General features: G+C 67.6%; 214 protein-coding genes, 2 tRNA genes, 1 pseudogene and 1 riboswitch (1 of these 218 cut by a window edge). Of the genes and pseudogenes, 91 read left to right on the top strand and 126 right to left on the bottom strand.

Going from position 1 to position 230686, the window contains the following annotated elements; translation table 11 throughout:
- A protein-coding gene (locus ASF63_RS01080; protein ID WP_056508579.1) for a MurR/RpiR family transcriptional regulator crosses the window boundary here: on the top strand, positions 1-701 show its 3' portion. It extends 154 nt beyond the left edge of the window; the window shows 701 of its 855 coding nt (coding positions 155-855); the start codon falls outside the window, past its left edge; it ends in the stop codon at positions 699-701.
- Between the two features lie 27 nt (positions 702-728).
- Here ASF63_RS01080 and ASF63_RS01075 read toward each other — a convergent pair whose 3' ends face one another.
- On the bottom strand, positions 729-1835 hold the full coding sequence (locus ASF63_RS01075; protein ID WP_056508576.1) for a DUF998 domain-containing protein: 1107 nt from the start codon (positions 1833-1835) through the stop codon (positions 729-731).
- A gap of 121 nt (positions 1836-1956) precedes the next feature.
- On the opposite strand from ASF63_RS01075, the gene ASF63_RS01070 reads away from it, so the two are divergent.
- Positions 1957-2607, top strand: coding sequence for an HAD-IA family hydrolase (locus ASF63_RS01070; protein WP_056508574.1), 651 nt, complete (start codon positions 1957-1959; stop codon positions 2605-2607).
- A 71-nt stretch (positions 2608-2678) separates the two neighbouring features.
- Here ASF63_RS01070 and ASF63_RS01065 read toward each other — a convergent pair whose 3' ends face one another.
- Positions 2679-3116, bottom strand: coding sequence for an Lrp/AsnC family transcriptional regulator (locus ASF63_RS01065; protein ID WP_200933949.1), 438 nt, complete (start codon positions 3114-3116; stop codon positions 2679-2681).
- 151 nt (positions 3117-3267) lie between these two features.
- On the opposite strand from ASF63_RS01065, the gene pdhA reads away from it, so the two are divergent.
- From pdhA to ASF63_RS01050, 3 genes are read left to right on the top strand one after another with little or no spacing between them, the layout of a single operon-like run.
- Complete coding sequence (pdhA, locus tag ASF63_RS01060; protein ID WP_056508572.1) at positions 3268-4395, top strand: pyruvate dehydrogenase (acetyl-transferring) E1 component subunit alpha; 1128 nt, start codon at positions 3268-3270, stop codon at positions 4393-4395.
- A complete protein-coding gene (locus ASF63_RS01055; RefSeq protein ID WP_056308920.1) occupies positions 4392-5435 on the top strand; it encodes an alpha-ketoacid dehydrogenase subunit beta in 1044 nt (347 codons plus the stop codon). Before pdhA ends, ASF63_RS01055 begins: the two co-directional genes overlap by 4 nt.
- Positions 5432-6838 carry a dihydrolipoamide acetyltransferase family protein gene (locus ASF63_RS01050; protein WP_082477768.1) on the top strand — a complete coding sequence of 469 codons (1407 nt, stop codon included), beginning with the start codon at positions 5432-5434 and terminating at the stop codon, positions 6836-6838. The genes ASF63_RS01055 and ASF63_RS01050 overlap by 4 nt, the downstream gene beginning before the upstream one ends.
- A 31-nt stretch (positions 6839-6869) precedes the next feature.
- On the opposite strand, the gene ASF63_RS01045 is transcribed toward ASF63_RS01050, so the two are convergent.
- Positions 6870-8159, bottom strand: coding sequence for a hypothetical protein (locus ASF63_RS01045; protein WP_235560659.1), 1290 nt, complete (start codon positions 8157-8159; stop codon positions 6870-6872).
- Between the two features lie 320 nt (positions 8160-8479).
- On the opposite strand from ASF63_RS01045, the gene ASF63_RS01040 reads away from it, so the two are divergent.
- Positions 8480-9799 (top strand): MFS transporter, encoded by a 1320-nt coding sequence (locus ASF63_RS01040; protein WP_056508567.1) that lies wholly within the window; start codon positions 8480-8482, stop codon positions 9797-9799.
- A 37-nt stretch (positions 9800-9836) separates the two neighbouring features.
- Here ASF63_RS01040 and ptsP read toward each other — a convergent pair whose 3' ends face one another.
- From ptsP to dhaK, 3 genes are read right to left on the bottom strand one after another with little or no spacing between them, the layout of a single operon-like run.
- Positions 9837-12392: a phosphoenolpyruvate--protein phosphotransferase gene (gene ptsP, locus ASF63_RS01035; protein WP_082477767.1), complete on the bottom strand. Its 2556-nt coding sequence runs from the start codon at positions 12390-12392 to the stop codon at positions 9837-9839.
- Entirely contained in the window at positions 12392-13054 is a 663-nt protein-coding gene (gene dhaL / locus ASF63_RS01030) for a dihydroxyacetone kinase subunit DhaL (RefSeq protein ID WP_082477766.1), read from the bottom strand. Before dhaL ends, ptsP begins: the two co-directional genes overlap by 1 nt.
- On the bottom strand, positions 13054-14046 hold the full coding sequence (gene dhaK / locus ASF63_RS01025; RefSeq protein WP_056510092.1) for a dihydroxyacetone kinase subunit DhaK: 993 nt from the start codon (positions 14044-14046) through the stop codon (positions 13054-13056). Before dhaK ends, dhaL begins: the two co-directional genes overlap by 1 nt.
- 157 nt (positions 14047-14203) lie before the next feature.
- Between dhaK and ASF63_RS01020 the strand changes: the two genes are divergently transcribed.
- The gene (locus ASF63_RS01020) at positions 14204-14971 is read left to right on the top strand and encodes an IclR family transcriptional regulator (RefSeq protein WP_056508563.1); all 768 of its coding nucleotides are present in this window, start codon (positions 14204-14206) and stop codon (positions 14969-14971) included.
- 6 nt (positions 14972-14977) lie between these two features.
- On the opposite strand, the gene ASF63_RS01015 is transcribed toward ASF63_RS01020, so the two are convergent.
- Positions 14978-15589, bottom strand: a complete 612-nt coding sequence (locus ASF63_RS01015; protein ID WP_056508561.1) for a TetR/AcrR family transcriptional regulator — start codon at positions 15587-15589, stop codon at positions 14978-14980.
- A 111-nt stretch (positions 15590-15700) separates the two neighbouring features.
- Here ASF63_RS01015 and ASF63_RS01010 point away from each other — a divergent pair, with 111 nt between their 5' ends.
- From ASF63_RS01010 to ASF63_RS00975, 8 genes are read left to right on the top strand one after another with little or no spacing between them, the layout of a single operon-like run.
- Entirely contained in the window at positions 15701-16888 is a 1188-nt protein-coding gene (locus tag ASF63_RS01010; RefSeq protein ID WP_056510091.1) for a thiolase family protein, read from the top strand.
- A complete protein-coding gene (locus ASF63_RS01005) occupies positions 16885-17616 on the top strand; it encodes an enoyl-CoA hydratase/isomerase family protein (protein WP_056508559.1) in 732 nt (243 codons plus the stop codon). Before ASF63_RS01010 ends, ASF63_RS01005 begins: the two co-directional genes overlap by 4 nt.
- The gene (locus tag ASF63_RS01000; RefSeq protein WP_082477765.1) at positions 17613-18545 is read left to right on the top strand and encodes a 3-hydroxyacyl-CoA dehydrogenase family protein; all 933 of its coding nucleotides are present in this window, start codon (positions 17613-17615) and stop codon (positions 18543-18545) included. Before ASF63_RS01005 ends, ASF63_RS01000 begins: the two co-directional genes overlap by 4 nt.
- Positions 18542-20623: a phenylacetic acid degradation bifunctional protein PaaZ gene (gene paaZ, locus ASF63_RS00995; RefSeq protein WP_056508558.1), complete on the top strand. Its 2082-nt coding sequence runs from the start codon at positions 18542-18544 to the stop codon at positions 20621-20623. Before ASF63_RS01000 ends, paaZ begins: the two co-directional genes overlap by 4 nt.
- Positions 20624-20628: 5 nt before the next feature.
- Positions 20629-21012 carry a hydroxyphenylacetyl-CoA thioesterase PaaI gene (gene paaI / locus ASF63_RS00990; RefSeq protein WP_056508556.1) on the top strand — a complete coding sequence of 128 codons (384 nt, stop codon included), beginning with the start codon at positions 20629-20631 and terminating at the stop codon, positions 21010-21012.
- 44 nt (positions 21013-21056) lie between these two features.
- Complete coding sequence (gene paaK / locus ASF63_RS00985; RefSeq protein WP_056510087.1) at positions 21057-22352, top strand: phenylacetate--CoA ligase PaaK; 1296 nt, start codon at positions 21057-21059, stop codon at positions 22350-22352.
- A gap of 15 nt (positions 22353-22367) precedes the next feature.
- Entirely contained in the window at positions 22368-22862 is a 495-nt protein-coding gene (locus tag ASF63_RS00980) for a helix-turn-helix domain-containing protein (RefSeq protein WP_056508554.1), read from the top strand.
- Positions 22859-23206: a DUF86 domain-containing protein gene (locus ASF63_RS00975; protein ID WP_056508552.1), complete on the top strand. Its 348-nt coding sequence runs from the start codon at positions 22859-22861 to the stop codon at positions 23204-23206. The genes ASF63_RS00980 and ASF63_RS00975 overlap by 4 nt, the downstream gene beginning before the upstream one ends.
- Before the next feature lie 21 nt (positions 23207-23227).
- Here the strand turns inward: ASF63_RS00975 and ASF63_RS00970 are convergent, their stop codons facing one another.
- Positions 23228-25351 (bottom strand): RecQ family ATP-dependent DNA helicase, encoded by a 2124-nt coding sequence (locus tag ASF63_RS00970; RefSeq protein ID WP_056508549.1) that lies wholly within the window; start codon positions 25349-25351, stop codon positions 23228-23230.
- Between the two features lie 114 nt (positions 25352-25465).
- Between ASF63_RS00970 and ASF63_RS00965 the strand changes: the two genes are divergently transcribed.
- From ASF63_RS00965 to ASF63_RS00930, 8 genes are all read left to right on the top strand, one after another.
- The gene (locus ASF63_RS00965; protein WP_056508547.1) at positions 25466-25885 is read left to right on the top strand and encodes a hypothetical protein; all 420 of its coding nucleotides are present in this window, start codon (positions 25466-25468) and stop codon (positions 25883-25885) included.
- Positions 25886-25972: 87 nt separating this feature from the next.
- Positions 25973-26974: a 1,2-phenylacetyl-CoA epoxidase subunit PaaA gene (gene paaA, locus ASF63_RS00960; RefSeq protein WP_056508544.1), complete on the top strand. Its 1002-nt coding sequence runs from the start codon at positions 25973-25975 to the stop codon at positions 26972-26974.
- Positions 26974-27279 (top strand): 1,2-phenylacetyl-CoA epoxidase subunit PaaB, encoded by a 306-nt coding sequence (gene paaB, locus ASF63_RS00955; RefSeq protein ID WP_056308954.1) that lies wholly within the window; start codon positions 26974-26976, stop codon positions 27277-27279. The genes paaA and paaB overlap by 1 nt, the downstream gene beginning before the upstream one ends.
- A complete protein-coding gene (gene paaC / locus ASF63_RS00950) occupies positions 27276-28118 on the top strand; it encodes a 1,2-phenylacetyl-CoA epoxidase subunit PaaC (RefSeq protein ID WP_056508542.1) in 843 nt (280 codons plus the stop codon). The genes paaB and paaC overlap by 4 nt, the downstream gene beginning before the upstream one ends.
- Positions 28119-28138: 20 nt before the next feature.
- Positions 28139-28663, top strand: a complete 525-nt coding sequence (gene paaD, locus ASF63_RS00945; protein WP_056510085.1) for a 1,2-phenylacetyl-CoA epoxidase subunit PaaD — start codon at positions 28139-28141, stop codon at positions 28661-28663.
- Positions 28663-29841, top strand: coding sequence for a 1,2-phenylacetyl-CoA epoxidase subunit PaaE (gene paaE / locus ASF63_RS00940; RefSeq protein WP_056508540.1), 1179 nt, complete (start codon positions 28663-28665; stop codon positions 29839-29841). The genes paaD and paaE overlap by 1 nt, the downstream gene beginning before the upstream one ends.
- Positions 29842-29851: 10 nt before the next feature.
- Complete coding sequence (locus ASF63_RS00935) at positions 29852-30622, top strand: enoyl-CoA hydratase/isomerase family protein (RefSeq protein ID WP_056508538.1); 771 nt, start codon at positions 29852-29854, stop codon at positions 30620-30622.
- A 77-nt stretch (positions 30623-30699) separates the two neighbouring features.
- Positions 30700-32223, top strand: coding sequence for an ATP-dependent DNA ligase (locus ASF63_RS00930; RefSeq protein ID WP_056508536.1), 1524 nt, complete (start codon positions 30700-30702; stop codon positions 32221-32223).
- A 2-nt stretch (positions 32224-32225) separates the two neighbouring features.
- Here the strand turns inward: ASF63_RS00930 and ASF63_RS00925 are convergent, their stop codons facing one another.
- From ASF63_RS00925 to ASF63_RS00910, 4 genes are read right to left on the bottom strand one after another with little or no spacing between them, the layout of a single operon-like run.
- Complete coding sequence (locus ASF63_RS00925) at positions 32226-32735, bottom strand: phosphoribosyltransferase (RefSeq protein ID WP_056510084.1); 510 nt, start codon at positions 32733-32735, stop codon at positions 32226-32228.
- A gap of 48 nt (positions 32736-32783) precedes the next feature.
- The gene (locus ASF63_RS00920; RefSeq protein WP_056508534.1) at positions 32784-33629 is read right to left on the bottom strand and encodes a transglutaminase family protein; all 846 of its coding nucleotides are present in this window, start codon (positions 33627-33629) and stop codon (positions 32784-32786) included.
- Positions 33626-34552, bottom strand: a complete 927-nt coding sequence (locus ASF63_RS00915; RefSeq protein ID WP_056508532.1) for an alpha-E domain-containing protein — start codon at positions 34550-34552, stop codon at positions 33626-33628. The genes ASF63_RS00920 and ASF63_RS00915 overlap by 4 nt, the downstream gene beginning before the upstream one ends.
- Positions 34546-36225, bottom strand: coding sequence for a circularly permuted type 2 ATP-grasp protein (locus ASF63_RS00910; RefSeq protein ID WP_056508530.1), 1680 nt, complete (start codon positions 36223-36225; stop codon positions 34546-34548). Before ASF63_RS00910 ends, ASF63_RS00915 begins: the two co-directional genes overlap by 7 nt.
- A gap of 203 nt (positions 36226-36428) precedes the next feature.
- On the opposite strand from ASF63_RS00910, the gene ASF63_RS00905 reads away from it, so the two are divergent.
- The 3 genes from ASF63_RS00905 to ASF63_RS00895 are packed head-to-tail and all read left to right on the top strand — an operon-like array spanning position 36429 to position 39544.
- Positions 36429-38192: a thiamine pyrophosphate-binding protein gene (locus ASF63_RS00905; protein WP_056508527.1), complete on the top strand. Its 1764-nt coding sequence runs from the start codon at positions 36429-36431 to the stop codon at positions 38190-38192.
- 27 nt (positions 38193-38219) lie between these two features.
- Positions 38220-39074 carry a PhzF family phenazine biosynthesis protein gene (locus ASF63_RS00900; protein ID WP_056508524.1) on the top strand — a complete coding sequence of 285 codons (855 nt, stop codon included), beginning with the start codon at positions 38220-38222 and terminating at the stop codon, positions 39072-39074.
- Between the two features lie 35 nt (positions 39075-39109).
- The gene (locus ASF63_RS00895; protein WP_056508522.1) at positions 39110-39544 is read left to right on the top strand and encodes an NUDIX hydrolase; all 435 of its coding nucleotides are present in this window, start codon (positions 39110-39112) and stop codon (positions 39542-39544) included.
- Positions 39545-39579: 35 nt separating this feature from the next.
- Here ASF63_RS00895 and ASF63_RS00890 read toward each other — a convergent pair whose 3' ends face one another.
- The gene (locus ASF63_RS00890) at positions 39580-39960 is read right to left on the bottom strand and encodes a VOC family protein (protein ID WP_056311863.1); all 381 of its coding nucleotides are present in this window, start codon (positions 39958-39960) and stop codon (positions 39580-39582) included.
- A gap of 139 nt (positions 39961-40099) precedes the next feature.
- Here ASF63_RS00890 and ASF63_RS00885 point away from each other — a divergent pair, with 139 nt between their 5' ends.
- Positions 40100-41314, top strand: coding sequence for a hypothetical protein (locus ASF63_RS00885; RefSeq protein WP_157534204.1), 1215 nt, complete (start codon positions 40100-40102; stop codon positions 41312-41314).
- Positions 41315-41317: 3 nt separating this feature from the next.
- On the opposite strand, the gene ASF63_RS00880 is transcribed toward ASF63_RS00885, so the two are convergent.
- The 5 genes from ASF63_RS00880 to ASF63_RS00860 form a co-directional block, all read right to left on the bottom strand.
- Positions 41318-41947 (bottom strand): response regulator transcription factor, encoded by a 630-nt coding sequence (locus ASF63_RS00880; protein WP_056308987.1) that lies wholly within the window; start codon positions 41945-41947, stop codon positions 41318-41320.
- Entirely contained in the window at positions 41944-43158 is a 1215-nt protein-coding gene (locus tag ASF63_RS00875; protein ID WP_056508519.1) for a histidine kinase, read from the bottom strand. The genes ASF63_RS00880 and ASF63_RS00875 overlap by 4 nt, the downstream gene beginning before the upstream one ends.
- Positions 43159-43194: 36 nt before the next feature.
- Positions 43195-43950, bottom strand: coding sequence for an ABC transporter permease (locus tag ASF63_RS00870; RefSeq protein ID WP_056508516.1), 756 nt, complete (start codon positions 43948-43950; stop codon positions 43195-43197).
- Position 43951: 1 nt separating this feature from the next.
- The gene (locus ASF63_RS00865) at positions 43952-44926 is read right to left on the bottom strand and encodes an ABC transporter ATP-binding protein (protein ID WP_082477763.1); all 975 of its coding nucleotides are present in this window, start codon (positions 44924-44926) and stop codon (positions 43952-43954) included.
- 83 nt (positions 44927-45009) lie between these two features.
- Positions 45010-46881, bottom strand: coding sequence for an FAD-dependent monooxygenase (locus ASF63_RS00860; protein ID WP_056508514.1), 1872 nt, complete (start codon positions 46879-46881; stop codon positions 45010-45012).
- 132 nt (positions 46882-47013) lie between these two features.
- On the opposite strand from ASF63_RS00860, the gene ASF63_RS00855 reads away from it, so the two are divergent.
- The gene (locus ASF63_RS00855) at positions 47014-47715 is read left to right on the top strand and encodes an IclR family transcriptional regulator (RefSeq protein ID WP_056508512.1); all 702 of its coding nucleotides are present in this window, start codon (positions 47014-47016) and stop codon (positions 47713-47715) included.
- Between the two features lie 114 nt (positions 47716-47829).
- On the opposite strand, the gene ASF63_RS00850 is transcribed toward ASF63_RS00855, so the two are convergent.
- Complete coding sequence (locus ASF63_RS00850) at positions 47830-49209, bottom strand: MFS transporter (RefSeq protein ID WP_056508510.1); 1380 nt, start codon at positions 49207-49209, stop codon at positions 47830-47832.
- A 140-nt stretch (positions 49210-49349) separates the two neighbouring features.
- On the opposite strand from ASF63_RS00850, the gene ASF63_RS00845 reads away from it, so the two are divergent.
- The 8 genes from ASF63_RS00845 (at position 49350) to ASF63_RS00810 (ending at position 57971) form a co-directional block, all read left to right on the top strand.
- Positions 49350-50831: a fumarylacetoacetate hydrolase family protein gene (locus tag ASF63_RS00845; protein ID WP_056508508.1), complete on the top strand. Its 1482-nt coding sequence runs from the start codon at positions 49350-49352 to the stop codon at positions 50829-50831.
- A complete protein-coding gene (locus tag ASF63_RS00840; RefSeq protein WP_056508506.1) occupies positions 50828-51514 on the top strand; it encodes a GntR family transcriptional regulator in 687 nt (228 codons plus the stop codon). The genes ASF63_RS00845 and ASF63_RS00840 overlap by 4 nt, the downstream gene beginning before the upstream one ends.
- Positions 51511-53007 carry a 5-carboxymethyl-2-hydroxymuconate semialdehyde dehydrogenase gene (gene hpaE / locus ASF63_RS00835; protein WP_056508504.1) on the top strand — a complete coding sequence of 499 codons (1497 nt, stop codon included), beginning with the start codon at positions 51511-51513 and terminating at the stop codon, positions 53005-53007. The genes ASF63_RS00840 and hpaE overlap by 4 nt, the downstream gene beginning before the upstream one ends.
- 14 nt (positions 53008-53021) lie before the next feature.
- Complete coding sequence (gene hpaD, locus ASF63_RS00830) at positions 53022-54185, top strand: 3,4-dihydroxyphenylacetate 2,3-dioxygenase (RefSeq protein WP_056508502.1); 1164 nt, start codon at positions 53022-53024, stop codon at positions 54183-54185.
- 111 nt (positions 54186-54296) lie between these two features.
- The gene (locus tag ASF63_RS00825; protein ID WP_056508500.1) at positions 54297-55082 is read left to right on the top strand and encodes a fumarylacetoacetate hydrolase family protein; all 786 of its coding nucleotides are present in this window, start codon (positions 54297-54299) and stop codon (positions 55080-55082) included.
- Positions 55067-55870: an HpcH/HpaI aldolase family protein gene (locus ASF63_RS00820; protein WP_056508498.1), complete on the top strand. Its 804-nt coding sequence runs from the start codon at positions 55067-55069 to the stop codon at positions 55868-55870. Before ASF63_RS00825 ends, ASF63_RS00820 begins: the two co-directional genes overlap by 16 nt.
- Before the next feature lie 108 nt (positions 55871-55978).
- Entirely contained in the window at positions 55979-57199 is a 1221-nt protein-coding gene (locus ASF63_RS00815) for an MFS transporter (protein ID WP_056508497.1), read from the top strand.
- 49 nt (positions 57200-57248) lie between these two features.
- A complete protein-coding gene (locus tag ASF63_RS00810; protein ID WP_056508495.1) occupies positions 57249-57971 on the top strand; it encodes a DUF6882 domain-containing protein in 723 nt (240 codons plus the stop codon).
- A gap of 21 nt (positions 57972-57992) precedes the next feature.
- On the opposite strand, the gene ASF63_RS00805 is transcribed toward ASF63_RS00810, so the two are convergent.
- Positions 57993-58469, bottom strand: coding sequence for a DUF4188 domain-containing protein (locus ASF63_RS00805; RefSeq protein WP_056508493.1), 477 nt, complete (start codon positions 58467-58469; stop codon positions 57993-57995).
- Positions 58470-58535: 66 nt separating this feature from the next.
- Between ASF63_RS00805 and ASF63_RS00800 the strand changes: the two genes are divergently transcribed.
- Positions 58536-59096, top strand: a complete 561-nt coding sequence (locus ASF63_RS00800; protein WP_235560658.1) for a TetR/AcrR family transcriptional regulator — start codon at positions 58536-58538, stop codon at positions 59094-59096.
- Between the two features lie 59 nt (positions 59097-59155).
- Positions 59156-59707: a hypothetical protein gene (locus tag ASF63_RS00795; protein ID WP_056508492.1), complete on the top strand. Its 552-nt coding sequence runs from the start codon at positions 59156-59158 to the stop codon at positions 59705-59707.
- Positions 59708-59810: 103 nt separating this feature from the next.
- Here the strand turns inward: ASF63_RS00795 and ASF63_RS00790 are convergent, their stop codons facing one another.
- Positions 59811-60689, bottom strand: coding sequence for a bifunctional methylenetetrahydrofolate dehydrogenase/methenyltetrahydrofolate cyclohydrolase (locus ASF63_RS00790; RefSeq protein ID WP_056508490.1), 879 nt, complete (start codon positions 60687-60689; stop codon positions 59811-59813).
- Positions 60686-61960: a serine hydroxymethyltransferase gene (gene glyA / locus ASF63_RS00785; protein WP_056508488.1), complete on the bottom strand. Its 1275-nt coding sequence runs from the start codon at positions 61958-61960 to the stop codon at positions 60686-60688. The genes ASF63_RS00790 and glyA overlap by 4 nt, the downstream gene beginning before the upstream one ends.
- A gap of 36 nt (positions 61961-61996) precedes the next feature.
- A riboswitch (ZMP/ZTP riboswitch) is annotated at positions 61997-62081 on the bottom strand.
- Positions 62082-62133: 52 nt separating this feature from the next.
- On the opposite strand from glyA, the gene ASF63_RS00780 reads away from it, so the two are divergent.
- The 6 genes from ASF63_RS00780 to ASF63_RS00755 all read left to right on the top strand — a co-directional run bounded on the left by ASF63_RS00780 (position 62134) and on the right by ASF63_RS00755 (position 69460).
- Positions 62134-63645, top strand: a complete 1512-nt coding sequence (locus tag ASF63_RS00780) for a beta-N-acetylhexosaminidase (RefSeq protein WP_056508486.1) — start codon at positions 62134-62136, stop codon at positions 63643-63645.
- Positions 63642-64808: an N-acetylglucosamine-6-phosphate deacetylase gene (locus tag ASF63_RS00775; protein ID WP_056508484.1), complete on the top strand. Its 1167-nt coding sequence runs from the start codon at positions 63642-63644 to the stop codon at positions 64806-64808. The genes ASF63_RS00780 and ASF63_RS00775 overlap by 4 nt, the downstream gene beginning before the upstream one ends.
- A 473-nt stretch (positions 64809-65281) precedes the next feature.
- Entirely contained in the window at positions 65282-67297 is a 2016-nt protein-coding gene (locus tag ASF63_RS00770; protein WP_082477762.1) for a sigma-70 family RNA polymerase sigma factor, read from the top strand.
- Positions 67298-67327: 30 nt separating this feature from the next.
- Entirely contained in the window at positions 67328-67699 is a 372-nt protein-coding gene (locus ASF63_RS00765; protein WP_056309031.1) for a YrdB family protein, read from the top strand.
- Entirely contained in the window at positions 67696-69060 is a 1365-nt protein-coding gene (locus ASF63_RS00760; protein WP_056508480.1) for an FAD-binding oxidoreductase, read from the top strand. Before ASF63_RS00765 ends, ASF63_RS00760 begins: the two co-directional genes overlap by 4 nt.
- Positions 69053-69460 carry an NUDIX hydrolase gene (locus ASF63_RS00755; RefSeq protein ID WP_056508478.1) on the top strand — a complete coding sequence of 136 codons (408 nt, stop codon included), beginning with the start codon at positions 69053-69055 and terminating at the stop codon, positions 69458-69460. Before ASF63_RS00760 ends, ASF63_RS00755 begins: the two co-directional genes overlap by 8 nt.
- A 10-nt stretch (positions 69461-69470) precedes the next feature.
- Here the strand turns inward: ASF63_RS00755 and nagB are convergent, their stop codons facing one another.
- The 5 genes from nagB to ASF63_RS00730 all read right to left on the bottom strand — a co-directional run bounded on the left by nagB (position 69471) and on the right by ASF63_RS00730 (position 76978).
- Positions 69471-70250 (bottom strand): glucosamine-6-phosphate deaminase, encoded by a 780-nt coding sequence (nagB, locus tag ASF63_RS00750; protein ID WP_056508476.1) that lies wholly within the window; start codon positions 70248-70250, stop codon positions 69471-69473.
- Positions 70243-71208, bottom strand: a complete 966-nt coding sequence (locus tag ASF63_RS00745; protein ID WP_235560657.1) for an ROK family protein — start codon at positions 71206-71208, stop codon at positions 70243-70245. The genes nagB and ASF63_RS00745 overlap by 8 nt, the downstream gene beginning before the upstream one ends.
- 40 nt (positions 71209-71248) lie before the next feature.
- Entirely contained in the window at positions 71249-72436 is a 1188-nt protein-coding gene (locus ASF63_RS00740; RefSeq protein ID WP_056508473.1) for an ROK family transcriptional regulator, read from the bottom strand.
- 79 nt (positions 72437-72515) lie between these two features.
- Positions 72516-75770 (bottom strand): family 20 glycosylhydrolase, encoded by a 3255-nt coding sequence (locus ASF63_RS00735; protein ID WP_056508471.1) that lies wholly within the window; start codon positions 75768-75770, stop codon positions 72516-72518.
- Positions 75761-76978: an alanine racemase gene (locus ASF63_RS00730; protein ID WP_082477761.1), complete on the bottom strand. Its 1218-nt coding sequence runs from the start codon at positions 76976-76978 to the stop codon at positions 75761-75763. Before ASF63_RS00730 ends, ASF63_RS00735 begins: the two co-directional genes overlap by 10 nt.
- Positions 76979-77003: 25 nt before the next feature.
- Here ASF63_RS00730 and ASF63_RS00725 point away from each other — a divergent pair, with 25 nt between their 5' ends.
- Both ASF63_RS00725 and ASF63_RS00720 read left to right on the top strand, forming a co-directional pair.
- Positions 77004-77414, top strand: a complete 411-nt coding sequence (locus ASF63_RS00725) for a RidA family protein (protein WP_056508469.1) — start codon at positions 77004-77006, stop codon at positions 77412-77414.
- A gap of 93 nt (positions 77415-77507) precedes the next feature.
- The gene (locus tag ASF63_RS00720) at positions 77508-79034 is read left to right on the top strand and encodes a L,D-transpeptidase family protein (RefSeq protein WP_056508467.1); all 1527 of its coding nucleotides are present in this window, start codon (positions 77508-77510) and stop codon (positions 79032-79034) included.
- A gap of 183 nt (positions 79035-79217) precedes the next feature.
- Here the strand turns inward: ASF63_RS00720 and ASF63_RS00715 are convergent, their stop codons facing one another.
- Positions 79218-81437, bottom strand: a complete 2220-nt coding sequence (locus ASF63_RS00715; protein ID WP_056510073.1) for an NADP-dependent isocitrate dehydrogenase — start codon at positions 81435-81437, stop codon at positions 79218-79220.
- Between the two features lie 177 nt (positions 81438-81614).
- Between ASF63_RS00715 and ASF63_RS00710 the strand changes: the two genes are divergently transcribed.
- The 7 genes from ASF63_RS00710 (at position 81615) to ASF63_RS00680 (ending at position 90305) form a co-directional block, all read left to right on the top strand.
- Positions 81615-82073, top strand: coding sequence for a GNAT family N-acetyltransferase (locus ASF63_RS00710; RefSeq protein WP_056309050.1), 459 nt, complete (start codon positions 81615-81617; stop codon positions 82071-82073).
- Positions 82074-82283: 210 nt separating this feature from the next.
- The gene (locus tag ASF63_RS00705) at positions 82284-83297 is read left to right on the top strand and encodes a LacI family DNA-binding transcriptional regulator (protein WP_056508465.1); all 1014 of its coding nucleotides are present in this window, start codon (positions 82284-82286) and stop codon (positions 83295-83297) included.
- 124 nt (positions 83298-83421) lie between these two features.
- The gene (locus ASF63_RS00700) at positions 83422-84729 is read left to right on the top strand and encodes an ABC transporter substrate-binding protein (RefSeq protein WP_056508462.1); all 1308 of its coding nucleotides are present in this window, start codon (positions 83422-83424) and stop codon (positions 84727-84729) included.
- Between the two features lie 59 nt (positions 84730-84788).
- Positions 84789-85754, top strand: a complete 966-nt coding sequence (locus ASF63_RS00695; RefSeq protein WP_056508459.1) for a carbohydrate ABC transporter permease — start codon at positions 84789-84791, stop codon at positions 85752-85754.
- Entirely contained in the window at positions 85754-86641 is an 888-nt protein-coding gene (locus ASF63_RS00690; RefSeq protein ID WP_082477760.1) for a carbohydrate ABC transporter permease, read from the top strand. Before ASF63_RS00695 ends, ASF63_RS00690 begins: the two co-directional genes overlap by 1 nt.
- Positions 86641-88875, top strand: coding sequence for an alpha-xylosidase (yicI, locus tag ASF63_RS00685; protein WP_056508457.1), 2235 nt, complete (start codon positions 86641-86643; stop codon positions 88873-88875). The genes ASF63_RS00690 and yicI overlap by 1 nt, the downstream gene beginning before the upstream one ends.
- On the top strand, positions 88872-90305 hold the full coding sequence (locus tag ASF63_RS00680; protein WP_056508456.1) for a GH1 family beta-glucosidase: 1434 nt from the start codon (positions 88872-88874) through the stop codon (positions 90303-90305). The genes yicI and ASF63_RS00680 overlap by 4 nt, the downstream gene beginning before the upstream one ends.
- 48 nt (positions 90306-90353) lie before the next feature.
- Here ASF63_RS00680 and ASF63_RS00675 read toward each other — a convergent pair whose 3' ends face one another.
- From ASF63_RS00675 to ASF63_RS00640, 8 genes are all read right to left on the bottom strand, one after another.
- Positions 90354-91175: a hypothetical protein gene (locus ASF63_RS00675; protein WP_056508454.1), complete on the bottom strand. Its 822-nt coding sequence runs from the start codon at positions 91173-91175 to the stop codon at positions 90354-90356.
- A gap of 134 nt (positions 91176-91309) precedes the next feature.
- The gene (locus ASF63_RS00670) at positions 91310-93124 is read right to left on the bottom strand and encodes an ABC transporter ATP-binding protein (protein WP_056508452.1); all 1815 of its coding nucleotides are present in this window, start codon (positions 93122-93124) and stop codon (positions 91310-91312) included.
- Positions 93121-95061, bottom strand: coding sequence for an ABC transporter ATP-binding protein (locus ASF63_RS00665; protein WP_056508450.1), 1941 nt, complete (start codon positions 95059-95061; stop codon positions 93121-93123). Before ASF63_RS00665 ends, ASF63_RS00670 begins: the two co-directional genes overlap by 4 nt.
- Positions 95062-95333: 272 nt before the next feature.
- Complete coding sequence (locus tag ASF63_RS00660) at positions 95334-95831, bottom strand: methylated-DNA--[protein]-cysteine S-methyltransferase (protein ID WP_056508448.1); 498 nt, start codon at positions 95829-95831, stop codon at positions 95334-95336.
- On the bottom strand, positions 95828-97327 hold the full coding sequence (locus ASF63_RS00655) for a DNA-3-methyladenine glycosylase 2 family protein (protein ID WP_056508446.1): 1500 nt from the start codon (positions 97325-97327) through the stop codon (positions 95828-95830). The genes ASF63_RS00660 and ASF63_RS00655 overlap by 4 nt, the downstream gene beginning before the upstream one ends.
- 171 nt (positions 97328-97498) lie before the next feature.
- Positions 97499-99106 (bottom strand): bifunctional phosphoribosylaminoimidazolecarboxamide formyltransferase/IMP cyclohydrolase, encoded by a 1608-nt coding sequence (gene purH / locus ASF63_RS00650; RefSeq protein ID WP_056508444.1) that lies wholly within the window; start codon positions 99104-99106, stop codon positions 97499-97501.
- A gap of 40 nt (positions 99107-99146) precedes the next feature.
- On the bottom strand, positions 99147-99734 hold the full coding sequence (gene purN, locus ASF63_RS00645; RefSeq protein WP_056309102.1) for a phosphoribosylglycinamide formyltransferase: 588 nt from the start codon (positions 99732-99734) through the stop codon (positions 99147-99149).
- Between the two features lie 43 nt (positions 99735-99777).
- Positions 99778-101172: a DUF6350 family protein gene (locus tag ASF63_RS00640; protein ID WP_056508442.1), complete on the bottom strand. Its 1395-nt coding sequence runs from the start codon at positions 101170-101172 to the stop codon at positions 99778-99780.
- A 91-nt stretch (positions 101173-101263) separates the two neighbouring features.
- Between ASF63_RS00640 and ASF63_RS00635 the strand changes: the two genes are divergently transcribed.
- Positions 101264-102721, top strand: coding sequence for an NCS2 family permease (locus tag ASF63_RS00635; RefSeq protein ID WP_056508440.1), 1458 nt, complete (start codon positions 101264-101266; stop codon positions 102719-102721).
- A 207-nt stretch (positions 102722-102928) separates the two neighbouring features.
- Here ASF63_RS00635 and ASF63_RS00630 read toward each other — a convergent pair whose 3' ends face one another.
- The 8 genes and pseudogenes from ASF63_RS00630 to ASF63_RS00600 form a co-directional block, all read right to left on the bottom strand.
- Positions 102929-103186 (bottom strand): hypothetical protein, encoded by a 258-nt coding sequence (locus ASF63_RS00630; protein ID WP_056508438.1) that lies wholly within the window; start codon positions 103184-103186, stop codon positions 102929-102931.
- Positions 103187-103315, bottom strand: a pseudogene (locus ASF63_RS19390) (DUF2510 domain-containing protein); the annotation flags it as partial. It abuts the gene before it with no gap.
- A 107-nt stretch (positions 103316-103422) separates the two neighbouring features.
- Positions 103423-104325, bottom strand: coding sequence for a succinate--CoA ligase subunit alpha (sucD, locus tag ASF63_RS00625; RefSeq protein WP_056508436.1), 903 nt, complete (start codon positions 104323-104325; stop codon positions 103423-103425).
- 18 nt (positions 104326-104343) lie between these two features.
- On the bottom strand, positions 104344-105510 hold the full coding sequence (gene sucC / locus ASF63_RS00620) for an ADP-forming succinate--CoA ligase subunit beta (RefSeq protein ID WP_056309122.1): 1167 nt from the start codon (positions 105508-105510) through the stop codon (positions 104344-104346).
- Between the two features lie 139 nt (positions 105511-105649).
- Entirely contained in the window at positions 105650-107005 is a 1356-nt protein-coding gene (locus ASF63_RS00615; protein ID WP_157534203.1) for a hypothetical protein, read from the bottom strand.
- The gene (locus ASF63_RS00610) at positions 106998-108212 is read right to left on the bottom strand and encodes a S8 family peptidase (RefSeq protein WP_056508433.1); all 1215 of its coding nucleotides are present in this window, start codon (positions 108210-108212) and stop codon (positions 106998-107000) included. Before ASF63_RS00610 ends, ASF63_RS00615 begins: the two co-directional genes overlap by 8 nt.
- Entirely contained in the window at positions 108212-108622 is a 411-nt protein-coding gene (locus tag ASF63_RS00605; protein WP_056508429.1) for a hypothetical protein, read from the bottom strand. Before ASF63_RS00605 ends, ASF63_RS00610 begins: the two co-directional genes overlap by 1 nt.
- Before the next feature lie 63 nt (positions 108623-108685).
- A complete protein-coding gene (locus ASF63_RS00600; protein ID WP_056508425.1) occupies positions 108686-109096 on the bottom strand; it encodes a hypothetical protein in 411 nt (136 codons plus the stop codon).
- 80 nt (positions 109097-109176) lie between these two features.
- Between ASF63_RS00600 and ASF63_RS00595 the strand changes: the two genes are divergently transcribed.
- Both ASF63_RS00595 and ASF63_RS00590 read left to right on the top strand, forming a co-directional pair.
- A complete protein-coding gene (locus ASF63_RS00595; RefSeq protein WP_056508423.1) occupies positions 109177-109839 on the top strand; it encodes a TetR/AcrR family transcriptional regulator in 663 nt (220 codons plus the stop codon).
- A 165-nt stretch (positions 109840-110004) separates the two neighbouring features.
- On the top strand, positions 110005-111240 hold the full coding sequence (locus ASF63_RS00590; protein ID WP_056508421.1) for an acyl-CoA dehydrogenase family protein: 1236 nt from the start codon (positions 110005-110007) through the stop codon (positions 111238-111240).
- A gap of 21 nt (positions 111241-111261) precedes the next feature.
- On the opposite strand, the gene ASF63_RS00585 is transcribed toward ASF63_RS00590, so the two are convergent.
- On the bottom strand, positions 111262-112146 hold the full coding sequence (locus ASF63_RS00585; RefSeq protein WP_056508419.1) for a helix-turn-helix transcriptional regulator: 885 nt from the start codon (positions 112144-112146) through the stop codon (positions 111262-111264).
- Between the two features lie 124 nt (positions 112147-112270).
- On the opposite strand from ASF63_RS00585, the gene ASF63_RS00580 reads away from it, so the two are divergent.
- Complete coding sequence (locus ASF63_RS00580) at positions 112271-113215, top strand: SDR family oxidoreductase (RefSeq protein WP_056510070.1); 945 nt, start codon at positions 112271-112273, stop codon at positions 113213-113215.
- Here ASF63_RS00580 and ASF63_RS00575 read toward each other — a convergent pair whose 3' ends face one another.
- Positions 113216-113701 (bottom strand): hypothetical protein, encoded by a 486-nt coding sequence (locus ASF63_RS00575; protein ID WP_056508417.1) that lies wholly within the window; start codon positions 113699-113701, stop codon positions 113216-113218. It abuts the gene before it with no gap.
- 41 nt (positions 113702-113742) lie between these two features.
- On the opposite strand from ASF63_RS00575, the gene ASF63_RS00570 reads away from it, so the two are divergent.
- Both ASF63_RS00570 and ASF63_RS00565 read left to right on the top strand, forming a co-directional pair.
- On the top strand, positions 113743-115194 hold the full coding sequence (locus ASF63_RS00570) for a phytoene desaturase family protein (RefSeq protein WP_056508415.1): 1452 nt from the start codon (positions 113743-113745) through the stop codon (positions 115192-115194).
- A 55-nt stretch (positions 115195-115249) separates the two neighbouring features.
- Entirely contained in the window at positions 115250-116293 is a 1044-nt protein-coding gene (locus ASF63_RS00565; protein WP_056508413.1) for an ATP-dependent DNA ligase, read from the top strand.
- 3 nt (positions 116294-116296) lie between these two features.
- Here the strand turns inward: ASF63_RS00565 and ligD are convergent, their stop codons facing one another.
- From ligD to ASF63_RS00550, 3 genes are read right to left on the bottom strand one after another with little or no spacing between them, the layout of a single operon-like run.
- Positions 116297-117349 (bottom strand): non-homologous end-joining DNA ligase, encoded by a 1053-nt coding sequence (ligD, locus tag ASF63_RS00560; RefSeq protein WP_056508411.1) that lies wholly within the window; start codon positions 117347-117349, stop codon positions 116297-116299.
- Positions 117350-117389: 40 nt separating this feature from the next.
- Positions 117390-118550: an SseB family protein gene (locus ASF63_RS00555; RefSeq protein ID WP_056508409.1), complete on the bottom strand. Its 1161-nt coding sequence runs from the start codon at positions 118548-118550 to the stop codon at positions 117390-117392.
- 27 nt (positions 118551-118577) lie between these two features.
- On the bottom strand, positions 118578-121043 hold the full coding sequence (locus tag ASF63_RS00550; protein ID WP_056508407.1) for an ATP-dependent helicase: 2466 nt from the start codon (positions 121041-121043) through the stop codon (positions 118578-118580).
- Positions 121044-121201: 158 nt separating this feature from the next.
- On the opposite strand from ASF63_RS00550, the gene ASF63_RS00545 reads away from it, so the two are divergent.
- The 5 genes from ASF63_RS00545 to ASF63_RS00525 are packed head-to-tail and all read left to right on the top strand — an operon-like array spanning position 121202 to position 124083.
- Complete coding sequence (locus tag ASF63_RS00545) at positions 121202-121510, top strand: hypothetical protein (RefSeq protein ID WP_056508405.1); 309 nt, start codon at positions 121202-121204, stop codon at positions 121508-121510.
- Position 121511: 1 nt separating this feature from the next.
- Entirely contained in the window at positions 121512-122822 is a 1311-nt protein-coding gene (locus tag ASF63_RS00540; protein WP_056508403.1) for a hypothetical protein, read from the top strand.
- Positions 122812-123378 (top strand): hypothetical protein, encoded by a 567-nt coding sequence (locus ASF63_RS00535; RefSeq protein ID WP_056508401.1) that lies wholly within the window; start codon positions 122812-122814, stop codon positions 123376-123378. Before ASF63_RS00540 ends, ASF63_RS00535 begins: the two co-directional genes overlap by 11 nt.
- An 11-nt stretch (positions 123379-123389) precedes the next feature.
- Entirely contained in the window at positions 123390-123791 is a 402-nt protein-coding gene (locus ASF63_RS00530; protein WP_056508399.1) for a YbaB/EbfC family nucleoid-associated protein, read from the top strand.
- A 1-nt stretch (position 123792) separates the two neighbouring features.
- Positions 123793-124083 (top strand): WXG100 family type VII secretion target, encoded by a 291-nt coding sequence (locus tag ASF63_RS00525; RefSeq protein ID WP_056508397.1) that lies wholly within the window; start codon positions 123793-123795, stop codon positions 124081-124083.
- Between the two features lie 93 nt (positions 124084-124176).
- Here the strand turns inward: ASF63_RS00525 and ASF63_RS00520 are convergent, their stop codons facing one another.
- Entirely contained in the window at positions 124177-127254 is a 3078-nt protein-coding gene (locus tag ASF63_RS00520; RefSeq protein WP_056508395.1) for a lamin tail domain-containing protein, read from the bottom strand.
- Between the two features lie 156 nt (positions 127255-127410).
- Between ASF63_RS00520 and ASF63_RS00515 the strand changes: the two genes are divergently transcribed.
- Positions 127411-127806 (top strand): YccF domain-containing protein, encoded by a 396-nt coding sequence (locus tag ASF63_RS00515; RefSeq protein WP_056311882.1) that lies wholly within the window; start codon positions 127411-127413, stop codon positions 127804-127806.
- A gap of 32 nt (positions 127807-127838) precedes the next feature.
- Complete coding sequence (locus ASF63_RS00510; RefSeq protein WP_056508393.1) at positions 127839-128300, top strand: hemerythrin domain-containing protein; 462 nt, start codon at positions 127839-127841, stop codon at positions 128298-128300.
- A 7-nt stretch (positions 128301-128307) separates the two neighbouring features.
- Here ASF63_RS00510 and ASF63_RS00505 read toward each other — a convergent pair whose 3' ends face one another.
- Complete coding sequence (locus ASF63_RS00505; RefSeq protein ID WP_056510069.1) at positions 128308-129294, bottom strand: glycerophosphodiester phosphodiesterase family protein; 987 nt, start codon at positions 129292-129294, stop codon at positions 128308-128310.
- Positions 129295-129381: 87 nt separating this feature from the next.
- On the opposite strand from ASF63_RS00505, the gene ASF63_RS00500 reads away from it, so the two are divergent.
- Positions 129382-130311 carry a Bax inhibitor-1/YccA family membrane protein gene (locus ASF63_RS00500; RefSeq protein ID WP_056309164.1) on the top strand — a complete coding sequence of 310 codons (930 nt, stop codon included), beginning with the start codon at positions 129382-129384 and terminating at the stop codon, positions 130309-130311.
- 158 nt (positions 130312-130469) lie between these two features.
- Entirely contained in the window at positions 130470-130742 is a 273-nt protein-coding gene (locus ASF63_RS00495) for a GlsB/YeaQ/YmgE family stress response membrane protein (protein WP_056508391.1), read from the top strand.
- A gap of 124 nt (positions 130743-130866) precedes the next feature.
- On the opposite strand, the gene ASF63_RS00490 is transcribed toward ASF63_RS00495, so the two are convergent.
- From ASF63_RS00490 to ASF63_RS00440, 11 genes are all read right to left on the bottom strand, one after another.
- Complete coding sequence (locus tag ASF63_RS00490; RefSeq protein WP_056508388.1) at positions 130867-132153, bottom strand: RNA polymerase sigma factor; 1287 nt, start codon at positions 132151-132153, stop codon at positions 130867-130869.
- Position 132154: 1 nt separating this feature from the next.
- Complete coding sequence (locus tag ASF63_RS00485) at positions 132155-132583, bottom strand: YciI family protein (protein WP_056508386.1); 429 nt, start codon at positions 132581-132583, stop codon at positions 132155-132157.
- 114 nt (positions 132584-132697) lie between these two features.
- The gene (locus ASF63_RS00480; protein WP_056508384.1) at positions 132698-133636 is read right to left on the bottom strand and encodes an L-lactate dehydrogenase; all 939 of its coding nucleotides are present in this window, start codon (positions 133634-133636) and stop codon (positions 132698-132700) included.
- Between the two features lie 148 nt (positions 133637-133784).
- Positions 133785-135371, bottom strand: coding sequence for a glutamine-hydrolyzing GMP synthase (gene guaA, locus ASF63_RS00475; protein ID WP_056508382.1), 1587 nt, complete (start codon positions 135369-135371; stop codon positions 133785-133787).
- Positions 135368-135838 (bottom strand): DUF3817 domain-containing protein, encoded by a 471-nt coding sequence (locus ASF63_RS00470; RefSeq protein ID WP_042539231.1) that lies wholly within the window; start codon positions 135836-135838, stop codon positions 135368-135370. The genes guaA and ASF63_RS00470 overlap by 4 nt, the downstream gene beginning before the upstream one ends.
- Positions 135839-135879: 41 nt before the next feature.
- Entirely contained in the window at positions 135880-136857 is a 978-nt protein-coding gene (locus tag ASF63_RS00465; protein ID WP_056508380.1) for a class I mannose-6-phosphate isomerase, read from the bottom strand.
- Positions 136854-138050: an ADP-dependent glucokinase/phosphofructokinase gene (locus ASF63_RS00460; RefSeq protein ID WP_157534201.1), complete on the bottom strand. Its 1197-nt coding sequence runs from the start codon at positions 138048-138050 to the stop codon at positions 136854-136856. Before ASF63_RS00460 ends, ASF63_RS00465 begins: the two co-directional genes overlap by 4 nt.
- Positions 138051-138080: 30 nt before the next feature.
- Positions 138081-138944 carry a ketose-bisphosphate aldolase gene (locus tag ASF63_RS00455; protein ID WP_056508375.1) on the bottom strand — a complete coding sequence of 288 codons (864 nt, stop codon included), beginning with the start codon at positions 138942-138944 and terminating at the stop codon, positions 138081-138083.
- Between the two features lie 45 nt (positions 138945-138989).
- Positions 138990-139835, bottom strand: a complete 846-nt coding sequence (locus tag ASF63_RS00450) for a carbohydrate ABC transporter permease (protein ID WP_056508373.1) — start codon at positions 139833-139835, stop codon at positions 138990-138992.
- Positions 139836-139837: 2 nt separating this feature from the next.
- On the bottom strand, positions 139838-140761 hold the full coding sequence (locus ASF63_RS00445; protein ID WP_056510066.1) for a carbohydrate ABC transporter permease: 924 nt from the start codon (positions 140759-140761) through the stop codon (positions 139838-139840).
- A gap of 82 nt (positions 140762-140843) precedes the next feature.
- A complete protein-coding gene (locus ASF63_RS00440; RefSeq protein WP_056508371.1) occupies positions 140844-142139 on the bottom strand; it encodes an ABC transporter substrate-binding protein in 1296 nt (431 codons plus the stop codon).
- Between the two features lie 249 nt (positions 142140-142388).
- Between ASF63_RS00440 and ASF63_RS00435 the strand changes: the two genes are divergently transcribed.
- On the top strand, positions 142389-143192 hold the full coding sequence (locus ASF63_RS00435) for a DeoR/GlpR family DNA-binding transcription regulator (RefSeq protein ID WP_056508369.1): 804 nt from the start codon (positions 142389-142391) through the stop codon (positions 143190-143192).
- Between the two features lie 94 nt (positions 143193-143286).
- On the opposite strand, the gene ASF63_RS00430 is transcribed toward ASF63_RS00435, so the two are convergent.
- The 3 genes from ASF63_RS00430 to ASF63_RS00420 form a co-directional block, all read right to left on the bottom strand.
- Positions 143287-147924: an ExeM/NucH family extracellular endonuclease gene (locus ASF63_RS00430; RefSeq protein WP_056508366.1), complete on the bottom strand. Its 4638-nt coding sequence runs from the start codon at positions 147922-147924 to the stop codon at positions 143287-143289.
- A gap of 235 nt (positions 147925-148159) precedes the next feature.
- On the bottom strand, positions 148160-148912 hold the full coding sequence (locus ASF63_RS00425) for an SURF1 family protein (RefSeq protein WP_082477757.1): 753 nt from the start codon (positions 148910-148912) through the stop codon (positions 148160-148162).
- 58 nt (positions 148913-148970) lie between these two features.
- Positions 148971-150086 carry a GuaB3 family IMP dehydrogenase-related protein gene (locus ASF63_RS00420; RefSeq protein WP_056508361.1) on the bottom strand — a complete coding sequence of 372 codons (1116 nt, stop codon included), beginning with the start codon at positions 150084-150086 and terminating at the stop codon, positions 148971-148973.
- Between the two features lie 76 nt (positions 150087-150162).
- Between ASF63_RS00420 and ASF63_RS00415 the strand changes: the two genes are divergently transcribed.
- Complete coding sequence (locus ASF63_RS00415; RefSeq protein WP_056508359.1) at positions 150163-151245, top strand: FAD-dependent oxidoreductase; 1083 nt, start codon at positions 150163-150165, stop codon at positions 151243-151245.
- Between the two features lie 8 nt (positions 151246-151253).
- Here ASF63_RS00415 and ASF63_RS00410 read toward each other — a convergent pair whose 3' ends face one another.
- The 9 genes from ASF63_RS00410 to ASF63_RS00375 all read right to left on the bottom strand — a co-directional run bounded on the left by ASF63_RS00410 (position 151254) and on the right by ASF63_RS00375 (position 159984).
- Complete coding sequence (locus tag ASF63_RS00410; protein ID WP_056508357.1) at positions 151254-152942, bottom strand: ABC-F family ATP-binding cassette domain-containing protein; 1689 nt, start codon at positions 152940-152942, stop codon at positions 151254-151256.
- 74 nt (positions 152943-153016) lie between these two features.
- Positions 153017-154792: a sensor histidine kinase gene (locus ASF63_RS00405; protein ID WP_235560656.1), complete on the bottom strand. Its 1776-nt coding sequence runs from the start codon at positions 154790-154792 to the stop codon at positions 153017-153019.
- Complete coding sequence (locus tag ASF63_RS00400) at positions 154789-155136, bottom strand: response regulator (RefSeq protein ID WP_056508355.1); 348 nt, start codon at positions 155134-155136, stop codon at positions 154789-154791. Before ASF63_RS00400 ends, ASF63_RS00405 begins: the two co-directional genes overlap by 4 nt.
- Complete coding sequence (locus ASF63_RS19260; RefSeq protein WP_200933947.1) at positions 155133-155276, bottom strand: hypothetical protein; 144 nt, start codon at positions 155274-155276, stop codon at positions 155133-155135. Before ASF63_RS19260 ends, ASF63_RS00400 begins: the two co-directional genes overlap by 4 nt.
- Positions 155273-156760: a glycosyltransferase family 2 protein gene (locus ASF63_RS00395; RefSeq protein ID WP_056510063.1), complete on the bottom strand. Its 1488-nt coding sequence runs from the start codon at positions 156758-156760 to the stop codon at positions 155273-155275. Before ASF63_RS00395 ends, ASF63_RS19260 begins: the two co-directional genes overlap by 4 nt.
- Complete coding sequence (locus ASF63_RS00390) at positions 156760-157476, bottom strand: PHP domain-containing protein (RefSeq protein ID WP_056508353.1); 717 nt, start codon at positions 157474-157476, stop codon at positions 156760-156762. The genes ASF63_RS00395 and ASF63_RS00390 overlap by 1 nt, the downstream gene beginning before the upstream one ends.
- On the bottom strand, positions 157473-158462 hold the full coding sequence (locus ASF63_RS00385; protein ID WP_056508351.1) for an ATP-grasp domain-containing protein: 990 nt from the start codon (positions 158460-158462) through the stop codon (positions 157473-157475). The genes ASF63_RS00390 and ASF63_RS00385 overlap by 4 nt, the downstream gene beginning before the upstream one ends.
- Complete coding sequence (locus tag ASF63_RS00380) at positions 158462-159505, bottom strand: response regulator (protein ID WP_056508349.1); 1044 nt, start codon at positions 159503-159505, stop codon at positions 158462-158464. Before ASF63_RS00380 ends, ASF63_RS00385 begins: the two co-directional genes overlap by 1 nt.
- 164 nt (positions 159506-159669) lie before the next feature.
- Positions 159670-159984 carry a DUF2277 domain-containing protein gene (locus ASF63_RS00375; protein WP_056508347.1) on the bottom strand — a complete coding sequence of 105 codons (315 nt, stop codon included), beginning with the start codon at positions 159982-159984 and terminating at the stop codon, positions 159670-159672.
- 132 nt (positions 159985-160116) lie between these two features.
- Between ASF63_RS00375 and ASF63_RS00370 the strand changes: the two genes are divergently transcribed.
- Positions 160117-160533, top strand: a complete 417-nt coding sequence (locus ASF63_RS00370) for a DUF4190 domain-containing protein (RefSeq protein ID WP_056508345.1) — start codon at positions 160117-160119, stop codon at positions 160531-160533.
- Between the two features lie 55 nt (positions 160534-160588).
- Here ASF63_RS00370 and guaB read toward each other — a convergent pair whose 3' ends face one another.
- A complete protein-coding gene (guaB, locus tag ASF63_RS00365) occupies positions 160589-162091 on the bottom strand; it encodes an IMP dehydrogenase (RefSeq protein ID WP_056508342.1) in 1503 nt (500 codons plus the stop codon).
- 267 nt (positions 162092-162358) lie between these two features.
- On the opposite strand from guaB, the gene ASF63_RS00360 reads away from it, so the two are divergent.
- Genes ASF63_RS00360 through ASF63_RS00345 form a run of 4 tightly spaced genes read left to right on the top strand, consistent with a single transcriptional unit; the run spans position 162359 to position 166458 of the window.
- A complete protein-coding gene (locus tag ASF63_RS00360; RefSeq protein ID WP_082477756.1) occupies positions 162359-163708 on the top strand; it encodes a branched-chain amino acid ABC transporter permease in 1350 nt (449 codons plus the stop codon).
- 2 nt (positions 163709-163710) lie between these two features.
- Complete coding sequence (locus ASF63_RS00355) at positions 163711-164688, top strand: branched-chain amino acid ABC transporter permease (RefSeq protein ID WP_056508340.1); 978 nt, start codon at positions 163711-163713, stop codon at positions 164686-164688.
- Positions 164689-164734: 46 nt separating this feature from the next.
- Positions 164735-165700 (top strand): ABC transporter ATP-binding protein, encoded by a 966-nt coding sequence (locus ASF63_RS00350; RefSeq protein ID WP_056510060.1) that lies wholly within the window; start codon positions 164735-164737, stop codon positions 165698-165700.
- A complete protein-coding gene (locus ASF63_RS00345) occupies positions 165697-166458 on the top strand; it encodes an ABC transporter ATP-binding protein (protein ID WP_056508338.1) in 762 nt (253 codons plus the stop codon). Before ASF63_RS00350 ends, ASF63_RS00345 begins: the two co-directional genes overlap by 4 nt.
- Positions 166459-166614: 156 nt before the next feature.
- On the opposite strand, the gene ASF63_RS00340 is transcribed toward ASF63_RS00345, so the two are convergent.
- The 3 genes from ASF63_RS00340 to groES form a co-directional block, all read right to left on the bottom strand.
- The gene (locus ASF63_RS00340; RefSeq protein ID WP_056508336.1) at positions 166615-167883 is read right to left on the bottom strand and encodes an ABC transporter substrate-binding protein; all 1269 of its coding nucleotides are present in this window, start codon (positions 167881-167883) and stop codon (positions 166615-166617) included.
- Between the two features lie 144 nt (positions 167884-168027).
- A complete protein-coding gene (rarD, locus tag ASF63_RS00335) occupies positions 168028-168966 on the bottom strand; it encodes an EamA family transporter RarD (RefSeq protein ID WP_056508334.1) in 939 nt (312 codons plus the stop codon).
- A 143-nt stretch (positions 168967-169109) separates the two neighbouring features.
- Positions 169110-169406 (bottom strand): co-chaperone GroES, encoded by a 297-nt coding sequence (gene groES / locus ASF63_RS00330; RefSeq protein ID WP_017203655.1) that lies wholly within the window; start codon positions 169404-169406, stop codon positions 169110-169112.
- A gap of 143 nt (positions 169407-169549) precedes the next feature.
- Between groES and ASF63_RS00325 the strand changes: the two genes are divergently transcribed.
- Positions 169550-170758, top strand: a complete 1209-nt coding sequence (locus ASF63_RS00325) for a class I SAM-dependent methyltransferase (RefSeq protein WP_056508333.1) — start codon at positions 169550-169552, stop codon at positions 170756-170758.
- A gap of 4 nt (positions 170759-170762) precedes the next feature.
- Here the strand turns inward: ASF63_RS00325 and ASF63_RS00320 are convergent, their stop codons facing one another.
- The 11 genes from ASF63_RS00320 to coaA form a co-directional block, all read right to left on the bottom strand.
- Positions 170763-171974, bottom strand: coding sequence for a hypothetical protein (locus ASF63_RS00320; RefSeq protein ID WP_056508330.1), 1212 nt, complete (start codon positions 171972-171974; stop codon positions 170763-170765).
- Positions 171949-173064, bottom strand: a complete 1116-nt coding sequence (locus tag ASF63_RS00315; RefSeq protein ID WP_056508328.1) for a hypothetical protein — start codon at positions 173062-173064, stop codon at positions 171949-171951. Before ASF63_RS00315 ends, ASF63_RS00320 begins: the two co-directional genes overlap by 26 nt.
- Positions 173065-173067: 3 nt before the next feature.
- On the bottom strand, positions 173068-173580 hold the full coding sequence (locus ASF63_RS00310) for a hypothetical protein (protein WP_056508326.1): 513 nt from the start codon (positions 173578-173580) through the stop codon (positions 173068-173070).
- Complete coding sequence (tsaD, locus tag ASF63_RS00305) at positions 173580-174650, bottom strand: tRNA (adenosine(37)-N6)-threonylcarbamoyltransferase complex transferase subunit TsaD (protein ID WP_056508324.1); 1071 nt, start codon at positions 174648-174650, stop codon at positions 173580-173582. The genes ASF63_RS00310 and tsaD overlap by 1 nt, the downstream gene beginning before the upstream one ends.
- A complete protein-coding gene (gene rimI / locus ASF63_RS00300) occupies positions 174647-175153 on the bottom strand; it encodes a ribosomal protein S18-alanine N-acetyltransferase (RefSeq protein WP_056508321.1) in 507 nt (168 codons plus the stop codon). Before rimI ends, tsaD begins: the two co-directional genes overlap by 4 nt.
- On the bottom strand, positions 175150-175773 hold the full coding sequence (gene tsaB / locus ASF63_RS00295) for a tRNA (adenosine(37)-N6)-threonylcarbamoyltransferase complex dimerization subunit type 1 TsaB (RefSeq protein WP_056508319.1): 624 nt from the start codon (positions 175771-175773) through the stop codon (positions 175150-175152). Before tsaB ends, rimI begins: the two co-directional genes overlap by 4 nt.
- 20 nt (positions 175774-175793) lie before the next feature.
- Positions 175794-176294, bottom strand: coding sequence for a tRNA (adenosine(37)-N6)-threonylcarbamoyltransferase complex ATPase subunit type 1 TsaE (tsaE, locus tag ASF63_RS00290; RefSeq protein ID WP_056508317.1), 501 nt, complete (start codon positions 176292-176294; stop codon positions 175794-175796).
- On the bottom strand, positions 176291-177397 hold the full coding sequence (gene alr / locus ASF63_RS00285) for an alanine racemase (protein ID WP_056508315.1): 1107 nt from the start codon (positions 177395-177397) through the stop codon (positions 176291-176293). The genes tsaE and alr overlap by 4 nt, the downstream gene beginning before the upstream one ends.
- Positions 177394-177753 (bottom strand): holo-ACP synthase, encoded by a 360-nt coding sequence (locus ASF63_RS00280; RefSeq protein ID WP_056508313.1) that lies wholly within the window; start codon positions 177751-177753, stop codon positions 177394-177396. The genes alr and ASF63_RS00280 overlap by 4 nt, the downstream gene beginning before the upstream one ends.
- A 168-nt stretch (positions 177754-177921) precedes the next feature.
- Entirely contained in the window at positions 177922-179769 is a 1848-nt protein-coding gene (gene glmS / locus ASF63_RS00275; RefSeq protein WP_056508311.1) for a glutamine--fructose-6-phosphate transaminase (isomerizing), read from the bottom strand.
- A gap of 57 nt (positions 179770-179826) precedes the next feature.
- Positions 179827-180771 carry a type I pantothenate kinase gene (coaA, locus tag ASF63_RS00270; RefSeq protein ID WP_056508309.1) on the bottom strand — a complete coding sequence of 315 codons (945 nt, stop codon included), beginning with the start codon at positions 180769-180771 and terminating at the stop codon, positions 179827-179829.
- Positions 180772-180807: 36 nt separating this feature from the next.
- Here coaA and ASF63_RS00265 point away from each other — a divergent pair, with 36 nt between their 5' ends.
- Positions 180808-181752, top strand: a complete 945-nt coding sequence (locus tag ASF63_RS00265) for a Ppx/GppA phosphatase family protein (protein WP_056508307.1) — start codon at positions 180808-180810, stop codon at positions 181750-181752.
- Positions 181753-181803: 51 nt separating this feature from the next.
- Here the strand turns inward: ASF63_RS00265 and glmM are convergent, their stop codons facing one another.
- The 9 genes from glmM to ASF63_RS00220 all read right to left on the bottom strand — a co-directional run bounded on the left by glmM (position 181804) and on the right by ASF63_RS00220 (position 190306).
- Positions 181804-183162: a phosphoglucosamine mutase gene (glmM, locus tag ASF63_RS00260; RefSeq protein WP_056508305.1), complete on the bottom strand. Its 1359-nt coding sequence runs from the start codon at positions 183160-183162 to the stop codon at positions 181804-181806.
- A gap of 14 nt (positions 183163-183176) precedes the next feature.
- Positions 183177-183662, bottom strand: a complete 486-nt coding sequence (gene rpsI, locus ASF63_RS00255; RefSeq protein ID WP_056412286.1) for a 30S ribosomal protein S9 — start codon at positions 183660-183662, stop codon at positions 183177-183179.
- A gap of 27 nt (positions 183663-183689) precedes the next feature.
- Positions 183690-184136 (bottom strand): 50S ribosomal protein L13, encoded by a 447-nt coding sequence (gene rplM, locus ASF63_RS00250; protein ID WP_056508304.1) that lies wholly within the window; start codon positions 184134-184136, stop codon positions 183690-183692.
- 176 nt (positions 184137-184312) lie between these two features.
- Entirely contained in the window at positions 184313-184981 is a 669-nt protein-coding gene (locus tag ASF63_RS00245; RefSeq protein WP_056508302.1) for an endonuclease/exonuclease/phosphatase family protein, read from the bottom strand.
- Positions 184982-185056: 75 nt separating this feature from the next.
- Positions 185057-185950: a hypothetical protein gene (locus ASF63_RS00240; protein ID WP_056508297.1), complete on the bottom strand. Its 894-nt coding sequence runs from the start codon at positions 185948-185950 to the stop codon at positions 185057-185059.
- A gap of 167 nt (positions 185951-186117) precedes the next feature.
- On the bottom strand, positions 186118-187413 hold the full coding sequence (locus ASF63_RS00235; protein ID WP_056508295.1) for a hypothetical protein: 1296 nt from the start codon (positions 187411-187413) through the stop codon (positions 186118-186120).
- A complete protein-coding gene (truA, locus tag ASF63_RS00230) occupies positions 187410-188258 on the bottom strand; it encodes a tRNA pseudouridine(38-40) synthase TruA (RefSeq protein ID WP_056508292.1) in 849 nt (282 codons plus the stop codon). Before truA ends, ASF63_RS00235 begins: the two co-directional genes overlap by 4 nt.
- Positions 188259-188299: 41 nt before the next feature.
- Positions 188300-189841 (bottom strand): APC family permease, encoded by a 1542-nt coding sequence (locus tag ASF63_RS00225; RefSeq protein WP_056508291.1) that lies wholly within the window; start codon positions 189839-189841, stop codon positions 188300-188302.
- A gap of 78 nt (positions 189842-189919) precedes the next feature.
- A complete protein-coding gene (locus ASF63_RS00220) occupies positions 189920-190306 on the bottom strand; it encodes a winged helix-turn-helix transcriptional regulator (RefSeq protein ID WP_056508288.1) in 387 nt (128 codons plus the stop codon).
- A 94-nt stretch (positions 190307-190400) separates the two neighbouring features.
- Here ASF63_RS00220 and ASF63_RS00215 point away from each other — a divergent pair, with 94 nt between their 5' ends.
- Positions 190401-191246 carry an SDR family oxidoreductase gene (locus tag ASF63_RS00215; RefSeq protein WP_056508286.1) on the top strand — a complete coding sequence of 282 codons (846 nt, stop codon included), beginning with the start codon at positions 190401-190403 and terminating at the stop codon, positions 191244-191246.
- A gap of 79 nt (positions 191247-191325) precedes the next feature.
- Here ASF63_RS00215 and ASF63_RS00210 read toward each other — a convergent pair whose 3' ends face one another.
- The 4 genes from ASF63_RS00210 to ASF63_RS00195 all read right to left on the bottom strand — a co-directional run bounded on the left by ASF63_RS00210 (position 191326) and on the right by ASF63_RS00195 (position 193450).
- A complete protein-coding gene (locus ASF63_RS00210) occupies positions 191326-191682 on the bottom strand; it encodes a hypothetical protein (RefSeq protein ID WP_056508283.1) in 357 nt (118 codons plus the stop codon).
- Complete coding sequence (locus ASF63_RS00205) at positions 191679-192308, bottom strand: Asp23/Gls24 family envelope stress response protein (protein WP_235560655.1); 630 nt, start codon at positions 192306-192308, stop codon at positions 191679-191681. Before ASF63_RS00205 ends, ASF63_RS00210 begins: the two co-directional genes overlap by 4 nt.
- Complete coding sequence (locus tag ASF63_RS00200) at positions 192299-192865, bottom strand: RNA polymerase sigma factor (RefSeq protein WP_056508282.1); 567 nt, start codon at positions 192863-192865, stop codon at positions 192299-192301. The genes ASF63_RS00205 and ASF63_RS00200 overlap by 10 nt, the downstream gene beginning before the upstream one ends.
- Before the next feature lie 129 nt (positions 192866-192994).
- Positions 192995-193450, bottom strand: coding sequence for an Asp23/Gls24 family envelope stress response protein (locus tag ASF63_RS00195; protein WP_056508279.1), 456 nt, complete (start codon positions 193448-193450; stop codon positions 192995-192997).
- A 153-nt stretch (positions 193451-193603) separates the two neighbouring features.
- On the opposite strand from ASF63_RS00195, the gene ASF63_RS00190 reads away from it, so the two are divergent.
- Both ASF63_RS00190 and ASF63_RS00185 read left to right on the top strand, forming a co-directional pair.
- Positions 193604-194215: a TetR/AcrR family transcriptional regulator gene (locus ASF63_RS00190; RefSeq protein ID WP_056508277.1), complete on the top strand. Its 612-nt coding sequence runs from the start codon at positions 193604-193606 to the stop codon at positions 194213-194215.
- Entirely contained in the window at positions 194216-195910 is a 1695-nt protein-coding gene (locus tag ASF63_RS00185; protein ID WP_056508275.1) for an MDR family MFS transporter, read from the top strand. It begins immediately after the preceding gene.
- 61 nt (positions 195911-195971) lie between these two features.
- Here the strand turns inward: ASF63_RS00185 and ASF63_RS18975 are convergent, their stop codons facing one another.
- A complete protein-coding gene (locus ASF63_RS18975; protein WP_157534199.1) occupies positions 195972-196154 on the bottom strand; it encodes a hypothetical protein in 183 nt (60 codons plus the stop codon).
- Positions 196155-196288: 134 nt separating this feature from the next.
- Here ASF63_RS18975 and ASF63_RS00175 point away from each other — a divergent pair, with 134 nt between their 5' ends.
- Complete coding sequence (locus tag ASF63_RS00175) at positions 196289-196852, top strand: GNAT family N-acetyltransferase (RefSeq protein ID WP_056508270.1); 564 nt, start codon at positions 196289-196291, stop codon at positions 196850-196852.
- A 226-nt stretch (positions 196853-197078) separates the two neighbouring features.
- On the opposite strand, the gene ASF63_RS00170 is transcribed toward ASF63_RS00175, so the two are convergent.
- The 4 genes from ASF63_RS00170 to ASF63_RS00160 all read right to left on the bottom strand — a co-directional run bounded on the left by ASF63_RS00170 (position 197079) and on the right by ASF63_RS00160 (position 201119).
- Positions 197079-198002 carry a hypothetical protein gene (locus tag ASF63_RS00170; protein ID WP_056508269.1) on the bottom strand — a complete coding sequence of 308 codons (924 nt, stop codon included), beginning with the start codon at positions 198000-198002 and terminating at the stop codon, positions 197079-197081.
- The gene (locus tag ASF63_RS00165) at positions 197989-199125 is read right to left on the bottom strand and encodes a ParB/Srx family N-terminal domain-containing protein (RefSeq protein ID WP_162238866.1); all 1137 of its coding nucleotides are present in this window, start codon (positions 199123-199125) and stop codon (positions 197989-197991) included. Before ASF63_RS00165 ends, ASF63_RS00170 begins: the two co-directional genes overlap by 14 nt.
- Positions 199118-200350 carry a DNA cytosine methyltransferase gene (locus tag ASF63_RS19610; protein WP_414843718.1) on the bottom strand — a complete coding sequence of 411 codons (1233 nt, stop codon included), beginning with the start codon at positions 200348-200350 and terminating at the stop codon, positions 199118-199120. Before ASF63_RS19610 ends, ASF63_RS00165 begins: the two co-directional genes overlap by 8 nt.
- A gap of 160 nt (positions 200351-200510) precedes the next feature.
- Complete coding sequence (locus ASF63_RS00160) at positions 200511-201119, bottom strand: hypothetical protein (protein WP_056508262.1); 609 nt, start codon at positions 201117-201119, stop codon at positions 200511-200513.
- Between the two features lie 158 nt (positions 201120-201277).
- Here ASF63_RS00160 and ASF63_RS00155 point away from each other — a divergent pair, with 158 nt between their 5' ends.
- From ASF63_RS00155 to ASF63_RS00125, 7 genes are all read left to right on the top strand, one after another.
- Positions 201278-201676, top strand: a complete 399-nt coding sequence (locus tag ASF63_RS00155; RefSeq protein ID WP_056508260.1) for a hypothetical protein — start codon at positions 201278-201280, stop codon at positions 201674-201676.
- Positions 201676-203079, top strand: a complete 1404-nt coding sequence (locus tag ASF63_RS00150; RefSeq protein ID WP_082477753.1) for an FtsK/SpoIIIE domain-containing protein — start codon at positions 201676-201678, stop codon at positions 203077-203079. The genes ASF63_RS00155 and ASF63_RS00150 overlap by 1 nt, the downstream gene beginning before the upstream one ends.
- On the top strand, positions 203076-203450 hold the full coding sequence (locus tag ASF63_RS18970) for a hypothetical protein (RefSeq protein ID WP_157534198.1): 375 nt from the start codon (positions 203076-203078) through the stop codon (positions 203448-203450). The genes ASF63_RS00150 and ASF63_RS18970 overlap by 4 nt, the downstream gene beginning before the upstream one ends.
- Positions 203437-204798 carry a replication initiator gene (locus ASF63_RS00145; protein ID WP_157534197.1) on the top strand — a complete coding sequence of 454 codons (1362 nt, stop codon included), beginning with the start codon at positions 203437-203439 and terminating at the stop codon, positions 204796-204798. Before ASF63_RS18970 ends, ASF63_RS00145 begins: the two co-directional genes overlap by 14 nt.
- Before the next feature lie 215 nt (positions 204799-205013).
- Complete coding sequence (locus tag ASF63_RS18715) at positions 205014-206129, top strand: tyrosine-type recombinase/integrase (RefSeq protein ID WP_082477752.1); 1116 nt, start codon at positions 205014-205016, stop codon at positions 206127-206129.
- Positions 206129-206833: a hypothetical protein gene (locus ASF63_RS00130; RefSeq protein WP_056508248.1), complete on the top strand. Its 705-nt coding sequence runs from the start codon at positions 206129-206131 to the stop codon at positions 206831-206833. The genes ASF63_RS18715 and ASF63_RS00130 overlap by 1 nt, the downstream gene beginning before the upstream one ends.
- A 491-nt stretch (positions 206834-207324) precedes the next feature.
- Positions 207325-208206 carry a hypothetical protein gene (locus ASF63_RS00125; RefSeq protein ID WP_056508246.1) on the top strand — a complete coding sequence of 294 codons (882 nt, stop codon included), beginning with the start codon at positions 207325-207327 and terminating at the stop codon, positions 208204-208206.
- Positions 208207-208430: 224 nt separating this feature from the next.
- Here ASF63_RS00125 and ASF63_RS00120 read toward each other — a convergent pair.
- The 9 genes from ASF63_RS00120 to ASF63_RS00080 all read right to left on the bottom strand — a co-directional run bounded on the left by ASF63_RS00120 (position 208431) and on the right by ASF63_RS00080 (position 217002).
- Positions 208431-208504 (bottom strand) — tRNA-Met (locus ASF63_RS00120).
- A gap of 34 nt (positions 208505-208538) precedes the next feature.
- Positions 208539-208610, bottom strand: a tRNA-Thr gene (locus tag ASF63_RS00115).
- A 69-nt stretch (positions 208611-208679) separates the two neighbouring features.
- Positions 208680-209825 carry a M23 family metallopeptidase gene (locus ASF63_RS00110; RefSeq protein WP_235560654.1) on the bottom strand — a complete coding sequence of 382 codons (1146 nt, stop codon included), beginning with the start codon at positions 209823-209825 and terminating at the stop codon, positions 208680-208682.
- Positions 209826-210037: 212 nt separating this feature from the next.
- Positions 210038-210832, bottom strand: a complete 795-nt coding sequence (locus ASF63_RS00105) for an inositol monophosphatase family protein (protein ID WP_056508242.1) — start codon at positions 210830-210832, stop codon at positions 210038-210040.
- Entirely contained in the window at positions 210829-211857 is a 1029-nt protein-coding gene (locus tag ASF63_RS00100) for a hypothetical protein (RefSeq protein WP_235560653.1), read from the bottom strand. Before ASF63_RS00100 ends, ASF63_RS00105 begins: the two co-directional genes overlap by 4 nt.
- An 80-nt stretch (positions 211858-211937) precedes the next feature.
- Complete coding sequence (locus tag ASF63_RS00095; RefSeq protein WP_056508238.1) at positions 211938-212735, bottom strand: enoyl-CoA hydratase/isomerase family protein; 798 nt, start codon at positions 212733-212735, stop codon at positions 211938-211940.
- A gap of 46 nt (positions 212736-212781) precedes the next feature.
- Complete coding sequence (locus ASF63_RS00090) at positions 212782-213273, bottom strand: FBP domain-containing protein (protein WP_056508234.1); 492 nt, start codon at positions 213271-213273, stop codon at positions 212782-212784.
- A gap of 259 nt (positions 213274-213532) precedes the next feature.
- On the bottom strand, positions 213533-216175 hold the full coding sequence (locus ASF63_RS00085) for a helix-turn-helix transcriptional regulator (protein ID WP_157534196.1): 2643 nt from the start codon (positions 216173-216175) through the stop codon (positions 213533-213535).
- Positions 216176-216294: 119 nt separating this feature from the next.
- Positions 216295-217002 (bottom strand): FadR/GntR family transcriptional regulator, encoded by a 708-nt coding sequence (locus tag ASF63_RS00080; protein WP_056508230.1) that lies wholly within the window; start codon positions 217000-217002, stop codon positions 216295-216297.
- Positions 217003-217139: 137 nt separating this feature from the next.
- Here ASF63_RS00080 and ASF63_RS00075 point away from each other — a divergent pair, with 137 nt between their 5' ends.
- Together ASF63_RS00075 and ASF63_RS00070 are read left to right on the top strand one after the other, a co-directional pair.
- Positions 217140-218549, top strand: coding sequence for a gluconate:H+ symporter (locus ASF63_RS00075; protein WP_082477751.1), 1410 nt, complete (start codon positions 217140-217142; stop codon positions 218547-218549).
- A 7-nt stretch (positions 218550-218556) separates the two neighbouring features.
- On the top strand, positions 218557-219075 hold the full coding sequence (locus ASF63_RS00070) for a gluconokinase (protein ID WP_200933946.1): 519 nt from the start codon (positions 218557-218559) through the stop codon (positions 219073-219075).
- Between the two features lie 13 nt (positions 219076-219088).
- On the opposite strand, the gene ASF63_RS00065 is transcribed toward ASF63_RS00070, so the two are convergent.
- From ASF63_RS00065 to ASF63_RS18965, 7 genes are all read right to left on the bottom strand, one after another.
- Complete coding sequence (locus ASF63_RS00065; protein WP_056508228.1) at positions 219089-219952, bottom strand: hypothetical protein; 864 nt, start codon at positions 219950-219952, stop codon at positions 219089-219091.
- A 15-nt stretch (positions 219953-219967) separates the two neighbouring features.
- Positions 219968-220234: a hypothetical protein gene (locus ASF63_RS00060; RefSeq protein ID WP_056508225.1), complete on the bottom strand. Its 267-nt coding sequence runs from the start codon at positions 220232-220234 to the stop codon at positions 219968-219970.
- A 158-nt stretch (positions 220235-220392) separates the two neighbouring features.
- Complete coding sequence (locus tag ASF63_RS00055; RefSeq protein ID WP_056510053.1) at positions 220393-220866, bottom strand: heme-binding protein; 474 nt, start codon at positions 220864-220866, stop codon at positions 220393-220395.
- A 45-nt stretch (positions 220867-220911) separates the two neighbouring features.
- Positions 220912-221295, bottom strand: a complete 384-nt coding sequence (locus tag ASF63_RS00050; protein ID WP_056508223.1) for a hypothetical protein — start codon at positions 221293-221295, stop codon at positions 220912-220914.
- A gap of 283 nt (positions 221296-221578) precedes the next feature.
- Entirely contained in the window at positions 221579-221929 is a 351-nt protein-coding gene (locus ASF63_RS00045; protein WP_157534195.1) for a hypothetical protein, read from the bottom strand.
- 116 nt (positions 221930-222045) lie between these two features.
- Positions 222046-223278 carry a hypothetical protein gene (locus ASF63_RS00040; RefSeq protein ID WP_157534194.1) on the bottom strand — a complete coding sequence of 411 codons (1233 nt, stop codon included), beginning with the start codon at positions 223276-223278 and terminating at the stop codon, positions 222046-222048.
- Positions 223275-223475, bottom strand: coding sequence for a hypothetical protein (locus ASF63_RS18965; protein WP_157534193.1), 201 nt, complete (start codon positions 223473-223475; stop codon positions 223275-223277). Before ASF63_RS18965 ends, ASF63_RS00040 begins: the two co-directional genes overlap by 4 nt.
- Before the next feature lie 2444 nt (positions 223476-225919).
- Here ASF63_RS18965 and ASF63_RS00025 point away from each other — a divergent pair.
- Positions 225920-226468: a hypothetical protein gene (locus ASF63_RS00025; RefSeq protein ID WP_056508213.1), complete on the top strand. Its 549-nt coding sequence runs from the start codon at positions 225920-225922 to the stop codon at positions 226466-226468.
- Between the two features lie 222 nt (positions 226469-226690).
- Here the strand turns inward: ASF63_RS00025 and ASF63_RS00020 are convergent, their stop codons facing one another.
- The 3 genes from ASF63_RS00020 to ASF63_RS19205 form a co-directional block, all read right to left on the bottom strand.
- Positions 226691-227530 (bottom strand): hypothetical protein, encoded by an 840-nt coding sequence (locus ASF63_RS00020; RefSeq protein WP_157534191.1) that lies wholly within the window; start codon positions 227528-227530, stop codon positions 226691-226693.
- Between the two features lie 2059 nt (positions 227531-229589).
- On the bottom strand, positions 229590-229769 hold a 180-nt coding region (locus ASF63_RS19385), incomplete at its 3' end, for a hypothetical protein (protein ID WP_235560652.1).
- A 201-nt stretch (positions 229770-229970) separates the two neighbouring features.
- Positions 229971-230686: hypothetical protein (locus ASF63_RS19205; RefSeq protein ID WP_162238865.1), on the bottom strand; the 716-nt coding region annotated here is incomplete at its 5' end.

Raw genomic sequence — 230686 nt, 5'->3', positions numbered from 1 at the left:
TGCGCTTCTGCCGAGCGATCGGCATCAACGGATACGCGGCGCTGCGGATGGCGCTGGCCGCCGAACTCGGGCGAGAGTCCGTGCAGTTCCCGTCGTCGGCCGGTTTCGGCGCCGAGATCTCTGCTGCGGACTCCCTCCAGGAGGCGACCGCCAAGGTGGCAGCGCTCGAGCTTCTCGCGATCGAGGAGACGATCGCCGGCGTCGACTACGACGTACTCGCTGCAGCAGTGGATGCGGTCGACGAAGCCGACCGCATCCTGCTCTTCGGCATCGGCGCGAGCGGTCTCGTCGCGGCCGACCTCGGCCACAAACTCCTGCGCATCGGCCATGCGGCGATCGTGCTCACCGATGCGCACGAGGCGAGCGCTGCAGCCGCGCTCGGCGCCAAGAAGACCGTGGCTATCGGCTTCTCCCACTCGGGCACGACCCGCGAGACGTTGCATTTCCTCCGGACCGCACGGTCGGCGGCGAGCACCACGATCGGCGTCACCGGCGCATCCGGCTCTCCCCTCGCCTCAGAGGCGGACCACGCACTGCTCAGTCACGCCCGTGAACCGCGCCTCCGCGCAGGCGCAATGGTCAGCAGGATCGCGCAACTCGCCCTGGTCGACTGTCTCTTCGTCGGGGTCGCGCAGAAGCGCCACGCCCACTCCGTGCACGCACTGCAGCGCACAGCCGAAGCAACCCAGACACTGCGCTGAGCCGCAGGCCACGTCTCCGCCTACCTCTCAGGCGGCCACGGGATCGCTGCGACGATCGGTGCCGACCGAACCAGCGGTGCGCAGGAACACGATGATCCAGCTGAAGATCAGCACTGCGGCGATCAACTCGACGGCCGTGAGGTTGTAGTACCCGACGGCGAAGAACGCCGCGAGCAGGACGATGACGAGCACGTAGACCCAGCCGAACACCACGAACACCCGGGGGATGGCGCGCAGGAACCACGGCAGTCCGACGACGATCACTGCGAAGGCGACGACCATGCCGGTCGCGACGGTGTTGTGCACCAGGAAGAACTCGTCGACAGGGAAGATGCCGACGCATGCGAGGAAGATGCCCATCAGGATCAGGCCGCCGCGCACGATGAACCGCCCTCGCCGATCGGCGGGGTCGTCGATCGGCAGCCCCGCGGTCGCATAGCGCGAGATCGTCGTGATCATGACCCCCGCGATGATCAGCGTGACGTTGAAGGCGAGCGAGGCACTGTTCGTGCTCATGCCGAGCGCCGAGAGGTTGTCACGCCACCAGTGCACATCACTCGAGGCGAGCATCGCGGCGAACGCCCCCACGACGAGGAAGACGGCGAGCACGAGCGACAGCACGGTAGGGGTCAGCGCGACGGCGCTGAGGAAGGTCACGTAGGCGGTGAGCGCGAAAGCCACCGCGACGAGGACGGCTCCGGGGAACGGGAACACCGGGGCATCCGTGAAGCTGCGCTCCAACAGCTCGGCGATGCCGAGCCAGCCGAGATAGGCGATCGCCGCGTGCGCGAACGCGATCGCCGCGAGGTCGTACCAGCGCAGCCGATCGCCGGGAACGCTGAACCCATCGCGAGTGCCGTCCGGCGTCACCTCCGCCGGCCGAACCAGGAGCCTGCCGAGCACGAATGCCAGGACCGCTGTCACTGCGCCGCCGTATGCCGCGAACGAACCGATCGACCCGGCGCCGCTGATCGCCATCTCCCGCCCCCAGAACACCGGGAAGCCGATCGCGAACCCCAGAAGCAGGAAGACCGCGCCGACGATGAGTGCGGTCGCCTCGAAGACGGAGTCGGACGTATCGGGCCCGCGCAGCTGACGCAGTACCCGCATGACCTTCTCGCCGACAGCCCTCATATCCGACCTCCGTCGACATCATAGAAGCCTCGCTCTCGGCAGCACGCCGGCGGGCCCGTTCCGAGCCCGGTCTTGACCGCGCCCGATCATCCGAGGCTTCCCCCGCAAGTACCCTGAGAAGATGACCGAGACCCTCAGCGCCCGCGCCGCCCTGCTCGATATGGACGGCACCCTCGTCGACTCGACGGCCGTCGTCGAACGCCTGTGGCTGGCCTGGGCCGAACCGCACGGGATCGACCCCGCGACCGTATTGAGCGTCGTCCACGGTCGTCAGGGCCATCAGAGCATGGCGATCATGCTGCCGGAGCGCGATCATGAGATCAACATCCGGGAGAACGCCGTCATGCTGGCGAACGAGAGCGAAGACGTCGACGGCGTCGTCGCGATCGAGGGTGCCGACACTCTGCTCGAGGCGCTGCTCCCTCACCCTCACGCGATCGTGACCTCTGCTGACGTCACGCTGATGAACGCCCGCATGGGACAGGCCGGGCTCACGGTGCCTGCGCTCACGGTGACCGCCGAGGATGTGTCCGCGTCGAAGCCGCATCCGGAGGGCTTCCTGCTGGGCGCGAAGCTGCTGGGTGTCGATCCCGCCGACTGCGTGGTGTTCGAAGACTCGGGCGCCGGAATCCAGGCGGCTCACGCAGCCGGCATGCGTGTGATCGGTGTGGGCTCGCACGCGACCTCGCACGAGCCGACCTTCCACGTCGACGACCTCACCCAGGTCGCTGTGGTGCCGACCGCGGACGGATTCGAACTGCACCTGAGGTGACGCCGCGGATCCTCGTGGTCCCTGCAGACGAGAGATCGCGAGCCCGCTGCCGGTGATGCTCGCGCAGACGCTCAGATCAGGGTGAAGTCCTCGAAGATCAGTGTCGTCCGCGTCGAGCGGATCGACGGGATCGCCTGGATGTCCTCGAGGACGATGCGTCGGAGGTCTCGGGCATCGCTCGCCCGCACGAGCAGGATCACATCGAAGTCACCGCCGACGAGCGCCATGTGCTCGATCTCGGGGATCGCCCGCAGTCGCACGCTGACCTCCTGCCAGGTGGCCTGCTCGATCGCCAGCGTGACGTACGCGCTCGCATGGTGCCCGAGCAGCACCGGGTCTGTGCGCACCGAGTAGCCGGTGATGATGCCCGCATCCGTGAGTCGCTTGATGCGCGCGTGCGCTCCTGCTCGCGAGATGTGCACCGCCTCGGCGATGGACGTCATCGAGGCGCGGGCGTCGCGTCTCAGCTCGCCGAGGATCGCGTCATCGGTCTCGTCCAGCGTGATCATGGCACCCCTTCGTCCGGTCACGGAATTCTGACATTTTGGCACGAAGAACAGCAAGCTGCGCGCATCCGTCCACGATCCGATGAATGCTCTTGGACGATTGTCGCGTGCGGGGCAAGCTGGCCTCATCGAGTTCGGCAAGGAGGGCGAACGGATGGAACACGCAGACCTGCTTCCGCGCGACGCGGCGGTGCAGCTGATCGATGCCGACGGTGCGACCGTCGTCGACGAGCAGTACGCGATGCCCGGCGCAGACACGCTGCTGGCCGCATACCGGGGGCTCGTCGAAGGACGCCGCATCAACGACCAGGCCAGTGCCCTCGTGCGTCAGGGACGCCTCGCCGTCTACCCGTCGTCGCACGGCCAGGAGGCCTGTCAGATCGGCGCAGCGCTCGCCATGTCCGATGACGACTGGCTCTTCCCCACGTACCGCGACTCGGTGGCGGTCATCGCGCGCGGCGTCGCTCCTGCCGAGGCGATGGTGCTGCTCAAGGGCGACTGGCATTCGGGCTACGACGTGCGAGAGCACCACGTCGCTCCGCAGGCCACTCCCCTGGCCACGCAGCTGCTGCACGCCGTGGGTTTCGCGTACGCCGCGAAACAGCGAGGAGAAGACACCGTCGTCATCGCCCTGTGCGGAGACGGTGCGACCAGCGAGGGTGACTTCCACGAGGCCATGAACTTCGCCGCGGTCTTCCACGTGCCGGTCGTCTTCTTCGTGCAGAACAACGGGTTCGCGATCTCCGTTCCGCTCAGTCGACAGACCGCAGCACCCTCTCTCGCGCACAAGGCGATCGGCTACGGCATGCCGGGCCGGCGCGTCGACGGCAACGACGTCGCCGCGGTGCTGGCCGTGCTCGGCGAGGCCGTCGACCGCGCCCGCGCGGCGGGCGGCCCCACTCTGGTCGAGGCGCACACCTATCGGATGCAGGCGCACACGAACGCCGACGACGACACCCGCTACCGCGAGCGCGCCGAGGTGCAGGCATGGGTCGCTCGAGACCCGCTGGCACGTCTGCGAGCGCACCTGAGCGACATCGGCGCACTCACGGCCGAGCTCGAGGCCGAGTATGCGGCCGGGGCCGAGCGCATCGCGGCCGCGATGCGAGAGGCGCTCAACACAGATACCGACATCGACCCCGAGGATCTCTTCCGCTTCGTGACCGAGACGCGTTCCCCGCAGCTCGAGGAGCAGTGGCAGATGCTTCGAGGCGAGGTCGAACGGACCCGTGCCGCGGAGACCGGAGCGACCGCGCAGGCGACCCCCGGAGGTGCCCGATGACCATCGCACACGACGACGTCCGCGTCGATGAGCGCTCGACGAGCGTGTCGACCATGAGCATGGCGGCTGCGCTGAACCTCGCCCTCGCAGACGCCATCCAGTCCGACCCCGAGGTCGTGGTCTTCGGTGAGGACGTCGGCGCCCTCGGCGGAGTCTTCCGCATCACCGACGGGCTCACCGCGCGGTTCGGCGAGGAGCGCTGCTTCGACACCCCGCTCGCCGAGTCCGGCATCGTGGGCACCGCGGTCGGCATGGCCATGAACGGCATGCGACCCGTCGTCGAGCTGCAGTTCGACGCGTTCGCCCTGCCGGCGTTCGAACAGATCGTCAGCCATGTGGCGAAGCTCGGCAACCGCACCCGCGGAGTCGTGCGGATGCCGCTGGTGATCCGCATCCCGTTCGGCGGCGGCATCGGCGGGGTCGAGCATCACTGCGACTCGTCCGAGGCCTACTACGCGCACACTCCGGGACTCACGGTCCTCAGCCCGTCGACGCCGCAGGACGCGTATTCGATGCTCAGAGCAGCCATCGCCTCGCCGGATCCGGTGGTCTTCCTCGAGCCGAAGAAGCTCTACTGGACCAAGGGCGAGGTCGACACCTCCGTCATGGCCGAGGTCGGCACCGCCCGCATCGCTCGCGACGGCACCGACGTCACGCTCCTCGCCTACGGCGCGTCCGTGCCGCTCGCTCTGGAGGCGGCCGAGGTCGCCGCATCCGAAGGCCGCAGTGTTCAGGTCGTCGACATCCGCTCGCTCTCGCCCTTCGACGATGCCACCGTGACCGCAGCCGTGCGCGCGACCGGTCGTGCCGTCGTGATCGCCGAGGCGCCCGGCTACGCCAGCGTGGCATCGGAGATCCAGGCACGGGTCTTCGAGCGCTGCTTCGAATATCTCGAAGCGCCTGTTCGCCGCGTGACCGGCTTCGACACCCCCTTCGCGCCGCCGAAGCTCGAGCACTGGTACCTGCCGGATGTCGACCGCGTCCTCGACGCGATCGACTCGCTGCACTGGGAAGACGAATGCCGGGAGGACGAGTCATGACCGCCCTGACCACCCGGGTCTTCCGTCTGCCGGACCTCGGTGAAGGACTGACCGAAGCGGGCCTCGTGCAGTGGCTCGTCGCGGTCGGCGACACCATCGTCACGGATCAGGCGATCGCCGAGGTCGAGACCGCGAAGAGCATCGTCGAGCTGCCCTCGCCGTTCGCGGGAGTCGTCACTGCACTGCACGGAGAGCCGGGCGAGACCATCGACGTCGGAGCCCCCGTGCTCGAAGTGGACGATGGCACAGGCTCAGGTTCGCGTCCTGCTTCCCCCGAGTCCGTCGAGCACGACGCCTACCGCGAGGAGGAGCGCGCGGGGTCCGGCAACGTGCTGATCGGCTACGGCACGTCCGAGCGCGCCACGTCCGGCCGGAGGAGGCCCCGTGCCGTCGCGAAGGTCGATTCCGCACCGGCACGACCCCTGGCGACCGAGCAGGCACCGATCGCCCCCCAATCGAACGCCGCGATACGACGCCCGGTGGCGGTCCGCTCCCCCCTGGTGCGGCGTCTTGCCCGCGACCTCGGACTCGACGTGCACACGATCGCCCCGACAGGACACGACGGTGCCGTGACCCGCGCCGACGTCCTCGCCGCGGCTGTCGATGTCGCGGTCGACGGCGTCACCGCCCAGCATCGCGGCGCGGGTGCCGGTGCGGGTGCGGGCGCGACTGCAGGTGCGAGCACCGATGGAGACGTCCTCGACGGTCTGCCCGTCGCCTCACGCGAGCGCCTGTCCCCGCTGCGCAAGGCCGTCAGCGCGAAGCTCGCCCGCAGCCGCTCCGAGATCCCCGAAGCGACCGTCTGGGTCGATGTCGATGCGACCGAGCTGTGGAACCTGCGCTCGCAGATGGCTCCCGAGGGCGGCAAGGCGCCGTCCGTGACCGCGCTCCTCGCGCGCTTCGTGCTGCTCGCTCTCGAGGATCACCCGGTGCTGGCGTCCCGTCTGAGCGACGACGCCTCCGAGCTCATCTCCTTCGAAGGCGTGAACCTGGGCGTGGCGACCGACACCGCACGCGGCCTGATGGTGCCGGTCGTCCCGCGAGCACACGAACTCCGCATCGAGCAGCTCGACACCACCCTGCGCGAACTGTCGGCGACAGCGCGATCCGGGTCCATGCCTGCCGAACGCCTGCGCGGATCGACCTTCACGCTGAACAACTACGGCGGGCTCGGCGTCGACGGCTCCGCAGCGATCATCAACCACCCCGACGTCGCGATCCTCGGGATCGGACGCATCATCGAGCGCCCCTGGGTGGTCGACGGACAGATCGTCGCCCGCCGCATCGTGCAGCTGTCACTCGTGTTCGACCACCGGGTGTGCGACGGCGGCTACGCCGCGAGCTTCCTCCGCCGAGTGACGGAGCTCATCGAGCATCCGCTGCGCGCGTTCGGGAAGGTGTGAGGGCCGCCGGCACGCGGGGGACCCTCACACCTCACTCCACGGTGAGGTCTCCTCGCACGGTGGTGTCTGCGGTCGTGATCCCGATGATCCGGGCCTCCGTGGAGTCGGTGTCCTCGCGCGTGGTGTGGAAGATCAGGAGACGCCCGTCTCTGTCGGCGACGAAGTAAGCCCATTGCCCCGACGAGACGACGTGCACACGGGTTCCCGAGGGGAACGCGGCGACGGCCGAGGAGACCGGGTCGCCGATCCGCACGTCGAGCGCGTGCGGCGACGTCGCGCCGTCCGCTCCGGAGTCCTCTTCGTCCGATACGGCCCCGACGGTGATCTCGGACACCGACCCGCTGTCGGCAGCTGTCGCAGAGAACGACGAGGCGCCGTCGGGGCTCGCGTAGTTCCACGGCCCGCCGTCGTACGCGGGCGGTGTCACCGCCGCATCCGGCAGTGTCGCCACGATGTCGTCATACGTCTCACCGAGGCGGATCGGGCCGACGCCCTGCCCCGTGATCGACCACTCGGCCCAGGGAGTGGACGCATCGCCCACCGGCTCTGTCGCCCCTGTCGGAGGGGTCTCGGTCAGACTGTCGATGAGTTCGGACTTCGCATCGATCGCGGTCGACTGCAGCAGCTCTACCGCGGCCGCCGCGTCGATCGGCGCGGAATCGGGGAGCGACGTTCTCAGGTGCACGAGCGTGTTGCCGACGGCGGCGAATCCGTGGAAGACCCGCCACCCGTCGGAGGTCGGGTCGGCGTTCATCGTTCCCGCCAGCGCGCGAACGCCGTCCTCCTCCTCCCCGACGACCGCGTCGAAGGTGTTGAGCCCGTCGTAGTCGAACTCTCCGCATTCCGCCGCTGCACGCTCGAGCTGATCCATGCGCGCGACGACGTGCGCCTCATCGGCGAGCTGCATGGCCACGATGCTGTTGAATGAGTATCCGGTGTCGCTCGGCATCGACCACGACGTCGTCCGGGTTCCCAGAGAATCCAGGGTCTGCTCCATCAAGAGCACGCCGCAGATCGCCGGAGCGAACTCGGGGCCACCACCGTCGGAGGTCTGCTCGAGGGCATCGGAGGGTGTGCTCACCGCACTGGCGGACGGGATCAAGGCGGTGATGTCGTCCGCGGAGGGCAGGAGCCACGAGAGCTCGTCACCGACGAATGCCACGGGCCCCGAGTACGGCTCCGGTGAGGAAGCCTCGGGCGTCGGTGATGACGATGATGACGGCTCCGGCGAGGGCGCACAGGCGGTCAGCGCGGCCAGGAGCGCTCCGACACCGACGACCCCGAGAGCGGCCCGCCCTCGACCTTGATTCAGAACACGCATGACACACCCTCCGTTTGTGCTCTCCACATCGAGATCCGATGCCCCTGCGAGGAGCCTAGGGGTGCTCCGATCGCCCTGAGGAGCAACACATGCATGTCGATATCAGAATGTGAGGAATCGCATACCGCGCACTGCATACATCGATGCCTCAGGCTTCAGATCTCATCTCCCAGCGCCGAGAATCGGGACAACTGCTGTGGGTCCCGGGTCTTGGAGTGTCTTCCTGCGTGCGCTACTCTCGCTTTACTGACCGATCATTCGGTAAGTGACCCGGGCGATGGTTCGTCGCTCTTCCCCCACCGCAGAACAATGGAGTTCGCATGACGTCAGCAGTATCTGCACGCAGCTCGACCACCCGGATGCCCGCCGAGGAACGGCGGGTTCTCGCCAGCACTCTCGTCGGCACCTCGATCGAGTGGTACGACTTCTTCATCTACGCGCAGGCCGCCGGCCTCGTGCTCGCCCCGCTGTTCCTCGCCCCTATCGCTGAGGAGAACAAGGGCTTCGCGCAGATCCTGTCGTTCGCCACCATCGGAATCTCCTTCCTCTTCCGTCCACTCGGAGCCATCGTCGCCGGGCACCTGGGCGACAAGCTGGGCCGCAAGAAGATGCTGGTGTTCACCCTCGTGATGATGGGACTCTCCACCTCCCTGATCGGCCTGCTTCCGACGTACGCGGCGATCGGCGTCGCCGCGCCGATCCTGCTCATCGTGCTCCGCATCCTGCAGGGATTCTCGGCCGGAGGCGAATGGGGCGGGGCAGCGCTGATGGCCGTCGAGCACGCGCCGACCACCCGCCGGGGGCTCTTCGGCGCGTTCCCGCAGATCGGTGTCCCGATCGGCATGATCCTCGCCACAGCCACGCTATGGGTGCTGACGAGCTCGATGTCACCCGAAGCCTTCCTCGCCTGGGGATGGCGCATCCCGTTCCTGCTGTCGATCGTGCTGATCGCCGTCGGCTACGTGATCAGGCGCGCGGTCGATGAGAGCCCGGTCTTCGAGGATCTCCGCCGTCGCCGGCAGGAGGCGTCGGCACCGCTCGGGCGTCTGTTCCGAAAGAACACCAAGCAGGTCGTGCTCACCGCACTCATCTTCATCGGCAACAACGCCGCCGGCTACCTGCTCATCGCGTTCTTCGCCACCTACGCCGTCACAGCCCTCGGCATGGAGCGTCCTCCCGTGCTGCTGGCCACGACCCTCGCATCCTTCGGATGGCTCATCTTCACGCTGTGGGGCGGCCACCTCTCCGATCGCCTCGGTCGCGTACGCACCTTCCAGATCGGGTACGTCGCGCTCGCGCTCTGGGCGGTGCCGATGTGGTTCCTGATCGACACGGCGAACATCTTCTGGTACTTCGTCGCCCTGTTCGTCATGACGTTCGCTCTCGGACTCTCGTACGGTCCGCAGGCGGCCCTCTACGCCGAGATGTTCCCCGCCAACGTCCGATACTCGGGCGTCTCGATCGGATACGCGCTCGGTGCCATCCTCGGCGGAGCGTTCGCACCGATGATCGCGGAGGCTCTGATGAACCAGTTCCAGGCAGCATGGACCATCGGCGTCTACATCGCCATCACGGCGGTGATCTCCCTCATCGCCGTATCGATCGTGAAGGAGACGAAGGGCGTCGACCTGCACGCCTGAGCGGCACCTCCACAGATCCCGTCGGCGGGTCGGTCGTTCAGTCGACCGGCCCGCCGACGCTCTCGGATCCGAGGACCACGACCGCCGCCGCGCGCGCGTCCGCAGCGGTCGCCGCCTTCAGCACGGCCTCCGCCGCCGCTCGACACTGCGCTTCGGTGACCGCCTCGAGTGCTGCCGCCACACGACCCAGCGCCCGCGGCGTCATCGAGAGCGAGGTGACGCCGAGGCCCACGAGCACCGGTGCGAGCAAGGAGTCCGCAGCGGCCTCGCCGCACACCCCGACCGGAAGATCCCACGTGCGCCCGGCCGCACCCACCGCACCGATCAGGCGGAGGACGGCGGGCTGCCAGGGATCGTTCAGCTCACCGAGCTCGGCGAGCAGCCGATCGGCGGCCAGTGTGTACTGTGCGAGGTCGTTGGTGCCGAGGCTCACGAAGTCGACGACCTCGAGCATCTCCGAGGCGAGCAGCGCCGCGGAGGGCGTCTCGATCATCACGCCCACGGTCATCAGTCCGACCGCACGAGCGCTCTCGGCGAAGGCACGCGCCTCGTCGACCGTGGCCACCATCGGAGCCATCACCTCGACGACCGCCGATTCCGCCTCGGCTGCCCGTGCCAGCGCGCGCAGCTGATCGTCGAGCAGCGCGGGCGACCGTCGGGCGATGCGCAGGCCGCGAACTCCCAGAGCGGGATTGTCCTCGTGATCCGGGTTCGCGAACGGCAAGGGCTTGTCGCTGCCCGCATCGAGCGTGCGCACGACGACCCGGCGACCGGGGAAGGCTGCGAGGACACCGCGGTAGGCCGCCACCTGTTCGTCGATCGACGGCGCATCGACCCGGTCGAGGAAGCAGAACTCGGTGCGGAAGAGCCCGACACCCTCCGCTCCGGCGGCGGCAGCGGTCACCGCCTCGGCCGCGCCCCCGACGTTCGCGAGCAGACGGATGCGGTGCCCGTCGGCGAGCATGCCCTCTCCGTCGAAGGGCACGACGACCGATTCGCCCTTCGCCGCGTCGGCACGCACCGGGTCAGGCTCGATCTCCACGGTGCCGCGGTCGCCATCGACGAGCACGATGGCATCGGGCGCGATCCCGGCCGCGCCAACCACCCCGGCCACGGCCGGTATTCCAAGAGAGCGCGCGATGATCGCGGTGTGCGAGGTGGGACCACCCTGCTCGGTCACCAACCCGACGCAGCTGCCGCCCTCGAGGGCGGCGGTGTCAGCCGGGGCGAGGTCGACGGCCACCAGCACGAACGGCTCCTCACGCTCAGGGACGCCGGGGACGTCGACCTCGAGGATCTCCGCGATGATGCGATCACGGACGTCGCGGATGTCCGCCGCCCGCTCAGCCATCCGCCCGCCGAGTGCCGCGAGACCCCGCTCGTGCGAGACCGCGGTCTCCCACACTGCGCGCGCCGCTGTGCGCCCCTTGATCCGGACGAGCGCTGAGGCCTCGGCCACGAGCTCCGGGTCGGAGGCGAGCAGACGCGACGCATCGAGGATCGCCCGCGCTTCCCCGGTCGCGGTCGACGTGCGCGCACGCAGCTGATCGGCCACCGCCACGGCGGCCCACTCGATCGCGGACACCTCACTCTCACGGTCATCCGGCGCGACGATCTCGCTCGCATCGGGCTCGTCGAGTGGAGCGGCGAGGATCACCGCCGGCGCCGCGACCCGTCCGCCGCTCACTCCCCTCCCGCGCAGCACGGTTCCCGGCGCGATCGGCGAGCGAGCCTGGGTCTCCGTCTCGACCGACGGCGTCGTTGCAGCCACCGGAGACTTCGGAACCTCGGTGACTCCCTCCCCGAAACCCTCCCCGAAACCCTCGTCGAAGAGAGCCACGAGACGCTCGACGACACCGTTTGCGTCGACCCCGGTCGCAGACAGCTCGACGTCGTCGCCCTGTCGAGCGCCGAGGATCAGAAGTCGGGAGAGGCTCGCAGCGGCGGCATCGGGTCCGTCCGGCAGCTTGCGCAGTCGCACATCGGCTCCCGCCGACGTCTCGGCGATGAGCGCGGCCGGACGCGCGTGGATGCCGAGGGGATTCCGCACGGTCACCACGCGCACGACGGCACCCGGCCGGGCGGACGCACCCGACTCGACGGAGGATGCATCGGCGCCGTGCTCGCCGGCACCGCGCGCAGGAGGAATGTGATCCTCGTCACCGTCGGCGTTCGCGTCGCCGAGCTGACCGGTCTTCGCCCCGAGTGAGGCCGAGGCCTCCTGCGCGACGACGTCGAGCGATCCTCCCGCCGCAGCAGACACGACCGCCGCGAGCAGTCCTTCCACGAAGGGCGCGGGCGCCAGGCGCACCGGCACGTCGCTCATCCGCAGCTCGAGTGCGAGCTCGGCGCTGAGCACCGCAGACCCCAGGTCCATCAGCACGAGCACCCCGTCGCAGTCCGCCGCGAGGTCGTCGATCGCCGCGGCCACTGCGACCGCGTCCGTGCCGAGGATGGGCGTACCGTCGGCATCCGATCCCGCACCGGCCGCGACCCGCACGAGCACTCCCCCGCCCTGAACCATCTGCAGGGCGAGCTCCAGCGCCGCCTCCCCGAGTCGAGCGCTGTGGGAGACGGCGACGATGCCGATCATCAGGACGATTCCGCGGCCTGTGGGGCGCTCTGCGCGGTGGCCTGCGCGAGCGTCTCGAACAGCAACGTGGTCGATGCGGCGCCCGGGTCGAGGTGCCCGGCACTGCGCTCACCCAGGTAGCTCGCGCGTCCCTTGCGGGCGACGAGAGGTTCGGTGGCATCGCGACCGGATGCCGCGGCCTCCGCCGCCGCCGCCGTCGCCGCCCCGAGGTCCGCTCCACCGGCGAGCGCCTCATCGAGAGCGTCGACCGCCGGAGCCATCGCGTCGAACATCGTCTTGTCTCCGGCTTCGGCCTTGCCGCGAGCGACGATCCCGTCTAGTCCGGCCCGTAGCGAGGCGGCGAGCGCCGAGGGATCGAGCTCGGTCACGGGCCCCGCCGCCATCCCCATGCGCAGGAACAGCGTCCCGTACAGGGGGCCGCTCGCGCCGCCGACGGAGCTCACCAGGGTCATGCCCACCGTCTTGAGCAGCTCGTCCACTGTGTCCGGAGCTCCCGAGGCGAGCTTGGCGATGACCGCATCCATTCCTCTCGACATGTTCGCACCGTGGTCGGCGTCGCCGATAGCCGAGTCCAGTTCGGTGAGCCACTCGCGCTTCTCCGCGATCACGTCGCGGAAGCGGTGCATCCAGTCGATGAGCGCTGCCGTGTCGACGCCCGTCATCATGCTCCCCACCGGAGGCCCGGAGTGTTGACCGGAGCATCCCACAGCCGCAGCAGCTCGTCGTCGGCCTTCAGCACTGTGAGCGAGCAGCCGGCCATGTCGAGCGAGGTGATGTAGTCGCCGACCAGGTTGCGGGCGATCTGCACGCCGGCCTTCTCGAGCAGCGGCACGACCTCCCCGTACATGAGATACAGCTCGATCAGGGGCGATCCGCCCATGCCGTTGAGCATCACGATCGCGGGCCCCGTGGCGTCGAGGTCGGCGAGGATCGGCTCGACGAGCTGGCGGGCGATCTCGGATGCCGGTGCCAGCGGCTCCCGGTGACGACCGGGCTCGCCGTGGATGCCGATGCCGATCTCCATCTGGTCCTCGGGCAGGTCGAACGTCGGCTTTCCGGCTGCGGGCACGGTGCAGCTCGTGAGCGCCATGCCCATCGAACGCCCCTGGCTGTTGATGCGCTTCGCGAGCTCGACGATCGAAGCGAGATCCTGCCCCTCCTCCGCGGCTGCGCCGACGAGCTTCTCGAGCAGCACGGTGAGTCCGACGCCTCGGCGACCAGCCGTGTAGAGCGAGTCCTGCACGGCGACGTCGTCATCGACGATCACGGTGCCGACCTCGATGCCCTCCATCTCGGCGAGCTCGGCGGCCATCTCGAAGTTCAGCACGTCTCCCGTGTAGTTCTTCACGATGTGCAGCACTCCGGCACCTCGGTCCACGGCCTTGGTCGCGGCCTGCACACGATCGGGAGTCGGCGAGGTGAAGACCTCGCCCGCGACGGCGGCGTCGAGCATCCCGACGCCCACGTAGCCGCCGTGAAGGGGCTCGTGCCCGGAGCCCCCGCCCGAGACCACCGCCACCTTGCCCGCTTCCTTCGGCGTTGCGCGCGTGATCACGTGGTTCTCAAAGTCCACCGACAGCTCCGGATGCGCGAGGGCGACGCCCCGCAGCGATTCGGCCAGCACATCGGCGGGGTTGTTGATGAGCTTCTTCATCGTTCGATCTCCCTTGATCTCTGCGGTGGCGATCTTTCGCAATATTGGAAAGTTATTCGTCAATGTCGAATATGCTCGGGCGCAGTCGAGTTGTCAAGATCTACCTGGCGGCCGACGAGACCGCCCGGCTCGACGACGACCGGAGGGAGGAGCCGCCGTGATCCAGGCCATCGATCGCGCAGCCAAAGTGCTCGAACTGCTGCAGGGAGCGCGTCACCTCGGCATCACCGATCTGGCTCTCGCACTGAACCTCCCCCCGTCGACCGTGCACGGCATCGTCAAGTCCTTGCGCGAGCATGGACTTGTCGCGAAAGAGCGCGGAGGGCAGCGATACATGCTCGGTCCGACGCTGCTGCGCCTGAGCAACGTGTACCTCGACACCCTCGATGTCAGGGCGCGCGCCATGCGGTGGACGCAGGAGCTCGCGCGCCGGACGAACCTGCCCGTGCGACTCGGTGCGCCGCACTTCCATGAGGTCCTCGTCATCCACCACGACCTGCGCCCCGATGACAGCCAGCAGATGCTCGAGACCGGCGTCGCCATCCCCGCTCACGCCTCCGCGATGGGGAAGGTTCTGCTCGCGCACGATCTCGGCTTCCAGCGCACGGTCTTCGAGCGCCCGCTGCCCAGCCTCACCGGAGACACCATCACCGATGTCGCCCGACTGCTGCTCGATCTGCCCACCATCGCAGAACGCGGCAGCGCCTCGGAGACCGATGAGGCCGTGCTCGGAGAATCGTCCGTCGCCGCACCGGTCGCCGACGCCTCGAACGACATCGTCGCCGCGGTCGCCGTGGTGATGCCCACATCGCAGGCTCCCGCATCCGATGTCGTGCTGAACGCGCTCCGGGAGACGGCGCGAAACATCTCACGCGAACTCGGGGCCACCAGCTGGCCTCCCCGGGTGGCTCCGGCCGACGACTGAGTCGACTCAGCGAGACTGCAGTCCGTCCAGGCTCACCCTGAGGATGTCCTCCCCCAGTTCGTCGGGGTCGACGGGTCCGCCAGGCCGATACCACTCGACGACCGAGTTGATCATGCCGAAGATCAGCCTCGTCGCGACCGCCGCATCGACGTCGTCGCGGATCAGCCCCTCGGCCTGAGCCTCGGCGACGATCGCGGTGACCCGCTGGTCGAATGCGCGCCGGCGCACGAGGGCTGCCGTCTCGACATCGCCGTTGCCCCGCACCCGCAGCAGCAGCGTGACCGACGGGAGCTTCTCGGTGAGCACGCGCACCGCCCCGCGGATGATCGACCGCAGGCGGTCGGAGGCCAGAGGATGCCGTGCCGTCGCGTCGTCCACGACCGCTTCGAGAGCGTCGAGGGCATCGGTCAGCGCGAGCTCGAGGATCGCCGATTTGGATTCGAAGTGATGGTAGAGCGCGGACTTGGTGAGCCCGAGGGTGGCGCTGAGGTCGGCGACGCTGGTCGCGTCGTAGCCCTGCTCGTTGAACACCTTCACGGCGACCGCGAGCACCTGCTCGCGGTCATAACCTGGCCGGCCTCGCTTGGGGGCCGGCGCGTCGAATCCGGGCTGCGCCATGGGCCCAGTCTGTCATTCTCCATGAGTTGCCATTCGTCCACCGATCTGAGATCGTATTCCTGACCGATCGGTCTGAAATTATCGCCAGCGTTGGTGATCGAGAGGATGACGATGTCCGAGGCCTATCTCGTCGATGGCGTCCGCACCCCCGTCGGCCGCTATGGAAGCGCACTCGCATCCGTCCGTCCCGACGATCTCGCAGCCCTCGTGGTGGGCGAGACCGCCCGCAGATCCGCGGTGCCCGTGGAGGAGATCGACGAGGTGATCCTCGGAGCCGCGAACCAGGCGGGTGAGGACAACCGTAACGTCGCACGCATGGCCGTGCTGCTCGCGGGCCTCCCCGATTCGATCCCCGGCCTGACCGTCAACCGCCTCTGCGCCTCGGGGATGTCGGCCATCGCCCTCGCCGCGAACGCCGTGCGCGCAGGAGACGCCGACCTCATCGTCGCCGGAGGCGTCGAGTCCATGACCAGAGCGCCCTGGGTGCAGGCGAAGCCCGAGCGGGCGTGGGCGAAGCCCGGTGCGGCTTTCGACACGTCGATCGGATGGCGCTTCACGAACCCTCGGATGAGCGAGCGCGACAAGGCGACGTTCTCGATGCCGGAGACGGCGGAGGAGGTCGCCCGCGTCGACGCCATCAGCCGGGCGGATGCCGACGCCTTCGCACTGCAGAGCCATCAGCGGGCCATCGCCGCGATCGATGCGGGGCGCTTCGACCCCGAGATCGTCGGAGTCGAGACGGGCCGCGGAATCGTCGACACCGACGAGGGGCCGCGACGGGACACCACCCTCGACGCGCTCGCGAGGCTGCGCGCCGTGGTTGCGGGCGGCGAGGTCGTCACGGCCGGCAACTCCAGCTCGCTGAACGACGGCGCCTCCGCGATCGTCGTGGCGAGCGCCGAGGCCGTCGAGCGGCATGGCCTGCGTCCGCGCGCACGGATCGTCGCGTCGGCGACCGCCGCACTCGCTCCCGAGATCATGGGACTGGGTCCGGTGCCGGCCACGCAGAAGGCGCTCGCGAAGGCGGGCCTGCAGGTCTCCGACCTCGGAGCCGTCGAGCTGAACGAGGCCTTCGCGTCGCAGTCTCTCGCATGCATCCGCCGCCTGGGGCTCGACCCGGCCATCGTCAACGCCGACGGCGGTGCCATCGCGCTCGGCCACCCCCTCGGGTCCAGCGGGTCGCGTCTGATCGTGACGCTGCTCGGTCGACTCGAGCGCGAGAGCGCACGCTACGGACTGGCCACGATGTGCGTCGGCGTCGGGCAGGGAACCGCCATGATCGTGGAGCGTCTGACGTGACTCTGCACATCGACGAGCACGACGACCGAGTCGTCGCCACACTCGACCGACCCGACAAGCGCAATGCCATCGACCAGGCGACGGTCGATGCGCTGCACGAGCTGTGCGCGATGCTCGAAGAGGCTCCGCGCACGCTGATCCTCACGGGCTCGGGCGGGGTCTTCGCCGCCGGTGCGGACATCGCCGAGCTGCGGGATCGCACCGCGGTTGACGCCAGGCGCGGCATCAACGCGACCGCGTTCATCCGCATCCACGAGCTCCCGATGCCGGTGGTCGCGGCGATCGACGGCTACGCTCTCGGCGGCGGGGCCGAGCTCGCCTACGCCGCTGACATCCGCATCGCGACTCCGTCTCTGCGCATCGGCAACCCCGAGACCGGGCTCGGCATCATCGCGGCGGCCGGTGCGACTTGGCGGCTTCCCGAGATCGTCGGCGACGCCCGGGCGAGCGAGCTGCTCCTCACCGGACGAGCACTCGATGCCGAAGAAGCGCTGCGCTGGGGGCTGGTCTCGTCACTGCATCCGGCCGAGGAACTGCTCGCCGCCGCGCACGGGATCGTCGACCGGATCGCGGCGAACGACCCGCTGGCGACGCAGTACACGAAGCGCGCGCTGCGCACTCCGCGAGCGCAGCACCCGGCGATCGAGCTCGAGCTGCAGGCCGAGCTCTTCGAGTCACCCGAGAAGCATCGCCGCATGACCGCGTTCCTGGAGAGGAAGAGCCGATGAGCGACACCGATGCCCGGTCGTTGAGCGAGCCTCACCCCCGGTCGTTGAGCGAGCGAAGCGAGACGAAACGCCCAGACGGCGCGCCCGCGAACGTCGGCGTGCTGGGCGGTGGGCGCATGGGGGCCGGCATCGCGCATGCGTTCCTGCTCGCTGGCTCGCGGGTCACCGTGGTCGAGCGCGATACGGCGAGCGCTGACGCGGCGCGGGGCCGCATCGGCGACAGCATCCGCCGATCCGTCGAACGCGATTCCTCCCTGGACGAAGCGGAGCTCGCCGGCCGCCTCATGACCGGCGACGATCTCGCAGCCTTCGCCGTGGTCGACCTCGCGATCGAGGCGGTGCCCGAGGACCGTGCTCTCAAGGACGATGCACTCGCCCGCGTCGAGGCGGCGCTGCCCGAGCACGCGACGCTGGCGAGCAACACCTCGTCGATCTCGATCGACGACCTGGCCGCGAGCCGCCTGCACCCCGAGCGATTCCTCGGTCTTCATTTCTTCAACCCCGTGCCCGCGTCGAGCCTCGTCGAGATCGTGCGCGGCGCAGCGACCGACGCGGCGATCGTCGAGAGCGCGGCAGGATGGGTGACCGCGCTCGGCAAGACGCCGATCGTCGTCAGCGACTCCCCCGGGTTCGCATCCTCTCGACTGGGCGTGGTGCTCGGCCTGGAGGCGATCCGGATGCTCGAAGAGGGCGTCGCATCGGCGGCCGACATCGATGCGGCCATGACTCTGGGCTACCGGCATCCGATGGGCCCGCTGCGCACCACCGACGTTGTCGGGCTCGATGTGCGGCTGGGCATCGCCGAGGAGTTGGAGCGCACTCTCGGCGCGCGATTCGCCCCGCCGGATCTGTTGCGACGAATGGTCGCCGAAGGAAAGCTCGGCCGCAAGAGCGGCGAAGGGTTCTACGCATGGAACGAGGAGAGATGACCGAGTATCTGCCGAGCTACGTCCAGGGCGAGTGGTGGACACCCTCGTCTCCCACGGGGTCCGCGGAGGTGCGCGATGCGTCGACCGGCGAGGTCGTCACCCTCGTCTCCACCGACGGCCTCGATCTCGCCGGCGCGCTGGAGCACGCTCGCTCCGTGGGTCAGCGGAGCCTCGGAGCCCTCACCTTCCACCAGCGCGCGGTGCTGCTCAAGCAGTTCGCCCTCGCCCTCACCGGACGCAAGGAGGAGCTGTACGCTCTCTCCTTCCGTTCGGGCGCCACGAAGGCCGACTCGTGGGTCGACATCGACGGCGGCATCGGGGTGCTGTTCTCATACTCCGGCAAGGGCCGACGTGAGCTGCCGAACAGCCGCGTGCACGTCGACGGGCCGGTCGAGCCGCTGTCGAAGGACGGATCTTTCCTCGGACGCCATGTCTACACGACGCTGCCCGGCGTCGCCGTGCAGATCAACGCCTTCAACTTCCCTGTCTGGGGATCGCTCGAGAAGTTCGCGCCGGCGTTCCTCGCGGGCATGCCGACCCTCGTGAAGCCGGCGACGCCCACCGGATACGTCGCCGAGGCGATGGTGCGCATCCTCGTCGAGTCGGGCCTGCTTCCCGACGGCTCGCTGCAGCTCGTCAGCGGCAGCGTTCCCGACCTCTTCGAGAACCTGCGACTGGGTGACATCGTCGGCTTCACCGGCAGCGCATCGACGGCAGGGAGCCTCAAGGCCCACCCTGCGGTGCAGACGGGCGGCGTGCGATTCACCGCCGAGACCGACTCGATCAACGCCTCGGTGCTCGGAACCGACGCGACCGAGGGGACCCCCGAGTTCGATGCCTATGTCCGGCAGCTCGTCACCGAGATGACGAGCAAGGCCGGTCAGAAGTGCACGGCCATCCGTCGCGCGATCGTGCCCACCGGGTCGGCGGATGCCGTGATCGCGGCTGTGCGAGCGCGCATCGCCGACAAGACCGTGCTGGGCGACCCGCGCGCGGAGGGCGTCACCATGGGCCCTCTCGCCTCGACCGCACAGCGCGACGAGGTGCTGCGTCAAGTCGGAAGACTGCAGGATGCGGGCGGACGGATCGTCATCGGCTCGACCGATGCCCCCGAGGTGCGCCTCCTCGACGGCAGCACCGGGCCCTCGCCCGACGGCGCGTTCGTCTCGCCGCTGCTGCTGCGCTTCGACGACCCTCAGTCAGAGGCCGCCCATTCGGTGGAGGCGTTCGGGCCGGTGTCGTCCCTGCTCACGTATGACACGATCGCCGACGCCGCAGCGCTCGTCGCCCGGGGCGGCGGATCACTGGTCACCAGCCTCGCCACGCACGACCCTGTGCAGGCGGTGGAGCTGGCCACGCGCATCGCTCCGTTCAATGGCCGGATGCTGCTGCTCGACCGCGACGATGCGCGCTCCTCGACCGGTCACGGTTCTCCGCTGCCGAATCTCGTGCATGGCGGGCCCGGCCGAGCAGGCGGCGGCGAGGAGCTCGGCGGCATCCGCGCGGTGCTGCACCACATGCAGCGCACCGCGGTGCAGGGTTCGCCTGAGATGCTCACGGCGCTGACCGGGGTCTGGCACGCGGGTGCTGCGGCGCGCGGCGATGGTCGGCATCCGTTCCGCAAGTCGCTCGCCGAGCTCCGCATCGGCGACCAGATCGTCTCGGCCTCGCGGGAGGTGTCGCTCGCCGACATAGAGACGTTCGCGCACTTCACCGGCGACACGTTCTATGCGCACATGGACGAAGCCGCCGCCGCCGCGAACCCGTTCTTCCCCGGCCGCGTAGCGCACGGGTACCTGCTCGTCTCGTGGGCTGCCGGTCTCTTCGTCGACCCGGAGCCCGGGCCCGTGCTCGCGAACTACGGGCTCGAGAACCTGCGTTTCATCACGCCCGTCTCCCCCGGCGACACGATCCGGGTCGAGCTCACCGCCAAGCAGATCACTCCGCGCGAGACCGACGAGTACGGCGAGGTGCGCTGGGATGCCGTGATCCGCAACCAGAGCGACGAGCTCGTCGCGACCTATGACGTGCTCACACTGGTGAACAAGCAGCCGACGCCCGAGGTCGCGGCCGCATGAGGCCCATGATGCAGCGCGATGCCGCCTCGGCGATGCTCGGCATGGTCATCGAACTCGACGCGCCGGGAGAGGCCGTGGTGTCGATGACGGTGCGCGATGACATGCTGAACGGCTTCGCGATCACGCATGGCGGGCTGGTGTTCACGCTCGCCGACACGGCCTTCGCGATCGCCTGCAACGAAGACGAGCGCGTCACCGTCGCCGGCGGCGCCGACATCACGTTCCTGAAATCCACGACAGCGGGGCAGCGGCTGACGGCTCGCGCGGTGCGCAGGGTCGTCAGCGGCCGAAACGGGCTCTACGACGTGACCGTGACCGACGAATCAGGCGATGTCGTCGCAGAGGTGCGCGGCCGCTCGCTCACCACGAACCGATCGCACCCGGGCTGAGCGCCCGAACGCTCAGTGTCCCGTTCATGACGAAGGAGTCGACGATGATCACAGCACGTACCGAGATCGGCACCGAGGCTCACCTGCACTCGCCCGACCGGCTCGCCCGGTTGCAGCTGGAGCGCCTGCAGTGGACGGTGCACCACGCGTACGAGAATGTGCCGGTGTATCGCCGCAAGTTCGATGAGCACGGCGTGCACCCCGACGACATCCGCACGCTCGACGACGTGCAGAAGCTGCCCTTCACCACCAAGGCCGACCTGCGCGAGAGCTACCCGTTCGGGATGTTCGCCGTTCCCATGCCCGACGTCCGTCGCATCCACGCGTCGTCCGGCACCACGGGGCGTCCGACCGTCGTCGGCTACACCGAGGGCGACCTCGACCGATGGAGCGATCTGATCGCGAGGTCACTGCACGCGGCCGGCATCCGCGCGGGGATGAAGGTCCACAACGCATACGGCTATGGACTCTTCACCGGCGGCCTCGGCGCGCATGCGGGCATCGAGCGGCTCGGCGCCACGGTGATCCCGGTGTCGGGAGGGCAGACCGCACGGCAGGTGCAGCTGATCGCCGATTTCGAGCCGGACGCGATCCTCTGCACCCCCAGCTACCTGCTCACGATCGCGGATGCCATGGAGGCGGCGGGGATCGATCCGACGAAGACATCGCTGCGAGTGGCGGTGCTCGGCGCAGAGCCCTGGACGAACGAGATGCGGCGGGAGATCGAGCGACGACTGAACATCGACGCGGTCGATATCTACGGGCTCAGCGAGGTCATGGGACCAGGTGTCGCGAGCGAGAGCGTCCTCACGAAAGACGGGCCGCACATCTGGGAGGACCACTTCCTGCCCGAGATCATCGACGGCGACACGGGCGATCGACTGCCGGACGGAGCGCTGGGCGAACTCGTGTTCACGTCTCTCACCAAGGAGGCGTTCCCTGTCATTCGATACCGCACCCGCGACCTGACGCGACTTCTTCCCGGCACGACCTACCCCGCTCTGCGGCGCATGGAGAAGATCACCGGACGCAACGACGACATGATCATCCTGCGCGGCGTGAACCTTTTCCCCACGCAGATCGAGGAGCTCGTGATGGGGATCGAGACGCTGACGCCGCACTTCGTGCTCGAGCTGCACCATGTCGCGCACCTCGACACCATGACAGTGCGCATCGAGCGGCACCCGTCGTTGAGCGCCGAGGAGTGCGACGCCGCGGCGGCGGTGCTCCACCATCGCATCAAGATGCACATCGGCACCAGCGTCGACGTCAAGGTCGAGGAGCCCGGCACGCTGCCGCGGAGCGAGGGCAAGTACAAGCGCGTGTACGACCTGCGCTGAGAGATCAATCGCTGCATGAGTCGCGCCGCCGAGTTGATCCGCTACGCCCGCCGCCAGAGCGGACTCACGCAGTCCGCTCTGGCTCGACTGGCCGGCGTGACGCAGAGCGTCGTCAGCGAATATGAGACCGGCAGGCGCGAGCCGTCTTTCGACGCGGTCGACCGGCTGATCTCGGCCGCCGGGCTGATCGTCGAGGTCGCCCCGCGCACTCCGGAGGAGCAGAGCGCGCGCGACCGAGTGATCGCTCTGTCCGGTGAACTCCGGCGCGCACTCCTGCCGCTCGGGGCGCAGCGCATCCGCCTCTTCGGCAGCGTCGCTCGCGGCGACGAGAGTGCGTCAAGTGACATCGATCTGGCCGTCGATGTCGCGCCGACCGTCGGCGTGTTCGATCTGCTGCGGATGCGGCGCGAGGCCGAGAAGGTTCTCGGCCGACCGGTCGACCTTGTCCCCTCCGACGGCCTCAAACCCGCGGTGGCAGAAGCGGTCGAACGTGAAGCCGTCACGTTGTGAACCGGCACACGTCCGAGAGGCTTCAGGACATCGCGGCCGCCTGCGAGGCGGTCTCTCGCTACGAGCGCCGAATCGACACCGATGACGAGATCGTCTTCGATGCCATTCGTGCACGGCTCATCGAGATCGGCGAGGTGGTCAAGGGCCTCAGCGAAGCCGCGACCGCGGCCGAGCCCGGTATCCCGTGGGCGGAGATCGCTGGAATGCGCGACTACCTCGCGCACCGCTACTTCGACACCACGCATGCCATCGTCATGACGACTGCGAGGTCCGACGTACCGCTGCTTGCCGCAGCTGTTCAGAGGATGCGGTCGAGAGAACGGGACGCATCGACGAAGCGCTGATCGATGCTCCTGACGCGGGCGTCAGCCGCGGAGCGCGAGCACGAACGGAAGCACCTCAGTGGCACCGGCCTGACGCAGTGTGCGCGCGGCGACCGTCAGAGTCCACCGACTGTCGGCCATGTCGTCGACGAGGAGCACAGGACCCTCGGGGATGTCGAGGCCGTGCGCGCTGAACCTGTCCCACAGACCGGCGAGACGGAAGACGCTGTTGCCGCCGGGCTGCCCCGTGGGCCCCCCGTTCACCAGGTCGACCGCACCGAGGTACGGAAGCCGCCCGATCTCCGAGATCCCGCGGGCGAGAGAGTCGACGAGGAGCGGATGCGAACGCGACGGCATGGCTACCACCGCGACCGGGCGTTCTGCCCACCCCCAGCCGGCGAGGACCCGCACACAACCGCCGAGCACCTGCGGAGTCACCGCGGCGTCGGGTGCTCCTGCCGCGAAGAGCTCCCGCAGAGTGCCGCCCCAGCCGAGGTCGGTCAATCGTGCGAGAGCGCGCCCCTCCCCTGCTTGATCCCCCGCAGGGATGCGCCCCTTGACCGGGACGTCGAGCTTGTCGGCTCCCGTCGGCCAGGCGCGTCGCGGTTCGACCGGGACGCCGACCCGATCGAGCGACTCCGCAGCCTGCGTGGTCGCTGCCTCGCCGATCTCGCTCGGGAACCAGATGCCCGCGCAGTTGTCGCACCTGCCACATGGTGCAGCGGTGTCGTCGTCGAGAGAGCGCTGCAGGAACTCCATCCGGCAGCCGTCGGTCTGCTCGTAGTCGATCATGTGCTGCTGCTCGGCTCGGCGCTCGGCTGCGATGCGCTCATAGCGCTCGGCGTCGTACGTCCACGGCTGACCGGTCGCGATCCAACCGCCCTGCACCCGGCGCACCGCACCGTCGACGTCGAGCACCTTGAGCAGAAGTTCGAGGGGGGTGCGCCGGATGTCGACCATCGCCTCCAGCGCAGGAGTCGAGATCGGCTGGTCGCCGAGCGCCCCGATCACGCGCTCGGCACGCTCGCGGTCGGGCATCGAGGCCGTCGCGAAGTAGTGCCAGATGTCGCGGTCTTCGACACCGGGCAGCAGGAGCACATCGGCACTCTCACTCGCACGACCGGCACGACCGACCTGCTGGTAGTACGCGACCGGTGAGGACGGCGCTCCGAGGTGCAGGACGAATCCGAGGTCGGGTTTGTCGAACCCCATGCCGAGCGCGCTCGTGGCGACGAGCGCCTTGACCTCGTTGCGCTTCAGCATCCCCTCGGACTCGGTGCGCTCGTCCGTGTCGGTCTGCCCCGTGTACGCACGCACCTCGTGGCCGTGATCGCGCAGCAGCCGCGCGGTGTCGACCGCGGCGGCGACGGTGAGCGTGTAGATGATGCCGGAGCCGGGGAGGTCGTCGATGTGGCTCAGCAACCACGCCAGCCGGCTCGCCGAATCGCGCAGGCGCAGCACCCCCAACCGCAGCGAGGTGCGGGCGAGCGGGCCTCGGATCGTCAGCACCTCAGGTCGGTCGCCTGCGGATTCCGCGCCACCGGTGCCGAGCTGCTCGGCGACGTCTGCGACCACTCTGCTGTTCGCCGTCGCCGTGGTGGCGAGCACCGGAACCTGAGGCGGCATCTGCTCGATCAGATCGCGCAGCCGCCGATAGTCGGGGCGGAAGTCGTGCCCCCAGTCGCTGATGCAGTGCGCCTCGTCGACCACCAGCATTCCGATCCGTCGCACGAGCGCCGGCAGCTGCTGCTCGCGGAACGCCGGATTGTTGAGCCGCTCGGGAGACACGAGCAGCACGTCGACCTCGTCGCGGTCGAGCTGCTCCATGACCTCCGACCACTCGTGCGCGTTGGTCGAGTTGATCGCGACCGCCCGCACGCCGGCCCGTTCGGCCGCAGCGATCTGGTCGCGCATCAGCGCGAGAAGAGGCGACACCAGAACGGTGGGCCCGGCACCCTGCCGTCGCAGCAGCAGCGTCGCGACGAAGTAGACCGCCGACTTGCCCCACCCCGTGCGCTGCACCACGAGCGCGCGGCGACGCCCCTCGACCAGCGCTTCGATCGCCTCGTACTGCCCGTCGTGGAAGTCGGCGTCAGGACGAGCCACCAGCTCGCGGAGCGCCGAGAGCGCAGCGGTGCGGGTGTCGACAGCGGCGGGAGAAGTCATGTCTCCACTGTGCCTCATGCTACCGACGTCGGGTCCCCAGGCCGCCGACGTCAGGGGCCGTCCATCCACAGACGGAACGGCCCGTCACCCGATCACGTCGTCTAGCGTGGAACGATGATCACCCGAGAACTGGCTGTATCCCTGCGCGACGCCGGTCTCGTGTGGCATCCAGCCGAGGGCGATCGCTTCCAGCTCGACCTCCCGAACGATGTCGAGCTCGAGGCTGAGGCCGACGTCTTCACCGTGAGCGAGATGACGATCGAAGCTCGTCAGACGCCCAGCGGCACGGATCTGGCGTTCAACGGCACGACCGAGTGGGCACTCGATGCCGTCACCCTCGCCGATGCGGTCTGGCTTCCGCGCGAGGACCAGCTGCGCGAGCTGCTGCGGGGCACCTTCCGCGCCCTGACCCGCGTCTCCGATGCGTTCGTCGTCGAGGTGGAGATCGCCGGCGAGGCGCTGAGATTCGAGCATCCGGATCCTTCTGAGGCCTACGGCAGAGCTCTTCTCGACCTCGTCTCACGCTCCCGCTGATCACGCCGCCTTGCGCGCCGACGACCTCCATGTCAGAATTACCTAACGACCGGTCAGTAAAGCCGATCGGATACCGAGGAGTCGATGATGACCAGCCCCGCAGATCTCTCCCTCGTCGAAGACGAGCTCTCCGACGATGAGCGCCTGTTCGACGAGCTCATCGCGAACGAGCAGCGCATCGAGCCGCGAGACTGGATGCCCGACGCATACCGCAAGACGCTGATCCGTCAGATCTCGCAGCACGCGCACTCGGAGATCATCGGCATGCAGCCGGAGGGCAACTGGATCACCCGGGCCCCGAGCCTCAAGCGCAAGGCGATCCTGATGGCGAAGGTGCAGGACGAGGCCGGTCACGGGCTCTATCTCTACTCCGCAGCGCAGACCCTCGGGATCACGCGCGACGAGATGATGGACCAGCTCATCAGCGGCAAGGCCAAGTACTCGTCGATCTTCAACTACCCGACCCCCACCTGGGCCGACATGGGCGCGATCGGATGGCTCGTCGACGGCGCCGCGATCTGCAACCAGGTTCCGCTGTGCCGCGCGTCGTACGGCCCCTACGGACGCGCGATGGTGCGCGTCTGCAAAGAGGAGTCCTTCCACCAGCGCCAGGGCTTCGAGATCCTGCTCTCGCTGATGCAGGGCACCGACGAGCAGAAGCAGATGGCGCAGGACGCCGTGAACCGCTGGTACTGGCCGAGCCTGGCGATGTTCGGGCCGCCGGATGACCAGTCCCCCAACTCCGCCCAGTCGATGAAGTGGAAGATCAAGCGCTTCACCAACGACGAGTTGCGCCAGCGTTTCGTCGGCATGCTCGTGCCGCAGGCCGAGATCCTCGGCGTGACCCTTCCCGATCCCGATCTGCGCTTCGACGACGAGACCGGCCAGTACGCGATCGGCGAGATCGATTGGGACGAGTTCTTCGAGGTGCTGCGCGGCAACGGCCCGTGCAACGCCGAACGTCTCGAGCGCCGCCGCACGGCGCACGAGGCGGGCGCATGGGTGCGCGAGGCCGCGGCCGAGTACGCCCGCAAGCAGCGTTTCGGCTCGCCTGCGGCTCGCTCAACGACCGGCATGGGAGTGGCGTGATGGCGACGCCGGGAGCCGATGAACGCGAACCCTGGCCCCTCTGGGAGGTCTTCGTGCGGGCGAACCGTGGACTGAGTCACGTGCACGTCGGCTCGCTGCACGCCCCGGATGCCGACATGGCGATCCGCAACGCCCGCGACCTCTACACGCGCCGAGGCGAGGGCGTGTCGATCTGGGCCGTTCCCGCCGACGCGATCACCACCAGCGACCCCGACGCCAAGGGCGCCTACTTCGAGAGCCCCGCCGGCAAGAACTACCGGCATGCCGTGTACTACACGGCCTCCGAAGGGGTGCCGCACCTGTGAACGACATCCAGGCGGACATTCACGGCGATGCGCACGGCGACGTGTCGGTCGACGCTCTGCGGCTGAGCGAGGAGCTCACCGGATCCGGCTCCGCCGCGGCATCCGCCGACATCGCCGAATACGCGCTCTGGCTCGGCGACGACGCCCTGATCCTCTCTCAGCAGCTCGGCGAGTGGATCGCCCGCGCGCCGGAGCTCGAAGAGGACGTCGCGCTCGGCAACATCGCCCTCGATCTGCTCGGTCATGCCCGCTCGTTCCTGCACTTCGCGGGGTCGTACGACGGGCGCTCCGAAGACGACCTCGCGTACTTCCGCGACGAGCCGGAGTTCCGCAGCGCCTGGATCGTCGAACAGCCCAACGGCGACTTCGCTCAGACGATCGCGCGTCAGTTCGTCGTGTCGACCTACATGTTCGAGCTCTACTCCTCCCTGCGCGCGAGCACCGATCCGACCTTCGCGGCGATCGCCGAGAAGTCGCGCAAAGAGGTCGATTACCACCGTGACCACGCGGTGCAGTGGGTGCTTCGCCTCGCGGGCGGCACCGACGAATCGAGGCGGCGGATCATCCGCGCACTGGGCGATGTCTGGCCCTACGTCGAGGAGCTCTTCCGCGATGAGCCCCTGATCGACCGACTCGGCGATGCCGCTGCGCGGCCGTCGACGCTGCGCCCCGGTTTCGACGCGGTCGTCGACACCGTTTTCGCCGAGGCGGAGCTCGAGACACCCCCCGTCTCTGCCTCCTCCGCCGGCGGCAGACGAGGGGCGCACGCGTCACCGCTCGGTCATCTGCTCGCCGAGATGCAGGTGCTCGCAAGACGGCATCCGGGAGCATCGTGGTGACCGCAGAGGACCACCGGTCGTTGAGCGAGCGGAGCGAGACGAAACGCCGTGTCCTCTTCGAGACGGACCACGCGACGGCCTGGCGGATCGCCGCAGCCGTCGCCGACCCCGAGGTGCCGGTGCTCACGATCGAAGACCTCGGCGTGCTCCGTGCCGTCGCGGTCGACGGCGACACAGTCACGGTCGACATCACGCCGACCTACAGCGGATGCCCGGCGATGGACACGATCCGCGACGACGTCATCCTGGCCCTGACCGTGGCCGGCTACGAGAAGGTCGAAGTGCGACTCGTGCTCTCCCCCGCGTGGACGACGGACTGGATGTCGGATGCGGGCAAGCAGAAGCTGTCGCAGTACGGCATCGCCCCTCCGACCGGACGCTCTGCGATCTCATCCGGACCGATCCGTCTCGCGATCAGCGTGCGCTGCCCCCGGTGCGGATCGCTGGACACCCGCGAGGTGTCTCGCTTCGGATCCACCTCGTGCAAGGCGCTGTTCGAATGCCGCGCCTGCCTCGAACCCTTCGACCACTTCAAGGTGCATTGATGTCACTGTTCGCCTCCCCCGGCATCGCTCCGGCGGCCCCCGCACACCGAGCCGCGTCGACGACGAAGAGGCGCGCACGCTTCCATAGGCTGGCCGTCGAAGAGGTGCGGCCGCTCACCGAGGACTCGGTCGAGGTGACCTTCACCGTCCCCGCCGACCTGGCCGACGACTACGACCACCTGCCCGGCCAGTACGTGGCGCTGCGCACGACTCTCGAGGGCACCGAGGTGCGCCGGTCGTACTCTCTGTGTCGGGCCCCCGAGCACCGCACGGACGAGCAGATCGCGGCCGGGATGCCGACTCGGCTGAGCGTCGCCGTGAAGCGCGACGAGGGCGGCCTGTTCTCCACGTGGGCGCAGACGGGATTGCACCCGGGCTTCGAGATCGACGTGATGAGCCCGCAGGGCACGTTCACCTCGGGCCTGGACGACCTCGATCAGCGCCACGTCGTCGGTATCGCCGCGGGCTCGGGCATCACACCGCTCATGGCTCTCGCGCACACCGTGCTGACGCGCTCTGAGACCTCGCGCTTCACGCTGCTGTACACGAACCGCTCGACACTCGATGTGATGTTCCTCGAGGACCTCGCCGATCTGAAGGACCGATACCCGACTCGCCTGACGCTGCACCATGTGCTCTCGCGCGAGCAGCGCACGGCACCCGTGCTGTCGGGGCGGATCGACGAGGAGAAGCTGCGGACGATCCTGCGGATGCTGATCGACCCGACCCACGTCGACGAATGGTTCCTCTGCGGGCCGCTCTCGCTCGTCGATCTGTGCCGAGAGGTGCTCGCCGACGTGGGTGTGCCGCGGGAGCACATCCGGTTCGAGCTCTTCACGACAGGCGATGAGCCGGTGCGCACGGCCCGACCGGTCGAGGTGAGGGCGGGCGAGAAGACGATCCGCATCGAGGTCAACCTCGACGGCGTCTCCTCGACCGTGGAGAGTCCGGTCGGCGCTCACGAGTCCGTGTTGAACGCGGCGCTGCGGGTGCGCCCCGACGCCCCGTTCGCGTGTGCGGGCGGCGTCTGCGGCACGTGTCGCGCACGAGTCATCGAGGGCAGCGTGACGATGACCGAGAACTACGCCCTCGAGCCCGACGAACTCGACCGCGGCTACGTGCTGACCTGCCAGTCCCACCCGACGAGCGACCGCGTCGTGGTCGACTACGACGTCTGAGGAGCATCCGATGATCGATCTCACCATCGAGGACGACGTGGCGACGGTCGTCCTGAACGCGCCGGCGAAGCTGAACTCGCTCGACGAGCAGGCACTGCGGGATCTCGGACGCGCCTACGACGAGGCCGATGCCGCAGGAGTTCGTGCGCTCGTGCTGCGCGGCGAGGGCCGGGCATTCTGCGCCGGTCGTGACATCTCTGCGGTCGACCCGCGCGACGATGACGTCTCGGGCTACCTCGATGGCCTCGTCACGCCGCTGCTGCAGAGGATGTCGCGCTTCCCCGCGCCGACCTTCGCGGTTGCACACGGCGCCTGCCTGGGCGTCGGACTCGGACTCCTGATCGCCACCGACGTCGTCTACGTCGCGGAGTCGGCGAAGGTCGGCTCGCCGTTCGCCGCACTCGGAGCCACCCTCGATTCCGGAGGCCATGCGCTCTTCGTCGAGCGGCTCGGGGCGCACAAGACCCTCGACCTCATCTACACGGGTCGGCTGATGAGCGGCACCGAAGCTGTGACATCGGGGCTGTTCTCGCGCGTCCTCCCCGACGACGAGGTGCTGCGGACGACGACGGATGCCGCGGTGATCGCCGCACGAGGTGCCACCGCGGCATTCCTCGCGAGCAAGCAGCTGGTCGCCCGGATTCGCGACGAGCGCCTCGCTCTCTGGGACTCGATCGAGATCGAGAACGCCGCGCAGGCAGCCCTCTGCGACACCGATGACTACCGCGAGGGCTTCGCGGCGTTCCAGGAGAAGCGGAAACCGGAGTTCCGCGGGCGCTGAGCCGACGTTCATACTGCGGCTCGACAGGCGAAAGCAAGGCCGTCGTCGATGTCGGATGCCGATGCGAGACTGCATGCATGTTGCTCTCGGAGCTCGTCACCACCGCAGACACCGTCACCGCGACCTCATCGCGGCTCGCCAAGATCGATGCGCTGTCGCAGCTGCTCGCGCGCGCTGACGCGGAGGACGTCCCCGCCCTGGTCGGACTGCTTCTCGCGTCGCCTCGTCAGGGGCGCCTCGGCGTGGGCTGGCGAGGGATCTCAGCTCTCGACGTGCAGCACGCCGATGCACCGTCGCTGTCGATCAGCGATGTCGACGACGCGTTCGAGACCCTGACCCATGCGTCGGGCTCAGGATCTGCGTCCGCACGGAGCGGCCTCCTCTCCGTCCTCGCCAGCCGCGCCACCACCGGCGAATGGGACTTCCTGTCGCGCGCGATGCTCGGGGAGCTGCGCACCGGTGCACTCGGCGGTGTCCTGCTCGACGCGATAGCACGCGCCTCCGATCGTCCGGTCGCCAGCGTGCGCCGTGCCGCGATGCTGTCCGGCGACCTGGGCGAGACCGCCGTGCTCGCCCTCCACGGAAGCGCCGATGCTCTCGAGGCCGTCGGCCTGCAGGTCGGGCGCCCGGTCCTTCCCATGCTCGCCTCGACCGCACCCACGCCCACCGCCGCGCTCGAGATCACGGGCCGCGCCTCGGTCGAGTACAAGCTCGACGGAGCGCGCATCCAGGTGCACCGCCACGGCGACGACGTGAGCGTCTACACCCGCAGCCTCGCCGACATCACGCACCGCGTGCCCGAGATCGTCGAGATCGTGCGGACCCTCCCCGCTCACGACCTGATACTCGACGGCGAGACGCTGTCGCTCGACGAGGACGGCGGCCCTCGCCCGTTCCAGGAGACCATGTCGCGGTTCGGAGCCGACGTCTCGCGCGACCTCGTGCTGCGGCCCTGGTTCTTCGACGTGCTGCACGTCGACGGCCGCGATCTGCTCGACGAACCGCTCTCGACCCGACTGACCGAGCTGGAGAGGGTCGTGGGCGAGTGGCGCATGCCCGGCATCGTGACCGACGATCCCGCAGCCGCCGAGCAGCTGTCGCGTGACGCTCTGGCAGCCGGACACGAGGGAGTACTCGTCAAGGGCATCGACGCTCCCTATTCGGCCGGCCGCCGCGGCAAGTCCTGGGTGAAGGTCAAACCCGTGCTGACGTACGACCTCGTCGTGCTCGCCGCCGAGTGGGGTTCGGGGCGCCGCCAGGGGTGGCTGTCGAACCTCCACCTCGGTGCGCTCGATCCCGACGGAGAGTTCGGCGAGCCGGGCGGATTCGTGATGGTCGGCAAGACCTTCAAGGGACTCACCGACGAACTGCTGCGCTGGCAGACCGAGAACTTTCCGCCACTCGAGACACGGCGCACCCAGAGCACGGTGTTCCTGCGGCCAGAGTTCGTGGTCGAGATCGCCGTCGACGGCGTGCAGCGATCGCCTCGCTACCCCGGTGGCATCGCCCTGCGTTTCGCCAGAGTCAAGGGCTATCGACCCGACAAGACGCCGTCCGGTGCCGACACGATCCAGACGCTGCGCGCGCTGCTGCGAGGCTGAGCTCAGGCGCTCGGCGCGAGACCGAGGTCCTCTTCGCGGACGGTGCCCTGGTACGACCACGGGAAGTTGATCCAGAGATCCGTGTCCTTCCAGGCGTAGTCGGGCTGGATGATCGTCGACGGCTTCGTGTAGATCGTGACCGAGCGCACATCGGCGCCCTTGTCCTTCAGCAGCTGCACGGCCAGCGCGAGGGTACGCCCCGAGTCGGCGACGTCATCGACCAGAAGCACGCGCCGGCCGTCGAGGTAGGCCATGTCGAGCTCGGGCGGCAGAACCTCGGGCGCATCGAGCACCGTCCCGATGCCGGTGTAGAACTCGACGTTGATCGCTCCGCAGTTCTTCGCGCCGAGGCCATAGGCGATCGCGCCGGCCGGCAGCAGACCGCCTCGGGCGATCGCCACGACGACCTCGGGCATGAAGCCGCTGTCGAGGATCCTGCGCGCGAGGTCTCGCGTCGCCGATCCGAAGCCGTCCCAGGTGAGCGTCTCGCGCTCGATCGAAGCATCCGTCATCGTCTCATTCTTCCCCACCGACGCCCTCCTCCAGGCCACGCCCGCCCCTCATCCGAGACGGGTGACCTCGACGGACACGAACAGCGCCGAGACGCTCGGGCCGGCGTACACACCACGCAGCGGCGGCACGTCGGTGTAGTCGCGTCCGTGCCCGACGTAGACGTGCGATTCGCCGACCTCCACGAGGTTGGTGGGGTCGTATCCCCGCCACTCGCCGGAGTACCACTCCACCCAGGCGTGCGACTCCCCCGTCACCGGCTGACCGATCGCAGCTGTCGGGTCGGGGTGCAGGTACCCCGAGACGTAGCGCGCCGGGATCCCCGCCGCGCGCAGCACGCCGAGCGCCACGTGGGCGATGTCCTGGCAGACGCCGGAACGCGTGGGCCAGGCGTCGCGCGCCGTCGAGCCCACGCCGGTCACGCCGCTGCGATACTCCATCGCCTCCCCCACGGTCTTGCAGATCTCGAAGGCCGTCTCATCGACCCCGCCACCCTCGGCCTCGATCCGCAGCGCGAGCTCGTGCATCTCCTCGTCCGGGGCGGTCGCCGGCGTCTGCGTCACGCACTCGGCGAGAGCGAGCGACAGCGGGATACGAGCCGCGAGCTCATCCCAGTCGATGCCGACCCCCGTCTGGGGCAGCGGTCTGACGTCGACCACGCTGGTCGCCGTGACCGAGAGCTCCTGATGCGGGGTGAGCACTTCGAAGGTCGAGACCCGCGTGTCCCAGTAGTCCGCGTACGAGTGCTGCGTCGCCGTCGGCGAGATGTCGAGAGTCGCCTGCAGCACGAACTGCCCGTCACGCGAGTGCGGCAGCATCCGCGCCTCGTTGTATGACGCGGTCGCCGGCTGCTCGTAGCGGAATCCCGTGCGGTGCACGATCCGAAGCCGGCTCACAGTGCCTCTCCGATCCACACGGGCATAGCGATCGACGGGAAGTACCGCTCTCTGATCGCATCACTCGCCATCGACATCCCCACCTGGACCTCCTCCATGCTCTCGGACAGACGATGCACGGTGTCGCCGATCGGTCGGTACTCCAACTCGGATCGCATGCGACCCAGCACCCTGTGAGCGCGATCCGGAGTTCCGAAGGCGCCTGCCGGATCGATCCCGCGCAGGCAGTCCTCGGCCTGGAGGATGCTGGAGAGCACCGACCGCGGGAACAGCCGATCGACGAGCAGGAACTCCACCGCGGAGGCCCCGGTCGGCACGGCCCGATGACTGCGCAGGTGGGCCTCGTATGCGCCGCAGCTGCGCAGCAGTGTCGTCCAGCTGGGTCCACCGGCCTCTGTGAGCGACCGCGTCGCCAGCAGACGAGCCGTCATGTCGGCGCGCTCGATCGAGCGGCCGAGGACGAAGAAGTGCCAGGCCTCGTCCCTGCTCGTCGACGAGTCCACGACCCCGAAGGCGAGCGCCGACCGATCGCGCACCCACCGGAAGAACGGGTGCGTCTTGTCCGAGGCGATCCGTCGCGGCATCCGCGCGTTCGACTCGTTGAGCGTCTCCCAGAGATCCGTCGAGATGATCTCGCGCGCACGGCGCGCGTTCTCCCTCGCGGAGGCGATCGAGTGGGCGATCGAGGCGGAATGATCCCGATCCAGCGCGAGCAGCCGCACCACGTCGTCGCGGCTCAGCACCGCGTCGTCATCGGCGGTCGTGCCCATGACCGAGAGCAGCGCACGGCAGGCGGTGTCCTCCTCGACCCACGGGTCCTCGAGCAGCAGCTGCAGGTGCACGTCGAGGATCCGTGCGGTGCCGTCCGCCCGCTCGACGTATCGTCCGATCCAGAAAAGCGCCTCAGCGATCCGACTCAGCACGTCGCACCCCCCTGTTGCTGCTGTTGCTGCTGTTGCTGGTGGTGACGCAGCTCGAGGTCCTCGTCCTGCGGCGAGGAGAGGAACGGCTGATGCGACTCCTCCCGATGCGGTGACACGATCGCGATCGCCCCCGTGGCGAGAGAGACCTCATCGGCGGCGGGATCGGGCTCTCCCGTCACGGTCGTCGTCGGTCCGGTGAACAGAGACGGGTCCAGCACCCAGGTGTCCTTCGATCCTCCGCCCTGACTGGAGTTCACGACCAGCTGCCCCTCGGGCAGCGCCACCCTCGTGAGTCCGCCGGGGAGCACCCAGATGTCCTGTCCGTCGTTGACGGCGAACGGGCGCAGGTCGACGTGCCGCGGACGGAACCCGTCCTCGACGAGAGTGGGGATGGTCGACAGCTGCACGACGGGCTGCGCGATCCACCCTCGCGGATCCGCGAGCAGCGTCTTGCGGAGCTCATCGAGCGTCTCGCGGGATGCGTCCGGTCCGACGACGAGCCCTTTGCCGCCCGAGCCGTCGACCGGCTTCACGACGAGTTCGTCGAGCCGATCGAGCACCTCCTCGAGGGCATCCGGTTCCTCGAGCCGCCAGGTGTCGACGTTCGGGAGCACCGGCTCCTCCCCCAGGTAGTAGCGGATCAGGTCGGGCACGTACGTGTAGACGAGCTTGTCGTCGGCGACCCCGTTGCCGATGGCGTTCGCGAGTGTGACATTGCCGAGCCGGGCGGCGAGCATCAGCCCCGGCGCCCCGAGCACGGAATCCGGTCGGAACTGCTGCGGGTCGAGGAACTCGTCATCGACTCGTCGGTAGATCACGTCGACGCGGGTGGGACCGGCCGTGGTGTGCATCCACACGCGACCGCCCGAGCAGAACAGGTCGCGTCCCTCGACCAGTTCGATGCCCATCATGCGGGCCAGCAGCGTGTGCTCGTAGTACGCCGAGTTGTGCACGCCGGGGGTCAGCACCACCACCGTCGGATCGTCGACGCCCGCGGGCGCTGCCGCGCGCAGAGCCTGCAGCAGGTGGCCGGGATAGTCGACGACCGGACGCACGCGCAGACTCGTGAACAGCTCGGGGAGCGTCTGCGCCATCACCCGCCGGTTGGCGAGCACGTAGCTGACGCCGCTGGGCACGCGCACATTGTCTTCGAGCACCCGCCAGGCTCCCGCCTCATCGCGGATGACGTCGATGCCCGCGACGTGGATGCGGACGCCGTTCGCCCCCACGATTCCCGCCGCCTGACGATGGAAGTGCGATGACGAGCTGATCAACGGCGCGGGGATCACTCCGTCCTGCACCGCGAGCTGCGGCCCGTAGGCGTCGGCCAGAAAGGCCTCGAGCGCCCGGACGCGCTGCTTCACCCCGGATTCGACCAGCGTCCAGTCGTCCGCGGCGATCACTCGAGGCACCACGTCGAGAGGGAATGGGCGTTCTTCGCCTGCGAAGTCGAATGTCACGCCCTGCGCGAGGTAGGAGCTCGCGAGCGCATCCGTGCGGGCGCGCAGCTCGGCGTCGTCCATGCCCGCGAGCGCCGGATACATGTCCTTGTAGGGAACGCGAACTCCCTCGCCTCCCGGAGCGGCATCCGCGGGGAACATCTCATCCCACGGGGCCGCTCCCGCCCGCTGCGGTGATCGACGCGAGGTGTACCCATTGAACAGCGACTCCATGACCGCATGTTTGCCTGTCACCGTTTCGGCGGTGTTACGCCCGCGAGACGGGGCCGCGTCAGTGATCGCGGCTGTAGGATCGAGACGTCCGGCGCTCTCTGCCGCCGGTGCCTGAAAAAGAGGCACGAAGCACCCCACGACGACGCGGGGGCGAGACACATACGGAATCGCACGTCTCCGTCCCTGTCTCGAAAGGCTTCCCCATGCCCACCGTCTCCGCGCACGTCGCCCACACCCTCGCCCAGCACATCGACGCCGTCTTCGGCGTGATGGGCAACGGCAACGCCTACTTCCTCGACGCGATCGAGACGCAGACGGATGCGGTCTTCACGGCCGTCCGCCACGAACAGGGCGCTGTCGTCGCGGCCGACGCGCACTTCCGGGCCTCCGGACGCATCGCCGCCGGGACTTCGACCTACGGCGCGGGCTTCACGAACACGCTGACGGCTCTCGCCGAGGCCGTGCAGGCCCATGTGCCGCTCGTTCTCGTGGTGGGCGATGAGCCGACGTCCGGCCCTCGCCCGTGGGATGTCGATCAGATCGCGCTCGCATCGGCCGTCGGCGCCCGCACCTATACGGTCGGTCGCGCGGATGCCGCCGCGACCACCGTGATCGCGATCGAGCACGCGCTGACCTACCGCGTGCCGGTCGTCCTGGCCATCCCCTACGACGTGGCCGCGCTCGAGGCCGGCGCTGTGCCCGAGGCGCCGGCGCCCCGACTCCCCGCGCCGCTCGCCCCTCGCGGCGAATTCGCCGAGGGCACGCTGGGTGAGATCGCCGCGTCCCTGGCCGGAGCATCCCGCCCGTTCCTGCTCGCCGGTCGTGGCGCCTGGCTGGCCAGCGCGGGTGACGCGCTGGGCGAACTCGCCAGCCTGACCGGTGCCCTCACCGCATCGTCGGCACTCGGTCGCGGCCTGTTCCCCGAGTCGCAGTACGACCTCGGCGTCACCGGCGGGTTCGGTGCCGACGGCGCCATGGAGCTCGTGCGCAGCGCTGACGTCGCCGTCGTGTTCGGCGCATCCCTCAACCAGTTCACGATGCGCTTCGGCGAGCTCTTCGCGCCCGGCACCCGTGTCTTCCAGATCGACATCGCCCCGGCTGCCACGCACCCTCATGTCGGCGGCTTCGTCCGTGCGGACGCCCGCCTCGCAGCCGAGGAGCTCGTCACGCGCGTCGGCTCCCTCGTCTCCGGCACCGCTCCCGAGATCGACTCTGCCGAGCACAGCTTCGGACCTGAGGCACGCCGTGCCGAGACGCCGGGACTCACGGACGGCGCGTCGCACAGGGCTTCCGAAGCTGTGCTCGGGACGCCGTGGCGTGAGTCCGTCGACGTCGCCGCGGCACGCACGTACGACGAGGGCGACGACCTCGCCGCAGACGGGCGCCTGGACCCCCGGTCGGCCGCACGCCGCATCGCCGAGCTGCTGCCGAGCGACCGTGTCGTCGTCTCCGACGGCGGACACTTCATCGGCTGGGCGAACATGTACTGGCCGGTCGAGGCCCCCGACCGCATGATGATGGTCGGCACCGCCTTCCAGTCGATCGGACAGGGCTGGCCGAGTGTCGTCGGCGCGGCTCTCGCCCGCCGCGAGTCGACCGTCGTGCTGACGTCGGGCGACGGCGGCGGCCTGATGGCGATCGCCGACCTCGAGTCAGCCGTCCGTGCCGCCCAGGGCCGCGGCATCGCGGTGATCTGGAACGACGCGGCCTACGGCGCCGAGGTCAACCTGTACGGCCTCAAGGGACTCGCGGAGGGGCCGATGCGGATCCCCGAGGTCGACTTCGCCGCGTTCGGCGCAGCTGTCGGTGCCGAGGGGGTCGTCGTGCAGACCCTCGCGGATCTCGACCGGCTCGGCACCTGGGCACTCGAGGATGCCACGACTCGACGATTCCTCCTGCTCGACCTCCGCATCTCGGGCGACGTCATCGCGCCGTACCAGCAGGAGATCATCCGCGTGAACTCGTGACCCTGCGGGATCGCTAGGCTCCTCGTCATGACCGATGACCTCGACGTCCTGCGCTACAGCGCGTTCGCTGCGACCCCCACTGGGGGGAACCCCGCAGGGGTCGTGCTCGACGCCGGCGGGATGTCCGAAGAGCGGATGCAGCGCATCGCCGCCGACGTCGGATACTCCGAGACCGCGTTCGTCGTCGGCCGGGCCGCGGATGCACCGGTTACGCGTTATCGGGTGCGCTATTGGTCACCTGCTGCCGAAGTGCCGTTCTGCGGTCATGCGACGGTCGCCACCGCCGTCGCCCTCGCCGAGCGCGACGGTGTCGAAGACGTGGTCTTCGACACCGATGCCGGCGCCGTCACGCTGCGGTCGGTCGCCGACGCGGACGGTCGGATCACCGTGTCGTTCACGAGCGTCGAGCCCCAGGTGCGCGATCTCGACGCGTCGGTGCTCGAGAGGCTCTTGAGACTGTTGAGCATCGAGGTCGCGGACCTCGACGAACGCTTCCCTCCGAAGGAGGCGTTCGCCGGCAACTGGCATCCGGTCATCATTCTCCGTGACCGAGAGCTGTTCGATCAGTTCCGCTTCTTCCCCGCCGATGTCGCCGCGCTCATGCGCGAGCAGGGGTGGCTCGGCACCGTGACGATGCTGCACGCGATCGGCCCTGCGGACTTCGATGCGCGCAACCTGTTCCCGGTCGGTCGCATCACCGAAGACCCGGCGACGGGGTCAGCGGCGGCATCCGTGGGCGCATACCTGCGGGATCTCGACCATGCAGAGCAGACCGTCCGCATTCACCAGGGCGCGCACGTGCGTCGCCCGAGTCTGCTCACCGTGACGATCCCGCCGACCGGCGGCATCGTGGTCTCCGGCGGGGCGTTCCGACTGCCATGAGCCTCATGCCTGTGCTGCTGCGTTAGCCTTCCGGGATGCCTGCCATCCGCAACATCGCCGTCGGCCTCCCCGTGAAGGACGGGCATCTGCTCGCCCTCGAAGGACACGACCGCTCACGCCGACTCGACTTCCTCCGTGCGATCGGCGGGGGGATCGAGTTCGGTGAGACGGCGGTGGAGGCGCTCCGGCGAGAGTTCATGGAAGAGCTCGGCGCCGAGCTCGAGGGCGCCGAGCCGCTCGGCGTCTTCGAGAACATCTTCACGTACGAGGGCGCACCCGGGCATGAGATCGCCCACGTCTTCGCGGTGTCGTCCGCAGCGCTCGATGCCGTGCCTCTCGACGCAGAGCTCCGCATCCTCGATGAGGGCAGTCCTGTGCGCTGGGTGCCCCTCGCGGACATCGAGTCCGGCGTCCGCGTGCTCTTTCCGGAGGGCGCGCCAGAGGCCCTGCGCACGATCTCCGCACGCTGACCTCGGCCTGCCGTTGCCTCAGGCCTCCCGCTGCGTCAGGCCTGCGCGCTGTAGTCGGGAAGTTCCTGAAGAGTCCAGGTATTGCCGTCGGGGTCGTCGAACCAGACGAAGCGCCCCCAGCCCAGGTCTTCGACGCCCTTGGTCGTCACGCCCACGGCTTCGAGCTGTGCCTTCGCCTCATCGGCGTTCGGCACCACCACCTGGATCGTCTTCTGCTGCCCCGGCTCGAGAGGAATCTCGAGTCCCGTGCCGAAGGCGATCGAGCAGGCGGACCCCGGCGGAGTCATCTGCACGAAGCGCAGACCCTCGTACGGAACCTGGTCGTGGTCGGGGTTGAATCCGATCTTCGTGTAGAACTCCTTCGAGCGGTCGACGTCGGTCACCGGCACGAAGATGAGCTCGATCTTCCAAGTCATCATGCGCTCCTCGCTGTGGGCGTCGGCGCCCATCGGCCCTCAGGCTACGCGGGGCTTCCGACACCCGCCAGAGCGGTGGCGGATTCCGAACCCCGATGACTGGCCGCGCGCGTGCTCATCGGTGACGGATACTGGTCCGGTGACGCGACGACGAGAGCATGACCGGATGCAGCTGATCATCGAGGCACTCGGCAAGCCGCAGGGCGACCTCGCCGTGAGAGATCTGATCGCCGCGTTCGGCACCGCACCTGCAGAGACCGCCGCGTATCGGATCGGGGAGCCGGTCGTGCTCTCGCAGCACCTGCGATTCGGATCCGGTGGGGAGATCGTGCTGCATGACGACGTGGTCATCGCCGTGATCCTGCACCTCACACCCACGTCGTTCGCCCCGCGGGGACTCGACGTGGCCGAGTGGATCCCCGGGATCGGCAACAGCGCGACGTTCGCCGACTTCAGAGCTAGCTTCGACGTCCCGTGGAGGTTCGCAGAGGGCGACCGCTACTTCGTGCTCGATGCCGCGTATCTGCGCCCGGAGTTCGTGAAGTACGGAGGCCGGCGAGCCGGCGACCTCCAGCGCGTGGCGTTCACCGTGGAAGACCCGAAGGACACGTGCCGTCCGGCCCACGACGGCTGCCCGGTGTGCCGCGAGCTGATCGCACGCACCGAGGACGGTCTTTTCGATCTGGACGGCACGATCCACCGTCTCAGCGACGGCCTCGAGGCAGGAGTGCTCACGAGCAGGGACGGGCCGGTGCCCCTCGCCGATCTCCGCCCCCTGCACGCCTCCGACCTGTTGGAGCGAGTGGAGAGCCAGGTCACCTGCACCGCGTGCGGCCGGGTCGCATGTCTCACCCTGTATCGCGACTCCTCACCGACGTTCGGCCATCACCCTCTGGATGCCGCACTGCGACGACCCCACGAAGCGATCCCTCCCGTCGAGCGATGGGGCGACGCCGCTCGCATCGCCGCGGCGCGAGAGGCGATGCGCTACGTCGACCATGAACCCGGCTCGTGGTTCCTGGTCGAACAGCAGGGCGACCTGTACCTCGACTCCCGATACTCGATCAGCTCGATGCTCGACGACTCGTGCCTGATCCGCCTGGATGACGCCGAGCGCCGCCAGTACCGCGAAGCGGGCCGCGACACCCTCACCGAGCTCGCCCGGCGCATCGACAGCACCGGACCCCATCGGGAAGAATCACCCTTCCATCTGCGGAACCTCCGTCGATATCCCGAAGACGGAAGGGACTACACCACCGAACTCCGAGCTGCGATCGCCGACCACACCTGGCTCGCCCGGCAGAAGCAGGCAGCGGCACAGCACGCGCGTGCCGCATCCGCTGCGGAGGGATGAGCGTCAGATCCAGCCCTTGTCGAGCGCGATCCGCACGGCCTGCGCGCGGTTCGCCGCGCCCGTCTTCCCGATCGCCGCGGAGAGGTGATTTCGCACGGTTCCCGCAGACAGGAACACCTCGGCCGCGACGGCAGCGGCCGATCGGCCGTCCGCAGCGAGACGGAGCACCTGGCGCTCCCGCTCGCTCAGTGGGTTCGCACCGTCGAACAGGCTGTCTGCGGCGAGCGCCGGATCGAGCACGCGCACGCCTCGATGCACCCGACGCACCGCCTCCGCCAGCTGCTCGGCAGGGGTGTCCTTCACGATGAACCCGCTGGCTCCGGCATCCAAGGCCGACCGCAGATATCCGGGGCGAGCGAAAGTGGTCACGATGAGGATCTTCGTCGTCGGGCTCGCCTCGCGGACCCGACGCGTCGCCTCCACGCCGTCCATGCCCGGCATCTGGATGTCCATCAGACACACATCCGGCCGTAGCTCCTCCGCGAGCCGCAGCGCCTCTGCACCGTCTGATGCCATGCCGATCACGGTGAGATCGGGCTCGAGGTCGAGCAGTGCCCCCAGTGCGCCGCGCACCAGCGCCTGATCGTCGGCGATGAGCAGACGAATGCCTGCGCCCTCGCTCGCGGTCGTCACCAGGTCACCTCCACTCTGGTCCCCGAGCGTTTGGCGTCACGCGCTCCGGCGATCACGAAGCCGGCTCCTGCTGCCGCCGCACGCTCGCGCATGCCACGGATGCCGTTGCCCGCGCCTTCACCTGCGCCTTCAGGCATGCCGATCCCGTCGTCGTCGACCACCAGCCGCCCGGGCGCCAACAGCACTCCCACCGTGCGGGCCTGCGAATGACGCAGCGCATTGGTCGTCGCCTCACGCAGGATCCAACTCGCGGTGATCGCCTGCACCGGTGAGAGGGCATCGGCCTCGCCATGAACCCGCAGTTCGATGTCGGCCGCGCGGAGCGAGTCCCGAGACGATGCGAGCTGCTCGACGAGCGTCGTCGCCCGCGCACCGGACACCGATGACCTCACCCCGGCGATCGCCTCCGCTGTCAGCCGCTCGATGTCGGCGAGCTCCGCCTTCGCGCGCTCCGGGTCGGAGTCCATGAGGCGGCGCACGAGCTGCGCCTTGAGACCGACGACCGTCAGCGAGTGGCCGATCAGGTCGTGCACGTCGCGTGCGACGGCTTCGCGCCCCGCACTCGTCGCCAACTCGAGTCCGAGCTGCTCGGCCTCTCCCGAGCGGATGATGAGCCAGGTCGACACCGTGTTGACGACGCCCAGCAGTCCGATGATCGCCAGCACCGACAGATAGCTGAGGCCTCCGGGGAGCAGGAAGACGCACAGCGCTGCGACCGCCAGGGCGGCGACCGTCGTGATCCAGTGCCACACACGCGTCAGCCCGTAGGAGGCGAACGACATGATGAACGGAAGGAAGCTGAGCGCGGAGCCGCCTTCTGCGGGCACGGAGATCAGCGCGCAGACGATGAGGAGCGCGAACGTGACCCACTGCCGCGCAGACGGCGGTCGCCCCAACCCACCCCCGCCGCGCATCCCGTGCATGAAGCCGGTGACGTACAGCACCACGAAGGCGATCAACGCGATCCAGCCCACGACGATCCACGCGGGCGGCGCCTCGGAGCGCAGCAGCGCCAGCACCGGGTAGACGAGGAAGACCAGCCAGATCACGGCCATCAGCCAGCCGAACCGCGCCCAGGGATCCTTCCCGACCGGTCCACGCGGGGCGCGCGGTCCCGGTGCCGACCATGCGGCCGGCGGGGCTCCCAGGGCGGCGAACCCCCGTGACTCCCCGGATGCCTCCGAGGATCCCCGCTTCGAGTGCTGCGTCATCCGTCCAACCTATCGACGACGGGCAATTCCGGGCTCCTACTGACGCGCCCGAGAACGCTTCATACCCATGGTCACCAGCAGCGCGAACAGCCCGAGCCACACGATGACGTTCAGGAACAGCATCCACAGCTCATCCGTCTGCCCCGTGGTGAGGACACCGTCGGTCAACGGCCAGCGACTGAGGGCGACGAAGCCGTACAGGGGCGTGAAGCGGGCGATGTCGAGCATCACCCCGTCGAGCGGCATGAAGACATTGCCGAAGAACGCGAAGAACGTCATCGAGATCGAAGCCAGCGCTGCGGCGGAGTCCGAGCTGAAGAACAGGCCGACGCCGAGTCCGAACAGCCCGTACATCAGGCCGATCCCGAGGATGATGGCGGCGGTGGCGACCCAGCGCCACGCATCCTCGACCTGCGCGCCGGTCATCATGCCTGCGGAGAAGACCGCTACCAGTGCCAACGCAGCGAAGACGACGGATGTGAGCAGCTTGGTCAGTGCGTAGCCTGCGGTCGTCAGCGGGGTCATCGCGAGCTGACGACCCCAGCCCTGCTTCGCCTCAGTCGCCGCGAGCGAGGTCAGCGAGCTCATCGCGACCGCCGTGCCGTAGGCGGCCATCGAGGTCATCACATAGAAGGAGACGTTGCCATGGCCGGCCGAGAGCGAGCCGTAGCCCATTCCCGCACCGAACAGCAGGTACATCGCGACCGGCATCGCCAGCGTGAATGCGAGCGTGTATGGGTTGCGCAGCTGACGGATGCCTTCGATACGCAGCATGGTGGGTGAGACGAGCATGTCAGTTCTCCGTCAGGGCCGTGAAGGCGGTTTCGAGGGTGGCGGCGGCGATCTCGATGTCGTGCGCGCCGTTGTCGAGCAGAATGCGGGCGGCGGCGTCCGAGTCCGCTGCCCGCAGGCTCAGTCGGTCCCCGTCCAGTCGCACGTCGACGACGCCGTCTTCGTCTTTCAGCGTCGCGACGAGCGCCGCATCGGCCGGATCGATGGTCGCGGAGAGGCTCCGCTCGCCCAGACTCGCCCGCAGCAGCGCCGTGGGGGCGTCCGCGACGATCGCGCCGCGGTGCATCACCACCGTCCGACGCGCGAACTGCTCCGCCTCCTCCAGGTAGTGGGTGGCGAAGACGATCGTGCGCCCGGCATCCGCATCCGCCCGCATCACATCCCAGAAGTGCCGCCGGGCTGTGACGTCCATGCCTGCCGTCGGCTCGTCGAGCACGAGGATGTCGGGGTCGGAGACCATCGCGAGTGCGAACTTCACCCGCTGCTGCTCTCCACCGGAGCACTTCGACACCCGGCGGCGGGCGAGGTTCTCGAGATCGGCACGGGCCATGACCTCGGGCACGCGTGCGGCGGCTTCTGCTCCGTACAGCGAGGCGATGAGGCGCACGGTCTCGCCCACGGTCAGGTCGCCCAGCAGGCCGCCGGACTGCAGCACCGCGCCGATCGCGCCGTTCGATGTCGCCCGCTCGGGCGTGACCCCGAGCACCTGGACGCTGCCGGTGCTCGGTTGCGTGAGCCCCAGGAGCATGTCGAGCGTGGTCGTCTTGCCCGCGCCGTTCGGCCCCAGCAGTGCCACGACCTCCCCCCGGCGGATCGACAGATCGATGCCGGCCACGGCCTGCACGCGGCTGTCGCCCGAGCCGAAGTGGCGCGTGACGCCGCGCAGCTCGAGCACGACCGGATCATGGTTCGGGGCATCGGATGCCGGACGAGCGGCGGCCTGCGTCGCCGGCCGGCTCGCGGAGGTGTTGTTCATGCCTCCAGCCTTCCGGAGCGGCGACGACGGCGCCGGAGGGCGGTGTCATCTCCTTGCCATGACACGTGTCATGCTGCGGGCGCTCAGGATGCCGGCAGCAGTGCTCCCTCGAAGAACGACGTCAGCTCATCGACGGCATCCAACGGCAGGATGGCCGCAACGTACTGGTCGGGGCGCACCACGACCACGACACCGTCCCGCGACAGCTCACGCGCCTCGAAGATGTCGGTCTCCGTCCACTTCGACGGCCCGGCCGCGTAGACCTTCTCCCAGTCGGTGAGCCCGAGCGGACCGGTCTTCGGCTGGAACAGGGCGGGAGCAGAGGTGACCTCGACCTCCTCATACGGCTGCTGGTAGATCGCTTTGACGTCGAAGACGGAATCCTGATCGGCATCCGCCGGCGTGAATCGCGCCAAGGCCGGCCCCGCCTGTGAGGCCCAGGCGTCGAGCGTCGCGGCATCTCGACCGCCGAAAGCGTAGACGCGCCAACGTCCGTCGGCCGTCGCATGGTGGCCGAGGTGCACGACGTTGCCGTCGCCCACCCGCACGACCTCTGCCGACTTGAAGCGCTTGCCGAGCGGGAACCCGGCGGCGAGCGCCTGGTGCGCATCGGAACCCGTGATCATCGACGACGTGTACTGCGTCATGAAGCCGGAGGGGAACTCCGCCGTCGCGAGGTAGTACGTCGCGAGATCGTTGGGGTCGGTGATCTCCGAGGGCTTGCGCGCCATCAGCGTCGACCACTCGCGGTCGAAGTCGATGAGCTGCTGCGCCACGGGTCGACGCTCGGCACCGTAGGTCGCGAGCAGCGCCTCGGGCGCCCGTCCGGTCAGCACCGAACCGAGCTTCCACCCGAGGTTGAAGCCGTCCTGCATCGAGACGTTCATACCCTGCCCGGCCTTCGCGCTGTGCGTGTGGCAGGCATCGCCGGTGAGGAACACCCTCGGCGTGCGACCCGACCCGTCGATCACGTCGTCGAATCCGTCGGTGACCCGGTGCCCGACCTCGTAGACGCTGTGCCATGCGACCTCTTTGACGTCCAGTGTGTAGGGGCTCAGGATCGCGTTCGCCTTGCGGATGATCTCCTCGATCGGGGTCTGCCGCACGCGGTGGTCGTCATCCTCTGCGACCTCACCGAGGTCGATGTACATCCGGCTGAGGTATCCGCCCTCGCGCGGGATGTGCAGGATGTTGCCCGCCTCCGAGTTGATCGCGCACTTGGTGCGCCAGTCCGGGAAGTCCGTGTTCACGAGCACGTCCATGACGCCCCACGCGTGTGCGGCGCTCCCGCCGACATGCGTCCGTCCGATGGCCTGACGCACGCCACTGCGCGCACCGTCGCAGCCCGCGACGTACTTGGTTCGGATCGTGCGCTCCTCGCCCGCGCGCTCCCCCGCGACGTATCGCAGCGCGACCTCGACCGGGTACTCGCCCTCGTCGTGCACGGTCAGCCCCACGAACTCGATGCCGTAGTCGGGGGCGATGCGACCGGGGCCGTTCGCCGCGGCCTCGGCGAAGTAGTCCAGCACGCGCGCCTGGTTGACGATCAGGTGCGGGAACTCGCAGATGTCATAGGCATAGTCGGCGGTCCGCGAGGTGCGCACGATCTCGTTCGGCCGCTCGGGGTTCGGTCCCCAGAAGTTCATCCAGCCGATGTTGTACGCCTCGGCGATGATGCGCTCGGCGAAGCCGAAGGCCTGGAACGTCTCGACGCTGCGCGGCTGGATGCCGTCGGCCTGCCCGAGCACCAGACGCCCCTCACGCTTCTCGATGATGCGAGTGGAGACATCGGGGTACTGCGACATCTGCGCGGCGAGCAGCATGCCCGCGGGGCCGGAGCCGACGATCAGGACGTCGATCTCGTCGGGGAGGTCTGCGGGCCGTTCTGTGCCGATGCCGTCGGCATCCTTCACGCGCGGGTCTCCCGAGACATAGCCGTGGTGGTGGAACTGCATCGTCGTCGATTCCTTCCGGACTTCTCTGTCAGGTGTTGCCATCGAACAAATCGTGTTCTATATTCGAACACGACGTTCTACTATTGAACACAGCTTAGAGACACCCTTCGACGAACACAAGGGAGCGCACTGATGTCCGAAGGCACTCCGGCCTCGCAGACCCTCAGCCGCGGCATTCGCATCCTCGAAGTGTTGGCCGACGCGCGGATCCCCCTCACGATCGACGAGATCGCCGGGCGACTCGACGTGCATCGCTCGATCGCCTATCGGCTGCTGCGCACGCTGGAAGACCACCGACTCATCGGGCGCGACGCCTCGGGCTCCGTCACGCTCGGCCCGCGCATGGCCGCCCTCGCGGCGGGCGTCGCGCACGATCTGCAGGCCGAGGCGCTCCCCGAGCTCACCGCTATCGCGAACGAACTCGGCATGACCTGCTTCTTGGGGGTTCTCGACGGAGACGACTGCATCACACTCGCGAGCATCGAACCCCGACACGCGATCGCGAGCGTCGCCCAGCGCCCGGGTGCCCGCCACTCCGTGACCGTCGGCGCACCGGGCAAGGCGATCCTGACGCAGCTCACCGCGTCGGAATGGCCCGACCACGCGAGCGGCTCACTGCGCGCCGAAGTCGACGAGGCGCGCATGCGCGGATACGCGACGAGCCACGACGAGGTCATCCCCACCGTGCAATCGGTCGCGGTCCCGCTCGCTCTCCGCGGTCAACGCCCCGCGGCGATCGCGGTCGTGCACGTGGCCACCGACCTCGACGACGCCGAGATCGCGGCGCGTCTGCGGCGCTCTGCGTCGGCGATCCGAGAAGCCCTCGACGGTTGACGTCGTTCACAATTCAGCATGAATGGGAGACGGCAGATGCGTCGCCCCCGAAGAACCGGAGCGACGCATCGCCTGCACCATCATCGATGCTGAATTGTGGACGGCTGATGTGGATCAGACCTTGGCGAGCCCACGGATCGGACTCACGGACTGCTCCTCCTCGTGGTCCGGTCCCAGCGGGATCCCGGAGCGATCACGCAGCAGCAGGGTCGCGACGAGTCCGAGCAGCGTCATGCCGGCGAGGTACCAGGTGACGGCCTGCGTCGAACCGGTGGCCTGCACGATGGCGGTCGCGATGGTCGGCGCGAACGCCCCGCCGGCGATCGCCCCGATCGCGTACGAGATCGAGACGCCCGAGAAGCGGATGCTCGCAGGGAAGAGCTCGGTGTACAGAGCCGCCTGAGGTCCGTACGTGAAGCCGAGACCGATCGTCAGGATCGCGAGCCCTGCGAAGAGCAGCCCGACATCGCCGGTGTTGACGAGCGGGAACAGCGTGAACACACCGACGAGCTGCAGGATCCAGCCGATGACGTAGGTGGTGCGTCGACCGATGCGGTCCGACAGCCATCCGGCGATCAGCGTCGTGATGAGCCAGGTGACGGCGGAACCGGTGACCGCCCACAGCACGGGTCCGCGCTCGAGGCCGATCGGCCCCTCGGGGTTGGTGGCGTATCCCTGGATGTATCCGCCGGTCGTCATGTAGCCGACCGCGTTGTTGCCGGCGAAGACGAGTGCAGCGACGATCACGAGCAGGAGGTGCTTGCGGAACAGCTGCACGATCGGCATGCTCGCCTTCTCCTTGCGCTCCGCGAGCTCGATGAAGACCGGGCTCTCCTCGACCTTGCGGCGCACGTAGTAGCCGACGAGGATCAGGACGACGCTCAGGAGGAACGGGATGCGCCAGCCCCACTGCAGGAACTGATCTCCCGGTGCGATCGCCGTCATCAGCGCCATCACTCCCGACGCGAGCAGCAGGCCGAGCGGCACGCCGATCTGCGGCGATGCGCCGAAGATCCCGCGCTTCGCCTTGGGAGCGTGCTCGACGGCCATCAGCACCGCGCCGCCCCACTCGCCACCGGCCGAGATGCCCTGCAGGATGCGCAGCAACACCAGCATGATGGGTGCAGCGACACCGATCGCGTCGTATGTCGGCAGCACACCGATGAGGGCGGTCGCGGCACCCATCAGGATCAGCGTCCACATCAGCACGGTCTTGCGTCCGAGCTTGTCGCCGTAATGGCCGGCGAGGAAGGCCCCGAGCGGGCGGAAGAGGAAGCTGACGCCGACCGTGGCGAACGCGACGATGGCGCTGTTCGCTCCGAGGGGCTCGAAGAACAGCTGTCCGAACACCAGGCCGACGGCCGTGGCGTAGATGAAGAAGTCGTACCACTCGACGGTGGTTCCGACGACCGTGGCGAAGACGACTCGGCGCCTGTCCGCCGTCGTCGCGATGGTTCCGGTGGGAGTGAAACCCACCTGTGACTGCCCGCTCATAGGGGTGTCTCCTTTGATTGTGACTGCATTGTCACGGCTCGCTCGCGAGTGATTCGAGTTGCTTGCCGAGGGGTGACACGATGATATATGATTTCGAATACGACGCACAAGGCGTCGACGAAAGCGCGAGGAGGCGCACCGTGACGGCATCCATCACCCGCCCCGGCAAGATCATCGCGATCCACCTGAGCTACGCCTCACGTGCGGATCAGCGAGGGCGCAGGCCCGCAGCCCCCTCCTACTTCTTCAAGCCGTCGAGTTCCGTCGGCGTCTCCGGCGGCACCGTCGAACGCCCCGCCGGCACCGAGCTGCTCGCGTTCGAGGGCGAGATCGCCCTCGTGATCGGCACCGCAGCGCGGAACGTCTCCCTCGAAGACGCCTGGGCCCACGTCAGCGGGGTCACCGCGTCGAACGACCTCGGACTCTACGACCTGCGCGCCAACGACAAGGGCTCCAACGTCCGCTCGAAGGGCGGCGACGGATACACGCCGCTCGGCCCCGAGCTCATCGACGCACGCACCGTCGACCCCGCAGCTCTTCGCGTCCGCGCCTGGGTCAACGGCGAGCTGCGCCAGGACGACACGACCGCCGGGCTGATCTTCCCGCTCGCGCAGCTGGTCGCCGACCTCTCCCAGCACTTCACGCTCGAGCCCGGCGATGTCATCCTCACCGGCACTCCCGCGGGATCATCGGTGATCGTCCCCGGTGACGTGGTCGAGATCGAGGTCGATGCTCCGGATGCCGAGGGCTCCCCCTCGTCCGGACGGCTGGTGACCACCGTCACCCAGGGCGAGGTTCCCTTCGACGGCGACCTCGGGTCGCTCCCGGCCGTCGACGACCTGCAGCGCACCGAGGCATGGGGATCCCGCGAAGAGGCGGGTCTTCCTGCCGAGTCGATCGAACCCGCCCTCTCCCCCGAACTGCGCGCCAAGCTGCTCGAGGCGCCGACTGCCGGTCTCTCGGCGCAGCTGCGAAAGAGGGGGCATCATTCGTGCTTCATCGACGGCGTTGCGGCGAACATCCGCGGCAGCAAGATCGTCGGCACCGCCAAGACACTGCGATTCGTCCCGTTCCGTGAAGACCTCTTCACGAGCCACGGCGGTGGCTACAACGCGCAGAAGCGCACGTTCGATGCGGTCGAGGCGGGCGAGATCATCGTGATCGAGGCCAGGGGCGACGCGACGACGGGAACCCTCGGCGACATCCTCGCCCTGCGCGCCGTCGCCCGTGGCGCGGCCGGCGTCGTGACTGACGGCGGTGTGCGCGACTTCGACGCGGTCGCCGAGATCGGGCTGCCGGTCTTCTCTCAGGGCGCGCACCCCTCGGTCCTCGGACGCAAGCACGTGCCGTGGGATTCCGACATCACCATCTCGTGCGGCGGCGCGACCGTGCAGCCTGGCGACATCATCGTGGGCGACGGCGACGGGGTCATCGTGATCCCGCCCGCTCTCGCCGCGCAGGTCGCGGACGACGCGCTCGCCCAGGAGGTCGAAGACGCCTGGATCGCCGAGCAGGTCGCCGCCGGTCACCCGGTCGACGGGCTCTTCCCCCTCAACGCCGCGTGGCGCGAGAAGTACGAGGCCGCGACCGGTGCGGCACCCGACGCGGGAGCGCGGTCATGAGCACCATCGCGAACGCCAGCAAATCCGAGCAGGCGTACGCGTGGATCCGCTCGCGGATCTCGGGACACACATTCGGGCCCGGTTACCGGCTCGTGCTCGGGTCGCTGGCAGAGGAGCTCGGCATGAGCGTCGTTCCGGTGCGCGAAGCCATCCGCCGACTCGAGGCCGAGGGCCTCGTGACCTTCGAGCGCAACGTCGGCGCCCGCGTCACCCTGGTCGACGAGAGCGAATACGCACACACCATGCAGACGCTCGGGCTGGTCGAGGGCGCGGCGACCGCGCTGTCGGCTCCCCTGCTCGACGACAGGATGCTCGACGCTGCCGAAGCAGTGAACGAGCGGATGACGCAGATGCTCGGCCACCTCGACGCCCACGCGTTCACCGAGCTCAACCGGCAGTTCCACTCGCTGCTGTTCGAACCGTGCCCGAATCCGCATCTGCTCGACCTCGTCCACCGCGGGTGGGCGCGGCTCTCGGGCATCCGGGATTCCACGTTCGCCTATGTCCCCGGCAGAGCTCAGCACTCCGTCGAGGAGCACACGCAGATCCTCGAACTGATCCGTGCGGGCGCCGACCCGCTCGAGATCGAGCTCGCCGCCCGCAACCACCGCCTGCGCACGAGAGACGCCTTCCTCGATGCCCTGCACGCACGTTCCCACCACAACTCAGGAGACGAGTCATGACCGATTCCCGCATCCCCGCAGACCTCCCCGATCACATCCAGCACTACATCGACGGCGCGTTCGTCGACTCGGTCGACGGCGACACGTTCGATGTGCTCGATCCGGTGACGAACAAGACCTACACGACGGCTGCCGCAGGCAAGAAGGCCGACATCGATCTCGCCGTCGCGGCAGCGAAGCGCGCGTTCGAGGAGGGCCCCTGGCCGCGGATGCTCCCCCGCGAGCGTTCGCGGGTGCTGCACAGGATCGCCGACCTCGTCGAGTCGCGCGACGCCCGCCTGGCAGAGCTCGAGTCGTACGACTCCGGCCTCCCGATCACGCAGGCCCTCGGCCAGGCCCGTCGTGCCGCCGAGAACTTCCGCTTCTTCGCCGACCTGATCGTCGCGCAGTCCGATGACGCCTTCAAAGTGCCCGGCAAGCAGATGAACTACGTCAACCGCAAGCCGATCGGCGTCGCCGGGCTCATCACGCCGTGGAACACGCCGTTCATGCTCGAGTCGTGGAAGCTCGGCCCCGCACTCGCGACCGGCAACACCGTCGTGCTCAAGCCCGCCGAGTTCACGCCGCTCTCAGCCTCGCTCTGGGCCGGGATCTTCGAAGAGGCAGGACTCCCCCAGGGCGTCTTCAATCTCGTCAACGGTCTCGGCGAGGACGCCGGAGACGCTCTCGTGAAGCACCCGGACGTGCCGCTCATCTCGTTCACGGGCGAGAGCTCGACCGGGCAGCTGATCTTCGGCAACGCGGCTCCGTTCCTCAAGGGCCTGTCGATGGAACTCGGCGGCAAGTCACCCGCCGTGGTCTTCGCCGACGCCGACCTCGAGGCCGCGGTCGACGCGACCATCTTCGGCGTCTTCTCGCTCAACGGCGAGCGCTGCACCGCAGGATCCCGCATCCTCGTCGAGCGCTCGATCTACGAGGAGTTCGTCGAGCGCTACGCCGCGCAGGCGAAGCGGGTCAAGGTCGGCTACCCGCACGACCCCGCGACCGAGGTCGGCGCGCTCGTGCACCCCGAGCACTACGACAAGGTGATGAGCTACGTCGAGATCGGCAAGACCGAGGGCCGCCTCGTCGCCGGTGGCGGCCGCCCCGAGGGGTTCGATACGGGCAACTTCGTCGCCCCGACCGTGTTCGCCGATGTCTCCCCCGACGCCCGCATCTTCCAGGAGGAGATCTTCGGACCGGTCGTCGCGATCACGCCGTTCGACTCCGACGAGGAAGCGCTCTCGCTCGCGAACAACACGAAGTACGGCCTCGCCGCCTACATCTGGACCAATGATCTGAAGCGGGCGCACAACTTCGCGCAGTCCGTCGAGGCCGGCATGGTGTGGCTGAACAGCAACAACGTCCGCGACCTGCGCACCCCGTTCGGCGGAGTCAAGGCCTCAGGTCTCGGTCATGAGGGCGGCTACCGCTCGATCGACTTCTACACCGACCAGCAGAGCGTGCACATCACGCTCGGCGGCGCCCACAACCCGACCTTCGGCAAGAACTGAGCAAGGACCCTGCGATGACCGACAACACTGCGAAGACGCTGACCTCATCGGGCTACTACGTGAGCCAGGAGGCTCCGATCCGGACCGACAACCCGGTTCCCACCCCCGAGAGCACGCCGCCCGACGTGCTGCGCTGCGCCTACATGGAACTGGTCGTCACAGACCTCGCGGCCTCCCGGGTGTTCTACGTCGACGTGCTCGGCCTGTACGTCACGGAAGAGGACGACGAGGCGATCTACCTCCGCTCGACCGAGGAGTTCATCCACCACAACCTCGTGCTGCGCAAGGGACCGATCGCCGCGGTCGCCGCGTTCTCGTACCGCGTGCGAGACGCCTCGGACCTCGACCGGGCAGTGGAGTTCTACACCGAACTCGGCTGCGATGTGCGCCGCAACCCCGACGGCTTCGTCAAGGGCGTCGGCGACTCGGTGCGGGTGGTCGATCCGCTGGGCTTCCCCATCGAGTTCTTCCACCAGTCCGACCACGTCGAGCGGATGTCGTGGCGCTACGACCTGCACATCCCCGGCGAGCTCGTGCGTCTCGACCACTTCAACCAGGTCACCCCCGATGTGCCTCGCGCCGTCAAGTTCATGCAGGACCTGGGCTTCCGTGTGACCGAGGACATCCAGGACGACGAGGGCACCGTGTACGCCGCCTGGATGCGTCGTAAGCCCACCGTGCACGACACCGCCATGACCGGCGGCGACGGGCCCCGCATGCACCACGTGTGCTTCGCGACGCACGAGAAGCACAACATCCTCGCGATCTGCGACAAGCTCGGCGCCCTGCGCCGCTCCGACTCCATCGAACGCGGCCCCGGCCGTCACGGCGTCTCGAACGCGTTCTACCTGTACCTGCGCGACCCTGACGGGCACCGTGTCGAGGTCTACACGCAGGACTACTACACGGGCGACCCCGACAACCCGGTCATCACGTGGGACGTGCACGACAACCAGCGTCGGGACTGGTGGGGCAACCCGGTCGTGCCCTCCTGGTACACCGAGGCATCGCTCGTGCTCGACCTCGACGGCAACCCCCAGCCCGTCGTCGCTCGCACCGACAACTCCGAGATGGCCGTCACGATCGGCGCGGACGGGTTCTCGTACACCCGTCCGGACGACGACGAGGGCATGCCCGAGTACAAGCAGGGCGAGTACAAGCTCGGCCACCAGCTCTGAATCATCCCCACACACGTTTCGTCTCGCTTCCCTCGCTCAACGATCGGCTGCCGGTCGTTGAGCGAGGAGCGAAGCACCGAGACGAAACGCCCCCAGAGGAAGCAGGCACGGATGCTGTCAGCAGACACCGTCACGCAGATCGCCGCGGAACTCGCCGAGGCCGACCGCACCCACTCGGTGATCCCACGCATCACCGCGCGGTATCCGGAGGCGACGGTCGAGGACTCGTACGCGATCCAGGGCGTGTGGCGTGACTCGCAGATCACCGCAGGGCGCCGCCTCGTCGGCCGCAAGATCGGGCTGACTTCCAAGGCGATGCAGCAGGCCACGGGCATCACCGAGCCCGACTACGGCGTCATGTTCGACGACACCGTCTACGAGTCGGGCGCCGAGATCCCCGTCGACCATTTCTCGAACGTGCGCATCGAGGTCGAGCTCGCCTTCGTGCTGAAGCATCCGCTCGAGGGCCCCGACTGCACGCTCGACGACGCCCTCGCGGCGATCGACTACGCGGTTCCGGCGCTCGAGGTGCTCAACTCTCACATCGAGCTCGAGGGGCGCACGATCGTCGACACGATCAGCGACAACGCCGCCTACGGGGCGATGGTGCTCGGCACCGTGCACAAACGTCCCGACGAGATCGACCTGCGCTGGGTGCCGGGCGTGCTCTCGCGCAACGGAGAGATCGAGGAGACGGGTGTCGCCGCCGGCGTTCTCGGACACCCCGCCACCGGCGTCGCGTGGCTGGCGAACAAGTTCCACCAGCACGGCGCGCGTCTGGAGGCCGGGGAGATCATCCTGGCAGGATCGTTCACACGCCCGGTGTGGGTGTCGCGCGGCGATCAGGTGCTGTGCGACTACGGACCGATGGGAACGATCGCATGCCGCTTCATCTGAGCCCCTCCTTCCGCGAGCATCTCGCCGCCTCCGACCGATCGCTCATCGGGATGTGGGCATGCTCGGGCAGCCCGCTCGTCACCGAGGTCGCCGCCGGGTCCGGTCTCGACTGGCTGCTGATCGACATGGAGCACTCCGCGAATACGCTCGAGTCGACGCTGCTGCAGCTGCAGGTCGTCGCCGCGTATCCGATCGCGCCCGTGGTGCGCGTACCTTCCAACGACACGGTGGCGATCAAGCAGGTCCTCGACCTCGGCGCACAGAACATCATCGTCCCCATGGTGTCGTCCGCCGACGAGGCACGTTCGGCCGTCGCAGCGACCCGCTATCCCCCCGAGGGCGTGCGCGGGGTCGGCAGCGCGCTCGCGCGGAGCGCCCGCTGGAACCGCGTCGACGGGTATCTGCAGGACTCGACTCAGCACACGTCGCTGACGGTGCAGATCGAGACGGCCGCGGGCGTCGAGGCCGCAGCTGAGATCGCCGGGGTCGACGGCATCGATGCGGTTTTCGTGGGCCCCTCAGATCTCTCGGCGTCGATGGGGCTCCTCGGCCAGCAGACCCACTCCGACGTCGTCAGCGCCGTCGAGCGGGTCTTCGACGCGGTGAAGTCCGCGGGAAAGCCCGTGGGCGTGAACGCCTTCGATCCGTCCGCCGCCGATGCCTATATCGCCGCGGGCGCGGACTTCGTGGCGGTCGGCGCCGACGTGGCGATGCTCGCGCGGGCATCCGAGGCGCTCGCCGCCCGCTTCATCCCCGCTTCCGACGACGCGACCCGCGCCAGCTACTGACACCTCCAATCGAATCGCGCGATTGCCCCTATTCCGAGTGCTTTTCGGGTCATTCGCGCGATTCGAACGGTGGCAGGATTGACGGATGCAGAGAAGCGAGGCGCCGTCATGATTCGCGCTCTCGCCGCGATGCAGGACAGAGGATTCCGCTGGTTCTTCCTCGCCCGGGCGATCACGCTGATCGCCGGGTCGATGTCGTCGATCGCCCTCGCCTTCGCGGTGCTCGAGATCGACAACGACGCGCGTTCTCTGTCGCTCGTGCTCGCCGCCTTCACCGTCAGCAACATCGTCTTCCTCCTGTTCGGCGGAGTGATCGCCGACCGGCTGCCTCGCGCACTGATCATCCAGTCCTGCTACGTCATCGACATCCTGACGGTCGGAGCCATGGCGGCGCTCCTGTTCAGCGGCACCGCCACGGTTCCCCTGCTCGCGCTGCTGTCGGTCGTGAACGGCGCCTCCTCGGCATTCGTCCTGCCGGCGATGCAGGGCATCATCCCGCAGCTCACCTCTCCGGAGCACCTGCAGCAGGCGAACGCGATGCTGTCGTTCGTGCGCTCGGCGACCACCATCGGCGGCCCTATCATCGCCGGCATCGTCGTCGCGGCTGCCGGCCCCGCCTGGGCCATGGTCGTGCAGGCGATCGGCTGGATCATCGCGATCCCCGTCCTGGCGATGGTCAGACTCCCCCCTCCTGATCACGCGGGCGGAACCACGATGTTCCATGACCTCCGCGTCGGATGGCAGGAGTTCTGGGGGCGCACGTGGCTGTGGGTGATCGTGCTCGCCTTCATGGTGATGAACGCGATCCACATCGGCGCCTGGGGCGTCGTCGGTCCGTACATCGCGAAGAACGATGAGCGGCTGGGCATCGCAGGCTGGGGCTGGGTGGTCAGCGCCGAAGGCGTCGGCATCCTGCTGATGACGCTCATCCTGATGTGGTTCCCCCTGAAACGTCCGCTGCGCTACGGGATGATCGGCATGGCCGCGTTCGCGATCCCCCTCACCGTCCTGGGCGTTCACCCCGCGGTGGTGCTGCTGGCCATCGCCGCCTTCCTCGCCGGCGCCGGCGCCGAGGTCTTCAGCACAGGGTGGAATCTCGCGATGATGGAGAACGTGCCCGGCGACAAGCTGTCGCGCGTCTCGAGCTACGACATGCTCGGCAGCTTCGTCGTGATGCCCATCGGTACCCTCGTGTACGGCTGGCTCATCACGCACAGCGACGTCGAGACGGTGCTGATCACCTCGGGGATCCTCTACGCATCGATCGCGGTGGTGACACTGCTGGTGCCGAGCGTCTGGCGCATGGGCCGCCCAGCGGATGCGGTGTAGGCACGCCAGGAGTTGGCGGATTCATAGCAATCCGGGCGAGACTGGGGGCATGACCTTCGCCGCGCTCCAGCCGCTCGCAGACCGTGCCGCACTGTTCTCCGCCCTGCGTCAGGATGCCCTGGCCACCGCCCTCGAGGACCTCGGCGACAATCGCTGGGATGCCGACATGGCGGCCGGCACCCTCACCTTCACCTCGAACGCCGACGCCACCCGCCAGATCGTGACGCGAGCGCACCTCGTCGCGACGATCGCGCCCGGCCCGCGCTCGCTGCTCTGGGCGTGGGCACACCCGCAGGGAGACTCCGCCGGTGTCGTCGCGCAGTTGCGCGATTACGGCACCGAGCACGGCATCGCCGAGCTGAGCCAGACCGAGCTCCCCTTCCCCGAAGACGCCACAGGAGACGCCGAGTGGATCACGCGGGCCGCCCACACGGTCGGTGCTGTGGCCGTCGAGCTCACCGGTCGTGCGCCGTATTATCTCGCGCCGGTCGGCGGCGGCACCTACGCGGTTTTCCTGCTCGACGCCCCGCTCCCGCCGCTCACGGTCGCGTCCGCCGCGATCGTCCTCCCTCGCATCCTCTCGACCATGGCTCTGCCCGATGCCCGCACAGCCGTGTGGGATGCCGCTCGCCTCGCCGGATGGAATCTCACCTGGACCGACGAGTCGTTCTCGGGCGCCACTGTCGCCGATGCGACAGGCACTGCGACGTTCCGCTTCGACGAGCAGGCACGCATCACGAACATCGAGAGCAGCCTGCACCCGCAGCCCTGAGCCCTCGCAGAGGACAGCGCGTCATCGGCCCAGCCGTTGGCGCGCTGTCTTCGTTCCGGAGCCGACCGGCACATGGGCGGTGGCCGCCGCGAGCCCGAACACCGGCATGTCGACGTACACCGCCTCGAGGTCGGCCACCGGCACCTGATAGGTCTCGTGCCAGACGCCCACGCTGCCGCTCCCCTGCAGCGTGCGCATGAAGTCGCGCCACGGCTGCAGGTGCGGCGCATCGCGGTCGGCGGCGAAGCGCTGCAGATGCTCCGGGCTCTCCCAGTACGACAGCAGGATCGTCGTGCGACCGAACCAGCTGTGAGCGCCGAGCATCCCCGCATCCTCATGCGTCGCGAGATGCCGAAGCATCGGCGGCATCTTGCTGGCCGTGCGCATGACGCGCCCCAGCTGCCACCACCGATTCGCCCGCATCCCGATCAGGAAGACCGTCACGTCCGAGCGGTCGGGGGCCGCGGTGAATCGACCCGGGAAGACCTGTTGAGCCATGCGTCACTCCTTGGAACGTTGTTACATAACTGCGTTATGCAACAACGTTACGATAAGATCGGCTCCATGGCAAGACCTCCCCTGTACGACGATGCGCTGCGTGACCGCCTCCTCGATGCGGCAGCCGAGATGGTCGATGACAAGGGCCCTGAGCGGATCAGCCTGCGCGACATCGCGCAGAACGCCGGCACCTCGACCTCCGCGGTCTACGCCCTGTTCGGCGGCAAGACCGAGCTGCTCGTGGCCGTCATCGAGCACGGGTTCGCATCGTTCGGCGACACACAGGCGGCAGCCGAACCACAGGGGCTGCGCGCCCTCGGACTCGCGTACCGGTCGTGGGCGATGGCCAACCCCGCCCTCTACCGCCTGATGTTCGGCGGCGGAGTGGCCACCGAAGACTGTCGTCCCGATGACGCGACCATGAGCACGGCGATGGCGCCCCTCGTGCGCGCACTCGCGGCGCGCGTCGACGAGCCTTCGGTGATGACCGCAGCCCTCACCGTCTGGGCGCAGGTGCATGGCGCAGTGAGCCTCGAGCTCGCCGGCGTCACTCCCCCGCTCGTCCCGTGGGACTCCGTCTACGACGCGGTGGTGGATGCGGTCGAGCGGGCTTTCCCCGCCCGCTGAGCACTCCCGTCTCGCCCGAGAGGCGCCACGACATCCGGGATGTGTGGAATTCTGGTCGGATGAAGAACGGAATCGTCCGGTTCGCCGCCCTCTACGTGTTCAACGTCGCGGTGCTGCTGCTCATCGGCCTGCTGTCCGCGGGTGTCTCCGTCGGTTTCCACGCACTCTGGGCGGCGGTCGTCCTGACTCTCACGGCACTGTTCGTGAAGCCGCTGCTCACGGGCGCGTTCCGCAAGGCGGCCGCCAAGTCCGCAGCCGACCGCACCAAGACCGGCGAGAAGGTCGTGCAGTACGTGCTCGTCTACCTCGTCGAGCTCCTCATCTGGGTGGCCGTCGTGTGGCTGAGCGGCGTCCGCGCCTCCGGCTTCTGGAGCTACGCGCTTCCTCCGCTGTTCCTGCTGTTCGGCTGGATGATCTACGACCAGGTCGACGACAAGCTGCGGGCGAAGGCGGGCGAGCTCTACGACGCGGTTCAAGGCAGGGTGTCGGGCAAGAAGTCCGGGCCCGGCCCCTCCGCCTCCCCCGCCGCACCGGCCACCGCCGAGGCGCGCGAGGAGCTCCAGGACGGCCTGACTCCCGAGCAGCGCCGGATGCTCGACGAACTCGGCTGAACGCAGACGGCCCCGATCTGCGGACCTCGACCCGGTTCGCGGACGAACCAGCGGGAGAAGCCAGCAGATCGGGACCGGATGCGCAGATCGGGACCGATGAGGCTCAGACGAGGCGTTCGGCCGCCTCGACGACGTTGGTCATGAGAAGCGCCACCGTCATCGGCCCGACACCGCCGGGGTTCGGCGAGACCCAACCCGCGACCTCGGCGACGCCCGGGTGCACGTCTCCGAAGACCAGGTTCTTGCCTGTCTCGGAGTCTGTCTCGCGCGTCACGCCCACATCGAGCACGGCAGCACCGGGCTTCACATCTTCGGCGCGGATGAGGTGTCTGACGCCGGCCGCGGCGACGATCACATCGGCCTCGCGCAGGTAGCGCGGCATGTCGACCGTGCCCGTGTGCGTGAGCGTGACCGTGGCGTTCAGGTCACGGCGGGTCAATAGCAGCCCGATCGAGCGGCCGATGGTCACGCCGCGCCCGACGACAACGACGTGCTTGCCCTTGAGGTCGTAGTCGTTACGCAGCAGCAGCTCGATCACACCCCGCGGCGTGCACGGCAGCGGAGTGTGGATCGGGTTGTTCACGTTGAGCACGAGCCGGCCGAGGTTGGTCGGGTGCAGGCCGTCCGCATCCTTCGCCGGGTCGATCCGCTCGAGGATCGCATCGGTGTCGATGTGCTTCGGCAGCGGCAGCTGCACGATGTAGCCGTGGCAGTCGGGGTCGGCGTTGAGTTCGTCGATCAGCGCTTCGACATCGGCCTGCGTGGCGTCGGCCGGCAGCTCGCGCTGGATCGAGTTCATCCCGATCGCCTCGGACTGACGGTGCTTCATGCCGACGTAGAGCTGAGATGCGGGGTCGGCGCCGACGAGCACGGTGGCGATGCCTGGCACCACGCCCTTCGCCTTCAGCGCGGCGACCCGCTCGGTGAGCTCGGCCTTGATCGCGGCCGACGCCGCCTTGCCGTCGAGGATCTTCGCGGTCACTGCTGCAGTTCCGGGTAGAGCGGGAAGCCTGCGGCGAGCGCGTCGACACGTGCACGGAGGGCCTCGACATCGGCACCGGGAAGCAGTGCGAGCGCGATCACGTCGGCGACCTCGGTGAACTCGGCGTCGCCGAAGCCGCGGGTCGCGAGCGCAGGTGTTCCGATGCGCAGGCCCGAGGTGACCATCGGCGGACGTGGGTCGTTCGGCACTGCGTTGCGGTTCACGGTGATGTGGATGTCGTGCAACAGGTCTTCCGCCTGCTTGCCGTCGACCTCGGCGTCACGCAGGTCGACGAGCACGAGGTGCACGTCGGTGCCGCCCGAGCGCACCCCGATGCCCGCGTCCTTCACGTCCTGCTGCGAGAGACGCTCGGCGAGGATCGATGCGCCGCGCAGTGTGCGCTCCTGGCGCTCCTTGAACTCGGGGGTGCCCGCGAGCTTGAACGCGGTCGCCTTGGCGGCGATCACGTGCATCAGGGGTCCGCCCTGCTGGCCGGGGAAGACGGCCGTGTTGATCTTCTTCGCGAGGTCGGCGTCGTTGGTCAGGATGAAGCCCGAGCGAGGGCCGCCGATCGTCTTGTGCACGGTCGACGAGACGACGTGCGCGTGCGGCACCGGGTTCGGGTGGAGTCCTGCGGCGACGAGACCGGCGAAGTGCGCCATGTCGACCCAGAGCAGGGCGCCGACCTCGTCTGCGATCGCGCGGAAGGCGGCGAAGTCGAGAGTGCGGGGGTATGCGGACCAGCCGGCGATGATGACCTTGGGCTTGTGCTCGATCGCGAGGCGACGCACCTCGTCCATGTCGATCGTCGAGGTCTCGGGGTCCACGCCGTAGGCGACGATGTCGTAGAGACGGCCCGAGAAGTTGATCTTCATTCCGTGGGTCAGGTGACCGCCCTGGTCGAGGGCGAGGCCGAGCAGCGTGTCGCCGGGGCGCGCGATCGCGTGCAGCACCGCGGCGTTGGCGGATGCTCCCGAGTGCGGCTGGACGTTGGCGAACTCCGAGCCGAACAGCTCCTTCGCGCGCTGGATCGCGAGCTCTTCCGCGATGTCGACCTCTTCGCAGCCGCCGTAGTAGCGGCGGCCGGGGTAGCCCTCGGCGTACTTGTTGGTGAGCACGGAGCCCTGTGCCTGCAGCACCGAGACGGGGACGAAGTTCTCGGACGCGATCATCTCGAGGAACGTCTGCTGGCGCTTGAGCTCACGATCGAGGACCTGAGCGATCTCGGGGTCGACCTCGGCGAGCGGGGCGTTGAAGTAACGGTCGGTCATGACATGCTCCTCTGACAACGGATTCGAAGGGGTATACCTATCGGCCCAGGCGCGCGGTCGAATTCCGTGGTCAGTCGCTCCCCGGTGGTAGTCCACCCAGACGCCAGTCGCGACGTGACAAAGCATAGCCGATTTCCCTGTGCTCCCGGCGCGGCGCAGGGTAGGTTTTGTTCATGGTCCTTCCCCATTCCATGCCTCTCGTCCCCCTGCCCGTTTCCGTCATCGTCGGCGATGGCCGGATGCCCCTCTCCCAGACAGCGCGAATCGTCGGCGACTCCGCTGTGGCAGCTCACCTGATCGTCGCGATCGCTCGTCGCAGCGGCATCCGCCTCGCCCATTCCTCCGACGCGACGGGAGAGATCCTCCTCCGCATCGATGCAGAGGCAGCAGCCCCCGAGGGCTACACCCTCACGGTCGCCGACTCGGTCGAGATCGTCGGAGGCGACGAGGCGGGACTGTTCTACGGCGTGCAGACGCTGCTGCAGCTGCTCCGCGAGGACGACGACGGTTGGGCCTTCCTCCGGGCGGAGATCACCGACGCACCCCGATTCGCGCGCCGCGGCGTGATGCTCGACGTCACACGCCACTTCTTCTCCGTCGACGAGGTCAAGAAGTTCATCGACAGCACGAGTGCCCTCAAGTTCAATCACCTGCACCTGCACCTCAGCGATGACCAGGGCTGGCGCATCCACATCGACTCGTGGCCGAAGCTCACGGAGCTCGCGTCGTCCACCGCTTCGCTCGGCGCCCCCGGCGGCTTCTACTCGAAGGACGACTACCGCGAGATCGTCGCCTACGCCGCGGAGCATCACATGCTGGTGATCCCCGAGATCGATCTGCCCGGGCACACACACGCCATCGGTGTCGCCTACCCCGAACTCGTCGAGGACCCGGTCATGAACGACAGCCTGCTCGCGGAGTCGGAGCGTCTCGGGCAGCCGCTTCCCGTCGCCGGTGAGCCGTATCTCGGGTGGGGAGTCGGGCATTCGAGCGTCCGCATCCACGAGGAGCGCACCTACGATTTCGTGCGGGATGTCGTGCGGGAGCTGGCGGAGCTGACCCCCGGCCCGTACATCCACATCGGCGGAGACGAGTCGCTCGGCACGCCGCAGGCGGACTTCGATCTCTTCGTCGAGCGCGCGACCGCGATCGTCGTCGACGAGGGCAAGATCCCCCTCGCCTGGCACGAGGTCGGCGCTGCGAAGGACATCGCCGAGGGCACCGTCGGACAGTACTGGGGCAAGACGACCCCGGAAGGCACGCACGCCGCAGAGGCCGCGCATTTCGTCGAGCGCGGCGGCTCGCTCATCATGTCGGCCGCCGACGTCGCCTATCTCGACATGAAGTACACCGCCGACTACCCGCTCGGACTCACGTGGGCGGCGATCATCGACGTCCGTGCCGCATACGAGTGGGAGCCCACCGAGGTGCTGGACGTCCCCGACACGGCGATCCTCGGCGTCGAGGCTCCGCTGTGGAGCGAGACCACCCGCACGATCGACGAGGTCGAGCGACTGGTCTTCCCGCGCGCAGCAGCACAGGCCGAGGTCGCGTGGTCCCCGCGCACCGCCCCCGAGCGCGCCTGGGAGTCCTTCCGCGTCCGTCTCGGATCGATGGCGCCGCTGTGGAAGGCTGAGCACGTCGATTTCCATCCCGCAGACGAGATCCCCTGGAGCACGCGATGACACCCGATTCCTCCGCGACCGCCTCGCTCGTCATCCACTCGGCCCGACTGGTCGACGACGGCGCGGTCGTCGAAGACGCCTGGGTGCGGATCGAGCACGGTCGAGTCGCGTCCCGCGGCGTCGGCGACGCCTGGACGCCTGCGGATCAGGTGGTCGATGCGGCGGCGGCTGCAGGGCCGGGTGCGGTACTCACCCCCGGGTTCGTCGACATCCACGGCCACGGCGGCGCCGGCGCGTCATTCGACGACGGCGTCGAGGCGATCCGCACGGCTCGTGCCCTGCACCGCGAGCACGGCACGACGCGTGCGGTCGTCTCGCTGGTGACCGCACCACTCGACGACCTCGCGCTGCGTGTCAGCGACATCGCGGACCTCATGCAGACGGATGCCGACATCCTCGGGTCTCACCTCGAGGGTCCGTTCCTCGACCCCGCTCACCACGGTGCCCACGAGCCGACTCTGCTCCGGGATCCCGTCGGCACCGATGTCTCCCGCCTGCTCGAGGCGGGCCGGGGCACGATCCGACAGGTGACGATCGCTCCGGAACTCCCCGGCGGCCTCGACGCCATCCGGCTGATCGTCGGCGCGGGCGCCGTTGCCGCCGTCGGCCACACGAGCGCGGATGCGGCGACCGCTGTGGCCGCTTTCGAGGCCGGCGCCTCGGTGCTGACGCACGCGTTCAACGCGATGCCCGGCATCCACCATCGCGCGCCGGGTCCGGTCCTCGCCGCGGCGGCCGACCACCGCGTGGTGCTCGAGGCGATCGCCGACGACGTGCACCTCGATCCGCACGTGATCAAGCTCGTGTTCGATTCCGCACCGGGGCGCGTCGCGCTCATCACCGACGCGATGGCAGCAGCGGGCAGCGCCGACGGTCACTACGACCTGGGTGCGGTCAGTGTGACCGTGAAGGACGGCATCGCCCGCGCCGACGACACCGGCTCGATCGCGGGTTCCACCCTCACGCAGGATGTCGCTCTGCAGCGGGCGATAGCTGCGGGAGTCGCACTGCCCGAGGCGGTGCGGGCGCTGACCGCGACCCCCGCCCGCGCGATCGGATACGCCGACAGGCTCGGGCGCCTCGTCGACGGCTTCGTGGGAGACGCGGTGCTGCTGGATGCGCAGCTGCGCGTCGTGCGCGTGTGGGTGGGCGACCGACCATAGGCGAACGCCACGCGCATCGACGCGCAGCTCTGCATTCTCCGGTCGCGCTCTGCGTGGGTGAGGGGCCGCCGTTCCCCAGAGCGGCGGCCCCGTCACATTCCCCCCACATCGAGAGCTGGTGGGCCGAGCGCTCCTCCCCCGAGGTGCCCGACCCACCATGCCGGTGCACTTACCCCTTGCACCAGCGCCTGAGCTCCGCCCCCCGGTGGAGCTCCATGGCTGTCTCTATGTGATGAGACGAAGGCGACCCCGATTCATTACGCGACTTCTCAGATTTTTTTTCGGAGTTCTCGTCTCAAAGCACCTGATTCGCTTCTGAACTGGGATTTAGCCGAGAGGACTCGGTCGGGCAAAGTTTCTGGCAAGGGGTGGCGACCCTGGGAGATTGGAGAGAGAATGGAAAAGACGCGTGATGAAAATGGGGTTCACGCGTCTCTTCATGTGGAGGCGCACTCGCGCTCCACGACAGATGGATGACAGTGGACCAGGACAGCACTTCGCACGAGGAATCGATCGCAGACGCCGATCTCGTCCTGCGCACCCGTTCGGGTGACGCGGCGGCGTTCGGAGAACTCTGGAGGCGCCATTATCCGTCGGGGATGTCCGTCGCGCGGTCGATCACGTCGTCGATCGACCCGGACGACCTCGTGCAGGAGTCGTACACCCGCATCTATCAGGCGATCATCAAAGGCGGCGGCCCGAACGGCTCGTTCCGCGCCTACCTGTTCACGAGCATCCGCAACACTGCGGCCGCCTGGGGGCGGTCTCGCCGCGAGTCGGCGATCGACGAGCTCGACACCGTCGCCGACCCCGACAGCACCGAGCAGGCTGCCAACGAGGCCCTCGACCGCAGCCTGACCGCGCAGGCGTTCCGCAGTCTCCCTTCCCGCTGGCAGGAAGTGCTCTGGTACACCGAGATCGAGCAGATGAAGCCGCAGGAGGCAGGCCCCCTGCTCGGCATGAAGGCCGGTGCCGTCTCCCAGCTCGCGTTCCGCGCCCGCGAAGGCCTCCGCGAGGCCTGGATCCAGGCTCACCTGCGCAGTGCAGCAGCCGGCTCCGACTGCCAGTGGACCATCGAGCACCTCGGCGCATACTCACGCGGCAATCTGAGCACCCGCGACCACAAGCGACTCGAACTGCATCTCGACGAGTGCGCTCGGTGCATGATCGTCGCCGCAGAAGCGAAGGACGTCTCGAAGCGGCTGGCGCTCGTGCTGCTCCCGCTCGTACTCGGCGTGGCCGGTTCTGCCGGATACCTCGCCACACTCCAGGGCGGCGGCACCCCGATCGTCGCACTCGCGGCGATGCCTTCGGGCGTCACCCAGGGCGCAGCAGTCGTCGCCGGCGGGGGAACCGCATCCGGAGGCGTCGCCGGCGGTGCAGGTGGCTCGGCGGGCGGTTCGGCCGGAGGAGGCGCCGGCGGCGCGACCTCCGGCGGCATCTTCAGCGGAGTGGGCGCGCTCGTGGGAGCCGGATCCGCCGCACTCGTCGTGGCAGGCGTCGTCGCCGCGGCCACGATCATCCCGGGGCTCGCCGGAGCGAACCCCGCCGCGTCTCTGCCGAGCGCCGGCGACAGCGACTCCTCGTCGATCAGCTCCGATGTCGGTCCTGACGAGGCGATGGCCGAGGAGAAGCCGGTGATCGTCGACGACACCGAGCCCGAGAAGCAGCCCGAGCTGCCGCCGGTCGAGGCACCCGTGACTCCTGAGCCCGCCGAGGACACGGCTCCTTCGCTCGTGGCTCCTGCCGCACCGGCCCCGCCGGTCGAGACGGTGCAGCCCGCACCGCCCGTGGAACCGGGCGCGCCGGAAGAGCCGACCGACCCCACGGACCCGACCGATCCCACGGACCCGACGGATCCCGTGGATCCGACCGATCCGGCCGTTCCGACCACGCCGATCGAGACGCAGGGCGCGAGCATCTGCGTGGACGATGCCGGCGACGGTGTCACGCACGTCTCAGTGCCCGTTGCCGGGCAGCCGGGCGCCGAGATCGAGGCGTTCCTGGGTCGCGGCGGCGGCGGAGACAACCTGTCGTTGAGCGACGCAGGTACCGGCACCGTCGATCTTCGACCGACTCTCGGTCAGATCATCCTCGGCACGACCGTAGAGATCCACTATGTGACCGATGCAGGGCCGGTCCTGCCGCACAACACGACCCTCGCCGGGCTCGGAGTGACTCTCGACTCGGTGCTGCTCGCGCCTTCGTGCGACGGACAGGTCGACGAGGTCCTCGACGAGACGCCCGCTGACGAACCGGCACCTGTCGAGCAGGCGGCCGTCGCACCCGTGCAGACCGCAGACCCCGCACCGGTCGAAACCGCGCCCACCGGAGCGCCGGAACCGGTCGAAGCGCCGGCTGAGGCACCAGTCGAGGCACCTGCTGTCGTCGAAACACCCGCGCCCGCCCCCGTCGAGGCTGTCACCCCCGAAGACGCTGCTCGGGTGGACGAGCTCGTCGCCGCAGAAGAGGCCGCACCCGCGCTCTGACCCGCTGTCCGCGGCGAATAGACTGGATCCATGCCCCAGGATCCCGCCTCAGTGCCCGGCGTCGACCGCCCGAACTTCACCGCCCTCGACATCGTGCGCTCGATCATCCTGGTCGTCGCCGTCGGCACTCTCGCGCTGTGGGGTTTCGCCCTGTGGTCGTTCCCGTGGAACATCATCATCGGCATCGGCGCTCCTGTCGTCGTGATCCTGATCTGGGCCCTCTTCCTCTCCCCCCGTCCGGTGCTGCGACTGCACCCGTTCCTCCGTGCGGCCGTCGAGCTGCTGATCTACGTCGGCGTGACGATCGCGTGGTGGCTGATGGAGCAGCCGATCATCGGCATCGCCTTCGCCGTGGTCGCCGTCGGAGCCGGCGTGGTGAGCGGTCGGCGCCGCATCGCATGAGCGCGCTCGATCAGCTGACCGCTGCTCTCGGCGAGCTCGTCGACACGACCTCGTCCACCCTCGACGACGCTCGCGCCGACAGGTCCGGACATGCCGCCCCCGGCCGCCCGCTGGCGGTCGTGCACGCCGAGACCGTAGAGCATGTCCAGAGTGTGATGCGCATCGCGACCGCGACTCGCACGCCCGTCGTCGTGCGCGGAGCAGGAACAGGCCTCGCCGGTGCTGCGAACGGCGGCGAGGGCGAGATCGTCCTCTCCACCCGGCGCATGACCGCGATCCACGAGATCCGCGCCGACGACCTGCTCGCGGTGGTCGAACCCGGCATCCTCAACGCCGACCTCAACGACGTGCTCGCCGAGCACGGCCTGTGGTGGGCGCCCGACCCCGCGAGCCGAGCGATCTCTACCGTGGGCGGCAACATCGCCACCGGTGCGGGCGGTCTCCTGTGCGCGAAGTACGGTGTGGTTCGCGATGCGGTGCTCGGCCTCGACCTGGTGCTCGCAGACGGACGTCTGCTGCACCTCGGCCATCGCAGCGTCAAGGGTGTGACCGGACTCGATCTCACCTCGCTCGTGATCGGCTCGGAGGGCACGCTCGGCGTCGTCGTCGGCGCCACCCTGAAGCTCCGCCGACTCGTCGAGGGCACGACCTGCACCGTCACCGCGACCTTCCCCGATGTCCGCTCCGCCGCAGCCGCCTCGGCCGCCGTGACCGCTTCGGGCGTTCAGCCCGCGATCATGGAGCTCATGGATGCCGCGAGCCTGGCCGCCGTGGCCGCACTGCTCGATCTCCCCTCCCCTGCTGCCGGCAGCGCTCAGCTGACCATCCAGACCGATGGGCCGGCGGCCGTCACCGAGGCCTCGACGATCGCAGCAGTCCTGTCGGCGCACCACGGTGTGACGCAGGTCTCCCACGACCGTGAAGAGGGCGAGCGCCTGCTGGCCATCCGCCGTGCCATGCATCCGGCCATGTCCGCTCTCGGCACGACCCTCATCGAGGACGTGTCGGTGCCCCGAAGCGCCATGCCGGCGATGTTCGACGAGATCGCTCGGATCGAGAAGGCATACTCGATGAGCATCCCGACCGTGGCGCACGCCGGCGACGGCAACCTGCACCCCAACTTCATCTTCGAGGGCACCGAGCCTCCCGCCGAGGTGTGGGCGGCCGCAGACGAGCTGTTCCGTGCGGCGATCGCCCTCGGCGGCACGCTCACCGGCGAGCACGGCATCGGGACGCTGAAGAGCCGCTGGCTGGCCGACGAGCTCGGAGACGACCAGTGGGAGCTGCAGCGGCAGATCACCCGCGTGTTCGACCCGCTCGGCATCCTGAACCCCGGCAAGGTCTTCGCGGTCGATGCCTGACATCCACGTCAGCGCGGCCGTGATCGTCGACGACGAGGGCCGGGTGCTGGTGGTGCGCAAACAGGGCACGACGCGGTTCATGCAACCGGGAGGAAAGCCCGAACCGGGCGAGACCCCGTCGCAGACGTTGATCCGCGAGCTGCACGAGGAGCTCGGGCTGAGACTCGACGAGGGCGACCTCGAGTCGTTGGGCACGTTCGTCTCCGAGGCCGCGAACGAACCGGGTCACCGTGTCGTCGCCGAGGCGTTCTCCGTATCGATCGCGGCAGCGGAGGTCACGGTGCAGGCGGAACTCGCCGAGCTCCGCTGGATCACCCCGGCCGACGCCGAGACGCTGCCTCTCGCCCCGCTCAGCGTGGAGCACCTGCTGCCACTCGCGTGGCCGTCTTCAGGGCGCTGAGGCCGAGACCTCAGATGCCCTGCCAGGCGGGCTTGTTCGCGTAGGTGTAGCGGTAGTAATCGGCGAGCTTCAGGCGCGATGCCGCAGCCTCGTCGACCACGACCGTCGCGTGCGGGTGCAGCTGGATCGCGGAGCCGGGGAGGATGGCCGAGAGCGGCCCCTCGACGGCATCCGCGACGGCCTGCGCCTTGCCCTCGCCGAAGGCGAGCAGCACGAGATGACGAGCGCGCAGGATCGTGCCGAGCCCCTGTGTGATGCAGTGCATCGGCACGTCGTCGATCGAATCGAAGAAGCGTGCGTTGTCCTCCCGGGTCTGCTCGGTGAGGGTCTTCACGCGCGTGCGCGATGCGAACGACGAGCCCGGCTCGTTGAAGCCGATGTGACCGTCGGTGCCGATGCCGAGGATCTGCAGGTCCACACCCCCGGCTGCGTCGATGGCGGTCTCGTAGTCTTCGCCTGCGTGCTGGATGGTGGCCTGAGCGCCGTTCGGCACGTGGATGCGCCGGGGGTCGAGTCCGAGCGGCTCGACGACCTCGCGGGTGATCACCGAACGGTAGCTCTCGGGGTGCGCCGGGTCGAGGCCGACGTACTCGTCGAGCGCGAAGCCGCGGACCTGCGACACGTCGCGACCCGCGAGCCTGGTGCGCAGCGCCTGATACACCGGAAGCGGGGTCGAGCCTGTCGCGAGTCCGAGCACGGCATCCGGGCGGCCGTCGATCAGCTCGACGATCTCGGCGGCGACCAGCGCGCCTGCCGCTTCGGCGTTCTCGACGATGACGACTTCAGCCATGGGAAACAGTCTCCTTGGTGGGGGTGGATGATCCGACGAGGGCGGCGCCGAGGGCCGCTGCGGGAGAGCCCGCCGGGAGCAGCTCGATCCGCTCGTCGAGGTGCAGCGAACGCATGAAAGCCGAGGCCTCGGCTCCGGCCTGGAGGGCCCCGCGCACGCCCGCGTGCAGGCGATCGCCGAGGGAGGTGAGGCCGCCGCCGATGATCACGCGTTCTACGTCGGCCGAGAGCACGAGCGCGCGTACCGCGGCCGCCGCGCCGTGGAAGAGATCGGCGCGGAGCTCCACTGCGAGCTCGTCTCCGGCGTCCGCGGCGTCCAGGATGTCGCGCACCGGCAATGCGCCAGGGCGATCCCACGCGCGTGCCAGCGCACCTCCGCCGCAGAACGTCTCGATGCACCCGCGCTGGCCGCAGCCGCACAGGCGTCCGCGCGGATCGACCGAGAGATGGCCGACCTCGCCGGCCGTCCCTCGTGCTCCGCGCCAGATGGTGCCGTCGACCACGATCCCTGCGGCTACTCCCGTGCCGAGATTGAGGTAGGCCATGGATCCGTCGATGCCGCGGAGCACGGCTGCGCCGAGTGCGGCCGCCTTCACGTCGTTCTCGACCCGGACCGGGATGCCGAGCCGTCGACCCGCGAGCCCTGCGAGGTCGAGCGATTCGACCCCGAGGTTCACCGCGTGCAGCACGCGCCCCGTGTCGGCGTCGACGAGCCCGGGGATGCCGACACCCACCGATTCGACAGCGGAGCGTGCGAAGCCGCCTTCGGCGGCCAACGCGTCCACGGCGTCGACGACACTGACGACGACCGCATCCTCGCCCCATCCCGTCGGACGGCGGAGGCGCGCGAGGATGTCTCCCTCGGGCGACACCGCCACCGCGTCGATCTTGGTTCCGCCGACATCCAGGCCCACTCGAATCCGCCGACCGGAGAGGTCGACGGCGATCGCATCCGTCATCGGATGTCGCTCCTGCTCGTCTTCGAGTCGCCCCCGCGCATCACGAGACGCCCAGCTGACTGGACAGCACCATCACGGCGGCACCTCGCAGGACGATGTCATCCTGCTGCGTGCGACGGATGAGAGCGTCTTCGAAGACACCCTCGAGCGTGCGGGCGTGGAGGGTCTCGACGGCGGCATCGATCAGCACACCGTCGAGCAGGTCTCCGGGACCTGAGAGCACGACCTCCGAGAGGTCCAGAGCCGCGACGATCGGTGCGATCGCGATACCCATGCGGGTGCCGGCGTCGCGGAGGATCTCGTCGCGTGATCCGGGTGCGGCCTCGATGGCCGGGCGGAGTCGTGTCTCGCTGAGCCACGCTTCGAGGCAGCCGTCCTTGCCGCAGGCGCAGCGGGGGCCGCCGTCGGTGCCGACCACGACGTGACCGATCTCACCCGCGGCGAACCGGCTGCCGAGAAGCGGCTGGCTGCCCGTGATGACACCGGCGCCCACCCCTCGACCGATCTTGATGAGCATGAAGTCGGCCTTGGCCTCGCCGAACGTGTACTCGGCGAGCACGGCGGCGTTGGCGTCGTTGCGCACGAGCACCGGAAGGTCGAGGTCGATCCCGAGCTTGGCCTCGAGCGGGAGGTTGCTCCACCCGAGGTTCGGAGAGCTGAGCACGACGCCGTCGGGGCGGACGACACCCGGCGAGCCGATGCCGACGCCGAGGATCGGCTGGGTCGCGGTCGCGGCCAGGGCGCGCGCGAGCTCGAGCGTGGCGGCGTAGGCGGCATCGCCGTCTGCGGTCTCCGGACGAGGAACCTCTCGGCGTTCGAGCACATCGCCGTCGAGGCTGAGCAGCGCGCCCACGAAGGCGTTCGGACCAGACAGATCGAGGCCGATGATCTGGTGCCCCACGCGATCGATGTCGATCAGGATCGGAGGCTTGCCCGGCCCCACGGTCTCGCGCACGCCCATCTCGATCACGATGCCGTCGGCGATGAACTCGGCGACGAGGTCGGAGATGGTGACTCTCGTCAGCCCTGTCTCCCGCGAGAGATCCGCACGGCTCATGGCGCCGGAGTGGTAGAGCGTCTGCAGGACGAGCGCCCGGTTGTGGCCGCGCGCGTGCTCCGGGAGCACCTTGGAGCGCGAGCGCAGGTGGCGCCCGGGGCCGAAGGCGTGTGCGCTCGCAGCGACGTAGTCTGACGACGTCGATGGACGAGGATCATCCGATACGGACATGTTTGTTAGTAGACCTTACGAACAAAAATTGCGCAACCCCTGCCTTGCTTAGCACAGGGAGGGTTACGAAAACGTTACATTATGCCGAGAGCGACTCGTCGGCGCTTGTGGACTGGTCGATCAGACGAGTCACGAGACCCGCCACGATCTCCTCCCGTGCCTCCCGCGTGAGTGGCTTCCCCGGCACTCCGGGACGCCGTTGCAAGGGCGTCGGCCCGTCGAGAGGACGATACCGCACCCCTGTGTCGGCGAGCCGCCGAAGGTGGGCGGGAAGCCGACGGGCGAAGCCCTCGAAAGGAGGAGGATCGCCGCCGTCCCAGAGCCGCTCGGCGATCGCCGCGAGCCTGGGGAACATCGCGAAGTCGACGCGGTCCCTGGTCGGCAGATGCTCGGTCCAGACGTTGGCCTGGCCACCGGACGCGCCATCCTCGATGCGAAGCGTGTACGCACGCTCGATCGGAAGAGGCGGCCCGACGCGGATCGGCTCCTCCGCCGACTCGGACTGGGGGTAGTCGAGGTACACCTCGAGGTCGGGACACGCGATGACCGGGATGCCGCGCCGCAGCGCGGTGCGCATCGCGACCTGACCGCGCCAGGCGAGGATCTCGACGCCGTCGGGAACCTCGCCCTCCAGCACTTCGTCCCATGCCAGCGCCGTGCGGCCACGAGCTCGCACGTGTGCGACGAAGTGCGACGTGAACCACGGTTGAACGTCGTGAGGTGTCGCAAGACCCAGCTCGCGCATCCGCTCCCCCGCAGCCGCGCTCTGCGCCCACTCGGTCACCGGCACCTCGTCACCGCCGATCCCGATCCACGGCGAGTCGAAAAGGTCGCACAGCGCGTCGATCGCGGCTCGTCCGAACGCGAGAGCCTCCTCTGTCGGCGCGAGGGTCCGAGGATTCACACCGAACCGCCCCCACGGCGCCGTCACAGGTTCGCCCACGTCGGTGTTGCCGAGCGCGGGATAGGCGGCGAGGCCCGCCTGGATGTGCCCCGGCAGCTCGACCTCCGGCACGATCGTGACGAAGCGCTCGGCGGCATAGGCGACCAGCTCGCGCAGCTCGGCATCCGTGTAATGCCCCTCGTGCACGCCCGGTTCGACGGTGGCGAGCGGGCCATGCCCCCGTTGCGTCGACTCGCGGCGAGCGCCGATGTCGGTCAGCCTCGGGAATCCGGGCACCTCGAAGCGCCAGCCCTGGTCGTCGGTCAGATGCAGGTGGAGCACGGTGAGGTGGTGGTCGGCGAGCAGGTCCACGAGCCGGCGCACGTCCTCGACCGGACGGAAATGCCTGGCGACATCGAGCATCACACCGCGCCAGCCGTAGGCGGGCGCTCCCTGCCACGTGCCTGCGGGTATGCGGGACTGCTCCGCACCGGGATCGCGCAGCTGCCGCAGCACCGTGACACCCCGGAAGACGCCGACCGGGCTCGCACCGCTGACCTCGATCCCAGACACCGAGACCTCCACCCGGAAGGCCTCCTCGCCGATGCGTCCGCTCGCGAACGACTCCCCTGCCAGGGACTCGTCGACGCGGAGTGTGATCGCAGGACCCGATCCGTCGCTCTCCCGGAGCACGCTCAGGCGGGCAGCAGTCGAGGCGAGCGGCGCCGGCGCGACGACCGGGGTGCGCGCCGTCCAGTGGAACGGCGGTGCGGTCGCGTCGATCTCGAACGACGCGAGGGGAACGGTGGCGCGGTGCGCGGGCGGGATCATGCGCAGAGCACGACCCGGGGTCGCCCCCGTGACCGACTCATCGGTGACCACGGGCACTCCGGCGACGAGCACTTCGGCTATCCCGAGTGGGGTGTCGTGCGGCGACTCGAAGGTCGCCCCGGCCGCGATGGTCTCCGCGTCGAACAGCACCAGATCGGCCGTCGCCCCTTCACGGATGATCCCGCGCGGAGCATCACCGCGGTCGAGGCCCAGACGCGAAGCCGGTGTGCCAGACAGGTGGCGGACAGCCTCCTCGAGGGTGAGCACCCCGAGCTCTCGCACGTAGTGGCCGAGGTAGCGCGGGAAGGTGCCTCGACCCCGGGGGTGAGGCCGCGCGCCGATCAGGATCCCGTCGCTGCCACCGCTGTGGCGCGGGTGACGCATGATGGCTCTGACGTTGTCCTCGTCGCCGATGTGCATCAGGATGCCCGTCGCCCCGGCATCCGCGAGGATCGTGTCGAGCACCACGTCCGCGGCACGCCTGCCCGACGATGAGGCGATCTCGGCGACAGTGCGTCCCACCAGGTCCGAGAGCCGCGGATCGGCAGTCCCGGAGATCTGGATCGCATCCCAGTCGGCGCGCTCGCCGTGGAACCCGTCGCATCCGATCTCCTCGAGCTCCACCCGCACGCTCTCTCGCCCTGCGTCGTCGAGCGCCGCGATCGCACCCAGCAGATCGCCGCCCTCCGCGAGCCTGCTGGGCAGCAGCGCCGCGAGGGTCGTGGCACCGGGCAGGTACGGATACGTGTCGAGGGTGACGTCCACCCCGTCGTCGACGGCCTGGTCGACGAGGGCCAGCAGCTCTGCCGCGCGACCGCGGTTCGGGGCGAAGTTCATCGTCGCGTGCGTGAGGTGGATGGGGCATCCGGTCCGTCGGCCGATGTCCAGTGCCTCACGGTAGGCGTCGAGTGCCGCCCCTCCATAGCTGCGGGTGTGGGGCGCCCAGTATCCACCCCGCTCGGCGACGATGCGGCAGAGCGCCTCGAGCTCAGCGGTGTCGGCGTACATCCCCGGCGTATAGGTCAGCCCGCTCGACATCCCGAAGGCGCCGGCATCCAGCGCCGCGCCCAGGATGCCGGACATCTCGGCGATCTCGCCCGAGGTCGCCGCACGGTTCTCGTGTCCGACCACCATCATCCGGAGATTGCCCTGGGGCACGAGCACCGCGGCATTCGCGACGGAGACGGCGTCGATCGCGGCGAGCAGGTCGTCCATCGACCGCCACGGCACGTCATCGGGAAGACCGTTCCAGCCGGCGATCTGCGCGGGGATGATCGCCGCGGTGGCGTCGTCGAGGGGCGCGTAGCCCAGGCCGTCCTGCCCGAGGACCTCGGTCGTCACGCCCTGACGGATCTTCGCTTCGTGGCTCGCGCCCCGGAGGACGGCCAGCTCGCTGTGCGCGTGCATGTCGATGAAACCGGGTGCGAGCACCAGCCCCGTCGCCGGAATCTCGACAGCGTCGGCGGGGAGCTCGAGCTCTCGCTCGTCGCCCTCGCGGAGGACCGCGACGACGCGCGCGCCCTCGACGGCGACATCGGCGACGAAACGATCGGTTCCTGTCCCGTCGACCACCGTGGCGCTCCGGTACACCCTGACCGGCTTCTCACCGCTCAGAAGCATGTCGCCACCGCCCCGATGACGCGCGGATCCGCAACATCCGGATCATCGATGATCGCGACCACTCGCCACTTGTCGAAGGCGGTGCACGGGTGCGAGAGCCCGAGGCGCACCACGTCGCCCTGGGTGACCGACGAGCCGTGCGCAAGGCTCAGGAAGGCGTGCTGGTCGTTGAGCGCCGTGATCTCACCCTCGACGCTCTGCGGCACCGGCAGGTCGAGATCGAACGGCACATCGCGGCGCCCGGCGTCGAGCAGGGCGAGACCCTCCTCGGGCTGAGACACGACCCTGGACCAGGCGTGCATGGCCGAGCGGAGCGGGTCCGTCGACGTCAGCGCGCCGAACGGAGACATCCGCGAGTAGAACCCGTCGTCGTGGATCTGGAACGCCCCCGACCGCAGCACGATGTCGGCGTCGCCGCGGTGCGGAGCCAGGATCGCGGCCGCGCGATCGGGGAACGAGCTTCCGCCGGCGCTGAGCACGGGGCGGATGCCGCTCGGGTAGGTGAGTCGCTCGTGGAGCTGCACGAGCGTCGACAGATACGCGTCGACGGACGCGACCGACGCGTCACTGCGGTCGGGACCGAACGGCCCCTCATACCCCGTGACTCCGGCGAGTCGGAGGCCCGGCGATGCGGTGATCGCCCGCGCTATGCGCTCCCCCTCCTCCAGGGTGCGGGCCCCCGTGCGGCCTCCGTCCCCGCCGAGCTCGACGAGGACGTCGAGGGGCCGGGTCGCATCAGCGAGCGCGCCGGCGAGGATCTCGACGGTCATCACGGAGTCCGCCCAGCAGAGGATGTGGAGGCCGTCGTCTGCGGCGAGCAGGTCGCCGAGGTGGCGCGCGGCCGCAGCATCGGTGACGGCGTTCGCGATCAGGACGGTTCTGACCCCCGCGTCGACGGCGACCTCGGCCTGCCACGGCGTCGCGACCGAGATGCCCCACGCCCCCGCATCGAGCAGTCGCTGCCAGAGCGCCGGGGCCATGGTGGTCTTGCCGTGCGGGGCCAGAAGCACGCCCTGCGTCGCCGCCCAGCCGAACACGGTCGACTCGTTGTGCGCGAGTGCCGCTTCATGAACCGTCAGCACGGGTGTCACGAGGTCTGAGAGGTGCAGATCCGCGCCCGGCACCTCCGAGAGGCGCAGGCCCGAGGCGTGCGCGGGAAAACCTTTGGTCCAGGGGCCGAGTACAGGATCCGGGATTTGTAGAGGCATCTAACAAGGCTACTAGGCTGGTCGCATGACTGCGAAGATCCGCGTTTCGACCGACGCCGCCCCCGCTCCCGCCCACACGTTCTCCCAGGGCATCCGCAAGGGTCCGATCGTGCAGGTCTCCGGCCAGGGCCCCGTCGACCCCCAGACCAACGAGTACCTCTTCCCCGGCGATGTCGCCGCGCAGACCACTCGCACCCTCGAGAACGTCAAGGCCATCGTCGAGGCCTCCGGCGCCACGTTCGACGACGTCGTGATGCTGCGCGTGTACCTCACCAAGCGCGAGGACTTCTCGATCATGAACGATGCGTACGGCGACTTCGTCACGGCCCACACCACCGGCGGCGTGCCGCTGCCGTCACGGACCACGGTCTTCACCGGTCTCCCCCGCGAAGAGATGCTCGTCGAGATCGACGGACTCGCCGTCGTCACGGACTGAGCGACGCGGGATTCGCACCGACCTGTGGACCGTTGCCTCCCCGTTACCTGCGATCGCGTAGCATATCGCTAAGGACACGTGAGAAACCGGGGGGTGAAGTTCGTGACCGATCTGATCTCAGCGCAGGATGCGAAGACCGAGAAGCTGACCGAGGCGACCGCCTCCGGCGACCGGTCGACCGTTGCAGCGCCCACGCACTCCGGCGACGATACGCCCACCGACTCGATGCCGCCGAACGGCGGTGACCCGGAGCTCGCCTGGGCACCCATCGAACCCGCTCCCAAGAAGAAGCGCCTCGGCCTGTGGATCGGCCTCGGGGTCGGCGTCCTGGCTCTCGGAGCAGGCGCTGCGTCGATGATCCTCATCGCACCGGGAACGACCGTCGCCGGAATCCCCGTGGGCTGGCTCACGCCCGGCGCCGCAGCGGACACCATCCAGGCGCACGTCTCCCAGACCGAGATCACACTCACCGGCGCAGGCGATGACGCCGTGCTCACCGGGGCAGATCTCGGCGCCACCATCGACGCGACCGCTCTCGCCGATCAGGCTTTCGCCGAACGACCGCTCTGGAACGTGAGCATGTGGATGGGCGACCCCGTCCCCGCCGAGATCACCCTCGACCCGGAGAAGGCGGACGCCGCACTCCGTGAGGCAGTCCCTTCGAGCTTCGAAGATCCCCTCGACGCCGGCGTCGTGTTCGATCCGGCGACGGGCGCCTACGTGATCACTCCCTCTGCGACCGGCACCGCCGTCGACGTCGACGCGCTCGCCGCCGCCATGGTCGACACCATCGCCGACGGCGGCAGCAGCGTCGAATTCCCCGGCGACCCTGCTGAGGCCGCACCTGCCGTCACCGACGAAGACGCCACGACCGTTGCGACGTCGCTGAACACGATGCTCGGCACGATCGGCTTCTACATCGGCGAAGAGCGCACCGTCCCGGTGGATGCCGCGACCGCCTCGACGTGGTTCTCGGTCGTCGACGAAGACGGCGAGCTTCGCATCGTCGCCGACGAGACCGCGATCCAGGCCACGATCGCCGGGCTTCCCGCGGCGGTCGACCGCGCTCCCGTCAACGCGACGAACATCGTCGACTCAGCGGGAAAGATCCTCCGTACCGAAGCCGAAGGCGTCAACGGACGCGCACTCGGGGACACGTCGAACCTCGCTTCCGAGGTCGCGTCGAAATTGGAGGCGGGAGACGGAGTCATCCCGATCACGGTCTCCGAGACACCGTTCGAGTCCGTCAACCTGGTTCGCAAGATCGATGTCGATCTGGGATCTCAGACGGCGACTCTCATCGAGAACGGCGCCGTGGTGCGGTCGTGGAAGATCTCGTCGGGGAAGAGCGCGACACCCACCGACACCGGAAACTTCAAGGTCTACGCGCACGTGCGTATGCAGACGATGAAGAGCCGCGAACCGGACGGCTCGATCACCGAGACGCCGAACGTCCCGTGGGTCACGTACTTCAACGGAGACGAGGGCTTCCACGGCACCTACTGGCACAACGCCTTCGGATCTCCGCGCAGCCACGGTTGCGTGAACATGCCGATCGACGTCGCCAAGTTCGTGTACGAGTGGTCGCCGGTCGGCCTCGAGGTCTCGGTCCACAACTGATCGCCGAGCTCCGCTGATCCGAGGCATCGGGTCTTCTCTTCTCAGGGGCGACGCGCGATCGATGATTCCTCGTCCGCGGGTCCCCGCAGCCGGTACAGGAATCTTCTGACGCGGGGCCGAGTCTCCTCTGAGAAGACGCGAAAAAGGGCCGGATGCTCACGCATCCGGCCCTTTCTGCTGTCGTCAGCTCAGCGCGTCGACGATGCCGTTCAGCGTCGCGGACGGGCGCATGACGGCCGTGACGAGCGCGTCGTCGGGGCGGTAGTACCCGCCGATCTCGACGGCCTTGCCCTGCACGGCGTTGAGCTCGGAGACAATCGTCTCCTCGTTCTCGGCGAGCGTCGCGGCGATCGGAGCGAACGCCGCTGCGAGGTCGGCGTCCTTCGTCTGCGTCGCCAGCTCCTGCGCCCAGTACAGTCCCAGGTAGAAGTGGCTGCCGCGGTTGTCGATCGTGCCGAGTGCGCGACCCGGTGAACGGTCCTCTTCGAGGAAGGTGCCGGTTGCGGCGTCGAGCGTCTCCGCGAGGACACGCGCCTTCTCGTTGCCGGTGCGGTCGGCGAAATGCTCGAGCGACGCGGCGAGAGCGAAGAACTCGCCCAGCGAATCCCAGCGCAGGTAATTCTCCTCGACGAGCTGCTGCACGTGCTTGGGAGCGGATCCGCCGGCGCCGGTCTCGAACAGGCCGCCGCCCGCGAGCAGCGGCACGATCGAGAGCATCTTGGCACTCGTGCCGACCTCGAGGATCGGGAACAGGTCGGTCAGGTAGTCACGCAGCACGTTTCCGGTCACCGAGATGGTGTCGAGGCCGTGACGCATGCGCGCGAGCGTATAGCGCGTGGCCTCTTCGGGGGCGAGGATCGTGATCGTCAGGCCCTTGATGTCGAGCGTGGCGAGTCCCTGGTGCACCTTGGCGATGATCTGCGCGTCGTGCGAACGGTTGGCGTCGAGCCAGAACACGGCGGGGTCGCCGGTCGCACGAGCACGGGAGACGGCCAGCCTCACCCAGTCCATGACAGGGATGTGCTTGGTCTGGGTGGCGCGCCAGATGTCGCCGGCGCCGACCTCGTGCTCGATCAGCACGGTGCCCTCGCTGTCGAGCACCTGGACGGTGCCCGCGGCGGCGATCTCGAACGTCTTGTCGTGGCTACCGTACTCTTCGGCTGCCTGCGCCATGAGGCCCACGTTCGGGACCGTTCCGATCGTGGCGGGATCGAGCGGGCCGTTCGCGATCACGTCGTCGATGACCGCCTGGTAGACGCTCGCGTACGAGGAATCGGGGATGACCGCGAGCGTGTCGGCCTCGCCGCCGTCCTTGCCCCACAGCTTGCCGCCGTTGCGCACGAGCGCGGGCATCGAGGCATCCACGATCACATCGCTCGGAACGTGCAGGTTCGTGGTGCCCTTGTCGGAGTTCACGTACGACAGGCGCGGTCCCTCGGCGATCGCCTTGTCGAACGCGGCGGCGATCTCGTCGCCACCGGCGATGTCGCCGAGGCCCGCGAGGATCGAGCCGAGACCGTCATTGGCGTTCAGACCCGCAGCGGCGAGCTTGTCGCCGTACTGCGCGAACACGTCCTTGAAGAAGGTGCGAACGACGTGACCGAAGATGATCGGGTCGCTGACCTTCATCATCGTGGCCTTGAGGTGCACCGAGTACAGGATGTCGTCGTTCTTGGCCGTCTCCAGCGTCTCGGCGAGGAAGGCATCGAGGTGCGCGGCCGACAGGAACGTGGCATCGATGATCTCGCGCGGCAGGACCTTCAGCCCCTCCTTCAGGACCGTCACGGTGCCGTCAGCGGCGGTGTGGCGGAAGCTCAGGACGTCGTCGTGTGCGGCGACCCAGGAGCGCTCGTTGTGCTTGAAGTCGTCGTGACCGAGCGTCGCCACGCGGGTCTTGGACCCTTCCGCGAACGGCTTGTTGCGGTGCGGGTGCTTCTTGGCGTAGTTCTTCACGGCCAAGGGGGCGCGGCGGTCGCTGTTGCCCTCACGGAGCACCGGGTTGACCGCGGATCCCTTGATGCGGTCGTAACGCGCCCGGACGTCCTTCTCCTCGAGCGAGGACGGCTCGTCGGGGAAGTCGGGGATGTCGTACCCCTGCGACTGCAGTTCGGCGATCGCGCCCTTGAGCTGCGGAATCGAGGCCGAGATGTTCGGAAGCTTGATGATGTTCGCCTCGGGCAGCGTGGCGAGGCCACCGAGTTCGGCGAGCGAATCGCCGACCTGCTGCTCGGGCGTGAGCTTCTGCGGGAACGCCGCGAGGATGCGGCCGCCGAGCGAGATGTCGCGGGTCTCGACCTCGATGCCCGCCTGACCCGTGTAGGCCTTGATGATCGGCAGGAAGGAAGCGGTGGCGAGTGCCGGTGCCTCGTCCGTGTAGGTGTAGATGATGGCGTCGTCGGTCACCAGGAGGTTCTCCGTTCGCGAGGGCATATTTGTCTCGATACCAAGATACCTGAGCACCCCCGGGCGCGTGGGCGCCCGGCGATGCCGAGGCGCGCAGCACTCCGTCATTCCGGGTCATACCCGACGAATACTCCCTGTTTCTGGGTGGGATGCCTCGGGAGGGGTTAGCCTGTGTTCATGTCCGAACTGCGCATGGTCGAACTCTCCGCTGCGACGATCGTCGCCGTGAACAACCTGTCGCTCAAGCCCGGACAGGAGCAGTTCCTCGCTCCGGTGTCCTACGGCATCGCGGCGACCGTCATCAATCCGCAGACCTCCTGGCAGCGGGTCGTGCTCGACGGCGACCACGTCGTCGGGTTCGTCAGCGCCAACTTCGATGCGGAGGCTCCCGAGGAGCACTTCCGCTCGGTCCTGTGGCGTATCAACGTCGATGCCGAGGGCCAGGGCAAGGGCGTCGGGCGCTTCGCGGTGGAGAGCCTCCTCGAAGAGGCCCGTGCCCGCGACTTCGATCACGTCAACGTCATCTATGAGGCCGGCGAAGACGGCCCGGAGGCGTTCTTCCTGCGCGTCGGGTTCACGCCGGTCGGCGAGACCGAGTACTCGGAAGTCATCGCCCAGATCCGCATCACTTCGTAGACCGGCGGCGGGGTCTCGAATCCCCTCCCCCATCGAGGCCCCGTCGCCCTGTCCGGTCTTTCGTGGGAACGCTCCCGCGCTACCGATCCTCGATTTGTTGTGATCAACCACAAAAGTCTTGCTTTCGGCGAGCAGGAGTGCCTATCATCGCTCCAGAGGCGCAAGCGAAACGCTTCGACGATTCACACGACAAGCGACGATGGAGTCCTGATGACGACGATCCACCAGGTGGCCGAGGCCGCCGGCGTATCGATCAGCACGGTCTCCTATGCGCTGAGCGGCAAGCGACCAGTGTCGGAGAAGACCCGACGCCGCATCGAGGACGCGGTGCAGACACTGGGCTACGAGCCGGATGCGGGAGCACGGATGCTCGCAGGACGCCGCACTCACATCTTCGGCCTGACCGAGCCGCTGCGCGCCGACACGCACGCACCGACGCACATGGCCTTCGTGCTCGCGACCGCCGTCGCTGCTCGTCGCCGCGGCTACGACATCCTCCTGCTCACCGATGAGCAGGCGTCTGAGGGCATGAATCGCGTGGCCGCGAGCAACCTCGTCGACGCCATCCTCGTGCTCGACGTCGCCCCGGACGACGAGCGGGCCGACATCGCCCGTTCGGTGCACTCCCCCTCGGTCTTCATCGGGATCCCTGACGACGCGCAGGGCCTCACATGCGTCGACCTCGACTTCGAGGCTGCGGGACACCTCGCCGTGGATCGGCTCGCGGATGCCGGCCACACCGCCGTCACGCTGCTCGGGCAGACCGAGGTCTCCTATCGTAAGTCGAACTTCCCCCGTCGCCTCCTGCGTGGAGTGCAGAGCCGCACGAGCGAGCGAGGCCTCACCCTCGAGTGGGCGACGACCGGACTGACCACGACTGAAGCATCGGCGGTACGCGCCGCTGTCGTGCAGGCGCTCGATCGAGGCGACCGCGCGTTCATCGTCCACGCCGTCGGCGACGTGCATGAAACGCTTCTCGAGACTCTCTCCGCCCGCGGACTGAACGTCGGGGAGGACGTCTCGGTGATCTCCGCAGCGGCGTCCTTCGATACCTCGGCTCTCCCGGTGCCGATAGACACCATCCCGCTCGTGCCGCAGCAGTCGTGCGAACTCGCGGTGGATCTCGCCGTCAGACACCTCGAGGAGCCGGGCATGCCCGCGCAGATCCATCTCATCCCTCCCGAGTATCACCCCGCCGGTTCCGTGACTCGCGCACGCGAGTGACCGCGGACGGAACAGACTTCCGCACCGCCGTTGTCGAAACGCTTCGACGACGTCGTCCTCATAACTGAACACCCGACCCACCGATGTGTCCGCCCCCAGGGCCACCGAGAAAGGAGTGCCGACGATGGCACGCAACATCCGCAGGACGAAGACGTTGGCGGCTCTCGCCGCCCTCACCGTGACCGGTATCGCGCTGAGCGGCTGCACCACCGGATCGTCCGACGAGGGCGGTGACGGGCAGACCCTCAAGCTCTGGCACTACGAGGGCGCTGACAGCGCGATGGGCAAGGCCTGGGCCGAGGCGATCGCCATCTTCGAGGAGGAGACCGGAGCGACGGTCGAGTTCGAGGAGAAGTCCTTCGAACAGATCCAGAAGACCGCCAGCCAGGTGCTCGACACCGACGCCGCACCCGACCTCATGGAGTTCAACAAGGGCAACGCGACAGCCGGCTTCCTCGCCTCCACCGGACTGATCGCCGACATCTCAGACGCTGTCGACGAGTACGGCTGGGACGAGAAGCTCGCGCCGTCGCTGCAGACCACGGCGAAGTACTCGGAAGACGGCGTCATGGGCGGCGACACCTGGTTCGGCATCCCGAACTACGGCGAGTTCGTCGGCGTCTACTACAACCAGGACGCATTCGCTGCGGCAGGACTCGAGATTCCCACCACCTACGAGGAGTTCGTCGACGTGCTCGACGCATTCGTCGCGCAGGGCGTCACACCGCTCGCGGAGGCGGGCGCAGAGTATCCCCTCGGCCAGCTCTGGTATCAGCTCGCGCTGCTCGAGGGCGACCGCGGCTTCGTCGATTCGTACCAGCTCTACGACGGAGAGGTCGACTGGCAGGGCCCCGAGGTCACCTCGGCGACCGAGACTCTCCAGGAGTACATGGATAAGGGATACATCGCCTCGGACGTCTCGTCGGTGAAAGCCGAAGACGCCGGCGTCTCGTTCATCAACGGCACTTCACCGATCTTCGTGTCGGGTTCGTGGTGGTTCGGTCGCTTCGTCTCGGAAGCCACGGGCTTCGACTGGACGATGGAGGCCTTCCCCGGGGCGGATCTGTCGCTCGGCTCATCCGGCAACCTCTGGGTCGTCCCCGAGAACGCTGCGAACAAGGAACTCGCCTATGAGTTCATCGACATCACGATGCGCCCGGAGATCCAGGCGATCATCGGCAACAACGGTGGCCTTCCCGTCGCCGCAGAGACCGCGGACATCACCGACGAGAAGAGCGCAGCCCTGATCGAGACCTTCAACGGCGTGCTCGATGCCGATGGGCTCTCGTTCTACCCGGACTGGCCCGCCCCCGGCTTCTACGACGTGATCGTGCAGGAGCTGCAGGGTCTGATCACCGGTTCGCAGGACGCCGAGACCACGAACAAGAACCTCGGCGAGCAGTACGACGAGGGCACCTCGGAATTCCGTTGATCCACTCGCGGGGGCGGCGGCCGCACGGCTCCGCCCCCGCATCCTCCTGGAGGTGAACAATGTCACTCGTAACACGCCGCGAGGGCCGCGCGAAGCTGCCGCCCGAAGAGCCGTCCATCCCGCAGCGCAGCGGCGGGACCGGGGCCTACTGGATGTATCTGCTGCCCGGCTTCGTGCTGCTGCTCGTCGTCGTCATCGTCCCGCTGATCTGGAACGTGTACCTGACCTTCACCAAGTGGAAGGGCGTGCGCACGCCGGAGTTCATCGGTCTCGAGAACTGGCAGAAGATCCTCACCGACAGCGACTTCTGGACATCGTTCACGAACTCGGTGTGGATGATCATCGCGATGGTCGTCGTCCCGACCATCGTGGGCCTGATCGTCGCCGCCCTGCTCTTCGACGTGGTCGGGCGCAAGTTCGGCGGCAAGGTCGGCAGCTTCCTGCGTGCCACGTACTACCTCCCGCAGATCCTCCCCATCGCGGTCGCCGGCATCGTGATCGGCTGGATCGTCCGTCCCGGCGGCGACGGCGCGCTCAACCAGATCCTCGCGTGGTTCGGCATCCCCGCCTACGACTGGCTCGGCCAGATGCCCTCAGCCCTCATCGTGCTGATGGTCGTCATGGTGTGGGTGCAGCTCGGCTACCCCGTCGTCGTCTTCATGGCGGCGCTGCAGCGGGTGGACCCCGAACTCTACGAGGCGGCCGAGCTCGACGGCGCGAACTGGTTCCAGCGGTTCTCCTCGATCACGATGAGCATCATCCGCCCCGAGATCTTCGTCGTGACGCTGACCTGCACGATCGCCGCACTGAAAGTCTTCGGGCCCGTGTACATCATCACGCGCGGCGGCCCGGCCGGCGCGACGCTCGTCCCTGCCTATTACGCGTACCAGGAGTTCTTCACCAAGCGGAACGTGGGCTACGGCGCGACGATCGCGACGGTGCTGACCATCGTCGTGGTGATCGTGTCGATCATCTTCATCCGCGTCCAGAACTCCCTCGAGCGCAAGGAAAGGGCAGGTCTGTGATGCACGCCACCACCGCCATCGTCACCGGAAAGCCGTCCAAGACCCGTCCCCGCGGCGGGATGACCAAGAAGCGTCCGATCGACTGGCTGATGCTCGCCCTCGTCGTGATCGGCGCCCTCCTGGTCATCGCGCCCTTCTACCTCGTGCTCGTGAACTCCTTCAAGTCACCCGTCGACTATGCGACGTCCGGTCCTCTGGCGTTCCCCGAGACGCTCGACTTCGGCGGGATCATCAAGTTCTGGGAGCGCGTGAACTTCCCCGAGAAGGTCTGGAACTCGATCTTCATCGCCGGCATCGTCTCGGTGCTCGCCGTGGTGATCTCGATGCTGAACGCCTTCGCGATCGGCATCGGCCGTGTGCGCGGACGCAGCTGGATCGTGCTGCTGTTCCTGCTCGCGAACCTGCTCCCGCAGGAGGCGCTGCTCTACCCGCTGTACTACATGTTCAAATCCGTCGGCCTGTACGACAACGTGTGGTCGGTCATCATCGTCTTCACCGTGATCCAGGCGGCCTTCGGTACCTACCTGCTGTCGTCGGTCTACGGCACGTTCCCGAAGGAGATCCTCGAAGCGGCATCCCTCGACGGAGCGAGCCGCTGGCAGATCCTCTGGCGCGTCGTCTTCCCCATCAGCCGTCCGACGCTGTCGGTGCTGCTGATCTTCTTCTTCATCTGGACGTGGAACGAGTTCCTAATCCCGCTGACGTTCCTCGCCTCGAACGCGAACCAGACGGTGCCCGTCGCGATCAGCGTGCTGCAGGGCGACCGGCTGATGGACGTCACCACGACGAGCGCCTCAGCGCTGCTCGGCATCATCCCCACGCTCATCTTCTTCCTCATCTTCCAGCGCACCCTCACACGCGGCATCACGGCAGGAGCAGTCAAGTAATGAAGTTCACCGACGGGTTCTGGCAACTGCGTCCAGGCGTCACCGCGCTCTACGCGCAGGAGGCCTACGACATCACCGAGACCAGCGACACCCCCGACGGACCAGGCATCGTCATCACGGCGCCCACCATGGTGATCGCCAAGCGCGGCGACACCCTGAACCGCCCGGTGCTGACGACGACGCTCTCCTCCCCCGCGGAAGGGATCGTGCGCGTGCGCATCGCGCACCACGAGGGTGGCCGCTGGCATGGGGGGTTCGGCCTCCCGGGAGCAGGATCCGGCGAGGCATCCGTGTCGATCACAGAGGCGGGCGGCGTCATCGACGCCGGTTCGCTCGTCGCACGGATCACGCCGGGTGCGCCCTGGGGCCTCGCATTCGAGGTCGACGGCAGACGCGTGACCGGAAGTGGACACAAGGCCCAGGGATACGTGCGACTCGCCCCGGACGCGCAGGTCGACGCCGGCATCGTCGACAATGCCCGACAGGGCGGTTCGACCCCGAACGGATCCGTCTTCGTGCACGAGCAGCTCGACCTCGGAGTCGGCGAGCTGATCTACGGCCTCGGCGAGCGCTTCGGTCCGCTGGTGAAGAACGGCCAGTCTGTCGACATCTGGAACGCCGACGGCGGAACCTCCAGCGAGCAGGCATACAAGAGCATCCCGTTCCACCTGTCGAATCGCGGCTACGGCGTGCTCGTGAACGACCCCGGTCATGTCTCTTACGAGATCGGCTCGGAGTCCGTCGAGCGCGTGCAGTTCTCGGTGTCGGGCGAAGTGCTCGAGTACTTCGTCATCGCGGGCCCCACCCCCAAAGAGGTGCTCGGGCGCTATACGGCCCTCACCGGACGACCGCCGGTGGTGCCCGCCTGGTCGTACGGCCTGTGGCTGTCGACGAGCTTCACGACCGACTACGACGAGCAGACCGTGAACTCGTTCATCGACGAGATGGCGGCGCGCGAGCTGCCGGTGTCGGTGTTCCATTTCGACTGCTTCTGGATGCGCGAGTTCCAATGGTGCGACTTCGAATGGGACCCGCGGGTGTTCCCCGACCCCGAGGGCATGCTCTCGCGGCTGCACGAGAAGGATCTGCGGGTCTGCGTGTGGATCAACCCGTACATCGCGCAGCGCTCGCCCCTGTTCCGCGAGGCCGCCGATCAGGGATTCCTGGTCAAGCGGCCCGATGGCACCGTCTGGCAGTGGGACCTCTGGCAGGCGGGGATGGGACTCGTCGACTTCACGAACCCGGCTGCGACGGCCTGGTACCAGGGGCACCTTCGTCGGCTGCTCGACCAGGGCGTCGACTGCTTCAAAACCGACTTCGGTGAACGCATCCCCACAGAAGTCGTCTGGGCGGACGGCTCGGACCCCGAGCGGATGCACAATCTGTACACCGACCTGTACAACCGGGCGGTGCACGACGTTCTGACCGGTGCACGCGGGGCGGACGATGCGGTGCTCTTCGCCCGTTCGGCGACGGCCGGCGGACAGAGCATGCCGGTGCACTGGGGCGGCGACTCGACCTCGACGTACACCTCGATGGCGGAGACGCTGCGAGGCGGACTCTCGCTGGCGCTCAGCGGCTTCGCCTTCTGGAGTCACGACATCGGCGGATTCGAGGGGACGCCGGATGCCGGTGTGTTCAAGCGCTGGACGGCCTTCGGCCTGCTGGGCTCGCATTCCCGGTTCCACGGCTCCAGCTCATACCGCGTTCCGTGGGCGTTCGATGAGGAGGCGGTCGACGTGACGAGGGGCTTCACGCACCTCAAGATGCAGCTCATGCCGTACCTCTATCAGCAGGGCATCGACGCCTCACGCACAGGCATCCCCTTGATGCGACCGATGCAGCTGGAGTTCCCCGACGATCCGGCGGTCGGCTACCTCGATCGGCAGTACATGCTCGGGTCGAGTCTGCTCGTCGCCCCGGTGTTCTCGGAAGACGGGAGCGTCGAGTTCTATCTGCCTGAGGGCGAATGGACGTCGCTTCTCACGGGCGAGACCGTGACGGGCGGCGGATGGCGCCGTGAGACGCACGGCTTCGAATCGCTGCCGCTCTACGTGCGCCCCGGCACTGTGCTCCCGTGGGGTTCGCGCACCGACAAGCCCGATTACGACTATCACGACGGCCTGAAGCTGCGTGTCTTCGCCGGCGGTGAAGGCACCGCGACCGTGACCGTGACAGGCCCTGATGGCGAGTCGAAGACGTACTCAGCAGATCTGTCGGAGGTGACCGGATGACTCTCACCCCCGCCGATGACTACCGCGGCAGCGGTCTCCTGCTCCCTGAGGGATTCCTCTTGGGCTCGGCGACCGCGTCGTACCAGATCGAAGGAGCAGCAGGCGAGGACGGCCGGACGCCGTCGATCTGGGACACCTTCAGCCGAACACCCGGAAAGGTGTGGAACGGCGACACGGGCGACGTCGCATGCGACCACTACCACCGCGTCGATCAGGACCTCGACCTCATGGCGGACCTGGGCCTCGAGGCCTACCGGTTCTCCATCGCCTGGCCGCGGATCGTGCCGGCGGCCGATGGGTCGGTGAACCAGTCGGGGATCGACTTCTATTCGCGGTTGGTCGACGGTCTGCTCGAACGCGGCATCCGCCCGGTGGCCACCCTGTATCACTGGGATCTTCCGCAGTACCTCGAGGATGCCGGCGGGTGGACCTCTCGCGCCACGACCGACGCTTTCGAGCAGTACGCCTCGATCATGGGCGCGGCGCTCGGCGATCGCGTGCAGACCTGGACGACGCTCAATGAGCCGTGGTGCTCGGCCTACCTGGGCTACGGTCAGGGAGGTCACGCACCGGGGCGCCACGAACCGGCATCCGCTCTCGCTGCGGTCCATCACCTCAACCTCGCTCACGGGCGCGCGCTGCAGGCGCTGCGCGCCACGTCGACCGGCGACCCTGACTACTCTGTGACGCTCAACTTCCATGTGCTCCGCGGTCAGGGCGACGGGGCGGACGAGGCGGTGAGGCGCATCGACGCCCTGGCGAATCGGGCGTTCACGCACCCGATGCTCCGCGGCGAGTACCCGCCCGATCTTCTCGACGACACAGCGTCGGTCACCGACTGGTCATTCGTGCACGACGGAGACCTCGCGACCGCCAATCAACCGATCGACGTGCTGGGCGTGAACTACTACTCCACCGCGACAGTGCGGCTGTGGGACGGGGTCTCGGAGAAGCAGCAGAACGACGGCCACAAGGGCGCGGCAGGCGGAACGGCGTGGCCGGGAAGCGATCGACTCGTGGAGTTCGTCGAGCAGCCGGGGCCGTACACCGCGATGGGCTGGAACATCGCGCCCGAGGGGCTCGAGGAGCTGCTCGTCTCGCTGTCCGAGCAGTTCCCCGGGCAGCCGCTGATGGTCACCGAGAACGGCGCCGCGTTCGATGACGCGGTCGCCGAAGACGGCTCCGTCCGCGATCCCGAGCGCACCGACTACCTGCGGCGGCACTTCACCGCGGCGCACCGTGCACTTGAACGCGGCGTCGACCTGCGGGGCTACTTCGTGTGGTCGCTGCTCGACAACTTCGAATGGGGATACGGCTACGCCAAGCGGTTCGGCATCGTGCGCGTCGACTTCGACACGCTCGAGCGCACGGTGAAGGACTCCGGCCGCTGGTACCGCGAGCTCATCGCCTCACGCACGATCGGCGCCTGACTCCGGAAGAGCACGACCGGCCGCCGTCGCCCTACTCGGAGGCGGCGGTCAGCGCTTGTCGGGGCGCTTGCGGGCGTCAGGCCGCTTGCGTGCGTTCCAGGCAGCGAGCGCGGATGCCGCGGCGCCCGCCGCACGATCGATGGCGTCAGCAGAGCGGCTGATCATGTCCTGCGCGGCATCCTGCCAGGCCGACGCCGGCTGCGGCGCCTCGCCCGCCTGGACCCTCGCGGAATGCTCCGCGGCTTCGAAGGCGCGCTCGAGGTCGGCCACCGCATCGCGATACGCGGCGTAGTCCGTGGCGCTGACGCGACCGGTGGCCAGCCTCCGGGCCTCGACCGCGTGCCCGGCAGCGCGGAGGTACTCGGCCGTGGCCGGCTGCTTGACGTCGGTCATGGCCGGGTAGGCGATCTGGAGCCCGGCGTCGGTCTCGTACCGCATCCAACGCACGACGATCGCGTCATGCTGCGCCTGCAGCCGTTCGAGCGGACGCGGTGCGGATGCCGCAGGGATCGCCGCACGCGCGGCGCTGAGACGAACCTGCTTGGCACGGACGTCGGCATTCGCGGCCTTCGCGTCGTGCTCCTTGGCACGGAGCATCCTCTTCGCCCCGGCGACCTGTTCGGGTGTCGCGCGGCGCGCACCGCGCTCGGCCGAGATGCGAGCGACGTCGGCTCTGGCCAGTTTCACGGCCATCCGTCGTTCGACAACCGCCTGCTGCGCGGCCTTGAGATCGTGGCGGGCGGCGTCGTACTCGAGTCGGCGCCCGCTCTTCGTGCTGCGGCGACGGAGCCCGACCGCGCCGGCGACAGCTCCACCCGCGGCGACGGGCGCGATCCACCACAACTCGACGGCGAGCAGCAGCGGGTCCATACTCCGATGCTACCCAGACCGGCGCATCACCGCTCCGGCGGCCCGACAGGACGGCCGTCGAAGAATGACCGAGGCCGCGACCGATGGACGGTCGCGGCCTCGATATCAGGCACGGGCTCGTAGGCCCGTCCCGTTCAGACCAGCGTCTGCTGCCAGGCGGCGTGCAGCTGGGCGAACTTGCCCGTGCCGCTGATCAGCGTCTCGGGTGTGTCGTCCTCGATGATCTCCCCATGCTCCATGACCAGCACCCGATCGGCGATCGCGACCGTCGACAGGCGGTGCGCGATGATGATCGCCGTGCGGTCCTTCAGCAGCGTCTGCAGAGCATCCTGGATCAGGCGCTCCGACGGGATGTCGAGCGACGCCGTGGCCTCGTCGAGGATCAGCACCGCAGGGTCGGCGAGGAAGGCGCGGGCGAACGAGATCAGCTGACGCTGACCCGCCGAGACGCGACCACCGCGCTTGTTCACGTCGGTGCCGTAGCCGTCGGGCAGCGACGAGATGAACTCGTCGGCACCCACCGCGCGGGCCGCCGCCCTGATCTCGTCGAGCGAGGCGTCGGGCTTTCCGAGCGCGATGTTGTCGGCGACCGTGCCGCTGAACAGGTAGGCCTCCTGCGTCACCATGACGATGGCGCGGCGGAGATCCTTCGGATGCAGGTTGCGCAGGTCGACGCCGTCGAGCGTCACCTTTCCGATCGAGGGGTCGTAGAACCGCGAGATGAGCTTCGCCAGGGTCGACTTGCCCGCGCCGGTCGTGCCGACGAGGGCGATCGTCTGCCCCGCGGGGATGTCGAGCGAGAAGTTCGGCAGGATCGTCTTCTCACCGTTGTATCCGAACGTCACCTCGTCGAACTCGATGTGCCCGCGGGACTCCCAGAGATCCACCGGCTTCTCGGGGTCCGGAACCGTGGGCACCTCCTCGAGCACGCCCGACACCTTCTCGAGCGCCGCGGTGGCCGACTGGTAGGAGTTCAGGAACATCGCGATCTCCTGCATCGGCGCGAAGAAGTTGCGCACGTACAGCACCGCCGACAGCAGCACACCGACCGTGAGGGCACCCTCGGACACCCGAATGCCTCCCCACAGCACCACGATGCCGAGGACGAGGGCTGCGACGCCCATCAGCCCGGGCTCGAACGTGCCGAACAGCAGCATCGAGCGGCGGTTCACATCGCGGTACTCCCCCGCGATCTTCTGGAAGGCCGCGTCGTTGCGCGGCTCCTTGCGGAAAGCCTTGACCGCACGGATACCCGTCATGGTCTCGACGAACTGCACGATCACCTTTGCGCTGATGACGCGGGATTCGCGGTACACCAGCTGCGAACGCGAGTAGAACCAGCGCATCAGGAAGAACAGCGGGATGCCGCCGATCGCCAGGATGAGCCCGGACTGCCAGTCCCACACACACAGGGCGATGAAGGTGAAGAGTCCGAAGAGAACGCCCGATACGAGCTCGTTGAGGCCGCCGTCGAGGAGCTCCTTGATCGAGTCGAGGTCACTCGTCTGACGCGAGATGATGCGACCGGACGTGTACGACTCGTGGAACTCCAGGCTCAGGCGCTGGGTGTGCAGGAAGATCCTCTTGCGCAGGTCCAGCAGCACGGCCTGCGTGAGCTTGGCCGCGATGATCACGTACCAGGCGATCATCGCCGCCGCGACAGCACCGGCGAGGAGGTAGATCCCCCCGATCATGAAGGTCGGCATCCAGTCGGCGCGCTCGAGCACGGCGGGCAGCGCACGGTCGAGCCCGATGCTGATCAGGATGGGTCCCGCCACCTGCAGTGCGGTCGAGATCACCAGCACGACCGCGGCGAGCGCGATCCTCGGCTTCAGGGGCTGGACGAGCGAGCCCAGCAGGTGCAGCGACCGGCGACGGATCGCCCTGCTCTCCTCTTTGGTGTAGCGGGAACGGTCTTCGTCCTGCGTTCCGGTGATGGCGGAGCTCATCGCTGCACCTCCTTCTCGGTGATGATGTCTTCGTCGGCGGATTCCTCGCGGATCCCGTCGCGGACCACGGTCTCGACCTCGTCGGGCTCGTCGTCCTCCTCACGGATGATCGGGATCGCGCCGGTACGCGCGGCCTCCTCCGCCTCGAGGCTCGAGATGACGTGCCGGTAGTGGCGGCTCGTCTTGAGCAGTTCGGTATGGGTGCCGACGGCGGTGACACGGCCCGCTTCGAGCAGTGCCACGCGGTCGGCGAGAGCCACGGTCGACGGGCGGTGTGCCACGATCATGGCCGTGGTGTCGGCCAGCACATGACGCAGCGCCTCTTCGACGAGCGCCTCGGTGTCGACATCGAGCGCTGACAGCGGATCGTCGAGGACGAGCACCTTCGGGTTGGCCGCGACGGCGCGCGCGAGCGCCAGGCGCTGACGCTGACCGCCGGAGAGGCTGAGACCCTCTTCACCGATGATCGTCTCGACGCCTTCGGGGAGCGAGTCGACGAAGGCCGCCTGGGCGACGTCGAGGGCTTCGCGCAGCACGCGCTCGGCCTCATCGCTGTGCACGTCGAGGTCGGCTCGCCCGAGCAGCACGTTCTCGCGTACGGTCGCCGAGAACAGCGTCGCGTCCTCGAAGGCCATGGCGATGTGCTGGCGCAGCTCGGCGAGCGGCAGGTCGCGCACGTCGACGCCATCGAGCGTGACGCGGCCGCCGGTGACGTCGTACAGACGCGTGGGCAGCGTGGTCAGCGTGGTCTTGCCGCTGCCGGTGAGGCCGACGAGCGCCATGGTCTCGCCGGGGCGCAGCACCAGGTCGATGCCGTCGAGCAGGTCGCGCTCGTGTGCTCCCGCGTCCTGGTAGCGGAAGTGCGCGCCCTCGAACGCGAGCTCGCCGCGGGGCTCCGCGATGTGCACGGGGTTCTCGGGGTCGGTGATCGAGTTCGTCTCCGAATAGATGTCGAACACGCGGTCGGTCGCCGTACGCGCGTCGAGCATGAACGAGAACAGGAATCCGATCGACTCGATCGGCCACCGCAGCACGACCGCCATCGCGAAGAACGCGAACAGCTGCGCCTGGTCGATCTCGCCCTGCGAGATCAGCCAGATGCCCGACATCAGGCTCAGACCGAAGGCGATCTGCGGCATGAGGTCGAGCCAGAACCAGATCGACGCGATCGCGCCGGCCTTGCTCATCTCGGTCTCTCGCAGCGTCTCGGCCTGGCGGCTGAAGCGGCTGAGCGCGTGCTTGCCGCGACCGAACGCCTTGAGCACGCGGATGCCGTGCACGCTCTCCTCGACGCTGGTCGCGAGGTCGCCGGCCTGGTCCTGGCTGCGACGGGTCAGCGCGCCATAGCGCTTCTCGAACAGGTAGCCGCGGATCCACAGCGGGATCGCGGTCACGATGAAGATGACGCCCAGCAGCCAGTGCCAGCGGAACAGCAGCACCGAGCCGATCACGATCGTGAGGATGTTGACCACCAGCAGCACGAGGCCGAACGCCAGCCACCGGCGGATGAGGCCGATGTCCTGCATCATGCGGCTCAGCAGCTGACCCGACTGCCAGCGGTCGTGGAACGAGACCGGCAGGGTCTGCAGGCGCGAGTACAGCTCGGTGCGCATCTTGTACTCGACCTGCGTCGCGGGATTGAGCACGAACTGACGACGCAGCCACACCATCAGAGCCTCACCGAGGGCGAGGCCGAAGACGGCGAGCGCACCCCAGGCGATGCCCTCGAGCGCCCCCGCCTGAACGGGTCCGCGGATGATCTGCTCGAGCACGATCGGGATCATCAGGGCGATGATCGCGGCGACCAAAGCACTCGCGGCGCCGCCGGCGAGCCGCCAGATGACCGGCTTGACGAAGGGCTTCAGGCGCCACAGTGCGGCGGGAGTGGAGAGAGTGGAGGACGGTGAGGCGTTCTGCGATGAAGGCGAGGAAGACATGTCTCTCAGACGAGTTTCGTATGGGGAAGCGGTTGCTGAAGGGAACGGACGCGCGAACGGACTCTCGGAGTCCGGCATCCGGTGAGGTCGTGCGTGTCGGAAAGTGGCTCTAGCGGAGCGGGCGCACCGGGGTCGAGCCGAGAGCGGCGATCTGCACAGCGGCGATCGATGTCATGGTGTCCTCCTCAGGGGCTCGGCTATGTCGTCCGGTCGGTGCGACAGCCCACCAGCCTATTCCTGTGAACCAGCTGACCGCAAGAGAGATTCCCGATTCAGCGATCTCCTGCTTCGCGCGCCAGCAGACTCGCCTTCACACCGAGGCCCCAGGCGAAGCCGCCGAGCGTGCCGTCGGTGCGCAGCACGCGATGGCACGGCACGAAGAGTGCCGGGGCGTTGCGCGCGCAGATCGACGCCGCAGCACGGACCGCACGGGGATTCCCGAGGCGTGTGGCGAACGACGTGTACGTCAGCGGCTCCCCCGGCTCGATCTCCCGCAGTGCCGACCATCCGGCGAGCTGCAGGGGTGTACCCGCCTGCAGCACCGCGACCCCGTCGATCGCCGAGAGATCTCCTGCATAGAATGCGAGGGCCGCGGCTGCCGCATCAGTGTCGCGTTCGCGCACCTCCGTCGGTCGGCCCTGGGTCGAGAGGCGGCCGACGATCGTCGCCTGATCGGCCGTCCACCCGGAGGCGAGCACACGCTGGCGCTCGTCGGCAAGGATGGTGAACGGCCCGTCCGGGGTGTCGATGGTCTGGATGATGGCGTTCATGAGGTCTCCTTCACAAGGGTGGCGGTCTGGGACGCGCGCGTCCGTCGAACGGGTCGCGGCGGCGCTGCGCGCCAGAGGTGTGCGCTGAGATAGCTGCGCCACGGCGCCGCGCGCTCGGCCCAGGCCACCAGCGGCACCGGATCGCCGGGGAGGCCCGACGCCGCAGCCCCCGCGCGCAGCGCGACATCGCCGGGGAGCAGGATGTCGGGGTCGCCGAGCACGCGCATCCGCACGTAGTCGGCCGTCCACGGCCCGATACCCGGCATCGCGAGGAGCGCCGCCCGCTGCTGGGCACCGTCGTCTCCGACGGTGAGGGTGAGCGAGCCGTCGGAGAGGGCGGATGCTGCCCCGACGATCGCACGGATGCGCGCACCAGGTCCTCGGAGCACCTCGGCCCCGTGCTCGGCGATCGCCGACATCGTGGGGAACAGCAGACCGTGCTCGGTTCGCTCCCCCAACGCGTCGGTGAGAGCCGTGAGTGCCGTCCGTGCGGCGACGACGGTGATCTGCTGGCCGATCATCGCTCGGATCAGCATTTCGTGCGGATCCGCGGCCCCGGGCACGCGGATGCCGGGTGTGCGGGCGACAAGGGGAGCGACCTCGGGATGCGCGCTCAGCGCCTCGTCGACAGCGAGCGGGTCGGCGTCGAGATCGAAGATGCGTCGCGCAGTGGAGACGAGCGGGGCGAGGTCGCCGAGCTCTGTCACGCGTGCGCGCAGATGTAGGCGCGTGGAGGGCTCCTGCCGCACCTCGAACCAGGCGGGACCTCCGGCCATCCGCAGGTGCCGCGAGAATGACGTCGCCGTCACCTCTTCGACCCCCGACACCGCTCGCGCGGCCATCCACTGGAAGATCCCGGATGCGTCGAGTGGCCCCCGGTACGGCAGGACGAGGTCGATCGACCCAGGGGCGGCGGACGCCGGCATCCGCCGCCGAGCCCTGAGCTCACCCGGGGTCAGCCCGAACACCTCGCGGATCGTGTCGTTGCACTGTCGGATGCTCGCGAACCCCGCCGAGAAGGCGACGTCGGAGACGGGCATCTCCGTGCCGACCAGCAGCATCCGCGCGGTGTGAGCGCGGTGCGCCCTGGCGAGGGCGAGAGGGCCTGCGCCGAGCTCGGTGGACAGCAGCCGGGTGAGGTGGCGCGTGGAGTATCCGAGGCGCTGCGCGAGACCCGACACTCCCTCCCGCTCGACCACGCCAGAGGCGATCAGGCGCATCGCGCGGGCGGCGACGTCGCTGCGCACATCCCACGCCGGCGAACCGGGAGCCGCCTCAGGGAGGCAGCGCTTGCAGGCGCGGAACCCGGCTTCGTGGGCCGCGGCACTGGTCGGATAGAACGTGACGTTCTGCGGCTTGGGCGTGCGCGCGGGGCAGCTCGGACGGCAGTAGATGCCGGTGGAGCTGACGGCTGTCACGAACTGGCCGTCGAAGCGGGTGTCACGCGCGCTGATCGCGCGATACCGCTCGTCGAAGTCGGTCACGGGGAAGCTCATGCCTCCACTCTGTCATGCACCTCCGACCTCGACTGGCGGAAATCGGACATCGCAGTGGAGCACTCGCTCCCCGCTCTCGGAGGGAACCGATACCGAATATGACGAGACCCCTCCCACTGAGCACAGCGGGAGGGGGCCTCGTCGACTATCGGCCTCCGGATGGAGCGCGACTCAGTGGAAGAAGTGACGCTCTCCGGTGAAGAACATCGTGACGCCGGCCTTGCGCGCAGCGTCCACGACCTCTTCATCGCGCACCGATCCGCCGGGCTGCACGATGGCCGTGACGCCCGCATCGATCAGCACCTGGGCGCCGTCGGCGAACGGGAAGAACGCATCGGATGCCGCGACGGAGCCTGCGGCCCGGTCGCCTGCGCGCTCGACCGCGAGGCGGCACGAATCGACGCGGTTGACCTGGCCCATGCCGACGCCGACCGTGGCGTTGTCCTTCGCGAGGACGATCGCGTTCGACTTCACGGCGCGGCACGCCTTCCACGCGAAGATCAGGTTCTCCATCTCCTCGTCGCTCGGACGCTCACCCGAGACGAGCTCCCAGTTCTTCGCGACCGAGACGATGTCGTCGGGGAACCGGTCGGCATCCTGCAGCAGCAGGCCGCCGGAGACCAGGCGCACGTCCATGCGCTCCTGCTGCCAGTCCTCGGGCAGCTGCAGCAGACGCAGGTTCTTCTTCGCCTTGAAGACCTCGAGGGCTGCCGGCTCGAACGACGGCGCGACGATCACCTCGGTGAAGATGTCCTTCAGGTTCTCGGCCATCTTGAGCGTCACCGTGCCGTTCGCGGCGATGACTCCGCCGTACGCCGACACCGGGTCGCACTCGTGGGCGCGGATGTGCGCGCTCGCGATCGGGTCGAGGGCGTTGGGAGCGGTGGTCGCGATGCCGCAGGGGTTCGCGTGCTTGATGATCGCGACGGCGGGCTTGACCATGTCGTACGCGGCGCGCAGCGCGGCATCCGCATCGACGTAGTTGTTGTAAGACATCTCCTTGCCCTGCAGCTGCGTCGCCTGAGCGATGCCATGGCCGCCGACACGGGTGTAGATCGCGCCGCGCTGGTGCGAGTTCTCGCCGTAGCGCAGCGTGTTGAGAAGCTCGGCCTGGATCGTCAGGTGGGTGGGCAGGTCCTCCCCCTCACCGAGCGTGCCCTCCGCGAACCAGGAGGCCACCGCCGTGTCGTACGCGGCCGTGTGCGCGAACGCGCGCGCTGCGAGCTCGCGGCGCTGCGTCAGCGTGGTGCCGCCGTTCTCGATGGCGCTGATGATGCCGCCGTACGACTGCGGCGACACGACGATCGCGACGTTCGCGTGGTTCTTGGCCGCAGCGCGCACCATGGCGGGCCCGCCGATGTCGATCTGCTCGACGACGTCGTCGCCCTCGGCACCCGAGGCGACCGTCTCGACGAACGGGTAGAGGTTCACGACGACGAGCTCGAACGGAGCGATGTCGAGGTCGGCGAGCTGGCGCTCGTGGTCCTCGAGACGCAGGTCGGCGAGCAGACCGCCGTGGATCTTCGGGTGCAGCGTCTTCACGCGGCCGTCGAGCATCTCGGCGACGCCGGTGACGGCGGCGACGTCCGTCACCTCGAACCCGGCCTCGCGGATGGTCGACGCGGTCGAACCGGTCGAGACGATCTGCACGCCCGCCTCCGACAGGGACTTGGCGAGCACGAGCAGATCGGTCTTGTCGCTGACCGAGACGAGTGCGCGGCGCACCGGGACGGTGTCGCGATCGCGGTACAGCGAGTGGTCGTGGCGGGGGCCGGCCATGATGGGCTCCTTCGTGCGAGGGTGGCGTGCGTGGTTCGGTTCAGGTTGCGGACGACAGCGAGAGCTCGCCGGTCGCGATGCGGCGCACAACGTCGATCAGCAGACGGCGTTCGACGGGCTTGATGCGCTCGTGCAGGGTGTGCTCGGTGTCGCCGTCGAGCACCGGCACCCGCTCCTGCGCCAGGATCGGGCCGGTGTCGACGCCGTCGTCGACGACGATCACGCTCGCGCCCGTCTCGGAGACGCCTGCGGCAAGCGCGTCGCGCACGCCGTGAGCTCCGGGGAACTCCGGTAGGTACGCGGGATGCGTGTTGATCAGGCGCGGCGCGAGGCTCGCGACCAGCGATGCCGGCAGCAGTCGCATCAGGCCGCTGAGCACGACGAGGTCGGCGTTCCAGACGGCGAGCTGGCGTCCGAGCTCTTCACCCCACGCGTCGCGGGACTCGTGCTCATGCCACGGAACCGTGAAGCTCGGGATGCCGAACTCCTCGGCGTGAGCGAGTCCGTCGGCTTCGCGATCGGCACCGACGACCACCACCCGCGCAGGAAAATCGGGGTGACGAGCGGCCTCGAGGAGGGCGCGAAGGTTCGAGCCGGTGCCCGAGATGAGAACGGCGACCGTGAGCACGCGCCCAGTCTACCGGGGCCGAAGCGACGCCCCGACCCGCGTGTCAGCGCAGCGGATCGTCGGGGTCGCGCTTCGGCAGCCGGAAGCCGCTGTCGTCGCCGAGCGGTGCGGTGTCGAATGCAGTGGGCGCCCCCGGCCACGTCGTTGCGGCGGGCATGCGATCCGTCGAGTCGTCGAAGGCGAGGTCGGATGCGGTCATCTCGGCGACCCATCGCTCGGTGCGCTCTTCGGCGAGCTCGTCGCGGTGCCGTGGCGAGAGCAACAGGATCGCTGCGCCGAGCAGCACCTCACCGCCCAGTGCGAGAGCGAAGGGCAGCACGGCGGGTCCTGCCTCGGCGAGACGCCCTGGTCCCATCGATCCGCCCGCCAGCAGGGCCGCCAGCGCGGCGACCACGGCCGTGAGCACCCCGATGCCGCCGGCGATCGCCGCCCGCGGTCCGGTGCCGAGGGGGGTGCCCTCCCACACGAGGCGGGATCGCACGGCCCATCCGGCGAAGGCTCCGGCGCCGATCGGGAGGAGGATCACGATCAGCATCCACATCGAGGTGCTCTCGGGCAGCAGTCCGAGCACGGGGATGCCCGGCACGACCCCGAGCTGCGTGCCGGCGGGAGACACGGCTGTGCCGACACCCACGGCGAACCCCGGCCCGGCGAGCCAGGATGCCGCCCAGACGATGATCGTCGGCAGATACGCGAGGTGTCCGAGCGTGATGACTCCCGCTCCGAGGGCGTCGACGCGCGCGGCCTGGAACAGCGCGACGACCTCGCCGCCGCGGGTCAGCGTCATGAGCGCCACCGCGAGGGCGGAGACGGCGGTCACGCCGACGAGGGCGAAGGCCGCTCCGCGCACCGCAGCACTCGGCACGGGGCCCCAGTCGCCCCAGGAGTCGACCACGTCGTGCACCCGATCGAGGAAGCCGCCGTCGCCGTCCTCCCACGCGATGCGCACGGCACCGCAGACCGCGCCCACGAGGTAGACCGCGGTCGGCAGGAGGATCGCCGGCACCAGGGCGGTCTGGGCCACCGAGAGGTTGGAGGTCAGCGCCACGCCGGTCGCGATGATCCCGAAGGTCAGCGCACCCGAGAGTGCGCCGAGCAGCCACGCGCCCGCGCGCGCCGCACGCGCTCCTGACCGTGCCGCGAACAGCAGCGTGAAGAGCAGGAAGGCGAGCGGGGTGACCGAGAGCGTGAAAGCGGCGGCGTCCGGAGCGATGCCCGTCGCACGCAGCACGTCGGCTGCGACGTCGACGTCCAGGGGCACGCCGTGGCCGAACTGCCACAGGGTCCCGGTGAGCGGCCAGAGGGCGCCCCAGTCGGCCGTGACGCCGAACGCGAGCGTCCAGAGCAGCGTGAGCGGTGCCAGCAGGACCACGAGACCGACCGCCGCGGCGATGGCGGCATCGAAGGCGGCGAGGAGCGCGACGAGGAGGCGTTGCATATCGAATCGAGACTACGACGAGAACCCTGTCGTCGCCTGGGGGCGCGCGCGACTCGCGCGACACGATATCGTCGCCTGCGGAGGTTTCCCGATGACAACTGCCCCGTCCCCCACCCGCTCCACGGCCGAACCCACGAACGCCCTGGACCGCTTCTTCGAGATCAGCAAGCGCGGATCCACGATCGGCACCGAGATCCGAGGGGGTCTGGTGACGTTCGTCACGATGGCCTACATCGTGATCCTCAACCCGATCATCCTGTCCGGCTCGGCCGATGTCTCAGGCGACACCCTCGACTTCAGCGCCGTCGGCGCCGCGACCGCGCTGACCGCCGGCGTGATGACGATCCTCTTCGGTCTCATCACCCGCCTGCCGTTCGGTTTCGCAGCCGGCCTCGGCATCAACGCCTTCGTCGCGTTCTCGGTCGTCGGCCAGGTCACCTGGCCCGAGGCCATGGCGCTCGTCATGATCAACGGTCTCGTGATCGTGCTCCTCGCGGCGACGGGTCTGCGGAAGATGATCTTCGACGCCGTGCCGTTCCAGTTGAAGATCGCGATCACGGTCGGAATCGGCCTGTTCATCGCCTTCATCGGCTTCGTGAACTCCGGCTTCGTCACCGCGACCGGCAGCGCCTCCCCGCCCGTGGGCCTGGGAGTCGGCGGCTCCGTCGCGACCGTGCCGACCGTTCTCTTCATCGTCACGCTCATCGTCACCGGCATCCTGGTCGCCCGCAAGGTCAAGGGCGGGCTGCTCATCGGCCTCGTCTCGGGCACGGTGCTCGCGGTGATCGTCGAGGCGATCTGGCACCTCGGGGCCGCAGCAGACGGCAACGCCGGAGGCTGGGGTCTGACGGTCCCCACGCTCACCGGCTCGCCGTTCGGCCTGCCCGACCTGAGCCTGGTCGGCGCGGTCGACTTCAGCTTCGACTTCTGCAAGGTCAGCCTCGTCGCGATCGTGATGATCGTCTTCACGCTGGTCTTCTCGAACTTCTTCGACGCCATGGGCACCATGACAGGTCTCGCGAAAGAAGCCGGTCTCGCGAACGAGAACGGCGACTTCCCGCGCATCAAGTCGGCACTGGTCGTCGAAGGTGTCGGCGCGATCGTCGGTGGTGGCACCTCGTCGTCGTCGAGCACCGTGTTCATCGAGTCTGGAGCGGGTATCGGAGAGGGTGCACGCACCGGATTCGCGAACCTGATCACCGGTGGCATGTTCCTGCTCGCGATGTTCCTCACACCGCTCACGTCGATCGTGCCGACCGAGATCGCCGCCGCGGCGCTGGTGATCGTCGGAGCGATGATGATGGCCCAGATCAAGTACATTGACCTCACCGAGTTCAACGTGCTGCTGCCCGTGTTCCTGACCGTGACCGTGATGCCGTTGACCTACTCGATCGCCAACGGAATCGGCGCCGGCTTCGTCAGCTGGGTACTCATCCAGGCGCTCTCCGGCAAGGCCCGCAAGATCAGCCCGCTGCTGTGGATCGTTGCCGCCGGCTTCGTGATCTTCTTCGCCCGCGGGCCGATCGAAGCGCTGTTCGGCGTCGCCTGAGCGACGAGAGAACATCGGAGGGGCGGATGCGAATTGCATCCGCCCTTCCGTCGTCTGCGGACCCGTGGCGTCGCCCCTAGCGCACTGCCGGAGCGGATCGAACTCTCGCTGAGATGGTTACCGAGACCGAAGCTGCGGAACAGGCGCGGCGCATCGCCGTGATCTGGCAGCGACTCGCCCCGCAGTGAAGACCACGCGGTCAGATAGTCAACGTGCGAGCGCAGATGCGAGCGGGACCTCGAGCAGCCGTCGTCGCACGAGAACCACTACGACGACTGCCCCGATCGCGAAGGCGATCGCAGGCAGACCCATGGATGTGAGAAGGACGATGTTCCAGCCCCACATGACGCCGAAGGCGATGAAGACGACAGCGTAGATGATCGCGAGCGCGGGCCAGACGATCATCATGGTCCACAGCATCCGCCGATAGGATCCCGCATCGAACACCCCGGACGGTCGAGCCATGTGATCCGTCCATCGGGTACCGTCCCACCACCGGGAAAGCCCAGGCGAACCCGTCGGATACCATCCCGGCGGTGCGAACGCTGGCGCGGCACCGGCAATCGGAGAACCGGGCGTCGGTGATGCGGACATCGCGCCTCCTGGGATGTGTGTCGCCGTTCCGTCGATCTTGCCATGCCGGGCGGGCATGAAAGAAGGCCCCGGAGTGGAGTCCAGGGCCTTCTCTTCGATTATAGCGCTTAGAGCGCCTCGACGATCTCACGCATGAGAGCGGCGGTCTCGGACGGCGTCTTGCCGACCTTGACGCCGGCGGCCTCGAGGGCCTCCTTCTTCGCCTGAGCGGTACCGGCGGAGCCGGAGACGATCGCACCGGCGTGCCCCATGGTCTTGCCCTCGGGAGCGGTGAAGCCCGCGACGTAGCCGACGACCGGCTTGGTGACGTGTGCCTTGATGTAGTCGGCCGCGCGCTCCTCGGCGTCGCCACCGATCTCACCGATCATCACGATCGCCTTGGTCTCGGGGTCGGCCTCGAACGCGGCGAGCGCGTCGATGTGCGTCGTGCCGATGACGGGGTCGCCGCCGATGCCGATGGCGGTCGAGAAGCCCAGGTCGCGCAGCTCGAACATCATCTGGTACGTCAGGGTGCCCGACTTCGACACGAGGCCGATCGGGCCCTTGCCGGTGATGTTCGCCGGCGTGATGCCGACGAGCGCCTCACCGGGGGTGATGATGCCGGGACAGTTCGGTCCGATGATGCGGGTCGTGTTGCCCTTGCTCTGCGCGTAGGCCCACGCCTCGGCCGAGTCGCCCACGGGGACGCCCTCGGTGATGACGACGAGCAGCGGGATCTCGGCGTCGATGGCCTCGATCATCGCGTCCTTCGTGAACGCACCCGGCACGAAGGCGATCGACACGTCTGCGCCGGTCTCCTTCATGGCCTCGGCGACCGAGGCGAAGACGGGGAGCTCGACGGCGTTGCCGTCCTTGTCGGTGTGCGAGACCGTGGTGCCGGCCTTGCGGGCATTCACGCCACCGACGACCTGGGTGCCGGCCTTCAGCATGAGTGCCGTGTGCTTGGTGCCCTCGCCGCCGGTGATGCCCTGGACGATGACCTTGGAGTCCTTGTTGAGGTAGATCGACATTTCTCTAGTCCTTGTGTCTCAGGCGTTTGCGAGCTCGGCGGCCTTGTCGGCGCCCTCGTCCATGGTGCTGGCGAGCGTGACGAGCGGGTGCGCGTACTCGGCGAGGATCGCGCGGCCCTCGTCGACGCGGTTGCCGTCGAGGCGCACGACGAGCGGCTTGGAGGCCGCGCTGCCGAGGGTCTCGAGAGCGCCCTTGATTCCGTTGGCGACGGCGTCGCACGCCGTGATGCCGCCGAAGACGTTGACGAACACGCTCTTGACCTGCGGGTCGCCGAGGATGACGTCGAGGCCTGCGGCCATGACCTCAGCCGAGGCGCCGCCGCCGATGTCGAGGAAGTTGGCGGGCTTGACGCCGTTGTGGTTCTCACCGGCGTAGGCGACGACGTCGAGCGTCGACATGACGAGTCCTGCACCGTTGCCGATGATTCCGACCTCGCCGTCGAGCTTCACGTAGTTCAAGCCGCTCTTCTTGGCCTTGGCCTCGAGCGGGTCGGCTGCGTCCTTGTCTTCGAGCGCCTCGTGCTCGGGGTGACGGATCTCGGAGGCGTTGTCGTCGAGCGTGACCTTGCCGTCGAGGGCGATGATGTCGCCCTCTTCGGTACGGACCAGCGGGTTGACCTCGACGAGAGTCGCGTCTTCGCCCTTGTAGACGTCGAAGAGCTTGACGAACACGTCGGAGACCTTCTCGATCAGGTCCTCGGGGAAGTTCGCGGCGCGAGCGATCTCGACCGCCTTCTGCTTGTCGATGCCCGTCAGCGGGTTGACCTCGACGCGCGCGAGCGCCTCGGGACGCTCGACCGCGAGCTCTTCGATCTCCATGCCGCCCTCGACCGAGCAGAGGCTCAGGTACGAACGGTTGGCGCGATCGAGCAGCACGGAGAAGTAGAACTCCTCGGCGATGCGCGCACCCTGCGCGACCATGACGCGCTTGACGATGTGGCCCTTGATGTCGAGACCGAGGATCGCCTTCGCGGCCTCGTATGCCTCTTCGGGGGTCTTCGCGACCTTGACGCCGCCGGCCTTGCCGCGACCACCGGTCTTGACCTGGGCCTTGACGACGACGACGCCGCCGATCTTCTCAGCGGCTGCCTTCACCTCCTCAGGGGTGTCGGCGACGATGCCGGCGAGGACCGGCACTCCGTACTTCTCGAAAACGTCTCGTGCCTGGTACTCGTACAGATCCACTGTGGTTCCTTCACTGGGCTGCTGTCTGGTAATTCTCTCGATGTCGAGACATCGACCAGTCGCCCAGCCTACTACCTCGAACTGAACGCTCCCGGCGGCCCAAGGGCCGCCGGGAGCGCATACCGGTATGGAGACGGGGTCAGCGGAGCGTGTCGCGGCTGCCCGCCTGGGCGGATCGCGACCGGGGCCCGACTTCCTCGTCGTCTTCGAGCTTGGGGGCGATCGGGCCGCCGAGACCGGAGCGGTCGCGACGCTTCTCGTCGTCTCCGGCTGCTCCGCCCATCATGCCCGGCGCCATCGAGCGGCCACCTGCGCCCGCCGCCGTTCCCCCGGCAGCACCGGTCGCCGAGCCTGATGCCGAGCCTGCTGCTCCGAGCCCGCCGGGACCGGTCGCACCGCCCATGCCGAGCAGTCCGCGTCCGGCCGTGGCCGCACCTGCACCGGCACCGCTTCCGCCACCGCCGAACAGACCTGCGCCGCCCGCGCCATTGAGCGACGCCGAGCGTGCACCCATGAGCGCCGCGGCTCCTGCGCCGCCCACGACCGCCGCGCCGAGCGTGCCCGAACCGCCGGATCCGCCGGCGAGCAGACCTCCGCCGCCACCGCCACCACCGATTCCGATTCCGGGGTATCCGGGCAGGGTGCCGCCGTTCGGCGAGTCGACGGTGGGGTCGGAGCCGCCGTTGCCGCCCGAACCACCGTTGTCACCGTTGTCCCAGCCGTTGTCCCCGATAGTGCCGGTGTTACCGCCACCGGAGCCCCCGTTGCCGCCGTTGACCCAGCCGCCGTCGCCGCCACCGCCGGGAACCCACGTGCCGACCTGTGGCGGAGCCACGCTGCCGACGCCGGTTCCGCCCGGCGACGTGCCGGGACCGCCGGAGGGTCCGTTGCTGCCGACGGGAGGGACGCGCGAGTCGATGCCCTCGACATCGATCACGGGGAGCGGGACGGATGTCGTGTCGGCATTGACCACCCCGGGCGCTTTCTCGAACTGGTTCGTCGCGTGCATTGTGAGCGATGCGCGGATCGTCTTGAGCTCATTCATCGCCGCCGTCTCGCGCTCGGCAGCGAGCTTCGCCTCTTCCTGCGCAACCAACTCGCCCGTATCGAGGGCACCCCAGCCGTCGGTGATCCCGGAGAGGTTGCGACCGGCATCCGCCAGGAATCCGTCTGCGGATGCGGATGGAAGCTTACTGAGAGCGGTGGCGGCCTCGCCTGAGACTGTGGCTGTCGCGGTGTTCAACCGAACCCGCATCGCGTTGAGCTCGGTCTTGATCCGATTGGCGTTGCCTTCCATGCGGTCGAGGAGGCCCTTCGCACTGCCCACCGAATCGCCGCTCCACCCCGGAATCTCGCGCACAGCCTCGATCGCCTTGCGGAGCTCGATCACCGCCGCCTCGCGTCTGTCGAGTTCAGGGTCGGAGAACCTCGCGGTCGTCAGCGCGCGCAACTCGTCTTCGAACATCGTCGGCGTACACACATTGGGGTTATACATCTTCGTTCCCTCCACTCTTCCTACGACTTGTGATGATGACCACGACTACGACACCTGCGACGAGCACCGCACCTCCGACGAGGATCCAGGGAAGAAAGGCCGACGTGTCGCCGTTCTGGTCCTCGGGAGTCTCAGTGGACGGCGATTCCGTCGATGCATACACCTCGTCGAACGCCGGCATCTGTCCGTCTGTGAACAGCGGGTTCTCGTCCGGATACTGGGAAGGATCCTCCTGAACAAGACGGGTCGCGTTGACGATTCCATGGCCGAATTTGTTTGACCACTCCAGTTCGTGCGGCTTCGATCCCGTGTTACGGATCAATGACTGAATGAGCTGCGATGCGGTGGCGTCGGGCCACTTCTGCTTACCGAGAGCGAGAAGCCCCGAGACGATCGGGGTCGCTGCGGAGTTTCCAGACCACACCGACATCCCCCACGTGGCGTCCCACCCGACGCCTGCAACATCCACTCCGGGTGCCACGACATCGACGTCGTCGTTCGTCATGTCGGACCCGTCTTGCCTCTTTGCTGCGTTCGCAGCGGAGTCCACCGAAGCCACGTTCACGACCCCGTTGATCTCGCCGAGCTCTCCCTCCCAGATCGAATCCGCGTTGGGGAGTCCGGCCACGACCAGGACGCCAGCTCGCAGGGCGTCTGCCACACCGTCGGCGGCGGCCTGCGAGAGCTCGTCAGCGAGGCGTGCGGAGCCCCCCGACATCGAGACGATGTCCGCTCCCTGATCGACAGCATCGGCGATGGCCGCCGGGAACGCATCACCGTCGCAGCTCTCCTGCAGCGAGCCGTAGTAGAGGATCCTTGCTCCCGGGGCGATACCCGCCGGGCCCGAACCGCTGTCAGATGTTCCGTTGCCCACGATCAAGGAGGTCACGGACGTACCGTGTTGTGTCGCGGCGAATGCCGTCGAATCCGCAGAAGCCGGGTCAGGGCACTGCTCGATCTGGCGCACCTCGATGTCGGCACCCTTCAGATTGACTATCTCCGTGTTCACTCCGGCATCGAGCACCGCGATAGTCACGCCCTCGCCCGTGACTCCCGCATCGTGGATGGCAGGAATCTTCATGGCATCGACGTACCAGAGCGCCCCTCCTGTCGAGAGGTCTTGGGCGGCAGCCGCTCCCGGCGCGATCGCTCCTGCGACGACCACGGCCAACGCGGCGCCCGCAGCGCCCCACCGACGGACAGACATCAGTATGTGACCGAGTCGCTATCATCGTCGTCAGTGGTGCCCGAGTCGCTCGGGCCCTCGGAAGAGGCTTCATTGCGCAGCTGGGCTGCCGAGACGAGCGTGGGGTCATCCACCACCTGCGCGATCTGCGAGATTGTCGACGACAGGCTTTCTTCAGACTCTTGCTTCTGATCGATAACTGCCTTGAGCGCATCGCGGAAGGCAGCCGCGTCTGCGCTGAGTTCGGCGATCATCCGTTCCAGGCCGGCGGTGTACTCCGAGGCGGTCGTGAGGTATGTCGACGTGGTGTTCGTCCGTAGCCCTTCGATCTCCGTGGACCGCGACCCCACTCCGGCCGCTTCGATGCTCTTGACGAGCGTGTGGATGTTCTCGAGCATCTGCTCGAAGTCAGCACCGATCTGCGCTGCCATGATCTTCCCCTCCGTCAGGGACGCCAGCGCGTCCCACCCTCCGACGACCCATGATAGACGACGTCATCGACGGTGCACAGAACTCGTTGGCGACACCGAAGTGTTCTTTTCCCAACTTCCTGCATCGGCACCTGGATCCTCCTGCAGCACGCGCGTCGCGTTCACCGTCCCGTGTCCGAACGTGTTCGACCACTGCAACTCATGCGGAGCAGACCCCGTGTTGCGAATCAAGGACTGCAGGAGCTGTGACTTGGCCGCCTGTGCGGTGGCGTCCACGGAGGCCACGTTCACCACGCCGTTGATCTTCCCGAGCTCCCCTTCCCACGCCGAGTCCACGTTGGGGAGACTCGCCACTACCCAGAGCGGCCCACCGCGCGAGAAGTCCTGCGCCGCCGCCGCACTCGGCACCAGCACGACTCCCCGCACACACACCACCGCGGCAACCCGAGCCGTCCATCTACGCAGCACCATCATCGTTCATCCCCCTGGACGCATGCCCGCTCATCGGAGACGCAGCGTCTGCAGTGCTCGAAGCCGAGGTCTAGGCTCGTCCCATGCACGAATCCGCAGAACTGCGCACCGGCGTCGTGGCCGCTGCACTCGAGCTCTTCGCATCGCAGGGCTTCGACCAGACCTCCGTCGAGCAGATCGCGAAGGCCGCGGGGGTCTCGCGTTCGACGTTCTTCCGCCAGTTCGGCGGCAAGGAGGATGTCGTCTTCGCCGACCACGAGGTGCTGCTCGAGCAGTTGCGGTCATTCCTCGCCGAGGGACACGACGACCCCTGGGGCGCGGTGTGCGCGGCATCCGAGTCGGTCTTCGCCCACTTCGCGCACGACCCGGAACTCGCGCGTCGCCGCTATCAGATCGTCCGCCAGGTGCCGGTGCTGCGTGAGCGCGAGATCATCACGGTGTTCCGCTACGAGCGGCTGTTCGACGACTATCTGCGCAGCTCGCTCCCCGGCATCGATCCTCTCGACGCGGTCGGGTTCTCCGCCCTCGTCACCGCCGTGCACAACCATGTTCTGCGCCAGCTGCTGCGCGGCAAGAAGAAGGTGCCGCTCTCGACGCTGCAGACGGCCCTCGCCGACGTCCGCCGCCGATACGGCGTGCCCTCCGAAGCAGTCGCCGAGGCGCCGGACGATGTCGTCGTCGCGGTGTTCCCCCGTTCGATGCCGATCGCCGAGGTCACCCGGCGCCTGCGCACGCAACTCGACTGAGTCGCCACCGTACTGAGTCGCCACCGGACCGACTCGCAACGGCACCGAGGCGCAGCTTCTCCGACTCCGCGGGGGCTCCGACGCACCCGAATGGGCTTCGACGCATCCGGAGTCGTGGAACCGAGTACCGAGGGGTACGATACTTGGTGCCACGAAGGAGTCACCATGAGCACCGCAGCCTCCCCCTTCCCCGGCGAGCGCGTCTCGTCGTACGACATCACCGGACGACAGGACAGCGACTACTACGCCGTATTCGCCGACATCCCCGACGCCGACCGCTCTGCCTGGGACCGCGCGAAGGCGTACATCGACGAGGTCGGGCCGCAGATGGCGGATGCCTGGGACCGCGCCGAGTACCCTCTCGATGCCGCCCGCCGCATGGGCGAGATGGATCTCGTCGTCGACGGCATCGAGCATCCGTCGCTCACCCGACTCTCCCCTCTCGCCGCCGGCCTCGTGAACATGGAGATCTCCCGCGGCGACGGGTCGCTCGGCACCGTGCTCGCCGTGCAGGGCGGTCTGGCGCTGCGCACCCTCGCGCTCTTCGGTTCGGATGAGCAGCAGGAGAAGTGGCTGAACTCTCTCGCCGACGGTTCGGTCTTCGGCTCCTTCGCCCTCACCGAGCCCGACCATGGGTCGGACTCGGTCTCGCTCGAGACGGTGGCCAGGCGCGACGGCGACGAATGGGTCATCCGCGGCGCGAAGAAGTGGATCGGCAACGGCGCCTCGGGCGGCATCACCTTCGTGTGGGCCCGCGTCGACGACGAGAACGCGGCAGAGCACGGCGCCGTACGCTGCTTCCTCGTCGAGCAGGAGACACCCGGATACACGGGGACGCCGATCCGCGGCAAGGCGTCGCTGCGCGCCATCCACCAGGCGCACATCGTCTTCGACGAGGTGCGCGTGCCTTTGGACTCCGTACTGCCGGGGACGAAGAGCTTCAAGGACGCGTCGATCGTGCTCTACGCGACCCGCTCGGGCGTGGCCTGGTCAGCGCTCGGTCACGCGACCGCCTGCTACGAGGCCGCCCTCGCCTACTCGAAGGAGCGCATCCAGTTCGGCAAGCCGCTGGCGAAGTTCCAGATGGTGCAGGAGCGACTCACCCACATGCTCGAGGACCTCACCGCGATGCAGCTCTACTGCCGTCGCCTCGCCGACCTCGAGACCGCGGGCGAGCTCCGTCCGACACAGGCATCGCTGGCGAAGTTCCACAACACGCGTGCCGCGCGGCGCGTGGCGTCCGTCGCCCGTGACCTGCTGGGCGGCAACGGCATCCTGCTCGAGAACGGCGTAATGCAGCACATGGCCGACATCGAGGCGATCCACACCTACGAGGGCACCGAGAGCGTGCAGGCCCTGCTGCTCGGCCGCGACATCACCGGCATGAGCGCCTTCGCCTGACCGGCTGGCCGAGTCCGACCATCAGGTGTCGGGGTGCTCGGCGACCCCGACCGCATCGGACTCGGGCGTGAACCTCTGGGCGCCGATCACCGAGAGGAGCCTCAGCTTCTCCTGGCTCTCGCTTCCCGGTGCAGCCGTATAGACGAGAAGCGCATGCGACTGCTCAGGGTCGACGAGTGTCTGACACGAGAGGTCCAGACGACCGAGCTCGGGGTGGATGAACCGCTTGGTGCCCGGCGGACGGAGCCCGACCTCGTGTCGCTCCCAGAGCAGCCCGAACTCCTCACTCCGGGAGAGCAGGAGCTCGACGTACCGCGCGGCACGCGAACCCGGCCCCCGAAGGCTGGCGATCTCTCGCAGTCCCGACACCCACAGACGGGAGAGGAACTCGTGGTCGTCGGGGTCGTACAACTGCCGTGTCGAGGGTTCGGTGAACCAGCGGTAGCCGATGCTGCGGTCAGCCCCCTGCAGACGGGTCAGGTTCCCGACCAGAGCGATGCCGAGCGCGCTCTGCCGCAGCGTCTCCCCGAGTTCGGTGACCACCTCGGCGGGCGTGTCCTGCAGCCTGTCGAAGATCCGCAGCATCCCGGGGCTCACATGGTCGCTCTCGGCACCTCGCGGCGGCGGCGTATGACCGGCGAGGGCGAAGAGGTGGTCCCGTTCGCCCAGTGAGAGGTGCAGCCCCTGGGCCATCGCCGCGACCATCTGATCCGACGGCTGCGGCCCTCTCTCCTGTTCGAGTCGCGCGTAGTAGTCGGTCGACATGTGGCTGAGCGCAGCCGCCTCCTCCCGACGGAGCCCGCTCGTGCGACGGCGCTCCCCACGCGGCAGCCCGACGTCCTCGGGTTGCAGCGCCTCGCGGCGTCCGCGCAGGAACTCCGCGAGCCCCCGTCTGTCTATCGCCATGCGCCGCCTCCCCTCGTCGTATCCGTGGTACCAGTGGACCGGTGATCGATCCACGGATCGACGATCCCTGGATGCGCACCGGTGCGTCGCGAGAGCATCGACGTCGACAGAGAAGAGGGCGGACATGCCGCGAAAGAACACAGACCTGGTCATCCCCGCGCAGCACGGTGCCAGGGCGGTGGTCACCGGCGCCAGCGACGGGATCGGCCTCGGCATCGCGAGCCGGCTCGCCGCTGCGGGCGCGGAGGTCATCCTGCCGGTGCGCAACCGCGAGAAGGGCGACGCGGCGATCGCACGGATCCGGCGTACGGTGCCGGACGCGTCCCTGTCGCTGCGCGATCTCGACCTCGCATCTCTCGAGTCGGTCACCTCCCTCGCCACGACCCTGCGGGAGGAGGGCACGCCGATCAGCATCCTCATCAACAATGCGGGAGTGATGACGCCGCCCACCAGGCGCACGACATCGGACGGATTCGAGCTGCAGTTCGGCGCGAATCACCTCGGACACTTCGCACTCGCAGGCGGACTGCTGCCACTTCTCGTCGAGGGGAAGGCGCGGGTCGTCTCGCAGATCAGCGTCGCCGCCGACAGCGGCGCGATCAACTGGGACGATCTGCAGTGGGAGCGCTCGTACAACGGGATGCGAGCCTACAGCCAGTCGAAGATCGCCTTCGGACTGTTCGGGCTCGAACTCGACATGCGGAGCAGGGCCGAGGGGTGGGGAATCCGCAGCCTGCTCTCGCACCCCGGGGTCGCGCCGACGAATCTGCTGGCCGCGCAACCCGAGCTCGGACGGTCGACGCAGACGACAGCGCGGCGCGTCATCGACGCACTGTCACGCCGAGGCATCCTCCTCGGGACGGCCGAGACCGCGGGGCTGCCAGCTCTGTACGCTGCGACAGCTCCGGATGCCGTCGGCGGAGGCTTGTACGGCCCGTCCGGCCCCGGCCACCTGGGTGGCGGACCAGGGCCGCAGAAGCTCTACTCGCGGCTGCGCGACGACGCGGCAGCCGCCCGCATCTGGCAGATCTCCGAGGAGCTCACCGGGGTGACGGCACGCGGTGCGTGATCAGTCGCAGCCGCAGCCGCCGGCGGGCGTCTTCACCATGAAGCAGACGTCACACACGCCGTAGTCGCGCTCGACGAACTTAGGAGTGCGCTGGACCTTCGGCGCAGCGGCGGCGCGCGGGGTGGTCGACCGCTTGGCCTTGACCGGCGCGATCGGGCGGAACTCGCTCGGGTGCGTCACATAGAAGAACGGTGCGCGGCCCTCGCTCGGCTGCAGACGCAGGGGCGTCGAGCCGATCACGACGACCTCATCTTGCGTGAAGCCGTTGGTGTAGGTCTTCCCGATGTGCAGCGCAGCGCCCTCACCACGGCGGATCGCCTCGATGTAGCGGCCGCGGTCGATGTAGGAGGAGATGCCGATGGCATCCGTGATCGCCGCGATGAACTCGTGGTTCGCTTCGGCGATGCGGTGCGCGCGCAGCGCCTCCGCGAGGGTTCGGTACGGACGGGAGTTGCCTGTGGGGGTCGGGCCCTGAACTTCATTCATTTCTTCAAGGATCTCACGCCTGAGCATGGAAGACTGGCCGAATGGCTCGCGCGACGATCATCGGCTCCGGCCCGAACGGCCTCGCTGCCGCCGTGACGCTCGCTCGCGCCGGCTACGAGGTGCAGGTCCTCGAGGCGGCAGACACCATCGGCGGCGGTGTGCGCACCGCCGAATCCACTCTCTCCGGCTTCCGACACGACGTGTGCGCCGCCGTGCATCCGGCTGCGCTGTCGTCGTCGTTCTTCCAGGCTTTCGGCCTCGCCGAGCGGATCGAGTGGATCACCCCCGACATCTCGTACGCGCATCCTCTCGACGACGGTCGCGCCGGCATCGCCTGGCGCGACATCGAGCGCACCGCCGCAGGCCTCGGAGTCGACGAGCGCGCGTGGCTCTCGCTGCTGCGTCCGCTGAGCACCCACGTCGACGGAGTCGTCGACTTCACGGGCAACCAGATGCTGCGGATCCCCCGCGAGCCGGTCACGGCGCTGCGCTTCGCACTGCGGATGCTCGACCAGGGCACGCCGCTCGCCAACCATGCGTTCCGCACCGACGAGGCCGCGGGGCTGATGTCGGGAGTCCTCGCCCACGCCAACACGCCTCTCCCCTCGCTCGCGGGAGCGGCGGCAGGCCTGCTGCTGGCTGCACAGGCGCATGCCGGGGGCTGGATGTACCCACAGGGCGGAGCCCAGCGCATCGCCGACAGCATGGTCGCCGACATCGAGTCGCACGGCGGATCCGTCGAGTCCGGTGTGCACGTCACCGACCTGAGTGCGCTCGACTGGGGCGACCCCGACCGAGGCGACCTGCTGCTGCTGAACACGTCGCCGCGTCTGACCCTCACGCACCCCGACATCCCCGCCGGATACGCGCGAGCCATCCGCGGGTATCGCTACGGTCCGGCCGCCGCCAAGGTCGATTTCGCGCTCGACGGGCCCATCCCGTGGACGAACCCGGATGTCGCGCAGTCGCCGACCGTGCACATCGGTGGCACCGCAGCCGAGGTCTGGGAGAGCGAGAACTCGGTCGCGCGTGGCCGGATCAGCGATCGGCCGTATGCGCTCACCGTGCAGCCGTCGGTCTTCGACCCCACCAGGGCGCCCGAGGGCAAAGCTGTGCTGTGGGCCTACATCCACGTGCCGCAGAACTCCGACCTCGACGCCACCGAACTGATCACCCGTCAGGTCGAGCGCTTCGCCCCCGGATTCCGCGACCTGATCCTGGCGCACCACTCGGTGCCCGCATCGTCTCGCGAGGCGATCAACCCGTCGGAGATCGGCGGCGACATCCTGGGCGGCGCGTTCACGATCCCGCAGGCCCTGCGCAGGCCGGTGCTCGGCCCGGCACCGTGGCGCACGCCGATGCGCGGCGTGTATCTCGCCTCAGCCTCGACGCCGCCCGGCCCCGGCGTGAACGGCATGGCCGGGTGGCACGCCGCCCGCACCGCTCTGAAGGATGCAGGCACCCGCGTGACCCTCGACGACCTGTTCGGCTGATCGCGTTCGCGAGCGACCCCTTCTGCCGCAGCGCCACCACCGCCAGGATGGACCCATGCGCTACGAGATCCCCTCCCCCATGCTGGCGAAGGCGGCAGCCTCCGTGCCCGACCCCGCGAAGACGACGGGTGGACTGCTGTTCGAGCCGAAGTGGGACGGCTTCCGCGGGCTGATCTCGTGGGACGGCGACACCGTCGAGATCGGATCGCGCGGGGCCAAGCCCCTGACCCGTTACTTCCCCGAGCTCGTCGAGGCCATCCCCCGGGTGCTGCCCGGGCCGTGCCTGCTCGACGGCGAGATCGTCGTCGCCACCGGACCCGACGGCGCGCAGCGGCTCGACTGGGAGGCACTGAGCCAGCGCATCCACCCCGCGGCATCGCGCGTGGCCAAGCTCGCCGACGAGACCCCGGCGATGTTCATCGCCTTCGACCTGCTCGCCCTCGGCGACGAGGATCTGCTGAGCACGCCGTTCGCCGAGCGACGCGAGCGCCTCGAATCGCTGATGGCCGATGTCGAGCATCCGCTGCACATCACCCGCACGACCCGCGACCGCGACCCTGCCGTGCGCTGGCTCGCGGAGTTCGAAGGAGCAGGGCTCGACGGGGTCGTCGCGAAGCCCCTCGACCAGCCGTACGCCCCGGGCAAGCGCACACTCATCAAGATCAAGCACGCGCGCACCGCTGACGTCGTCGCCCTCGGTTACCGCATCCACAAGTCCGGCTCCGGCGTCGGATCCCTGCTCGTCGGCCTGTACGACTCCGACGGCACGCTGCGCCAGGTCGGCGGCGTCGCGGCGTGGAGCGACGTCCGACGCAGGGAGCTCGTCGACGAGCTCGCACCGCTCGTCGAACGCGACGACGCAGGCGACGCCGTGACCGGTGCGGGAGAACGCTCGCGCTTCAGCGGTTCGAAGGACGTGTCATTCGTGCGGCTGCGCCCCGAGCTCGTGCTCGAGGTGCGCTACGACCAGCTCGAAGGAGCGCGATTCCGCCACACCGTGCAGTTCGAGCGCTGGCGCCCCGACCGCGACGCACGCTCGTGCACATACGACCAGCTCGACACCGTCGCCGGTTACGACCTCGCCGACGTCATCGGCTGACGGTCACTCGTCGACCGGGTCGCCGTTCTCGTCCCAGTTCGCGGCGACCTTCTTGCTGGGCTGCACGCGCGGCGGCTCGCCCGGCATCTTGGGGAACTCGGGCGGGAACGACAGCTCGCCGAGCCCCGCCTCCTGGTCGCGCTCCCACCATTCGAGCAGGGTGTCGATGCGGCCCGGCGCACTCTGCTTCCCCGCCCACGGGTCACCGACCTCCGCGAGGCGCTTCGGGATGCTGCGGACCGTGAACGCCTGGGGGTCGAGCCCGTCGAGCTCGTCCCAGTGCACGGGCGTCGACACCGTCGCCTCGGGGAGCGCTCGGGGACTGTAGGCACCGGCCATCGTCCGATCGCGATTCGCCTGGTTGAAGTCGATGAAGATGCGCTCTCCGCGCTCCTCCTTCCACCAGTTCATCGTGACCTGCTCGGGCATCCTTCTCTCCAGCTCGCGCCCGGCCGCGATCACCGCGTGGCGGACATCGAGGAACTCGTGCGTCGGCTCGATCGGGGCGAAGACGTGCAATCCGCGGTTGCCGCTCGTCTTCACGAATGCCTCCAGCCCCACCTCGCGCAGCACCTCCCGCAGCGCGTGCGCCGCCGGGATCGCGTCGGCGAACCCGGTGCCCGGCTGAGGGTCGAGGTCGATCCGCAGCTCGACGGGGTTGTCGGAGTCTGATGCGAGAGACGCCCACGGGTGGAACACGATGGTGTTCATCTGCGCCGCCCAGACGATCGCGCTCGGCCGGTTCAGCACGATCTGCGGATGCCGCCGGCCGCTGTTGTACGTGACCGTCACCGCATCGACGTAGTCGGGCGTGCCCTTGGGCGGGTTCTTCGAGAAGAAGCCCTCGCTGCCCATGCCGTCGCGGAACCTCTCGAGAGAGACCGGTCGGTTGCCGTTGGCCTCGAGGAAGGGCGCGCTGACGAGCTGGAAGTACTCCGCGAGCTCGGCCTTCGTGATGCCGACCTTCGGCCACACGACCTTGTTCGGACTCGAGAGCACGACCTCGCGCTCACCGTCCGGATCGACGACGGTCAGGGTCACGCGTTCTGAGGCCATGCTCCGACCCTAGGGCGCACGTGCGGCGCGCGGAAGACCGTCAGGCGTCGAGGTCGACGGCCAGAATGAGCACCGACGTCAGGGCGTCGCGCTCGACCACCATGGTGGGTCCGGCCGGGTCGACGACCACACCTGCCATGTCGATGTGACTCGACAGGAGCTTGGCGAGCTGCTCGGGCTCGAACGGCAGCGGGCGGTCGCCGCGGCCGAGAGCGAGCACCTCGAGCGGGTGCGAGAACAGCTGCAGGAACCGCTTGCCGTCGGGAGTCTGTGCCTCGGCGATGCCGACCTGCCCGTTGGGGTTGCCCTCGTTGACGGCGACCCACATGCGCTTCGTGGCGAGCGCCTCGCCGAGCTTGGCCGCGGTGTCCTGCTCGCGCGGAGCGGCGACGATCGACTTGACGGTCATGTCGACGTCGGCCTGCTCGAGCGCCTTCTGCAGCAGTTCGGTCGGGAAGACCACGCGGTGCGGAGCCGAGGCGTTGTCGACGATGAGGCCAGCGAACTCACCCGAGACGACCTGCTGCAGCACCGAGGTCGTCGGCTGGGCGACGGCCGACGTCGCGGTCGGGTCCTTCTCGAGCTGCACCGAGTCGCGCACGGCGGCGGCCGAGCTGAACGCGAGCATGAACTGACGGTCGCCGTCACGGACCACGGCGACGGCCAGGGGCTTGCCCTCGCTGATCTGGGCACGTGCGTCGCCGTTCACCCGGATGTACAGGTGCCCCTGCAGTGCCTGGCGCAGCACCCCGAGGAGCTGATCGTTCGTGGCACCCTGCTCGACCTGCTTGAGCGATTCGCGGAGCAGGACATTGTCCTTCATACCCGCGACCGTCTCGGTCTGCTCGGGCGGCAGCGCGGGGGCCAGCGGAAGACGGCGTTCGGTTTCGGGAGCCGGCGCAGCGGCGGGTGCTGCCGGGGCCTGCGCGGTGGTGGCTGCCGGGGCCTGCGCGGTGGTGGCTGCCGGAGACGCGGGAGCCGCGTCGGGGTCGGGGAGCGCGACCTCGGGTCCCGCCTGGGCTCCCACACCGCGGAACGCCTGCACGGAGATCCCGATGGTCGGGGCGGCCTCGGTCACCTCAGAGGTTGCTTCTGCCTCTTCGGGAGCGTCGACGGCAGAGTCGTCGGTCTCTGTCTGGGTCTCGATCTGGTCGGCGACGACGTCGTCAGCGGACTTCTTGCGGCGGGAGAACAGGGCCATATCAGCCAGCCTAACCCGCGGAACCGCTCAGATCTTCTCGATCGGCGCGACCTTGATCAGGAGCTTCTTCTGTCCGGCCGAATCGAAGCGCACATGCGCGATGCGCTTCGCGCCCTCACCCGTGACCGCGTCGACCCGTCCCTCGCCGAAGTCGGAGTGACGGATGCGATCGCCTGCGGCCAGCTCGAGGTCGCCGTTGTCGCGCATCTTCGCCGTCACCCGGTTGGGGAACTTGTCCATCGCGGTCGACAGCGGCTTGAGCGAGTCACGACCCGGCAGCTGCTTGACCGCGAAACGGTCGCCCGAACCGGAGCCGGAACCGCCACCGCCGAAGCCGCCGGCACGACGTGCGTTGAGCGCACGCGACTGCATTCCGCCGCGCGAGTTCACATCACCCGGCGACTGGCGCCAGTCGATGAGCCCCGCGGGGATCTCCTGCAGGAAGCGACTGGGCATTGCGACCGAGACCTCGCCGAACTGCGCGCGGGTCATCGCGAGAGACAGATGCAGGCGCTTGCGCGCACGCGTGATGCCCACGTAGAAGAGTCGCCGCTCCTCCTGCGGCCCACCGGGCTCCCCGGCCGAGATGCGGTGCGGGATGAGATCTTCTTCGACACCCGTCACGAAGACGGCGTCGTACTCGAGACCCTTCGCCGTGTGCATCGTCATCATCGAGACCGACCCGGACTCGTCGTCGAGGTCGTCGGCGTCCGAGACGAGGGCGACCTCGGTGAGGAAGTCGACGATCGTCCCGTCAGGGTTGTTGCGAGCGAAGTCGCGCGCGACGGCGACGAACTCGTCGAGGTTCTCGACCCTGGCCTCGTCCTGAGGGTCACGGCTCGCGCGCAGTGCGTCGAGGTACCCGCTCTTGGACAGGAGAACGTTCAGCCCGTCGACGACTGTGGTCGGGGCAGGCACCTCGCCGGAGGCGGGGAGCATGATCTCGGTCGCCTCGGCGAGCACCGCGTCGAGCTGAGCGATCCCCGCCTGGATCTTCGGACCGAAGCCGAGCTGGTCGGGCACTGACAGCGCCTGACGGAACGTGATGCCGTGCTCCTCGGCGAAGCGCGCGATCGTGGTCTCGGTGACGTCGCCGATACCGCGTTTCGGCTTGTTGAGGATGCGCCGCACTGCCATCTCGTCTGCGGGGTTCGCCACCGCGACGAGGTAGGCGAGTGCATCCTTGATCTCGGCGCGATCGTAGAACTTGGTGCCGCCCATGATCTTGTAGGGCACGGCCGAGCGGATGAAGATCTCCTCCAGCGCGCGGGACTGCGAGTTGGTGCGATAGAAGACGGCCATCTCTGAGTACGGCATGCCCGAACGACGCAGCGCCTCGACCTCGTCGGCGACGAACTGGGCCTCGTCGTGCTGCGAGTACCCGGTGAAGCCGACGATCATGTCGCCGGCGCCCTTGTCGCTCCAGAGCTTCTTGTCTTTGCGGTCGAAGTTGTTGCCGATCACCGAGTTCGCGGCCGACAGGATGTTCTGGGTCGAACGGTAGTTCTGCTCGAGGAGCACGACGCGGGCGCCGGGGAAGTCCCGCTCGAACTCGCTGATGTTGCGGATATCGGCGCCGCGGAAGGCGTAGATCGACTGATCGGAGTCACCGACCACGGTGAGCGACGCGCCCGCGAGCTCGGGGCTGGTTTCGGGCTCGAAGATCATCATGCCGTTCGAGGCATACGGATCGGGGGCGTCGCCGGACACCGGCCGGGTGAGCTCGTGGATGAGCGCGTACTGGGCGTGGTTGGTGTCCTGGTACTCATCGACCAGGATGTGACGGAAGCGCCGGCGATACGTGTCGGCGACCTGCGGGAACGCACGGAACAGGTAGACCGTCTGCCCGATGAGGTCGTCGAAGTCGAACGCGTTGGCCTTCTGCAGCTGTCGCTGGTAGTCGGCGAACAGCTCGACGAAGATCCGCTCCGCCGGGTCGCTCATGTTGGCCTGGCGCGCGTAGGCATCGGCATCAGACAGCTCGTTCTTGAGCTTCGAGATGCGGGACTGCACGGAGGCGGGGGTCAGGCCGTAGGCGTCCGCCTCGTGTTCCTTGACCAGGCGCTTGAGGAGCGCGCGCGAGTCGCCGGAGTCGTAGATCGTGAACGACTTCGTGAATCCGAACTGCTGGGCCTCGCGCCGCAGGATGCGCACGCAGGCGGAGTGGAAGGTGGAGATCCACATACCCCTGGCCGCGTCGCCGACGATCGCCTCGACGCGCTCGCGCATCTCGCCCGCAGCCTTGTTCGTGAAGGTGATGGCGAGGATCTGGCTCGGCCAGGCCTCTCGTGCCCGCAGCAGCGAGGCGATGCGGCGGGTGAGCACACTCGTCTTGCCCGACCCTGCTCCCGCGACGATGAGAAGCGCGGGGCCGCGATAGGTCACGGCCTCGAGCTGCTGAGGGTTGAGGCCGGCGAGGAGGTCGTCCTGCCCCTGCTCCCCTGCGGGGCGAGGGCCGACGGATCCGGGGACGATGAGGGGGGCTTCGGTCATGGCCTTATGAGTCTAAGCCGCGCCACCGACACCGACCGCGGGTGAGGGCGACCTTCCGGAGCGGGAGCTTGGCAACGCCGGGCCCCCGACCTATCGTGGAACCTGTCTGCTCGCCGCTCCGACGGGTGGACACGCAGATTTCGGGGGGAGCTCGACCGATGGCGGAGATCGAAGTCCACAGCGATGCATACGAGGCCGCACGCAGTGCACTGACGGAGGCGGCAGCACAGCTGTCGTCGTCGCGCGGCAGCATCACCTCAGCCGTTCCAGGCATGGCATTCGGCCCGATCGGGGCGTTCATCCCTCCGGTCCTCAACTCGATCGGCGCCGTCGTCGAGGGCGCAGCCGGATTCGTCGGAACCGTCTCGCAGCGCACCGCCGATGGCGTGCAGAAGGCCGTCGAGGGCTTCCGCACCGTCGATGACACCGGTCGCGCCGACCTCGACCGCATCGCCGCGGAGGGATGACATGAGCACTGCTGTCCTCCCCGAGGCGGACGCCGCCGCATCCTCGCTCGCCTCCGGAAGCTGGAGCAGCCAGCTCCCTCCGGCCGGAGGAGCCGGTGACGACTGCGGCGGCGGACTGAGCGGTTTCGCGTCCGAGATCATGCAGTTCGTCCGCCCTCTGGAGCAATTGCTCGAACAGGTGGCAGGGGACCCGGCGGGGCTCTATCAGGCCTCCCATGCCTGGGAGACCTACGCCGGCGACGTGCAGTCGACCTCCGCGCTCTACCAGCAGGCGCTGACCCAGATCAGCGGCCATGTGCAGGGGATCACCGCGGTCGTCGTGGAGGGATCGCTGCGAGTCCTCCAGACGGCGACGCACTCGATCGCCGACTGGTCGAAGGTCATGAGTCAGGCGCTTCAACTGTGCGTGCGCGCGGTCGAGATCATGCGTTCCCTGGTGTGCGCGGGCTTCGAGCTGCTCTCGACGGTCGGTGGCAGCATCAAGGACCTCCTGTTCGGCAGCTGGCCCTGGGAGCTCGACAAGAAGGCGCAGGTGATCCAGGATTTCGCCGACAACTGCGCACAGGTCATCGCCGAGGTCACCTCCAACATCGATCGTGCCCTGCAGGCGCTGCGTGAGATGGTTCGTCTGGCCACCGATCTCTACCGCGCGATCATCCCGTTCCACCAGCGTCTGGAAGACCTGCTCGGCGAACTTCTCGAGCAGTTCCCCCCTGGCAAGCTCCTCGGCCCGCTCGGCGGTCTGCCCGGAGCGATCCCGCCCGGCGGGATGGGCGACACCTACAACCCCGGCCCGACGCCTTACCCCGGTTCCGATCACGAGTTCGAAGGCGAGTACGACCTGGGCTATTCGCACCAGTTCGACCTCGGCGAGACCGACATGACCACCGAGCAGCTCAATCAGATGCTGCAGCAGGAGTTCGGCCACGTCTTCCTCCCCTCCCGCGAGGGCGACAACTCGCAGCTCAACATGCAGCTCACCGGAGAGGGGCAGACCATCCAGACCTCTCTGTTCGGCATGGGCATCCCCGGCGTCACCGCGGGAGACATCACTGTTCAGCAGATCACCGACGACGGCTTCGTGATCGCCGCCCAGCCCGGGCATCCGGAGTACCCGGGCGAGGTCGCCTTCCGCCTGCGCAACGTCGACGGCCGCGGGGTCTTCGAGGTCACCGGGGCCTACAACGAGACGATCCTCGAGAGCATGGGCTTCTCCGGCAACACCAACCCCGCATACGCAGGTATCTCGGATGTCAGCATCTGGTCCGACATGCAGTACCGACTCGAGGACATGATGAACTATGGCCGCTAGGCGCTGGTCCGCACTCTCCGTCGTCGCCGTGGGCGTGCTCGCGCTCACGGGATGCGCGTTCGGGGGTGGCGGCTCCGACAGCGGGATTCCGCACGACGCCGCCTCGGGCGGGCAGACCCTGGCCGAGCTGCGCGAGTCCTTCGAGTCGATCCCCGGCATCACCGTCTCCGACATCGCCGGTGGCGACAAGCCCAACGTGAAGGGCAACACCGGGTACGCGATCGGGCTCGAGGTCGAGCCCGGCTTCGCGATCGCGGACGGAGCAGCGCTGGTCGATTTCGTGGTGTCGTCGGTGTGGTCGGTACGTGAGGGCTACATGCCGAACGCGCGCATCGACATCAGAGTGCGGACCTCGTCGAGCGGGGGCTTCGATGTGGGTGCCGCCGCGGCGCAGGCAGGGTGGGTGCGCGACTCCACATCGTCGCCGAAGCCGTACAGCACGGCCGCCATCGATCTGATGGAGGACAAGGATCAGGGCGCCAGCAACCGCGAGCGACTCGGGTCGTGGCCCGGAGACGTGCCCGAGGTCCCGACCGGCGTGACCGTGCAGGAATGAGGGAGAACGATATGGACGACAGCACATCCGGCATCGACGAGGGATTCGCGGCCGCCCGCAAGCAGCTCGACGACATCAACCGGCAGGCGCAGCAGAACCAGGCACGCGCTCAGGCACTGGCGACCGATGTCGAGACGCTCGTCGAGTCGGCACGCAGTCCCCGAGGCGAGGTCACCGTTCGCGCCAAGGTCGGCGGAAAGCTCGCCGGTCTCGAGTTCGGCCCCGCCGCCGAAGCGCTCACTCTGCAGGCTCTGGCCCAGGTGACGCTGGAGACTATCGCGCAGGCGCAGCACAACGCGATGTCGACGCTCGCAGATCGCAGCGCCGAACTGTTCGGCGAGGAGTCCGACATCGCGACGAGCCTGAAGTCGGATGCGCGGCGCGGGTACCCGTCCCCCGGACTGGAGCGCTGACATGGATCTCAAGGTCGACCCCGACCGGCTCGCGGAAGCGGCCGCGAGCAGCGCCGCCTCCGCCGCCTCGATCGTCGAATCGCTCGACTCCCTCGCGGGTACCTCTCAGGACCTCCGCAGCCGCTGGGAGGGTGAGGCCCAGAACGCCTACACGCGGCGTTCTTCGGCGCTCGACTCGCAGTGGCGCCTGCACGCGGGCACCCTGCGTCTCTCCGCCGAGCGTGCCGCACGGCTCGCCGAGGAGTACCGCCAGGCGGACTCCGACGGCGCCCGCGCCGTGCTGGGGTTCTGACACCGCTTCGCGCACTGCCGCTGAAGCACACACGAAGGGGAGGATGCGCGGATTCTCGCGCATCCTCCCCTTCGTCGTGTCAGGATGCGGGTGTCAGACTGTGCCGCGGCGCCGACGGACGATCAGCGCACCGGCGATGATCAGCATCAGCGCCAGTGCGATCACGGCGACAGGCACCTCGGCGCCCGTCGCGGCGAGTCCGCTCAGTTCGGTGATGCGGATGTCCGCCCATCCGATCAGCTCGCCCGCTGCCGAGTAGACCGCGATCCGATGGGCGCCGAGGGCGGCATCCGTCGGAATCGTCACCGTGAGTGCACCGGAGGCGGATGCCGCGCCCGAGGCCAGCTGCACGGGGTCGGAGTACATCCACACTGAGATCCGGTCGCCGGCGGTGTCGCCGCTCGCCGTCACCGTCACCTGTGAGCCGCGTGCCGCGACCGCCGGGTTCACCGTGACGCCGTTGCGGTTGGCATCGGTGAGAGCTGTGCCGGGAAGCGGAGGGTTCTGCGCACCGGGGGTGCCGCCCGGGTTCCCACCCGGGTTCTCCTCCGTCGCGCCCGGAAGCGTCCCGACTCGCAGTGCCTCCGAGGCGAAGCCGTCGGCGAACCACCACACGGGGCGCTGGCCGTCGACCGACAGCGAGGCGGGAGCGGTGGCGAAGCCCTCGTTGTTGATGTCGGGCATGCCCGTGGGGCGCGCGAAGTGCGCGATCCCGGGCTGTGCGGTGCCGTTCAGCGTGATCTGCGCCGACTGCCCGTGGCAACCGTCGTCGCACACGGCCCACAGCACGTCGAGGACGCTGTCGTAGTCGAGCGCCATGACCCCTGCGAGACCCGGTGCGATCTCCGACACCAGCGTCGCCGTGCCGTCGGCGCCGAGCGCGAAGGCGTAGACGTGGCCGTTGTCCTCGACGGCGACGAAGAACAGGCCGTCGCCGTGACCGGCGTAGTCCGTCGAGTCGTAGGCAGCACCCGTGTTGATGTCGAAGAGCGCACCGTCGAGCGCACTGTCGGGCACCCACTGCACGGCCTCCATGCCGAGGTTCGCACCCACCGCGGGCAGCAGCGACGTGAGGTCCCACTCCTGTTGGGCGACGAGGTCGCCGGCGGCGGCCTCGGGGTCGACCTTCAGCACCGTATTCTGATTCACGCCCTTCGCGCTGTTGTCGCGCTCCGAGGCGACGTAGACCGAGCCCGCGCCGTCGACCGTGATGCCCTCGGTGTCAGGACCCGCAGCCCCCGGGTTCGCGGCATCCCTCTGGAATCGCACGCGCTTGCCCGATTCCCAGCCGCCGATCTGCGTGAACGAGCCGTCGGCGTGGGCCTCGAGCTTCCAGATGCGCCCATCGCCGTTGTCGACGGCCCAGAGGAACGTGCCGTCAGCGGTCTCCTGCACGTCGAGACCGGAGCTGTCCTCGAGGAACGTCGGAAGGGTGTCGAGCACACGGACATCGGCGGAACCGGGCCACGGCGAGACGACGATCTCGCCGGCGCAGACGTTCGCCGCGCCCTTCGTGCTCTCCGCGGTGACGGCGAAGGCGCCGGTGACGTCGGGGCAGCGACCCCACGTGGTCGCCGCGTGCCCTGCACCCCAGGTGGCGGAGTCGATGAGGAGGTCACCGTCGAAGACGCGCACCGAGTCGCCGTCGCCGAGGCCGAAGCCGAGGTCGGCGCTCTCGATGACGAGGTATCCGCCGGCGGCGATCGAGGTCCCTGCCGGGATGACGTACGAGTGGGTGTCGTCGTCGTCCTTCACGACGATGCCCGAGACGTCGAGAGCGGATGCTGTCGGGTTGACGAGTTCGATCCAGTCGCCCGGTGATCCGCCGTCTGACTCGACCTCGTTGATGCGCACCGGATTGCCGCATGCGTTGCGCAGCCCCTTGGTCGAGACTCCGATGTCGACGAAGTCGCCGCTGCCGTCGGCGCAGCGGGCGAGCACGCCGGCCGCATGTGCCGCGTACACGTGCTCGTCGACGACGTTGAGGTTCGCATCGCGCAGCGTGACCGTATCGCCGTTGCCCAGACCGAACACGAAATCGGTCGGCTGGTCGAAGACGAGATACGAGCCGGGCGCGAGCACCGTTCCCGCGGGCAGCGGCGTGGTCTCTGCTGCATGGCCCACGGGGTCGCCGTCCATAACGGTCCAGCCCGAGAGGTCGACCGGGGTGCTGCCCGTGTTGACGACCTCGACCCAGTCGGTCGTGTCACCGTTGGACTCGATCTCGTTGATCACGACGTCGGGCATGACGCAGGCGTTCGCCGCCCCCGGAGTCGAATACGCGAGCACGAAGGCGCCCTGGCCGTCGGGGCAGCGCGCGAGAGTCGCGGCGATCACGTCGCCGTCGATCGCGGCATGGCCGCTCCACGGGAGCGTGTCGTCGATCTGGAGTCCCGTGTCGTCGAAGAGGCGGATGCGATCGGCGCTGCCGATGCCGATCGGATCGCGGAACGCGGTCTCGATGCCGTCGACGAGCCCGATCGAGGCTTCCGCGACGACGAGGAACTCGCCAGCGGCGATCTCCGTTCCCGGCAGGAACTGCCAACGGTGGTCGTCGGAGTTGTCGCGGATCTCGTATCCCGAGATGTCGAGAGGGGCATCGCCCGCGTTGTAGAACTCGACCCAGTCCGCCGGCTGCGAGTCGACCTCGTTGATGACGATGCTGCCGCCCAGAGGGTTGTCGGCCGCGAAGACGTTGACCGCGCCCTTCGTGGGCTCGGAGGTGTCCGCCCATTCCACGGTGCCCTCGACGTCGCGGGCACCCCAGGTCGCTGCAGCGTGAGCCGCCCACGATGTCTCGTCGACGAGCACGGCGCTCGGGTCGAACAGACGCACCTGGTCTTCCTTGCCGAGGCCGAAGGTGAAGTCGCCGACGCCTGCAGCCCCCTCGTCGATCACGACATAGGCGCCAGGCTCGACGAGCGTGCCGTCGGGGAACGTGTACGACTCGTCCTCGCCGTTGTCCTTGACGACGTAGCCGCTCAGATCGACGGCGACGGCCGACGTGTTGACGAACTCGATCCAGTCGCCGGGCACTCCCCCGCTGGATTCGACTTCGTTGATGCGGATACCGGATTCGGCGCCGGTGGCGGCGAGCGGAACGGCGAGCAGGGCGGCGGCGCTGAGTGCGCAGACCGTCGTGACCGCAGCCGCGGAGTGCAGGCGGGACATGGGGCTCCTGAGGGAATCAGACGGGTATCACCCCACATCACCGACACCGCATGGCTGACCGAAGACCCGCAGGTGCACGGATGGTGAACGGCCGGTGGCCATTCACCCGACGTCGGCGAAAGGCGGATGTACAGGCGTCGGTGCGAGGATCGTGTCGTGCGCACCATCCTCAACATCATCTGGCTGATCTTCGCCGGGCTCGCCCTCTTCCTCGGCTACATGCTCGCCGGCATCCTGCTGTGCATCCCGATCGTGACGATCCCCTGGGCGATCGCCTCATTCCGCATCGCCCGGTACGCGATCTGGCCGTTCGGACGCGAGATCGTCAGCAAGCCCACCTCGGGCGTCGGTTCGTTCCTCGGCAACGTGCTCTGGGTGATCCTCGCGGGCTGGTGGCTCGCCATCGGGCACATCGTCTCGGGTCTCGCGCTGTGCATCACGATCATCGGCATCCCGATGGGCATCGCCGACTTCAAGATGGTGCCGGTGTCGCTGATGCCGCTCGGCAAGGAGATCGTGTCGCGCAAGGGTGCCTTCGATCGCACCCTCTGACGGATCGGCACGACCGACCTAGACTGACCGGGATGGATGCCGACCGCCTGATCGCCTGGGACGACGAGCTCCGCCGGGCGCACACCCGCCTCCGCGCGGCTCTGGAGGCCACGCGGGCAGCGCTCGACGACGACGCCGACGCCCCGGACGCCGCCTCTGATCTCGCACTGTTCTGCATCGGATTCTGCTCGGCGCTCGACGGACATCATCTGAGCGAGGACCGTGCCCTGTTCCCCGCCCTGCGCGAGGAGCACCCCGAGCTCGGGGACGTGATCGACAAGCTCATGCAGGATCACTCGATGCTCGCGCATCTTCTCGGCGCGCTCCGCACCGCGGTCGAGGGAGGCGAGAGCACCGAGGCGATCGAACGGCACCTCGACGGCGTGGGCGCGATCATGGAATCGCACTTCCGCTTCGAGGAGCGCGAGATCCTGGCGCCGCTGCGCGCACTGCACCTGGATCGCGCCGTGCCGGAAGTGCTCGGCCCGCTCTGAACCGGACTCAGTGGCGGAAGAAGCCGACCCCGAGGTCCGGGTGGTCCACGAACACCCCGTCGACGCCCGTGCGAGCGATGACGCCCCACTCGGCCTCGTAGTCGCCGTATGCGCCCTTGCCCCCGGAGCCGCGGAACTCCGCGGAGAGGAAGGCGTTCTCAGGGCGGCACGTCCAGGTGAAGACCTTGAGCCCTCGGGCGTGTGCGTCGGGGACGATCGTGTTGCCTGCCGCGAGCAGCATCCGCTTGTTGACGCTGATTCCGTCGACCTGCCCGACCAGACCGTCGAGCCCCGTCGGCGTGACGGTCGCCTTGTAGGTCAGCGCCCTCTTGCCCTGCGCGACAAGCAGATCGTAGGGACGACCGGACGCCTCGATCAGGTAGATGTACGAGGCGGCGATGCCACGAGCCTTCAGCTGCCCGAGGATCGTCGACTCGAAGCACTCGACGATCAGCGGCAGCTCGCCGTCGGCCCAACCGGCCGCGCGCAGGTCGCGCTCGATCAGCGGAGCGAGATCGAGCCCGATGCTTGCGAAGTACGTCGCGTGCTTGACTTCGAGCACGACTCCGATCTCACGGCCGTGCTCGACCGAGCCGTCTCGCACGATGTCGAGCACGTCGGTCAGCCGGAGGATGGCCTGCGAGCCGCTGAAGCTCGCGCTCGAGAGCCGCACCTCGGGCAAGCGCTCACGACTGCGCAGAGTCGTCAGCTCTTCCCACGTGAAGTCCTCGGTGAACCAGCCGGTCAGCGCCTGTCCGTCGACGCGCTTCGTCGTCTTGCGGTCGGCGAACTCCGGATGCTCTGCGACATCGGTCGTGCCCGAGATCTCGTTCTCGTGACGGACGATGAGCACACCGTCCTTCGTCGCGACGACGTCGGGTTCGACCGCATCCACCCCCATCGCGAGGGCGAGCTCGTACGAGGAGCGACTGTGTTCCGGACGGTAACCGGGCGCACCGCGGTGCCCGATCACGAGAGGCGATTTCCTGGGCACGCTCTCAGCGTAGGACACCCTGATGGCCCGGCATTCCAGGTATCGTGGAGGAAAGCGACCCACAACCCACTTTGGAGTGAGGCCCACATGAGCAACTTCGCCTTCAACAATCCGGCGTTCCAGCAGCAGGACCCGCGCAACGTCGCGACCTACCCGGGTGCGCCGCAGGGCGCTCAGGGTGCACAGGCCGCGTCGTTCCAGCACGGCACGATGGATGCTGCCGCCAACGCGCAGCTGGAGGGCATGTACGCCGCTCCCCCGGCCGGCGCGATCGAGACCGACCGCATGTCGGTCGAGGACACCGTCTGGAAGACCGCCGGACTCTTCGGCATCCTCCTCGTCACCGCCGCCATCGGCTGGTTCGTGACGCTCGGCGGCGTCGCCGCACCCGAGCAGAACCCCTACGACCAGTTCCAGCCGAACATGCTGCCCTGGATCGTCGGCGCGCTCGGCGGCTTCGTGCTCGCCATGGTGATCTCCTTCACGTCGCGCAAGAAGGTCCGCCCCGCGCTGATCTTCGCGTACGCCGCGTTCGAGGGTCTCTTCATCGGTGGCATCTCGGCGTTCTTCGAGGTGCTCTACCCCGGAATCGTCTTCCAGGCCACACTCGCCACGGTCTCAGTGGTCGGCGTGACGCTCGCCCTCTTCGCCAGCGGCAAGATCCGCGCGTCGAAGAAGGCCACCAAGATCTTCATGATCGCCATGATCGGCTACCTCGTCTTCTCGCTCCTCAACGTCGTCCTGACGTGGACCGGCGTCCTGGGCGAGGGCGCGGCCTTCGGCCTGCTCAGCAAGGTCGAGATCCTCGGCATCCCGCTGGGTCTCATCATCGGCGTCCTGGTCGTCATCATGGCCGCGTACTCGCTGGTGCTCGACTTCGACCAGATCCAGCAGGGCGTGCGCAACGGCGCTCCCCGCAAGTACGGCTGGCTCGGCGCCTTCGGCATCATGGTCACGGTCGTCTGGCTCTACGTCGAGATCCTGCGGATCATCGCGATCGCCCGCGGCAACAACTGACGCATCGTCGCTCGAAGAGGCCCGTCTCCTTGCGGAGGCGGGCCTCTTTGCACACCCGGAGGCTCAGGCGCAAGGGGTTGGCTGATAATCAGCTGGGAGGGCACAGTGGTTCACACGAGCCCTGGCACCCCGGGGCTCACGATACATAGGAGCTGAACATGAGCTTTCTCGGATTCCTTCTTCTCGGCCTCATCGCCGGCGCGATCGCGAAGCTGATCCTTCCCGGCAAGCAGGGCGGCGGATGGTTCATCACCCTCCTCCTCGGCGTCGTCGGCGCATTCCTCGGCGGATGGCTCGGCAGCCTCATCCTGAACCGTCCTCTCACGGAGTTCTGGGACCTGGGCACCTGGCTCCTCGCCATCGGCGGCTCGATCATCGTGCTGCTGATCTACGGCCTGATCGTCGGTCGCGGCAGCAAGGCCCGCAGCTGACCACATCGCGCGCCGCGCGGTGAACAGAACCGCCCCCGCACGAAGCACTGCTTCGGACGGGGGCGGTTCTTCGTGCACGGGTGTTCCTCGTGCGGGCGAGCGTCAGCGCTCCGCGGCCGGCGCGTCAGCGCTCCGCGGCCCTGGCCTCGAGCAGCGCCCGTTCCCTGTCGTTTCCCGCGAGGGCTGCGGCCACGGCGAACTCGCTGCGCGCTTCGTCGTCGCGGCCGAGGCGCAGGAGCATCTCGGCACGCGTCGCCGGCAGTAGGTGATAGCCGGTCAGAGCGCCCGACGCCGAGAGCCGGTCGATGATCTGCAGGGCGGATGCGGGCCCCGTCGCCATCGCCACCGCGGCCGCACGGTTGAGTTCGACCACGGGCGACGGCGCGATACGGCCGAGCGCCTCGTAGAGCACCACGATGCGGTCCCAGTCCGTCTCGTCGACGCTCGCCGCGAGCGCGTGGCACTCGGCGATCGCCGCCTGCAGACCGTACGGGCCGCGACCCGAGCCGCGCGCATCCGCGGCCGCCAACGCGGCGCGGCCGCGCGCGATGCGCCCTCGATCCCAGCGACGCCGGTCCTGATCGGCGAGCAGCACGGGTTCTCCGTGCGCGTCGACCCTGGCCGGAAAACGGGCGGCCGTCAGCTCCATGAGGGCGAGAAGGCTGTGCACATCGCGCTCTCGCGGCATCAGCGCCGCGAGCACGCGCGTCAGCCGGATCGCCTCGAGACTCAGCTCCGGTCGCATCCAGTCGGGGCCGCTGCTGGCCGCGTGCCCCTCGTTGAAGATCAGGTACAGCACGCCGAGGATCGCACCCAGTCGAACCGTGTGCTCGTCGCGGGGAGGCATCTCGAACGGCACGTGCGCTGCGGCGAGGGTCTTCTTCGCGCGGACGATGCGCTGCTGCACGGTCGCTGTGGGAACGAGGAACGCCCTGGCGATCTCCTCGCTCGACAGACCGCCCACCACCCGCAGCGTCAGAGCGACCTGCGCCTCCCGCGACAGCACCGGGTGGCACGAGATGAAGATCAGCCGGAGCACGTCGTCGTCGACGGCATCCCGATCCCAAGGCGGCGCATCCGCGGCCTCGGCCTGCTCACGCTCCAGGTCGTGGGCGAGCACCGCCATGCGCTCGTCCAGCCGCTCTCTGCGGCGCCAGCCGTCGACGGCCTTGCGCTTCGCGACCGCCGTGAGCCACGCTCCGCCGTTGCGGGGGACACCGTCGATCGGCCACTGCCGCAGCGCATCCACCAGCGCCTCCTGCGCGAGATCCTCCGCGAGACCGAAGTCACCGACCGCCCTCGTCAGCGTGCCGACGATCCTCGCGGACTCGATGCGCCACACGGCGGCGACGGCGCGCTCCGCGGCACCCGTGTCGGGTGCTGGGCGCGCCGCCTCACTGCCGTCGGTCATGTCACTGCTGGGCGCGGCGCGCCTCTTCCTCTTCGCGCCAGCCCTTCTCCTTCTCGATCCACTCGTTGTCGGCCGGGAAGTCGGACTCGTCGGTCACCCTTCGCACCTCGAGGAAGGAGCCCGCGCCGAGAGGTGCACGGCTCGCCCACTCCGCCGCCTCCTCGCGCGTCGACGCCTCGATGATCCAGAAGCCGTTGAAGAGCTCCTTCGTCTCTCCGTAGGGGCCGTCGGTGATCAGGGGCTTCTCAGCGCTGAAGTCGACCACGAAGCCCTCCGCGGCGTCACTGAGTCCCTCACCCGCGAGCAGCACGCCGGCCTTGATCATCGACTCGTTGTACTTGCCCATGGCCTCGATGACCTGCTCGAAGGGCATCTCCTTGTACGCCTCGACCGCTTCGTCGTTCGAGCGCATGATCAGCATGAACTTCATGGTGTTCTCCTTGGTGGGTGGGGCCGTCTTTCGACCCTCTCATTGAAGACGTCGAACGGGAAAGACTCGGATCGACACGCTCGACGAAGATTCTCGAAATTCTTTCGGAAGGGGTCAGCCGAGCTCGTCGATCGCCGCCCGGATCGCGTCGGCGGAAGCCTGCAGCAGGCTCAGCTCACGCTCGTTCATCGGCGTCTCGGCCAGCGGCGCCGCACCCGCAGCGCCCACCACCGAGGGCACCGACAGCGCGACCCCGTGCAGCCCGTATTCGCCGTCGAGCACCGTCGCGACCGGAAGCACCGCACGCTCGTCGTGCAGCACCGCCTCGGCGATGCGGGCGCAGCTGACGCCGATCGCGAGGTTGGTGGCTCCCTTGCCCCGGATGACGGCGTAGGCCGCATCACGCACCTCGATCGCGATCCGGTCGAGTTCCTCGGTCGTAAACGGCTCATCGGCATGCCAGTCGAGGATCGGCACGGATCCGATCGTCGCGTTCGACCAGAGCGGGAACTCCGTGTCGCCGTGCTCGCCCACGATGTCTGCGTGCACGCTCGCGGTGCTCACGTTCGCCCGGTGCGCGAGACGCCAACGCAGCCGCGAGGTGTCGAGCACTGTGCCGGATCCGAACACCCTGTGGGGAGGCAGACCCGAGACGCGCTGCGCGACGATGGTCATCACGTCGGCCGGATTGGTGACGATGATGAACACCGCATCCGGCGCGTGTTCGACGAGCTGCGGCATGAGCTTCTGAAGCAGCCGCGCGTTGATGCCGGAGAGCTCCATGCGGGTCTGACCCGGCTGCTGCTTCGCGCCGGCCGTCACGACTATCACGTCGCTGCCGTCGACGACCGAGAGGTCAGAGCCACCGCTGACCGCCGCAGAGGTGAACTGCGTGCCGTGCGCGAGGTCGAGCACCTCGGCATCCACCTTGTCGGTGGCGATGTCGTAGAGCGCGACCTCCGCCGCACTCCCCCGGATCAGCGCCGCATACGCCACGCTCACCCCCACACTGCCCGCACCGATAACCGTGATCTTCGTCCGCGCCTTGGTCATAGGCTCATCCTGCCCGAAATACCGAACGGGCACAGACCCTGTGGTCCGTGCCCGTTCGATGTCACCGGCGCGAGAGTGAAGTCACTCCCACTCGCCCGCTGGCGCGGCCGAGTGCCACGCAGTGCCTATGCGAGCGGGAGCTCCTGCGTCACTCCCACTCGATGGTTCCCGGCGGCTTCGACGTCACGTCGAGCACCACGCGGTTGACGTCGCGGACGCCGTTGGTGATGCGGTTCGAGATCTTGGACAGCACGTCGTAGGGCAGACGCGTCCAGTCGGCGGTCATCGCGTCTTCGCTCGAGACGGGGCGCAGCACGATCGGATGCCCGTAGGTGCGGCCGTCGCCCTGCACGCCGACCGAGCGGACGTCGGCGAGCAGCACGACGGGGCACTGCCAGATGTCCTGGTCGAGTCCTGCCTTGGTGAGCTCCTCGCGAGCGATCGCGTCGGCCTCACGGAGGATCTCGAGGCGGTCCTGCGTGACCTCGCCGATGATGCGGATGCCAAGACCCGGCCCGGGGAAGGGCTGACGGCCGACGATCGCCTCGGGGATGCCGAGTTCGCGGCCGATCGCACGAACCTCGTCCTTGAACAGGGCGCGCAGCGGCTCGATGAGCTCGAAGTCGAGGTCGTCGGGGAGTCCGCCGACGTTGTGGTGCGACTTGATGTTCGCGGTTCCGGCGCCACCGCCGGACTCGACGACGTCGGGGTACAGCGTGCCCTGCACGAGGAACTTGACCGGGGCGCCGCCCGAGGCCTTCGCCTCGGCGACGAGGTCGAGCTGCACCTTCTCGAAGGCGCGGATGAACTCGCGACCGATGATCTTGCGCTTCTCCTCGGGGTCGGTGACGCCCGCGAGGTGACCGAGGAAGACGTCTGCCGCGTCGACCGTGATCAGACGCACACCGGTGGACTCGACGTAGTCCTTCTCGACCTGCTCGCGCTCGCCCTTGCGGAGTAGCCCGTGGTCGACGAAGACCGCGGTCAGCTGGTCGCCGATCGCCTTGTGCACGAGAGCGGTCGAGACCGCCGAGTCGACGCCGCCGGACAGCGCCGAGATGACGCGTGCGTCACCCACCTGCTCGCGGATGCGCTCGACCTGCTCGGCGATCACGTTGCCGCTGTTCCAGTCGGACGCGAGACCTGCGCCCTTGTGCAGGAAGTTCTCGATCACACGCTGTCCGTGGTCGGAGTGCTTGACCTCGGGGTGCCATTGCACGCCGTAGAAGCCGCGCTCCTCGTTCGCGAACGCGGCGACCTTGGTGGCGTCGGTCGTAGCGAGCACGTCGAAGCCCTCGGGGGCCTTGGCGACCTGGTCGCCGTGGCTCATCCAGACGTTCTGCTCGGCCGGCTGGCCGCCGAGCAGCGTGCCGCCGTCCCCCGAGATGACGGCATCCGTCGCGCCGTACTCGCGCAGGCCGGTGTTCGCGACCTCGCCGCCGAGGGTCTGCGCCATGTACTGGAAGCCGTAGCAGATGCCGAGGGTGGGCACCCCGAGCTCGAAGACCGCGGGGTCCAGGCGGGGAGCGCCCTCTTCGTAGACCGACGACGGACCACCCGAGAGGATGATCGCGACCGGGTTCTTCTCGGCGATCTCGGCGGCCGTCGCGGTGTGCGGCACGATCTCGCTGTAGACACCGGCCTCACGCACCCGACGGGCGATCAGCTGCGCGTACTGCGCGCCGAAGTCGACGACGAGCGTGGGGCGCTGCTGGGTCTCGGACTGTTCGGTCACCGGACACCTTCCGTGGCAGGGGCGGGGGCCGAGGCGGCCTCCCTCGAAGCGAGGTAGGCCTTGACGTCGCGGGCGACGATGGCCTCCATGAAGAACGACAGCAGCGGGATGACGCCGCCGAGCGCGAGCAGGATGAAGCGCAGGAACGGCCAGCGCATCAGGCTCCACATCCGGAAGCACGCGAAGAGGTACACGACGTAGAACCAACCGTGCGCGACGAGGATCGAGAGCGAGATGTTGAGTCCGTCACCGGTCGACTCGAGGCCCTCGGGCCCTTCGACGACGGGAGCGAACCACAGCAGACCGCCGGACCCTCCCGCGAAGAGCTCGAGTCGGATCGGCGTGTACTTCAGCACCATCTCGGCGACCAGCAGGAGCAGCATGACTCCGGTGATGATCGACGCGATCTGGTAGAACTTCAGCGCACCACGGATCGCCGGAAAGCTGGCGACTTTCGGTTCGGGCATGACTCCAGTCTAGCCGGGGAGAATCCGCGTCGATTCCGGCGTCAGGGTGCGGGTGGACGCGCCACGAGCAGTTCACCCGCACCTGTCGCCGCGAGCGCTCCGGCCGCGTGGGGCACGAGCAGGGTCGAGCCGCTGCGGAGTCGCTGCGCCCCGATCTCGACCTCGCCGTCGTTCACGATCACGATCGAGAAGCCGCGTCCGATGACGGTGGAGCCGTCGACGGGGATCCGTTCGAGGCGGAAGTACTCGTCGGCAGCACCAGGAAGGGCGGAGCCCGATGCGGGGGCGGTCGTGATCAGCGCGTCGAGGTCCGTGGCCGATCGTGCGGTCGTGGTGACCGCGGCGAGCGCCAGCTCGAACCCGAGGCCGAGATGGCCCACCGCCGCGCCGTCGATCGCGAAGTCTCCCCACTCGAGCAGGATCGACAGGTCTTCCGGCTGCTGCAGCTCGAGCAACAGCACGCCGGCGCCGATCGCGTGCAGCTCGCCCGGCGGCACCCAGACCACATCTCCCGCGGCGACCTCGATCTCATGCAGGACACCGAGCAGCGTCGTCGCGTCCTGTCGATCGACGAGCGCGGCCAGATCGGCTGCCTCGACGTCCTGCCGCAGGCCGATGTGCACAGTGCCGCCCTGCAGGATGTACCAGGCCTCCGCCTTGCCGTGCGCCCGCCCGAGGTGCGTCGCCGCGAAGTCGTCGTGCGGATGCGCGTGCACGGGCAGCCGCTGCCCGGCATCGAGCAGCTTCACAAGCAGGCGGGTGTCCGCACCCCACCGTGCGACGTGGTCGTCTCCGAGCCAGGCGACCGGGTCGCGCTCGATCGCATCGCGCAGCACCCGCCCGTCCGGGAGCGTGGTGAGACCGAGCTCGGGCTCGCCGTTGACGGTGGTCGTCGAGCCGATCCAGTCCTCGGGTTCCCGGGCCGCGGCCCCGTCATCGCCGCGGAAGGCGCTGATGCGTGCACCACCTCGGTAGAAGCGCTCGGCGGGCCGGTTCGACGGCAGCAGGATGGGATTCATACGGTCTCCTTCGATCGCACGGCCCCCGCGAGGAAACCACCGACGAACGTGTCTCCGAGTCCGACGGTGGTCGGGGTGGGGACGTCGAGCGAGAATGCCGCGACGCCCACGGCGTCCGGCAGCGCCGTCTCGATGGCCGAGACGAGCGCCTCCCCTCCCCCGTGCCTGGGCATCGACGACGTGTTCTCGACGTCGTCCGACGTCACGCCGTCACCGACGCGATAGCGGGTGGCGGCGACGACGACGGCACTGTCGAGAGCAGCACGGTGCCGAGCGGCATCCGGTCCGACGCCGATGGCCCAGTAACGCGTGTGCACCACGAGCGCGCGAGCCGGGATGATCATGTGCGCCTCGCGCAGGGCCCGGATGACGTCGGACTCGTCGAGCAGGTTCACGGACCGACCGAGGTACTCCTGCAGCTCGTCCTCGTTCATGCCGTAGACGTCGATCTGCGGCAGCAACCGGGCTCGCACGGTCTCGGCGAAGCCTCGCGTGTAGAAACCCGCGTCCTCGTAGTAGACGAGAGCGTCGCCAGGCAGGCTCGACATCGCCCGCTGCACCTCGATGAGCCGCTGCTCGAGCAGGTCGTGATCCTGCATCGTGTTGAAGCCCGAGACGAGGAAGACGCCGGCATCGGTCAGAGTCGTCGGCAGATCCTCCGAGAGCAGCATGCGTCGGTTCGGCGGGTCGTTCGCGAAGATCAGCCGGTTGGGGGCGGGTGACAGCACCTCTCCGTCGGTGAGGCGCACGTGCGCGCCGACCGGGTACTGCACGATCAGGTGCGGGTCGAGGGTGTCCTCGGTCGCCGAGCAGATGTACGAGATCGATTCAGGCAGCAGCCGGCGCACGTTGTCGTCGATGCTCACCAGGTGCTGCACGCTCGGAATGCCGAGGGCGTCGAGCACGAGCCCCGCCCGCACACCGGTGCCGCCGAGCGTGATCGCGTACTCGAAGTGCGACACGAAGTCCTCGATCACCTCGGACGAGGCGACGAATCGCTCCGCCCCGGTGCCCGAGGCGACGAAGGCCAGCACCGCCACCAGCAGCGAGCGCTCGTCGGTGATCGGCGCCGTGGTCGTGAGCTCGTGGCGCCGCACGCCGTGCGCGAGCGCCAGCCTGTCGAACACCGATGAGTCCCACATGAGCTCGTAGTCGACGGTGCCGCCGAGTCCGAGTACGAGCGTTCTGTCCACGTCGCCGATCATCCTCCCGAGTCCGCAGCGTCAGTACAGCGATGCCTTGCCGTCTGCGCCGAACAGGTCGATCTTCTCAGCAGCCGTCACCTTCATGGCTTCGAGTGCCGCCGGCTGGATCGCGTTGGGCTCGCGCAGACGCTGATCGGTGCCGAGGATCTCGCGCATGCGGTTGTGGTACGAGACCTTGATGTCGCTCGAGATGTTGATCTTGTTGATGCCCAGGTCGACCGCGCGACGCAGCTCGGCGTCCGGGTTGGACGATCCGCCGTGCAGCACGAGCGGAATCCCGATCGCGGCCTTGATCTCCTCGAGCAGGTCGTGACGCAGCTCGGGGTTCTTGTCGCTCGGGTAGAGGCCGTGCGAGGTGCCGATCGCGATCGCGAGGCTGTCGACCCCGGTCTCCTCGACGAAGCGCACCGCGTCAGCGGGGTTCGTGTAGATGATCTCCGCCGCGCCGGACTCGCCGTAGCTGTCGTTCGCACCGATCGTGCCCAGCTCGCCCTCGACCTGGATGCCCACCGCGTGAGCCGCGTCGACCACCTTGCGGGTCAGCGCGACGTTCTCATCGAACGGCAGCAGCGAGGCATCGATCATGACCGAGGTGAAACCCGCCTTGATGGCCGTGATGATCTGCTCGTAGCTTCCGCCGTGGTCCCAGTGGATCGCGACGGGCACGCTCGAACGGTGTGCACGGGAGTGCATCGCCGCGATCAGGTCGGTCGTGATGTGAGACACCTCGTCGGGGTGGATGGCGATGATGACCGGAGCGGCCTTCTCTTCACTGATGTCCATGATCCCGTTGAACATCGCCCAGTCGCTGATGTTGAACGCCGGGATGGCGAAGTTGTTCTCATTGGCGACATCGAGGATGGATTTGCCGGTGTAGAGCACTTGATTCTCCTGTTTCGTGGTGGTCGTTGATCCGTCGGCACGACGTCAGCTCTTCACGGACCCCGCCGTGAGACCGCTGATGAAGTACCGCTGGAAGAAGAGGAAGAGGATGAGCACGGGGATGGATCCGAGCACGCTCATCGCCATGATCTGGTTCCACTCGTACGAGTGCTGGCCCATGAGCAGCTGGATGCCGATGGGCACCGTGCGCATGTCGATCGTGCGGGTGAGCGTCAGCGCGAACAGGTACTCGTTCCACGCGATCATGAAGGTGTAGATGCCGACCGAGACGATGCCGGGGATCGAGATCGGCACCAGGATGCGCCACAGGGCGGTCATCGATCCTGCACCGTCGACACGCACGGCCTCGTCGAGCTCTTTCGGGAGAGTGTTGAAGTAGCCGGTCATCATGATGATCGCGTAGGGCAGCGTGAACACCATGTAGGTCAGGATCAGCCCGAGGTACGAGTTGTACAGCCCGAGCGCCACCATCAGCCCGAAGTACGGGATCAGCAGGGTGATCGGCGGCACGGCCTGCACGCTGACGATCACGACGTTCAGGATGCGCTTGCCCCGAAACTCGAAGCGGCTGAACGCGTATGCCGCCTGGATCGCGACGAGGAGCGTCAGGATCGTGACGGAGCCCGCGACGACGTAGCTGTTCAGGAAGAACCGCATCGTCTCGGGGTTCGTGAAGATCGCGATGTACGCGTCGAACGAGAACGTGTCGGTGAGAAGCCGAGGCGGAAGCTCGAAGATCTGGGTGTTCGACTTGAACGAGCTCGAGAGCATCCAGAGCACCGGCCCCGCGGCGAACACGGCACCGAGGATCAGGCCGATCATCACGCCGGTCTTGGCGACGCGACGCTGGTTCTGAACGGTGAGAGCCATGGTCAGTCCCTCGCTTTCTGGTGACGGACGTAGAAGACGGCGAGCACCATCGACATCAGCAGGACGAGCACGGCGGAGGTGGCCGCGAGCGAGAAGTCGTACTTGGCGAAGGCGAGCTTGTAGGTGAAGGTGCTGAGGACCTCGGTCACGTCGATCGGTCCGCCGCCGGTGGTCATCCAGATGAGGGCGAACTGCTGAGAGGTCCAGATGAGATCGAGCAGGACGAGGCTGACGATGATCGGCCGGAGCTGAGGGACGGTGACGTTCCAGAACCGCTGCACCGCACCCGCGCCGTCGACGGTCGCGGCCTCGTTCAGCTCGTTCGGGATGCCCTGGAGGCCCGCCAGCAGGCTCACCATGAAGAAGGGGTACCCGGCCCAGATGTTGATGAAGATGATCGTCCCGAGCGCGAGCTGCGGCGAGGCGAGCCATTCGATGTCGGTGTTGAGCAGGAAGTTCACGACGCCGTTCGGGGCGAGGAGCATGCGCCACAGCACGGCGATGACGGCGACCGTGAAGAGCCACGGCAGCACGTAGAGCGCGCGGAAGAAGGAACGCGAGAAGCGGCCGAGCAGCGGACTGTTCAGCATCATCGCGAAGGCGAGTCCGAGCACCAGGTGCGCGACCACGCTGGTCACCGTGAAGAGGATCGTGTTGCCGGTGGCCTTCCAGAAGCGCGGGTCCGACAGGATCTCGACGTAGTTGCCGATCCCGACGAACTCGGGCGATTTGTTCAGGATCACGTTGTCCTGGAACGAGTACCCGATCACCATGACGATCGGCACGATCATGAGGACGAAGAGCAGGATGATCGTCGGCGAGAGGAAGGCGTACGACTCGGTGGTCTTGCGCAGCTGCCGCCGACGACGCGACATCGAGACCCCGGTGACGATCACCTCGGTGTCGTCGGATGTTCTCAGACTCATGGGAAGCATGGCTCCTTGGTTGGTCGGGTGCCGCATCGCATCGGTCGCGATGCGGCACCCCGTTCATTCGGGAAGCGGGAGGTCAGAACTCCGCTTTCCAGCTCTCCTGCGCCTTCTTGAGCGCGTCGTCGATCGACTGCTGACCATCGAAGGCCGACTGCAGCTGCTCACCGAGCTGACGCATCAGATCCTCCGCAACGGGGAGTCCGGTGAATTCGTTCGCCGGGTATCCCGCCTGGTAGATCTCGAACGCCTCGGCGAACAGCTCGTCGTCCTCGACGAATCCGGGAACCGACTTCGAGTTGCCGGGGAAGGCATTCGCCATCGTCGAGAGCTCGGAGTTGGTCTGCTCGCTCATCAGGAACTCGACCAGCTTGAACGCGGCGTCCTTGTGCTCCGAGTTCTCGGCCACGCCGATGCCCCAGGATGCGTAGGGGATGCCCCGCTCGCCGTCGTAGCCGTCCTCGGCAGGGAGCGCCGAGATCGAGAAGGTCAGGTCGGGGTTCGTCTCACGGATCAGGTTGATGTGCGCGAGCGAGTCGATCATCATGCCGACGCGACCGTTGGTGAACTCCTCGACCTTGTCCTGCTCCTTCATGGTGAAGGAACCGGAGGCGATCGAGCCGTCATCCCACATGCCGCCGATGAACTCGACCGCCGACGTGACGTCGCCGTTGGTCAGATCGGGCTGACCGTCCTTCAACATCGATCCGCCCGACGCCCACACCCATGACATGACATCGTTCTGCACGCCGTTCGGCGCTTCGAGCGAGAGCGGGAGCACCCAGCCCGAGACGTCGCCGCCGAGGGCCGCGACCTTCGATGCGGCATCCGCGAACTCCGTGCGGGTGGTGGGCGGCGCTGAGACGCCCGCGTCTGCCAGCAGAGTGTCGTTCGTGAACATCGGGTAGACGAAGTTCACGACCGGGATCATGTAGGTGCTGCCGTCGACCTGGATCTGGCTCGCCAGTTCGCTGTCGTCGTAGTCGTTCTCCTTCATCAGGGCGGTCAGGTCTGCGATGACGCCCTGCGAGGCGAAGTCGTTGACCCACGCGCCGTCGAGTCCGACGACGTCCGGCATGGTGCCGGATGCCGCCCCTGCGAACAGCTGCTCCTTGGTCGATGCGTACGGGCCGCTCACGAGCTTGACCGTGATGCCCGGGTTGGCGTCTTCGAACTCGTCGATGAGCGCCCGGAACTCACCGTCGGGGAGCTCGGGCTCCCACCACTGTGCGAACTCGATGGTGACGTCTCCGCCGTCTCCTCCATCCGTTCCGCTGTCGCCTGCCGCGCACCCTGCCACGGCCAGGACCGTCACGGCCGCCGTCGCTGCGCCGGCGAGCTTCAGAATGCGTCGCCCTCGCCCCACTGTGATCATCACTTCTCCTCTTCGAGATCGTGCCGCACACGCGCTTCGATGCTTGTTCGTGCGGTTTTGAGCAATATTATGCCGCCATTTGCAAGAACGTCAAGCACTTCTTTGCACTATTCGATGGATGTAATCACAGATCTCTCTGCACATCCCTGCCACGGCGGGCACTGCGCGGCACATCGCCGCCGCATTCGATCTGCAGTTTTCTGCTGGACTCTGCCGACTTTCCCGCTTCTCTGTGCTAGAGATGTGTGCATGGAAGCAACTGCACCGTCGCCCAAGCGCCGCCTCCCGGCGGGTCGGAAGGCGGATCTCGCCTCCTACGTCGAGCAGGTGGGAGAAGTGACTGTCGGTGGCCTCGCCGAGCACTTTCACGTCTCCATCGACACGATCCGCCGCGATCTCGACCAGCTCGATCGCGAAGGCGTCGTCATCCGCACGCACGGCGGAGCGGTCAGCGCCGAGGGGCAGCTCAAGGACCGCGCACTCGACGTCCGCCTTCGGCTGCAGACCGAGGAGAAGGAGAAGATCGCGCGCCTCGCGGCGGGCCTGATCGACGACGGGGCCGTCGTCATGCTCAACGCCGGGACCACGACCCTGGCTCTCGCCCGCGCCCTGCGGAACCACCGCGACCTCACGATCGCGACGAACAACCTGCGGATCCCTGCCGAGATCTCCCCCTCCGCCTTCCGCGACCTCTATGTGTTCGGTGGCGCGGTGCGGGCTATCACCCAGGCCACCACCGGGCCCGTCACGTTCACGATGACCCCGGGCGGACCCGAGGTCGACATCCGCTGCGATCTGGCGATGATCGCCGTGGGTGCCATCGACGAGGCCGGCTTCTCGACGTCGAACATGGGGGATGCGAACATGATGGCCGAGATGATCCAGCGCGCCGATCGCACCGCCATCCTCGCCGACTCCTCGAAGTTCGGCCGGCGTCTGTTCGCCCAGGTGACCACGCTCGACCGGGCCGACTACCTGGTCACGGACACTCCCCCGGAATCCGCTTTCGGGGCCGCTCTCGCGCAGGCCGAGGTCGAGGTCATCACCGCCTGACCGGGTCGGACCGCTCGCACGCACGACGAAGGCCGCCGGGAGAGTTCCCGACGGCCTTCGCCTCTGTCATGCCTGCGTCACACGCCCGACGGCGTCAGAACCACCCGTTCAGGAGGTCCCACAGCCAGTCGAGGATGCCGCCGATGATGCCGCCGATCCCGCCTGCGCGGTTCACGGTGACGGTGGCCGTGGCCTCGTCTCCGTCGGCCTGAGCGACCGCGACGGTGTACTTGCCGGGCTGGGTGCTCTTCGGCACGGTTACCGAGGTCGAGAAGGTGCCGTCCGCCGTGACCTGAACAGTGCCGACCTCGGTGGCCGCACCCTTCTTGGGTCGCAGCTCGACCGTCACGGTCTCTCCCGGCTCGTAGCCCTCACCGGTGATCGTCAGCTTCTTGCCTGCGGCGACCTTCGACGAACCGAGGTCGATGGAACCCGCGAACTCCGCCGGTTCCTCACCCGCGATCGTGAACGGCACCTGCACCGTGGTGCCGGTACCTGCGACGGCGACGGTGAGCAGCTGCTCTCCGAAGACGCCAGAGGGAACCGTGAAGCTGAGCGACGCGCGCCCCACCTCGTCGGTGGTGTCGACGATCGTCGGATCGACAGCCCCTGCGGCGAGCTGCGTGCCGGCGAGCGACAGCGACACCTCACCGGGTGCCTGCTCCCCCGCACTGAACGCCAGCGACGAGAGCGCGACCGTCACCTGGTCGCCGGCGCTGTAGCCGTCGGCATCCGGCGCGCTGACCGAGACACCCACGGCACGCTGTGCGAGGTCGGGGGTCGCGGTCTTGTTGGCGTCGAACCAATCGACCATCGACTGAAGATCGATCTTCCCGGTGTCGCGCTTGCCCGCGCCCTCCTTGAAGGTGAAGAAGTTGTCTCCACCTGCGGCGAGGAACGAGTTGGCTGCGACCGTGTAGTTCGCCGCCGGATCGATCGCGGTCCCGTTGAGCGTGATCGACGTGACCCGCGAGCCCTGCGCTGCGGCGGGGTCGTACGTGTAGACGAGCCCCTCCGAGACGCCGAGCTTGAGGAACGGACGAGCAGAGCCTGCCGGCTGCCACTGCTCCTCGAGAACGCCCTTCAACTGCGCACCGGTGAGGGTCAGCGTCACCAGCGTGTTGGCGAACGGCTGCACCGTCGCCGCCTCGCGGTAGGTGACGTTGCCGTTCGGGTCGCTCGCGTTCGACGAGGCGTACGTGAGGTTTGCGCGGATGCCGCCCGGGTTCATCAGCGCGATGTCCGCCCCGGTAGACCACTTCTGCACGTCGGCCACGAAGTTGCCGATGGTGGACTCGCCACCGCGGTTCTCCGACCCGTTCGTCTGGCGAGCACGGTTGAAGTCGGCGGTGATGTCTCCGACCTTCACCGCACCGAGAACGTCTGCGTCGGCCTTCGCCTTCGCGACGATGTCAGCCACCTCCGGAACCGCCGGGTAGAGCGGCTGACCTGCGGCCGTGAGCGGCTTGATCTCGTTGGTGATCGAGATCAGATCCTTGGTCTTCGGATCGACCTGCAGGTTCATGAGACCCAGGTTCTCGCCGTACTGACCGGCCGAGATGACCGGACGCCCGTCGATGACGTGGTTGTACGCGAGGTGCGTGTGCGCCGACACGATCGCGTCGACGTCCTGATCGACCCCGTAGACGATTTCGCCCAGCGGCGATTCCGGAGTGATGCTCGACAGTTCGGAGCTGGACGCGCCCTCGTGAACGAGGAGGATGACGACATCCGCCTCGCCGTTGGATGCGTCCCCGTCGCGGAGGTCGTCGGCGACGGCGTTCACCGAGTCGACGATGCTGCGCACCTCGAGGTCCGCGATGCCCTCAGGGGACACCAGCGAATCGAGGTCCTCGGTCACCGCTCCGACGAAGCCGACGCGCACGCCGTCGAGTTCCTTGACCCAGGCCGGGGCGAGCGCGGGCTCGCCGGTCTCGGTCACGAACACGTTCGACGAGATGTACTCCCAGTCCGCGCGGTCCTGCACGCGGTCGCGCAGGTCCTCCCAGCCCTGATCGAACTCGTGATTTCCTGCCGCGCTGACGTCGAGACCGGCAGCGTTGAGCGCGTCGATCGTGGGGTTGTCGTCGTTGATGAACGAGGTGAACGTCGACGCGCCGATCAGGTCGCCGACACCGGCGAAGATCGTGTTCGGGTTCTCAGAGCGGAACTGCTGCACTGCTCCGGCGACGACCGCCGCGCCTGCGGCAGCACCGTCGGCCTCGATCCGGCCGTGGAAATCGTTCATCGTGACGATGTCGATGCTCACCGGCGGAATCTCCGACGAGACGCCGACGATGATCGGGTCGTGGTCACTCGAGCGGAAGGGCGTGCCCGCCTCGGTGGCGCCGAACGCGTAGCCGCGGTCGCTCCACTCCGGAGAGTTGATGCTCCACACACCCGCACCCGTGATCGATGCGGCCAGCGACGGGGATGCCAGCACGTGGTCGAGCGAGCCGAGCTCGCCGTCGAACGTGTAGGTGTGCTGGTCGGGGGCCTTCTCGCGAGCGACATCGCTCCAGCCCGCCGTCGTGAAGACCTCGATCGGGTCTTCCTTGGCGTACGCGTTGAAATCGCCGATCAGCAGGATGTCGCTGCTGCCGGTGGTCTCCTCGATCGTCTCGGTGAAGCCCTTGAGCGAGTTCGCCTGCTTCACACGATCGGCGTTGAAGAACCCCTGGCCATCGGCCGGCTCCGCGCCACCGCCCTCGGGCGCCGACTTCGACTTGAAGTGGTTGGCCACCACGGTAACGACGCGGCCGTCGATGTCGAACGCCTGGGCGATCGGCTCGCGGGCGTTGCCCCACACGGTCTCGTCGGTCACGGTCAGGCTGTCGCCCACCGTCTCGACGGCATCCTTCTTGTAGATGATCGCGCTCGTGATGAAGTCGGTCGTCGCCGAATCGTTCAGCTCGTCGGGGGTGCGGACGTAGTCCCACTCCTCGCTGCCCAGCGCGTCGTTGAGTCCGTCGACCAGGTCGGCCAGCGCCTCGTCGAGCGAGCCGCCGAGCTTGATCGAGTTCTCGATCTCCATGAGGGAGACGATCTCGGCGTCGAGTCCGTTGATCGCCGCGACGATCTTGGACTTCTGGATCTCGAACTGAGCCGCGTTCGCCGCGCCCCGAGCGTTCGAGTTCTCGCTCTTGAGCGTCGTGAAGTAGTTGAAGACGTTGAACGACGCGACCTGCACGTCGCCGCCCACTGTCGGTGCAGACTCGCTGCGCGGGTTCGTCGCCGCGAAGCCCACCTTCAGGTCGTCGGACGAGGTGCTGTCGATCGGCACGACCGGCTGCAGACGCCAGTCGTCGAAGCCGTACTGCAGCACGTATCCGTTGTCGCTGAAGTCGACGGTGTCGCCGTTGCGGACGACGAGGTCCTTCGTGAAGTAGGGCTGATCGTTCGGGTGACCGCTGTTCGTGACCTGGATCGACCAGCCGTCGTCGAGGAGGATCCGGTTGGCGCGGTTCGCCGCGGCGATCGCCGTGGCCTCTGCTCCCGGACGCACGAGCTCGGTGCTCTTGACGTTCAGATCGGCTCCGGCGTTCAGCCACAGCGAACCGAAGTTGTAGAGCTGGTGGCTCGATGCGACGCGGTACGTACCGGCGGGCGCGACGTACATGTTCTCGTACTGCTCGCGGTCCGCTCCTTCGACCGTGTCGGGAAGCGGCGTGAGCGCGGGCACCCCGACACCCGCCTGCACCACGGAGATGGCAGACAGAGCAGCGGGGTTGATCTGCGTCTGACCGAAGTACTCGCTCGCGGACCCCGTGACCGAGACGAGGTCGCCGATCTCGAGGGTCGGGGCCAGCGCGTTGAGGAAGACGAAGACGCCGTCGGACGCACCGGGCGTCGCGTCGGTCTCGCCGCCGGCCCCCTGGGTCTGGATGACGATGCCCTTGTAGCCGCCGGTGCGATGGTCGGCCGTGACCACGCCCTCGACCGTGACGGTCTGACCGTTCAGCGGCGAGACGTCGGTCGTGCCCTGCACCTCGGCGATGGACACCGCGGTCGGGTCGGGCTCCGGCTCGGGGTCGGGGTCGGGTACCGTGCCGGTGTTCTGCGGAGTGATGGTCGCCGAGAGGCTGAAGTCCGCCCGGTTGTCGTCGGTGTCCTTGCCGTCCGTGCGGTTGAGCGACTTGACGTCGGTGTTGCCGGCGGGCGGCGTCGCCGCCGTGGTCTCGAACGTGTTCGAGGTGCCGTAGCCGAGTACGTCGACGACCCCGTCGACGCCTGTGACCGAGCCGGGGGTCAGCGTGACCGCCGCGGTGCCGTTCACGAGGGCGAGCGTGCCGTTGGTGCCGCTCGGGTTGAGGGTGCTCACCGCGTCGGCCGTCGGCAGAGCGGCGCCGTTGGCCCCGTTGCTGCCGGCCTGCACGAGGTAGTGGCCGCCTGCCGGGATGACGCCGGTCAGCGGCGCGACGCCGTTGGAGGCGCCCGTACCCGTCGCCGATCGATACTGCAGCGAGAGTCCGTCGAGGGTGACGGGCGCCGCGGTGGGGTTGTAGAGCTCGACGAACTTGTTCGTGAATGCGGCGCCTGCGCTGCCTCCGGAGAGGTACGCCTCGTTGATGACCACCCCCGTCCCTGCGACGTCGGCGGATGCGGGCGCTGCGATCAGGGCGCTGGCGCCGAGAGCTGCGACGCAGGTGGCGGCGAGGACGCCGAGACGCCCCCGACTTCTGCGATCTGACCCCGGAACCTCGCGGTTCACGGCGTCGGGAGCGGACATCATCTGTGTTGTCTCCTCGGGTATGGTCTGGCGACGGCTCTCGTGAAACCGTGGCTGCGCGCTCTCAGCTGACGCACATGTGAGCGAGCATACGGAGGCCCTCGGACAACCTCAACGGAGTTTTCCGATTGGTAACCAAGCCCTCACCGAACGTCGGAAAAGACCCCTGACGAAGGTGGAATATCGCGTGCTTCCGCGCTCGGATGCGCACAGGGCCGCGCGCAGAAGCGCGTCGGGATCAGGCCGACTCGCCCGCCACGGCGTCTTCGAACTCCTCGACCTCGCGCTCCCAGGCGTCCTTGGCGAGTCGGTACCAGAGGTAGAACGCGAAGCCCGCGAAGATCGCCCACTCGACCGCGTAGAAGACGTTGAGCCAGTTCACCGGCGATATCTCGTCGGGCGCCGGCGAGGAGATGTCCGACAGGCCGGCCGCAGCCGTCTGCGATGCGAGGTACGGCCGATAGACGTCGAGCTGATCGATGTCGTGCCAGTGGCTGAGCAGCGCGGCGGTGGACATCTTGTCCATGCGCTGCGGGTCGTCCTTGGGCGGAACCGCTGGGCCTTCATCCGAGATGAGGCGTCCGGTGATCGAGGCCTCCGCCTCGCCCGCGTTCAGCTTCGCGACGGCGTCATCGGCGACGCCGCGGTCGGCCGTCCAGCCGATCGCCACGGCGATCGAGGTGCGGTCGGCGACCCGCAGCTGACCGGTGACCCAGAAGCCCTCGACGTCGTCGTTGAAGCGGCTCGACACCACGAGGAAGTCATCCGGAACCCAGGTGCCCGACGTCTCGACCTTCTGACCGACGAGCGGCTCAGGCAGGTAGACGCCCGGCTCGACCACATCGGTCAGCGGACGCACCTCCTCGGTCACGCCCGCGGGCGGTGGGTCGGTCTCGATCGCGCGCTCCAGCTGCCACTGACCGAGCCAGGCGAACACGCCGGCGACGACCAGGCACAGCACGAGCATCCCGATCCAGCGTCCCCGGAGCATGACCTCGCGAAGGGTCGGTGGGAACAGTGCGGGTGAAGTCACGGTGACGAGCGGAGCCTCAGGCCTCGTAGGGTGCGAGGACGACCTCGACCCGCTGGAACTCCTTGAGGTCGGAGTATCCGGTGGTGGCCATCGACTTGCGGAGCGCGCCGATCAGGTTCGCCGTGCCGTCGGCGACGGGTGCGGGACCGTAGAGGATCTCCTCCAGGGTGCCGATGCCGCCGACCTCGACGCGGCGACCGCGCGGAAGCTTCGGGTGGTGCGCCTCGGGGCCCCAGTGGAAGCCGCGGCCGGGTGCGTCGGTGGCACGGGCGAGCGCGACACCGAGCATGACGGCGTCCGCTCCCATCGCGAGCGCCTTGACGATGTCGCCCGACGTGCCGACCCCACCGTCGGCGATCACGTGCACGTAGCGTCCGCCCGACTCGTCGAGGTAGTCGCGACGAGCAGCCGCGACATCCGAGACGGCCGTCGCCATCGGCGCGTGGATGCCGAGCGTGGCGCGGGTGGTCGATGCCGCTCCCCCGCCGAAGCCGACGAGCACGCCGGCAGCGCCCGTGCGCATCAGGTGCAGCGCGGCCGTGTAGGTGGCTGCGCCGCCGACGATCACCGGCACGTCGAGGTCGTAGATGAACTTCTTGAGGTTCAGCGGCTCGTCGACGCTCGACACGTGCTCGGCCGAGACCGTCGTGCCGCGGATCACGAACAGATCGACGCCTGCAGCGGCGACGGTGTCGTAGAACTCCTGCGTGCGCTGCGGGGTCAGGGAGCCCGCGACGGTCACACCGGCCTCGCGGATCTCGGCGAGGCGCTGCGTGATGAGGGCGGGCTTGATCGGCTCGGCGTACAGCTGCTGCATCCGCGCGGTCGCCTGGCCCTCGTCGAGACCGGCGATCTCGGCGAGCAGCGGCTCGGGGTTCTCGTACCGGGTCCACAGGCCCTCGAGGTCTAGCACACCCAGACCGCCGAGCTGGCCCAGCATGATCGCCGTCTGCGGACTCACGACGGAGTCCATCGGGGCGCCCAGCACCGGGATGCCGAAGCCGAAGGCGTCGATCGTCCAGGCGGTCGACACATCCTCAGGGTTGCGCGTGCGCCTCGACGGCACCACCGCGATGTCGTCGAACGTGTACGCGCGGCGTGCGCGCTTGCCTCGGCCGAGCTCGATCTCCATGGTCACCACTCCAGACTACCGGGCGCACGCGGAGGTACCGACGGCTGGGACACTGGGAGGGAGGTCAGGAGGCAGTATGTCGGCGGATGCCGTGGAGATCGCCGTCGTCGGAGGCGGCGTGATGGGGCTCGCCACCGCGTGGGAGCTGACCAGACGCGGTCATCGACCGGTGGTGTTCGAGCGCTTCGCGCGCGGGCATCGCGAAGGAGCCTCGCACGGGGCGACGCGCAACTTCAACAACGCCTACGACGAGGAGCACTACCTCGATCTGCTCGTCCGTGCGCGGGACGGCTGGGACGCCCTCGGCCGGGTCGACGGCGAGCCTCTGCTGCGCCTGCACGGTCTGGTCACGCACGGCGATCTCGACGTGTCCTCGGTCGAGCACCGCCTCCATGAGCGGGGCATCCACGCCGAGATCCTGTCCCCCTCCGAGGCGTCGTCCCGCTGGCCGGGCATGCGATTCGCCGATCCGGTGCTGTTCTCCCGAGACGCGGGGGTGGCCCGAGCATCCGCCGCTCTGCGGGAACTCGAGCGACGCATCGTCGACGCGGGAGGTGAGGTGCGCTGGGAGACCCCGGTCGCGCGGATCGACGAAACGGATGCCGGTGTCGAACTCGTGCTCGCCGACGAGCGGATCCACGCCGAGGTCGCCGTCGTCACGGTGGGCGCCTGGACCGAGAGGATGCTCCCAGGCATCCGACTCCCCCGGCTCGACGTCACCGAGGAGACGCCCGCCCACTTCCGGCCCGTCGACGGATCGGCCTGGCCGTCGTTCAACCACTACGTCGACCCCGACCGCTATCCGGCTACGGTGTACGGCATGCCGACTCCGGGAGAGGGCGTCAAGGTCGGGTTCCACCGGGTCGGCGATGTGGTCGACCCCGATGCGCGCCCGCACCTCACGACCCACGCCGATGCGCTCGCCGACTACGTGCGCGAGTGGCTGCCCGGCCTCGACCCGGCATCCGCCGTCCCGATCAGCTGCACCTACACCTCGACGGACGACAGCGCCTTCGTGCTCGATCGACGGGGACGGATCGTGGTGGGCGCGGGCTTCTCGGGGCACGGATTCAAGTTCGCACCGGGAGTGGGCGCCACCCTCACCGACCTCGCGCTCGACCCGACGGAACTCGCAGCCGAGCCCTTCCGCCTCCCCTGAGCCGGGACTCAGCGGGACCGCGCGACGCGACGTTCGTCCCACACGGGGGCGCCCGCCTCGTACACCTCCCCGTCCGACCCGAACACGAGGAAACGATCGAACGACCGCGCGAACCAGCGGTCGTGCGTGACCGCGAGCACAGTGCCTTCGAAGCGCGCCAGCGCGTCTTCGAGCGCCTCCGCCGACTCGATGTCGAGGTTGTCGGTCGGCTCGTCGAGCAGAAGCAGAGTCGCGCCGGAGAGCTCGAGGAGCAGCACCTGGAAACGTGCCTGCTGCCCTCCGGACAGTGATTCGAAGGTCTGCTGAGCCTGACGCACGAGCCCGTAGCGGTCGAGCGCCGAACTCGCGGCATCCCGCGGCATCCCCGCACGTCGTTCGTCACCGCGGTGCAGGATCTCGAGCAGCGTGCGCCCCACGAACTCCGGGTGCGCGTGCGTCTGCGCGAAGAGACCGGGAACCACCCGCGCACCGAGGACCGCTCGGCCGGAGTGCGCCACCTCGGAGAGCTGCTCCCCCGTCGAGGTCACATGGCCGAGGGTCGAGTCCGGGTCGCTTCCACCCCGGGCCAGCAGGCGGAGGAAGTGCGACTTGCCCGAGCCGTTGGATCCCAGCACGGCGACACGATCGCCGTACCAGACCTCGGCGTCGAAGGGCCGCATCAGCCCTGTGAGCTCCAACCGCTCAGCGACGACCGCGCGCTTTCCGGTGCGCGAACCGCGCAGGCGCATGTCGAACTCCTGGGCAGGAGGCCGCTCCTCCGGCGGCCCCGCCTCTTCGAACTTGCGGAGACGGGTCTGGGCAGCCTGGTATCTCGAGGCGAACCCGTCGTTCGCCGAGGCCTTCACCTTGAGATTCGCGACCAGGATGCGCAGCTTCTCGTGCTGCTCGTCCCACCGCCGACGCAGCTCGTCGAGGCGGTCCATCCGGTCGCTGCGCGCCTGGTGATACGTCGCGAAGCCGCCGCCGTGCACCCACGCAGACGCCCCGGCGCCTCCCGGTTCGAGCGTGACGAGCCGGTCGACGGCGCGTGCGAGGAGCTCGCGGTCGTGCGACACGAGAAGCACGGTCTTCGGGGTCTGCCGCAGCTGCTCCTCGAGCCAGCGCTTGGTCGGCACGTCGAGGTAGTTGTCGGGCTCGTCGAGAAGCAGCACCTCGTCTGGGCCGCGCAGCAGCGCCTCGAGCGCGAGCCTCTTCTGCTCGCCTCCCGAGAGCGTGGTCAGCTCGCGGAAGCGCGCTCGGTCGTAGGGCACCCCGAGGGCTGCCACCGTGCACTGGTCCCAGATCGTCTCGTGCTCGTATCCGCCGGCGTCCGCGTACTCGGCGATCGCCGTCGCATACGCCATCTGGGTGTCGTGCTCATCCCGCTCGATCAGCGCGTTCTCGGCTGCTTCGAGCGCTTCCGCCGCCTGCCGGATCCGTCGAGGTGCGACGCGCACCAGCAGCTCGTGAACGGTCTGGCCTGCTTCACCGTGTCCGACGAACTGATCCATGACTCCGAGGCCGCCGTCGATCGTGACGACACCGGAGTCCGCCGCCTGATCGCCGCGGATGATGCGGAGCAACGTCGTCTTGCCTGCGCCGTTCGGTCCGATCAGAGCGCTCGTCGAACCGGATCCGACGCGGAACGTCGCTTCGTCCAGTAGCGGTCTGCCGTCGGGGAGGGTCAGCGAGACCCCAGCTACATCGATATATCCCACCGTGCGTGGCCGTCCTTCCGCCCGCATGGCGAGCCGATCAGGATATCAGTAAGCCGGCCGGTGGTAGATCGCACCTACCGGACGACCTGGATGGCTTCTGTGCGAGGGGCGGCGGGAAGGAGCATCCGGAACTCGGTGCCGACACCCTCCTTGCTCGTCACGTCCATGGACCCGCCGTGGGCGAGCATGATCGCCCGGGTGATCGTGAGCCCGAGCCCCACCCCGGGGACCGCGTTCTGCGTCGCCGTCGATGCACGGAAGAAACGTGTGAACAGCATTCCCTGCTCGTCCTCAGGGATCCCGACGCCGGTGTCCCTGACCGCGAGCTCGACCGCTCCGTCGAGCATCCGCACGCTCGCCGTGACCCTCCCGCCGGAGCCCGTGAACTTGATCGCGTTCGAGAGGAGGTTGTCGAGCGCCTGACCGATCCTCCCCGAGTCGATCGACAGACGCACAGGAGCGGTCGGCACCTCCGCGACGATCTCGATCCCCTCGCGCTGCGCATGGGGTCCGGCGGACTCCACGGCGTTGCGCACGAGCTCGACGACGTCGGCCTCGCGGCGCTCGAGCGGGAACCTGCCGGACTCGACCTGAGCGGTGAAGAGGAGGTCTCCCACGAGATTGAGCAGCCTCTGCGCGTTGCGCTCGATGATCCCGACGAACTCCTGCTGATCGGTCGTGAGCGGCTGCGCCGGGTCGTTCTGCAGCAGATCGAGGAACCCGATGATCGCGCTCAACGGTGTGCGGAGCTCATGCGAGATCATGCCGACGAACTCGTCCTTCATGCGCGCGACCTCGACCGCCCGAGTCTCATCGGTGATCACGAGCAGGTAGCCGTGTCTGGAGCCGTCCGAGTCCTGGTACGGCGACACCGTCATACGCGCGGGCACAGAGGATCCGCCGACCGTCGTGACGTCGATGTGCGAGTCGACCGACAGCCCCGAGTCGGCCTCGTCGAACAGCGCCCGCAGTCCGGGGTGCAGTCCGTCCTCGGTGCGCTCCGCACCCTGCGGGGCGAACTGCGCGAGCACCGTGGGCTCGAAGAACCGGTCGACACGCACCTCGGCGAGTGCCTCGCGCACGGGCATGCCTAGCAGACGCACGGCGCCGGGGTTCCATGCGCTGATCGTGCCGCAGTTGTCGGTGGCGATGACCGCCTGCCCGGTGATCGAGTTCCACAGGCTCGTGAACGACTCCGACAGGCCGCGGTACTGCTGCTCGCTGGCGCTGAGCTTCTCGAGCATCGCCTGGTTCGCGACGAGTGCGGCGGTCCGCTCGGCGACGAGCGCCTCGGCTTGCGACGTGCGCAATCGCTGCAGTCGGGACAGCTCGTTGACGATCGCGCCCACCGTCGCGAACACGAGCGGGCCGATGATGCCGCGCAGCCAGGCTGCCGAGTCCTCAGGCGGATCGATGATGTTCGGCATCAACAGGGCGATCGAGGTGAAGATCCCGACGATGAGGACCTGCTTGCGACCGGGAGATGCGGCGATCCAGATCACAGGCAGGAGCACGAGCGAGGAGAAGAGCGACGTCGCTCCGCCGGTGCCTGCACGCAGCGCGCCGATACCGAGGATGCTGACGATCGGGATCAGCATCACGACCCACCCGTCGTACACCCCGCGAGCGGAGAGGACGACGGCCAGCGCCGTGACCGCGGCGACCGCGAGGATGCCGGTGATCGCGACGACCGCGTCGGTGACGGGTACCCCCGGAATCGCCCACATCAGGAGCGCGGCTACGCCGACGGCTATCGCTGTCGGCCCCTGTTTCATCAACGGCGTCGGATTGTCGAAGTAGCGGCGCCACCCGCGTTCCATCGACGCCTGCATCACCGTGCTCGTCGTCATCGCGGTACCCCGCGGAGGAGTCTGCGCAGGTCTGCTCCGACGATCGGCTTGGGCAGGGCCCCGTCAGCCTCGGGGTAGTCGGCGACGTCGAGCACCGAACTCACGATCAGGAAGCAGTCGGGGAACCGGTCACGTACGCGACGAGAGCACTCCTCGCCGGTGATGCCCGGCAGCAGGAGGTCGATCACCGCGACGGCCGGGCTGATGTCCGGGAAAGCGGCGATCGCGGTCTCGGCGTCGATCGCCGCGAACACGTCGAACCCCTCACGATCGAGGTACCGCTGCAGGAGGTCCCGCTGATCCGCGGTGTCCTCGACGACGAGAGCCAGCGGCCGCTCGCTCATCGCAGGAACAGCTCTCGCACGATGACGATCACGACGACGATGCCGAGAGCGAGGAGCGCCTGCGGGATGAGGAGCTTCTCGCGGCGGGCGTCCGTCGCGATCTCCTCCTCCTCGCCGCTGCGCGAAGGTGCTTCGGTCATGAGTCGACCCGTCCGATCTTCTCGGTCTTTATCCATGCGGCGTCGGCGTGACGCCATTCCTTGATGTACGAATCGACGGTGATGGCGCAGAGCAGCGATCCGTATCCGCACACGTACAGCAGCAGCCCGGCGAAGAACCGTCCGCCGGGGAGCGGCTCGACGGTGCGCGCGAGCCAGATGCCGAGCATCGAGATCGGGCCCCAGAGGTAGAAGATGATCGCCCATGTGAATCGGGTCTGGTCGGTGACCGCGAGTCCGAGCTCGCTCAGCCCCGCATCGAACAGCCAGGGGAACAGGGCTATGGCCATCAGGATCAATGCACCGAGCCCCGGGAACATCAGGGCTTCACGCCACGACTGACGCCCGATCCGCGGATCCAGCTGCACCGCATAGAGCATCGAGAAGAGGTAGATGCAGGCGGCCGCGATCCACATGAAGCGGAACACGAACTCGGCGATGTCGCTGTGCAGGACCAGCAGCACGAGGAGGGCGGATGCCGCGAGGATCATGAAGGCCGGGAGGAGCAGGATCGTGAACCACGCGAGCCCGAACGAGAAGCTCCCCAGATTGTGCACCCGGCTGGGGCGGAACCACAGCGTGCGATAGATCGACGTCAGTTGCACGTTGCCTCGCGCCCACCGCAGTCGCTGCTTCCAGAGGCTGTCGATCGTGCGGGGCTCCTCGGCGAGAACGACCGCGTGCGGCTCGAAGACCATGCGTCGGCCGGCGAGCTGCCCCTCGAACGTCGTCATGGTGTCCTCGGCGAGCGTGCCGGTCGGGATTCGACCGCCGATCGCCTCGAGGTTCGCGCGCGAGTGCAACTGCGCACCGCCGGCGAGGCACGCGATCGCGCCGCCCACGTTCTGGGTCCGGCGCGCCGAGAGCTGGCCGATCACGTACTCGATCGCGATGAAGCGCGTCAGATAGTTGCGGTCTCGGCTGCCCTCGGCGATGTACGCGGTGACCGCCCCGACCTTCTCGTCGGCGAGGTGCCTGCTCATCTTGCGCAGCGAGTCGCGCGCGAAGATGACGTCGGCGTCCATGATCAGCACGGCCTCGGTCCACTCATCCGCGAGGACGATCTCGAGACCGTGGTTCAGCGTGTGCGCCTTGCCCTGGCCGCCCTGGTCGCGGCGCAGGTGCACGACGCGACCGGGGTACGCCTGGGCCTTCGCCGCCACGACCGCGGGGGTGTCATCGGTCGACGCGTCATCGATCACGAAGATCCGGAGTCGATCCGCCGGATACTCCAGCTGCGTCAGTCGGTCGATCGCCTGGCCGAGCACCAGGCCCTCGTTCCAGGCGGGGATCAGCACGGCGATGCGAGGGCGATACGGAGCAGCCTTGCCGTAGTGATTGCGGACCGCGTGCAGGGGCAGCACGAGGAACTGCAGGCCCGTGTTGACGACGGGAAGCGTTCCGACGAACACGCAGATCAGCAGGATGACGACCACGACGGTCTCGACCCAGGTGAGCTCCGGCATCAGCACTGCGCCTCCCGCTCGCCCAGGAGCTCGGCGACGCGTGAATAGCGCCCCACCTCGGACGCCACGTGGCTGTCGGTGGAGGCGACGAGCTCGGCTCCCGCATCACGCAGGGCATCGAGCAGGGGGATGCCGGGGCACCCCCACTTCTCGTTCACCTCGACCATCGTGTCGGTCTCTGCGGCGGCCTTCGCCCAGGCGGCGACCCGTTCCGCGCCGAGGTCGCCTTCGGCCAGCCCGATCTTCGGGAGGAGGGAGAAGCAGTGCGCCAGCTGATTGCCCGGGTGGCGGCGCATGGCGGCGATCAGCGCGGACACCAGCTGGTCGAGTGCATCCTCCGTGCCCCAGCCGGCGGCGATCCGCTCGCGGACGGCACTCGGGCCGAGCGGCCCCTCGATGCCCGGGAACTGGTGGTCGGCGATCAGGATGCGATCGATCCCCGCGGGCAGCACGGGGATGTCGAGCGCGCCCGAAGCATCCAGGATCTTCGCCTCCACGCCGGTCAGGACCGTGAGCCCCTCGGGAACGCGCAGGGCGCGCACCGCGCTGAGGTATTCGGGCACCCACGTGGTGGTGCGGCGGACGTGATCGACGAGGCGGAGCGTCTCAAGACCCGCGACGGATGCGGCCGTGACGTTCTCGGCGAGCGTCGAGACGGCATCGTCCGAGAACGTCGAGTGGACGTGGTGATCGCCTCGCAGCAGGGCGTGGGTCACAGCTCCTCCTGATGCCCGGCGTGCGCGGACACGAGCACCTCGTCGACCTCGACGATGATGTCTTCGAGGAAGCGCACGGAGGCGACCTCGCGGAACGGGATGCTCGAGGGGATGTCCCGCCCGAGGAACAGGTCCGCGACGAGCGAGGGGATGTCCACCCCTGCCGCGATGGTGAGCGGAAGCGCTCCGGGGAACCGCGGGTTGACCTCGAGCAGCACGGCCCGACCCTCGCGGTCACGGCGGAGTTGCACGTTGGCGACGCCGACGAGACCGATGGCCCGCGCGATGGCAGCGGCGGTCTCCTCGAGCTCGGGGTCGTGCACGGTGCGGCCGGCGATGGCCACGCCCGAGTCGACTCTGGCGCGGGTGCGGGGTACGGCGGCGACGACGGCGCCGGCAGCATCCGCGATCACGTCGACCGAGTACTCCTCGCCCGGAAGGTAGTCCTGGACGATGAGTCCCTCGTCCAGCGGCAGCGACTCGAGCGCGGCGCGATCGGGCACCATCCGGATGCCCCGGCTGCCCGCGCCCTGACGGGGCTTGGCGAAGACCGGGAACTCCCAGTCGGCGGCGGCCGCGTCAGCCCCGGCGAGCACCGTGCGCGGAGTGCGACCGGTGGACTCGCAGCGTTCGGCGAGCAGCATCTTGTCGAGCGCCACCGAGAGCGTGTCCTGGGATGGAGCTGCGAGCACGGCGGGCGCGAGCTCGTCGCGGCGGCCGGCCAGCGCGATCAGCTCGACGTCGACGGTCGAGATCACGAGGTCGAGCCGGTCTTCGGCCACCATCCGCGAGATCGCCGGCACGAAGTCCGCATCTCGCCCCGGAGGCACGAGACGACGATGCGTCGGGGGCACCAAATAGATGCCGCTCGCCCATCCGTCCATGTCCGCGGCGAAGACCTCGAGGTCGGAGCGACGCAGGAGGGAGCGGATCACGGCGACTCCGGCGGGACCTCCCGCGCCGGTCACCAGTACGCGTGCAGACATCAGCTCTCCCGCCGTGCGAGTTCGTGGGCGCCGATGAACTCGGCGGTCTCGCGCACGACCTCGAGCGGCTCGACGGCCACTCCCCCGCCGAAACGCGACCAGTATCGGGCGGTGGCGGTCACGAAGTCGGGCTCGAGGTAGTCCCGCATCGCGGTCTGCGAGGCGAAGCACTCGAGCAGCCGGAGCTTCTGGGGGAGGTCCTGGTCGATGCGGACGAAGCGGGTCGGCCGGAAGTCGATCGTCGACGAGGGGCTCTGATAGCAGGCGACCGTGCCCACCCGCCTGGTGGCGGCGATCGTCGCCTCGCTCACAGCCCGGTGGTCCTGGTGGCGGTCATGGCTGGAGTGCGTGTAGACGATCGTCGGTCGCACCTCCTGAACGACCTCTTCGATCAGACGCACCGTCGCGCCGCCGCCGGAGATCTCCGTGTCGACGAGATCCTTGAGAAAGAGGCGGGCGCCCAGCATGTCGGCCGATGCCAGCGACTCGTGCTGACGGCTCTCGGCGTCTCCTCCGCGTGAGCCGCGAGAGAGAGTCAGCACGGTGATCGAGTCGCCTGCGCGCGCGTGAGCGGCGAGGATGCCACCGACCCCGATCTCGACGTCATCCGGATGAGCCCCGATGGCGAGGATCACCTCCGGCGAGCGGTTCGCCTCTCGTCGGGCGCGCCCCTCGGCGGCGAGTCGCGAGACGGCCTCGACCAGGCGCGCGTTGTCGAGCGGCTTGGTCAGGAACTCGTCAGCCTGCGCTCGCAGAGCCGAGACCGCATACTCGACCGAGACGTGCGCGGTCATCACGATGACCGGGACGAGCGGATCCTTCCGACGGAGTTCCGCCAGGAGCTCGAGGCCGTCGAGACCGGGCATCTCGATGTCGGTGACGACCACGTCAGGGGTGAAGCGTGCGAGGCGTTCGACGGCGGAGAGGCCGTCCTCGGCCACCACCACCTCGCAGCCGGCCCGCCTTTCGAGCACGGTCTTGACGAGCAGGGCGACGTCAGGGTCGTCGTCGACGACCAGGACGCGGGGTGCATCCTGAGGCATATCTGCAGCTCTCAATGGGGAGGTTCCCTGCCGGTCATGCTCCGGCAAGCGGCTCGCGACGCCCTTCGCGTCTGGAGCCCGAGGAAAATCGAGCGGGTATCTCTAAATACTGGCATATCGAATACCCACCCGGTGCGGCAGGATTCCGCGGGCATCCGGTTGCGTCAGGATGCGGTGCGCGCAGCCCGCTTCTCTTCCTGGAACACCCGGATCGCTTCGTACCGCTCCGCGGAACGCGCACGTCGTTTGGTCGCCTCGTCCTCTCGGTTCTTGCGCGGCGCCGTGGTCGTCAGACCATCGACGAGCTCTCTGGTGGCGCGCGCGATCTCCTCGACGGCACGGTCGAACACATCCTGGTTCACCCGGGACGGGGTGGTGGTTCCGGCGATCTTACGCACGAACTGCAGCGCGGCGTCGTGGCACTCATGGTCTGTGGCGGCGGGCTCGAGATTGTTCAGGGGGACGATGTTGCGGCACATACCGGCACCGTACGCCGCAGCGCGGACCTGCGGAAGGCCTGGGGCGAGGGATGGCGCGCGCGGCGCGCGCCTCAGTACGCTCGGCTACGAGCGCGGACACCCCAGCGACCGCCCACGCAGATCGGAGCGACCATGACGAACCCGCCACCGCCCGGAGACTCGCAGTACACCCCGCCGGCATGGGACGGCGCGGCTCCGGCTGCGGACCCGTCCACGAACCCGGCCGCATACCCGGTCGCCGGCCCCGGCTATACGACCCCGCCGCCCGCGCCTGCCGGGAACGGACTCGCGATCGCCGGACTCGTCCTCGCGTTCGTGGTCGCCCCGCTCGGTCTCATCCTCAGCATCGTCGCCGCCGTCAAGCTCGGCAAGGCCGGGGCGTCGAAGGGACTCGCGATCGCGGGCATCATCGTCGGTGCGGTGATCACGGTCCTGTGGATCATCGGCATCGTGCTGCTCGTGACGGTGTTCGCGAACCTGTTCTCGATGTGCGCCGAGCTCGGCCCGGGCGTCTGGCAGGTCGACGGCGTCACCTACACCTGCAGCTGACCGCACGCAGAAGAGGGGGCCGGATGCTGTCGCATCCGGCCCCCTCTCATTCGTCTCAGCGCTTGTAGTTCGGCGCCTCGACCACGATCTGCACGTCGTGCGGGTGCGACTCCTTGAGCCCCGCAGCCGTGATGCGCACGAACCTGCCGCGCTGCTTGAGCTCTTCGATGGTGCGAGCGCCGACGTAGAACATCGACTGTCGCAGCCCGCCGACCAGCTGGTATGCGACAGCGGCCACGGGGCCCCGGTAGGGCACCTGGCCCTCGATGCCCTCGGGGATCAGCTTGTCGTCGCTGGGCACGTCGGCCTGGAAGTAGCGATCCTTCGAGTACGAGGTCTGCTTGCCACGGGTCTGCATCGCTCCGAGCGATCCCATGCCGCGGTACTGCTTGAACTGCTTGCCCGACTGGAACACGATCTCGCCCGGCGACTCGTCGGTGCCGGCCAGCAGCGAGCCGAGCATGACGGCATCGGCGCCGGCGACGAGCGCCTTGGCGATGTCACCCGAGTACTGCAGCCCCCCATCTGCGATCACCGGAACACCGGCGGGACGGGCGGCGAGCGACGCCTCGTACACGGCGGTGACCTGCGGCACACCGACTCCGGCGACGACGCGCGTCGTGCAGATCGAGCCCGGGCCCACGCCGACCTTGACGGCGTCGACGCCTGCATCGACGAGCGCCTGAGCTCCCTCGCGGGTCGCGACGTTGCCGCCGATGACGTCGATGTGCGCGAAGCTCTCGTCGGCCTTGATGCGCTTGACGAGTTCGATCACGCCCTGGGACTGACCGTTCGCGGTGTCGACGACGAGCACGTCGACGCCCGCGTCACGCAGCGCCTCTGCACGCTCCCACGCATCGCCGAAGAAGCCGATCGCGGCACCGACGCGCAGACGCCCCTGGTCGTCCTTCGTGGCCAGCGGGTACTTCTCGCTCTTGTCGAAGTCCTTGATGGTGATGAGGCCCGCGAGCTTGCCGTCTTCATCGATGAGCGGCAGCTTCTCGACGCGGTGATGCGCGAAGAGGGCGATGACCTCGCCTGCGGCGACGCCGACCGGCGCGGTGACGAGACCCTCAGACGTCATGACGTCCTTCACGAACGTGGTCTGGCGCTCGAAGCCCGAGACGAAGCGCATGTCGCGGTTCGTGATGATGCCGACGAGGCGTCCGTCGGCGTCGACGACGGGGAGCCCCGAGATGCGGTACTTGGCGCAGAGCGCGTCGACCTCTTCGACGGTCGCGTCCGGCGTCGTCGTGATCGGGTCGGTGATCATGCCCGATTCACTGCGCTTGACACGGTCGACATGAGCTGCCTGATCAGCGATCGACAGGTTGCGGTGCAGGATGCCGATGCCGCCCTCGCGTGCCATCGCGATCGCCATGCGCGACTCGGTCACGGTGTCCATCGCGCTGGAGAGCAGCGGAGTCGCGACCGAGATACGGCGAGTGATCCGTGACGAGGTGTCGGCCTCGCTGGGGATGACGTCGGTGTGCCCCGGGAGGAGCAGCACATCGTCGTACGTGAGTCCGACGAAGCCGAAGGGGTCGTGCTGGTCCATGGATTGTCCTCCTGCGGGCGCGATCTGGGGCGAGGGTGTACCAATTCTAAGCGCGAGGAGCCCGAGGAAATTCCCTGCGCCCGCTGACATCGCGCGTAGGACGCCACGAGTGACCTGTCGGTATTTCGCAACTTCGTGATGGGATCGTTCTCACCGTGAGCAGATCGTGCCTTGGTTGAAACAGAGCCGACACATTACGCTCATACCGTCGTACATCAAGGCCGATGAACAACTCCGTCATGGCCTGTGTACTCGGCTGGAGGTTCCGTGAGTCCGACGATCTCGGCGAAACGAAGTGGAACGCGATGGGTCATCACCCTGATCGCGACGCTTCTCGCCATCGCTTTCCTGTGGCTGCAGCCGCCCGCATCGGCATCTGCCGAAGAGACGGACGACGGGCAGGAGATCACCGATTTCTACTTCGCCGGCGTGATCACCTTCGACGACGACCCTGTCGAGGGCGTCGTGATGGCGATCAAGGGCAACGGGTTCGAGGGCGAGACCGAGACCGACGCCGAGGGCAAGTGGCGCCTGTACGTTCCCGAGAAGGAGACGTACACGCTCACCGTCGATGAGGAGACCCTCCCCGACGGCGTGATCGTCGATGCCGCGCAGCTGCCGGAGGGCACACAGCCGATCGCGGGCACGACCGCCTCGTTCGAGGTCGAGTTCGGTTTGACGGGCACCAAGATCATGAACCTCTTCCTCGGTGAGGGAGAGCGCATGACGACGTCGTTCATCGATCAGCTCGCCTCGCGACTCGTGGGCGGTCTCAACTTCGGCCTCCTTCTGGCCCTGGCCTCGATGGGTGCGGCGCTGATCTACGGCACGACGCGCCTGTCGAACTTCGCCCACGCCGAGATGGTGACGTGGGGCGGCCTGGTGGCCCTCGTGACGACGAGCTTCTGGCACCTCCCCCTGTGGCTCGGCATCATCGCCGCCGTGATCGGCGGCGGTCTGTTCGGCTGGGCGCTCGACGCCGGCATCTGGCGTCCGCTCCGGCGACGCGGCCTCGGAGTCGTACAGCTGATGATCGTCAGCATCGGACTCTCGCTCGCACTGCGCTACGCCTTCCAGTACATGATCGGCGGCGGCACCCGGCAGCTCCCCGGAGCCAGCCCCGAGCCGTTCCGATTCGGTCCGATCTCGCTGTCGTACATCGACCTGATCGGCATCGTCGTGAGCATCGTCGTGATCATCGGCGTCGCGTTCTTCCTCACGCGCACCCGCATCGGCAAGGCCACCCGCGCCATCTCCGACAACCCGCAGCTCGCCGCAGCATCCGGTATCGATGTCGACAAGGTGGTCCGGTACGTCTGGATCCTCGCCGGCACGCTGGCCGCGATCTCGGGCATCCTGTGGGCGTACTTCCGCCCCGGTGTGAAGTGGGACATGGGCATGCAGATGCTGCTGCTCATCTTCGCCGCCATCACGCTCGGTGGTCTCGGAACCGCGTTCGGCGCCCTCGTCGGCTCGCTCATCGTCGGAATCGCGGTCGAGGTCTCCACCCTGTGGATCCCGTCCGACCTCAAGTACGCGAGCGCCCTCGTCGTGCTCATCGTGATCCTCCTGGTGAGGCCGCAAGGTCTGCTCGGACGCAAGGAAAGGTTGGGCTGACCATGGACTTCGGAAGCATCCTCTCCAACACCGCGGTCTATCTGCTCAGCCCGGTCACGATCGCCTATGCGCTCGCGGCGACTGGTCTCGCCGTGCACTTCGGCTACGCGGGCCTGCTGAACTTCGGTATGGCCGCGTTCATGGCCATCGGCGGCTACGGCTACGCCATCTCGGTGCTGACCTTCGGTCTCCCCTGGTGGATCGGCATGTTGATCGGCCTCCTCGGCGGCGCGTTCTTCGCGGTGCTCCTCGGCATCCCGACGCTGCGACTGCGTGCCGACTACCTCGCGATCGCGACCATCGCGGCCGGTGAGATCGTGCGCCTGCTGTTCACGACGCAGATCTTCGACGAGTACACCAACTCGGCCGACGGACTCGCTCAGTTCAACGGCGGATTCCGCGACGCGAACCCGTTCCCCCCTGGCACCTACGGCTTCGGTCCGTGGACTTTCAGCGCCAACGACCTGTGGAACCGCGTGTTCGGGATCATCGTCCTCGCCATCGCGATCCTGCTCGTGTGGGCGCTGATGCGCAGCCCGTGGGGCCGCGTGCTCAAGGGAATCCGCGAAGACGAGGACGCCGTGCGCTCGCTCGGCAAGAACGTCTTCGCCTACAAGATGCAGGCGCTCGTGGTCGGTGGAATGATCGGCGCAGCCGGTGGGATCGTGTTCGTCCTCCCCTCCGCCGTGGTCCCCGGCAGCTACACCACGTCGCTCACCTTCTTCCTGTGGACCGTGCTGCTTCTCGGCGGCGCCGCGACGGTCTTCGGTCCCACGCTCGGCGCGATCCTGTTCTGGGTCGTGTTCGCGTTCATGGCGAACCTGCTTCCGGCCCTGGCGAAGGCGGGCATCCTGCCGATGTCCGACAGCCAGGCCTCGACGCTGGTGTTCATCTTCGTCGGCATCGCCCTGATGCTGCTCGTGATCTTCCGTCCTCAGGGCATCCTCGGAGACAAGAGGGAGATGACCTTTGTCAATTGAACCCACCCCCGACGAGAACGTCGAGGCTGCACCCCAGACCGGCAGCATCCGACGCCCCAAGACCACCGGGCTCGCGAAGGGTCCTGCGGCCCCCGGAGTCCCCAAGGTCGACCCGATCCTCGTGGCCGACGCCGTGCAGCGACGCTTCGGCGGCCTGACCGCCGTCGACGTCGACCACGTCGAGATCCCGCGCGGCGCCATCACGGCGCTGATCGGGCCGAACGGTGCGGGCAAGACCACGCTGTTCAACCTGCTCTGCGGATTCGACAAGCCCAACAGCGGCACCTGGTCGTTCGACGGCAAGAACCTCTCGGGCGTCCCCTCCTTCAAGGTGGCGCGTATGGGACAGGTGCGCACGTTCCAGCTGACCAAGTCGCTGTCGCTGCTCACCGTGCTCGAGAACATGAAGCTCGGAGCCCCCGGTCAGCGCGGCGAGGGATTCTGGTCGAGCCTCTTCCCGTTCCTGTGGCGCAAGCAGGACCAGGAGATCGAGGTGAAGGCGCGCGAGCTGCTCGCCCGCTTCAAGCTCGACGCCAAGGAGAAGGACTTCGCCGCTTCGCTCTCGGGCGGGCAGCGCAAGCTCCTCGAGATGGCCAGGGCGCTCATGAGCGATCCGACGCTCGTGATGCTGGACGAGCCGATGGCAGGCGTCAACCCTGCTCTCACGCAGTCGCTCCTCGACCACATCCTCGACCTCAAGGGACTCGGGATGACGGTGCTGTTCGTCGAGCACGACATGCACATGGTGCGCCACATCGCCGACTGGGTCGTCGTGATGGCAGAGGGTCGGGTTGTCGCGGAGGGACCGCCCGACGAGGTCATGGAGGACCCCGCAGTGGTCGACGCCTACCTCGGCGCCCACCAGGACCTCGATCTCGGAGCCGTCACCGGCCGCATCCCCGTGATCGAGAACGCTGCCGCGGCCAAGCTCCGCGAGCAGATCGAAGCAGAGGCCGAGGCGGAACTCGCAGCGACGAGTACCGCCGATCCCGACCAGAGAGGCAACGCATGAGCGCCGAGATCCCCGCAACGTCGCCAACCGACGACGTCGTCGTCGAGCTCAAGGACGTGCACGCCGGCTATCTGCCAGGGGTCAACATCCTGAACGGCGCCAACCTCATCGCACGACAGGGCGAGCTGATCGGCATCATCGGGCCCAACGGCGCGGGCAAGTCGACTCTGCTGAAGTCGATCTTCGGCATGGTCAACGTCCGCAGCGGTGACGTCACCGTGAAGGGCGAGAGCATCGTCGGGCTCAAGGCCGACAAGCTCGTCAAGCGCGGCGTGGCCTTCGTGCCGCAGACGAACAACGTCTTTCCGTCGCTCTCCATCGAGGAGAACCTGCAGATGGGGCTCTACCAGAACCCCAAGATCTACACAGAGCGTCTCGAGTTCGTCACCGGCATCTTCGCCGAGCTGGGCAAGCGCCTCAAGCAGCGCGCGGGCTCTCTCTCCGGCGGTGAACGCCAGATGGTGGCGATGTCGCGAGCGCTCATGATGGACCCGTCGGTACTGCTTCTCGACGAGCCGTCCGCCGGCCTCTCCCCCGTACGTCAGGACGACGCGTTCATCCGTGTCTCCGACATCAACAAGGCGGGAGTCACCACGATCATGGTCGAGCAGAACGCACGCCGTTGCCTGCAGATCTGCGATCGCGGCTATGTGCTCGATCAGGGCAAGGACGCGTACGAGGGCACAGGGCGCGACCTGCTGAACGATCCGAAGGTCATCGGCCTGTACCTCGGAACGCTGGGCACCGACGCCGCCTGACGGCACCACGGAAGAGGGGCGGATGCTGCGGCATCCGCCCCTCTTCCGTGTCTGCATTCGGCCTCTACGCGAGGAAGGATCCGGGCACCACGAGAGTCCCGGACACGACGAAGGCCCCGGATGCTGAATCCGGGGCCTTCGCTCGTGATCAGTTGATCAGTTGGTGCGGGAGATGAGGTTGTCCGCGCCGTAGACGTACGTGCCGATCGAGGCGCCCTGCGGGTCGCCGTTCTCGTCGAACGTGATCTCGCCGGAGTAGCCGTCGTAGTCGGCGGTGCCTCCGTCGTTGATGATCGTGGCGCAGTCGGCGAAGCTGGTGCACTTCTCACCGTCGCCCGTGCCGCCCGAGACCTCGGCCATCTTGGCCGCGATGTCCGCGCCCTCGGTCGAACCTGCCGCGAGCGAGGCGAGTGCGACGAGCACGACGGCGTCGTATGCCTCGGCCGCGTAGGTGAAGTCGTTGACCTCGGGGTTGCCCTCACCCGTCCAGAACGTCTGCAGACGGTCGGTGAAGTCGTCCTCGAGCGCAGGCCCCGGCTTGGTGCCCTGAGCGCCCTCGAGCGAGAACGGGAAGTTCGTGTCGGGCGACGAGCCGTAGTCCGACAGGTTTCCGTCGACCAGGTAGAACTTGTCGGGCGAGATGCCCGCGTTCACCAGCAGCGGGGCGATGGTCTTGAACTGGTCGAACGACACGATCGCGACGGCGTCGGGGTTCTGAGCCTTGATCGTCTCGACCTGTGCATCGAACTGACCGTCACCGACGTTGTACGACGCGTCTGCGACGACCTCGCCACCGGCGCCTTCGAACGTCGACTTGATGTTCTCGAACAGACCCGTGCCGTAAGCGTCGTTCTGGTAGATGACACCCAGCGTCTTGTGGCCGTCCTCGGCGATCAGGTTGCCGAGAACCTCGCCCTGCAGCAGGTCGCTGGGAGCCGTGCGGAAGTAGAGCCCGTTGTCGTCCCAGTCGGTGAAGTCGGGGCCGGTGTTCGAGGCGGAGATCTGCAGGATGCCTGCGGAGACGTTGCCGTCGAGGATCAGGCGCGAGACACCGGATGCGGCGGCGCCGACGATCGCGGTGACCCCTGCACCCTGGAGCTTGGTGATGGAGGTCTCGTAGGCCTTGGTGTCGGTGTCGCCCTCGTCTTCTGCGGTCAGGTCGATCGTGACGCCTGCTGCAGCGTCGTTGACCTCCTTGACGGCGAGTCCGACGCCGGATTCCATGGGCGGGCCCAGGAACGACAGCGATCCGGTCTGCGGCAGCAGCGAACCCAGCTTGAGGGTGAGGTCGGCGGACGATCCGCCACCGTCGGACGGCTCGTCCGAGGGCGTGCTGCTGCAGCCTGCGACGACCATCGCCGAGACGCTCAGCAGCGCGACTCCGGCGAGGATCTTGGCGCTGCGCGAGCGCGTGAATGCGGTCATGATGCTCCCTTGCGTGACTGGCCGTGGATTGTGACCACGGTCGGGTGCTCTAACACTAGGACTGAAAGGTCTCGCGTAGGGGTCGCCGATGTTTCGGTGCGTTAACGATCCGACACCGGGTTTCGCAGCTGTTGATCCGCCGGTTCAGACCAGCTGGGGCTGAGTGATCCGACGCCCTCGCCGCGCCGCGAGCAGCAGGTCGATCACGAACACCAGGATGGCGACCCAGACGATGATGAACCCCGCCCACCGCTCGGGCGGCATCGGCTCGCTCAGCACGACCGCGCCGATGATGAACTGCATGACCGGCGTGATGAACTGGATCATCCCGATGACGGTCAGGTTGATGCGTCGTGTGCCGGCGGCGAACAGCAGCAGCGGCACCGCTGTCGCCACTCCCGCGAAGGCGAGAAGCACCGCGTGCCAGACGCCGTGGGAGCCCATCGTGATTCCGTCGGGGGTGGCGGCGACGAGGATCAGCTGCGCGACGGCGATCGGGATCAGCCAGAACGACTCGAGAGTGAGTCCGCTGATCGCATCGACCGCGGGGCCGATCTTCTTCTTGATGAGGCCGTAGACCCCGAACGAGGCCGTCAGCGAGAGGGCGATCCACGGGAACTCGCCATAGAAGAGGACGATCACGATCACTGCGACGGCGGCGATGCCGATTGCGGCCCACTGCAGCCTGCGGATGCGCTCCTTGAGCACGAATACGCCGAGCAGCACAGTGGTGATCGGGTTGATGAAGTACCCGAGGCTGGTCTCGACGATGTTCTCCGAGAGGGTGCCGATGAGGAACACCTGCCAGTTGACGTAGATCAGGACACCGGCGAGAGCGGTCCATGCCAGCAGTCTCGGCTGGCGGATGATCGCATTGAACGCCGCCCAGCCGCGCGTCACGGTGAGAAGCAGAAGACAGAAGACGAGCGACAGCAGCACTCGCCACGCGACGACCTCCCACGGGCCCGTCGGCACGAGCAGGAGGAAGTAGAGGGGCAGCACGCCCCAGAGCAGGTACGCACCCCCTGCATACGCGACTCCCGCCGTCTGAGTGGCTCGGGTCGCGGCGTTCGTCGGGGTCACCGCACAACCCTATTCCCGGCGCGAACCGGCTCCTCGCCGGGCGCCCGTCTCGGTCGGAGAATGGCAGGAATCGGTAGTCATGTGGCGGGAAGCAGAAAGGACCCGGATGCGCGATGCATCCGGGTCCTTCCGAAGACGTTGTCTCAGCGGACGACGACTGCGAGCACGTCGCGCGCCGACAGGACGAGGAACTCGTCTGCGCCGAACTTCACCTCGGTGCCGCCGTACTTGCTGTACAGGACACGGTCGCCGACGGCGACGTCGAGCGGAACGCGGTTGCCGTTGTCATCGATGCGACCGGGGCCCACGGCCACGACCTCGCCCTCCTGGGGCTTCTCCTTGGCGGTGTCGGGGATGACCAGGCCACTCGCGGTGGTCTGCTCGGCCTCGACCTGCTTGATGACGATGCGGTCCTCGAGCGGCTTGATGGAAACCGACACGGTCTACCTCTTCTTTCTTGACGCTGACAGGAAGACTTTTCGCACTCTCAACCCGAGAGTGCTAATCCAGTCTATGCGTTCCGCTGGCACTCACGCAATGCGAGTGCCAATGCGCTGATCGGGCCGCCGCCTAAGCTGGGCAGGTGGAGATCTCCGAGCTGCGCGCCCTGCTCACGCCCGAGGGCCTCGAACTGCTGGATGCGCTCGGCCCCGTCGATCAGGTCGCCGATGTGGCCCGTGCGGTATCGCGCCTGCGATCAGCCGGACACTCCCCCGATCTCGTCTCGGCCGTGGTCGGGCAGGCGCACCTGCGGGCCAAGGCGAAGGCCAAGTTCGGAGACTTCGCGGCGAGGATGCTGTTCACCCGTGCAGGACTCGAGCAGGCGACACGTCTCGGTGTCGCCGCCCGCCACGCGCAGCGGATGCGTCGGGCCGGAATCACGAGCGTCGCCGACCTCGGCTGCGGAATCGGCGGAGACTCCCTCGCCTTCGCCGGTGCCGGCCTCGACGTGCAGGCGGTGGATGCCGACGAGGTGACGGCCGCGATCGCGGCCTACAACCTCGCGCCTTTCGGCGAGAGCGCGGTCGTGAGGCACGGCACGGCGCAGGAGAACGTGCCGTCCGTGGTGAGCGACACCGGTGCGATCTGGATGGACCCTGCTCGGCGCACCTCGGGGCACAGCGAGACGCGGCGGGTGTCGTCCGATGACTACTCGCCTCCGCTCGACTGGGCCTTCGACCTGGCATCCCGTCGGCCGACGGGCATCAAGCTCGGCCCCGGACACGATCGTGATTCCCTGCCCGCCGACGCCGAGGCGCAGTGGGTGAGCGCCGAGGGCAGCGTCGTCGAGCTGGTGCTGTGGACCGGAGCGCTCGCGCGTACGGGCGTCCGCCGCGCGGCACTCGTGATCCGCGGCGAGCGCTCACACGAGCTCACGGCCGGGGCTGACGCGGAGGACGTCGCGGTGCGCGGACTCGGGGCCTTCCTGCACGAACCGGACGGAGCGGTCATCCGCGCACGGCTGATCGGAGACGTCGGGCGGAGCCTCGATGCGGGCATGCTCGATGAGCGCATCGCCTATCTGACCTCGGATGCCGCGCTGACGAGCCCGTTCGTGCAGTCGTTCCGGGTACGCGAGACGATGGCGGCGAATCCGAAGGCCGTCAGCGCAGTGCTAAAGACTCACGGAATCGGCACTCTCGAGATCAAGAAACGCGGCATGGACGTCGATCCCGCGGCCTTCCGCAAGAAGCTCACGCTCAAGGGGAGTCAGTCGGCGACGTTGATCCTCACCAGGATCGGCGACCAGCGGCGCGCGATCCTCGCCGACAGGGTGCCCGCGGCGGACTGACCGTTCACCCTTCGGTGCCGTCGGCCGGTATCTCCACCTGGATCGGGTCCTGGTACTCCCCACCCAGCTCCAGCGTCTCGCCGGGCTTCACGGTCAGACCGGGCTTCGCGATGTCAGCCGCCGACACGTCTCCCGCGATGACGAGGTACGGGGTCTGGTTCGACGTGAAAGCCAGCGTGATGCTCCAGGAGTCCTCGGGGCTCCCTGAGACATCTGCGGTGATACCGCCGAGGCTGAGGCCGGAGGACTGTGCTTCACCCAGCGGCCCGCACGCGATCCCGTCGATCGCGTCGACCACCAGACAATCCTCGGCCGTCGCTCCCACAAGGCGCTGTCCGTACCAGATGGGGGCGTCCTGGAAGTAGCCCACGACGGAGAAGGAGTAGTCCTGGAATCCCTCTTCCAGAAGCTCTTCAGCGCGCACGCGCTCCTCACCCGCGAACTGCGACAGCCAGTCGTTCTGCGAGCTCGGCCACCGCTGGATGATCGCCACGAGTTCGCCCTCGGTGGTCCGCACGGCGGACGCCCAGATCTGCTCGGCGCCCTCACCCTCGACGGAATCGAGGTTGACAGACACACCGATGCCGTTGCCGTTCTGAGCGTCCTCGCTCCGCTGGCACTGGGTCGCTGAGTCCTGCGGGGTGTCGAGGACGAGGCACACCATCTCCCCGTCCTCCTTGGTGGCGTGCCAGACGAGGACACCCTCCTCCTGTCCGATCGCCCTCAGACTTCCGGCGTCGTACCCGCCCTCAGCCTGGAGTTCGGCGCGGCGCTCCTGTTGAGCTGCGGTGAGCTCGACTCCTCCTGCCCGACCGAAGAGAGCCCACCCTGCCGCGAGACCGACGACGAGCAATACGGCGGAGGCTGCGGCGATCGCCTTCCAATGCTGCCGGAGGGCGGCGCGCAGGGCCGTCGTCTCGAGAGCCTGCGCGTCGCGGGTCGGCGCGCTCGTGTCCGCCGCATTCGCCGAGTCCTCGTCGGCGGCTTCTTCGGCGACGGGCACGTCGGTGGATTCCGCTTGCGACGATTCCACGGCGGTCGTCTCCGGTACGGCAGCATCCTGTGCCGCAGTCGCGGCCGGCGTCGACTCCCTGGTCGCCTCGAGTTCACGCAACCGTGCGGCATCGGCACGCGTCAGACCGCCGTCGCGTCCGTAGGCCTTCAGCTGCAGAGCGCGCAGCTCGGCGGCGTCACTCTCCTGCAGCATCGTCGGCACCCGAACCCTTCGTCACGGTGAGGTACTGCTGACCGTAGCTGAATCGGTACTCGTAGCGCGTGATCTCGCCGTCCTCGACGCCGGTGACCTCGAGCACCAGCGTGCGGTCGGCATCGGCGAGCATCAGACTGTCGTCGCACACCATCGGGGGATCCGGCATCGACCCGTCGTAGACGAGGCAGTACCGCTGCGTCGACATGTCGATCCCGGTCCAGATCGGCACGTCGTCGTCGTAGCCGGCGACCATGATGCTGCGGCTATCGAGACCGGTCTTCTCGGCGAGGGCCGCCGCTGCCTCTGCCTCGGCCTGACTGGCGAACATCGACGTCGACTGCGGAGACGTGATGTAACTGCGGGCGATGACCGCCGGTCGGCCGTCCGGGGTGAGGAACATCTGCGCCTGGATGTCGTAGCTCTGAGACGCGTCCACGGCCTTCGTGAGGGTCGCGTTCACGCCTTGGATCGTCGCCTGCTCACGGGTCGTGCACGCGGGAGCGGTGGCATCGGCGCTGGCGAGCACGAGGCACACATCTGCGCCGCCGTTCTTGGTCGCGAACGAGATCACGACACCCTCTTCCTCCGCCATCGCGCGGAGTGAGCCCGAGTCGAAGTCGCCCGACGCGACGATCGTGCGCTGCCACTCCTGCTGCTCCGCCGTCAGCTGGACGGGGGCAGCGCCGCGGTCGGAGAACAGCAGCCACCCGGCCGCGACTCCGATGACGGCGACCCCCACGGTGATCACGAGTGCGAGTCGCCAATGCCGTCGCAGGGCCGTGGCGAGGGACTCGCCCTGCGAGTCGGCGTCCGACCCGGTGCCCTGACCCGATGGCGCGGCGGTATCAGCCCCGGCGAAGCGCGCAGCGGCTGAGGCGGCCGTCGCCGGCACCGAGGCCACCGACGGGTCCGCGGACGGCGCGATGTCCACATGCTCGGACCGGGGATCCTTCGCCGCCTGCGACTCGCTCTCCGACGTTCGCGCCGCCTCCAGCTCGCCCAGGCGCGCCGCCTCGGCGTCGCTCAGCGCACCGGCACGACCGTAGGCGCGTGCTTGCAGGGCACGCAGCTCGACGGCGTCCTGGGCGTCGAGCATCCGCTAGCCGAGCCTCTCGAACTGCATGCCTGCCCACACCAGCCATCCGAGGCTGTACACGGTCGCGCACAGGCCGAGGACGAGCGCCCATCGCGCGATCGCGCGGCTCTCGACCGGCCGCCGCAACGACATGATCGCCGCGATCACCGCGACGACAGCGATCGGAACGCCCCAGCCGACGAAGAACGACGCCACCAGGGCGACGATCGCCGCCATCAGCGCCCACGGCGCGAGCCTGGTGTCGTCGATGGCTGCATCCGCGGTCGACGGCTGCCACTCGGCATCGTGACCGATGTCATCGGCGACCGGTCCGCTCACGACCACGGGCTCGATACCGACCGGTCCCGTGGGCAGCTTGGTGTAGCCGTCGCGCCGTGCGCCCGGAATCCGTGCAGAGCCGGCCGGGTGCTCGACCTCGCCGCTGGGCCCCTCGATCCGGGGACGAGGGAGGGCTGCGTCCGGCACTGAAGCGGGATCGCCCCCGTGCGGGGCGGGGAGGCGGGGAACGTCGCTCATCACATCACCGCGACGCGCTCATCGACCTGGATCGCGGTGACGGGAAGGGTCGAGTCCGCGCCGAACGCGAAGGTCGACGGGCGACGGCCCGACGCGATCAGCTCGGCCGCGAGCGCGGCGATCATCGCCCCGTTGTCGGTGCACAGCGACAGCGGGGGGATGCGGACGGTGACTCCCGCGGCCTCGGCCCTGGTGAGGGCGACCTCGCGCAGCCGACGGTTCGCGATCACGCCGCCGCCGAGCAGCAGACGGGGGACGCCGAGGTCGGCACAGGCAGCGAGTGCCTTGGTCACCAGCACATCCACGACGGCCTCGCGGAAGCTCGCAGCAACATCGGCGACGGGCACGGGCACGCCGTCTGCCTCGCAGCGCTCGACCCAGCGTGCGACGGCCGTCTTGAGGCCCGAGAACGAGAAGTCGTAACGGTGCTTCGCCAGGTCGGATGCCCGGGAGAGACCCCGGGGGAATCGGATCGCGTTCGGGTCGCCGTCGAGGGCTGCCCGATCGATCTCAGGCCCGCCGGGGTACGGCAGCGACAGCAGGCGGGCGACCTTGTCGAACGCCTCACCGGCCGCGTCGTCCATGGTCTCGCCGAGCATCTCGACGTCGGTGGTGAGGTCGCGCACATGGAGCAGCGACGTGTGTCCACCCGAGACGAGCAGCGCGATCGTCGGATACTCCAGCGGATCGGAGTCCGGGGTGAGGATGTCGGCCGCGATATGGCCGACGAGATGGTTCACCGCGTACAGAGGCTTGTCGAGCGCGACGGCCAGGCCCTTCGCGGCCCCCACTCCGACCATGAGCGCGCCCGCGAGGCCGGGGCCGCTCGTCACGGCCACCGCATCGAGGTCGTCGAGTCGCACACCTGCCTCGGCGAGTGCGGCGTCGATCGACGGCTGCAGCGCCTCGAGATGCGCACGTGCCGCGACCTCCGGAACGACTCCTCCGTATCGAGCATGCTCATCCATGCTCGAGGCGATCGTGTTCGACAGCAGGGTGCGGCCGCGCACGACCCCGATCCCGGTCTCGTCGCAGCTCGTCTCGATGCCCAGCACCAGCGGCTCGGTCATGCAGTGGCCTCCTCGGCGGCATCTGTGATCGCCTCGTCCTGATGTGCGGAGCGAGGATGCTGCAGGGCGAGGCGCATCACGATCGCATCGACGTCATCGGGCTGGTAGTACCGCGGGCGGCGGCCGATCTCCTCGAAGCCTTCGGAGAGGTACAGCCCTTCGGCACTCGGGTTGTCGGCGCGGACCTCGAGGAAGACCTCGCGAGCGCCTCTCTCCCCCGCCGCGTCGAGCAGTGCGCGCAGCAGCGCACGCCCTCGCCCCGCGCCTCGGTGGTCGGCGTCCAAGGCGATGGTCTGGATATCGGCATCCCGAGAGCCCTCGAGGGCTCGGACTCCCCCGTAGCCGATGATCGCGCCGTCGATCTCGTCGACCAGATAGCGCCCATGCGGACTCGCGAGCTCGAGAGCCATGGCCTGTGAGCTCCACGCGTCGGTGGGGAAGGAACGGTGCTCTATCGCCATGATGGCGTCGAGGTCGTCCGGCGTCGCGTCGCGCAGAGTCATCGCCCCACCTTCTTCGGCGCGCCGGGCACGGTCACATCGGGGTGCCGCAGATACAGCGGCTCGTCACCGGCGAGGGTGCGCCCCGCCGCCACGGCCCTGGCCCCCACACGGGCGAGGTCCACGGCAGAGAGGGTCGCGACATCGATGCGACGGACCCCGTCGAGGTGCTCATCCGCGTCCATGCTGGGCACCAGCCTCGTGTCGACGGTCACGAGCGGGATGCCGTCGGCATCCGCCCCGTCGAACACCGTGATGGCGACCTCACGACGACGTGCGTCGGTGACGATCGCGAACGGCCCCGAGACGGCATCCCGCTCGATCGCGGTGAGTGCCGCGGCGAGATGGCTCGGCACGGGGATGACGGGGATGCCACGACCCAGCGCGAACGCGCGCGCGGCGGCGATGCCGATGCGGAGCCCGGTGAAGGGGCCGGGTCCCATGCCGGCGACCACATGGGCGATCTCGCCGCTTCCGGCGTCGCTGATCGCTCTGACCAGCAGATCTCCGATCACCTCGGCATGCCCGAGGGGGTCCGCGGCGGACGCGTCGGAGCGAAGGGTGCCGTCGTCATCGATGAGGGCGACGGCGGTGCCCAGGGAGGTGTCGACGGCGAGGATCACCTCTCCAGGGTAGTCGGGGTTCAACCGGCGATCGCTGAGCGTCCTCCGCGCGTGATCGTCACGTGCCGCGGAGCGTCGGCATCGAGCTCGGAGGGGTCGAGATCGTCGTCGCCGCCGCCGACAGGACGTTCGAGCTCGATGTCCCACCAGGTGTCTGCGAGGTCCTCGGCCATCCCGCGCCCCCATTCGATCACGACGACCGAGCGCGCGAGATCGAGATCGAGGTCGTCGAGCTCCGCCCCTGAGCCGAGACGGTAGGCGTCCACATGCACCAGTGGCGCGCGTCCGACGAGCGAGGGATGCGTCCGCGCGATCACGAAGGTCGGGCTCTGCACCGGACCGCGCACGCCGAGGCCTTCGGCGAGCCCTCGCGTGAACGTCGTCTTGCCGGCACCGAGGGGGCCGGTGAGGATCAGCAGGTCTCCCGCTTCGAGCTGCTCGCCGATACGGAAGCCGAGCTGCTCCATCGCCTCCGACGTCTCGATCTCGAGGCGACCGAGGAACGCGGGGTCGACGCTCATGCGGACCGCCGGGCGACGCGCGCGCCGATGCGGGTCACGATCTCGTAGTTGATGGTCGAGGCGACGTTCGCCCACTCCGCCGCCGACGGGACTCCGAGGGTCGGGTCGCCGAACAGCACCACCTCGTCGCCTATCGACACGGGTGCGTCGCCCACGTCGACCACGAACTGGTCCATCGCGATGCGGCCGACGTTCGTGTAGCGACGCCCGCCGATCGACACCGGCAGCCGACCGGATGCGTGGCGGGGCACGCCGTCGGCATAGCCCAGCGGCACGAGCACGAGGGTGGTGTCATGCGGCGCGCGGTGATCGTAGCCGTACGAGACCCCCGCACCTGCGGGAACCCTGCGCACAGCGGCGATCGCGCCACGCAGTGTCATGGCGGGGCGGAGTCCCAGCTCGGCGGACGAGCGGTCATCGAACGGGGAGAGTCCGTAGATGCCGACTCCGATGCGCACCGCATCCAGACGCATCTCCGGCAGGTCGATCGCGGCAGCCGTCGCCGCGATGTGACGGATCTCCGGATGGATGCCGAAGGTTGCCGCGGCTGCGACGCCCTCCTCGAACTTCGCCAGGGCGTCGCGGTCGTCCTGCGCGGAGGTGTTCGACAGATGGCTGAACAGTCCGATTATGCGAAGGCGGCCGATGCGCTCGAGACGAGCCGCTTCCGCGAGCACACGACGCCAGTCGGCGGGCGCGATCCCGTTGCGCGAGAGTCCCGTCTCGAACTTGAGGTGCACCCCTACCGGGCTGTCGACGGATGCCGCGGCCCCCGCGGCCTCGAGCTGGTCGAACGACGAGATGCCGACCTCGACGTCCTGCTCAGCCGCCTGCTCGAACCGCTCGCCCGGCGCGTGCAGCCACGCCACGATCGGCGCGGTGATGCCCTGTCGTCGCAGCTCGAGGGCCTCGGGGATCTCGGCGACGCCGAGACGCGTCGCACCGCCCGCGAGCGCTGCGACCGCCGCCGCGGCCGCGCCATGGCCGTAGGCGTTCGCCTTGACGACCGCGATGACCTGCACGCCGGTGAGCCGACGGAAGTGGCGGACGTTGTCGGTGATGGCGTCCAGGTCGATGCGCGCTTCACGGAACGGAACGGTCACAGCGGCTCTCCTTCGGCGACGACGAATGCGGCGGCGAGCCCCGCGTCGTGAGTGAGGGTCAGGTGCAGTCTGGTGATGCCTCGCTCGGCGACCACCTCCGCCGTGGTCCCCGTCAACACGAAGTGCGGGCGCCCTGAGGTCTCGGAGGCGATCTCGATCTCGATCCAGTGGACTCCGTCGGATCCTCCGAGGGTCTTGATCAGGGCCTCCTTCGCGGCGTACCGCGCGGCGAGAGACGGAAGGCGCAGCGCCCGCTCCCCCGGCGCGAAGAGTCGCTCGAGAAGTCGTGGCGTGCGCTCGAGTGTGCGCTCGAACCGCGGGATGTCCACGAGGTCGATGCCGGTCCCGATGATCACCCGTTCAGCCTAGTCGCGGCATCCTCTGTCGGCCGTCGTCACGGACCTCCGGCCACCTGCCGCCCCGGAAAGCCGAATGCATGCTCAAAGAACGGATGCATGCCCAGATCGCTGATCCGGGCATGCATCCGTGGTTCCGACCTGTCAGCGCAGGCCCGCGAATGAGGCCTACTCGACGGTGACGGACTTCGCGAGGTTGCGGGGCTGGTCGACGTCGAGTCCCTTCGCCGTGGCGAGGGCCATCGCGAAGATCTGCAGCGGAACCACAGCGAGCAGCGGCTCGAACATCGCACCCGCGAGAGGGATCCGGATGACCTCGTCGGCGAACGGAAGAACCGCGGCGTCACCCTCTTCGGCGACCACGATCACGCGAGCGCCGCGCGCCCGGATCTCCTGGATGTTGGAGACGACCTTCGAGTGCACGACAGCCGAGTGACGCGGTGAGGGCACGAGGACGAAGACGGGCTGTCCCGGCTCGATCAGGGCGATCGGACCGTGCTTGAGCTCGCCCGCGGCGAAGCCCTCAGCGTGGATGTACGAGATCTCCTTGAGCTTGAGAGCGCCCTCGAGCGCGATCGGGAAGCCCACATGGCGACCGAGGAACAGCACCGAGCGGGTGTCGGCCATCCAACCGGCGAGCTGCGTGACGTGCTCCTGCTCGCTCGCGAGGACCTTCGCGATCTTCTCGGGAAGCGCTGTGAGCTCGGCGACGTCGACGGATGCATCCTCGACGGATCCGCGCACGCGCCCCATGTGCAGGCCGAGCAGAAGGAGAGCGGTGATCTGCGCCGAGAACGCCTTGGTCGACGCGACCGCGACCTCGGGGCCCGCGTGCGTGTAGACGACGGCATCCGACTCGCGCGGGATCGTGGCCCCCTGCGTGTTGCAGATCGAGAGAGTGCGCGCACCGCGCTCGCTCGCGTACTTCACGGCCATCAGGGTGTCCATGGTCTCACCCGACTGGCTGATCGAGACGACAAGCGTGTCAGCGCCGATCACCGGGTCGCGGTAGCGGAACTCGTGGGCGAGCTCGACATCGACGGGGATGCGGGCCCACTGCTCGATCGCGTACTTGCCGACGAGGGCTGAGTAGGCGGCAGTGCCGCACGCGGTGATGATGATGCGGTTGATGCCGAGGAACAGCTCGTCGAGCCCCTCGAGCTCGGGAATGACGACCTGGTCACCCTGGATGCGACCGCGGATCGTGTTGGCCACGGCCTCGGGCTGCTCGGAGACCTCCTTGGCCATGAAGCTCGACCATCCGCCCTTCTCGGCGGCGGCGGCGTCCCAGGAGACGTCGAACGGCTCGGCCTCGACCGGCGTACCGGCGAAGTCGGTGACGGTGACCGCGTCAGGGGTGATCGAGACGATCTGATCCTGACCGATGGCGAGCGCCTTGCGCGTGTGCTCGATGAACGCGGCGACGTCGGATCCGAGGAAGTTCTCTCCCTCGCCGAGGCCGATCACCAGTGGCGAGTTGCGGCGGGCGCCGACGACGAGCCCCGGGTGATCCTGGTGCATCGCGAGCAGGGTGAACGCACCCTCGAGGCGGTTGACCACGCCGCGGAACGCGAGCTGGAGGTCACCGCCGTTGTTGCGGTATTCGCGACCGAGGAGCGCGGCGGCGACCTCGGTGTCGGTCTCGCTGCGGAAGCGCACGCCGTCGGCGAGGAGTTCGTCGCGCAGCGCGGCGAAGTTCTCGATGATGCCGTTGTGGATCAGTGCGAGGCGATCGTCATCCGCGAGGTGCGGGTGCGCGTTCTCGTCGGTGGGGCCGCCGTGCGTGGCCCACCGCGTATGCCCGATGCCGGTATTGCCGTCCGGGAGCGACGAGTCGGCGAGCGAATCGCGCAGCACGGCGAGCTTTCCCGCCTTCTTGCGCATGCCGAGCCCGCCGTCTCCGTCGATGACGGCGACACCCGCGGAGTCATAACCGCGGTACTCGAGGCGGGCGAGGCCGGCGAGCAGGATGTCCTGGCTGGGCCGCGGGCCCACGTATCCGACGATTCCACACATGTCGTCAAGAGTAAGCCGGGCATTTTGCGAAGGTCCCGAACGAAACCCTCCGCCCGATCAGAGCTTGCGCAGCAGCACGCTCTCGACGCTGTGATCGACACCCTTGTTGAGCACCAGACGGGCCCGGTGCTTGGTCGGCATGACGTTCTCGACCAGATTCGGCATGTTGATCTCGTTCCAATATCCGAGAGCTGTGGTGATCGCCTCATCATCGGTGAGGTGCGCGAAGACGTTGAAGTACGACGAGGGGTTCGAGAACGCTCCCTGCCGCAGCGCGAGGAACCGATCCACATACCATCTCTCGATGTGCGACGTGTCGGCGTCCACGAAGATCGAGAAGTCGAACAGATCGCTCACGGCGACGTCGTTGGGTGCGGGCGGAGGCTGGAGGACGTTCAGCCCCTCCACGATCACGACATCCGGGCGGCGCACGACGACATGCGCGTCAGGAACGATGTCGTAGCGCATGTGCGAGTAGAACGGCGCCCGAACCTCGGCGGCGCCGCTCTTAACCTCGGTGAGGAACTCGAGCAGCGCACGACGATCGTACGACTCGGGGAAGCCCTTGCGCTCCATCAGGCCCCGACGCTCGAGTTCGGCGTTCGGGTAGAGGAAGCCGTCGGTGGTCACGAGCTCGACCCGCGGCGTACCCGGCCACCGGCTCATCAGTTCGCGCAGCAGACGGGCGATCGTCGACTTGCCGACCGCGACCGAGCCGGCGACGCCCACGACGAACGGAGTCGTGGTGTCGTCCTCCTGCAGGAACGAGCTCGTCGCGGCGCCCAATCGCTTCGTGGCCGTCGCATAGAGGCTGAGCAGCCGGCTCAGCGGGAGATAGACCTCGCGCACCTCGGTCAGGTCGAGACGGTCTCCGATGCCGCGGAGCTCCACGACCTCGGTCTCGGTGAGCGGCTGGTCGAGTCCTGCCGCAAGTCGCGCCCATTCATCGCGTCCGATCTCTCGATACGGCGACAGCGGCAGCGTGGGGTCGGCGGTGGTCACGCATACATCGTAACGGCGCGCGAGTAGTCTCTATCCGTGCGCCTCGGAGTCCTCGACATCGGTTCCAACACCGTCCATATGCTCGCCGCCGACGTCCGCCCCGGTGGCAGGCCTCTGGCGAAGACCAGCGACCGCACGGTTCTGCGTCTGATGAGGTACCTCACCGATGATGGGTCGATCTCGGAAGAAGGCGTGATCGCGCTCGAGTCGGCCGTGACGCAGGCGCGGAAGGTCGCCGAGGCCGAGCGGGTCGACGAGCTCCTCGCCACCGCCACGAGCGCTGTGCGCGACGCCCGCAACGGAGCCGACGTGATCGCCCGCATCGAGGCGGCCCTCGGACAGCCGCTTCAGGTTCTCGACGGCGAGACAGAGGCGGAGCTGACGTTCCTTGCGGTCCGCCGGTGGTTCGGCTGGTCAGCAGGCCAGTTGCTGCTCCTCGACATCGGCGGTGGTTCGCTCGAGGTCGCCGCCGGAGGCGATGAGATGCCGGATGCCGCGGCATCCGTCCCGCTGGGCGCCGGACGCATGACCGTGCAGTTCCTCCCGCACGACCCTCCCGGCGAGGACGATGTCGAGCGTCTCCGCGAGCATGCGACCGCGACGCTCGCCGAGGTCCTCCCCCGGTTCACGGCGCTCCCCCGCCCGGACCATGTCGTGGGCTCATCGAAGGCGATCCGCTCGCTCGCGAGACTCGCCGGCTACCCGGTTCCCGGGTGGTCGGGCATCCAGCGCATGGTGCTGCCGCGCGCCGCGCTGGGATCGTGGATCCCGCGGCTCGCTCGCCTCCCCGCATCCGCACGGCAGGAGCTTCCCGGGATCACCGCAGACCGTACGTTCCAGATCGTCGCCGCAGCGGTCTCGCTGCACACCGCGATGACCGCGCTGGACGTCGACGAGCTCGAGGTCTCGCCGTGGGCCCTGCGCGAGGGTGTCCTGCTGCGATACATCGAGCAGCTGAACTGGAGCGCGCCGCGCGGCTGACCGATCGACGGTGCCACGCGGCGCGCTCGCCTGTTCAGAGGGAGTGGTGCTTCAGAGGGAGAGGCGCTCACGCACGACGTCGACCAGACGATCGGCATACGCCTGAGCCGAATCGGCGTCGGCCGCCTCGACCATGACGCGGACGAGCGGCTCTGTGCCGGACTTGCGCAGCAGCACCCGGCCGGTCTCGCCGAGCTCGGCCACGACTTCGCGGACCGCAGCCTGCACGACCTCATCGGAGTCGACCGCGTCCTTGTCGACATCACGCACGTTGATGAGGACCTGCGGGTACACGGTCATCACGCTCGCGAGCTCGGCGATCGTCTTGTTCTGGCGTGCCATCTCAGCGACCAGGTGGAGCCCCGTGAGCAGGCCGTCACCGGTCGTGGCGTATTCGCTCATGATCACGTGACCCGACTGCTCGCCGCCGAGGGCGTAGCCGCCCGCGTTCATGTCCTCGAGGACATAGCGGTCGCCGACCGCGGTCTGACGCACAGTGATGCCCTGCTCGCGCATCGCGACGTGAAGACCGAGGTTGCTCATCACGGTGGCGACCAGCGTGTCGTCGGTCAGATGACCGCGCTGCTTCATCGACACGGCGAGGATCGCCATGATCTGATCGCCGTCGATGACGTTGCCCTGCGCGTCGACGGCGAGACAGCGGTCGGCGTCGCCGTCGTGCGCGATGCCGATGTCCGCCCCGAGCCTGACGACCGCTTCTGCGAGCTGGTCGAGGTGCGTGGACCCGACGCCGTCGTTGATGTTCCAGCCGTCGGGGTCGGCGCCGATCACGGTGACGTCGGCACCCGCATCGCGGAAGGTCTCCGGAGACACGCCGGAGGCCGCGCCGTGCGCGCAGTCGAGGACGACCTTGATGCCGCCCAGGCGGTTCGGCAACGAACCCAGGAGGTGCACGACATAGCGGTCCTCGGCGTCGGAGAACCGGTCGATCCGGCCGACGCCGGCACCGGTCGGACGAAGCTTCTCTCCCGCCATCGCCTCTTCGATGCGCTGCTCGACGATGTCGGGGAGCTTCACTCCGCCACGGGCGAAGATCTTGATGCCGTTGTCGGGCGCCGCATTGTGCGACGCCGAGATCATCACGCCGAAATCGGCGTCACGGTCGGCGACGAGGAAGGCGAGCGCCGGCGTCGGGATGACTCCGGCCTCGAGCACGTCGACGCCGGAGGACGCGAGCCCTGCCGAGACCGCGGCAGTCAGGAAGTGACCGGAGACCCGGGGGTCGCGGGCCACGACTGCGGTGAGTCGCTTGCCTTCGGCTTTGCGAGCCTCCGCAGTACGGCCCTGGCCCAGGACGACAGCAGTCGCCTGGGCCAGGGTGAGCGCGAGGTCGGCGGTGAGGATGCCATTGGCAAGCCCTCGCACGCCGTCCGTGCCAAAGATCGGCATCGGAGCGGTGGACCTTAACGCTTCGAGTACTGAGGCGCCTTACGGGCCTTCTTGAGTCCAGCCTTCTTGCGCTCCTTGACGCGCGCGTCGCGCGACAGGAAGCCGGCCTTCTTCAGGGTCGGACGGTTGTTCTCCTCGTCGATCCCGTTGAGGGAGCGAGCGATGCCGAGGCGCAGTGCACCGGCCTGGCCCGAGGGGCCACCGCCGGAGATGCGCGCGATGACGTCGTAGCCACCGGCGAGGTTGAGGATGGTGAACGGGTCGTTGATCAGCTGCTGGTGCAGCTTGTTCGGGAAGTAGTCCTCGAGCGTACGGCCGTTGACCGTGATCGTTCCCGAACCGGGGACGAGACGCACGCGGGCGATGGCCTGCTTGCGACGGCCGACAGCGGCGCCCGGGACGCTCAGCACGGGGCGGGGAGCCGCCTCGACTGCGTCGGTCTCGGGAGTCGACGTCGAGAAGTTCTGGGGGGTTTCGGTGGTGTCCTGGATGTCAGCCACGAGTATGTCCTTAAGTCTTTACGGCGCTTACTGGGCGACCTGGTCGAGGGTGTACGTCTTCGGCTGCTGAGCGGCGTGCGGGTGCTCGGAACCGACGTAGACCTTGAGCTTCGACAGCTGCTGACGGCCGATGCTGTTCTTGGGGAGCATGCCACGGATGGCCTTCTCCACAGCGCGGACCGGGTTCTTCTCCATGAGCTCGGCGTAGGTGACCGACTTGAGGCCGCCCGGGTAACCCGAGTGGCGGTAAGCCAGCTTCTTCTGGAGCTTCTGACCGGTGAGCGCGACCTTGTCGGCGTTCACGATGATGACGAAGTCACCCGAGTCGATGTGGTTGGCGAAGGTGGGCTTGTGCTTGCCACGCAGGAGCGTAGCGGCGTGCGAAGCCAGGCGGCCGAGAACGACGTCAGTGGCGTCGATGACGACCCAGTCACGCTGGACCTCGCCGGCCTTCGGAGTGTAAGTGCGCGTCACGATAGTGCTGCTTTCTTGTTCGAACGGAGAAGTTCGTGAATCCCACTCCGGGGTGGTTCTTCCCTACAGGGAGGAACACGCCAGTGGAGGGCTCACGTTCGCGGCACTCGGCAGTCGAGTACCAAAGAGACAGCCTACGTCATTCGGAGCGGGATTCCCAATCCGGGCCGCGGCAGTCAGTCGAATCGCGTGGTCACCAGGATCGGGCGATGGTCGCTCAGCCCCTGGGGCAGGGTCGTGACGCGTTGGATCTCGAAGCCGACCGACGTCGCGAAGTCGTAGTGACCGCGGAAGACGCGGTAACGCGTGTAGGTGTGGTCGTCGCTCATCGTGAGCGCGTAGCCGTGCTCGCGCACCGTCTTGCCGAGGTTCTCTTTGAACACCGGATAGTTGTAATCCCCGACCATCAGCTGCGGCAGCCCCTCGCCGAGGGTCGCGAGCTCGGTGAGAGCTGCGCGGATCTGATGGCGCCGGAGCGAGTTCAGCGCGGTGAGCGGCGCCGCGTGGAACGACGCCGCGATGAAATCGCGGCCTGCGTCGATGTCCCGGAGCCGCGCACCGAGCACGCGCTCGTGCGCGGGCTTCGCGATGCGATCGTGCAGCGACTTCTTCAACTCGATCGTCCGGATGCCCTGGAGGTGGAACTCGCTCGCACGGTAGAACATCGCGAGTCCGAGCCGGTTCCCCTGCGTGGCATCCGCGAGAGTGAGGTCGCCGATGGTCTCGGGCAGATCAGCGACATCGCACTCCTGAAGACACAGGATGTCGGGATCGTGCTCCGAGGCCAGCGCGGAGAGCTCTCCCACGGCGCGGTGCTTCTGCAGGTTGTACGAGATGACCTTCATCGCACCTCACGGTAGTCCGTCAGGCTTGGATTCCGGTGGCAATCGCCCATGCTGTGCGCGAATGCCCTGTCCTCGTCACTCGTCATAGCCCCAGCGGATCCCCAGAACACCGGGGCCGAATCCATGACGCACGAGATGCACCGAACCACTGTGCACGGAGCGCATCGATGACGAGTACTCGTCGTCCGTCTCGATGTACTCCTCGCACCAGCTCGGCAGCGCCTCGGGGTGGAAGCGCACCCAGACGAGACTCTCCCGGGCCGGCCTCGAGGTGGCATGCCAGGCGGACTGGCGCGGCGGGTAGCCGGCAGGGAAGGTCTCGGTGAACTCGAACAGAGTGGTCGCGCCCGTCTCGATCGGCTCGTCGAGGGCGATCACCACACCGGAGAGCAGTCGCCCCGGGTGCAGGTACTCGCGGTCGACACGTCCGCCCACGACCTCGGAGATCACCGACATGACGTCTGTCTCGACCGGGGCGACGTCGATCAGCGGCACCTCGGAGATCGTCCCCTTCGTCGACTGGACGAGGCAGCGCATGATCACCTTCTCGACAGAGCCCGCGGCACCCACCAACACGGTGACCTGCGTGGAGAGGTCGCGGAGGGCGTCCTGCGGCGCTGCGCGCAGCTCGCGCAATGTCTCCTCGGTCTCGCGCTGTTCCCGCTCCTCGTCGAACGGCAGCCGCGGCGGCGCCACGGGGCCCAGACGAGTGGGCGCGCGCAGCAGAGCGCCCAGATGACCGCGATCCAGACCGAGGCGGTCCTCGATGCCGTCGACCACGCTCAGCGACTGCGCTCCTTCGGGCTGCCGATCGCCGGAGCGCCAGTAGCTCAGCGTCGCCATCGAGACCGGGTTGCCGTCGTCGATCAGCTGACTCCGCAGGCGCGCGAGGGTGATGCCCCGTTCGGAGATCGCCGCTCGCAGGGCGGCGGCGAAAGCACCGCCCTGATCCTCGATCCGCTCCGTCACAGTTCCCCCGCCGCAGTGTGAAGACGCCGTCCGTAATATCAGCATACGGCTCGGCAGCGCCACCCCCTCGGCCTGCACGAGTCGTCACCGCCGCGGACGGTCTGGGGCTTGCCGTGGCGGCTCTCCCGCATCGTGGCCGCCTTCGGGGGAAGGCGGCCACGAATCGGTCAGCGGCGCCGTCGGCGCTCGCGTGCGACCTTGCGCGTCTCGTCACCGACTCGCCCGACATCGCCGGGGAACAGGGCGTCGCGTGCGAGCTGGCGCTCCCTGCGACTGCGTCGCGCATCCGCCCAGCCGATGACGAATCCGACGGCGATCAGGACGACAGCGACGAGCAGGATCGCACGCGTGTCCATCGCGGTCCAGTCCGCCCACACCGCCCCCGTGCCCACGACCAGCGCCCCCGCACCGACCGCCGACAGCCCGAGCTGCAGGCGGACCATCGACCGGTTGCCCGAGAGCAGGGGCGCGACCAGACTCACATCGACACGGCGAGGCGCTCCATCCGCGACCCACGCTGACAGCGCGCGCTCCCGAGCGAACTGCAGGATGACCCCTCCGACCCACGCGAGGATGCCGAGGGCGGCGCACACCGCGATCGCCGCACCACTGGTCAGGCTCAGCACGTCGATGCCGTTCTCGATCGGCTCGTCCCAGTAGACCGGCTCGCAGGTGCGGCACCGCTGCCTCATGAAGACCGAGAGCATGAATGCCCCGAGAGAGACGAGCGTCGCGGTCAGCAGGACGCTCCCGATGCGAACGATCGTCCGCGCGCTCGGGACCGACAGCCAGCGGGGCGCGACGGCGCGCATCGCCGCATCCCTGCGGTCCGCATCACCCTTCTCCGCGTCGGGGACGAGCCGTTTCCACCGGCCCCATTGCTCGTCCATCCGCGCCACGTCGCGCTCGACGAGGCGTCTGCCGAGCCGCCGCACCGCTGCGGCGCCGGTGGCGAGCACGACGATGACGAGGAGAGCGACCCAGCTCTCCCAGTCCTCGCGGAGATCCTCGGTGAAGAACACCCCCAGCGCGAAGATGCCGCCGAGCCCCGCCAGGCACCAGAACAGCACCGTGCCGGTCGTCTGAAGGAGCGCGGCGGGCGGCGCCTGAAGTGCGAGGCGCAGGGAACGCTGCGGCACGGCATCCGGGTTCTCACGCGCTGCCGCCTCGACGGCGCGGAGGGCGGCGAAGCGCTCCGCGACGACGGCCAGGGGCACGACGATCGCCAGGACGGCGGCCACCAGAAGGAACACTCCCATGCTCGCCCTGAACAGCGGATCGAGGTCGATCTGCCAATACAGCGACGACAGCGCCTCCTCCCCCACGATGCCCACCACGATGATGCCGACGAAGGTGTAGAGCGTGCCGGCGATCAGCCCGATGCAGGTGTCGACCACAGCACGCCAGAACGACCACGCACTCGAGGAGACCTCGACGAAGTCCGCGCCGCCGTGCCCCTTCACGCGCTCGTGCTGTCGCGGCGAGCGCGCGTCTGCTCGGCCCTGGTCGAGAGCAGATCGTCGGCGGGGTATCCGACCTCGGTGAGCGTCAGCCCTCTGGCAGCGAGGACCTTGAACTCGCTGGTCCTCGTGAGCTGGTCGCGCAGCACGACCAGGTCGGCGACATCGAGGCGGCCCTCGCCGACCGCGGCACATGCACCCACCAGCGCCCGCACCATGCTGTGGCAGAAGGCGTCTGCCTTGACCTCGGCGACGAGCACGCCCTCGGCGTCTCGGGTCCACCGGTAGTCCAACAGCGTCCTGATGGTCGTCGCCTCTTCGCGCGGCTTGCAGTAGGCGGCGAAGTCGTGGAGTCCGATCAACGTGCGCGCCGCGGCATCCATCGCCTGCTCGTCGAGCACGCCCCGATGCGAGGTCGTGTCGTGCCGACGGAGCGGGTCGAACCCGGCGGCCTCGTCTGCGAGTCGGTAGCGGTAACGACGCCAGACCGCGGAGAAGCGGGCGTCGAATCCCGCAGGGGCGATCGACGAGCGCGTCACGGTCGCATCGGGGTAGGCGCCGAGGACTCCGCGCATGCGGCGGGCGATGGAGGCCGCCGGATCCTGCGGCGTGCGCCCCTGTCGCGATTCGATGCGCGCCCACTGCTCGTCGTCGAGGTCGACGTGCGCGACCTGCCCCTGCGCGTGCACGCCCGCATCCGTACGGCCCGCGACGACGAACTGCACGTCGGAGCCGACGATGCGCGCGAGCGCCGCTTCGAGAGTCCCCTGCACGGTGCGCAGGGTCGGCTGCTTGGCCCACCCGCGGAAGTGGGTGCCGTCGTAGGCGATGTCGAGCCGGATGCGCACGGATAAAGCCTAGGGCGTACCTGCGCGCGATCCAGCTCTGCTCAGATGCCGCCGTCGATCGAGCGGATGAGGTCGCCGGGCTCGTCCGGCACCATGACCTGGGTGTCGCGGTTCAGGCTCTCGCCGCGGAAGAACCTCTTGGAGCGCGGGAAGAGGTACCAGAGGAACATGAGCACGAGACCGAAGGCGAGCGATCCGATACCGATCACGAAAGTGCCGCCGATGCCGAAGAGCACCGTGTAGCCGTAACCCACGTCCCACATGTCGATCGCCGACTGCACGAACGCGCCCGTCAGCATGAGACCGCCGAGCAGCGGGAACAGTCCCTTGAAGAAGAAGTCCCGAGCCGAGGTCGTGAGGTCCTTGCGGAAGTACCAGACGCAGGCGAAGCCGGTGATCGCGTAGTAGAACGCGATCGCGAGACCCAGCGACAGGATCGAGTCCTGCAGGATGTTGTCGCTGATCAGGGTCATGCCGACGTAGTACGCCGACGCGACGACACCCATGACGATGGTCGAGAACGACGGCGTCTTGTAGGTCGGGTGCACGTCCTTGAACTTGGCGGGCAGCGCGCGGTAGACGCCCATCGCCAGGGTGCCGCGCGCGGTCGGGAGGATCGTCGTCTGGGTCGACGAGATCGCCGAGATGATCACGGCGACCACCAGCACCCAGCCGAAGGGTCCGAGGAGTCCGTCCTTGATCGCAAGGAAGAAGTCGTCGGCGTTGGCCTCGTTGCCGAGCCCGGTGCCCGTGTCGCCCAGGCCCGCGTACATCATGGCGGCGATCGTGACGCCGACGTAGGTGAACAGAAGGATGACGGTGGTCAGCAGGGCCGCACGGCCCGGGATCTTCTTCGGGTCTCTCGTCTCCTCGTTGAGCGCGAGGCAGGTGTCCCAGCCCCAATAGATGAACAGGGCGAGCAGGATCGACTCGGTGAAGCCCGACCAGGAGGTGAAGCCGAACGGGTTGAGCCATTCCATGTCGAAGGGAGTCGGGTTCGGCGCCGTGCCCGCGAAGAACTGCCAGAGGGCGGCGACCACGAAGACGGCGAGAGCCAGATACTGGATCCCGAGCAGGATGTTCTGGATGCGCTCGCCGATCTCGACGCCGCGCCAGCTCACCCAGGTCATGGCAGCGATGAAGAGCACGGCGACGAGGATGATCCGCCAGTCGTTGTTCTCGAGATCGAATCCGATCAGCGACCAGAAGTAGACCGACGCGATCTGCGCGAGGTTCGCGAGCACGACCATGCCGGCGACCGCGACGCCCCATCCACCCATCCAGCCGACCCACGGTCCGAATGCCTTGGTTCCCCAGGTGAACGTGGTTCCGCAGTCGGGCACGGCGTTGTTCAGCTCGCGATAGGCGAAGGCGATGAGCAGCATCGGCACGAAGGCGATGATGAAGGCGATCGGTGCCTGCGCTCCGACGGCCAGGACAACGAAGCCGAGCGTGGCGACGAGCGAGTACACCGGTGCGGTGGACGCGAGCCCGATGACGGTGGAACCCCACAGCCCCAGCGAACCGCTTGCGAGCCCCTTGCCGGCGGGGCGTTCGAGATGGATCGGCGTCGTAGCTGACATGCTCAGAACATACGGCTACTGCGGTTATCGCGTCAATCCTTTTCTTTTGGCGACGGATTCCGTGGACTTATGCGAGGTCTAGCGACGAATTCCGTCGAGCTGGTCTCGGTCGATCATGCCGTCCGCGTGATCGGCGACCCACTCGACGAGCGGCAGCATGCGCTCCATGAGATCGCGGCCGAGCGGGGTGAGACTGTACTCGACGTGCGGCGGAACCGTCGGGAAGGATTCGCGGCGCACGAGCCCGTCGTCGGTCAGAGTCCGGAGCGTCGAGGCGAGCATCTTCTCGCTGATGCCGCCGACCTCGCGCCGCAACTCGCCCCAGCGGCGGGTCCCGTCGGACAGCGAGGAGAGCACGAGCACACCCCACTTGCTCATCACGTGGTCGAGGATCACGCGAGTGCTGCAGCCAGGCTCGAATATCTGCGGTGTGGACTCCCGGATCTGCGCATAACTTACCGTCATGTATGTACCTTACTTCAAAGTGGGTACCGACGTTCTGGAATGTTCCGCTCACACTACGCGGTTGTGGGTCATGTCACCTACGAAAGGACACCCCATGACCATCCTCGTCACCGGCGCCACCGGCAACCTCGGACGCCTCGTCATCGCCAGCCTCCTCGAGCGCGGCGCGGATCCGCAGTCGATCGTCGCCGGTGTCCGCGATGTCGCCAAGGCCCAGGATCTCGGCGTGCCGGTCGCGCGACTGGACTACTCCGATCCTGCCTCGATCACGGCTGCTCTCGACGGCGTCGACTCCGTCCTGCTGATCTCGGGCTCGGAGGTCGGACAGCGCGTCGCACAGCACAAGGCCGTCATCGACGCCGCCAAGGATGCCGGGGTCGCGAAGTTCGTCTACACCAGCGCTCCGAAGGCGACGACGAGCGACCTCGTCCTCGCTCCCGAGCACAAGGCGACAGAAGAGCTCATTCAGGCCTCGGGGCTTCCCTCCGTGATCCTGCGCAACAACTGGTACACCGAGAACTACGCCGCCGACTTCGCCCGCGCCGCCGAGACGGGCGTTCTCGCATCCGGAGCCGGCGACGGCCGCGTCGCCTCGGCGAACCGCAAGGACTTCGCGGAAGCCGCAGCCGTCGTCCTGCTGGAGGACGGCCACATCGGCGAGGTGTACGAGCTCGGCGGAGACGTCGCCTGGAGCTACGACGATCTCGCCGCGGCGATCTCCGAGGTCTCCGGGCGCGAAGTGTCCTACCAGCCCTTGACGGCGGACGAGCAGCGCGACGGTCTTCTGGCTGCGGGTCTCGACGAGGGCACGGCCGGCTTCGTGGTCGCCTTGGACTCCGGCATCCGCTCCGGCGCACTCGCCGACACCGACGGCACTCTCGCCCGTCTCATCGGCCGGCCGACCACACCGCTCATCGACGGTCTGCGCGCCATCGCCTGACGCGCACAGGCGGCACGCCCGCGCACGCCAGAGGCGCCGACCTTCACCCAAGATCGGCGCCTCTCGTGCTCACGCGGACTCAGTCCGACGATGCCTCCCGAGGATGGACATACGCGATCGTGAGCACTATGTCGGCGAGCGCCAGGCCGTCAGCGGTGAGGGTCCGCTCGACCACCGCACGCACCTCGCGGAGCGTGTCGACGGCGCCCGCCGAGTATTCGATCCCGAGCGACGCTTCGACCTGCGCGTCATCGCCGGAGATCCGCACCGCGACGAGAGGTTCGTCGGAGCGGTTTATTCCGAGCGCGACCGCGCTCGTGCCGACGAGATTCGAGATCAGCGAACCGGCGCGGTAGAGGCTGCGGACGCCCGACGTTGCGAGCACCGCTGCCTCCACACGCTCCGCGAGCTCCTCGTGCCGCGCTGTGGTCGTCATGACTCGTCCTCCGTCGGGTCGCTGAGCCTCTGGACGTCACGCACCGTGACGTCGATTCCGGTCAGAACGAGATCGGTGTGCCTGTGCACGCGCTCGCCCACCTCCTGGCGCAGCCGTTCGACCGCCACGGGGATCGACACGCCGTACAGCGCGTTCACCTCGATCGCGATCCGAATCGGCGCACCCACGGTCGTGACGTCGCCGTAGAGGGTCGAGTGACCGACGAGGATGCCGGGGACGGCGTTCTCCGCAGAGCGGATCAGGCCACGAACGGCTCCCTCGGTGATCCCGAAGTCGACACCCGCCTCCGGCTCGTCGAACGGGATGCGGCGGCCGGCACGGGCGTCCAGAGCGATCCCGCTGAGGATGCGGTCGACCCAGCTGTCGTCGACCTCCGGCATCGCCGCGGCATCCGCCTCCATCAGCTGCCCACCCAGCCCGCGCAGACGCTCGAGCGCATCGAGCGCGAGCTGGCACCCGGGTGAGCCCTCGATGTCGGGATCGGCCGGCAGCCGACCCGCCTCGAGGTAGTCGCTCAGCTCTTCGAGAGTGTGTCCGTCGAGATCACTCGGTTCGAGACCGAGCTGACGCACGTCGGGAGTCTCCTGCTCTTCAGTCATCGCCATGCCTCCATCCGCACGATCATGAACTTTCGGGCTCTGGCTAGCAGGCCGCGTGCGGTCGAGACCGAGATCCCCAGTTCCGCGGCGATCTCGTCGTAGGAGTACCCGCCCATCTCGCGGAGCACCCAGCACTCGCGCTGCGCGGCAGGCAGCTCTTGCAGCGCTGCTCCCAGCGCCGCCACGCCCTCCCGCGCCTCGACGACCCGCGCAGGCGAGTCCTTCGAGGGGGCCGCCTGCTCCATATCATCGACATCGAGCGTCGGGCGGAGCGCGCGGATACGGTCCACCGCCTTACGGCTCACGATCCGCATCAGCCAGCTCTTGACCTTCGCAGGGTCGTCGAGCTCCGAGAACCGCTGCCACGCGGTCACGAACGTCTCCTGCACGATGTCGTCGACGTCGGCGGAGGCATTCAGCATCCTGTGCGTGTATGCGCGCATCATCGGCGTGTACCTGCGGACGAGCACCGCGAACGCGGCGACATCGCCGTCCATCGCGCGTCCGGCGACGATTCGATCGTCAGCCTGCTCGAGAGCAGTACGGAATCGTTCCCCAGCCACTTGGCCACTCCCTCGTTCAGTCCCATTGGGAGGTTCGGAACCGACCCGTCATCGGATGGGATCGACGATCCCCCGACGACGAGGCCACGACGCTCCGATTCGGTCATGGTCACCTCGTCCGTGCGAGGACTACTGGACTCGGGTCTCGTCGGACTGGACGCTGTCGGCGTCGTCGTCGTCAGCCGGGATGTGCACGTCGTTGATGGTCACGTTCACCTCGACTGCCTGCTTGCCGACGTATTCGGCCATCGCGACGGAGATCGCCGCTCGCACGTCGTCGGCGACCTTGTGCAGTGCGGCCGGGTACTCGGCGACGATCGTGACGTCGACGGCGACCTGGGTCTCTCCGACCTCGACGCTGACGCCCTGGGCGAGGTCGGTGGAGTTGAGCGCGTCGCGGATGGCACCGACCGCACGGGCCGCTCCCCCGCCGAGAGCGTGGACGCCCGTCACCTCGCGAGCAGCGATGCCGGCGATCTTCGCGACCACACCGTTCTCGATGACCGTCTGGCCTGTCGACGGCGCACCCGTCGCGGTCGGTGCGACCTGGGCCTTCGACCCGGTGCTGTTCGTCACGTTCGCCATGATGCGCTCCTTCGTCTGAGTGTCCGCCTCCTCGAGGGTGCGGGTCGCAGTGCCGCGACACCACTAAGACGGATGCTACGAACGATTCGTCACAAACTGCTCCGAGAAATCTTCACAGTGCACTCTTAGGTTAAGAGTGCAAGATTGCACTCTATGAGTGAGAGTGCAGATTCACTGCGGGAGCAGCGCAAGCGCGAGACGTCGCGCGCGCTGGCAGAGACCGCCCGACGCCTGACCGCCGAGCAGGGCTTCGCCGGGTTCACGGTCGAAGAACTGTGCGCGGAGGTCGGCGTCTCTCGGCGGACGTTCTTCAACTATTTCGAGAGCAAGGAGAACGCGGTCTTCGGCTTCGCCGCGATCGACCCTCGGCAGGAGGCTCTCGAAGAGGACTTCGTGGCCCGTGGCGGCGACCTGCTCGACGACTTCATCGCGCTGACGATCGCCCGATTCGATCTCGTCAACCCACTCGACGACGCCCCCGCGCTCTTCGCCGTGATCGAGCAGGAACCCCGACTCATCAAGGCCGCGTTCGAGCAGATCGCCAAGAACGAGCGCCGCGACATGGCACTCATCGTGAGGCGAACGGGCGAAGGCGATGACGCCGAGCTGCGCGCCGAGGTCCTCGTCCATTCGGTCGGCGCACTGGTGCGCCTGAGCATGGACCGGCTGCTCCACCGCCACTCGACCGACTCGTTCCGCGACCTCGTCAGCCGTCGGCTCGAGGTCGCCCGCACCGTGTACGCACCATCACAGAAAGCCGACTGAATGTCCGCCACCGTCACCAAGGATGCGCCCTTCCTGCTCACCAAGCGCCGCATCTGGATCATCTTCAGCGCCCTGATCGCGGGGATGCTGCTCTCGAGCCTCGACCAGACGATCGTCTCGACCGCGATGCCCACCATCGTCGGCCAGCTCGGCGGGGTCGACCACCAGGTGTGGATCACCACCGCCTACCTGCTCGCGACCACCATCGTCATGCCCATCTACGGCAAGTTCGGTGACGTCCTCGGCCGGCGCAACCTCTTCCTCGTCGCGATCGCCCTGTTCACTCTCGCGTCCGTCGGCTGCGCCTTCGCCACGGACTTCTGGATGTTCGTCATCTTCCGCGCCCTGCAGGGTCTCGGCGGCGGCGGTCTGATGATCCTGTCCCAGGCGATCATCGCCGACATCGTCCCGGCGAACGAGCGGGGCAAGTACATGGGGCCGCTCGGCGCCGTCTTCGGCCTGTCCGCCGTCGCCGGCCCTCTCCTCGGAGGCTTCTTCGTCGATCACCTCACCTGGCAGTGGGCTTTCTACATCAACATCCCCGTCGGCATCGCCGCGTTCATCATCGCGCTCGTGGCTCTGAAGCTGCCGAGCAAGAAGGCCGAGAAGCCGATCGACATCTTCGGCGTGATCTTCCTGTCGATCGCGACCACCTGCCTGATCTTCTTCACCGACTTCGGTGGCGACAAGGAGTTCGGGTGGGACTCGCTGGCGACCTGGGCCTGGGGCGCGGGGCTCATCGTGGCGGCCACGGCCTTCGTGATCACCGAGGCGAAGGTGCAGGACCCGATCATCCCGCTGAGCCTGTTCCGCAACCCGATCTTCGTGAATGCGACCGCGATCGGCCTCGTGCTCGGAATCGGCATGTTCGCGGCGATCGGGTTCGTGCCCACGTTCCTGCAGATGTCGTCGGGCACGTCGGCTGCGGCGTCGGGCCTGCTGATGATCCCGATGATGGTGGGACTGATCGGAACCTCGATCTTCTCGGGCATCGCGATCTCGAAGACCGGCAGGTACAGGATCTATCCGATCGCCGGCACGATCCTCACCGGCATCGCGATGGTCTCGATGACCACGCTGTCAGCCGAGACGCCGATCTGGCTCATCTGCACGTTCCTCTTCGTGTTCGGCGCAGGACTCGGTCTGATCATGCAGGTCGTCGTCCTGGTCGTGCAGAACGCGGTCCCCGCCGGCGAGATCGGCACCGCGACGAGCACGAACAACTACTTCCGCGAAGTGGGCGCATCACTCGGCACCGCGGTGTTCGGCACGATCTTCACCACGCGGCTGACCGAGAACCTGCTCGGCGTCTTCGCCGATGCCGGCGCATCGCCGGGGGACGCGTCCCAGGCGGCGTCGACCATCGACCCGGCCACGCTGAACTCGCTTCCGGACGAGGTGCGAGACGGCATCGTGACGGCCTACGCGGATGCTCTCGCACCGGTGTTCTGGTACCTCGTGCCGTTCATCGTGCTCGCCCTCGTGCTCTCACTCTTCCTCAAGCAGATACCGCTCTCGGATCAGGCCGGACTCGTCGCCCGCGGCGAGGCGATCAGCGGCGAGGAGGCAGAGCGCCTGGAGGCCGAGCAGCGCGGCGGCTCCGAGCGCGGCAGCTCCGGTCGAAGCGACGCCAGCGCCGATGACGAGCACCGCGTGGCAGCCAGCCGGAGCGACACCCCGCCCGCCGCTCGCTGACCCTCTCACGGACGCCACGGGCCCGCTCCTCGAATGAGAAGCGGGCCCGTGGCGTGTGTGGTCAGGGGAGGTCGCCGACCTCGAGCTCGTCAGGATGATCGGCGTTGTCGCCGTCGGCCTTCTGATCCTCGCCCGGAGTCGCCGGGTCGACCTCGGGATCCGGGTCGTTCGTCACGAAATCGGCGTCCACGCCGATCGCATCGATCCCGGAGCCTTCTTCCGGCGTTGCCTGAGGGTCTGACATGTTCGCTCCTGTCGTCGGTTGCGGCAAAGGACCATCAGTCTCGGCGCTGCGCGAGTCGGCCGGCATCCCCTTGACATCGAGGCGACCTCGCGCGCGTCTCGCGATGCCGACGATGACCATGCGACCATCGGAGCATGAACGACACTCCGCTGGCCCTTCCGACCCTCACGGGCGAACGAACGCGCCTCCGGGAGTGGCGCGCCGATGACGTCTCCGTCGTGCAGGAGGCATCCGGCGACCCGCTGATCACACTCGTCACGACCGTCCCTCGCACCGCAGGTGAGGCGGAGGCTCTGGCATTCATCGAACGCCAGCACGATCGCCTCGATTCCGGAACCGGCTACGCGTTCGCCATCGCAGACCTCGACGGTCACGCGGTCGGGCACATCGGTCTCTTCCTCGCCGGCGGCAGGCGCGCGAGCGTGGGCTACTGGATCGCCTCCTCGCATCGCCGCCGCGGGTACGCGCTCGACGCACTGCTCACCGTGACGGCATGGGCGACAGCACTCGAGAACCTCGATCGGGTCGAGCTGCACATAGAGCCAGGTAATGAAGGGTCCTGGCTCTTGGCAGAGCGGGCCGGTTACGAGCGGGAAGCGCTCCTGCGGGCGTGGAAACGGATCGACGGCAATCCCCGGGACATGTATATGTACACACGGCTCACCGAGCATGCACTGGCTTCCTCGGACCGGAACTGACTCCGGATACGCAAAAACCCCCGGGAATCCCGGGGGTTTTCATCTGTAGCAGGAGCGGGGCTTGAACCCGCGACCTCACGATTATGAGTTAGGTGCTGTGGGGTGACGGGTACTTGTTCGTCCCCGTTGGCCGCGTGATTCCGCGGATGGTGTCATCGTTGGTCGCGACTGGTTGATGGTGGTTTCAGCAGAGCCACCGGCACGGAACCGGCACAGCCATCTCTGGTCAGACCTTGAACGACGCGTACTCTGCATCCATCAGCGCGTCAACGACGTCTCGCTGAGCCGCTGTGTTCTGACGCAGGTTTTGGACGATGCGCGTTCTATCGAGGATATTTACAGAGATGCTCGTTACGTACTTGAAAGTCTCATCGTCAGCGTGGTGAGGAACAGCGAGGAACGGTACGGGGGCGATCACTTCGCCGAAGAACTTCTGCCAGTCATTGACTGCTGGCTCCTGAGCCTTCTTCCTCCAGTCGTCGCTCACAGCGCAGGTGACCTGACCAACGAACAACCATCGTCCCGATCGAGCGGTGCCCCAATCGAGGTGGGCAACAATATCCACGTCCTCGTCGTTAGCGTTGTTACGCCGAGTCGTTGCATTGGCATTGATTGGAATCGAGAGCGCCTGTCCGAGCGCGTCCATCGTTCGCACGAAGTCGAATCCGCTTGATCGGGAGAGCGGTCCGAGCCGCCCCACCTTTAGCCCCACGTTCTCCAGCGAATCGCTCACGACCTCTTCCAACAGGTGTTCCACGAGGCTCGGCGCCATGATGCTGAACGCGTGGCTCACCGTAATCGCCAACAGGCCGACATACACAGAATCGGCCGGGTTCAGCCCCGCAGCACGGTTCAGTACTTCACGCCGAATGGTGAACGGGTAACGATCTCCGAGCACATCTGCTCGCTGAAGGATACAAGTCCAGGCCTCATCGGCCAGATCGGTCGGCTTCCAGTCCGGGAGGTCTTCTTCGTCGCCCCCAGGCCGTAAGATTCGCTTCACTCGAGGGTAGGTCTCTTCAATGAGATCGCGCAGAGAGGACAGCTTCACCCGCTGGTCGCGTAGCGCGACAACCTCGAGGTAATCTGCGAAGAATGATGCTCGCGCGAATGTGCCGTACTTATCGATCAGCGGTTCAATCTTCGCCATCGAGGCGGTCCTTCACAAGAACATTGAGCGACCGCGCCATATTGAACAAGCTCGCAGCTGCTTCTACTTCGCTCGATCCGATTTCGAACGAATCGATATTTCGCACCAAGAGATCCAAGCTCTTAGTGATGTTGCGCAGCTTCTGAGGCAAAGTCGAACCATCGGCAACCTGAGCAGCAAGATCAAGATCGCGGTACACAATCAACGCCTCGCGAGCAGCATCATTCGCGAGAACCCGACCGTATGTAGTGACGTCTCGAGAGTCCTGCAGCAAGGCGAGCCGTGTTCCTGCCTGAGGAACCAAGTCGTCGAGGACCATCTTCAGATTTGGCCGACTCAATTGAGTCAGTCGCGATTGAATCGCAGCGTAGTCCATCGCGTCCCCAAGCCCGATGAAGGTTCGGACTTCAGCGCTGTTCAGAAGTCGATTCCAGACTCCGAAACGTTCTCGAAGAACTGTTCTAGCTGTTTCACCGAGGTCAAGGTCGTCACGCGCCACCTTGAGGGTTTTCAGCGCCAAGTAAGGCCCGCGGACCCCTAGAGCGTTCGTCCCGACGCGCTTTCCTACGTCCTTAAACGGATTGACGCTCCCTGCCGCCGCGGCTCCCTCGACCTCGGTCTCTAAATATCGCGCTTTGGCTTCAGCGCTCCAAGTCTTGATGCCCCCGATATGGCGGTAGCCGAGGAACTTACGCACCTCCGCATCGCTGGTGACGACGACGCAAGGCACCACCCGAATCAGGTCAAGCTGTTCTGCCGTCGGTTCAACCTCAAAATCGAACTCGAGGTCCGCGGCAACCGCTGCATCCGTTTGAAGCAGGATCTGTATCGTGGCGAATCGTCGGTTGCCTTCTACAACCACATACTTCTGAGGGTCGGGGGTGGTGCGGACGATCAGGGGCTCATGATCGAAGAAGCCATTCTGGATCATCGACGAGGCGAGTTCCTCGAGGTTTGAGGTCTCTTCTAGCCACGAGAGCATTGCGGCCTCGGTGGATCCGAGAAGTTCCTCGGGCAGGCGAGGATTCTCAGGGTCGAGCGCGAGACTTGTAACTGGCAGCCGCACGATAGCAATCGGCGGGCCGATCGTCACAGCGGAGGCTGCCGCATCGTCGTTAGGCATTGATTCTTCCCGTCTGTGAGAGTGCAATCCCTTGTGCTGATTCGGACGTGGCTCGGGGAGCAGGGCCTCGGCCGGTTCCAGCATGAGCTGCCTTCGACCCGATAAGGTCGCGATACTCAGGACGAACTGAGCGTGGCTCGGCCAGTCTAGGGGGTTCAGTGCTGGCTCGGCTTAGCGCGAGAGTCGGAGATGTGGATCGGTCATGACCGAGCGAGCGGAGGAGCGCCAAGCCCAGCACCTCAGCGAGCAAAGAGGGGGTAGCATTGCCCGCTTGTTTCACCTGCTGGCGCTCATCTCCCAACAGCTCCCAGTCATCAGGAAAAGACTGTAGACGCAGCTGCTCGCGAATTGTGAGGTGCCGATTCTCCCAGTGGAATGGGCCGGTTGCGGGCCCCGGGGATGCCGAAAGGGTCCAGGAGGGTTCGATTGGAGAAAGCTTGAGCAAGAAATTCCAGTACCTCGTGCGATATCCAAACACCTCGTCGCCACCCCCCTTGCTCGTGAGCCACTGATAGTTTGTCCCGGCTGGGATACTCTCCAGCAAACCCTTCCACTTACCTGCGGATCTAGGAATCGAGGTGTTCTTCAGATCGCCGATTGCGTCCCATGCACGGATCGGATTCGTGGAGTGTGTTGGAGTGGGCCACTCGAAGCTGAGGTCATCCCTGATCGCGACGACGATTACGCGTCGGCGGTTCTGAGGGACCCCGTAATCTGCCGCGTTTAGTAGTCGCCATTCGAGCCTGTAAGAATGACCAGTGTCCTTTGATATCGCTTCAAACTCGCTCTGGAGAAAGCTGATCGCAGAATGCTGACCCTGCACGAAACCTAGAACATTCTCCATAAGGACCGCCTTGGGGAGGAAGGCCCGGATCAAGTTCATCGTTGCGTGCACTGTCTGCGCTCGAGTGTCTTCCATACCACGTCGCCCGGTTGCGGCCCATTGTGCCGCGAGAGAAAAGGGTTGGCAGGGTGGTCCACCCGCCAACAAATCGAGTTCACCCGGAGACATACCCACCGACGCCGGTGTTAGGGTCTGTGCCGCTACTAGGACGTCACCTCCAGCGAGATGCGTCCAGTCCGGCCTGTTGTGCGCGAGAGTCGCGGCTGCAGTTTGATCAATCTCCACGACCCCGACGTGTCCGAACCCAGCTGCTTCGAGCCCGAGATCCATGCCTCCTGCTCCCGAGAACAGAGAGAGTACGGTCGGCTTGGTGTGATCCATCATGTGTCGAGCTCAACACGGGAAGGCGCGGCTGTCAATTCTGGATCGGACCGTGACGAGGAGCGCCCGCCCGCAGCGCAGCGAGGACGGACGCACCGCAGGCGCGGCCCGATCCAGAGCGGGCGGCCGGAGGCCGGCCTTGAACGAGTAAAGAAAGTTCTCACAGCTCGGCTATCAGTTCGGGGGATGAGACCTTGCGCGACAGGTCGAAACTGAGGTCACCGAGAGACTGATCAGCCTCTTCGCCAACTGCGGAGTAGCGCCGGAACGCGTCTGGCACCGGCTTCCACGGGACAAACTTAGCGTCGGCTTCCGCCAGCGCAAGTTGATGGTCCAGCTCGGGAGAGATACCTCGAAGGTCGTCGAATCCGAGCGCGCGGATGCCAAGCCTGATGGCATCTAGGTCCGGCGCCGGTGAAAGTAGAGCCTCTATTGCGCCGACCGTTTTCGCCGTGTAGCGAGAGGCGAAAGACTGCGTGATGGTGCCCTGCATCGCGGCAAGTTCACCGATGGGCGGCTTCGGCTTGTGGAACCTGTGAGCGTAGGCATTGAACACACTCCGGTAGTCGCGAGTCGCCCGGTCCGCTGCCTCAGCCGCTGCGGACATCTTCAAGAACGCTTCGTCGTGGTTCTGCGGCGTACTGCTCGTGATCTGCGCCGCGTCCATGGCGCTGACAGCATCCGCCGCCTTGGTTTTCAGGCGCTGAAGAACCGCGGCCACAGGTGGCGGCACGACGCCCCACACGGGTAGCGCGGACAGTTCACTCATCGCACAACCTCCATACTCGACAGCCTATCCGAGAGCAACCCGTTGCCGTAAGGAGTACGTAACTAGAAAAAGACAAAAACCGAGGATTGACTAAAACCCGTACTGACGTGCAGTCTTCCGTACAGAGACAAAGCATCACCAACTGAAAGGAACGAGCAATGGCACTGCAGTCAGGTATCCCGGTCAGCTTCGAGGCGTACTTCCCTCGTGGAGCGTTCATGGTCGGCGAGGTCGAGCCCGTCGCGAAGTGGTCGGACGACGGAGAACGACAGGGACAGGATCTGGACAAGAACACCGGGCACCCGCTCTGGCAGGTGCGCGTGATCGACGCAGATCCCGAGGCCCGCAAGGGACAGAACGAGGTCACGGTCAAGATCGCGAGCATCGCGGAACCTGCGGCACCGCCGGAGGCCAACGGGCTCCCCTTCCGCCCGGTCTTCTTCGACGGGCTTTCAGTGACTCCGTATGTCAAGGAGAGCGGTGGGCGTCCGCGCGTTGCATTCTCACTCCGCGCTCGGGAGATGAAGCCCGCAGGCAAGCCGAGGAGCAACGACTGATGGACTGGTCATGGCGGATCGAACGCGCGTACTGGGCTGGTGAGTTGCCGCGCCTCTGGCGTCGCGGATGGTGGCTAATCCCAATGCTCATCGTCCTCGGGCTCTTCAGCGCGGTGCCATTCGTCGGCCAACTCGTCAACTGGCTGGTGGGGGGCGCGATCGCCGTGGTCGTGTTGCGCCGCCTTCTTGCAGCGCGTGATCTGGACACCGTGTTGCACCGGCGGTGGCAAGAGCAGATGGGCGCATGGATCTTGGCGTCATGGCCTGCCCTGGCCCGCAACCTCCGGCTAGAGGTCAAGGACATCGCGGGGAATCCCCTCGTGTCCGGCGCGGGGCAGCCGCAATGGGATGGATGGACGTGCCTCCTTCCCGTTGCGATGCCTCCGGGACTGGCGCGGGAGGATCTTGTCGCGGCGACAGGGCGCATCGCTGAGGCCTTCAACGCCGTTCGAGTTGCCGTAGAAGGCCAGCAGATCGGGGCGCTCGCGTTGCGGATCGACTACGTCGACGTGCTGGCACGTTCGTTCGCGCTTCAGCTCGGCAGCAACTGGGACGGCAGATCAGTTCTGATGGGCGTGTCGGAAGGTGGCCACGATTGGCGGCTCCCGCTCGGCCCACACACGTTGGTCGCGGGGTCATCCGGCAGCGGTAAAGCCTCGCTCGTGTGGGGCCTTCTACTGGGACTGGCGCAGCCCATCCACTCCGGCCTCATCGAAGTTTGGGGCATCGACCGCAAGGGTGGCATGGAGCTTGCGATGGGCCGCCGTCTGCTCACGCGGTTCGCAGACGATGCAGCGCATTCCGTAGCGCTCTTGGAAGACGCTGTCGCGCAGATGCAGATAAGAGCGCGCCAGCTTGCAGGGGTGACCAGGCAGCACGTCGCCTCGGTCGACAGCCCGACCGTGATCGTGCTGATCGATGAGCTTGCAGCGTTGACATCGTACGAAACCGATCGAGACATGCTCCGCCGCGCGAATGCCGCAATCGCGACGCTCGCATCCCAAGGACGGGCGGTGGGATTCATCGTCTTCGCGTGCTTGCAGGATCCCCGCAAAGAGACGCTCCCGGCGCGGGGCTTGTTCACACAGACCGTAGGGCTCAGGCTCCGTGACCGCACCGAGACGGCCATGGTTCTTGGCGACGGGGCAGTTGCAGCAGGGGCGATGTGTCACGAGATCTCGCCGTCTACGCCTGGAGTCGCGTACGTGCTTCCCGAAACAGGGCCTCCGGTGCGTGTGCGGGCAGCTTTCGCGGAGGACGCGCAGATCAGAGAAGCGGCTGAGACGTTTGCCGCCCCTCGTCCACGCCCTGTCCAAGCCGTCGAGCAGGTGGCTGCTCCAGGGGTACGGCGTCCGCGGGCATCACGGTCAAATGCAACGAACAGAACAGGAGAGGAATCATGAACAAGAGAACAGTCGCCGTCCTCGGCGCATCGATTATGGGAGCTGCGCTCCTGCTCGGTCTAGGTGCAGCTGCCGGTTACACACTCGGAACGGCATCCACGACCGCTTCATCGGATGTGCCAGACCTGCAGCCCTCGTCCTGCAATCTGTGGTTCCCGCAGGGTGAGGTTCCGACCGTTGCCGATGAGGGTTCGATCGACGTACGCATCGCGAATCATGCGTGCTCTGATGCGCAGATCATCGCCTGGCAGGACCAACAGCGATCTAATGGGCTCGATGACGGAGTCTGTCGCCCGCTGTCCATCGACCCGCTGACGCGCGCTCCACTCTCGTGCGTTGTGCCAATGGAGGTCGACGTTGAGTATCGCTGAGGTTGTAGCCGCTCGGTTGCGAAGCGCCGAGTTCGATCAGTGGATGGCAGGGGCGGCACGCGTCGGATTCTGCTCCAACCCGGTTCGACTCACCGGCTCGTCGGCCACGATGAATCCGCAGACCGGTGAGGTGATCCGTGAGTTCGTGGCGGAGACGCAGCCTGACGGCATCTCCTACACAAGGTGCGGAAATCGTCGCGCTCGTCGCTGCGAATCCTGCAGCCACGAGTACAAGGGCGACACCTGGCACATGATCATGGCTGGCGCAGCGGGTGGGATGAAAGGCGTTCCCGACGGAGTGGGAGAACACCCGATGGCATTCGTCACACTCACTGCTCCGTCTTTCGGTGCCGTCCACTCTCTGGCTGGTTCCCGGAGACGTGGCACCTGCGTTCATGGCAAGCCGCGCGGGTGCTTCTGCAATCACCGCGACGACGACGGACTCCTCGGCGAGCCGCTGTGCGAGGAATGCTACGACTACGTTGGCCACGTCGTGTGGCAATACTTCGCACCCGAGCTGTGGAGGCGGTTCACAATTCAGCTCCGGCGGCAGCTGGCTTACGAGCTCGGGATGACTCAGAAAGCCGCAGCGGAGATCGTACGAGTCCAGTTGGCCAAAGTCGCCGAGTTTCAGCGGCGCGGAGCGGTGCACTTTCACGCGATCATTCGTCTCGACGGCGTAAGCCCGACGGAACAGTTCCCGCCCGCCCCGGACGAAGTGACCGAAGCATGTCTCATCGCTGCCGTTCAGAAGTCGTCGCGTCGAGTCGCGTATGAGGCTCCGGCGGTGCGTGGAGAGGCATCCGCTCGGGTTCTCCGGTGGGGTGCGCAGATCGATGTTCAACCGATCGTTCGTCGTGAGGGGCTCGACGGCACGCTCTCTGACCGAGCCGTAGCGGCATACATCGCAAAGTACGCCACCAAGGCGACGGAGGATCTCAGTAGCGGGAGCCGTGACCGCCCGCACGTGAAAGCGATCAAGGCCACCGCTGAGCTGATTGCCGAGGAGAACGGTCCGGAGAGCCCCTACGCGCTGCTCGGGAAGCGGTCGCACATGCTGGGCTTCCGCGGACACTTCTCCTCGAAGTCGCGCCGGTACTCGGTGACACTCGGCTCGCTGCGAGGAGCCCGTCGCGCTTGGCGCTTGGCACGCACCGTGGAACGAGCCAAAGAGAAAGGATACGACGTCGACGAGGTGCTGGTAGTGGGCTCATGGAGCTTTGCGGGAATGGGCTGGCGGAATGAGGGTGACCGGGCTCTCGCGATCGAAGCAGCCCGCGCAGCACGTGAATGGCGAGACGCACGACGGGTGCGGTTCGAATCTCAGAGAGGAAAGAGTGATGCGTAAAGAACTTGAGCTGGTCGAAAACACTGCTGAGTCAGAGGCCGTCGAGGACAAGTACTTGACTCGCCGGGAGGTGGCTGCCCGCTGTCGCGTGCCTCTCTCGACCTTCGATTCGTTGCGACGACAGGCACGGGTCCCGTTTCCTGACGCGCACATGGGCAAGCACATGCTGTGGAGGCTGTCGACAATCGAAACCTTCCTCGACGCGGGTGGCACTCGTGGCCTCCAGTAGCGTGCGGATCGACCCCAAGACCCGCAAGCCGCTGCCCGAGGGCATTCGCTATCGTGCGGACCGCAACAAGTATCAGGTCCGCGTGTGGGCTACCGGCCTCAACGGAGAAGACCGAGAGCGGAGCTACCTCGTGGACACGCTCGGCGAGGCGAAGAAGATCCGTAGCGAGATGCGTTCGCAGGTGCGCCCGGACGGTGGGATGACGCTGAATGCTTGGCAGGTTCGGCATTGGGCGTCGCTCACAGAAGGACTACGCCCCGCGACGACTGCCGCGTACGAACGTGGGTGGCGACTCCGAGTACAGCCGTGGCTTGGCCATCGAAAGATCGAGTCCATCGGGGTGAGTGACGTGGACGACTCGATAACAGGATGGAGCGGATCGGCATCCACCCGCAACGACGCTCTGGCCGTGCTCAGTCGACTACTCGAGGGGGCTGCGCGTGCAGAAATCATCGGAGTGAATCCGGTGCGGTTGGCGAGGCGTCCACGCGACGAACGCCCGTCCAGCTTTCGTTCGCGGGCGCTAACGCTGCCCGAGGTCTCAACGATGCTCGACTCTGTCGATGAGGGGCCTCACCGCGATTATCTGGCGGCCTTGGTGTACACGGGCATGCGTGCTGGCGAGGCAAGCGCGTTGAGGGTGGGCGACGTCGATCTGGCGCACGGCGTCATCCATGTCCGGCGTAGCTTCTCGCCTGCCGGCGGTGGCAGAGTGCGCGAACAATCGCCAAAGAGTCACAAGGAACGGACTGTGCCACTCCCCTCCGCCCTGCGCTCGATCATTGTTCGTAGGGTTGCAGGGCTCGGACGGAATGACCTGGTGTTCACAGGCCCGAACGGCGGTCGGCTCAACACATCGAATGTTCGCCGGGCCGTCGACTGGGACGATCTGCGGAATCGTCTCGATCGCCCTGATCTTCGCATCCATGACCTTCGCCACACACTCGCGACCTTGCTCTTCGATGCTGGCGCTGCTGCGAACGATGTCCAGGCTATCCTCGGTCATTCCTCGATGCAGGTCACGGAGCGTTACAGCCGCGCAAGATCTGATGCGGCGGTCCGCGCGAACGGTGCGCTCGACAGACTGATGGGAACAAAGTGATGGCGCTGCGAGATCACCACGAAGTGCAGATGGGGCCATACGCGCCGCTGTACGACTACCTGCGTACCCACGAGGAAGCGGAGGAGGTCTTGCTGAGCTTCGTCGAGATCGAAGCCATCCTCGGGCGCGCCCTCCCCGACGCCGCACGCACGCCCGGAGAAGGTTGGTGGTCGGGTCATCCCACAAGGCTCCAGGCAAGGAGCTGGCTCGCGGCGTGGCGTCGTCCCGATCCTCGATACGACGATCTGTGCGTTGCCTTTCGCCGGACGGGTCAACTCACGAAGCCTTCCTCGGAAGATCAATCGCGACAGATCAAGATGTACCTTCGGCATGCGTGGGACATGTTGGACTTCGAGATTCAGGATGCCCAAGAGTGCGTCGTCTACCTCATTCATTTTGAAGAGCCGGGACTGTACAAGGTCGGCATCTCGAAAGCATCGACAAGCCGCCCCCAAGCACTGGCGCGAGCTGGCGGCATCGTCCGTGACACGGTCCGAGTGAAGAACCGGACCCTTGCGCGGCTGCTCGAAAGCGAATGTCTCGTCCGGGTCGATGCAGCACGCACAGAGCCGCCAATCTGGATCGCTCAGTGGGCGGGAGCGACCGAGTTCTGGAGCGATGATGTCTCGCTGCCGCCGTTCCGCGAGATACTCGAGTCGCTCAACGATGAACTTCCAATCGCGTATCGAGGAGCCTGGGCCTGACGCGCCCCGCCTTCCGAGGACTGACAGCACAGGCACTTCCGATAGATGGAGCGGAACTATCGGAAGCTATCGGCGAGAACGGATCCCCACCTTCTCGCAACGCCATCGCGTATCCTGTTCCGTTATGCCAAATCATGAAGCTACGTACGTCAAGCTCGACGGCGAGACGCACCTCGCGGTGTTCAGCGCTGATCTCACTGATGCCGAGCGCGCCGAACTGGGACATCCAGCGCTGGGCACTCGCTGCGCGTGCTCGGACTGCGATTGCGCGAACAACGCCGACATGGGGACGCAAGACCACCCGATCTGCGGATGCTGTCTCGCAGACTGCCCCGATGTCCATGCCCGCCGCCGCCCGGATGAACAGAATCCAACCCGCGGAGCACATTCCTAGATCACATGGGCCGACGACGCTGTTTACGCGGGGCGGCTTTCGAGCGCCTTTCAGCAATCCGCTGCCAATGTCATGACCAACTGGTAGGAACGTGGTCATGACCATCTACCGCTATTCCAACCTCTCCGCAGCGCTTCGCGACAAGGACTCCCCGCTCAGCACGCTGTTGAGAACCACACTTCCGAATACTCGCGTTGTGCAAGCTGAGTATCGCAAGTCTGAACCCGAGCTCCTCGTCGATGGCGGTTCCGCCAATCCGGGGACAGTAGGTGGCGCCTTCGACTACGCGATGCGCTTTGAACTGAGCCCGACTTACGATGGCGACCTCGCGAAGTCAGCGTTTCTCGGTTTCCCCACGGTCGTCGCCGAGATCGACGCATTGATAGTCGCGGCGCAGGCGGCGAGGGGTAACGGCGATCAAGAAACGGTCTACCGCGCTAGTTGGGCCCTCGCTCTGCTCACCGAGGTGTATCGCGTCGGCCTGATGCCGGGATCACCTCTGTTTGAGCTTGCGTCCCCCGAGGCGATGACCGCCAAGAACCTGCTGGGCCTCGCAGGCGAGGACGCCCTACGGCAACTCCGGTCTCTAACGGAGGTCGCACGACGAGCACTGGTGCCCAATCTAAACGGTCCGTACCGCCTAGGACCGACTTTCGATGGGTCCACTCTGTGCGCTGCCGATGCGGACGTAATCGCCGCCGACCTCCTCCTCGACTTCAAGACCTCGCTCGGGGCCAAGGTTTCGCGCCCTGGGGGTCGATCGGATCGGCTCGACGTCACCGACCTCTATCAGCTGGTGTCGTACGCGCTCTTCGACCGGTCGAACACGTACGGAATCGGACGGGTAGGCATTTATTCAGCACGATTCGGACACCTCGTGTCATGGGACCTGCAGCAGCTTCTCGACACGCTCGCCGGAACGCCAATAAAGACACAGGCCCTACGCGATCAAGTGTGGCTGGCACTTGGCGGACGCTAGGAGCATCAAGCTCAATTCGCCCACGTCGACACCAGATCCAGGTCGGCTTCCCGCGAGGCATGGTCAACCCACGTGAGCGCAGCCCACTCCGGCTACTGCATCAGAGTTTTCGAGCGATTTGGGTGGCTGCTACCGGCACAAAACCGGCACAGCCCTCCCCCGCGCTGCTCAACCCATCGCCGCGGATACGACAAAACCCCCGGAATCCCAGGGGTTTTGATCTGTAGCAGGAGCGGGGCTTGAACCCGCGACCTCACGATTATGAGTCGTGCGCTCTGACCAGCTGAGCTACCCTGCCACACCGCATCCGCATCGCAGATACGAACGCTGTGAGCCCCGAGTCAGGATTGAACTGACGACCCCTTCCTTACCATGGAAGTGCTCTGCCACTGAGCTATCGGGGCGTGCTGCCCCTCGCGGGGCAACCACACGAGAATACCATCACTGTGGCGTCCTCATGAAATCGAGGCGGGTCAGTACGTGTACCGGCCCGCGTTCTCACGCAACCACGGCAGCGGATCGATGGTGCTGCCGTTGATGATGATCTCGAAATGCAGGTGAGCACCGTACGAACGACCGGTGTTGCCCGTGTGCCCGACGATGTCGCCGACCTTCACGGTCTGCCCTGCCTTGACCTGGAGCGAGCCGTACTGCATGTGCGAGTAGTGGCTCGTGACGACCTGTCCGTCGATCACGTGATCGATGTAGACGGTGACGCCGTAGGCGCCACCCTGCTCGGTGGCGATGCGCACGACGCCGTCGGCGACCGCCTGAATGGGCGCGCCTTCACCGGGCACGAAGTCGATGCCCTCGTGCAGGCGGCCCCAGCGCATGCCGTAGCCCGAGCTCATTCCCACGCCGACCTTGAAGGGCCACTGGATCGCGGCCTCGGTGTCGTTGGTGAAGACCTCGTTGGAGTAGTTGATGCCCTCTTCCGACGCCACCTGGATCAGGGACACCGTTGAGAAGCTGTCCGCACGCGCGAGCGATTCGTTCTGCACGTCGGAGGATGTGACGAACGCCTGGATCTCGTCGTCGGCCGCGCCCGCCTTCGACGAACCGGATGCGGCGACGAGAGACGTGGCGCCGAGCGACTGGGAACCCTGGACGGCAGCTACAGCCTCGGCAGGAAGGGTCATGCCCACAGCGAGGAGCCCGGCGAGGCTCATCACGCCGACGGTTGCTCCGACGGCGAGGAACTTGCGCATCGGCGGGCGACGACGAGCGACGTGCTCGGCAGGCGCCTCCTCAGCTGCAGCAGCCTCGGGCCGCTCGTCGGCAGAAGCCTGCGCGGCCTCGGGCGCGACGGAGCGGAAAGCACGGGATGCGGACTCGAAGGCGTCTTCGTCGGACTCGCCGTTCGACGCGGGGACATCATCACCGGCATCCATAGACGCAGATTCGACGGGCTGGTCCTGAGCGATCTCGGCGATCGGCTCGACGACGATCGCTGGCGCATCGGCCTCGGCGATCTCAGTCGAGTCGGAGCCCGCGGACGCGGCGGCGACGGCGGTCGCGGCGAGGAAGACCTCGGCAGTGTTGAGCCGTTCACGAGCGGCGCGACGGGAAACAGGGGCGTCCGAGGTGAGTGGGGCGGCTTCGGAGACGGCTTCCGTCACTCCTGCCGCAGAGGCCTCGAAGGCCGCAGTGCGGGGACGGCTGGAGCGGCGCGTGGGCGCAGAGGCAGCCTGTGAATTCTCGAAGGGCAAATCAAAATCTCTCGGGTCAAACGTCAAGCTCGGGGGCGCTTACGACCTTCACCGATTCGGGCCGATGAAAGTAACGATCGGATAAACCCTAGCCTGCTCCACCTGGGAATGCCATGAATTCGTCACGTTTCATCTCGAAGAATATCGATCACACGGTCGTGAACCTGGGTTCCACCGGCGACGAGCATGGGTCTCAGCGTCGCCGTGTCGGTCAGCGAGACCCGACCGCCCGCTTCAGCCACCAGCAGCGCTCCTGCCGCGTGATCCCAGGGCTTGAGACCGCGCTCGAAGTATCCGTCGAGCCGACCGGCCGCGACGAAAGCGAGGTCGAGGGCAGCGGATCCGGCACGACGAAGATCCCTGGCGATCGTCATGACCTTGCGCACGGTGGCGAGATCGCCGTCGTGCGTGGACGGGTCGTAGCCGAAACCGGTCGCCAGCAGCGCGCCCGCCGGCGTCTCGGTCGTGACGGAGAGCCGAAGGTCTCCGAGGAATGATCCCTCACCGCGCGCGGCCGTGAACATCTCTCCGGATGCCGGTGCGTAGACGGCCGCGGCGAGCGCCTCCCACTCCCCCGGGACCACACTGCCCCGCACCGCCGCGATGCTCACCGCATAGGAGGGGATGCCGTAGGCATAGTTCACCGTGCCGTCGATCGGATCGACGACCCAGGTGATGCCGGTCTCCCCGCGCTCGGCTTCGGACTCCTCGCCGAGGAACCCGTCACCCGGTCGGGCGATCCGGAGCCGTTCGCGGATCAGCGCCTCGACCTCACGATCGGCGTCGGTCACGATGTCGGCGAGGCTCGACTTCGTCGCCGCGAGGTGCACGCCCTCGGCCCGACGCGTACGCGCGAGTTCTCCGGCCTCGGCGGCGATGCTCGCGGCGAGGGCGGTGAGTTCGAGTTCGAGGCTCACTGCGGCGGGTACGGCGGAGCCGGCGGGTAGGCAGCGGGTGCGTCAGGCGCCTGCGGCACCGGCGGAACCGCGTGGCCCTGCGCGTACGGCTCGGGGGCGGCGGGGTACGGAGCTGTCGGGAACGGCTGAGGAGCCGGTGCGACCGGAAGCGCCGCCTGCTGCTGAGCCTGCTGAGCCTGCTGAGCCTGCTGAGCCTGCTGCAGCTGAGGTTGTACCGACGGATACCCCGTGTAGTAGGCGTTCCAGTCAGGCGATCCGTCAGGCAGGACGGGCAGAGGCGTCACACCGTCCGCGTACATCGGCCATGCCGGCGCGGCGGCGAAGCCCGGAGTCGCCGCCGCAACCATGGGCTTGCGCGGCGCGAACAGTGCGTTCAGCAGGGGGATCAGCGTGGTGCCGACCGCGGCGAGGATGGTGAGGGCGACGACGATGCGCCAGTACAGCTCGCCGTACTCGAAGGTGTGCGGGAAGGTCAGGAAGAAGATCAGCATGCCGACGAGCCCTGCGAGGAAGGCGATCGTCGCGAAGTAGATGAGGCGAGTGAAGGTCGTCACGTGGCGCTGTGCCGCCGGGGTGAACAGGCGCACGTGCAGCAGCGCGAGCTGGAGGATTCCGACGACCAGGAGGAGCTGGAAGAACCGCTCCGCACCGGTGAAGTACTGGTCGTCCTCCGGCAGCCAGATCTTGACGGCTCCGACCAGCAGAGCGACGATCCAGGTGACCATGCTCGACAGCGCGAGCCAGTCGGGACGGTTGGGTGCGAGCCCTGCCTCGAGGATCGCGATCCCCGCGAACGCGGCGAGCAGGAGGATAGTCAGGAAGGCACGACCGATGAGTCCGTCCTGATCCCCGATCAGCACCCACACCACGCAGACCAGCGCGGCAGCGATCAACGCTCCGATGGCGATCCAGATCGCCCCTCGGATGAGGAGGGACATGTTCTTCTTCTCGACCAGCGCAGGGGCCTGCGGGGCGATCTCCGGCTGCGACATCGCGTTCCTCTCGTTGAGCGGCGTTGCGTTCATCCTTGCACGCAACACCGCCCGACCACTGGTGCCGATGCGATCCGGGGACAACATCGAGCTCGACGAGCTCGATTTCGGACTCAACCGCCCTTGCGAGCCGACGAGGCGGCGAACGCGGAGATCCTGGCCTGTGCATCGGCCGTCGCCATGGACGCGCCGATCGAACGGGCCTCCTCGCTCAGCTGTTCCGCGAACGTGCGCTCGGGTTGCGAACGCACCAGACGCTTGGCGTGGCCGTATGCCTCCGCGGCGCCTGCGAGCCAGAACCGGGCGACCTCCTCGGCGCGTGCCCGCACCTTCTCGGCCTCGTCCGATGACTCCACCCCCGCGACGGCCTCGGCGACGAGTCCCCACTCCACTGCTTCGGCGGCGGAGAGGAGACGATCCTGCAGCACGAGCTGAAGCGCGCGGCGTTGTCCGATCGCGCGAGCCAGCTGCGCCGATACGGAGAGATCGGGGGTGAGACCGATGTTCGCGTACAGACTGCCCAGGCGAGAGCGCGAGCCGACGACGGCGTAGTCGCTGCTGAGCAGGATGCCGAGTCCACCGCCGGCTGTCGTGCCGTGGGCCGCCGCGACCACGGGCACCGCAGACTCGGTCAGCGAGCGGATGCCGCTGTTGATCACCTCGGCGAGCGCGGCGATCTCGTCACCGGAGCCCATCGTCGTCGCCATCTCGATGACGTCGCCGCCAGCGCAGAACGCGGGACCCGCCGCATCGACAAGGATGGCCTTCACGTCAGCCCGAGACGTCGCCTCCGCCGTTGCATCGCGCCAGGCGTGCGCGAGATCGGCGTTGAAGGCGTTGAGTCGCGCGGGGCGGTTCAGCGTGAGCCGAGCCAACCCCTCGTCGACCGAGAACAGGATGGCATCGCTCATGGCTTCTCCTTCGAGCACAGGACGTAGGCCCCCAGGGTAATCACGATCAGTGCTGTTCCTGCACGCGTTTGGCGAAACCCTCCATACGCCGCCTGGTGCCGTCGAGACGTAGGTCGACCTGCCCAGGCGCCAGCACCTCGTTGGGTGCGAGGGGGTGCGCGAGCCGCACGTTCTCGTGGCATGACAGGTCGGCGCACATGTAGGTGCCCACTGAGTCGCCGCGTGCTCCGGCCTCGCCGACGCGCCGCGCGGAGAACAGGGCGACCTGGTTGCCCGGCTGCAGCGTGTGGCAGATGTTGCACATCCCCGAACGATGCCGACCGGGGTCCGATGCCCGGAGCACGACGCCCGCGACCCGTCCCTCGTGCTGGGTCAGGACGTAGCCCCGGCGACCTGCACCCGGATCCCGCCACGCGAAGAAATCCAGGTAGTCCCAGTCGATCAGCACGAGATCGTGGGGCATCTCCATGACCCGCAGCTCGTCTTCATCCGCGTTGACGAAGGACGCGCGGATGTCTGCTTCGGTGAGCGCTCGCATCCGTCCAGTCTATGAAGACGTCAGGGCATCGGCGCCATCCGGTCCGGCTGCTCGCTCTTCCCTACACCCGGGGTGAGTTCCGGGGTGAAAAAACGCGTGGATGAGCCAGACGGTCGAGTCGACGGTCCGGCTCCCACCTATCGTGAACACAGGTCGACGAGAGCACGAACCCCCAGGTTCGCCCCTCCCACACGCTCCCGACTGTGAGGCGCACCTCGCGTCACCCGATCACGAGGTGCGCCTCAGTCGACCACCCGGCTCACTCGTCGAGCAGGCCCAGTTCCGCGGCCCGCAGAAGAGCCTGTTCTCTGTTCGAGGCTCCGAGCTTGCGATACGCGCTCCGACGTTGCACCTTCACCGTGTTCGGTGAGACGAAGAGAGCCGCGGCGAGCGCATCCGTGGACGATGTCCTCCGAAGCTCTCGCATGACGGCGAGTTCCCTCGACGTGAGCCGGACCGGAGGAGGCAGCGCCGGAAAAGGTCCTGTCTCCGATGCACGCGAGAGATACGAGTCGAGGTATTCCCGCTCGGCCGCTGCACAGAGGTCGCGGAGTTCACGCAGAACGTCCGTTCCGAACAGTGCGAGGGGAGCATACGAATGCTCCTCCCGCATGACCGCGACGGCCCATGAGGCCGCCCTCGCGGCTGCCTCATGCCTGCCCAGCCGAGCAGCCGCAGTCGCAGTGATCAACGCCGCGAGACAGGCTCGATCGAGATCAGGATCACGTTCCACCTGTGCGACCTCGGCGGCCGCGAAGGCGTGCGGGTCGTCACGGGTGAGCAGCGCGACCAATGCCTCGATGACCTTTCGCGGTGGTTCGTCCGCCGGCAGAGCGGCCACGGCTCGACGGGCGGCGGCTTGGTCGCACATCGACAGAGAGGTCATCGCCTGGGCGAACGCGAGTCTGGACGACCCGTGATCGGAGACCGCCGAGTTGACTCCCCGACCGAGCGCGTGAGTGAGCAGTCGCGATGCCTCAGCCGGATGGCCATCTCGCAGATCGATCTCGCTCCGGATGCACACCAGGTACGGCCACAGCTCGGTGGTGCCGAGATGGTGGGCGATCGAATCCGTGCGATGCCGGGCTTCAGCGAGATCGAGCGCCGCGACGGCGACGATCGCGTGCGCGATCTGCTCGAGGATCCCGAACTGCTCGGTGCGCCAGGCGGGCGGTGGATCCGCGTCGTCGATCTCCTCCAGGACCCGACGCGCGTCGGACAGCCGCCCCCGCAGGGCGTAGGCACCGGCGAGAGCCGCCGCACAGTGGTACCAGCCGCCGCCGTCATCAGGCATCCGGAGTCCGACCCCGTCTTCGAGGATCACGACGGTGTGCGCGACGTGGATCGTCATGCCCAGTTCCAGCACCTCGACGGCATCTGAGATCCGCCCGAGTTGCAGGAAGCTCAGCCCGCAGTTGCTGAGCAGAAGCGCCGCGAACCCGGTGCACTCCGCGCGCTGCTCGGCGTCCATCTCGCCGTACGCCGCCACCACCAGATCGGCCGTGGCTCCCGAACGCCGGAACTGTCCGGCGAATCGCTCGGCGAGAGTCTTCGCGCTCAGCATCCAGAATCGCTCGACCGGATCATCGTCCAGCCCCCGGCGACGGAGGGACAGCGCGGCCCCCTGGAAGTATGCGAACGCTCGTAGCCGTTGGCCGAGACGCAGCAGCACCAGAGCCAGCAGCATGCCGAGCAGCGGATGACGCGCGAGAACGACGGGGTTCTCCCGTCGAAGCAGCGCCTCGACGTCCTGCGGACTCGATCTGGACAGGATGAACCACGACTTGCGTCCGAGACGCGTCGCGAGAACGTAATCCTTCGCCCTCAGCGCGTTCGTCAACGCCTCGAGATGGCGGCCGTTCTCGGACGCCCAGAGCGCGACCGTTCGACGGATCGGCGCCACGGACTCGGACGATCGCTGATCGAGTCTGCGCACGAGCGCCTCCCGCAGCAGCGGCGTATAGAGGAAGGCCAGACCGTCGGCACCCGCCTCCCACATCCCCAGTCCATACAGCTCCGCTCGATCGAGGTGCTCGGCGCCGCCGTCCGGCCATCCGAGACGCTCGGCGATCTCGCGCGTCACCCGACCGGGAATCGAGGTCCGCAACAGGAACTCCTCGAAGTCCGCCGGGGCATCCGCACCGATGAGTCCCGCCATCAGAGCGTCAGCCAGTTCCTGCACCTCGATCGCGGCGATCTCGACGGGTGCGCTCTGCGTCGCGATCGTCAGCCCGAGCGCTCGAGCGGCGAGCGGCAGCGCGCTCTCGTCTCCGAGCGCATGCGGAGGGATCTTCTGCGCAGACACCCGTTCCACCACATCGCGAGCCTCGTCTCGGGTGAAGAAGAGATGTGCGGGTCCGATGACACAGACATCCGCGGAGACGAGCATCTGCAACGTCCGCGTCACAGTCGAGCGGCGCGTCGCCACGACGATCCGCAGAAGGGGTGCCGCATCGAGCAGATCGAGCGCCCGGCGTAGCAAGGATGTCTCGTCGACCCTCTCCGCGTTGTCGATCATGATCACGCAGTCCCGACTGAGCTCGCCGAGCAGGCGCCCGAGCTCGTCCGCGGGATCGCGGACGCTGTCGAACCCGCGAAGCGTAGAACGCGCGCCGCTCCGGTCGGCGATCAGGTCCTGAACGACGAGCTGCGCCAGTATGTCGCGGAGCATGAGGTGCTCGTTCGTCATGTTCTCGTCGAACCCGAGCCTCACCGATGCGATCCCTCGGCTGTCCTGCACCGCCGCCCACTGGCTGAGCAGAACCGACTTGCCTCCCCCTGCCGGGCCGCTCACCACCGTCAGAGCGTGACCACGATCGAAGACCTCGGTCAGCCTCGGGCGATCGAGCATGTGCAGCGGAAGACGCGCCCCGCGCGCTCGCCGTCCTGGGTCCTGCTCCATCGTTCGCCTCCCCCGAGAACGCGAAACTCTCCGCGCTCCGATCGTAGGTCTGCAAACGATCCCGGAATACTGCACGTGCGTACGTATACCGAGATATCAGTGGGACCGCAGGCGTCCGCCTACTCGGCGGCCCGCTGCATCGCCTCGTCAGCCTCCGAGACGATGTTCCGCATGGCGGCGGCCGCGGCATCCGCGTCGCCGCTCGCCACCGCGAACGCCACATCCCTGTGCCACTGCACCGCGCTCTGATTCGCCACGTGCGGCATCAGATCGTGCACGGTCCGCCCCCGCAGCACAGCTTCGACCGTGCCTCCGAGAGCGGCGAGCATCCCGTTGCCGGAGGACTCCAGCAGCAGGCGGTGAAAGCGGACGTCGGCAGTGAGATAGCGCTCACGGTCCGCCTCGTGATCCTCCTGCCCCATCGCCACGACGAGCGAGACGAGGTCGACCTTCTGTTCGGAGGTCGCCGTGCCCGCGGCGAGCTGCGCGGCCAGAGGCTCGATGACCGAACGGAGCTGACTGAGCTCGCGGAGCTGCTCGTCGCGGCCCGGCCCCGCGAGCCTCCAGGCGATGACCTCGGGGGCGTAGACGTTCCAGTCCGCGCGAGGCCGCACCTCGACGCCCGACTTGCGGCGCACCCAGACCAGGCCGAACGACTCGAGGACGCGAACTGCTTCGCGCGCGGCGGAGCGGGACACACCTCGCTCCTGTGCGACGTCGACCGTGAGCATCCTCGACCCGGGAGCGTGCACTCCGTCGACGATCGCGCGCCCGAGTTCGGCGACCAGGGAGTCGTGAACGGGGCTTCCGAAGCTGGGGACGGTCATATGACGAGTATGCCCTCGGCGACGTCGTCAGGCGGGACATCTCACACCTATGTTTCGGTTATGTTGCGCATGACGTGGTATGCGTGCTTATTATGTACGGCATAAGGTCGTAAACAACGCCCGGATCAAGGAAGCTCATGGCACTCTTCACCCCCGCCGCTGACGCGCTCATGATGGCCGCCACCGACACCGCAGCCACCCCTCAGCCTGCTGGCCAGCTCATCGCCGCAGCCGTGATCGGCATCGCGATCATCATCGTGCTGATCACCTGGGTGAAGCTGCACCCGTTGCTGTCGCTCACCATCGGAGCACTCGCCACGGGCGCGATCGCGGGCATGGACATCGCCGCCTCCGTCACCAGCTTCTCGACGGGCTTCGGCACGACCATGGGCGGCGTCAGCATCCTGATCGCGCTCGGAGCGATCTACGGCAAGCTTCTCGCCGACTCCGGCGGAGCCGACCGCATCGTCGACACTCTCGTCAGCCGGGCCAGCGCCCGCTCCCTCCCCTGGGTCATGGGCCTCATCGGTGCCGTCATCGGTCTGCCGATGTTCTTCGAGGTCGGCCTCGTGCTCCTCGTGCCGGTGATCATCCTCGTCGCCCGTCGCTCCGGCGCTCCGCTGATGCGCATCGCGATCCCCACGCTCGCGGGTCTCTCGGCGATGCACGGACTCGTGCCGCCGCACCCCGGCCCGCTCGCCGCCATCGACGCGCTCGGCGCCAACCTCGGTCTCACACTCGCGTTCGGCGTCATCGTCGCGATCCCCGCGGTCATCATCTCCGGGCCGCTGTTCGCCCGCTTCGCCGCCCGTTGGGTCGACGTCCCCGTCCCCGAGCTGTTCGTCACCGAAGAGGACGAGGGCGTGGAGCAGCGTCGCCGCCCGTCGTTCGGCGCCACGCTGTTCAGCATCCTGCTCCCTGTCTTCCTCATGCTCGCCAAGGCGGTCGCCGACATCTCGGCCGCAGGCTCGGACGCCCCCTGGAAGGTCGCGCTCGACTTCCTCGGAACGCCGGTCATCGCGCTGCTCATCGCCGTGCTCGCCGGATTCTTCATCCTCGGCCGTGGCGCCGGGTTCGACCGCACCAAGATCAACGACATCGTGGGTTCGTCGCTCGGCCCGATCGCCGGCATCCTGCTGATCGTCGGCGCCGGTGGCGGCTTCAAGCAGGTGCTGGTCGACACCGGCATCGGCGACGTGATCGCGCAGTTCGTGTCGGGCTCGTCCGTGTCGGTGCTGATCCTCGCGTGGCTCGTCGCCGTCGTCATCCGCATCGCGACCGGATCCGCGACCGTCGCGACCATCACCGCCGCCGGCATCCTGCAGCCGCTCACCGAGACGCTCGACTCGCCCATGGTCGCCCTGCTCGTGCTCGCCATCGGCTCCGGCTCGGTCTTCCTCTCGCACGTCAACGACGCGGGGTTCTGGCTCATCAAGGAGTACTTCGGCCTCAGCATCCCGCAGACTCTGAAGTCGTGGACAGTTCTCGAATGCCTGATCTCGGTCACCGGCCTCGCCGGCGTCCTCGTCCTGAGCATCTTCGTCTGAGCGCGCCATGATGTCCGTCAACGCACCCGTTCTCGTCTTCATGGGCGTCGCCAGCACAGGAAAATCCACGGTCGCGGCGATGCTCGCCGGCCGCCTCGGCTGGGCCTTCGAAGAGGGCGACGACCTGCACCCCGCGGCGAACGTCGCCAAGATGGCTGCCGGTCACGCCCTCACCGACGAAGACCGCTGGCCGTGGCTCGACCTCATCGCCGAATGGATCGACGATCGCATCGAGGCGGGTGAGCCCGGCATCGTCACCTGCTCTGCGTTGAAGCGCAGCTACCGCGACGTGCTGCGCCGAGATGCGGTCACGTTCGTGCACTTCACAGGCGAGCGCCAACTCATCCTCGACCGGATGCTGCGACGTGAAGGGCACTTCATGCCGACGACGCTGCTCGACTCCCAGTTCGCGACGCTGGAAGCGCTGGAGGAAGACGAGCGGTCGATCGAGATCGACATCGCGCTGACTCCCGCCGAGCAGGCGGCGCAGATCGCCTCACGGCTGCGCCTGCATCCCGACTACTGACACGGACGGGTCGTCAGCCGAGTTCCCCCGACCCATAGGGTCGAATCGGCTGCTGTCGCTGGAACGCGTACTCCCCGCCCTGTCGCCCTCCGAAGGGGCGGCCGTGGTCGGCGAACTCCTCGCGGTAGTAGGCGAGCCGCCAGGGGCCGATCTCGATGCGCGAACCTGTCCGGAGGATTCTGGCGTCCTCTTTGCTGTGCGGCAGGTTCGGACGCCCTCCGCCGGTCGCGGCGAACGAGTAGAGGACGTACTCGTCATCCTCGTTGTGTCGGATCTCGGCATGCAGCTTCTCCAGCCCGTCCAGTCGCAGATCTGCGTCTGGTCCCGAACCGATCGTCGTGCGTCCGGACAGCAGATCGAATTCTCTCGGTCTGCTGTTGTTCCAGTCACCGGATCCGACGGCGAAGATCAGCCGTGGACGGCCGGACCCCGGGATGTAGTGAGTCGTCGTGACGCGTCGCCGAACACCCCTGGCCAGAGTGGGGATGACGGGGAACAGCGTCGGCGGTGGCACGGTGAACGGCGACGCCTTGCCCTGTTCTCGATGCTGGACCTCGGCGAGAAGCGCGCTGAGCCGACCGAGCTTGATGTGGGGGGAACCGGCGATCGCCCGACCGACCGGGCCGGATTTCACATCGCCCAACTGCACGAGGGTGCCCTTCGGGCCGACCACACGCACGCTGATGCCCCTGCGTGCGAGACCGTCTGCGAGAGGGGCGAGGTGCGTGAGATCGTGGCGGCTCAGCGCGCCGAGACCGTGAGTGTCATCGAAGGTGATGATGACCTCTTGCCCGGCGGCGTGGACGGTGAACCGCATCGGGGCGTCATCGTCCGGTCCGACCTGCTCGACGCTCAGGTCTATGTCGAGGCGGATCATCGGCACCGACTCCGTTCAGACCGAGCGGGAGTCGCCGGTGGCGCTGTCACTGGTGGTGACACGCAGAGTCCCGTTGAACTTCCATGTGGCACGAGGGGCGTCCGGTCCGATATCCCGCGGCACCTCGACGGTCATATCGTCGAACGTGTAATTCACGGCAGCGCCTCGACCGGTCAGGTATGCCCACATCTCCCGCCCGAGATCGGTCCAGTCGGTGATCGACGCGCCGCTGGGCCCGTCAGCCGAGGTGAACAGTTCCGAGGGTTCGTTCGTGTCACTCATGGGATGCTCCTTCGCAACGGCCACGTCCTGTGTGTGACGATTATGCGCTTGCGAGGCGTCACTGTCCAGCTATTTCTGCACGCTGTCCAGAAACCTCGATGCGGATCCAGATGAGAGAGCGCTCGCGAGACCGCCACCGACTCGCCAAGCCGACGTCGTCAGTCGCGGAGCAGCCCCAGGCTCGTGATCCCGGCCACCACCAGGTCGTGGTCATCCGCCGACGGAAGGCCGGACACCGTGGCGACTGCGACGACACCCACACCGTCGACGCGGATGGGCACTGCGCCTCCCGCAACCGCGTACACGACGGGGTCGAGCCATCCGGGCTCGTACATGTCGCGCCCGCCGTTCTCGATTCGTGTCTCGAGCAGTGCGGTGCTGGTCTCGAACCGCAGGGCGGTCGCCGCCTTCTTCGCGGCCCACACGTCGTTGTCGCCGGTCGCGCCAGGCAAGGACGCATGGAACAGGATGCCGGACGACGTGCGCACATCCACGGCCACGGGGAAGCCCTCGGCCAGTGCCCTCTCCGCTATGGAGCGCCCGAGATCCCAGGCATCCCTGCGGTCGAACCGGCGGAGTACGAGCTCGACGTGCTCCGCCTCCAGCTGTGCCAGCCTCGCGTGATCACTCATCGGCATGCCTCTCTCGTGGACGACTCGCCTCAGACTGTAGCTCGCCTACTCGCGCAGCGCCCGCCTCACCCTGAGGATTCCGAGGCCGATCAGCAGGATCGTTGTCAGGATGGCGCTCAGAATCGCACTGTTCGCTGCGAACAGCCACCAGTCGTACGAGGTCACGATCGGATCATGCCACGCGCGCTGATACTCGAATTCGATCGTGGCGGGGTAAGCGACGGGTTCGTAGCGCGAGAGATCCTGCGTCACCCACCCGAATGGCCACCCGAACACCGCATGCTGAAGCTCAGCGTGCGTGGCCACTCTCACACTGCCCGCCACGAGGAAGAACACGGCGGCGGCGGCTCCGAGAGGCAGCAGGCACACGAAGTACTGCAAGGCGCCTCTCGCCCATCGGCGCAGCGCTCGCCGGTCATCTTCGTCCACAGCGCTCCCCCGGATGATCTGTCGCTGCATCCATACTGCCGCGTCCACGGCGGAGACGACGAAAGCCCCGGATGCCTGCGGCTGTCCGGAGCTTTTCGATGGTGAGTTGTACGTGGATCTCATCCTGCCGCGTGTTTCCGCACCTCTTCTTACACCGGGATTCCGCCGATCCTCCGCCGGCGCCGAGATAATCCTCTGTCCACCCGGACAGACCTCGTTCGCCATGGTGAGGCCGCTGAGTCGGCAGCGCCCACACGTCGGCGAAAGAGCCTGATGGCAGTGCTCAGGAGGACGATCCTGACGACCCTGAGCCGGGAAATCGCCCGTAGTCAGGATCACCAAAGTCATGGGCGCGTCTGGCGAAGACCCTGTTCAGGTACTCCTCGATGATCTGTAGGTGAAGGTCGCGGTCGAACAGCGTGACCTGTCTACTGAACTCTCGCGCGACCTCGGGGTTGGTGTCCGTGAGACGGTCGAACAGCTCGAAGGCGAAGATCATGAACGCTGCGTTGACAGCGGACCCTCGCCTGGATTCCTCGCCGTTCACGTTGGATTGGACTTCACGGAGCAACGCTGCAGCGCCGCGTCGCCGACTACGGATGCCGAGGTGCGCGTACTCGTTGAGCGCCCTCATGAGCACGGCTAGCCGACCCCACCCCGATTCGCTGAGCCACCGGGACGACGATGGCGTTCCCGCCGCTTCCAACCGCTGGGCTCGTCCCGGTTTGAGCCGGTGGGTGCGCAATCGCGCTACCTGCTCGAGAAGGACACGGATGCAGCCAACGGCGTCGTCGGAGTCGCTTCCAACCGCTGGGCTCGTCCCGGTTTGAGCCGGTGGGTGCGCAATCGCGCTACCTGCTCGAGAAGGACACGGATGCAGCCAACGGCGTCGTCGGAGTCTTCCAACCATAGGTGAGTGGCGCCGTCCGCTGCTTGCGCCGCCACGATCAGTGCGTCCCGTTCTGCTCCGCTCGCGTCCGGGACGATCTGTCGGGCCATCTCAGCGATGGTGCACTGACGGAACATGCGTGATGCGAGGTCGCCGGGTGAGAACTCCTCACCCAATACTGCTTTCTCATCATCGAATGCCCCTCGCGCTCGTTCGATTGCCCGCCCGCGCCGTTCCAGGAGGGCGCGGACGGTCATGAGGGAGTTGGTCTTGTCGGCCAGTCCCCAGACCTCGTCGGTGACGTCAGCTCGGTAGGCCTGACCGCCGCGCACCCATTGCTCGGATCGCTTTCTGTACACCTCGAAGTACTCGAGTGGCACGAACGCGAAGCTGAGTCCGAATGGCTCTGCGATGGCCATGTCGCGATGCAAGGAGCGCAGCGACAGAGACGCGTCGTCAATCCCTTGCTGTTCCGCGAGGAGATCGATTCCTCCCCGCATGTACCCCAAGACGATGTCGACGACGGCGGATATGGCGTTGTGGTGAGCAACGTTCTGAGTTGCTAAGGGGCTCAGCGGCTGCGCCGCGGGGTCGCCAAACGCTGGGTGACCGGGGCGCGCGTGCAGGAACTCGGACAACCACGCCCACCACCGGCCCGCCTCGTCCGGCAGGCTCGGGTGCCGCAGAGTGCGCCACACGCGAGTGATGTACGCCTCTTCGCTTTCGGTCCCTTGCCGGCTGAGGTCGAATTGGTGGGCAACGTTCAGTGTCCACCGCTCGAACAGTCTCCGCGCGATGAGCGCGGCAGGAACGGGTAGGCCGGCTCGAAGGAACCAACAGACCTGAACAATGTCATCGACACCGAGAAAGAGGTGATTCGGCCAGTTGGTGGGCGCGGCCCTCGGATCCCAAGTTCCGCCGAGCGTCGTTCGAAGTCGATCTGTTGCGGGGATGATCGACAATACGCCCCAGGCGCGCGGGGGCAACAGATCGGGTGTCGCTTGCATGGCATCGTATCGCCGTTGCGCGAATGCGAGGAGTGCACCGCCGAACAGTTCGGGCCGTTTGCGTGCTGCCCACTCGAGGCTTTTCATCCGTGGGGTGAGTTGGATCGCCGTTGCGCGAATGCGAGGAGTGCACCGCCGAACAGTTCGGGCCGTTTGCGTGCTGCCCACTCGAGGCTTTTCATCCGTGGGGTGAGTTGGAAGACAAGTTCTTTGCCTTCGGGCAGCGTCCCCTGCACTGCCGGAAGCTCCACCCCCTCGACAAACTCCCCGAACTCGGTGCGCATGACCAGATGCTCCCACACGATTCATGACTACCGCCCGGACGTGTGGATCGCTGAAGGCACCTAATGGGCCGGTGGCACAGCGCTCTCGCACTCCTTCGGCACACACACACACACACACACACACACACACACGTCAGTACACCCGGAACGGTCATCTGATAGATGCAGATGGTTTGCGCGGGTCAAGCTCGCCGCCCGTGTGAGGCAGCTGGGTGAGCAACAGTTTTCATCCAGTGCCCGTGATACTTCGCATCAGCCTGTTGAGCCAGCTGACGCGCTGGCGCTCAACGTCGCTGTGATCACTCGGCACGACGCCTTCACGTTGATGCTCCGATTCTCCCCCGAAAGTTTCGGCCTCACACTTCTGCACCAACTGTTCCCAGTAATCCTGGGGTCGCGGCCCCACCTGCCTTGAGAGGGTCTCTTCGCGAATCCACGTTTCTATCGACTCGAGCCGGTGCTGGTGGTCGTCTAGGCGCTTGTCGACCTGCCTTGAGAGGGTCTCTTCGCGAATCCACGTTTCTATCGACTCGAGCCGGTGCTGGTGGTCGTCTAGGCGCTTGTCGACCTCAGTGTCAGCGGCCATGAGCATCAGRGARTARGTGTTGTCTYTGACGAGGACCCGTGGGCGCAACCTTTCTCGGAAGAGCGGGAGCGCTTTGTCGTCCGTCACCAGCAGCGCGCCGCCGTCTTCCGGCGAAAAAGCGCCTCTGAAATCTGGATTGATACTCAGGTCGATGCTGGACAAGTGGGCAAGATCCCATGCAGCCCCCCACAGTTCTCTGGAGGGGTTGCGGCCGAATTTCATTAGCTTGTCGATGTACTCAACTCGGTCCGCTYGTTGACTACCGACGAACCGATCAAACGCCACGCGCAGCGGGTAGCTGAGGTTGTASCCGACCTCGTCCAACATCCATCGAGCAAACTCTTCGAACARGTCCAACCGTTGCACTGCGCGGAACTGTCCGGCGGTRCGACGCCACAGTTGAAAGATCTTGAGCAAGCAAACGTAGTACGCGAGCTGAACTTCGTACTGCGATTCGCCCAGGCCGCCCGGCGTGCGCATATGGTTCGCCAGAGNCGACGCCACAGTTGAAAGATCTTGAGCAAGCAAACGTAGTACGCGAGCTGAACTTCGTACTGCGATTCGCCCAGGCCGCCCGGCGTGCGCATATGGTTCGCCAGAGCTTCGCGGTAGTGAGCACGCACTTCAGTTAGATCCTGMGTCCGAGCGATACTCCCKTCTCCGAACCAGGCGTCGACGGTCGCACCAAGGCTCGCTGCTCGCGCATAGTYCCGGGTTCCTGTTWCACGGTCCCAACTCAACTCAGCGATGGCGARCCCACCCTGGACAGTTCCGTGCGCAATCTCGGAAGCAACTTGCTGAACTTCCYGATCTCGCCCAGCATCCTTTGAGGCGTCCTTGGCGACCTTCTCGAGGTGAACTAGGACGTTCGAGTCCAAGAACACATGCTTGTCGGTCGTGGTGACCCCGCGTCGGCCATCGACACCCAGGAACACATATCGTGGGCTTCCNCCAGCATCCTTTGAGGCGTCCTTGGCGACCTTCTCGAGGTGAACTAGGACGTTCGAGTCCAAGAACACATGCTTGTCGGTCGTGGTGACCCCGCGTCGGCCATCGACACCCAGGAACACATATCGTGCGCTTCCCTGCCCGCTCTTCATCGCGGACGCGTATCCTCCGAATGCACGCCGTGAGCTCAGGAGCGTGCGGAGATCGAAGTCGGTCGGCTCGCGCTGCAGTGCAACGATGACGAGAACCCTGCCCAGGTGACTCACGAGCTCTTGCCATTCTTCCGAAGGTCGTTCGCTATGGCGAACCTTGACACCACGTCGTCCGCCCTCGAAACGGATTCCCAAGGAGCTATACGCGACCAGCGCGTCCGGCACTCCCTTCGAAACGTCGGTCAGAAATCTATCCAACTGACGAAACCCAAACTCGCTAGCAAGAGTCTCCACCGTCGACCGCGCCACTCGAACGTGGCGATCTCCGAGCTTCGCGCCAACGACCTCCGCCTCGAAAGTGGCGAGCAGCAGCACTGGCTCGCGACGATAGATCGTCGGGATCGCCTGAAAATCGGGTGTTACATAGTGGCTCACTCAATGATTCCCCTCCAGTGACCAAGACACAGCGATGAGAGCGTCCCGCCGCCGGCGAGTCCTCACCGTCTCCTGTGACCTTGAGCCGAACCTAAGAGCCACGCGCACTGACTGCGTCCTCTTGCCGATCCTCAACCATCCGAACGCTTTCGGCAAGCTGTGCACCACAATCGGAGGTGACGTGTGTAGTTCGCGCGAAACCACACACATCGCTACACCGACACTCAACATTCTGCACACCTAAAGTGTTCACTTACGAGCACCCAAACCCGAGTTCGGGTTGTGGGCTTGAGTTGTGTCGGGTGGTGTGTCATCATGTGTACATGACCCACGACCCGCTCCGCACCACCCTCGACACGCTCCGCTCTGAGCGCGAGGACGCTGAGCGACGCGCTAGCGAGCTGGACGAGGAACTTCAGACAGTCGGCCGGCGCCTGACGCACTTGCGCGGCGCGATCGAGAACATCGAGGCCCTGCTCGGCGTACCCAGCGTCGAGGACGAGGCAGTTCTCGCCGACGCTGCCGGCGGCGAGAACGACACAGCGACTAACGCAACAAATTCTCGATGGATCAACATCACGCACGTTGACGAGGGCGGTGAACCAGTAGTCCGCAAGCGCGTTCCGTCGACTGAGTGGGTCTCAGAGGTCGTCGAAAAGATGGGACATCCCGCCGACCGCGACGAAATCTACAAGGCCTTCAACCACTACAAGGGCTTTCCGCGGACGTGGACCAACCCTCGCAACTCGGTCAACAACGCTCTCGTTCGGGCAGTCGAGCGCGGCCTGGTGCAGAAGCTCGACGAAAATCTGTTCGCTCCGCTGGGCTACGAGCCCCGCGCAAGCAACACCAGCGGTCGCGAGGACTCGTGATGGCCGTTTAGAGATTGGCCGGGGTCCAAAGTCGCCGGACGCGGTGATCCCGGTCTACCGGCTCAACAGGAATTGCAGTTCCTTTGAGTCGCAGCCTCGGAGGAGGTACAGGCCTTCGCTGGCCTGAGGAAAGGTGACAACCTATCCGAAGTCTACGGTCCGACGAGACCGTAGACAAGCGCCGAGAGGGGCATCCGTTCGCGGGTGCCCCTCTCCCTTACTTCACCTTCGCGCGATTGCCCCGGAACCGAACCACTGAACCAGTGGCACAGCGAGCATCACTGCCGCCTCCGCTTCGGCTCGTGTACTCGCCGTATATCCGGCCGCGCCTGCATGGCGGTCATTCTGCCCCTTCCACAGCGTCTGCACCATGCCAAGGAGCGTCCCGGCGCTGGAGTTCGTCGATTCTTCTCTCGTGAGTTCGAGCTTCCAATCCCGCTGATCCCGCATCTGGGCCAGCACAGAACCTAGCGTTGCCGAGGTGTTGTTCGGGCTCACTACCGGGATTGCAGCAGCCTCAACGGCTTTGATTGCCTTCGAGTATGCGCGCTCCGGGTCAGGGCTGACCCCGAAGGCGCTGTGCCACGCGGCTGACAATAGCTCACCCGCGTGACCGGGAGTCGCCATTACCGACTCCGCCGCCTCCGCAACGCCCTGCGCGACACGCTCTTCAAGACCGGCTTCGCCGCGACGAACTCCGACCCTCCACTTGGAGCCCCCGTCGCGCAGCAGTTCTTCCAGCTCCTCGTTTCCATCCTCGCCCTGCGTCACATTGTCGCGAATAAGCCAGTCCAAGAATCGGAACTTCTCCCACTCACGGAGCATATTCCATACCTGCCCCGGCCCGTAGCTCCGTAGGTGATCGGTATAGGGCGTCGCACGGGAGGCAAAATCAAACCTGCGCATTCGATCGGCTCGGACGAGCAGGCCCGAATCCTCCTGATACTCCTCGTAGAACTCGCTCATGAACCACTCCGCGAGCGGGGATTCGAGCCACGGCGGGATACCGTCTACCAAGGCCGGATAGGACGACTCGTCGGCACCGAAGGGAATCCAGGTCATGTTGATCATTCTGGCCGATGCCGAAGCTCAGCGGCCAGGCGGCGCACGACCTCCGGGGATTTTCAGGGGTCGCCTGTGCGCCCCCAACCAACGCCAGAGGCCCGGTCTCTCGTTCTATTGCGAGATTCGGGCCTCTACGTGGTGATGGTGAGTTGTACGTAGATCTCATCCTGCCGCATGTTTCCGGGCCTCATCTTGCCCCGAGATTCAGCCGATCCTCCGCCCGCACCGAGATAGTCCTCCGTACGCCCAAGAGCAGCGTCGTTCGCCATAGTGAAGCTGCTGCGTCGGCAGCACCCACAGGTCGGCGAAAGAGCCTGAAGGCAGTGCTCAGGAGGACGATCCTGACGACCCTGAGCCTGGAGATCGTCCGTAGTCAGGATCACCAAAGTCGTGGGCGCGTCTGGTGAAGACCCTGTTCAGGTACTCCTCGATGATCTCTAGGTGAAGGTCGCGGTCGAAGAGCGTGACCTGCCTACTAAACTCTCGCGCGACCTCAGGGTTGGTGTCCGTGAGACGGTCGAAAAGCTCGAAGGCGAAGATCATGAACGCTGCGTTGACAGCGGATCCTCGCCGGGACTCCTCGCCGTCCACGTTGGACTGGACTTCACGGAGCAACGCTGCAGCGCCGCGTCGCCGACTACGGATGCCGAGGTGCGCGTACTCGTTGAGCGCCCTCATCAGCACGGCTAGCCGACCCCACCCCGATTCGCTGAGCCACCGGGACGAGGATGGCGCTCCCGCCGCTTCCAACCGCTGGGCTCGTCCCGGTTTGAGCCGGTGGGTGCGCAATCGCGCTACCTGCTCGAGAAGGACACGGATGCAGCCAACGGCGTCGTCGGAGNCGCTTCCAACCGCTGGGCTCGTCCCGGTTTGAGCCGGTGGGTGCGCAATCGCGCTACCTGCTCGAGAAGGACACGGATGCAGCCAACGGCGTCGTCGGAGTCTTCCAACCATAGGTAGGTGGCGCCGTCCGCTGCTTGCGCCGCCACGATCAGTGCGTCCCGTTCCACTCCGCTCGCGTCCGGGACGATCTGTCGGGCCGTCTCAGCGATGGTGCGCTGACGGAAAATGCGTGATGCGAGGTCGCCGGGTGAGAACTCCTCACCCAATGCTGCTTTCTCATCATCGAATGCCCCTCGCGCTCGTTCGATTGCCCGCCCGCGCCGTTCCAGGAAGGCGCGGACGGTCATGAGGGAGTTTGTCTTGTCGGCCAGCCCCCAGACCTCGTCGGTGACGTCAGCTCGGTAGGCCTGACCGCCGCGCACCCATTGCTCGGATCGCTTTCTGTACACCTCGAAGTACTCGAGTGGTACGAACGCGAAGCTGAGTCCGAACGGCTCTGCGATGGTCATGTCGCGGTGCAAGGAGCGTAGCGACAGAGACGCGCCGTCAACCCCTTGCTGTTCCGCGAGGAGATCGATCCCTCCTCGTATGTACCCCAAGACGATGTCGACGACGGCGGATATGGCGTTGTGGTGAGCAACGTTCTGAGTTGCTACGGGACTCAGCGGCTGCGCCGCGGGGTCACCAAACGCTGGGTGACCGGGGCGCGCGTGCAGGAACTCGGACAACCACGCCCACCACGGGCCCGCCTCATCCGGCAGGCTCGGGTGTCGCAGGGTGCGCCACACGCGAGTGATGTACGCCTCTTCGCTTTCGGTCTCTTGCCTGCTGAGGTCGAATTGGTGGGCAACGTTCAGTGTCCAGCGCTCGAACAGTCTTCGCGCGATGAGCGCGGCAGGAACGGGTAGGCCGGCTCGAAGGAACCAGCAGACCTGAACAATGTCATCGACACCGAGAAAGAGGTTATTCGGCCAGTTGGTCGGCGCGGCCCTCGGATCCCAAGTTCCGCCGAGCGTCGTTCGAAGTCGATCTGTTGCGGGGATGACCGACAATACGCCCCAGGCGCGCGGGGGCAACAGATCGGGCCTCGCTTGCATGGCGCCGTATCGCCGTTGCGCGAATGCGAGGAGTGCACCGCCGAACAGTTCGGGCCGTTTGCGTGCTGCCCACTCGAGGCTTTTCATCCGTGGGGTGAGTTGGAAGACAAGTTCTNTCGCCGTTGCGCGAATGCGAGGAGTGCACCGCCGAACAGTTCGGGCCGTTTGCGTGCTGCCCACTCGAGGCTTTTCATCCGTGGGGTGAGTTGGAAGACAAGTTCTCTGCCTTTGGGCAGCGGCCCCTGCACTGCCGGAAGCTCCACCCCCTCGACGAACTCCCCGAACTCGGTGTGCATGACCAGATGCTCCCACACCATTCAGGAACACCGCCCGGACGTGCGGATCGCTGAACGCACCTACTGGGCCGGTGGCACCGCACTCTCCTACTCCTTCTACACACGCACGTCAGTACGCGAGGGAAGGCCGTCGGATAGATACACATGGTTCCGCGGATCAAGCTCACCGTCTGTGTGAGGCAACTTGGTGAGCGACGGTTTTCATCCAGTGCCCGTGATACTTCGCATCAGCCTGTTGAGCCAGCTAACGCGTTGGCGCTCACCGACACTGTGATCGCCCGGCACGACGCCTTCACATTGATGCTCCGATTCCGCCTCGAAAGTYTCGGCCTCACACTTCTGCACCAACTGTTCCCAGTACTCCTGGGGTCGCGGCCCCACCTGCCTTGAGAGGGTCTCTTCGCGAATCCACGTTTCTATCGACTCGAGCCGGTGCTGGTGGTCGTCTAGGCGCTTGTCCCGTGGGCGCAACCTYTCTCGGAAGAGCGGGAGCGCTTTGTCGTCCGTCACCAACAACACGCCGCCGCCTTCCGGCGAGAAAGCCCCTCTGAAATCTGGATTCAAACTCAGGTCGATGCTGGACAAGTGGGCAAGATCCCATGCAGCCCCCCACAGTTCTCTAGAGGGGTTGCGACCGAATTTCATTAGCTTGTCGATGTATTCAACTCGGTCCGCTTGTTGACTACCGACGAACCGATCAAACGCCACGCGCAGCGGGTAGCTGAGGTTGTAGCCGACCTCGTCCAACATCCATCGAGCAAACTCTTCGAACAGGTCCAACCGTTGAACTGCGCGGAACTGTCCGGCGGTACGACGCCACAGTTGAAAGATCTTGAGCAAGCAAACGTAGTACGCGAGCTGAACTTCGTACTGCGATTCGCCCAGGCCGCCCGGCGTGCGCATATGGTTCGCCAGAG

The sequence above is a fragment of the Microbacterium sp. Leaf320 genome (assembly GCF_001423485.1).
Classification (GTDB): domain Bacteria; phylum Actinomycetota; class Actinomycetes; order Actinomycetales; family Microbacteriaceae; genus Microbacterium.
Note: the sequence above shows the minus strand (reverse complement) of the source record. Positions and strands in the feature narration are given on the sequence as shown.

Bases quoted from the DNA above. Each gene is read 5' to 3' on its own strand.
- purH (WP_056508444.1), bottom strand. From the start codon at position 99,106: ATGGCCGGCCCCCGCCACGACCACTCGCTGTACCGCGATCGCGACACC.
- ASF63_RS18975 (WP_157534199.1), bottom strand. From the start codon at position 196,154: ATGTCAGACCCTCAGGCAACGCCGGAAGAAGGCTCCGGGATCGATGCG.
- ASF63_RS00385 (WP_056508351.1), bottom strand. From the start codon at position 158,462: ATGTCTGCACGCGTACTGGTGACCGGCGCGGGAGGTCCCGCCGGAGTC.
- ASF63_RS00210 (WP_056508283.1), bottom strand. From the start codon at position 191,682: ATGACGACCACAGCGCGGCACGAGGAGCTCGCGGAGCGTGTGGAGGCA.
- ASF63_RS00980 (WP_056508554.1), top strand. From the start codon at position 22,368: ATGAGTCGCGCCGCCGAGTTGATCCGCTACGCCCGCCGCCAGAGCGGA.
- ASF63_RS00630 (WP_056508438.1), bottom strand. From the start codon at position 103,186: ATGGCTCGACCGTCCGGGGTGTTCGATGCGGGATCCTATCGGCGGATG.
- ASF63_RS00405 (WP_235560656.1), bottom strand. From the start codon at position 154,792: ATGACGACGAGCACGGTGATGCAGGCGTCGATGGAACGCGGGTGGCGC.
- ASF63_RS00910 (WP_056508530.1), bottom strand. From the start codon at position 36,225: ATGGAGTCGCTGTTCAATGGGTACACCTCGCGTCGATCACCGCAGCGG.
- ASF63_RS00820 (WP_056508498.1), top strand. From the start codon at position 55,067: ATGCCGCTTCATCTGAGCCCCTCCTTCCGCGAGCATCTCGCCGCCTCC.
- ASF63_RS00525 (WP_056508397.1), top strand. From the start codon at position 123,793: ATGGATCTCAAGGTCGACCCCGACCGGCTCGCGGAAGCGGCCGCGAGC.
- ASF63_RS00225 (WP_056508291.1), bottom strand. From the start codon at position 189,841: ATGTCAGCTACGACGCCGATCCATCTCGAACGCCCCGCCGGCAAGGGG.
- tsaD (WP_056508324.1), bottom strand. From the start codon at position 174,650: ATGACCGAGCCGCTGGTGCTGGGCATCGAGACGAGCTGCGACGAGACC.
- ASF63_RS00795 (WP_056508492.1), top strand. From the start codon at position 59,156: ATGAAGAACGGAATCGTCCGGTTCGCCGCCCTCTACGTGTTCAACGTC.
- ASF63_RS00730 (WP_082477761.1), bottom strand. From the start codon at position 76,978: ATGCCTCTACAAATCCCGGATCCTGTACTCGGCCCCTGGACCAAAGGT.
- ASF63_RS00490 (WP_056508388.1), bottom strand. From the start codon at position 132,153: ATGACCGACGGCAGTGAGGCGGCGCGCCCAGCACCCGACACGGGTGCC.
- ASF63_RS00540 (WP_056508403.1), top strand. From the start codon at position 121,512: ATGAGCACTGCTGTCCTCCCCGAGGCGGACGCCGCCGCATCCTCGCTC.
- ASF63_RS00740 (WP_056508473.1), bottom strand. From the start codon at position 72,436: ATGTCCGTATCGGATGATCCTCGTCCATCGACGTCGTCAGACTACGTC.
- glyA (WP_056508488.1), bottom strand. From the start codon at position 61,960: ATGACCGACCGTTACTTCAACGCCCCGCTCGCCGAGGTCGACCCCGAG.
- dhaK (WP_056510092.1), bottom strand. From the start codon at position 14,046: ATGAAGAAGCTCATCAACAACCCCGCCGATGTGCTGGCCGAATCGCTG.
- ASF63_RS18965 (WP_157534193.1), bottom strand. From the start codon at position 223,475: ATGCGCACCGAGTTCGGGGAGTTTGTCGAGGGGGTGGAGCTTCCGGCA.
- ASF63_RS00440 (WP_056508371.1), bottom strand. From the start codon at position 142,139: ATGATCACAGTGGGGCGAGGGCGACGCATTCTGAAGCTCGCCGGCGCA.
- ASF63_RS00480 (WP_056508384.1), bottom strand. From the start codon at position 133,636: ATGACCAAGGCGCGGACGAAGATCACGGTTATCGGTGCGGGCAGTGTG.
- ASF63_RS00680 (WP_056508456.1), top strand. From the start codon at position 88,872: ATGACTCTCACCCCCGCCGATGACTACCGCGGCAGCGGTCTCCTGCTC.
- ASF63_RS00695 (WP_056508459.1), top strand. From the start codon at position 84,789: ATGTCACTCGTAACACGCCGCGAGGGCCGCGCGAAGCTGCCGCCCGAA.
- ASF63_RS00700 (WP_056508462.1), top strand. From the start codon at position 83,422: ATGGCACGCAACATCCGCAGGACGAAGACGTTGGCGGCTCTCGCCGCC.
- ASF63_RS00810 (WP_056508495.1), top strand. From the start codon at position 57,249: ATGACCTTCGCCGCGCTCCAGCCGCTCGCAGACCGTGCCGCACTGTTC.
- ASF63_RS00690 (WP_082477760.1), top strand. From the start codon at position 85,754: ATGCACGCCACCACCGCCATCGTCACCGGAAAGCCGTCCAAGACCCGT.
- ASF63_RS00855 (WP_056508512.1), top strand. From the start codon at position 47,014: ATGTCCGAAGGCACTCCGGCCTCGCAGACCCTCAGCCGCGGCATTCGC.
- ASF63_RS00640 (WP_056508442.1), bottom strand. From the start codon at position 101,172: ATGCAACGCCTCCTCGTCGCGCTCCTCGCCGCCTTCGATGCCGCCATC.
- ptsP (WP_082477767.1), bottom strand. From the start codon at position 12,392: ATGATCGGCATCGTCGCCGTCTCCCACAGCGCTCGACTCGGGGAGGCG.
- ASF63_RS00930 (WP_056508536.1), top strand. From the start codon at position 30,700: ATGTTGCTCTCGGAGCTCGTCACCACCGCAGACACCGTCACCGCGACC.
- ASF63_RS00025 (WP_056508213.1), top strand. From the start codon at position 225,920: ATGACCCACGACCCGCTCCGCACCACCCTCGACACGCTCCGCTCTGAG.
- ASF63_RS00045 (WP_157534195.1), bottom strand. From the start codon at position 221,929: ATGAGGGCGCTCAACGAGTACGCGCACCTCGGCATCCGTAGTCGGCGA.
- ASF63_RS00580 (WP_056510070.1), top strand. From the start codon at position 112,271: ATGCCGCGAAAGAACACAGACCTGGTCATCCCCGCGCAGCACGGTGCC.
- dhaL (WP_082477766.1), bottom strand. From the start codon at position 13,054: ATGACGGGCGTCGACACGGCAGCGCTCATCGACTGGATGCACCGCTTC.
- ASF63_RS00665 (WP_056508450.1), bottom strand. From the start codon at position 95,061: ATGTCTTCCTCGCCTTCATCGCAGAACGCCTCACCGTCCTCCACTCTC.
- ASF63_RS00710 (WP_056309050.1), top strand. From the start codon at position 81,615: ATGTCCGAACTGCGCATGGTCGAACTCTCCGCTGCGACGATCGTCGCC.
- ASF63_RS01070 (WP_056508574.1), top strand. From the start codon at position 1,957: ATGACCGAGACCCTCAGCGCCCGCGCCGCCCTGCTCGATATGGACGGC.
- ASF63_RS00400 (WP_056508355.1), bottom strand. From the start codon at position 155,136: ATGAGCGAGCGGCCGCTGGCTCTCGTCGTCGAGGACACCGCGGATCAG.
- ASF63_RS00815 (WP_056508497.1), top strand. From the start codon at position 55,979: ATGATTCGCGCTCTCGCCGCGATGCAGGACAGAGGATTCCGCTGGTTC.
- ASF63_RS00100 (WP_235560653.1), bottom strand. From the start codon at position 211,857: ATGAACGCAACGCCGCTCAACGAGAGGAACGCGATGTCGCAGCCGGAG.
- ASF63_RS00470 (WP_042539231.1), bottom strand. From the start codon at position 135,838: ATGCCCGAACCGAAAGTCGCCAGCTTTCCGGCGATCCGTGGTGCGCTG.
- sucD (WP_056508436.1), bottom strand. From the start codon at position 104,325: ATGTCGATCTACCTCAACAAGGACTCCAAGGTCATCGTCCAGGGCATC.
- ASF63_RS00900 (WP_056508524.1), top strand. From the start codon at position 38,220: ATGACCGATGACCTCGACGTCCTGCGCTACAGCGCGTTCGCTGCGACC.
- ASF63_RS00860 (WP_056508514.1), bottom strand. From the start codon at position 46,881: ATGCAGTTCCACCACCACGGCTATGTCTCGGGAGACCCGCGCGTGAAG.
- ASF63_RS00055 (WP_056510053.1), bottom strand. From the start codon at position 220,866: ATGAGTGATCACGCGAGGCTGGCACAGCTGGAGGCGGAGCACGTCGAG.
- ASF63_RS00070 (WP_200933946.1), top strand. From the start codon at position 218,557: ATGATGTCCGTCAACGCACCCGTTCTCGTCTTCATGGGCGTCGCCAGC.
- ASF63_RS00040 (WP_157534194.1), bottom strand. From the start codon at position 223,278: ATGAAAAGCCTCGAGTGGGCAGCACGCAAACGGCCCGAACTGTTCGGC.
- ASF63_RS00840 (WP_056508506.1), top strand. From the start codon at position 50,828: ATGAGCACCATCGCGAACGCCAGCAAATCCGAGCAGGCGTACGCGTGG.
- ASF63_RS00870 (WP_056508516.1), bottom strand. From the start codon at position 43,950: ATGCTCGTCTCACCCACCATGCTGCGTATCGAAGGCATCCGTCAGCTG.
- ASF63_RS01010 (WP_056510091.1), top strand. From the start codon at position 15,701: ATGTCCGAGGCCTATCTCGTCGATGGCGTCCGCACCCCCGTCGGCCGC.
- paaI (WP_056508556.1), top strand. From the start codon at position 20,629: ATGATGCAGCGCGATGCCGCCTCGGCGATGCTCGGCATGGTCATCGAA.
- ASF63_RS00825 (WP_056508500.1), top strand. From the start codon at position 54,297: ATGCTGTCAGCAGACACCGTCACGCAGATCGCCGCGGAACTCGCCGAG.
- ASF63_RS00355 (WP_056508340.1), top strand. From the start codon at position 163,711: ATGGACTTCGGAAGCATCCTCTCCAACACCGCGGTCTATCTGCTCAGC.
- ASF63_RS00605 (WP_056508429.1), bottom strand. From the start codon at position 108,622: ATGGCAGCGCAGATCGGTGCTGACTTCGAGCAGATGCTCGAGAACATC.
- ASF63_RS00875 (WP_056508519.1), bottom strand. From the start codon at position 43,158: ATGACGCAGCACTCGAAGCGGGGATCCTCGGAGGCATCCGGGGAGTCA.
- ASF63_RS00435 (WP_056508369.1), top strand. From the start codon at position 142,389: ATGGAAGCAACTGCACCGTCGCCCAAGCGCCGCCTCCCGGCGGGTCGG.
- ASF63_RS00380 (WP_056508349.1), bottom strand. From the start codon at position 159,505: ATGCCTCAGGATGCACCCCGCGTCCTGGTCGTCGACGACGACCCTGAC.
- ASF63_RS00485 (WP_056508386.1), bottom strand. From the start codon at position 132,583: ATGAAGTTCATGCTGATCATGCGCTCGAACGACGAAGCGGTCGAGGCG.
- ASF63_RS00415 (WP_056508359.1), top strand. From the start codon at position 150,163: ATGTCGGCGGATGCCGTGGAGATCGCCGTCGTCGGAGGCGGCGTGATG.
- yicI (WP_056508457.1), top strand. From the start codon at position 86,641: ATGAAGTTCACCGACGGGTTCTGGCAACTGCGTCCAGGCGTCACCGCG.
- ASF63_RS00450 (WP_056508373.1), bottom strand. From the start codon at position 139,835: ATGGCTCTCACCGTTCAGAACCAGCGTCGCGTCGCCAAGACCGGCGTG.
- ASF63_RS01055 (WP_056308920.1), top strand. From the start codon at position 4,392: ATGACCATCGCACACGACGACGTCCGCGTCGATGAGCGCTCGACGAGC.
- ASF63_RS00345 (WP_056508338.1), top strand. From the start codon at position 165,697: ATGAGCGCCGAGATCCCCGCAACGTCGCCAACCGACGACGTCGTCGTC.
- hpaD (WP_056508502.1), top strand. From the start codon at position 53,022: ATGACCGACAACACTGCGAAGACGCTGACCTCATCGGGCTACTACGTG.
- paaZ (WP_056508558.1), top strand. From the start codon at position 18,542: ATGACCGAGTATCTGCCGAGCTACGTCCAGGGCGAGTGGTGGACACCC.
- ASF63_RS00615 (WP_157534203.1), bottom strand. From the start codon at position 107,005: ATGTATAACCCCAATGTGTGTACGCCGACGATGTTCGAAGACGAGTTG.
- hpaE (WP_056508504.1), top strand. From the start codon at position 51,511: ATGACCGATTCCCGCATCCCCGCAGACCTCCCCGATCACATCCAGCAC.
- ASF63_RS00925 (WP_056510084.1), bottom strand. From the start codon at position 32,735: ATGACGGATGCTTCGATCGAGCGCGAGACGCTCACCTGGGACGGCTTC.
- ASF63_RS00550 (WP_056508407.1), bottom strand. From the start codon at position 121,043: ATGACCGAAGCCCCCCTCATCGTCCCCGGATCCGTCGGCCCTCGCCCC.
- ASF63_RS00315 (WP_056508328.1), bottom strand. From the start codon at position 173,064: ATGCTCGACGCCCAGGACGCCGTCGAGCTGCGTGCCCTGCAAGCACGC.
- ASF63_RS18970 (WP_157534198.1), top strand. From the start codon at position 203,076: ATGAACAAGAGAACAGTCGCCGTCCTCGGCGCATCGATTATGGGAGCT.
- ASF63_RS00935 (WP_056508538.1), top strand. From the start codon at position 29,852: ATGATCGATCTCACCATCGAGGACGACGTGGCGACGGTCGTCCTGAAC.
- ASF63_RS00590 (WP_056508421.1), top strand. From the start codon at position 110,005: ATGAGCACCGCAGCCTCCCCCTTCCCCGGCGAGCGCGTCTCGTCGTAC.
- paaA (WP_056508544.1), top strand. From the start codon at position 25,973: ATGACCAGCCCCGCAGATCTCTCCCTCGTCGAAGACGAGCTCTCCGAC.
- ASF63_RS00890 (WP_056311863.1), bottom strand. From the start codon at position 39,960: ATGACTTGGAAGATCGAGCTCATCTTCGTGCCGGTGACCGACGTCGAC.
- rimI (WP_056508321.1), bottom strand. From the start codon at position 175,153: ATGACTCTGCGCGACGCGACGCCGGACGACCTCGACGCCATCATGGCG.
- ASF63_RS00725 (WP_056508469.1), top strand. From the start codon at position 77,004: ATGACTGCGAAGATCCGCGTTTCGACCGACGCCGCCCCCGCTCCCGCC.
- ASF63_RS00775 (WP_056508484.1), top strand. From the start codon at position 63,642: ATGACACCCGATTCCTCCGCGACCGCCTCGCTCGTCATCCACTCGGCC.
- ASF63_RS00065 (WP_056508228.1), bottom strand. From the start codon at position 219,952: ATGATCCGCCTCGACATAGACCTGAGCGTCGAGCAGGTCGGACCGGAC.
- ASF63_RS01040 (WP_056508567.1), top strand. From the start codon at position 8,480: ATGACGTCAGCAGTATCTGCACGCAGCTCGACCACCCGGATGCCCGCC.
- ASF63_RS00755 (WP_056508478.1), top strand. From the start codon at position 69,053: ATGCCTGACATCCACGTCAGCGCGGCCGTGATCGTCGACGACGAGGGC.
- guaB (WP_056508342.1), bottom strand. From the start codon at position 162,091: ATGGACCAGCACGACCCCTTCGGCTTCGTCGGACTCACGTACGACGAT.
- ASF63_RS19610 (WP_414843718.1), bottom strand. From the start codon at position 200,350: ATGGATCACACCAAGCCGACCGTACTCTCTCTGTTCTCGGGAGCAGGA.
- ASF63_RS00895 (WP_056508522.1), top strand. From the start codon at position 39,110: ATGCCTGCCATCCGCAACATCGCCGTCGGCCTCCCCGTGAAGGACGGG.
- ASF63_RS00245 (WP_056508302.1), bottom strand. From the start codon at position 184,981: ATGAAGGTCATCTCGTACAACCTGCAGAAGCACCGCGCCGTGGGAGAG.
- ASF63_RS00375 (WP_056508347.1), bottom strand. From the start codon at position 159,984: ATGTGCCGCAACATCGTCCCCCTGAACAATCTCGAGCCCGCCGCCACA.
- ASF63_RS00445 (WP_056510066.1), bottom strand. From the start codon at position 140,761: ATGAGTCTGAGAACATCCGACGACACCGAGGTGATCGTCACCGGGGTC.
- paaE (WP_056508540.1), top strand. From the start codon at position 28,663: ATGTCACTGTTCGCCTCCCCCGGCATCGCTCCGGCGGCCCCCGCACAC.
- ASF63_RS00425 (WP_082477757.1), bottom strand. From the start codon at position 148,912: ATGCTCCGGGGACGCTGGATCGGGATGCTCGTGCTGTGCCTGGTCGTC.
- paaB (WP_056308954.1), top strand. From the start codon at position 26,974: ATGGCGACGCCGGGAGCCGATGAACGCGAACCCTGGCCCCTCTGGGAG.
- ASF63_RS00850 (WP_056508510.1), bottom strand. From the start codon at position 49,209: ATGAGCGGGCAGTCACAGGTGGGTTTCACTCCCACCGGAACCATCGCG.
- ASF63_RS00595 (WP_056508423.1), top strand. From the start codon at position 109,177: ATGCACGAATCCGCAGAACTGCGCACCGGCGTCGTGGCCGCTGCACTC.
- pdhA (WP_056508572.1), top strand. From the start codon at position 3,268: ATGGAACACGCAGACCTGCTTCCGCGCGACGCGGCGGTGCAGCTGATC.
- ligD (WP_056508411.1), bottom strand. From the start codon at position 117,349: ATGGCCTCAGAACGCGTGACCCTGACCGTCGTCGATCCGGACGGTGAG.
- ASF63_RS00530 (WP_056508399.1), top strand. From the start codon at position 123,390: ATGGACGACAGCACATCCGGCATCGACGAGGGATTCGCGGCCGCCCGC.
- ASF63_RS00865 (WP_082477763.1), bottom strand. From the start codon at position 44,926: ATGAACAACACCTCCGCGAGCCGGCCGGCGACGCAGGCCGCCGCTCGT.
- ASF63_RS00670 (WP_056508452.1), bottom strand. From the start codon at position 93,124: ATGAGCTCCGCCATCACCGGAACGCAGGACGAAGACCGTTCCCGCTAC.
- ASF63_RS01015 (WP_056508561.1), bottom strand. From the start codon at position 15,589: ATGGCGCAGCCCGGATTCGACGCGCCGGCCCCCAAGCGAGGCCGGCCA.
- ASF63_RS00085 (WP_157534196.1), bottom strand. From the start codon at position 216,175: ATGGAGCAGGACCCAGGACGGCGAGCGCGCGGGGCGCGTCTTCCGCTG.
- ASF63_RS00310 (WP_056508326.1), bottom strand. From the start codon at position 173,580: ATGAGCGACGTTCCCCGCCTCCCCGCCCCGCACGGGGGCGATCCCGCT.
- ASF63_RS00635 (WP_056508440.1), top strand. From the start codon at position 101,264: ATGACAACTGCCCCGTCCCCCACCCGCTCCACGGCCGAACCCACGAAC.
- ASF63_RS00675 (WP_056508454.1), bottom strand. From the start codon at position 91,175: ATGGACCCGCTGCTGCTCGCCGTCGAGTTGTGGTGGATCGCGCCCGTC.
- ASF63_RS00370 (WP_056508345.1), top strand. From the start codon at position 160,117: ATGACGAACCCGCCACCGCCCGGAGACTCGCAGTACACCCCGCCGGCA.
- ASF63_RS00800 (WP_235560658.1), top strand. From the start codon at position 58,536: ATGGCAAGACCTCCCCTGTACGACGATGCGCTGCGTGACCGCCTCCTC.
- ASF63_RS00765 (WP_056309031.1), top strand. From the start codon at position 67,328: ATGCCCCAGGATCCCGCCTCAGTGCCCGGCGTCGACCGCCCGAACTTC.
- ASF63_RS00205 (WP_235560655.1), bottom strand. From the start codon at position 192,308: ATGGCGATGACTGAAGAGCAGGAGACTCCCGACGTGCGTCAGCTCGGT.
- glmM (WP_056508305.1), bottom strand. From the start codon at position 183,162: ATGCCGATCTTTGGCACGGACGGCGTGCGAGGGCTTGCCAATGGCATC.
- ASF63_RS00655 (WP_056508446.1), bottom strand. From the start codon at position 97,327: ATGAGCTTCCCCGTGACCGACTTCGACGAGCGGTATCGCGCGATCAGC.
- ASF63_RS00705 (WP_056508465.1), top strand. From the start codon at position 82,284: ATGACGACGATCCACCAGGTGGCCGAGGCCGCCGGCGTATCGATCAGC.
- ASF63_RS00585 (WP_056508419.1), bottom strand. From the start codon at position 112,146: ATGGCGATAGACAGACGGGGGCTCGCGGAGTTCCTGCGCGGACGCCGC.
- ASF63_RS19260 (WP_200933947.1), bottom strand. From the start codon at position 155,276: ATGACCGAAGCACCTTCGCGCAGCGGCGAGGAGGAGGAGATCGCGACG.
- ASF63_RS00510 (WP_056508393.1), top strand. From the start codon at position 127,839: ATGGATGCCGACCGCCTGATCGCCTGGGACGACGAGCTCCGCCGGGCG.
- ASF63_RS00780 (WP_056508486.1), top strand. From the start codon at position 62,134: ATGGTCCTTCCCCATTCCATGCCTCTCGTCCCCCTGCCCGTTTCCGTC.
- ASF63_RS00500 (WP_056309164.1), top strand. From the start codon at position 129,382: ATGAGCAACTTCGCCTTCAACAATCCGGCGTTCCAGCAGCAGGACCCG.
- ASF63_RS00965 (WP_056508547.1), top strand. From the start codon at position 25,466: ATGATCACCCGAGAACTGGCTGTATCCCTGCGCGACGCCGGTCTCGTG.
- ASF63_RS00770 (WP_082477762.1), top strand. From the start codon at position 65,282: ATGACAGTGGACCAGGACAGCACTTCGCACGAGGAATCGATCGCAGAC.
- ASF63_RS01045 (WP_235560659.1), bottom strand. From the start codon at position 8,159: ATGCGTGTTCTGAATCAAGGTCGAGGGCGGGCCGCTCTCGGGGTCGTC.
- ASF63_RS00465 (WP_056508380.1), bottom strand. From the start codon at position 136,857: ATGAATCCCATCCTGCTGCCGTCGAACCGGCCCGCCGAGCGCTTCTAC.
- ASF63_RS00555 (WP_056508409.1), bottom strand. From the start codon at position 118,550: ATGGCCCTGTTCTCCCGCCGCAAGAAGTCCGCTGACGACGTCGTCGCC.
- ASF63_RS00430 (WP_056508366.1), bottom strand. From the start codon at position 147,924: ATGATGTCCGCTCCCGACGCCGTGAACCGCGAGGTTCCGGGGTCAGAT.
- ASF63_RS01050 (WP_082477768.1), top strand. From the start codon at position 5,432: ATGACCGCCCTGACCACCCGGGTCTTCCGTCTGCCGGACCTCGGTGAA.
- ASF63_RS00060 (WP_056508225.1), bottom strand. From the start codon at position 220,234: ATGAGTGACACGAACGAACCCTCGGAACTGTTCACCTCGGCTGACGGG.
- ASF63_RS00610 (WP_056508433.1), bottom strand. From the start codon at position 108,212: ATGTCTGTCCGTCGGTGGGGCGCTGCGGGCGCCGCGTTGGCCGTGGTC.
- ASF63_RS00420 (WP_056508361.1), bottom strand. From the start codon at position 150,086: ATGGAGATCGAGCTCGGCCGAGGCAAGCGCGCACGCCGCGCGTACACG.
- ASF63_RS00760 (WP_056508480.1), top strand. From the start codon at position 67,696: ATGAGCGCGCTCGATCAGCTGACCGCTGCTCTCGGCGAGCTCGTCGAC.
- ASF63_RS00600 (WP_056508425.1), bottom strand. From the start codon at position 109,096: ATGATGGTGCTGCGTAGATGGACGGCTCGGGTTGCCGCGGTGGTGTGT.
- ASF63_RS01000 (WP_082477765.1), top strand. From the start codon at position 17,613: ATGAGCGACACCGATGCCCGGTCGTTGAGCGAGCCTCACCCCCGGTCG.
- ASF63_RS00150 (WP_082477753.1), top strand. From the start codon at position 201,676: ATGGACTGGTCATGGCGGATCGAACGCGCGTACTGGGCTGGTGAGTTG.
- ASF63_RS00170 (WP_056508269.1), bottom strand. From the start codon at position 198,002: ATGGCGAAGATTGAACCGCTGATCGATAAGTACGGCACATTCGCGCGA.
- ASF63_RS00395 (WP_056510063.1), bottom strand. From the start codon at position 156,760: ATGCCGGAGCTCACCTGGGTCGAGACCGTCGTGGTCGTCATCCTGCTG.
- ASF63_RS00970 (WP_056508549.1), bottom strand. From the start codon at position 25,351: ATGACTTCTCCCGCCGCTGTCGACACCCGCACCGCTGCGCTCTCGGCG.
- ASF63_RS00165 (WP_162238866.1), bottom strand. From the start codon at position 199,125: ATGCCTAACGACGATGCGGCAGCCTCCGCTGTGACGATCGGCCCGCCG.
- ASF63_RS00175 (WP_056508270.1), top strand. From the start codon at position 196,289: ATGAACGACACTCCGCTGGCCCTTCCGACCCTCACGGGCGAACGAACG.
- ASF63_RS00020 (WP_157534191.1), bottom strand. From the start codon at position 227,530: ATGACCTGGATTCCCTTCGGTGCCGACGAGTCGTCCTATCCGGCCTTG.
- ASF63_RS00125 (WP_056508246.1), top strand. From the start codon at position 207,325: ATGACCATCTACCGCTATTCCAACCTCTCCGCAGCGCTTCGCGACAAG.
- tsaE (WP_056508317.1), bottom strand. From the start codon at position 176,294: ATGAGCGTCGACCCCGCGTTCCTCGGTCGCCTCGAGATCGAGACGTCG.
- ASF63_RS00545 (WP_056508405.1), top strand. From the start codon at position 121,202: ATGGCGGAGATCGAAGTCCACAGCGATGCATACGAGGCCGCACGCAGT.
- ASF63_RS00095 (WP_056508238.1), bottom strand. From the start codon at position 212,735: ATGAGCGATGCCATCCTGTTCTCGGTCGACGAGGGGTTGGCTCGGCTC.
- ASF63_RS00570 (WP_056508415.1), top strand. From the start codon at position 113,743: ATGGCTCGCGCGACGATCATCGGCTCCGGCCCGAACGGCCTCGCTGCC.
- nagB (WP_056508476.1), bottom strand. From the start codon at position 70,250: ATGGCTGAAGTCGTCATCGTCGAGAACGCCGAAGCGGCAGGCGCGCTG.
- ASF63_RS00660 (WP_056508448.1), bottom strand. From the start codon at position 95,831: ATGAACGCCATCATCCAGACCATCGACACCCCGGACGGGCCGTTCACC.
- ASF63_RS00160 (WP_056508262.1), bottom strand. From the start codon at position 201,119: ATGAGTGAACTGTCCGCGCTACCCGTGTGGGGCGTCGTGCCGCCACCT.
- ASF63_RS00190 (WP_056508277.1), top strand. From the start codon at position 193,604: ATGAGTGAGAGTGCAGATTCACTGCGGGAGCAGCGCAAGCGCGAGACG.
- ASF63_RS01065 (WP_200933949.1), bottom strand. From the start codon at position 3,116: ATGATCACGCTGGACGAGACCGATGACGCGATCCTCGGCGAGCTGAGA.
- ASF63_RS01075 (WP_056508576.1), bottom strand. From the start codon at position 1,835: ATGAGGGCTGTCGGCGAGAAGGTCATGCGGGTACTGCGTCAGCTGCGC.
- ASF63_RS00735 (WP_056508471.1), bottom strand. From the start codon at position 75,770: ATGCTTCTGAGCGGTGAGAAGCCGGTCAGGGTGTACCGGAGCGCCACG.
- ASF63_RS00090 (WP_056508234.1), bottom strand. From the start codon at position 213,273: ATGCGAGCGCTCACCGAAGCAGACATCCGCGCGTCCTTCGTCAACGCG.
- ASF63_RS00340 (WP_056508336.1), bottom strand. From the start codon at position 167,883: ATGACCGCATTCACGCGCTCGCGCAGCGCCAAGATCCTCGCCGGAGTC.
- ASF63_RS00080 (WP_056508230.1), bottom strand. From the start codon at position 217,002: ATGACCGTCCCCAGCTTCGGAAGCCCCGTTCACGACTCCCTGGTCGCC.
- ASF63_RS00805 (WP_056508493.1), bottom strand. From the start codon at position 58,469: ATGGCTCAACAGGTCTTCCCGGGTCGATTCACCGCGGCCCCCGACCGC.
- ASF63_RS00520 (WP_056508395.1), bottom strand. From the start codon at position 127,254: ATGTCCCGCCTGCACTCCGCGGCTGCGGTCACGACGGTCTGCGCACTC.
- ASF63_RS00215 (WP_056508286.1), top strand. From the start codon at position 190,401: ATGACCATCCTCGTCACCGGCGCCACCGGCAACCTCGGACGCCTCGTC.
- ASF63_RS00565 (WP_056508413.1), top strand. From the start codon at position 115,250: ATGCGCTACGAGATCCCCTCCCCCATGCTGGCGAAGGCGGCAGCCTCC.
- paaK (WP_056510087.1), top strand. From the start codon at position 21,057: ATGATCACAGCACGTACCGAGATCGGCACCGAGGCTCACCTGCACTCG.
- ASF63_RS00495 (WP_056508391.1), top strand. From the start codon at position 130,470: ATGAGCTTTCTCGGATTCCTTCTTCTCGGCCTCATCGCCGGCGCGATC.
- ASF63_RS00195 (WP_056508279.1), bottom strand. From the start codon at position 193,450: ATGGCGAACGTGACGAACAGCACCGGGTCGAAGGCCCAGGTCGCACCG.
- ASF63_RS00185 (WP_056508275.1), top strand. From the start codon at position 194,216: ATGTCCGCCACCGTCACCAAGGATGCGCCCTTCCTGCTCACCAAGCGC.
- ASF63_RS00075 (WP_082477751.1), top strand. From the start codon at position 217,140: ATGGCACTCTTCACCCCCGCCGCTGACGCGCTCATGATGGCCGCCACC.
- ASF63_RS00130 (WP_056508248.1), top strand. From the start codon at position 206,129: ATGGCGCTGCGAGATCACCACGAAGTGCAGATGGGGCCATACGCGCCG.
- ASF63_RS00905 (WP_056508527.1), top strand. From the start codon at position 36,429: ATGCCCACCGTCTCCGCGCACGTCGCCCACACCCTCGCCCAGCACATC.
- ASF63_RS00745 (WP_235560657.1), bottom strand. From the start codon at position 71,208: ATGACGGATGCGATCGCCGTCGACCTCTCCGGTCGGCGGATTCGAGTG.
- ASF63_RS00575 (WP_056508417.1), bottom strand. From the start codon at position 113,701: ATGAATGAAGTTCAGGGCCCGACCCCCACAGGCAACTCCCGTCCGTAC.
- ASF63_RS00155 (WP_056508260.1), top strand. From the start codon at position 201,278: ATGGCACTGCAGTCAGGTATCCCGGTCAGCTTCGAGGCGTACTTCCCT.
- glmS (WP_056508311.1), bottom strand. From the start codon at position 179,769: ATGTGTGGAATCGTCGGATACGTGGGCCCGCGGCCCAGCCAGGACATC.
- ASF63_RS00535 (WP_056508401.1), top strand. From the start codon at position 122,812: ATGGCCGCTAGGCGCTGGTCCGCACTCTCCGTCGTCGCCGTGGGCGTG.
- ASF63_RS00220 (WP_056508288.1), bottom strand. From the start codon at position 190,306: ATGACGGTAAGTTATGCGCAGATCCGGGAGTCCACACCGCAGATATTC.